We start from the raw sequence: 227,875 nt of genomic DNA on the forward strand, positions 1-227,875 counted from the left end.
TAGATGCGCTTGGGTTCAAGAAACAGGACCGGATCGTTATCCTCGATCGCGGCGATCAGCAGCCCCTTGGCGTCATAGGGGGTCGCCGGGATCACCGTCTTCATGCCCGACACGTGCGTGAAGATGCCCTCGGGCGACTGCGAGTGCGTTTGCCCGCCGAAGATGCCGCCGCCGTAGGGCGAGCGGATCGTGATCGGGGAGGTGAACTCGCCTGCCGAGCGATACCGCAGGCGCGCCGCCTCGCTGACCAGCTGGTCGAGCGCAGGGTAGATATAGTCGGCGAACTGGATTTCCGGGACCGGGCGCAGGCCATAGGCACCCATGCCGATCGCAACGCCCATGATGCCCGTCTCGGTGATCGGCGTATCGAACACGCGCGTCTTGCCGTGCTTCGCCTGCAAGCCGGCGGTGGCGCGGAAGACACCGCCGAAATAGCCGACGTCCTCGCCCATCACCAGCACGTTCGGATCGCGGGTCATGCAGATGTCGAGCGCGGAGTTGATCGCCTGGATCATGTTCATGCGGGTGGTGTCGGCCGACGGTTCCGGCATGTCAGGCTGGTCCTGCATCATCGCGCCCTCGCTCACTTGCGTGCCCATGGCCGGCCGCTCGCTTCTTCTTCCGCCATCATCTGGGCCTGCTGTTCGCGCAAATGCCACGGCATCTCCTCGAACACGCCCTCGAACAGGGTATCGAGCGGCTGGTGCAGGCCGTGGCCGAGAATACCGTTCTTCTCGGCTTCCTTCTGCTCGGCCTTGACGTACTCGGCCAATTCCCTGTCCTGCGCCGCGTGGCGCTCCTCGTCCCATTCGCCAATGGTGATGAGGTGGTGCTTCAACCGCGCGACCGGATCGCCCAGCGGCCATGCCGTCGGTTCGCCGGCACTGCGATACTGGGTAGGATCGTCGGAGGTCGAATGACCCTCGGCCCGATAGGTGAAATGCTCGATCAGCGTCGGGCCGGCGTTGGTCCGCGCACGCTCGGCGGCCCACATCGTCGCGGCATAGACCGCCAGCGCATCGTTGCCGTCCACCCGCAGCCCGGCGATGCCGTAGCCGATGGCACGCGCGGCGAAGGTCGTCGCCTCGGCGCCGGCGAACCCGGAAAAGCTGGAGATCGCCCATTGGTTGTTGACGACGTTGAAGATCACCGGCGCGCGATACACCGCGGCAAAGGTGCAGGCGGAATGGAAGTCGCCCTCCGCGGTCGATCCCTCGCCGCACCACACCGCGGCAATCCGCGTGTCGCCCTTTGCGGCGGACGCCATCGCCCACCCGACGGCCTGCGGATATTGCGTGGTGAGGTTGCCCGAGATCGAGAAGAACCCGTGGTCGCGCGCCGAATACATGATCGGCAGCTGCTTGCCCTGCAACTTGTCGCCGCGGTTCGAATAGATCTGGTTCATCATCTCGACCAGCGGATAGCCGCGCGAGATCAGCAGGCCCTGCTGACGATAGGACGGGAAGCACATATCCTCGAAATCGAGCGCCTGCGCCGCGGCGATCGACACCGCCTCCTCGCCTGTCGCTTTCATGTAGAAGCTGGTCTTGCCCTGCCGCTGCGCGCGAAACATTCGCTCGTCGAAGGCACGAAGCAGCGCCATGTTGCGCAACATCCGGCGCAATACATCGGGCGACAGCTTCGGATCCCATGGCCCGACCGCCCTGCCTTCTTCGTCGAGAACACGAACCATCGTGTACGCGAGTTCGGTGAAATCGTGTGCGGAATCCGCAGTATCGGGACGTCGCGCCGAACCAGCAGGCGGCACGTCCACACCGACGAAATCGACGGCATCGCCTGGCCGGAACTTGGGTTCCGGCACGTGCAGCGTAAGCGGCTGCAAATTGGCGCGAGGATGCTCGCTGGCCACGTGTCTCTCTCCTCTACGTCCGGCGAGGGTCGCCGACGCTGTTGATTGATCCTGTTGCGCCGTTGTAATTAAATTTCAAGCGGGTTTTATGGTGCGCGGGACGTACCGAATGGAACGCAGGATGTGCAGCGACGCTCCGAGCTCCTCCCCCGCTAAAGCGAGGGAGGAATCACAGCGACCTACTCCACCGTCTGCTCGATAACGCCAAAGATCGGGTGATGCTTGTCATCCTCCGCCCAGATGCGGATCGTATCCCCCTTCTTCAGGAACGGCGTCACCGGTTTGCCTCCGGCGATCGTCTCGACCGTGCGGATTTCTGCGAGACAGGAATAACCCACGCCACCCGCTTCGATCGTCTGTCCGGCCCCGCCATCCGGTCCGCGGTTCGAAACGGTGCCAGAGCCGACGATCGTTCCGGCCCCCAGCTTCCGCGTCTTCGCCGCATGCGCGACCAGAGTGCCGAAGTCGAAGGTCATGTCCTCACCCGCCTCGGCGCGGCCGAACGGCTTGCCGTTCAGGTCGACCATCAGCCTGCGGTGCAGCTTGCCGCCCTGCCACCACTCGCCCAGCGCATCCGGCGTCACGAACACCGGCGAAAAAGCGCTCGCGGGTTTGGACTGGAAGAACCCGAAACCCTTGGCGAGTTCGCCGGGGATCAGGTTGCGCAAGGACACGTCGTTGGTCAACCCGACCAGTCGTACGGCGGCCAGCGCCTCGTCCCGGCTGGCGCCCAGGGGCACATCGCCGGTGACGACCACCACCTCGCCCTCGAGATCGCATCCCCAGGCCTCGTCGGCGAGCGGGATCGGATCGCGCGGGCCGAGGAAGCCGTCCGATCCGCCCTGGTACATCAGCGGGTCATGCCAGAACGTCTCCGGCATCTCGGCGGCGCGTGCCTGTCGCACCAGCGCGACGTGGTTCACATAGGCCGATCCATCCGCCCATTGATAGGCGCGCGGCAACGGCGCTGCCGCGTCGTGTTCGTGGAACCGTTCGCGCGGGATGACCGCATGCTCCAGATCGGTCGCGAGATTCAGCAGGTCGGGAAGCAGCCGGTCCCAATCGTCGAGCGCCGCTTGCAGGGTCGGCACGATATGGCCTGCGTCGGCATACCAGGCGAGATCGTTCGATACGACGACAAGCTTGCCGTCACGTCCATGCTTCAGGCTGGCGAGTTTCATGCAGGCATCCTCTTGTCGTTGAACTGCCTGTGTATCGGCTCCGCCACGGCCGTGCACCGGAAAAGTAACACGCGATACCTATCGCCATAACATTTGTTACTTTGTACTTGACGGGTGACGCTGGGGTCCGCAGCCTCTCCGCCAAACGGAAGATGGAGAGATCGCCATGACGCTCGACGATGTCGCGGGACGGTTCGCCTATGGCGAGGATCATGAGGCATTCCGCCAGACGGTGCGCAGTTTCCTGCGCAAGGAAGGCGTGCCGAACGTCACCGACTGGGAAGCGAACCGGCTGGTGCCCCCGTCGTTCTGGCGACAGGCGGGCGAGGTCGGCATGCTATGCCCGACGGTGCCCGAGGCATATGGCGGCCTCGGCCTCGACTTCGGCTACAACGCGATCGTCAACGAGGAGCTGACCTACAACGGCGTCCCCGCCGGCTTCACGCTGCAGTCCGACATCGTCGTCGGCTATCTCGAGCATTACGGGTCGGACGAGCAGAAGCGATACTGGCTGCCGCGCATGGTGTCGGGCGAGACGATCAGCGCGATCGCGATGACCGAGCCGGGGACGGGCAGCGACCTTCAGGCGATCCGCACCTCGGCGAAGCGCGACGGCAATCATTACGTCGTCAACGGCAGCAAGACCTACATCACCAACGGCCAGAACGCCGACCTGATCCTGGTCGTCGCCAAGACCGATCCGGCGGCACAACCCGCCTACAAAGGCATGTCGATCATCCTCGTCGAGGCGGACCGCGAAGGCTTTCGCCGCGGCCGCAAGCTCGACAAGATCGGGCAGGAGGCGGCGGACACGTCCGAATTGTTCTTCGACGACGTGCGCGTGCCGATCACCAATTGCCTCGGCGAAGAGGGCAAGGGCTTCGTCTATCTGATGAGTCAGTTGCCACAGGAACGTCTGTCGATCGCGGTCGGCGCACAGGCCTCGTCCCAGAAGGCGTTCGACGAGACGGTCGCCTTCACCAAGGATCGCAAGGCGTTCGCCGGTGTGGTCTTCGATTTCCAGAACACCCGTTTCGTCCTGGCAGAGCTCGCGGCGAAGCTTCAGGTCGGCTGGGCGCATCTCGACTGGGCGATCCGCCGCCATCTGGACGGCAAGTTGACCAACGAGGAGGGCGCCGCGGCGAAGCTGTGGCACACCGACCTGCAATGGGAGGTGATGGACGCCTGCCTCCAGCTGCATGGCGGTGCGGGATATATGAACGAATATCCGATCGCGCGGGCATGGCGCGCCGCGCGGGTCAGTCGCATTTACGGCGGCACGAACGAGATCATGAAGGAGGTGATCGGCCGCAAGCTATAGGCGGGATCGCCCGGCGAGGTCACTATGCCCGGATCGTACCGCTCCGCAATTCCCGGACGACGCTGTCCGTAGACACGCGCAGGCTACGCGCATGCTCCGACAGCCGCGCCGCCGCCTCGCGCACTTCGGCCGACAGCGTGCCGGCGGTGTTCGCCGCCGCGGCGACGTCGCCGATCCGCTCCTCGATCGTCTTCGCGCCCGCCGCCGCCTCTCGCACGCTGCGTTCGATCCGGGTCGCGGCATCGCGCTGGCCCTGCATCGCCGTCCGGATGTCCGCCGTCGCGATCGCCACGCGCGAGACCGCGGCGGATGCCTTGCCGAGATCGTTCGCGGCGGTGTCGACGCCATGTTCGACGCTGGCGATCAGCGCCGCGATCTTGTCCGTCGTGCGGCTGGTCGCGGACGCCAGTTGCTTGACCTCCCCCGCCACCACCGAAAAGCCGACGCCCGCGGCCCCGGCCCGCGCGGCCTCGATCGTCGCGTTCAACGCGAGCAGGTTCGTCTGGGCGGCGATGCCGTTGATTTCGCCGACGAAGCCGTTGATCGCACCGGCACGGACGGCGAGATCCTGCACCGCCCGATCGCCATTGGCGGCATTGTCCTGCGCGGTGACGGTCAAGGCGCTTTGCTCTTCCGCACTGCGCGCGACGCTGGCGATGGTGTTGGCGAGGTCGACCACATCCCGCTGCACGCCGCGTACCGCTTCCGCCGCCTTGGTCGCCCCTGTCGCCGCATCGTTGGCGCGACGGCCGGTATCGGCGGCGATCGCGTTGAGCGACGTCGCCGACCCCTCCAGGCGGCCGGAGGCTTCCTCCAGCGCAACGGCGACCTCGACGACCGTCGCTTCCATGCCGGCAGCAAGCGTCAGCAGCTCGGCATGACGGCGCGCCTTGATCCGGGCTTCCGCTGCATTGCGTTCGCGCCGTTCGTGCATCTCTCTCGCTTCGGCGCTGCGTGCCGCATCAAGTGCGGCAACCGCCCGCTCGCGCGCTTGCGCCGCCACGGCGCGTTCGGTATCCGCCGTCGCCGCCAGCCGCTCGCTTTCGACCCTTGCCACGTCTTGCTTCGTCAGCAGACGCAGCAGTTGCTCCGCCGCATAGCTCAGCGCGATCGTCTGCAAACCGACCGCCGCGGCATGGAATAGGACGCGGCCGGTATCGGTCTGGCCACCGGCGAACACCAACGCCGGCATCACCAGATCCAGCGTCAGATGATGCACGGCGATCAGCACCGCCGCGAGCACGATCGGCCGCCAGTCGCACAGCAGCACGAGCATCGACAGGCCCACGAAGAAGAACATATGGCCGTCCATCTGCCACGGCCCGCCCGCCAGCAATATCACCAGCAGCGCCGGAAGCAGCGCCAGCACGACGGCAATGGACAGCAATGCCGGCAGATCGGCGCGACCCTGCAGCGCCATCCGGGTAGGCAGCAGCAGGAACAGTCCGCCGATCACCGGACAGACGAGCGCGATGCCATGCCCGATCCCGATCGCCATGACGGCGAGCGCCGTGACACAGAGCCACCCGAACAGCACGAGCTTGCGCACACCGCCCGCACGCAAGGCATAGACCGAATCGACCGTCATGCCGCCGCCTCCTTCCCGCAGATCACCGCCGGCGCTCCGAGCGTCAGCACGCCCTTCGAGAGCAACGGCCATGCGAGGCTCATCAGGCGCCCGCGAACCAGCAGACTGCCCCGCGTCGGCCCGGCCGCGACGATCAAAGCGCCATGGCGCACCGCTATGTCCGCCGGGGAGCGGTCAGACCGGAGCGGTACGAGCAACAGATCGCCCTCGATCGGCGGCGCCAGGGCGAATGCGGGGACCAGCACCATCGCTGCCGCCACCTGCCATGCGGTTGCGAGCCAAGGGTATGATCGGGCGTGTCGACCGGAAAGAACCATAATGGTCACATACGGCCAGGCTGGTTTCCCGAAGGTAAACGCCGCGCCAACCAACAGCGGCTAACGGTCCGTCGACACTACATAAAAGACGGCGTCGACGTGCTGCACTGCGCTATTTCCCGCATTGTTGCGCCGCCGGTTTGCAAGACGCGTTTGCTGAATATCCGGCCGGTCGCATGCATGACGGACGGCCAAAATCCCATACGGCAGACAGCAGGATGGCTCCGATGCGAGCATCGGAGCCATCACGTTGCGTTCGGCTGTCACATGCGGTCGCTCGCCCGGGCAAGGCAGCGACCGCATGTGGCTATGCCGCGATCAGAACTTGAACTTGACCGCGCCGCGATACGCCTGGTTGCGGACGTCGTCGCGTTCGATCGTCGTGTCCGCGCTCAGCGACAGTTCGAACATGCCGCTCGAATAGGACAGCCCCGCCGCGATCTCGCCCCAGTTGCGATCCTGGCTCGTCAGCGCGAAGCCCGCCGGCGCGGTGCCGCCGAAGAAGTTCGCGGTGAACACACCCGGCTGGTTCTTGAAGTCGTGGACGAAATAGGCCGAGGCGAACGGCTTGAGCACCTGACCACCCGCGATCTGCAACCCTGCACGACCCTGATGGCTTTCCAGTTCGTACCGGTCGAACCGCAGCGCACCGTTCCCGCCGGTCTCCACCGTCGGGGTGAAGCCGACGCGGTTGATCCGGCCGGCGACGCGCGGCCCGATCTGGAAACCGCCGACGTCGAACATCTGCGCCACACCGACCTCCGCCGACACCGCGAGCGCATTGTCGCGACTGCGCAGGTTCGACGTGGTGCCGACGATCGACACGGTGCGATTGGTGCGTGCCTGGAACACGCCGCCGCTCACCTGTGCGTCGAGCACCTGACCGCTCGGGCTCTGCGCCTTGGCGAACAGCGTTCCCTGGAACAGCTCGCCACGCGCGCTCTGCGCCACGCCGCCGGTGCTGCCGTCGAGCTTGGTGTAGCCGAAGCCGAAGCCGATCACGCCATTGTCGCCGGCCTTCGCCTCGATCCCGCTGACCACATAGAAGCCGTCGAAATCGTCACGGCCACCGAATGGCCGTGCATCGCGCAGGCTGCGGCTGTCGCCGTCGACATAGCCGCCTGCGATGAAGACGTTGACGTTCTCGGGCAGCACGCCCTCGCGGACCGTGGTCGACGTCGTGTCGCTCGCGGTCGCCTGCGTCGCCGGCAGGTCGCTCGCCATCAGCGAGGCAAACTGCAACGGCTGACCGGTCATGGTCAGCGTTCCGCCCATCGTTTCGCTGGCGTCGATACCGGCGAGGTGCTGGCGATAGAAGCGCGACATATTCTCGGTCGCGACCGTGGCCATGCCGAACTTCAGCGGCGTGGTGCGCGGCGCGAAGCCTTCCAGCGTCGACTGGATCGTCGCCGCATTCTGAAGGTCAAGGATGCCGTACAGGCCGGACAGGCTGCCATAGTTCGCGGCGCGGTTACGATCGAGCAGGCCGGCGAACGCGGTCTGGATCGGCGTGGCGGCGACGACGCTGGCATAGGTGCCCGCGACGATCCGCGCCTGTACGCTGTTCGCCGAATAGACGAACTGCGGGGTCAGGATCGCGGACAAGGCGGCCGGCGACTGGAACGTGCCGGAGATGCCGCCCGCGGCGGTCAGGATGGTGTAGACGTCGTTGAAGCGGATCGTGTGTCCGGCCACCGCGGCGAAGCCGACGCGTCCACCGATGTTGGCGAGACCATCGGTGGTGCCGTTGCGGACCACGGCGATGCTGTCCGACGATCCGTTCGGACCGACATCCACCAGCACCGTGCTGGCCGATGCCAGGATCAAGTTGCCGCCGACGGTCAGCGTGCCGATCGTCCCCGTCGTCCCCGGCGCGATCATGCCCGACACGTTGGTGAGGAACGGCGCATTGAACCGGCCGGAACCGGTGATCATGCCACCCAGGTTCATGTAGTCGCCGCGGCTGTTGATGATGCCGTTGTTGTCGACGACGCCGGTCACCTGCGTGACGCCCATCAGGCTGGTCAGCGATCCGCCGGACGTGACCGCAAGCCGGGCGGTGCTGCCCGCGACGGTGAAGCGATCGATCGTCACCGCGGTGTTGAGCGTCGTCGTTCCCGCGGCCGTCAGCGAGACGTCGTAATAGCGCGCGCTCACCTTCGTCACCCGGTTCGGATCGACGTTGTTGGGGACGAAGTTGGTCGCACCGGGCAGACCGTTGGCCGGCGTCGGCGCTGGAGTTGCGACGACGGCCAACGGAGCGGCCTCGCCGGCCTGTGCGACGTTCTCTCCCCCGACCAGCAGCGATGCGTCGGCGCGCGTCGGCTGGCTGGCGTTCTCGACCCCGATCCCGGTGCCGACGATCGCAGCCGTATCGGCGTTGGTTGCCGGAACCGTGCCCGATCCCGCGACCGGCTGGCCGTTGATGAACTCGATGCCGGTCTTGAGATCCTGACAGTCACTGACCGTCGCGGTCTCGAAGCAGACCTTGCCGAACTTGTTGGCGTCCCCCGCGATGCCCGCACCCGTCAGGGTCGGCAGGCCGTTCGCCAGCTGGCCGTTGACGATCACCTGATAATTGGGATCGAGCGCCGTCACCCAGCGCGACGCGTCCGTCCACAGGCCGTCGCCGGCCTTGGTCTGCGCATAGCGATAGGGATTGTTCGCGACCACATAGTCCCAGAACAGGTAGAGCGGCTGGTAGAAGCTTTCCGTTCCGTACGAGCCGAACGGCTGCGCGGCATAGAACCGGCTGCCACCCGACAGCACGCCGATCACGACCTGCTTCGCGAACGCCCGGTCGAGGATCAGCGGGCCACCCGAATCGCCGCCTGCCGTGGTGCCCTCGTTGGGCAGCGCGTTGTCCTTGAACAGGTTGAAGTCGTACGGGCTCTTGGCGGCCGTGCCACGACGCGGATCGTCCATGTCGAGCTGGTACAGGTTCTGCGGCAGGCCGCTGGTCGAACCGAAGATGAAGGCATCGCGATCGTTGAACGATCCGAGGATACCGATCGTGTTCTCGGCGATACGGCGGCGGTAATCGACGGCCAGCGTGTCGCCGGTGGTCGTCGTCGCGGTGCCGCTGCGCCCATAACCGGTGATCGTGACGTGATAGCCGGTTCCGGTAGTGTCGCTGATCGACGCAGGGGCCGGCAGAGCGGAGAACAGCAGCGCCCAGGTCGGCACGTTCGCCGCTGGCGTATCGAGCGTCGCGATCGCGACGTCCGCCTGCAGGAAGTTCTGTGCGAGACCGAGCTTCAGCGAGTCGGCGTTATAGACGACCTGATTCACGTTATAGAGGAAATTGGAGGTGCTGGTTTTGAACTGGTTGGCGTTGGCCGCGCCGGTGGCCGTCGTCGCCAGATACCAGTCGCGCACTGCGGGCAGGTTATTCGCCTGGAAACCGAAGGCGATCGGGATGCCGCCGCCGGCGGAGCCATACTGCCACGGGTCCTGCGCGCCGGTGCCTGCGCTGTTCTCGTTGACGCAATGCGCGGCGAAGATCACGGTGCGCGGGTTGATGAGCGTGCCGGTGCAGACGCCGATGCCGTCGGCATAGGCGATCGTCATGTTGCCGACGCCGTTGACGCTGGTGCCGAGATCGAGCGACGTCGTCGACGTGCCCGGCTGGCGGATGACGATGTTCGGCTCGTTCTGCAGCGACGACAGCGGCAGCGCGCGGTTCTGCTCGACCATCGCGCCGAGGTTCGCGAGCGGCGTCAGCGTCACGCCCTGTGCGATGTTGTCGACGAACACCGGCCGCTCCGAGTGGGCGATCGTGTCCAGACCGGAGATCGAAAGCCGGCCGGTGGCCTGCGCGACATTTTCCACCGATGTCGGTGCGACCTGCGCATGCGCCATCGTCGGCAGCGCGATCAGAGCAGTGGATGCGAGAAGCGCGCGGCGCGCGGCGCCACGGATTGCGGTGTCAGCCATCGTCGTATTAAACCCCTGTTTATCCGCCGCTCTCCCAAGCGGCTTATCGGATGGCGGCGACCGTATCGGTGGGCCGATGCGTGTCAAGGCAAGAAGCCGGCCGGGCGGGCTTTCGAACCAGATCGGACCAGAGTGTTGATAGAGTGCAACACTTCATGTTGGTCGCGTAACGGCTTTCGGCATCCGTCTTGACTTTTGCCGCAGCGCAGCGCACATGGCGCTCAATCGAGGCGTCATGCAGCGTGAACGGGTCGGCCTAGCGCCAACCCCGGCTCCGCCTCGGTCGATACGCTCAGGGCTTCCCTATTCACGCGGGGTGTCAGTTTCCCCCGCCCCCTGCGAGCCGTTTCCACCCATGGATTCCGGCGCGCGGGTCAGGCCCCGTTTTGAAGGCTAACTACCCATGTCATTCGCCAACCTCGGCCTCGCCGAGCCCCTCGTCCGTGCGCTCGAAGCCAAGGGCTACACCACCCCCACCCCGATCCAGGCGCAGTCGATCCCGATCCTGCTTGAAGGCGGCGACCTGCTCGGCATCGCGCAGACCGGCACCGGCAAGACCGCCGCGTTCGTGCTGCCGTCGATTCAGCGCCTGACCGAGAACCAGAAGCGCGTGCTGCCGACGCATTGCCGCATGCTCGTCCTTGCGCCGACGCGCGAACTCGCCAGCCAGATCGCCGACAATGCGCGCGGCTACGGCCAGTTCAGCAAGCTGTCGGTCGCAACCGTGTTCGGCGGCACCAGCATCAACAAGAACCGTCAGGACCTCAGCCGCGGCGTCGACATCCTCGTCGCCACGCCGGGCCGCCTGATCGATCTGGTCGAGCAGGGCATGTGCAACCTGTCGATGATCGAGATCCTGGTGCTCGACGAAGCCGACCAGATGATGGACCTCGGCTTCATCCACGCGCTCAAGAAGATCGTGCGGATGATCCCGCGCAAGCGCCAGACCCTGTTCTTCTCGGCGACGATGCCGGTCGCGATCCGCGAGCTGGCCAACCAGTTCCTGCATGAGCCTAAGACGGTGTCGGTCGTCCCCGCATCGACCACCGCCGAGCGCGTCGACCAGTACGTCACCTTCGTCAACCAGTCGGAGAAGCAGGCGCTGCTGACGATCGTGTTGCAGGACCCGACGATCAATCGCGCATTGGTCTTCACCCGCACCAAGCACGGCGCCGACCGCGTCGTGAAGCTGCTGGCGGGCAACGGCATTCCGGCGAACGCGATCCACGGCAACAAGAGCCAGGGCCAGCGCGAGCGCGCATTGGGCGAGTTCAAGGACGGCAAGACCAAGGTGCTGGTCGCCACCGACATCGCCGCGCGCGGCATCGACGTGTCGGGCGTCAGCCACGTCATCAACTTCGAACTGCCGAACGTCGCCGAGCAATACGTCCACCGCATCGGCCGCACCGCGCGTGCGGGTGCCAGCGGCATCGCTGTCGCGTTCTGCGCGGATGACGAGCGTCCGTACCTGAAGGATATCGAGAAGCTGACCCGCCAGAAGGTTGCCGTGCAGCCGCTGCCGGAGAACTTCCAGGGACTGTCGAACGAGATCAAGGCGACCCGCGTCAAGGCGATCGGTGCCGATCCCGCCCCGCGCGCCGACCTGCCGCGCGGCCAGCGCCAGCCGGCGCGGCCGCGCGCGACGCATGCGCCGACCGCAACGCGCAACTACGCCAACGCCAGCCGTGGCGGTCAGCGTAGCGGTAGCGGCGGTGGTTCGGGTGGTGGCGGTCGCGGCCGTTCGGGCGGCGGTGGTGGTCGCGGCCAGGGCAGCGGCGCGGCGCGCTGATCCTTCTTCCCTGCTGACGCATGACGGCCCGGTGAGCTTCGCTTGCCGGGCCGTTTGCTTTGGGCTCGCAACCGACGTGAACCTCAGGCATTCTCCCGTCGAAGGAGAGCCAATATGGACGTGTCCACCACGCCGATCGCCGAACGGATCGCCCGCGTACTTGCCGGGCAGCGGATAAGCGTCAACGCCGGCGGCGACGCCGAGAGCGCCGGGGATCAGGTGGACAGCGCGTGGCGCGATTACCTGCCTGATGCGCTGGCCGTGTTGCGGACGCTACGCGAGCCGGATCAGGCAATGGCCGCGGCGGGTGATCCGGCAGTATGGGAGCGGATGGTGCTGGCAGCGATCAAGGAGTCGAAGCCGGTCAGCGTGGTTCTGTAGCTCCGCGGTCGCCCCAACGCTTCCGTCACCCCGGACTAGTTCCGGAGTGACGAAGGATGTTCGGTGGGCCTTTACGCCCAAACATCACAGTTGCCACTCACGCAACGACGCTCAGCCACTCCCCCGCATCCGCCCTCTCGCTCCGCAGCGCATTGGCCGGCGCATCGATGTCCTCGAACCCGATCGCCACGCCACAGAACAGCATCCGTCCCTCCGGCAGCCCAAGCGTCACCCCCACCGTCCCCGGAAACATCGCCCAGCATTCCTGCGGACACGTCGCCAGCCCCGCCTCCACCGCAAGCAGCATCAGCGTCTGGAGGTACATGCCGAGGTCCGACCATTGCGGCGGCCCCATTTCCCGGTCGACCGAACAGAAATACGCCGCCGGCGCCCCGAAGAAGCGGAAGTTCTCCGCGAACCAGCGCCGCCGGGCATCCCGATCCGCCCGCGGGATGCCGAGGTGGCCGTACAGCGCCTCCCCCACCTCCGAGCGCCGCGCGCGATAAGGATCATCCAGCTCTAGCGGATAGACCGCATAGCCCGGCGTCTCCGTCTCGCCGCGCATCAGCTTCGCCGCGACAATAGCCTTCAGTCGCGCCAGAGCTTCGCCGTGAACGATATGCACGTGCCACGGCTGCAGGTTGCCCCCGGACGGCGCCCGCGCCGCCGCCTCCGCCAGCCCGCGCAGCGTCGCCAGCTCGACCGGCGTATCCAGGAACCCGCGCACCGATCGCCGCGCCTGCACCGCGTCCCGCACATCCATATCGATCCCCTTGCGCTTCGCCGCCGATTACGCGACACAGCACCACAATAACAAGAGTTATGGAGAGAGGATGATGGCGGAAGCCTATATCGTCGAGGCGGTGCGGACCGCCGGCGGGCGTCGCGGCGGACGGCTTGCGGGGTGGCACCCGGCGGACATGGCAGCGGCGGTGCTCGACGCGATCATCGAACGCAGCGGCATCGATCCCGCCGCGGTCGAGGACGTCATCATGGGCTGCGTCAGCCAGGGCGGCGAGCAGGGCTTTCAGGTCGGTCGCGGCGCGGTGCTCGCCTCGAAACTGCCGACCAGCGTCCCCGCCGTCACCATCGACCGCCAATGCGGATCGAGCCAGCAGGCGATCCAGTTCGCGGCGCAGGCGGTGATGAGCGGCACGCAAGACGTCGTCATCGCCGCGGGCGTGGAGAGCATGACCCGCGTACCGATGGGATCGACCGGCGCATTGTTCGCACAGGCGGGCCTCGGCAAGGCGAAGAGCCCGCGTCAGGAGGTGCGCTTCCCCGACGTCCAGTTCAGCCAGTTCATGGGCGCGGAGATGATCGCGCGCAGATACGGCTTCGATCGCGCGGCGCTCGACGCCTATGCGCTCGAAAGCCACCGCCGCGCCGCGGCCGCCACCCAGGCCGACGTGTTTCGGGACGAGATCGTCGGGCTGGAGGTGGAGACACCCGACGGCCCGGCACTGCACGACCGTGACGAGGGCATCCGTTACGACGCCTCGCCCGAGACGATCGGCGCGGTCAAGCTGCTACAGGAGGGCGGCACGATCACCGCCGCCAACGCCAGCCAGATCTGCGACGGATCGAGCGCGGTACTGGTGGTGAGCGAGGCGGCGCTGAAGACGCACGGCCTGACCCCGCTGGCGCGCATTCACAATCTGACCGTCACCGGCGGCGATCCCGTCATCATGCTCGAGGAACCGCTGTTCGCCACTGACAAGGCGCTGCGGCGCGCCGGCATGCGGATCGAGGACATCGACCTGTACGAGGTGAACGAGGCATTCGCACCGGTGCCGCTGGCATGGTTGCAGCATATCGGGGGCGACCCCGCGCGGCTCAACGTCAACGGCGGCGCGATCGCGCTCGGCCATCCGCTTGGCGCGAGTGGCACGAAGCTGATGGCGACCCTGATCCACGCGTTGCACGCGCGCGGCGGCCGCTACGGCCTCCAGACGATGTGCGAAGGCGGCGGCATCGCCAACGTCACGATCGTCGAGCGGCTCTGACCCGCCACGTTCCTCCCCCGCAGGGGGAGGTGGCGCGGCGAAGCCGTGACGGAGGGGGAGGTAAGCGGCGACTTTCTGTATCAAGCGCGTCGCTTACCTCCCTTTCCACCATTCGGCTGACGCCGAACGGTCCCCCTCCCCCTCGCGGGGGGAGGAATGCAGAGAAAGAGGTAACCAGCATGATCATCACCGACACCACAGCCGCCATCGTCACCGGCGGTGCCTCCGGCCTCGGCGCCGCGACCGCCCGCGCGCTCGCCGCCAAGGGGGCAAAAGTCGCGATCTTCGACCTGCAATGCGAAAAGGGCGAGGCGCTCGCGGCCGAGATCGGCGGCGTCTTTTGCGAGGTCAACGTCACCAGCGACGACAGCGTCGATGCCGGCTTTGCCCGCGCTCGCGAGGCGCACGGTCAGGAATCGGTGCTGGTCTGCTGCGCCGGAACCGGCAACGCGGTGAAAACCGCCAGCCGCTCGAAAGAAGACGGCAGTATCAAGCACTTCCCTCTGGAAGCGTTCAACTGGCTCATCCAGATCAATCTCGTCGGGACGTTCCGCTGCGTCGCCAAGTCGGCGGCGGGGATGCTGACGCTGACGCCGGGCGAGCACGGCGAGCGCGGTGCGATCGTCATGACCGCCAGCGTCGCGGCGGAGGACGGCCAGATTGGTCAGGCCGCCTATTCCGCGTCGAAGGGGGGCGTCGTCGGCATGACCCTGCCGATCGCGCGCGACCTGATGAGCGAAGGCATCCGGGTGAACACGATCCTGCCCGGCATCTTCGACACACCGCTGCTGCAAGGCGCTCCGCAGCCGGTCAAGGACGGGCTCGCCGCCAGCGTCCCCTTCCCGAAGCGACTGGGCGATCCGGCGGAATATGCCCACCTCGCCTTGACGCTGATCGAAAACGGCTATTTCAACGGCGAGGATATCCGCCTCGACGGTGGGATCAGGATGGCGCCGCGCTGACGCCATCCCGAACCGGCGTTCAGTCGACGAACGCCCGCTCGATCACATACGTACCGGCCTTGGCGTTCGATCCTTCCTCGAAGCCGATCGAGTCGAGCATCGCCGCCGTTTCCCGGATCATAGCCATGCTTCCGCAAAGCATGATCCGGTCGGTTTCCGGATCGAGCTTCTTCGCACCCTGTACCGGATCGCCGAACAGCGCCGCGCTTTCGATCAGGTCGCCGATGCGGCCGGTGGTGCGGAACGGTTCGCGCGTCACCGTCGGAATATAGTGGAACTGCTGCTGTGCCTCGTCCGACACCAGCGGATCGTCCGCCAGCCGTGCCTGCAATTCGTCGTGATAGGCCAGATCGCTTACCTGCCGCACCGAATGCACCAGAATGACCTGATCGAACATGCTGTACACGTCCGGATCGCGCGCGAGGCTCAGGAACGGCGCAAGCCCGGTGCCGGTCGAGAAGAAGAACAGCCGCTTGCCGCCGACCAGAGCGTCGGTGACCAGCGTCCCCGTCGGCTTCTTGCCCATATACACTTCGTCGCCCGGCTCGATCAGTTGAAGCTTCGACGTCAGCGGCCCGTCCTCGACCTTGATCGACAGGAACTCCAGTTCCTCGGCATAATGCGGCGACGCGATCGAATAGGCGCGCATGATCGGCTTCGCACCCTCGCCCTCACCCGGCAACCCGATCATCACGAATTCGCCCGAACGGAAGCGGAAGCTCGCCGGCCGCTCGACCGCGAAGCTGAACAGCCGGTCGTTCCAATGGCGCACCCAGAGCACCTTGACGTTGGCGAACGCCTTGGTCTCGGGCAGGGTTATTGGGCTACGGACATCGGTCATCGATCAGGCGCTTCGGGTTGTTTGCGAAGGGATCGCATTATGAACCCCGCGCGCCACGGTCAACCAAAGCAAAGCTTTCTCGCCCTCCAGCGCTCCTGCGCACGCAGCAGCACACTGGTGTTCACGGTCTGTTGCCTCCACACGCGCACGCACCCATATTCACCGTCGTATGGCCATCCAGATCCGCACCAGCCTCGCCGAACCTGAAACCGGCGAGAACTTTGTCCCCCACCGCCCCGCCCGCCCCGCGAAGGTGGAGGGCGGCCGCCCGTTCAAGCTGGTGAGCGAGTACAGCCCATCGGGCGACCAGCCGACGGCCATCGCCGAACTGACCGCGACGGCGCGCGCCGGCGAAAAGGATCAGGTGCTGCTCGGCGTCACCGGATCGGGCAAGACCTTCACCATGGCCAAGGTGATCGAGGAGCTTCAGCGCCCGGCGCTGATCCTCGCCCCCAACAAGATCCTCGCGGCGCAGCTCTACGGCGAGTTCAAAAGCTTCTTCCCCGAGAATGCCGTCGAATATTTCGTCAGCTATTACGATTACTACCAGCCCGAGGCCTACGTGCCGCGGTCGGACACCTATATCGAGAAGGAATCCTCGACCAACGAATCGATCGACCGAATGCGCCATTCGGCAACGCGGTCGCTGTTGGAACGCGACGATTGCATTATCGTCGCCTCGGTCTCGTGCCTGTACGGTATCGGCTCGGTCGAAACCTATTCGGCGATGATCTTCGACCTCAAGAAAGGCACCGCCGTCGATCAGCGCGAGATCGTGCGCAAGCTGGTCGCCCTCCAATACAAGCGCAACGACGCCGCCTTCGCTCGCGGCAACTTCCGCGTGAAGGGCGACACGCTCGAAATCTTCCCGTCGCACTATGAAGACAGCGCGTGGCGGATCAGCTTCTTCGGCGACGATATCGAGGATATCACCGAATTCGATCCGCTAACCGGCAAGAAGGTCGCGAGCCTCAACAGCGTCCGCGTCTACGCCAACAGCCATTACGTCACGCCCGGCCCGACGCTCAAGCAGGCTGGCGACGCGATCAAGCACGAACTCGCCGAACGCCTCAAGGAACTGGTCGCCGAGGGTAAACTCCTCGAAGCCCAGCGCCTCGAACAGCGCACCAACTTCGACCTCGAGATGATCGCCGCCACCGGATCGTGCGCAGGCATCGAGAATTACAGCCGCTTCCTCACCGGTCGCCTGCCCGGCGAACCGCCCCCCACGCTGTTCGAATACCTGCCCGAAAACGCCGTGCTGTTCGTCGACGAAAGCCACCAGACCGTGCCGCAGATCGGCGCGATGGCGCGCGGCGATCACCGTCGCAAGATCACGCTCGCCGAATACGGCTTCCGCCTGCCGTCGTGCATCGACAACCGGCCGCTGCGCTTCAACGAATGGGACGCGATGCGCCCGCAGACGGTCAGCGTCTCGGCGACGCCCGGCAATTGGGAGATGGAGCAGACCGGCGGCGTCTTCGCCGAACAGGTCATCCGCCCCACCGGCCTGATCGACCCGCCTGTCGAGATCAAGCCGGTCGAGGAGCAGGTGCAGGACCTGATCCAGGAATGCCACAAGACCACGGCGCTCGGCTATCGCACTTTGGTGACGACGCTCACCAAGCGCATGTCCGAAGACCTCACCGAATATATGCACGAAGCGGGCATCAAGGTCCGCTACATGCACAGCGACGTCGAGACGCTGGAACGTATCGAGCTGATCCGCGACCTGCGCCTCGGCGTGTACGACGTGCTCATCGGCATCAACCTGCTGCGCGAGGGATTGGACATTCCCGAATGCGGGCTGGTCGCGATCCTCGACGCCGACAAGGAAGGCTTCCTGCGTTCCGAAACCTCGCTGATCCAGACGATCGGCCGCGCCGCACGCAACGTCGACGGCCGCGTCATCCTCTACGCCGACCGGATCACCGGCAGCATGGAGCGGGCGATGAACGAAACCGCCCGCCGCCGTGAAAAGCAGGAGGAATACAACACCCTCCACGGCATCACGCCGACGACGATCAAGCGCAACATCGGCGACATCATCGCCCACGTCAGCCAGGGCGATCAGGTCACCATCCCGATCGACGAGGACCGCCCGCACATGGTCGGTCACAATTTGCGTGCCTATATCGAGGACCTCGAGAAGAAGATGCGCAAGGCGGCATCCGACCTCGAATTCGAGGAAGCCGGCCGCCTCCGCGACGAAATCCGCCAGTTGGAGAACGAGGAACTCGGCCTCCCCGTCGACGAACAGAAAGCACCCATCATGGGCCGCAGCAACGAAGGCAAACCCGGCACCCGCAAGACCCGCTACGGCAAGGAACAGAAGATGCGGATGGGCGGACGCCGCGGACGGTAGATACAGCGATCCCGTCATCCTCCCGGCGAGGACGACGGGATCGCTGCGTCGCTTACCCCGTCGTCAGGTTCGCCGCGCTCACCCCGTAATAGCTCGCCACGCGATCGGCATAGGCTTGGTCGAACACCGGCGCGTTGTTCGACCAGCTCGGCCCGCCTTCCAATATGCGGCGGTCGATCGTCACCACGTACAGGTCGCGCACCGGGTCGAATTGCAGCAGCTCAAACGGCAACGGATAGAAGCTCTTGCCCATGCCCAGGAACCCGCCCAGGCTAAGCACCGCATGCGTCGATCGGCCCGTGCCCTTGTGCACCATCAGCGCATAGACCGATCCCACCTGATCCCCGTCCCGGCTCTCGACCTTCAACGAGTGGGCGATATTCGACTGGACGAGCAACTGGGTGGCGGCGGCGGTCTGGGTGTCGGTCGACATCGGATGCTCCTGATTGTTATGCCGGTGAACCGCCCGGCAGCTACGCCGGTTCCCTGATCCGCCGCACCATCGCGGGTTGAGGGCGACGCACCCTTCGCCCATAAGCCATGCGATGCGCCGTTCCCTTGCCCTGATCCCGATCCTTGCCGTGGCAGCCTGTGTCCCGCAGGCCGCTCCGCCGCCGCCCGCGCCCGCACCGGTGACGGTTGCCCCGCCGCCACCGCCGCCGGTCGTCAACGCCGGCAGCGACTGGCGGGACTGGCCGCTCACGCCCGGCACGTGGACGTATCGCCGCGACGATCGCGGCAGCATCGCGCTGTTCGGTGTCACAGGCAGCGACGCCCGGCTGACGCTTCGCTGCGACACGGCCGCGCGCCAGGTCTATCTGTCGGTCGCCGGCGCCGTGGCGACCCCGCTGACCGTCCGCACCACCAGCGTCACCCGTGCCGTCCCCGTCCGCCCGACCGGCGGCACCCCCGTCTACGTCGCCGCCGCGTTGCTGCCGAACGACGGACTGCTCGACGCGATGGGGTTCAGTCGCGGGCGCTTCGTCATCCAGCAGGCGGGCGGATCGACGCTGGTCGTTCCCACCTGGGCGGAGATCGAACGGGTGACCGAGGATTGCCGCGGCTGAGACTGAGGCTGAGACTGCGGCGGCGGGCAGGATCGTCCTGCAAAATGTCGTGCTTTACAAGTCTTGCATCCACACGCGGGTATGCGCACATTGCCGGTGTGGCCGGGATACCGGTCACATGGCTAACACAAGCGAAAGGAGGTGATCCGATGTCTCATGGTTCAGCAAGGGGGTCGGTTCAGTTCGTTCGGGGGACTCGCTTCTAGAATCCGCTTGATGTCTGCCGGGGGGTATCCTCCCCCAATCAACGGCATGACGAGGGTTGTAGAGGCCTCATGGTCTCCCGGGCTGGAGCTCTCCGGCCGCTGACCATGTTTGGGGGGTGTCGGGTCGCCGGGAGGCGCCCGGCACCCTCTTCTCATTTTACGGTCAGAGGAACGTCCGCGCCCGGTTCAGCACCAGGTTGCACACCTGTCCCTTCACCTGTCCGCGCAGCGTATCGAGCGACAGCGACGATCCCGCCGGCGTCTGCACCTGCCCAGCCTGTCCAGCCTCATATCCGGGCAAGGTCCGCACATCCTTCTTGCCGGTCAACCGGCCGAGCACGCCGGCCGCACCCGTTCCATTACCGGTCGCAGCGAGCAGCCTGTTCTTGACGCAATAGCTCAGCAATCCCGCAGCATTGCCCGCGCCGATCGACCCGATCTGCGGCAATCCGCCGCCCAGCAAGCTTCCCGCCTGCCCCAGCAACCCGCCGCCACGCGGCGCCGATGCCGTGGCGCCTGCAGCCGGCGTAGGGCTGGTGCCGGTCTGTGCAATGGCGACAGCCGGCGCGATCAGCAGCGCGGCGGCGAGGAACGTCTTCATGGCAGGGTCCGATCCGTCGGGAATGATCCGCATCAACCGCTCCACCGCCAACGCGTTCCCGTCATGCCGGCCGTCGCTGCGATGTCGGCGCGTCTGCCGCTCCCCGGGAAGCGAACGTGGATGCGCCGACGCCCCGCTCACGCCGGCGTCAGCAACCCCTCGCGCGCGATCTTGTCCCGCCAGACGAGCGGGGCGAGCTGGTGGACGTTCTTGCCCTCGCTATCCACCGCGACGGTCACCGGGAAATCGCTGACCTCGAATTCGTAGATCGCCTCCATCCCCAGATCCTCGAACCCGACGACCTTGCTTCCTTTGATGGCGCGGGCAACCAGATAGGCAGCGCCGCCGACCGCCATCAGATACGCCGACTTGCCCTCCGCGATCGCCTTCGTCGCATCGGGGCCGCGCTCGGCCTTGCCGACCATCGCCAGCAGGCCCTGATCCAGCATCATGCGGGTGAACTTGTCCATCCGCGTGGCGGTGGTCGGACCCGCCGGCCCGACGACCTCTTCGCCGACCGGATCGACCGGCCCAACATAATAGATCACGCGGCCCGCGAAATCGACCGGCAAGGCCTCGCCCTTTGCCAGCATGTCGGCGATCCGCTTGTGCGCCGCATCGCGCCCGGTCAGCATCTTGCCGTTGAGCAGCAGCCGGTCGCCATGCTGCCACGTCGCCACCACGTCGGGCGTCAGCGTGTCGAGGTCGACGCGGATCGCCGCCTTGTCGGGCGTCCAGTTCACCTGCGGCCATTCGCTCAGCTTCGGCGCCTCCAGATACACCGGGCCGGTCCCGTCGAGCGTGAAATGCGCATGCCGGGTCGCGGCGCAATTGGGTATCATCGCGACGGGCTTCGACGCCGCATGCGTCGGCCAGTCGAGGATCTTGACGTCGAGCACGGTCGACAGCCCGCCGAGCCCCTGCGCGCCGATGCCGAGCGCATTCACCTTGTCCATCAGCTCGATGCGTAGCGCCTCGATGTCGTTGCGCGGCCCGCGCGCCTTCAACTGGCCCATGTCGATCGCGCCCATCAGCGATTCCTTGGCGAGCAGCATCGCCTTTTCCGCGGTGCCGCCGATGCCGATGCCCAGCATGCCGGGCGGGCACCAGCCCGCGCCCATCTGCGGGATCATCTCCAGCACCCAGTCGACGATCGAATCGCTGGGGTTCATCATCTTGAACTTCGACTTGTTCTCCGACCCGCCGCCCTTCGCGGCGACGTCCACCGACACCTTCGATCCCGGCACCATCTCGACGTGCAGGACGCTCGGCGTATTGTCCTTCGTATTGCGGCGGGTGAAGGCGGGATCGGCCAGAATCGACGCGCGCAGCTTGTTCTCGGGGTGCAGGTAGGCACGGCGTACGCCCTCGTCGATCACCTGTTGCAGGCTCTCATCGCCGTCCAGCCGGCAGTCCTGTCCCCATTTGACGAAGACGGTGACGATGCCGGTGTCCTGGCAGATCGGTCGATGCCCCTCGGCGCACATCCGGCTGTTGGTCAGGATCTGCGCGATCGCGTCCTTCGCCGCCGGGCTCTGCTCCGCCTCATACGCCTCGCCGAGCGCGCGGATGTAATCCATCGGGTGGTAGTAACTGATGAATTGCAACGCGTCGGCGACGCTCTCGATCAGGTCGGCGGGGCGGATGGTCACGGTCGGCACGGGCAAGGCTCCTTCGCCGCCGCCTTTAGAACCAGCCTGCGCCGTCGCCAAGCGGCCGGCATCTGACCGTTTCACACCTTATCTCGCATTCCGTCGAAAATGTCGGGGATCGCAAAGCTTTCTCAACCATCACCGGCGTAGCAACGGATATATGCCGAAATCGGTCTCACGCTCCCTACCGGACACGGGTCTGTCCCCGGCCGCGATCCTGCGCCTGCTCGCCTTGCGCGACGATCACGACGATCCCGATGCACAGGCGCATGCCTTGCGCTTGTTCAGCGTCGCGGCGATCTGGCCGTTCGCGCTCGTGGCACAGTCGGTGGCCTGCGCCGTGCTGCTCGGCGCCGCGCTCGCGCAGTCGCACGCGCTGGCGATCGCCGAACTCGGCGGCACCATCGCCCTCGCCTTGCTCGTCGCCTGTGCCGCTTATGCCGTGCTCATGACGCCATGGTCCCGCGAATGGGCCCCGCACATCCGCACCCGCTGCCTTGCGCTCGCGGCCAGCGGCACCGCGGCTGCGCTGTCGTCGCTGCTCTGGGCCTCGACGAAGCTGCCGATGGGACCGGTCCAGCTCGGATGCTTCGTCGCCGTTGCCGGCGCGATCGGCATCACCACGATCGCCTTGCACCCGGTCCGGGCCGCGACTCTGGGCTTCGGCACCGGATTGGTGCTCATGCTGCCGATCCTGTCGGAACGGCTCCTGCCCTCGACGGTCGCCTTCGTCTTCCTCATCTGTCTGGGTATCGCCACGATCCGCCTCGCACGTCTCGATGCGCGTGCGGCGCACGCCCGTGCCGCCGAGGCGAGCGAAGGCCGGCTCGCCGCCAAGATGATCGCCGAATTCGAAGGACATGGTACCGGCTGGTTCTGGGAATCCGATCGCCAGGGGCGCCTGACCTATCTGTCGGACAAGGTCGCCGCCGATCTGCGCAGCGACGGTGACGAACCCGTCAGCCGCCTGCTGACCGATGTCTTTCGCATGGACAGCGCGGCGCCCGGCACCGAACGGACGCTCGCCTTCCATCTGTCGTCGCGCACCTCCTTCTCCGATTATACGGTCTGTGCCGCCGGCCGCCGGATCGAGAATGCGGAGACCGACCGGTGGTGGTCGATATCCGGCCGCCCCGTCGTCGACGATCTCGGCCGGTTCCAGGGTTTCATCGGATCGGGCAGCGACCTGACCGAAAAGCGCAAGTCGGATGCCGAGATCACGCGCCTCGCGCTGTTCGACGGTCTGACCGGGCTCGCCAATCGCCAGCGCATGCGGCACAGCCTCGACAAGACGCTGCTCCAGCAGCGGGTCGGCCCGTTCCGGCCGACGTCGCTGTTCCTGATGGACCTCGACCGGTTCAAGGCGGTCAACGACACATTGGGTCATCAGGCCGGCGATGCGTTGCTCAAACAGGTCGCACAGCGACTGGAACGTGTGGTCGCCGATGCCTGCGTGGTCGGTGGTCTGGTCGGACGCCTCGGCGGCGACGAATTCCAGGTACTGCTGCCCGGCATCGATAATCGCGATTCGCTGGCGACGCTGGCGAAGGAGCTGATCGGCTCGCTGTCGCAGCCCTATTTCATTGCCGGCGCATCGGTCACCATCGGCTGTTCGATCGGCATCGCCATCGCGCCGCAACATGGCGAGGACGCCGAGGAGCTGATCCGCAACGCCGATCTCGCGCTCTACGCCGCCAAGGCGGACGGACGGGGCGTGCACCGCTTCTATTCCGACGAGATGCTGGCAGGCGCCAAGAGCCGCAAGGCGCTGGAAGACGACATGCGCGACGCGCTTGGCACCGGCGGTTTCCATCTCGCCTATCAGCCCGTCGTGTCGACCCTGTCGACCGAGATCGTCGGCTATGAAGCGCTGCTCCGCTGGAATCATCCGACCCGCGGCGCGATCTCTCCCGCCGATTTCATCCCGGTCGCCGAGGAATGCGGGCTGATCGAGGCATTGGGCGAATGGGTGATGCGCACCGCCTGCGACGAGGCGATACGCTGGCCGCGCGAGGTTCGCGTCGCGGTGAACGTCTCGCCGATCCAGTTCGCCAATCCCGCCTTCCCGACCCTGGTCACCTCCGCGCTCGCGCACAGCGGCCTGCCGCCGCACCGGCTCGAACTCGAGATTACCGAGGGCGTCTTCCTCGACGAATCGGGTTCGACCGATGCGATGTTCAAGGCGCTGAAGGCGATCGGCGTCCGCCTCGCACTCGACGATTTCGGCACCGGCTATTCCAGCCTTGGCTACCTGCGCAACGCCCCGTTCGACAAGATCAAGATCGACCAGAGCTTCGTGCGCGGCGCCGCGCAGCCGGGTAACCGCAACGCAGCGATCATCCGTGCGATCGTCACGCTGGCCGATACGCTGGGCATGGAAACGACGGCCGAGGGCGTCGAGATCCAGGACGAGATCGATCTGGTCCGCGACCTGGGTTGCAGCCACATTCAAGGCTATGTCTACGGCCGCGGCGTCGTCGCGGACGAGGTGATGGTGCAACTGGGTGGCGCCGCGCAGGCCGCGCCCGTCGGCCACAAGACCAGCCGTGCGCCGCGGACCAAGATGTTGCGCTCCGCCCGCATGGCGATCGGCCGCAACGAAGGCGACGTGCGCATCCGCAACATCTCGACCAGCGGCGCGATGATCGACGGTATTGCCGTCGACGGCCATGCTGTCGGCCTCGATGTCCTGATCGAACTGGTCGAGGATCAGATGTTCAGCGCCCGGATCGCCTGGGCGAAGGACGGCAAGGCGGGGTTGCAATTCGTCGAACCGTTCAACCTCGACCGGCTCAACCATCCGCAACTCGGCCGGGTGCAGCGGCGCGCGGTCTGACCGGCGAACGCATCTGCCTCGCGGGGGCACGACAAATCCGCCGAACGCCCGGCGTCGCCGTCATTCGCCGATTGCAAAACCGTTACGCCCGCGCCACCTGCGTGCCCCGACGTCGCGTTCATCCAGGATGTATCTCATGGTCGATCGACCCGAAAGCGATGGCATCGACCCTCGCCGCACCTCATGGGGCCGGCTGGTGGGCGATCACGATCGCATCGCCCGTCAATGCGGTGCTCTCGTCGCGCTCACCCGGCGCGACGATCGTCCGGCAGAGGATGTGACCGTCGCCCTGCTCGAATTGACGGTGTCGGTGGCGGATCATCTGGGCGTCGAGGATCAGGTGATCGACATGACCACCGTCGCGATCCGCGGCGGCACCTCGCCGGATCATGCCGCGGCGATGGCCGACGAGCTGGAGGCGCTGAAGAGCGACTGGACCGCCTTCATCGTTCGCTGGAACCCGACGGCGGTCGTCGCGCAGTGGGATGCGTTCGCTGAAGATGCCGCGGCGATGCTTCCCCGCCTGGTGGCGCAGGTCAAGCGCGAGAACGAGCTGCTCTACACCGCGGCGCTGCGTCATGGCGTCATCGACGCCGGCCACGCCACCCGCCACTGATCCCGGACGGGCAGTCGCAAACACGCGCCGGCGCAACCCGTCGATATCGCGTCGAAAACGGTCACGACGGCACCGTTGGCCGTCGATCGGTGCCGGTCCGACGACACCATCAAAAAATTTTCGTTCGCCCGCTGTTCTCTTGCGCTTTGCGAAACCCGCGGAAGTCCACGCGTCGTTAGTATCGGCCCGTCGCGAGAAGCCGGACAGCGATGGAACGGCATCGTCGCTGCATCATTAACCCCTTGCCTGCCGGGCCGCTTTGCCACAATTTGTGGGGGTTGAGTTCGGGGGCGGACCCAATTGCTGGTAGAGAGCGGCGCTGATGCCCATATCGGGCTTCGGTGACGAACACGACGCGGTGACGCGATGTGCTCATTTTGTTCTCACGGCCGGGCCGCCACGGTGATAGCATGGAAATGCGCCGCCGATTCGAACACTTAGAGAACGAAGGAGCGGTTTCGATGGACTTCAGGGACACGCAGGGTGATGCAATGACCGACACGATGGAAGCGACCGCTGAGACGACCACCAGCGCCGCGACGGAAGCCGTCGGCACTGGCAGCAAGGCCGTGCGCGCGCGCCCCTACCCCGTCGAGGTCGACCACAGCCGCGACGCGCTGCTCACCGATTTCGGCAAGGAAACGCTGAACGACCGCTACTTGCTCCCTGGCGAAGGCTATCAGGACCTCTTCGTCCGCGTCGCCTCGGCCTATGCGGACGATGCCGCACACGCCCAGCGCCTGTACGACTATATCTCCAAGCTGTGGTTCATGCCCGCCACCCCCGTGCTGTCGAACGGCGGCACCGGGCGCGGCCTGCCGATCAGCTGCTACCTCAACTCGGTCCCCGACAGCCTCAACGGCATCGTCGACACCTGGAACGAGAACGTCTGGCTCGCCAGCCGCGGCGGCGGCATCGGCACCTATTGGGGCAACGTCCGCGGCATCGGCGAACCCGTCGGCCTCAACGGCAAGACCAGCGGCATCATCCCCTTCGTCCGCGTGATGGACTCGCTCACCCTCGCGATCAGCCAGGGCAGCCTGCGCCGCGGTTCGGCCGCCTGCTATCTCGACATCAGCCATCCAGAGATCGAGGAGTTCCTCGAAATCCGCAAGCCGTCGGGCGACTTCAACCGCAAGGCGCTCAACCTCCACCACGGCGTGCTCATCACCGATGCCTTCATGGAAGCGGTGCGCAACGGCGAGGAATGGCATCTGCGCAGCCCCAAGGATCAGGCGATCCGCCAGACGGTCGACGCGCGCTCGCTGTTCCAGAAGCTGGTCGAAACCCGCCTCCAGACCGGCGAACCCTATATCGTCTTCGCCGACCACGTGAATTCGAACATGCCCAAGCATCACCGCGAGCTGGGCCTCAAGGTCTCGACCTCGAACCTGTGCAGCGAGATCACGCTGCCGACCGGCGTCGACCACCTCGGCAACGATCGCACCGCGGTCTGCTGCCTGTCGTCGCTCAACCTCGAAACGTGGGACCAGTGGAAGGACGAAAAGGGCTTCATTGAGGACGTGATGCGCTTCCTCGACAACGTCCTGCAGGATTACATCGACCGCCACGAACCCGGCATGGAGCGCGCCGCCTATAGCGCCGGCCGCGAACGCTCGGTCGGGCTCGGCGTGATGGGCTTCCACTCGTTCCTCCAGGCGCGCGGCCTCCCGTTCGAGGGCGCGATGGCCAAGTCGTGGAACCTGCGTATGTTCAAGCACATCAAGAGCCAGGCGGACGAAGCGTCGATGCAGCTCGCGATCGAACGCGGCCCCTGCCCCGACGCCGCCGACACCGGCGCGATGGAGCGGTTCAGCTGCAAGATGGCGATCGCGCCCACTGCCTCGATCAGCATCATCTGCGGCGGCACCAGCGCGTGCATCGAGCCGATCCCGGCCAACATCTACACCCACAAGACGCTGTCGGGCAGCTTCTCGGTCAAGAACCCCTATCTCGAAAAGCTGCTCAACGAGAAATCGAAGAACAGCGAAGCGGTGTGGTCCTCGATCCTCGAACACGGCGGCTCGGTCCAGCACCTCGACTTCCTCTCCACGGAAGAAAAGGACTGCTACAAGACCAGCTTCGAAATCGACCAGCGCTGGCTCCTCGAACTCGCCGGCGACCGGACGCCGTACATCGACCAGGCGCAGTCGCTGAACCTGTTCATCCCCGCCGACGTCGAGAAGTGGGACCTCCTGATGCTCCACTTCCGCGCGTGGGAGCTGGGCATCAAGTCGCTTTATTACCTGCGTTCCAAGTCGGTCCAGCGCGCCGGTTTCGCCGGCTCGGGCGGGGTCGAGGCGGACAACACGATCAGCGCACCGAAGTTCGAGATCGGCGAGACGACCGACTATGACGAATGCCTCGCGTGCCAGTGAGGTGACGGGTCGGCGGTGCGTCTGACAACGGACGAGCAGGGTACATGACGCTTCCCCCTCACCCTTCCGCGCCTGCGGCGCTCCCTCCCTCTCCCACAAGGGGAGAGGGAAAAGCGGACCAAAATCCCTCTCCCCTCGTGGGAGAGGGAAGGGGCCCGCGGCCGCAGGCCGTGGGAAGGGTGAGGGGGAATGCGAACGGCCTGACCAAACGCCAGCAACTCCCGCCGCTGACCGTCACGACGTCGCGCAAGCTACGCCAGGAAACCGGTGAACCCGAACGACGCCTGTGGCGCGCGCTCCGCGAAGCCTTTCCCGACACCCGCTTTCGCCGCCAAGTTCCGTTCGGCCCCTATCATGCAGACTTCTGCGCCCATGCCTACCACCTGATCGTCGAAGTCGACGGCGACGACCACGCCACCAAGATCAAGCAAGACGCCGCCCGCACCCGCTTCCTCGCTACCGAAGGCTACCACGTGATCCGCTTCGCCAATGCCGATGTGATGGATATCATCGACGGCGTCGTGCAGGCGATCGCCGCAGCCATCGCGCATAAGCAAAAGGGCCGCCCATAATGGACAGCCCCCTCATGCGTTCGTCGGAACGGACCACCCTCTCCCACAAGGGGAGAGGGATCAGCGGATCACTCCGCCTCTTCGAACATGTCCACGGCGTTCTGCGCAGTGGCGCTCAGCCGCACCGTGTCGCCCTCGATCGCCGCAACCAGACCGGCCGGCAGGTAATGATGCTTGCCACCCGTACCGTCCTCGGTGCTCGGCGAATCGTTCTTGGTCAGCTTGATGCGCTCGCCGTCGACGTGATCGACCGTGCCGACATGCACGCCGTCCGCGCCGATGACGGTCATATGTTCCTTGATGTTGCTGTGATCGTGCATGATGTGTCTCCTGTGATGGGTTCGGGGGTGAAACGAGCCGCCCCGCATTTGGATGCATCCCCGACAGGAGCCATCCACTGATGCCGCTGCAAAGCCTCATCATGTTCATCGTCGCCGCGGTCTTCGGCCTCGTCGGCACCGGCCTGCTGCTCGCCCTCCGCAAGCCGCAGGCCCCGGCCCGCGTCTACGTCTATCGCATGGTCGGCATCATGGCCGTCAGCCTCGCCATTGTCCTCGCCTTCTCCGCCCACGCCATGTGGCAGTGGAGCGTCACCCCTTCCCCCGTTTCCTGAAATCCACCGGAGTAACCCCATGTCCCTCCTCCAAGCCTCCAAGCAGTACAAGCCATTCGAATACCCCTGGGCGTTCGAATTCTGGAAGCGTCAGCAACAGCTCCACTGGCTCCCCGAAGAGGTGCCGCTGGGCGAGGATTGCCGCGACTGGGCGCAAAAGCTCAGCGACCACGAACGCAACCTCCTCACCCAGATCTTCCGCTTCTTCACCCAGGCGGACGTCGAGGTGCAGGATTGCTACCACGAGAAATACGGCCGCGTGTTCAAGCCGACCGAGATCAAGATGATGCTGACCGCGTTCAGCAACATGGAGACGGTGCACATCGCCGCCTACAGCCATCTGCTCGACACGATCGGCATGCCCGAGAGCGAATATGGCGCCTTCCTCGAATATGCCGAGATGAAGGAAAAGCATGACTACATGGGCAGCTTCGGCGTCGACAATGACGAGGACATCGCCCGCACGCTCGCCATGTTCGGCGGCTTCACCGAAGGCGTGCAGCTCTTCGCCAGCTTCGCGATGCTGATGAACTTCCCGCGCTTTAACAAGATGAAGGGCATGGGCCAGATCGTCACCTGGTCGATCCGCGACGAGTCCCTGCATTGCGAGGGCATCATCAAGATGTTCCACACCTTCTGTCAGGAGCGCCAGTGCCTGACCAAGGCGGTGAAGGACGACATCGCCGACGTCTGCCAGACCACGATCCGGCTCGAGGACAATTTCATCGACCTCGCGTTCGAAATGGGCCCGGTCAACGGCATGACGCCCAAGGAGATCAAGAAGTACATCCGCTACATCGCCGACTGGCGGATGGGCCAGCTCGGCCTCAAGCCGATCTACATGATCGACGAACACCCGCTCCCTTGGTTGGCCCCGATGCTCAACGGCGTCGAGCATGCCAACTTCTTCGAACAGCGCGCCACCGAATATTCGAAGGCCGCGACCAAGGGCCAGTGGAACGACGTCTGGGATTCGTTCGACAAGCGCCAGAAGGCGAAGATCATCCGCCCGACCGAGCAGGACCTGGGGCTGCTGGACAGCGGCGACATGTTCTCGCGGGCTGGCGTGGCGGCGGAGTAAATACGTAACGGAGGGGTGACAGCAGGAAATAGCAACATCATGAAGCCAACCAGCCAAAGAGCTAACGAGAGTGGACTCTCACCAAAGCGGAAGCTTCTGGTGACGCCGCAGCTCGCGTTGCTGCCTCTCCGTCCCACGGCAATCATTCAATCAAACGGCGGCAAAGACCAGTCATTCTACTTTCTAGATGAGGATCGCCTGCCTATCTGGTGCAAAGCGGACAGCCAACACCGTAATGTACGGTCTAACGAGTGGATCAGCACGCAATTAGCGGAATCTCTAGAGATTAGAACCGGAGGCTGGCAATTCGTTGAGTATGATGGAGAGACTTATTTCGGATCTCCACACGTTGAATCCGCATCGCAACGTCTCGATCTATTTAGTTTCCTTCGTAGCACCGATAGGAATACTTACGGAGGAGCGAGCCTCAATCGAGGACTCTACCTCGGCTCTGTCATTTGCTTTGATTTGTTTATCAACAATGATGACAGACATTTGCGAAATTTCATTTTGAGCACAGACCAGAGCTTCCGGAGGCTGTGTGCCATTGATTTTGCGGACGCCGATCTGACCGCGCTAACGACTGACCGCTTTCCCATTGCAGGCTCCAACACAGTAAGGCTAGGAAGGGACGTCCGAGCGATTCACGGAAGCTTTATCGACGGAGCTCTAGGGACGCTGGATCGCATCGAGGGCTTAGCGCCGGATGCGTTTCACCGGATCGTTGACAGCGTGCCCGGTGATTGGCTGGACTCGATTTTGAGAGATCGCCTTAATGATGCGTGGGGTTCTTCCGGTTTTCAGAAGCGGCTGGCCAGTCTGCGAGCGATCCTGAAAAATGGCACGCTGGTATGAATTTGCCGTTGTACAGCTTGCCACGCACGCGATGCGGGATGAAAAACTGAACATTGGTCTTGTTATCATGGGCGAAACAATCGACGTTCGTCCGGGACGCAATTTAGACAAAGTTAAGGCGATATCGCACGCTATCAGCGCAGCGTCGATCAAAGAGTCTCTAAAAGCTCTCTGCGATCTTGACCTCGCCCTTCGCCATGCTTCGGAAACTAATTCCGATCGACTTCGCCGTGTAAGCAATCTTACTGGCTTGGAGTTTAGTGCCATAGGCAAATTCGAGGCGGCTTCCTCAGCCGCATATGAAGATTATGTAGCAGAACTCGTTACGAAGCTTGTCGAACCCGAGCCCACATTTCGTAAACGGCTCATGCCAAACACAAAGTTAACTGCGACACTGCGGAGCGAGTTACGAAGCCGTCGCATATTAGCGCGAGACGGAGAAGGATTATCGTCGCATCGGATAGTAGCCAACTGGAAAGTAGATGAAGGCCTTGTAGCTGACTTTGCCTTGCAAAACGGCTTGCTTCATGTGATCAAAACCGTTGATGCACAATCTGATACCATTTCATTTAAGAAGGTCGTGCAAGATATTGCGGTTTCGGCATTAGTTCTCGAAACTGCACGTGTATCTTATGGTGCCGATAAAATTCGAGGACGCATAATTTACTCTGCGAATTCTTACAATGAGTCACTTGCCTTTCCATCTCTGGAGACAGCAGCTCATCAAGGAGCGGAGCTTATCAATTGGAGCAGTGCAGAGGATAGAAAAAATCTAGTTGATACTCTTAGCGACTTAGCGGCACCACTGCCCTTACTTGACGAAATTCAGTTCAAATCAATTAATGCCAGTGTGCGAGAGATATCGAAACTCAACTAGTTACCTCACTCCACCATCCCCTCATTCCCCACAAACCCCAGCCGCGTGATCCCCGCGCGCTTCACCTCGGCCAGCACATGATCGAAGCGGTCGTAGCGCGCCTCCGGGTCGGTGCGCATCACCAGCAGCGCGGCGGGGTCCGCGCGCAGCGCCCTAAACCGCGCCGGCATCGCCGCATCCGCCAGCGCCACGCCGTCCAGCGTCACCTCGCCGCCCCGCGCCAGCACCAGCGGGTGCGTCACAGTCTCGCCCGGCGGCGCGTAGCCCTGCGGCAGGTCGACCGCCACCTTGTGCAGCACCGTCGGCAGCGTCAGGATCATCATCACCAGCAACACCAGCATCACGTCGATCAGCGGCGTGATGTTCAGCTCCGATAGCGGCTCCTCGAACGCCGGCGATCCGGCGAAACGGCGGGATGGGGAGAAGGCACGCTGGCGTGGCATCGAAACTCTCCTTGGCTATGTGATGGTATGACATCACGATCCCGCCCCGCCGTCAAGCGCGTCATCCCGTCCCCTGATCCGGCGGCAATGTGGTCCGTCTATCCTGCCGCCGCCATGCTCCCTCGCCGCGCCCCTCCCGCAGCCGCTGGACCGCCTTGCTCCGCGTCGGCGGTTCCGGTGGCTGGCCTGTGACAGCGCCGGCACACCCCCGCGCGAGGGCAGTCCGGCAAGCCCTGCCGCGATCACGATCCCGACGCCAGCGGCGCCGCCGCCGACATCGCCGATCTCCCCGCGATCGCCTGTGTCATCGTCCGACAGGATCGCTCGACGGACAACGCCATGGCAAACCACCGGACTTCGCCGTCCCCTGTCTGGCAGCCCGGATCTATGCCCGGACCGGAAGGGCGCACATCATCCCGATCCCGCCGACGACGCGACACGAACGATCGGGCCGACGTCCAGACGGGTCGCCGCGCGCGCAGCGCTCGACTTCGCCGACGTCACACCGCCGCGTCTCAGGCCCAGCCGCACCATCCGCGCCGATGGCCGCCATCGTACCGCCGCGCCAGTCCTTCCCCGACCAGCCGCTCGCCCAGCGACACGCCGTTGCGCGTCACCACCGCCAGCCGCCGGCCATAGCGGTCGTGCGGGCGCTTGTACGGCGCGATCGTCACCGGTCCGGCGTTGAGCAATTCCTGCATCCGCACCGTAGCCCGCTCGCCCAGCCGCGCCTCCCGCGCGCACCGCGGCGGGTGCGTCTCCGGCGTGTCGATATCGGCGATGCGGATCGTCTCGCCGGCGAATTTGAAGGTGTCGCCGTCCACCACGCAATCGCCATCATGCCCGCGGCGACAGCGGCCGAATTGTGCGGTGACGGCCTCGCCCGCCGTGGTGGCACGCGTCGGCGTCGGCATGGACAGTCCATCCGGCAACGGCGGCAGGTCGATGGCGCCCGCCGGCCATGTCACCCGGCCCGGATGCGGCAGCTCCACCGTCATCCCGGCAGGCAGCAGGGCGTGCCAGTCGGTCCCGCGCAACGACGGCATCGCCAGCCCCAGCATCACCCCCAGCAGGGCGATCCGCAGCTGCGCCCACCGCCCGGCACCCTGCCGCCGCCGCCCGCGACTCGACGCGCCGCCGCTGATCGCGCGTGCAAAATCAAACACATACTCCATGAGTCGGGCATGGACATAAAAAGCTGAAGGATCGATTACCGACCCGCATCGTCCTCACCGCCGTCGACGCACCGGTGCGGAAAAGTCGGCAGGCTTGTCCGCGATCCAGGCCGCGAACCGCGCGATACCGGGATGCGCCCGCAGCACCGCCGGATCGGCATAGACTCGCGCCAGCTCCGCATTGGGGATCAGCGCATGGACGGTCCGGTGACAGATCGGGTGGACCGCCGCGGTGATCCGTCCGCCCTCCGCCTTCGGCACCAGATGATGCCACTCGACTTTGGACCCCAATGGCCGCTCGCATATTGGACACGGCGGCATCGCGACCTCGCGCGCCGCCCGCTCCGCCGCCTCGATCAGCCCCGCCCTGCGCTTCACCCGTCCGACCATGACGGGGAATATAGGTGCTGCGACAGGCGCTTGCATGGAAAAGGGCGGGCCTGCCGAAGCAGACCCGCCCTCGCCTGTTGCCCTGACGGGAAACGCTTAGAAGTGCGCGACCACACCCGCCATCGGACGGAAGCTGTTCGCATCGTCGAAGGTCGAGACTTCCATGCGCAGGCGCAGGCCCGAATTGCCGGTGATGCCGCCCAGACCGATGTCCTTCGGACCGATCTCGGCGCCGACGCCATAGACCGTCGCGTGGTAATCGCGGTTCAGGTCGCCGGCGACGCCCGGAGCGAACTTGTCGAAGTTGTTCCAGCGGTAACCGACCTTGCCGTAGAACAGGCCGCTGTCACCGGCGCGGAAGCCGAAGCGACCATATGCGCCATACTGCCAGTCGATATCGCCCGACACGCCCTTGGCGACCGAACCCTCGGCACCGACGAACACCGGCCCCAGCGGCACGTTGACGCCGACGATGCCCTCGATCAGCGCGCCGTCCAGCTTGTAGCCGCGCGGCTGTGCGGGGATGCCGGCGACCGCCTCGCGATCGAACTGCTCCCAACCGCCCATCACGGCGACATACGGCTCGATGCCGAACGCGCGGGTGCCGTCGGGGGCACGCGGCGCGGTGTCGACCTGCGCATCGGTAGCGACCGTCGTGTCGGTCGTGCTGGTGGTCGACATGTCCTGCGCGAACGCGGGGACGGCAAAGGACGCTGCCGCAACGGCGGCCGCGAGGGCGAGCTTACGCATGTGTGATTACCTTGTATTGCCTCAACTCGGGCCGCGACGCCGCAGCGTCGATCAACCCAGGTCCGTCCAAACCCCGCAATTACGGCTTTGTTGCAGCGCATCGCGGCATTTGCGTGGAACCGGAAATGGTGTGGCTTCCACGCCACACTTCCTGTCACTGGGATGAACGAAGTGGCTGATTTACGTAGGTTAGTCGATCGTTGTTGCAGACTTGACGGGACGTGGTTTCATCTCGCTACTGCGAATACGCCAGTCATGCGCATGCGGATCGTCGCTCTCGATCCCATCGGCGGCCTTGTGCAAGACCACCGGCCCTTCCAGCCGGAACGGACCGCCGGACTTCAGGGAACCGGTGACGACGACAGGCACGGTGATGTACCGCTGCCCCGCCCCCGCATCCGCGTCGAAGGGCGTTCCCACGGTGGCGCGATACGTCGCATATCGCTCGAAACTCGCGGCAAAGGCCTCCCGCGTCATACCGGACGCGGCGCCGCCATCGTCCCACAGCGCCCAGGCCTCGTCATAGCGCCTCGCAGCCAGGGCATCGGTGTAGCGGCGGACGACCCCGGCGGGCGACACATTGTCCGCGCCGGCAACCGGCGTCCGCAAGGCAACCGGCGTCGTCGAAGCGGCCGGCGACGGTGCCGCGGCGGGAGCGCTGGCGTCCGGCAATGCCGCATAATTAGCAATGTCGGACTCGGCCTTGGAAGCCGCCGCCGCCACGTCGACGGTATTTCCGCCGTCGCCGCCACCGGAACAGCCACCGATGGCCAGCAACGGGATCAGCGCCAACGACGCCACGACCGGGAATAGAGCGATACGCATGTCACTGGTCCGATACACAGGAAGGCGGCACGAACGCCGCCCCCACCGCTTCGTTCCCCGCGAACCACGGGGCCGACGCCAGGCCCCGTGAGACCGGCCTACGGACGCAACGCCGTGTCGTCGCTATCCTTCATGTCCTCGTCGTCGGTTGTGCCGGCGTCGAAATCGTCCTGCGCATCGTCCTCGTCCATGTCCTCTTCGTCCATGGTGACGCTGGCATCGGTCTCGCCGACCTCCTCGGAATCCATATCGATGTCGTCGATCGACTCCTCTTCGGCGTCGTCGTCGCCCAGATCGGGGTCGAGGTCGGTCAGCACCGTTCCGTCGCTCGGGCCGTTGCGCGTCGCCTCGAGGATCTCGGCGCGCTGGCTCTCGTCATACCCTTCCTCGTCGTAGCCGTCGTCGCCCGATCCGTGGCCCATGACCTGATGTCCGCCCATTGCAACCTCCATATGTGTGGGGTGCGAACGGCGGGACCGCGACGGCGGTTCCCCCGCGACGCGTCAGGCCGAACGGAACAGGCGACCGCGCTCGGTCAGCGCCACTACCGTCAGCGCCACAACGCCGCAGATCAGGAACCCCGCAGCCAGCGGCGCGGTGCTGCCGTCGAACGCCTGACCGATGACGACGCCGATCACCGCGCCGAACGTCACGCTGGTAAAGCCCTGCACGCTCGATGCGGTGCCGGCGATCCCGCCCATGTTCTCCATCGCCATCGACGAGAAGTTCGACGTCGCGAGGCCGAAGCACCCCATCGTCAGCGCCTGCAGCACGACGAACCCCACCAGCGTTTCGTATCCGGCAAGCGCGATGGCCAGGTGGATCGCGCTCAGCACCACCAGCGCGGTGACCGCGCTGTGGCTGATCAGCCTCGTCCCCAGCCGCATCACCAGCCGCGCATTGGTCAGGTTCGCCGCCGCCATCAGCATCGCCGTAAGCGCGAACATGACCGCGAGCAGCGTCGGCCGTTCGAACGTGTCGAACATGATCTGCTGCACCGAATTCAGATAGCCGTACAACGCGCCCATCAGCGACGTCGACGCCAGCGTATAGCCCAGCGACCAGCGATCCCCCAGCGTCTGCTTCCACCCCGCCCCGATACGCGCGATCGACAGCGGCTGCTGCGCCTCGACCGCCAGCGTCTCCGGCATCCGCACATAGAACCACGTCCAGATGCCGATGCTGATCCCGGCGATCACCCAGAAGATGCCGCGCCAGTTGGCGAATAGCAGCACCGTCTGGCCGAATGCGGGGGCGAGCACGGGGACGATCATGAACACCATGAACGCGATCGACATAACACGCGCCATCGGCCGCCCGTGATAGCAGTCGCGCACCATCGCCACCGTCGCGACGCGGGTGGCGGCGACCATCGCCCCGCCGAACACGCGGGCGGCAAGCAGCAGCGTGAAGCTGGCGGAGATCGCACAGGCCACGTTGGCGATCGCATAGCCGCCGATCGCGAACAGCAGCACGGTCCGCCGGCCGAAGCGATCCGCGAGCGGTCCGTGCGCCAGCTGCGCGATGCCGAATCCCAGGACGAAGGCGGTGATGATGAACTGCCGCTGGTTCTCGGTCGCCACGCCCAGCGCACGGCCCATCGCGGGCAGCGCCGGCAGCATCGAATCGATGCCCAGTGCCGCGAGCGACATCAGCGCCGCGACCAGCGCGACGAATTCGGTGAAGCCGATCGGCGCGCCGCCCATGGCGGGCGTCGGATCGGCAGCGACGGGCGGAACGCCGGATGTCGCCGGCGCGGTGGATGCAGTTATTCGGGTCACGATGCTGTCCTGATACGCGCCGAAGCCGTCCGGCGGAACCCCGCTTGAACCCTGCGCCACACCGGCCTACGTGTATTGGAACAACAACACACGAACGGGATGACCGATGAACCGCACGCTTATGCTCGCCGCCACGCTGGCGCTGCCGCTCGCCGCCTGCGATCGCTCCGGACAGGGTACGTCGGTGTCGATCAACGCCGATGGCGGCAACGTGCTGGGTGCGGTCGATGCGCGCTCGGGTGAGGTCAAGCTGAACGTCCCGGGCTTCTCGGGGCAGATCAAGCTGCCCAAGCTCCAGCTGGACGCCTCCGATTTCGATCTCAACGGCGTGCGGCTGTATCCCGGCTCGACGATAGACAATATGGATATCACCGGCGACGGCAAAGGCGGCGGCGTCCGCATCCGCTTCACCAGCCCGGCCACGCCGGAAGATGTCCGCGGCTGGTTTCAGCAGCGGCTCGGCAAAGCGGGCTTCACCATCACGCCGTCCGATCAGGGTCTCACCGGCACGACCAATGAAGACAAGCCGTTCCGCCTCGACCTGACCGGTGATGGCGAACGGCAAGCCAAGGGAACGATCGTGCTCGGCAGCTGAGCCCGATCGACCGGGACCGGTCCGCTACAGCGCGCGGACCGCGTCCAGTACTGCGGCGGCGTGGCCGGGCACCTTGACCTTGCGCCACGATCGCACCAGCCGGCCGTCCGCCCCGAACAGGAAGGTCGCGCGCTCGATCCCCATGTACGTCTTGCCGTACATTTGCTTTTCTCCCCACACGCCGAAGGCGTCGCAGACGCTGCCATCCTCATCGCTCGCCAGACCGACGGTCAGGCCATGCTTCGCGACGAACCTGGCGTGTTTCGCCGGCGGATCCTTGCTGATCCCCGTCACGCTCGCACCGGCCGCGGCGAACGCATCGGACAGGCTGGAGAAATCCTGCGCCTCGCGCGTGCAGCCCGGCGTATCGTCCTTGGGATAGAAATAGACGACCGCCGGCATCGGCAGGTCGGTCAGGCGGACCGGCGTACCGTCGGGCATCGTCGCCGTTACCGCGGGCATCGTCATACCGTCATCCATGCGTCTCTCCCGTCATCCGGTGCCAGGCGGTTTCTACGTCGTGGCGTGTCGCGGCGAAGCCGGCAAGCACCGCGTCCCAATCGTCACGCTGCAAGGCCCTTGCGATCAACGCGCGCGTCGCCGGCGGCGGCTCGGCGGCATCCGGCGCCACCAGCCGTAATGTGACGAGCAGACGCGTCAGCAGCGCGTTCGCATCCACCAGATTCGCCGGCAGCAGATCCCGCCGTACCAGCGCGTCGATCGCCTTGCCCAGATGTGGATCGAAACCGGCCCGGTGCTGCAATTGCGCGAGATGGACGGTGAATTCCAGGTCGACGAGGCCGCCCGGCAACAGTTTGGCATCCAGCGGACCCTGCGGTGGTTTGTGCCGGGCCATCTCCGCCCGCATGTCCGCGGCTTCCGCAACCAGATCGCGCGATGGTCGCGCGCCCTGCAGCACTTCGGCGATCACCGCCGACGCTGCCACCCGCGCGGCAGGAGAACCGAAGACGGGACGGGCGCGGGTCAACGCCATATGCTCCCACGTCCAGGCCTCCTCGCGCTGATACCGGGCGAAGGACTCGAGCGATACGACCAGCGGTCCCTGCGTGCCCGACGGCCGCAGCCGCGTGTCGACGGCATAGAGCGGCCCGGCCGCGGTCGGCACCGACAGTGCCGCACTGACCCGCTGCGCCAACCGATTGTAGTATAGCGTCGCGCCCAGCGGTTTCCCGCCATCCGATTCCCGGCTGAAATCCCCCGTGAACAGATAGACGAGGTCGAGGTCGCTGGCATGCGTCAGCGCCCCTCCGCCCAGTCGTCCGTACGCGAGGATGATCAGTTCGCTGTCCGGCACACTGCCATGCACCTGCTCGAAGGCCGCAACCGTCGCCTGCGCCAGGACCTCGATCGCGGCTTCCGCGAGCCGGGCGTAGCCGGACGCCGCGTCGAGCGGGTCCGCGACCGCCGCGACGACCTGCGACCCCAGCGCGAACCGTTTTTCGCCGATGACGCGGCGGACATGATCCAGCAGCGCCTGATAATCGCGCGCCTCGCCGGTCCGCATCTCCGCCGACAGCCGGTCCACGCTGTCGAGCGGTTCGAACGCGCTGGCATCGATCAGCCAGTCGATCAGTTCCGGCCGTGTCGCCAGCGCATCGGCCAGCGGGGGCGCATGGCTCAGGATCGTCGCCAGCAGCGCGGCCAGACCGGGCCGGGCTTCCAGCAGCCGCAAGATATTGATCGCGCTCGACAGGCGCTCCAGCAGCATGTCGAGCCGCAACAGCGCCGCCGCCGGATCGGGCGCCGCGACCAGCGCCGGCATCAGCACCGGCAGCACCGCTTCCAGCGCATCGCGCGCCGCTGCGCTGCGCAACGCCGGATAACGACCCGCGCGCCACACTGCGATCCGGCCCGCCGCCGCCTCGCCGTCGTCGAAACCGATATCCGCCAGCCGCGATGCCAGGGCCTGCGCTTCGTGCGGAAAGGCCGCGGATCGGCCATCGTCCAAGGCATCGTAGATCCGCCCCGCCGTCTCGACCGGCCGGCGAAGCAGCGCGATCAGCTCGCCGCCGGCGTCCAGCCCATGCAGCTTCGCCACGTGATCCAGCGCGGCACCCGACGGCAGGACATGCGTCTGGCGATCGTCGATCATCTGCACGCGATGCTCGATCGTCCGCAACACCGTGTAGGATTCCGTCAACGCGCCGGCCTGCTCGTGGTCTATCCATCCGGCGGCCGCGAGTGCCGCGAGCGCGTCCCGGGTCGCGGGCAGGCGCAGTGCCGGATCGCGCCCGCCATGGATCAGCTGGTGTATCTGCGCGAAGAACTCGGCCTCGCGAATACCGCCCCGGCCTCGCTTCAGGTCGAACCCCGGTCCGAACGCCTGCCCGCTGGCATAATGATCGCGGATGCGCCGCGACAGATCGCGGATTTCGCCGATCGCACCGAAATCGAGGCCGCGTCGCCAGACGAACGGGCGGATCGCATCGAGGAAATACGCGCCCAGCGCCATGTCGCCCGCCGCAACGCGGGCGCGGATGAACGCCGCCCGTTCCCACGTCAGCGCCTGACTTTCGTAATAGCCGATGGCGCCACCCACCGGCAGTGCGATCGGCGTCACCTCGGGGGACGGCCGTAGTCGCAGGTCGACCCGCAGCACGTATCCATCGCCATCCCGCGCCTGCAACAATTCGACGACCCGCTTCGCGATGCGCACCGCCGCCTCTTCGGGCTCCTCGCGCGCCCGGCGGGGCAGTGTCGCCGGATCGAAGATCAGGATCGGGTCGATGTCCGAAGAATAATTGAGTTCGCGGCTGCCCTGCTTGCCCAGCGCGATGGCGGCAAAGCCGCAGGGCTCCGCGCCCGGCGTGCGTTCCTCGATCGCCGCGCGGATCGCACGATCGAGCGAGCGATCGGCGAAATCGGTCAGCGCATGCGTCACCGCCGTCAGATCGAACGTGCCGGACAGGTCGCCGATCGCCACGCTCAGCGCCAGTGCCCGGCGATCGAGGCGCAACTGCCGGCCGATCGGCATGTCGGGACGGGCGGTGCTCCACTCCAGGTCGATCACGCCGTCGGCCAGCCGTGCGGCCAGTTCCGGCTCGCGATCGATCAACAGCGCCAGAAACGGCGCATGCTGTCGTGCCCGCGACAGGGCATCGTTCATGTCCGGCAACATCCGCACCTCCGTCCGACGCATATGCGCAACATTTCCGGAAGACGGTCGTTGAGCATGGTATGACGATGGACCAGCATCACGTATCGGGAAAGGCGGAACGCGGCGACTATATCGTGCGCGGACCTCGTCCTGCGGACGCGATCGGCCACACGTTGCGCGGCATCTTCCGTGAAACGACGCTGCCTGACGACTTCACGGTATTGCTGCACCGGCTCGATCGCGTCGTGCACTGACCCGGCCGCCGCGGCGTCAATGACCGCGGCTGAGTTCGTCCACCTCGCCCATAATCGTGTCGAGAGCGGTTTTGTTCACGTCCGTCTCATGCTCGCGACGAGAGGGCAAGGACCCCTCGGTAAGAATAGTCTCCAGCGCCACCCGCCCCCGCGCCACCCGACTCTTGATCGTGCCCACCGCGACCTGACAGATTTCTGCGGCCTCTTCATAGGCGAAGCCGCCTGCACCGACGAGGATCAGCGCCTCACGCTGCGGCTGCGGCAGGTGCAACAACGCACGCTGCATGTCGCCAAGTTCGACGTGACGGTCTTGGCTGGCCGGTGCCGCAAGGATTCGATCCGCGACCAGATCGTCCCACTCACCCTTGAAGCGGGCGCGTCGCATCTGCGACAAGTACAGGTTGCGCAGGATGATGAACGTCCAGGCACGCATGTTCGTCCCAGCCTGAAAGCGCTGACGCGCCGCCCATGCCTTCAACAGCGTTTCTTGCACCAGATCGTCGGCAAGATCACGACTGCCAGACAGGGATCGACCAAAGGCCCGAAGATGGGGAATGACCTGCGCGAGCTGCTTCTTGAACTCGGGATCGGACAAGGCGACATGTTCGACGGGCTCAATCGGCGCGTCGTCGTCTTCATAGTCATCATCACGCGAAGCAGGCTGGGTCATGCAAATCCGTTCGAAGCCGGGGACATTGTTGCCGCCTCAGGCGACAAGGTAATGATCCTCTTCGGCAAATTCCAGTGAGGTGTCCGGACCGGGCCAGTTCAGCGCAGGATCAGGAACGCAAAGATCGCGATGACCAGCGCCAACGATATACCAAGTACATATCGGGTCACGCCCGGCGTCGCACCCGCACGGGCTTCGGTGGTGGTCACATGCACTGTTTCGTTCGGATCAGCCATGATCGTCAAACCCCCGAAGTCCGTTTTGGGTCCGTAACTTTTTTTCTGGATCAGGCCAGCGCGGCGGGGATCGTGGCCTGATCGAAAAACAGCGCTTGGCTTATCGCCGCCTTCACCGTCGACCGCTGGAACGGCTTGGTGATCAGGAACGTCGGCTCGGGCCGCTCGCCGGTCAGCAGGCGCTCGGGGAACGCAGTGATGAAGATTACCGGAACTTCGAATTCGGCGAGGATGTCCTTCACCGCGTCGATGCCCGAACTGTCGTCCGCCAGCTGGATGTCGGCGAGCACCAGGCCTGGCCGATCCTCCATCGCTAGCGCGACCGCTTCGTCACGGGTCACTGCGACGCCGGTAACCTCATGACCCAAGTCGCGAACGATCGTCTCGATATCCATCGCAATGATCGGCTCGTCCTCGATGATCAAAACCCGCGCCCGTGTCTGCTTCTCGATCTCGGCCAAGGCTTCGGCAACCAGCGTTTCAACCTCGCTGGTATCGACCTCAATCAGATACGCTGCGTCTTCCGGGGTGAAGCCCTCCATGGCGGTCAGTAGCAGCGCCTGACGCGACAATGGCGTCATTCGCGCGAGCCGAGCACGTGCAACCGCCTCCGTTCCTTCCGCATCGCTCTGTGAGGTCTGCTCTTCGCCGTCGACATTCGCCGACGACCAAATCCCCTGGAACATACGGTATAAGCCCAGCCGCGGATCAACGTCGCGCGGGAACTGGTCGGGGGCGGCGACAATCGCCTCCAGCGTCGCGCGGACATATTTGTCGCCCTGATGCTGGCTGCCGGTCAGGGCTCGGCCATAGCGCCGCAGGAAAGGAAGATGCGGTGCGAGTTGCTGTCCAAGCGACATGGGTGGTGTTCACTCCCTGAAATACTGAACGGACGCCTGATCTGTGCCTGCGTCCACGGCTTTGCAACGGTGTTTGTCGAAGAACCCAGCCGCCCCCTTCAGACCTGCGGAATTTTCGTGCGTCGATGGAACCAACGAACGCGACTTTGGTTTCATCGGCAATTGGATGGGCAAACCGCTTCGAAAAAAGCGGCCCCGTTTGCGTTGCGTCGATTGCCCGGTACGCGCCGGGCCACCAGGGGGACATGTTGGAATTGCCCGGCGACAAGGATAAGAAAACGTCTTCCAAGAAGTCTCCTGCAAGGGTTCAGAGCAAGGATCGCGACATGGGCGCGGCCCTGCGTTCTGCCTATCAGAGGACAATCGATGAAAGCGTTCCGGATGAAATGCTCGACCTGTTGAATAAGCTCGCCTAGCAGGGGGCATGGCCTCCACGTTAGACGCTGCCTCATCCACCCGACGCGCGGCGATGGCTCCGGTGTCGGCGTTTTCACGCCTGCCCACGGGCGCCAAGCTATTTATTACATTGAGCATCGCGCTTCTCTTGCTCGCACTCATCGCGATCGGTGCGACGCTTCAGACCGGCCGAACCGCCGATGCGGAAGCGCGGGCCAGGTTGCGCATCGCTGCCAATGAAAGTGCGCGAAGTATCGCTATCGAGTTGGTCGGCGACATGACTGCCTTGCGCGTCGCCGTGAACGCGTTGCAGGTCGATGCCGCCGACGCCCCTAGCTGCGCCCGCGCTCAGGGCGTCTTCGCGCAACAGGCAACGACAGGAACGCGCTTCTCGATCGTTGACCGCAATGGCCGGCTTTTGTGTGGCGAGGCGCTGGATAACGACGTCACCCTCGATACCAGTACCGCGGTAGGGGCAGCGGTGATACCCGATCGCGGATTGATCCTCGCGATTGCTGGCCCGCGCCGCGGTCCCAGCGCACGCGTGTTCTTCCCGCGGAATTTTCTAGCCCGGCTTGCGGCCCCCGCCAGCAGGGCCATGCCTCTCGCCAGCGCCCTGATCCATGACGACGAGACGCTGGATCTGGCGTCTATTCCCGATCTCGGCCCACTCGATCGGGTCGAGACAGTCACGAATGACCTCGGCCTCGGCGGCCTGACGCTGCGGACCAGTATCCGCAGTGCCCCTATAACCTCCTCATTCCTCGTCGCTTTGATGCTCCCGCTGCTCATGTGGGCCGCCGCGGCGGGCCTGTCGTGGTTCATCGTTGACCGGCTGCTGATCCGTCCACTGCGTCGGCTGCGCGCCAGCGTCGCTTCCTATACGCCGGGCGAGGAGATCGATCCTGGTAAGCTCGGCCCGCTACCGGCGCAGGAGATTCGTGAGCTCGGCGATACCTTCCGCGCGATCAGCCGCACCGTCGCGTTACATGAGGCAGGGCTCGCCGATGCCGTGGTGCGCCAGACGAAGCTGACGCGTGAGGTGCATCACCGCGTGAAGAACAACCTTCAGGTTATCTCCAGCCTGATCAACTTTCACGCCCGCGGGGCGCCCAGTCCCGATGCGACCGCCGCCTACGCCTCGATCCAGCGCCGCGTCGATGCGCTTGCGGTCGTGCATCGCAACCATTTCGCCGAAATGGAGGATAACCGCGGTCTCAATCTGCGATCGGTGATCGGCGAACTCGCCTCCAACATTCGCTCGACAGCGCCCGAAGGAGCAACCAGCCTGTCGATCTCGCTCGATATCGACCCCTACCTCGTCAACCAGGACGTGGCGGTCGCCGTTGCGTTTCTTGTCACCGAAACGATCGAACTCGCGATGAATTGTGATCCCGCTGCGCAAATACGCGTGGCCATCAACCCCGGCGACGATGCGAACAAGGCCAAGCTGCGCGTGGTATCCCGCGCCTTCGTCGAAAGCGAAACGCTGCAGGCACTGTTATCGACCCGCTATGGGCGAGTGATGGAAGGACTGTCCCGACAGCTTCGCGCTCCTCTCCACCACGACCCGATGGTTGGCGCATACGAGATCGCGATCGCCGTCATCGGCCGCGACTGACACCCCGGCTCTCTCAACAATTCTGGACAGGGCCGGGAACCACCGTCGGACGCCGGTGTTATGCAATACGGATCGCGACCTTATGCCCCCCCGCTATCGCGATCCACGACATAGGCCCGAAAGCATTCACCCTCCCCCCCCCGGTGATGTTTTCGGGCCTTTAACGTTGCGGCCTCCGCCCATTCCGTCGGACCCTGATCAATGAGTTGCGCAGCCGGAACGAATGTCCGTCCCGAACATTTCACAATCGGTCTATATGCCTCAGGAGGTTCTATGCGTAAGGTTCTTGGAATGGTTGTCATTGCCGGCGCGCTAATGGTCAGCGCCTGCAACACGGTCGAGGGCGTCGGCAAGGACGTCAGCTCGGCGGGGAGCACAGTCGCCAAGACCGCTGACGACGCCAAGTAAGCGCATTCTGCTGTATCAGGCTGGCAGGCCCTCGCTCGCAAGAGCGGGGGCCTTTTCATTTAAGCGAAATATGGAAGCTGGTCACACACCGGCGACAAACATTAGACAAGGCCCAGCCCGCGCAGATATCAGCATGCGCTGTCGAGTAAACTAGGCCCATCGGACCGACATCAGGCTTCAACGATGTCAGTCCCCGCCTCCTTATGCCGCTTCCGCTCTGTGAACCAGATACCGATGATCGCAACTTCGTAGAGCAAAATCAGCGGCACAGCGAGTAGCACCTGACTCATAAGGTCGGGCGGCGTCAGCACCGCCGCAATCGCAGTCGCGCCCACGATCGCGTAGCGCCGCGCGGCAATCAGCTGCGTGCGAGTAACGATCCCTGCCCGTTCCAGCAGCATCAGCAGCACCGGCAACAGGAAAGCGAGGCCGAACGCGAACAGGAATTGCATCACGAACGACAGGTAATTGCCGATCGCGGGTAACGCTTCCTGATTGACGCCGCCAACATTACCCTGAAAGCTCAACAGGAAATGCAGCGCCATCGGAATTGCCATATAATAGGCCAGTGCCGCGCCGCCGATAAACAAAACCGGGGTCGCGAGGATGAACGGCAGCAATGCGCGCTTTTCCTTCCGATACAGGCCAGGAGCGACGAATTGCCACAATTGGTTGGCGATCACCGGAAACGAGATCATCATCGCCGCAAAGAATGCGACCTTAACCTTGACGAAGAACGCCTCAAATATCTGCGTGTAGATCACCGTCTTCTGCCCCGCCGACAGCAGAGGCTGGACGAGGAACGCAAAGATATCCTCAGCAAAAAAATAGCTGACGCCGAAGGCCACCACCAGCGCGGCCATGCAATACAGCAAACGCCGCCGCAACTCGATCAGGTGATCCAACAACGGCGCCCGGCTCGCGTCAATCTCGTTTTCGATTTCCGGCTCGCTCATGAGGGAGTGCTATCAGGCCGAGCAGAGGGTTGATGGTCGGCGGCTGGAACCACCATCGTTTTTTCTACCATCGCCGGTGCGTCGATCCCGGATGATTGCTGTGCCGGCTGCGCGCCCGTGGCCGGCGCAGGCACGCCCGGCTCGGCAGCCGCAAGCGATTCGGCATCGGACGAAACCGGATGTTCCGCCATGATCCGCGCGTTCTCCGCGGCCCAGCGCTTCTCCATCTCCTCCAGTTCGGCCTCGCGTACCATGTTATCGAAGCCCTGCCGGAACGAGCGACTCACGCCACGCGCCTTGCCGACCCAATAGCCGACGACACGCATCGCCTTGGGCAGGTCTTTCGGCCCGATCACCACCAGCGCCACGATAGCGATCAGCAGGAATTCGGACGAGTCTACGCCGAACATGGGAAGCTATAGCTCTGTATCGAAGCTGGTTTAACGGTCGTCGCGAACGCGCTCGCCATCGCGATCGAAAGCGGGCTCGGCAGCCTTCTGCGCTTCGATCCGCGGCGCAGGCTTCGTCGCGGCGTCGTCGTCCTGCTCGGCCATGCCCTTCTTGAAGTTTTTCACGCCCTTGGCGACGTCGCCCATCAGGCTTGAGAATCGTCCACCACCCAGCAGCAGGATTGCGACGACGGCAAGAACGAGCAGATGGATCGGGCTGAAGCTGCCCATGGCGTATCTCCTAGAATGCCGTTCCATCTAGTCGCTCTCGCGGTCGTTTTCCACCTCCAAAGCAAGATCGACCGGGTCGAGCAGTCCAGCTGCCTTCAAATCGTCGATACCCGGTAGATCGCGGCGACTTTCCAGCCCGAAATGCGCGAGAAAATCCGGCGTCGTCGCGAACATCAGCGGCCGCCCCGGCACCTCCCGGCGTCCCGCTGGTCTCACCCATCCCGCCTCCATCAGCACGTCGAGCGTCCCCTTGCCCGTCTGTACTCCGCGGATCGACTCGATCTCCGCGCGCGTCACCGGCTCGTGATAGGCGATAATGGCCAGCGTCTCGGTCCCGGCGCGGCTCAACCGCCGCACGTCCTCGCGGTCGCGGCGCAGTAGATGCGCGAGGTCGGGGGCCGTCTCGAAATGCCACCGTTCGCCCCGGCGGACCAGCATGATCCCACGCCCCGAATAGTCGGTCCTCAGGCGCGCCAGCGTCGCGCGTACGTCGATGTCGCCCACATGGGCGCGGATACTGTCAACGCCCATCGGCTCGGCCGCCGCAAACAGCAGCGCCTCCACCGCACGTACGGCATCATCAGATGGCGTCATGTGATCGACCGGATGTAGAGGGGGGTGAAGGGGGCTTGCTGGAGTAGTTCTACGCGCCCTTGTTTGGCGAGTTCGAGTGCGGCGAGAAATGACGATGCGAGTGCCGATTTGCGCAGTCGTCCCGAGCCATCCGGCAGGAAGCTTTCCAGCGTCGACCAGTCGATCCGGGTGCCCACGAGTCGCGACACCCGCGCGAGCGCCGCCTCCAGCGTCATCACCTCGCGGTCGGCGACGACGTGCATCACCGGCCGCGTCCGCGCGCTGACCCGGCCATACGCGGCGATCAGGTCGTAGATATCCGCCTGCCACCGCGACCGCCGCACCACCCGCAGCCCTTCCGGCGCGCGTCGCATGAACACGTCGCGCCCCAGCCGGTCGCGCGCCATGAGCCGCGCCCCCGCTTCCCGCATCGCATTCAGCCGCTCCAGCCGCGATTGCAGCCGCAACGCCAGTTCTTCCGGATCCGGCTCGACCGCCGGATCGCGCGGCAGCAGCAGCGCCGATTTCAGATATGCCAGCCACGCCGCCATGACGAGATAATCGGCCGCCACCTCCAGCTTCAGCGTCTGGCGCTGGTGGATGTAGCGCAGATATTGCTCGACCAGGGCCAGGATCGACAGCTTGCGCAGGTCGACCTTCTGCGACCGCGCGAGCGTCAGCAGCAGGTCGAGCGGCCCTTCCCACCCTTCCAGGTCGAGCGTGAGTTGTTCCGGCTCAGCCATCGCCTCAGGCGAGCGCGAGCAATGCGTCGCGCCGCGCTATCAGCGCGTCGAAGTCGCCCGTGGGGGCACCGACGCTCGCCATCGCCCGGTCGAGCCGCGCCCGCGCCGCGTCGCCGATCGCACCGAGTCGCCCGGCGATCTCGACCATCTCGTCCATCCGCGCCCAGCAATCGAGCACGAGGTCGCAGCCTGCGGCGATCGCCCCCGCCGCCTTTTCGCCCGCGGTGCCGGACAGTGCCTTCATATCGATATCGTCGGTCATCAGCAGCCCGTCGAAGCCGATCGCACCGCGGATGATATCGGCGATCACCGTCGACGACAGCGTCGCCGGATGCTCGCGATCCCAAGCCTCGAAAACGATGTGCGACGTCATCCCCATCGTCGCATGCGACAGCGTGCGGAACGGCTCCAGATCGACCTCCAGCGCCGCCGCGTCCGCGGTGACCGTGGGGAGCAGATGATGGCTGTCCACCCGCGCACGTCCGTGCCCTGGCATATGCTTGACCACTCCGACGACACCGCCGGCCGCCAGTCCTTCCAGCATCGCCCGCCCGAGCGCGGCAACCTGCATCGGCTCTGCCCCGTAGGCGCGACAGGTGATCGCCTCGGTGGTGTCGGGCTGTGCGACATCGACGATCGGCGCGCAATCGACGGTGATGCCGACCTCCGCCAGCATCAGCCCGAGTGCCTGCCCGTTGGCACGCATCGCCTGGATCGCCGACATCGGTGCGGTCCGATAGAGCGCATCGAACGCCGGCCCCGCAGGGAACGCCGGCCATTCCGGTGGCCCCATCCGCGCGACGCGGCCGCCCTCCTGATCGATCAGGATCGGCAGGTCGTCGCGTCCGGCGAGTTCGCGCAGCGAATCCGTCAGCGCCCGCACCTGCGTGCGGTCGGCGATGTTGCGCTTGAACAGGATATAGCCGGCGGGCTCCGCGTCCGCGAAGAACGCACGTTCGTCGGAGGATAGCGCAAGGCCGGCGATGCCGAAGATGACGGGCTTCATGCCGAGTGGTTAGCGAGTCGAGGGAAGCGACGCTAGGGTTTGGCAAATCCTCCCCGGCACGCGGGGGGGGGTTGGGGAGAGGCAGCGCCTACGTGGCGGTGACGGTGGGGGCCTTCGCACGGTCACCGCCATGTGAAGAGCCCCCCTGACCATCCCGCGATGCCGAACACCCCTGTTTCGGGAAGACGCTAGCTGGCGACGAAGCAGCTTTCGCCCGCTACGCGCAGACGTCCGCAGATGTCGGCGGCCTGATTGGCGCTGCCCGCGTTCACCCGCAGGCGGTACAGGGTCCGCCCGCCCGTCGCGACCGACTGTACCGATTGACCCAGTGGTGCCAGATAGCTGAACCGCTTGGAGAAACCGTTCCAAGCCGCCTTGGCCGCCGCCTCGCTGGGATAGGCGCCAAGCTGCACGAGCGAACCGCTGCCCGCTGCGCCAGCGGCTGCGCCGCGCTGTACCGTCACCGGCTGCGTCGCCACCAGTCGCCCGCCGGACGCCGGCACCTGCGCCACCGCATTGCTGCCACCGCTCGCCGAAGGTCTGGCATTCGGTGCGACCCGGCGGCCCTCGATCGGCCTCTCCGGCACCGCATTCAGATCGATCGACCCGTTGCCCGCCTTGCCTGCGCTGGTGGCGATGGCGGCGTCGCCCTCGCCCTTCACCTTCAACCCGCCGGGATCGTCCGGCTTGACCTTGTAGTCACCCTCTTGCGCGGCGATCAACTGACCGTCGGCGGACTGGCGCGTCTGAAGCGCGTAGATGCCGTAGATGATCGCCGCGAGCACCGCGAGGCCGAGCACGACCATCGCAATAACCTTGCCGATCGGGGCTCCACGCTCCTCGTCCGGCTCGACGGTTTCGAGCCACGGCAGGCGGTCCTCCTCACGCAGGTCCATATCGTCCGCCATCACTTCATCTCCGAAACCGCGACAACACCCATGATGCTGAGCCCGTTACGAATAATCTGTGCGACCGCTGTCGCCAAGAACAGACGTGCACGCGTGGCATCATGATCCTCGACCACCAGGAAGCGACGATCGGGACGATCGTTACCGACGTTCCACAAAGCATGGAAAGCCGCTGCCAAGTCATAGAGATAGAACGCAATTCTATGCGGTTCACGTGCCATCGCCGCGGTCTCGACGATACGCGGGAACTGCGCCGCCAGCTTCACCAGCGCCAGCTCCTCCGTATCAAGCCGGGACAGATCCGCCGAACCGCCGACGATCCCCGCCTCCGCGGCACGCCGGTGCAGCGATGCGACGCGGGCATGCGCATACTGGACGTAGAACACCGGATTGTCCTTCGACGCCTCGACCACCTTGGCGAAGTCGAAGTCCATCTGCGCGTCCGACCGGCGCGTCAGCATGGTGAAGCGCACCACATCCTTGCCCACTTCGCGCACCACATCGGCCAGCGTCACGAAGTTGCCGGCGCGCTTGGACATCTTCACAGGCTCGCCACCGCGTAGCAGCCGCACCATCTGGACCAGCTTGACGTCGAACCGCGTCTTGCCGCCGGTCAGCGCCGCAACCGCGGCGACGATCCGCTTGACCGTCCCGGCATGATCCGCACCCCAGATGTCGATCAGCTGATCCGCCGACTGGCTTTTCTGGAAGTGATAGGCGAGATCCGCGCCGAAATAGGTCCATTGTCCGTTGGATTTCTTGATCGGCCGGTCCTGATCGTCCCCGAACTGCGACGAGCGGAACAACGGCAATTCGACCGGTTCCCAATCGTCCGGCGTTTCGCCCTTCGGCGCCTCAAGCACGCCGTCATACACCAGCCCGCGTGCGCGCAACTCGGCCTCTGCCGCCTCGGGCTTGCCCGCCGCCTGCAATTCCGCCTCGGACGAGAACAGATCGTGGTGGATGCCGAGAAGGGCGAGATCGTCCTTGATCATCACCAGCATCGCGGCGACCGCGCGGGTGCGGAACAGCGCGAGCCACTCCGCCTCGGGCGCATCGACATAGCGATCGCCGAATTCACCGGCGAGTTCCTGGCCGATGCCGACGAGATAATCGCCCGGATACAGCCCCTCGGGGATCGTGATCGTCTCGCCCAGCGCCTCGCGGTAGCGCAGGTGGGTCGAGCGCGCGAGCACATCGACCTGCCCCCCGGCGTCGTTGACGTAATATTCGCGGATCACCGTATGTCCCGCAAACTCCAGCAGGCTGGCGAGTGCGTCGCCGACGACGGCGCCGCGGCAATGGCCCATGTGCATCGGCCCGGTCGGGTTCGCCGAGACATATTCGACATTGACGCTCACGCCCTTGCCGAGCGTCGAGCGGCCGTAATCGTCGCCACCCGCCTGAATCTGCGCCAGCTCGTCCCGCCACGCCGCATCGGTCAGCCGCAGGTTGATGAAGCCCGGTCCGGCGACGCTCGCTTCGGCCACGTCGTCCAGCTTGCCCAGTTCGGTCGCCAGTGCCTCCCCCAGCGCCCGCGGATTGATCCCGGCCGGCTTGGCGAGCACCATCGCCGCATTGGTCGCAAGATCGCCATGCGTGACGTCGCGCGGCGGTTCGACCGTGACGTTCTTGCGATCCAGCCCACCCGGGAGCGTTCCGGCGGCAGTCAACGTGTCGAGGGCCGTCGCGACATGCGCGGCGAAGCGGGTGTAAAGCGTCATGAGCGTCCGTTCGGCAAAAGCGCCGCGCTCTACCGCACAACGCCGGCCGGTTCAAATCAGGCGCGCAGCAGCCCCTCGATCGCCGCGGTCCTCGCGCCGGCCGGGAACAGTGCCGCCATCGCCCGCGCCGGCTCCACCCCGAAATGGCTTGCCACCGCGCCGCCGATGAACGCATCGAGCGGCGTCGTCGGCTTCAGGTCGCGGCCCTCGTAGAGGTTCGCCGGTGCGAGACCAGGCCAGTCGCCCAGCACGCGCCCGCCCTTCACCGCACCGCCGAACAGCATCGCCGCGCTGCCGGTGCCGTGATCGGTGCCGCCGGTGCCGTTGACCGCGACCGTCCGCCCGAATTCGGTTGCGACCAGCACCAGCGTATCGTCCCACACCGGCCCCAGCCCCGCCTGTAATGCGCCGAGCATCGCATCCAGCCCCTTCAACTGCTGGGCCAGCCGCCCCCGCTGGCCGGCGTGCGTATCCCAGCCGCCGGTTTCGATCGTGGCGATCCGCGCGCCGTTGGCGGGGGCGAGCAGCCGTGCCGCCAGCGCGCCCGTCGCCGCGGCGTTGCGGCCATTGTCCTGCGCCAGATCGCTGGTCAGCTGCCGCGTCGTCAGCGCCTCGTTCCACAGGGCATGCAATTGCTGGTCGCCCTGATACAATTGCGTCACCCGCGCCAGCAGGTCGTCGGAGGCATCGGGCAACGACGAGGGCGCGTAGCTCGCCACCTCACGTCGCCCACGCAATGCCATCGGCACCGTAGCGGCGATCGCGATCGCCCTGGCATCGTCCGTCGGCACGACGCCGAGCAGCCGGTTCATCCAGCCGTCCTTCAGCTGGTACGCGCCGGTGCCGCCCGTCTCCAGCACGTTCTGCCCGTCGAAATGCGACCGGTCGCGGTACGGCGAGGCGATCGCATGCGCGAACAGCGCCTGCCTCTTGCCGTACAGCCCGGCGGCATTGGTCATCGCCGGATGCAGCGCGAACATCGCATCCAGTTTCGTGCCCGCGGTCAGGTCTTCCGCCAGCACGCCGCGAGCGCCGACGAAGGCCGGATCGCCCACCGCGCCGATCGTGCCGAGGCCGTCCGCCGCCCCGCGCTGGATGATGAACACGAACCGTTTGGCCGTCGCCGCCTTCGCGAACGCCATCCGGGGGGCGAAGGTGCCGAGCAGCCCGGCCGCGATAAAAGAGCGTCGATCCATGATCCTACCTCCGCATCATTTCGGGCGATACCAGCAACAGTGCGAGCGCCTGCCCGGGGCTTTCGGCGCGCGACAGTGCCTGCGTCGTCGCGGGCGACACCGCCGCCGGAAACAATCGCTCCGCCAGCGCCCGCGCATCCACGCTCGCGCCGGATCGCGCGGCGAACCGCTCCGCCGCCTCGACCCGGCGCATGATCGCGTCGGGGCCGGCCCAGGCGGGCGCGCTATCGTCATATCCGATCGGCTGGCCCGGCTTCCATACCGGCTGGCCGAGCTGGTTGAGCAGCCCGAATGCCGCCTGCGGCTTCACCTCCGTCAGGCCCAGCGCGCGATAGGCGGCGATCGACCAGTCCCACGGTGTGCGGAACTTGGCGGGTGCCGGCGTCCACGCTTCGGGTGACGCGATCAGCGCGCGGTACACCGTCGGGAGGTCGCCACCCGATGTCAGGAACGCCCGCTCCAGTCGCGCCACCATCGCCGGCGGTGGCGTGTCACCGGCGAAGTGCCGCGCCAGCTTGGTCGCGATATGCCGCGCCGTCGCCGGATGGACCGCCAGATCGGCCAGCACCGCGCGCGCCTGTGCCTCGCCGGCCTGCGGATATCCCTTGCCCATGATCGTCCGTGCGCCGGGCTGATGGACCGCCGCCGCGAAGACGAAGCTGCCCGGCGTCGCCGCGCCGGCCAGCCGCGCGCCCGGCCCGCCGCCGATCCCGCCGACCGTCCAGCCCGTCATCGCCCTTGCGAATTCGGTGACATCCGCCTGCGAATAGCCGGTGCGCACGCCGAGGGTGTGCAACTCCATGATCTCGCGCGCCAGATTTTCGTTCAACCCGACCTTGCGCCGCCCGCGCGCGCCGATGCGCAGGCCGAGTGGACTGTCCGGCCCCACCGACACCGCCTGATCCAGATACAACAGCATCGCCGGATGCCGCTCGACTGCGAACAGCATGTCGGCGAAGCGGCCCATCACATGCGGCCGGATCGCCTCCATCTCCAGCGTCCCCGCGAGGCCGACCAGTTCCAGCTTGTCCGCGCTGACCGCGAAATGGTTCGCCCAGAAGTGCACCAGCCGCTCGGCAAACGGCGTGTCGCTGACGATCGCCGCGTCGGTGCGGGCGCCGATCAGCGCCACGTAGCGGCCCTGCGCGATGCGACGTGCGGCCTGCCGCGCTGCCATCGCGGCATCCCTGCGCGTCGGTGTCTCCGCCATGGCGGGATCGTTCGCCGGGGCCTGCGCAGCCATCTGCATCGGCGCTTCTGCCGTGTTCGCTGCGGGGGATCGCCCCGATGCCATCTCCTGCCGGATCGTTCGCTGTTCCGCCTGCCAGGCGGCCAGATCGGCCGCGACCAGCGCACTCGTGGGCGCAGACGCCACGGCCGCAGGCGCTGGCCGGTAGCGTGCGATCTGGTCGACGAGCCAGCGGCGCGGATCGTCCGGCGCGGGTTGGTCCGGCCGCGCACCCAGCCCGAATCGATTCCATGCGATGGCAGCGTCCGACATCATCGTTGCTCCTCGTTCCTTGATGCCGTGTGCGCCTCAATTGTCGCAGAACTATGCCGGTGGACGATTGCGGCGGGTGCAATCGTATACGGATGTCTTTGCAGTTGAGGTCTATGCTGCGCTGCAATAACTGCTGGGTTCGAAAGTTGGGAAGGACCTGATCAGGCTCGACGCTTCAAATTGCGGGAGACGATCATGCGCAAGACCTTTGCTATTCTGGCCACCGTTGCAGCCACGCTCACCTCGACGATCGGCATGGCCCGCGAGGGCGAGCGGACGTTCCGGCATGAGGGGCAGACCTATGTCTACACCACCACGGTGTCCGACGGCCGTCAGGTCATCAGCGGCCGCCGCTATCCTGCCGGCGCACCCTTCCGCCTCGTGGTGCGCGGCAATCGCGTGACCGGCACGGCGGGCGGCGTCCCCGTTTCGTTCAGAACCGCCGACGCGAAGGGCGCGGTCAAGGGGACGCAGCTGGCCTCGCGTTGAACGGTACCGGACGATCGCACGACCCGGGGCAGCACCAGCCGCCCCGGGTCGTTTCGTGTCACCGCGACGGCTCCCTCGCTGGATCGGAGCCACTTGCGGGTCGGGGAGTCACCGCCGGGTACGATGTCGAGACGGGGTCGGGTCAGAACCCTTCCGGCAGATCGATCTTGCCGACCAGTTCGCGATATCGCGCGATCGCGTATCGATCGGTCATGCCTGCGATGAAATCCGCGATATGCCGGCTGCGCTCCGGTTCGGCGGCGGGAACATCCTCCGCCCATTCGTCGCTCATCGCTGCGGGATCGGCGCGATAGGCGGCGAACAACCCGCTGACGATGCCGTGCGCCACCGCCGCCGCCTCGAGTTGCCGCGGATGATGATACAGGTTCGCATACATGAAGCGCTTCAGATCGCGCTCCTCCTCGCGCATCGCGGGCGAAAAGCCGCACAAGGGCGATCCCGCGTGCCGCACGTCGTCGGCGCTCGCCACACCCGATGCGGCGACCCGCCGCGTCGTCTCCTCGATCAGGTCGTTGACCATCGTCCCGATCTGGCTGCGCACCAGCTCGCTCGCCAGCCGCTTCGGCGCGACGTCGGGGAAGCGCGCGCACGCCGCCCCCCATCCCCGCGCCACGATCGGCACCGCCAGCAACTGGTCCAGCGTCAGCAAGCCCGCGCGCAGTCCATCGTCGATATCGTGGTTGTCGTATGCGATGTCGTCCGCGATCGCCGCCACCTGCGCCTCGAGACTGGCGTGCGTCGTCAGATCGAGCGGAAAGGCCGTATCCGCGGCACGCAACGCCCAGCCGGGATGCCGCACCGGGCCATTATGCTTCGCCAGACCCTCGAGCGTTTCCCACGTCAGGTTCAGCCCATCCCAGCGGGGGTACGGCCGCTCGATGTGCGTCAGCGCGCGCAGCGTATGGCCGTTGTGATCGAAGCCCCCCGCATCGGCCAGCGCCGCCTTCAGCGCATCCTCGCCGGCATGGCCGAACGGCGGATGGCCGATATCGTGCGCCAGACACAGCGCCTCGGTCAGGTCCTCGTTCAGCCCCAGCACCCGCGCGATCGTCCGGCCGATCTGTGCGACCTCCAGACTATGGGTCAGGCGAACGCGGAAATGATCGCCATCCGGCGCCATGAACACCTGCGTCTTGTGCCGCAGCCGGCGGAAGCTGATCGAATGGATGATCCGGTCGCGATCGCGCTGGAAATCATCGCGTGGCCCACGCACGGCGATCGGTGCGGTGCCGGTCTGCTCCTCGTACAACCGGCCTCTGCTCCGGGCCGGATCGGAGGCCCAGGGCGCGCGGGACGTCACTTCGCGGGCAACTTCGTCACCGCCTGCCCGGCATCGCTGGTGAAGGTGAACGCCGACACGCCTTCCCTGGCAAGCTGGTTGACGAACGCTCGCGCCTCGGCGTCCGTCCTGAACGGACCGGTCAGGACGCGGTTGGTCGCGCGCAAGGGCGTCGACCAGCCACCGCGGCTGCCGAATACCGCCGGCGCCTTCGCCTTCACCGCGGCATAGGCCTTGGGCAGATCGCCGGCATAGGCACCGCCCGCCACCTGTACCCAGACCCGCGCCGGGTTGGCGCGCGCCGCCTTCTTCTCCTCCGCTGCAGCCTTCGCCTCGGCCAGCTTCTTTTCGTCCGCCAGTTTTTTGGCCGCGAGCGCCTTCTTGTCCGCCACTGCCTTGCGATCGGCAGCGCGTTTATCGGCTGCGGCCTTCGCCACGAGCGCCTTCTCGGCCGCCGCGTCGCGCTCTTCCTTGGCCTTCGCCTCGGCGATCACGCGCGCAGCCGTTTCGGGCGGCGGTACTGCGGCAGTTGCCGTTGGCGCGGGCCGGGCGGGTTCGGCGACGCCGAGCTCCGCCGCCGGGATCGAGAGACCCGCGACGATCCGCGCCAGAACCGAATCGGCCTCGGCCCGCGACGGCGGCGCGGTGAACGCCGGTGCCGGTGCCGGTGCCGGTGCTGGCGGCGCGACTTCGACGACGGCGGACGCGGATCGGGTACGGAGCGCCGCCATGTTCGTAGCCGCATTCGTCGGCGACGCCGCGGCAACCCCGGTTGCCTTCCCGGGTACCGCCACGACGGTCGCCGCCGTTTCGACTGCGGGTTGGGTCGGCGGCGTCGTGAAGCCCGGTGCGATCGTCCGCGACGTGACCGCCGGGGCCGGCGCGGCCGCCGATCCGGCCGAGCCGACCGGTGCCGCAGCAACCCGCGTCGTCGCCGCCACCTGCGTCGATGGAGGCGTCGACGCAGGTGGCGACACAGACGATGCTGCCGGTGTCGACGCCGCTGCCGCCGCCAGATTGGCCGCACGCGCAGCCTCACCGGGCCGGGCGGCAGCCGCCGGCTGTGTCGCCGTCGGCAGCACCGCCGAGGTCGCCGGCGCGCTCGTGACGATATCGGTACGGGGGGTCGCCGTCAGTGGCGCGCTTCGCGTTTCCGTCGGTAACGGCTGGACCCTGGCCAGCGCCGCGGTCGCATCCTGATAGGTCGGGCGCACCGCGGCGACCGGCACGCTCTGCCGCCCCGGCCGCAAGGTGGCCGCCGGTTGCACGATCGTGTTCGACGCCAATGCAACCCCGGCATCACGTCCGCCCTCACGACCACGCCGGTCGCGTCCGCGCCGATTGCGATCTTTCCGGTCGGACGCGGCGGGCTGTACCGCCGCCAGCGCCACCGGCTGCACTTCGGGCGCGAGTTGCGGCAGCATGGGAGCAAGGCGCGCATCGGCGACCCGCTCCGGTGTCGCATGCACCTCACCGAAATGCACCGCGAAGGCGCGGTCCGCGGCGGGCAGCGACGGCAGGCGTTGGAAAAACGGCTGCAATCCCTGAGCCATGCCGGGCGGCAGCATTGTGGTCGCGATCTTCTCCGCTCCCGCCTGATCGCCCCCCATCGCCAGCACGAAGGCACGGATGCGCCACGCACTGCGATCCGATTTGCGCAGTAGCGGATCGAGCTGCTCCAACGCCGTGTCCCGTCTGCCGGAGATGCCCAGCGACAGGGCATAGCGCTTGACGATCTCGTCATCGGGGCGGGCCTTCAGCGCCAGCCTGTAATCCCGTTGCGCCCGCTCCTGCTGGCCGATCAGGTCGTACGCCAACCCGCGATCCGCCGCGAAGTTGCGCGCGTCGTAACCCGCTGCCTCGGCTTGCGAAAAATATCGGAGCGCCTCACCCGGCCGTTCGGAGCGGACCAGGATCGACCCCTCGCCCGCCTTGATCCGCGGATCGGTCGCCGACACCTTCTCGGCGCGCGCAAAGAGCGATGCCGCACCGCTGAGATCGCCCAGCGACAGCGACAGGTCCGCCGCGGCGATCAACGCGTTGAGATCGCGGGGATTGGACGCGAGCGCTCGCATCTGTTCCGCAAGGCGATCGGCACTGGTGGTGCCGGGCAACGCCTGCACCACCTCCTGCGCCAGCAGGGCGGCAGGCGCACTCGCCACCAAAAGAGCGGCGGGCGCCAGTAAAGCGGAGGTCAAGAAACGCATGGGATCGCCCCGACTAGAGCGCAGAGCGGCTGAACCGGCAATGTCCGATCCCGGCGGGCGCGATGAAGTGAGGCTAGATGACGACGAAAGCGGGATGTACGGCGCGCGGCGCCGTAATGCCGTCAGGAATGCCGCGATAGGTCGGCCAGCCAGGCGTAGCCCAACGAACCGTCTTCCGTCGGGCCGATCCCCGGCGGAGGCAGGCGGCGCCCGGGGCGCCGCCCCACCCGACGCTTACTGGTTGTTCTGCCGATGCAGGAACCGCGGAATGTCGATCGCATCCTTGGCGTCGCCGTCCGTTTCCTCACGCGCCGGACCGCGGGCCGCATTCGACATACGCTCGAACAGGGTTCCGCCCAGCTTCACCCGCGGCTGAGGCGCCGCATCGGGCGCTGCGGCCTCGCTACCGGGCGCGATCCACGGGCGACGACCGGCTGCCGCCTCGGGCGCCGGCGCACGTGCCGCTGGCTGCGGCTCCGCGCGGGATGGCGCTTGCGGCACGATCGTCTCCGCACCCAGCACCAGTTCGTCATCTGCCGATTCGGCGGCCGGTGCGGGGGCTTCCGCCTTGACCGCATCCGCCGGGCCGAGATCGAGCGGCGCAGGCTCTGCCGCTGGCTGCGGCGTGAACGACACCGACGGCGCAGGCGCAGCGGCGGGTGCCGCCTCGCTCACGCCGCTCGGACGGAACGAGGTGCTGTCGTCGGTTTTGCGCCCCATGCCGAAGCTGAACGATTTGGCGCTCTCCGGTGCCGGCGCCGATTGGCCCGGCTTTGCGTCCGAATCGATACCCGTCGCGACGACCGACACGCGAATGCGGCCTTCCAGTTCCGGATTGAACGCCGAACCCCAGATGATGTTGGCGTCGGGATCGACCAGATCGCGGATATGATTCGCCGCCTCGTCGACCTCGAGCAGGCGCATGTCGTCGCCGCCGGTGATCGAGATGATGACGCCCTTCGCGCCCTGCATGCTGACGCCGTCGAGCAGCGGGTTGGCGATCGCCTTCTGCGCCGCTTCCAGCGCGCGATTGTCGCCGCTCGCCTCGCCGGTGCCCATCATCGCCTTGCCCATCTCCTGCATCACCGAACGGACGTCGGCGAAGTCGAGGTTGATGAGGCCGGGCATGACCATCAGGTCGGTGATGCCGCGGACGCCCTGTTGCAGGACCTCGTCCGCCATCTCGAACGCTTCCTTGAACGTCGTGTTGGCGTTGGCGATCAGGAACAGGTTCTGATTAGGGATGACGATCAGCGTATCGACGTACTTCTGCAGCTCCTCGATGCCACCCTCGGCGCTCTTGGCGCGGCGATTGCCCTCGAAGCTGAACGGCTTGGTGACGACGCCGACGGTCAGGATGCCCATATCGCGCGCCGCCTTGGCGATCACCGGCGCCGCACCCGTGCCGGTGCCACCGCCCATGCCGGCAGCGATGAAGCACATATGCGCGCCTTCCAGCCGCTTGGCGAGATCGTCGATCGTCTCTTCCGCCGCCGCACGGCCGATCTCCGGCCGCGAACCCGCGCCGAGTCCTTGCGTGATCTTCGCGCCGAGCTGGATGCGGTGCGGTGCGATCGACGATTTCAACGCCTGCGCATCGGTGTTGGCGACGAGGAAGTCGACGCCCTGCACGTCGGCGCGCATCATGTTGGCGATGGCGTTGCCGCCGGCGCCGCCGACGCCGATGACGGCGATACGCGGGGTCAGTTCGTCGACCTCTGGAGTGATGAATTCGATGCTCATGACCTGACTTTCTCCGCCCCTACCGGTGAACGCGCCGGGACCTTGATTAACCTTTTGCCTCAACGACTCGCAACGTTCCACAGAAAACGAAGGCAAGCCATCGACGCGGCTCAATAATTCGCGCGCGCCGCCTGGATCAGCTTGCGCATCATGCCCATGCCCTTCTGGCGATGAACGGTAGTTTGCTGGGGCGCGACCCCGCGCAGATCGATCGGGTCGGTTGCCGCATAGAAGGCGAGCCCCGCCAGCGTCGCGAACGCCGGCCCGCCATGCGCTTCCGGCAGCGCGGTCAGACCACGCGGTCGACCGATCCGCACCGATCGCCCGAGCGCCTGCTGCGCGTAATCGGCGATGCCCTTCAGCTCGGCACCGCCCCCGGTCAGCACGACCTGACGTCCGACCGGCCCTTCGAACTTCAGATGTGCGAGCGCCTTGCGCACCTCGTCCATCTGATGCTCCAGCCGCTGGCGGACGATGCCGATCAACTGCGCCTTGGTGATCTGCATTCCGCCATGCACATCGTCCTCGGCGGCGATCGGCATCACCGGGATCATCTCGTGATTGTCGCGGGGGGAGGCGTTCGCGCTGCCGTGGAAGCACTTCATCCGCTCCGCCTGCGCGCGGCGGGTGCCGAACGCGCTGGCGATATCGTCGGTGATGTCCTGCCCGCCCATCGGGATCGAATGCAGCCCGACCAGCATGCCGCCGGCGAACAGCGAGACGTTGGTGATGCCCGCACCGATCTCGACCAGTGCGACGCCCAGCTCGCGTTCCTCCTCCGACAGGCAGGCGAGCCCGGTCGCCACCGGAGACGCGATAATCGACTTCACCTCGAGATGCGCCGAGCGCACACACAGGTCGAGGTTGCGCACCGGCGACCCATCGGCGGCGACGACGTGGATGTGCACGCCGAGCCGGTCGGCATGCAGCCCGAGCGGCTTCTTGACGCCGGTCAGCCCGTCGAGCGTGTAGAGCGCCGGCTGCGCGTGCAGCACCATCCGTCCCTGCGGATCGATCGAATTGCGCCCCGCCGCAAGCAAGGCGTCGATATCCTGTTGCTCGACGCGGTGGCCACCCAGTTCGAATTCCACCTCGGCGACGTCGCTGACGAGGCCGCCGGCGGAGAAGCCGACCCAGACATTCTCGATGTTGATGCCCGCGATCCGCTCCGCCTGCTCGACCGCCTCGCGCACCGCCGCCTCGGTCGCGGCCATGTCGGCGATATAGCCGCGCTTGACGCCGCGACTCTCGCGCTGACCGGTGCCGAGCACGATCAACTCGCCGCCGTCGCCCTTTTGCGCGATCATCGCGGATACCTTCGACGACCCGATGTCGAGCGCCGTGATCAGCCCCTCCGGTGCAACCTTCGCCATTATCCCTCAGCCCCCGCATGAGAATCCGCCACGCCACCGTCGTTGGTGGTCGTGGTCGGCGATGTCGTGATTTCGCTCGGGTCCGGCACGTTGTGCGCCATGCTGGCCCCAGGCTTGCGCGCGACCAGCTTCGCCGGATCACGCATGTCGAACCGGATCCAGCCGCGCCCCAGCAACGGGCGTGCACCATCCAGTTCGGCGAATTTCAGCAGCGCTCCCGGCGCGCCATCCTCGGGCAGCGCCAGTGTTTCGCCGCTGTCGAAGGTCAGGTCCCAGCGCCGGTTGCCGATCCACGTCGCCGCCTTCACCCGTGGTTTCAGCGCGGGCGCGGCGGCGAGAAGCGTCTGGTACGCCGCCTCCTGCCGGTCCGCGCCCGGCCCGATGACGAGCGGCAGATCGGGGATCGCATCGGGACGCACCGGCTCCAGCAGCACGCCGTCCTTGTCGATCAGCGTCAGCTGGCCGTTGTCCTGCCACACCGCGGCGGGCGAGCGTTCGACGATATCGACCAGCAGCGTGTCGGGCAGCCGGCGCGAGACGTGCGCATCGGCAATCCAGCCGTAGCGCAACAGCTTCTGCCGCACCGATTCGAGGTCGACGAGCGGCATCGCCCGGCTCTGCTGGTCGAGCGCCACGGCGTAGACGCTCATCCGGTCCATCCGCTTCAGGCCGGTGACCTCTATCTGTTCGACGCGGAAACCCGCCTGCCCCGCCCCTTCGGCGATGGCGGTGCCGATCATGCCGGGGATGCCGATCCACGTCACCGCGGCGAGCGCCACCGCGATGCCGCCGCCGGTGATCGTCCATGTCGCCGCCTTGCGGATCGTGTCTTCGCTGACCGGCACCGCGGACACCGCGCGCTCGAACAGCGTCGCCTTGCGTACCGGTTGCCTGCGCCGCGCGCCCGGTCGCTTGGGCGGCGGCCCGCGCTTGATCGTGCGACTCATCCCGCGCGATCCCGCAAGGCTTCGTCGACGATCGCCTGGACCAGCTCGGCATAGCTCATGCCCAGATGCCGCGCCTGTTCGGGGACGAGGCTGAGCGGGGTCATGCCCGGCTGGGTGTTGACCTCCAGCAGGAACAGACCGTCGACGTCGCGCTCGTCGTCCCAGCGAAAATCGGAGCGCGAGGCACCTTTGCAGCCCAGCAGCCGGTGCGCTTCGAGCGCGAGGCTCTTGCACGCCTCGGCGATGCGATCCGGGATATCGGCGGGGCAGACGTGTTCGGTCAGGCCGTCGGTGTATTTGGCGTCGAAGTCGTACCAGCCGTTCCTGGGCTTCAACTCGGTCACGCCCAGCGCCCGGTCGCCGAGCACCGCCGTCGTCAGCTCGCGCCCGCGGACATAGGGCTCGGCCAGCAATTCATCGAATTCCTGCCACGGCCCCTTCACGTCGCGGCCGATCGGGTTGCCGTAGTTGCCGTCGTCGGTGACGATCGCGACGCCGACCGACGACCCCTCGTTGATCGGCTTCAGCACGTATGGACGCTGGAGCGGATCGCGTGCGTGAATTTCGGCGGACTTGACGATGCGGCCGCCCGGCATGGGGATGCCAGCGGGGACCAGCACCTGCTTGGTCAGCACCTTGTCGATCGCGATCACCGACGTGGCGAGGCCGGAGTGCGTATAGGGGATACCCATCAGGTCGAGCATGCCCTGCACGCTGCCGTCCTCGCCCGGCGAGCCGTGCAGCGCGTTGAAGACGAGGTCGGGCTGCGCCTCCGCCAGCCGCGCGGCGACGTCGCGCCCCATGTCGATGCGCGTGACGCGGTGGCCGAGCAATTCGAGCGCGTCGGCACAGCCATTGCCGGATTGCAGCGAGACCGGTCGTTCGGCCGACCAGCCGCCCATCAGCACCGCGATGTGCAGCCCGCTCACGCCGTCACCCCGACCCGCTGGATTTCCCATTCCAGCGTCACCCCCGCATGCGCCTTCACCTTGTCACGTACCTCTTCGCCCAGCGCCTCGATATCCGCCGATGTCGCGGCGCCGAGGTTGAGCAGGAAATTACAATGCTTTTCGGATACCTGCGCATCGCCGCGGGTCAAGCCGCGACAGCCGGCGGCGTCGATCAGCGCCCAGGCCTTGTGCCCCGCCGGGTTCTTGAAGGTCGATCCGCCGGTCTTGCTGCGCAGCGGCTGCGACGCCTCCCGCTCGGCGGCGATACGGTCCATCTCCGCGCCGATCGCAGCGGGTTCGGCTGCATGGCCGCGGAACGTCGCGGCGATCACCACCGCGCCATCCGGCAATGCGCTGTGGCGATAGGTGTAGCCGAGATCGCCCAGGCTCAACGTGCGCCGCTCGCCCGATCGCAGCACCACGTCGCACTCGACCAGCACGTCCTTCACCTCGCGGCCATAGGCGCCACCGTTCATCCGGACGAAGCCGCCGACCGTGCCGGGGATCGAACGCAGGAACTCGACCCCGCCGATCCCCGCATCGCGCGCGGTCGAGGACACCAGAATACCGCTCGCCCCGCCGCCGCAGCGCAAGGTGGTCGCGTCCAGCCGATCGACCTGCGCGAAAGCCTTGCCCAACCGGATCACCACGCCCGGCACGCCACCATCACGGACGATCATGTTGGAACCAAGGCCGAGCGCCATGACCGGCACGGCGGGATCGAGATCGCGCAGGAACGCGGCGAGGTCGTCGGCATCCTTCGGCTCGAACAGCCATTGCGCCGCCCCACCCGCCTTGAACCAGACCAGCGGCGCCAGCGCCGCCCGCTCGGTCAGGCGCCCGCGCACGGTCGGCAGATCGAGGACGGCATCGCCTACCAAGGCCCGACGCCCCACAATCGGGTCCACGCCTGGAACGCGGCGAGGTTCGCTTCGGCCGCCTTGCGCGTCGCCTCCTGCGCCTGCACCATCGCCTCGCCCGCGCCGACCGCGTGACCGCCGGCATCGAGCGACTTGCGCTGCGCATCGAGCATCTGCTTCTGGAGCTTCAGGCTCGCATCGAACCAGTCGTTCATCGCCGTTCCCCGATCGCAGCGGCCAGCCCTGCGGCCCACTTCGTGATGTCACCAGCGCCGAGGCAGACGATCATGTCGTTCGGCTGCACCGTCGCGGCGAGTTCGTCCGCCAACGCGTCCGCATCGGCCACGGTCGCCGCCGAACGATGGCCGCGCCGTTTCAATCCGTCGACCAGCGCCTGCGCGTCGACGCCCTCGACCGGCGCTTCGCCGGCGGCATAGACCGGGGTTACAAGCACGCGATCGGCGTCGTTGAAGGCGGTCTGGAAGTCTTCCATCAGCGACGCCAGCCGCGAATAGCGGTGTGGCTGGACGACGGCGATCACACGCCCTTGCGCGCCTTCGCGGGCCGCCGCGAGCACCGCACGGATCTCGACCGGGTGGTGACCGTAATCGTCGATGATCGTGACGGCCCCGGTCTCGACGGGCACTTCGCCGACCTTGGTGAAGCGTCGCTTGACGCCGCCGAACGCGGAAAAGCCCCGCTGGATCGTTGCGTCGGGGATGCCGAGTTCCAGCGCCACACCGATCGCCGCCAGCGCATTCTGGACGTTGTGCCGGCCCGGCATCGGCAGTTCGATATTCTCGATCGACCGTGTCGCGCCATCACGGGTGCGGACGATGCATTCGAAGCGGTTGCCGCCCGGGACCGGCGTGACGTTGACGCCGCGGATATCCGCCTGCGCAGAGAAACCGTAAGTGACCACGCGTCGGTCGCGCACCCGCGGCAGTATGTTCTGCACTTCGGGATGGTCGAGGCACAGCAGCGCCGCGCCATAGAAGGGTACGTTCTCGACGAACTCGACGAACGCGTCCTTCACGCCGTCGAAGCTGCCGTAATGGTCGAGATGTTCGGGATCGATATTGGTGACGACCGCGATCGTGCCATCGAGGCGCAGGAAACTGCCGTCGCTCTCGTCCGCCTCCACCACCATCCAGTCGCTCGCACCCAGCCGGGCGTTCGAACCGTAGCTGTTGATGATGCCGCCATTGATGACGGTCGGATCGACACCGCCAGCATCGAGCAGCGCGGCGACCATCGACGTCGTCGTGGTCTTGCCGTGCGTGCCGGCGACCGCGACGGTGGATTTCAGCCGCATCAGCTCGGCCAGCATCTCGGCGCGGCGGACCACCGGGATGCGCCGTTCCAGCGCCGCCTCGACCTCCGGGTTGGACCGCACGATCGCGGTGGACGTCACCACCACCGCCGCATCCGCAACGTTGCTGGCGGCGTGGCCGATCGCGACGGGGATGCCCTTGTCGCGCAGCCCCTGCACGACATAGCCCTCGGCTACGTCCGATCCCTGTACGGTGTAACCGAGGTTCTTCATCACCTCGGCGATACCCGACATGCCGATGCCGCCGATGCCGACGAAATGGATCGGTCCGATGTCGGTCGCAACGCCGCGGATCATGCGAAAGCTGCCTTCTGATTGGCAGGTTTCCCCACCGGGAGTCGCGACAGTGGCGCATCAAGGCTCTCGACCAGATCGGCCAGGTCGCTCACCGCCTTCGGTCGCCCGACACTCTTCGCCCGCGTCGCGGCATTCTCGAGCGCGGCGGGATCGAGGCCCAGCTTCTGCATCTGCTTGGCGAGTTCTACGGCGGTGAATTCGGGCTGCGGGATCGTGCGTGCGCCGCCCGCCCTGGTGATCTCGCGCGCATTCGCCGTCTGGTGATCGTCGGTCGCACCGGGCAACGGCACGAGGATCGCCGGACGACCGGCAGCGGTCAGTTCGGCGATCGTCGATGCGCCGGCACGCGCAATCACCAGATGCGCCCACGCCAGTTGCTCGGGCATGTCGGGCAGGTAGGTGGCGAGATCGGCCGGGATCTGGTGCTCGGCATATTTCGCGCGCACCGCATCGATATCCTCGATCCGCGCCTGATGCGTCACCTGCAACCGGCGCCGGAAGGTGACCGGCAGCATCGCGAGGCCGTCCGGCACCACCTGACTCAGAACACTCGCACCCTGACTGCCCCCGGTGACGAGCACGCGGAAGATGCCGTCCTCTTCCAGCAAGGGATAGGGCCGGGTGCGCAGTGCCAGCACGGCCTCACGCACCGGATTGCCGACGAGATGGACCTTGGGCGACAGCTTCGCCGCCAGCCGCTCGGTCAGCTTGTACGACGTCGCAATGGCGGCAACACGGCTGGCGACCAGCCGGTTGACGCGGCCCAGCACCGCATTCTGTTCGTGCACCGCGGTCGGGATCTTGTCCGCGAACGCCGCCAGCAACGCCGGCATGGCAGGATAGCCGCCGAAGCCGATCACCGCGGCGGGCTTGAACGTGCGGTACAATTCGCGTGCCATCGCCCGCCCGCGCACCATCTCGCGCACCGCCGATGGCCAGCCGAGCGGCTTCTTCACCTGAAACCGCCCGGCGGGCAGGACGTGTGTCTGGATGCCCTCGAACAGCCCCGGGAAGCGCACGCCGCGCGCATCGCTGACCAGCGCCACGCGATGACCGCGCCGGGTCAATTCCTCCGCCAGCGCCGCCGCGGGGACCATGTGTCCGCCCGTACCGCCGGCGGCGAGGACGTAATGCTTGCTCAATTCGAACCCCATCTGACCACATACGGACTGCGCGTCAGGAACGGATTGCGCCGTGTGAACGCCAGCAGCAAGCCCATCCCGATCGACAGCGCGATCATCGACGACCCGCCATAGCTGATGAACGGCAGCGTCATGCCCTTCGACGGCGCGAGGCCGGTGTTGACCGCCATCGACACCAGCGCCTGCGCGCCGAACTGCACCGCCAGCCCGGAGGCGGCGAGCAGCTTGAATTCGTCCTGTTCGTCCAGCAGCTTGACGAACACCCGCACGACGATCGCGAGGAACACCAGGGCGATGATCGAACAGGCGATCAGGCCGAATTCCTCGCCGATCACCGAATAGATATAGTCGGTATGCGCCTCCGGCAGGCCGAACTTCGCCGTACCGCCGCCGGGGCCGGTGCCGGTCCAGCCGCCGCTGGTGATCGTCGCATGCGCGGCGTTGGTCTGGAAGTGATCGCTCGCGCCCTCACCCTCGACGCCGGGAAACAGGAACGCGTCGATGCGATTGCGCGCGGTGCCGTAGAACATATAAGCGGCGACCAGCCCGACCGGCACCATGCCGATGATCGTACCCAGAATGCGCATCGGCGTGCCGGCGATCATGAGCAACGCCATCCATACGGTGCAAAAGATCACCGTCTGGCCGAAATCGGGCTGCAACATCAGCAGCACTGCAATCGTGCCGGTCAGCCCGCCGGTGATGAGGACGGTCGGCAGCTCGGGGTCCTTGGCCTTCAGCGACAACAGCCACGCGACCGTGACGATGAACAGCGGCTTGAGGAATTCCGATGGCTGGAACGAGGCGAAGCCATAGCCGATCCAGCGCCGCGCACCGTTGATGCTGTTCCCCACGAACGGCGTCAGCGCAAGGCAGACGATCAATATGCCCGCGCCGACCAGCGCCAGCCGCCGTGCGAGCGGCACCGGTAGCATCGACACGCCGAACAGCACCGGCAGCGACACGCCGACCCAGATCAGCTGCCGCCAGAAATAATAGAGCGGGGTGAACTTGTGATGCTCGCCCGAATAACGGACCGCGGTCGCCGGGCTAGCCGCCGCCACCGCGATCAGGCCGATCGCGATCAGGAACAGCGTCAACAGCAGGAGCATCCGGTCGATGTCCCAGAACCACGTGCCGAGCGGCGACGAATCGCCACGCCCGCCGCGCCGCTTCACCTTGGCGATCAGCGTGTCGCTCGCGGGCTCCGCCCCTATCGGCTCCGCCATGCTCGTGCCGTTCATGGAAGGGCCTCCACCGCAGCCCGGAATGCGGCCCCGCGATCTTCGTAATCGCGGAATTGATCGAAGCTAGCACAAGCCGGCGACAACAACACCACGTCTCCGTCGCGTGCGGCAGCGGCAGCATGGGCGACCGCGGTGGCGAGGTCGCCCGCCGCCTCCACGGCCGGGACTCGGCCGGTCAGCAGTTCGTGGAACAGCGGCCCCGCCTCGCCGATCGTGTACGCCGCGACGACGCGATCGAAATAGGGTGCGCAGGCCTCGAGGTCGTCACCCTTGCGCTTGCCGCCGACGATCCAGCGCACGCGGGCGAAGGCACCCAGCGCGGGCGCCGTGCTTTCGGGATTCGTCGCCTTGCTGTCGTCGACGAAGGTCACGCCGTTGCGGACCGCGATCGTCTGCATGCGATGCGCCAGGCTGACGTAGGTGGCGAGGCCCCGGTCGATATCGGCTTCGGACGCGCCCAGCGCCTTGGCGACCGCGATCGCGGCAAGGGCATTTTGCGCATTGTGCGGGCCTTGCAGCGCCGGCCACCGGCTCTGGTCCATGCACACGCCGGGCGCGATCTTGGTCAGGTGCTCGCCCCGCGCCGACAGGCTGCGTGCGATCTGCGCCGATGCCGCATCGCCGATGCCGATCACCGCGTCATGATCCGGGGACTGCATCGCGAAGATGCGCGCCTTCGATGCGGCGTAACTCTCGAACCCGTCATATCGGTCGAGATGATCGGGCGTGATGTTCAGGAGCACTGCGATCTCGCAGTCGAGGCTCTGCGTCAGGTCGATCTGATAGCTGGAGAGTTCCAGCACGTAGACGCCGCCTTCCGGCAGCGGCTCCTGACCCAGAATGGGCAGGCCGATATTGCCGCCCATCGATGTGGGCCGGCCGGCGGTGGTGAGAATATGATGGACCAGCGCGGTCGTCGTCGACTTGCCGTTGGTGCCGGTGATGCCGACGACCGTGTGCGCCGGCAGTTCGCCGCGGGCCTGCGCGAACAATTCGATGTCGCCGATCACCGGCACGCCTGCCACCCGCGCCCGCTCGACCAGCGGATGCGTGTTGAGGGGTACTCCCGGCGACACGACCAGTCCCGCCGCGCCTTCGAGGTTCAATGTCGCGATGTCGTGGACGATGACCCCGTTCACCCCGGCCGCACGCTCGCGTGCCGCGGCATCGCTGTCCCATGCCACGACATGCGCGCCGCTCTTCGCCAGCGCCCGTACGGTAGCGAGGCCGGAGCGCGCCAGACCCAGCACGGCGTAACGCTTGCCCTCGAAGGTCCTGGAGGCGATCACCGCAACTTCAACGTCGACAGGCCGGCGAGCGCCAGCACGAGGCTGATGATCCAGAAGCGGATCACGACGGTCGGCTCGCTCCAGCCGAGTTGCTCGAAGTGGTGGTGGATCGGCGCCATGCGGAAGATGCGCTTGCCGGTGCGCTTGTAGAAGAACACCTGGATGATCACCGACATCGCCTCGGCAACGAACAGGCCGCCGACGATGCCGAGCACGATCTCGTGGTGCGCGACGACCGCGATCGTACCGAGCGCGCCGCCCAGCGCGAGGCTGCCGGTGTCGCCCATGAACACCGCGGCGGGCGGCGCGTTGAACCACAGGAAGGCGAGGCCGGCGCCGACCACCGCGCCGCAGAAGATCGCCAGCTCACCCGCGCCCGGCACGTGCGGGATGCCGAGATAGGTCGCGAACTTCACGTTGCCCGCAAGGTAGACGATCAGCATGAACGCGACGCTGGCGATGATCACGGGCATCGTCGCCAACCCATCGAGCCCGTCAGTCAGGTTCACCGCGTTGCCGAACGCGACGATCGTGAACGCCGCGAACAGCGGGAAGAAATAGCCGAGGTCCAGGTACATGCGATCGGTGAACGGCAGGTACAGATGCGGTCCGTTCTGCCCCATGATGATCCACGACGCAGTGCCGGCGATGGCGAATTCCAGCAACAGGCGCGTACGGCCGGAGACGCCGGCGGTGCTCGCCTTCGTCACCTTGTCGTAATCGTCCATGAAGCCGATCGCGCCGAAGCCCAACGTCACGAACAGGCAGGCCCAGACATAGGGGTTGCTGAGGTCCATCCAGATCAGGATGGCGAGCGCCATGCTGGTCAGGATCATCAGCCCGCCCATCGTCGGCGTGCCGCGCTTGGCGAGGTGCGTCTGCGGTCCGTCGGCGCGGATCGGTTGCCCCTTGCCCTGCCGCACGCGCAGCCAGCCGATGAAGCGCGGCCCGATGATCAGCCCGATCAGAAGCGCCGTCGCCACCGCCGCCCCGGTCCGGAAGGATTGGTAGCGGATGAGGTTCAGCAGCCCGGTGAAGCCCAGGTGCTCGGCGATCCAGTACAGCATTTACGTTCCGACCCCCTGCGCCTGCGACGCGCCAGCATTGGCGAGTCCCGCGACGACCCGCGACAACCCGACCCCGTTGGACCCCTTGACGAGCAATGCATCGCCGGCGCGAGCCAGATCCTTCAGACGGCCGAGCGCTGTCGCAGCGTCGGGCACATGCATGACTTCGACCCGCCCCTCAAGGGCTTGCGCGAGCGGCGTCATCGCTTCGCCGACCAGCAGCGCCGCTTCGACGCGTGCCGCCAGAATGGGGTCGGCCAGATCCGCGTGATAGCCGGCCGAGGCATCGCCGAGTTCGCGCATCTCGCCCAGCACTGCGATATGCCGCCCCGGCTCTTCGGCAAGCACCGCGAGCGTCGCCCGCATCGATGCTGGATTGGCATTGTAGCTTTCGTCGATGACCAGCATGTCGCCACCCACGGCGGGTGCGAGGAAGCGGGCGCCGCGGCCGGCCAGCCCGCCCATCTCCGCCAGCGCGAGGCCGGCGCGCGCCAGATCGGCGCCTGCTACGTCGACGGCGGCAAGAACGGCGAGCGCGTTGGATACCCAATGCATGCCCGGCTGCGACAGGGTGAACGACAATTCCCGATCCCCCAGTTTCGCGGTGACGAACGAGGCGCCGGAGGGCAACCGCATCGCCTCTACCGCGCGCACGTCGGCGCCCTTGTCGAGGCCGAAGGTGATCGTGCGCGCGGCATACGGCGCGGCGGCGGCGATCAGCCGGTCGCGGTGCGGGCTGTCATAAGGCACGATCGCGACGCCACCGGGTTCGAGCCCACGAAAGATCTCGCCCTTCGCATCGGCGATGGCGCTTTCGTCGGCAAAGAACGCGGTATGGGCGGGTGCGATCGCGGTCACGATCGCGATGTGCGGGCGAACCAGCCCGGTCAGCACGCCGAGTTCCCCGGCGTGGTTCATCCCCATTTCGAACACGCCGACCTTCGTGTCGCGCGGCATGCGGGCGAGGCTGAGCGGCACGCCGGTGTGGTTGTTGTAACTCTTTACCGACCGGTGGACGTCGCCGGGTAGCGACCGGTCGAGCGCCGCGAACAATGCTTCCTTGGCGCTGGTCTTGCCGACCGAACCGGTGACGCCGATTACCGTGCTCGCCATACGTGCCCGCGCCGCGCGGCCGAGATCGTTGAGCGCGGCAAAGGTGTCGGCGACGCGGACGTGCGGATGCGCCGTATCGGCCGATACGATCGCGCCCGCAGCGCCTTGCGCGAAGGCCTGGTCGAGGAAGCGATGGCCGTCGGTACTGTCGCCGGTCAGCGCGACGAACAGATCGCCCGGACCGACCTCGCGGCTGTCGAAGGCGACGCCACCGGCGGCAAAGTCGGCAGAGGCGACGCCATAGGTTGCGGCGGCAATCTCCGCGGCAGTCCAGAGCGTCATCCAATCCTCCCCGGCACGGGAAGGGAAACCGCGCTCGCGAAGCGTGGTGGAGTAGGACTTCCGCAAAGGAAAGGTTCGCGACGGTGAGCGGCGCGCCGGCCCATCACGCCGCGCACTCGCGTGCGACCGTCACGTCGTCGAACGGCAATTCCATGTCGCCGACGATCTGGCCCTGCTCATGGCCCTTGCCGGCGATCAGGACGATATCCTGCGCCTCCGCCTGCTGGATCGCAAACCGGATGGCCTCGCGACGGTCGCCGATCTCGCGCGCCTGCGTCGCACCCTTCAGGATCGCGGCGCGGATCGCCGACGGGTCCTCGGTCCGGGGATTGTCGTCGGTAACGATAGCGAGGTCGGCTTGCATCTGCGCGACCTGCCCCATCGTCTCGCGCTTGCCGGCGTCGCGGTCCCCGCCCGCCCCGAACACCACGATCAGGCGTCCGCCGGCATGCGGCTTCAGCGCCGCGATCGCCGCTTCCAGCGCATCGGGCGTATGGGCATAATCGACGTAGACGGGCGCGCCGGTCCGCGTGATCACCGCACGCTCCAGCCGCCCTCGAACCGGCTGCAATCGGGCAAGGTCGGCAATCGTCCTGGCGACGTCGCCGCCGGTCGCGATCACCAGCCCCGCCGCGACCAGCGCGTTCGCCGCCTGATAGCCGCCGATCAGCGGCAGCGTGACGCGATGCGTCTGCCCCTCCGCCTCGATCGTCAGCCCCTGCCCCAGCAAGGTCGGATCCCGGCCGACCAATCGCAGCGTGGCGCCGCGCTCGCCGACCGTCACCAGCCGGTTGCCGCGCGCCTGCGCCAGATCGATCACCCGCGCCGATTCGACGTCGTCCGCCCACACCACCGCGGTGCCGTCCGTGCTCAGCACCTCTGAAAACAGCCGCAGCTTGGCGGTGAGATAGGCGCCCATGTCGCCGTGATAATCGAGATGATCGCGCGACAGATTGGTGAACGCGGCAGCGGCGACGTTCAGACCCTCGGTCCGATATTGCACCAGCCCGTGGCTCGACGCCTCGAACGCGACGTGGGTCACGCCCTCGCGCGCCAGTCCGGCGACGTTGGACAGGAACGTCACCACATCGGGCGTGGTCAGCCCGGTCGTCACCCGCTCGTCCGCGGTGGTGACGCCCAGCGTGCCGATCGAGGCGGCATGTACGCCCGCCATCCGCCACAATTGCCGTGTCATCTCGACCGTCGAGGTCTTGCCGTTGGTGCCGGTCACCGCCACCGCGACACCGGGAAACGGCGCGAAGAATTTGGCGGCCAGCTGCGCGAAACATTCGCGTGGATTTTCCGCATGGATAGCCACGGCGCCATCCACCCTCACGCCCGGCCGTACGACGATCGCTACCGCGCCCGAGCGCACCGCCTCTGCGATATAGTCCTCCCCGTTCACCCGCACGCCCTGGAAGGCGCCGAACACGGTGCCGGGTGCTACCTTGCGGTGATCGATCGCAAATCCGGTGACGGCGACGTCTTCGCCACCGCCGGTCAGGGTTGCCAGCTTCATCGGTCCGCGCTCACTGACCGGTCGGCGTCGTGCGGCTGGGGTCCTGCCACAAGGTCGGGACGATGTCGGACACGTCGATGTCGCGCGTCGCGTCGGGAACGACGCCGAGCATCGCGCCCACTCGCGAAATCGTCCGGCCGACCACAGGTGCGGCGTTCCACGCAGCGGTTTTCCACCCGCCAGTCTCCTTCGTCCCCAGTGGCGAATCGAGCATCGCCAGCACGACATAACGCGGCTGATCCATCGGGAACGCCGCGGCGAAGGTGGCGACATTGCGCGATCGATCGTAGCCGCCCGCCACCGCGGCCTCCGCCGTACCCGTCTTGCCGCCGACGCGATAGCCCGGAGCTTCACCCTTGCGGCCCGTGCCACGCAGGACGATCAGCCGCAGCATCTGGCGCATTCGCGCGCTGGTCTGCTCGCTGATCACGCGGCGACCGACCGGGGCGTGGCCCGGTGCGACCTTCAGCAGCGTCGCCGGCCGCCATACCCCGCCGTTGACCAGCGCGGCATAAGCGCTGGCGAGGTGCAGCGGCGTCACCGCGATGCCATGGCCGTACGCCGTCGTCATCGTCGTCGTGCGCGCCCAATAGGTCGGCATCAGCGGACGCCCCTTCTCGCGCAGCTCGATATCGGGCTTGGTGTCAAAGCCGAGCTTGCGGAACATCGTCTGCATCCGCTGCGGTCCGATTTCGTCGGCCACCCGCGCGGTCGCGATGTTCGACGAATAGATCAGTGTTTCCGCCATGTTGAGCCAGCGCTTCGGATCGCCGCGCTCATCGTGGATGGTATAGCCGCCGACCTTCAGCGGATGCGTCGCGTCGAAGCGGCGCGCGAACGACGTCACCACCCCGGTATCCATCGCCGTCGCCATCGTGATCGGCTTGAACGTCGATCCCAGCTCGAACACACTCTGCGTCGTGATGTTGCGCAGTTCTTCGCTGCCCGCCATGCCGACGCGATTGGGGTTGAACGTCGGCAGCGAGACCATCGCGATCACCTCGCCGGTCGCAACATCGAGGACGATGCCGCCTGCGCCGCGCGCCGAGAAAGTCCCCATCGCGCGGCCGAGTTCGCTCTCCATCGCCGCCTGCACGCGGGCATCCAGCGACAATGCCACCGGCTGGCCCGCCTTGGTCGGGTCGAGCAGCCGCTCGTCGAGCACGCGCTCCATGCCGCTCATGCCGTGGCCGTCGGTCGACAGGAAACCGAGCGCGTGGCTCGCCATCGTCGACTGCGGGTACAGCCGCTGCGTTTCGCGCGCGAACACCAGCGCCGGCTCGCCGATCGCATTGACCTGTTCGACCAGTGCCGGACTGGCGCGCCGCTGGAGATAGACGAAGCTGACGTTGCGGGTCAGCTGACCATAGAACCACGCCTGATCGCCGCGATCGGGCATCAGGGCCGCCAGACGACTGGCGATCTCCATCTTATCGCCGATGATCTTCCTGGGGTGGACCGCGATCGTCCACGCGTCGATCGTACGGGCGAGCGGCGCGCCGTTGCGATCGACGATGTCGCCACGCGCCGCGAGTGCCGCGACCCGCGCCTCCGCCTCGCCGCCCGACAGCACGCCCAGCATCGCCAGCCGCCCGATGACCAACGTCACCGCCGCCGCGAACAGCATCAGCAACATCATCAGCCGCGTATGCGAGGTCGCCACCAACGCATGGCGTTGGCCCGCGCTACGCCGCTGCGGCACCGGACGGGCGACGATGACGGTCAACGCTTGCGGGCCTCCGCACGCGCGCTGCTGAGGATATCGCCGAGCGTCGTGTCGGACAGCAGCTTCTTGTCGAGCATCGCCACCGCCTGCGGCCGGACCTTGGCGACGGCCGCCTTGCCGCGAGCCGCCTCGTCCAGCTTGGCGATCAGCGGCGCGCTCTTCGCGATTGCGGCGACACGGATCACCGCGCGTTTGGCGGTCGGCATGGCAGCGGCGACCTGAATGACGGCAGGCGTAGCCGCGGCAGGAGCGGCGGTCGGAGCCGGTGTGGCGATCGTCGGCAGCGACGGCACGACCAGCGCGGCGGTCTGCATGCCCGGCTGCATCGGCAGGCCGATCTGATTGACGTCGAGGCTGGCGAGCGCCGCTTCGTCAGTGACGAACTGGTGCGCGACCGGCGCGGCGAGCGCCAGCGTCTCGCCGTTCCACTTTTCCAGCTGGGCGAGGTTCGCACGTGTCTCGAACTCGGTCTCGAGCGCGCGGATATCGCGCTCGGCGGAATCGATCTTGCGATCCATGCCTTCCAGCTTCTTGCGCTCCGCCGCGACCTGCAGCGACACCAGGTAGAAACCGAGGACGATGGCGACGCAGCCACCGAACCACCCGATCCCCTTGAACCGATACGCCGCAGTCATAATGCCACCTCCGCCAAGTCGTTGCTGTTCCAAGCGGGGGCCGCCGTCCGCCGCGCAGTCCGTAAAGTCGCCGATCGGGCGCGCGGGTTGCGCGCCACTTCCGCCTCGCCCGCGCGCACCGCACGGCCGACCGCTTCGAAACTGGGTGCCACCACCGTACTCGCCTGCGGCAGGTGCCGCGAACCGCCGGGGGTATTGCCGGACCGGTCGCGCAGGAACCGCTTCACCATGCGATCCTCCAGACTGTGGAAGGTGACCACCGCCAAACGACCGCCCGGCTTCAACGCGCGCTCGGCCGCGGCGAGGCCGTCCGCCAGTTCGCCGAGTTCCCGGTTCACGTGGATGCGAATCGCCTGGAAGGTGCGCGTCGCCGGGTCCTTCTTGTCATGCGGGCGGTAGCCGAGCGCCTTGCGGACGACGTGGGCCAGCTCCGACGTCCGGGTCAGCGGGCGCGCGGCGACGATCGCGCGCGCGACGCGGCGCGACTTGGGCTCGTCGCCGTAATGGTACAGAACGTCGGCGATCGCCTCTTCGTCCGCTTCGTTGAGGAAGTCGGCCGCGCTCGCGCCCTCCTGCGCCATCCGCATGTCGAGAGGGCCGTCCGACTGGAACGAAAAGCCGCGCTCCGCCTGATCGAGCTGCATCGACGACACGCCGATATCCATCGTCAGCCCGTCGACCGGACCGTCCAGCGCCGCCTCCAATGCGGAGAAGTCGCTGTGCACCAGCGTCAGGCCGGGAATGTTCGCTGCGCGGCCCACGGCGATCGCGTCCGGATCGCGATCGAAGGCGATGACCTGCGCGCCGGTCGCGAGAATCGCACGCGTGTAGCCGCCGGCGCCGTAGGTGGCATCGACCATCGTCTCGCCCGGGGCAGGAGCGAGCGCGGCGATCACCTCTTCGAGCAGCACGGGGACGTGGGGCGCATCCGTCACAGCGCTATTCCCTTGTCCTGACAGTAATAGCGGCAGGCGGCGACCATCTGCGGCGCAATTCCCGGCGTCGACAGCAGGGTCTTCGGATCCCAGATCTCGATATAGTCGAGCGTGCCCCAGAAGAAGGCGTGCGCGCCGATGTTGGCGTAGAAGCGGGGAAAGCCGGGCATGATGAAGCGCCCGGAACCATCGAACGGCACCGCTTCGCCATTCGCGCCGCCGCGTTTGATATTGTGATCGATCTTGCCGTCGACACCGCGCGACAGGGCGACACGTTCGTTCAGTTCGCGCTTCAGTTCGGCGATGTAGGCAGGGTCATAGGCGATCAGGCAGGGCTGATCCTCGTGCGCGGCGATGATGACGGTGCCGCCGTCCTTGCCGTCGGCGCGGGGCGCATTCTCGGCCAGCGTGCTGCGGAGCGCGTTGGGGATGGCGACCCGTCCCTTGTCGTCGACAAGAGCAAGTCCACTTCCCTGATAATCGCCCCTTTCCGACACGCCCGTCTCGCACCCTGACGCGCACGGCTCACCGTTTCGAAAAACGGCCTGTCGCCGTCTCTCGACGTCTTGCGAAAACGCAAATCGGTGATGCCTGCCCCGTTGTTGACCGTTGGTATCAACAGGCCACCGGGGAAGCAACGGGATTTTTGGGGATGAGCGGGGAAATCACACCCGATGTCAGGCTATCCGGTGTTGATGTGACCCCGTTCCGACAACAATACGCGGCAATTGCCCGATTGCTGCAGGCGCAAGGCCGAGACCGACGGCATTCCTGTCCCCGGATTTCCTCGAACTACGGCGATCATGATATCAGCGGGCGGCCTGGCTGTTGGCCGTCGGCGGTGCGACGCCGAGTTCGGCCAGCGGCTCGCCCGATCCGTCGATGGCGGCAGCGCCGGCGTTGGTCATCGCCATGTTCGCGACCACGTCCGCCTGCGCCGATCCGGCGGTCGCGATCGGCCGCTCTCGCGTGGCGGAACCCAGGATTGCGCTGGCGACGACGATCAGCAGCACCACGGCGACGAGGCCGATGATCCCGACCTTGATCCGTTGCATCGTCTGGTGCGTGTCTCTAGCGGCTCTCATCTTGCCGTGTCGCTGTACCGCTTCGTCATCCGTTTGTCGAATGGCGGAAAAGCGGGCGACTCACCCCAGTCCCTTGGCTGCGCGCCATTCCGGATCGTGGAGCGTCGACAGATAGCGGAAGCCGGTATCGCACAGGATGGTGGCGATCCTCTTTCCGGGTCCCAGATGCTCCGCCAGCCGCACCGCGCCGGCGACGTTGATGCCCGACGACAGGCCCAGACACAGCCCTTCCTCGTCGAGCAGTCGCCGCACCCAGCGATAGCCCTCCTGATCGGAAATGCGGAACTGCGTATCGATCGGGGCGCCTTCCAGATTGGCGGTGATCCGCCCCTGTCCGATCCCTTCGGCCACCGACGTGCCCTCCGACCGCAATTCGCCGTTGGCGTAAAATTCGTACAGCGCCGCGCCATGCGGATCGCTGAGCGCGATGCACACGCTTTCATCCTTCGCCTTCAGCCCGAGCCCGACACCGGCGATCGTCCCGCCGGTGCCGGCCGCGCAGGTAAACCCGTCGATCCGGCCGTCCATCTGCTGCCAGATCTCCTCCGCGGTGCCTACGATATGCGCACGCCGGTTGGCGACGTTGTCGAACTGATTGGCCCAGATCGCATTGTCGCGCTCCTCGGCAATCCGGCGGCTGGTGTGCACGAAGTGACAGGGGCTGGCGTAGGGCGCTGCGGGCACCAGCACCAGTTCGGCCCCGAGCGCCCGCAGCGTATCCATCTTTTCCCGGCTTTGCGTCTCGGGCATGACGATGATCGTCCTGTAGCCCTTGGCGTTGGCGACGAGCGCCAGCCCGATGCCGGTGTTGCCCGCCGTCCCCTCGACGATCGTACCGCCGGGGTGCAGCACGCCGCGCGCTTCGGCATCCTCGACGATCGACAGCGCCGCGCGATCCTTCACCGATGCACCCGGGTTGGCGAATTCGCATTTGCCGAAGATGTCGCAGCCGGTGGCCTCGCTTGGTCCACGCAGACGGACGAGGGGCGTGTTGCCGATCAGGGCCAATGTGTCGGGGGTCGTATGCATCACCGCTAGATGGCGTGTGGCAACGCGAGCGGCAAGCGAAGCTGATCTTGGGGTGTATGAAGTCCCCACTCCCGGCTGCACCTGTGTTCTGCTAATGTTCCGATCATGCCGTCCGCGACTCGCCAGCCCCTGGACCTCCCGCCACGGCCGCTGCGCTGGCTGTTCCTCGATCTCAATTCCTACTTCGCCAGCGTCGAACAACAGCTTCAGCCGACGCTTCGCGGCAGACCGGTCATCGTCGCGCCGGTGGGCAGCGATACCACCGTCGCCATCGCCGCCTCGATCGAGGCGAAGCGTTTCGGCATCTCCACCGGCACGCCGGTGTGGGAAGCGAAGCAGCGGTGCCGAGAACTGATCGTCACACCGGCGCGTCACGAGAAATACGTCGAATTTCACGAACGGATCGTCGCCGAGGTATGGCGCCACATTCCCGTGACTCGCGTCTGTTCGATCGACGAGATGGCCTGTCGCCTGCTCGACAACGAGAACGATCGCGCCTCGGCCGAGGCGCTCGCGCGGCGGATCAAGGCAGGTATCCGCGCCCGTGTCGGCGACCGGCTGACCTGTTCGGTCGGCATCGCGCCCAACCGCCTGCTGGCGAAACTGGCGTCCGACCTGCAGAAGCCGGACGGCCTCGTCACCTTCGAGGCGGAGGACCTGCCGCAGGCGCTCTATCCATTGGCATTGCGCGAGATTGCGGGGATCGGCGCGAAGATGGAAGGACGGCTGGCGCGCGACGGCGTCAACGATATCAGGCAGCTTTGCGAGCGCCGTCCGCGCGATGCCGGCACCGCATGGGGCGGCACCAACGGTGATCGGCTCTGGTATCTGCTGCACGGCGTCGATCTGCCGGAAAAGGCGACGATGTCGCGGACGATCGGTCACAGCCACGTATTGTCGCCCGGCCGACGCGGCGCCGATCCGGCCCGCCTCACCGCGCGACGACTGGCGTTGAAGGCCGCGAGCCGACTGCGTCGCAAGGCCTGCCGCGCCCGCCTGCTGGTTCTCCATGTGAAGTTCGAAGATGATAAATCCGCCTGGCGCACCTCGTGCAAGCTGCCGGCGACGCAGGACAGTTTCGTCGTGCTCGAACGGCTGGAGACGTTGCTTCCGCGTTTGCGCGACGCGTGCCGCGGACGGCCCGGTGGCGGACAGCTGCGGATGATCGGAGTGACGCTGTGCGAGATCGAACCCGCGGTCGGGGAGCAGGGGTCGCTGTTCGCCGCACTCGATCCCGACGATCCGCTGGCCCGTGAAACACGTGGACTGTCGCTGTCGCGGGCGATGGACCGGATCAACCAGCGTTTCGGGCGGCATGCCGTCAGTGTCGGACCGTTGAACGGCGGTCGACTGGACCGGATCGGCACCAAGATCGCCTTCGGACGAATCCCCGACCTCGACGAATTCCACGAATGACCGCAATTTGAGACAGGGTCTCACATATATCAGCCATCCAGCTTGACGCTCCGTGCTGCATGCGCAAAGCGTCGTGGCGCTATGAAGAGCCCCCTCCTCCTCTCCGCCACTGCCGCGCTGCTTGCGCTGGCTGCCTGCAACTCCAAGCCCGCCGAGCCCGATGTGCTCGATTCCAATCCCGATCCGATGGCGACCGAACTCGCCAATCGCGCCCCGGTCGAACTGCCGCCGTCGATCAAGGCGGAGAAGACGTTCCGCTGCAAGGACAACAGCCTGTTGTACGTGACGCTGTTCAACGGCGACAAGCTGGCCTTCGTGAAGACGACGCCGACCGGCACGATCAACCGCCTGACCGCCGAAACCGCCGGCGATCCGCTGACGGCCGAGGGTGGCTGGTCGCTGACCGGCACGCCGTCGAGCATCACGGTGACGCAACCGGGCAAGCCGTCGCAGACCTGCAAGTCGTAAGCGTTTCGGCATAACACGAAACCGAGCCGGCGGATGTATCCGCCGGCCCTTTGCTTATTGGGCGCGGTAGCGGATTGCTGGGACGGGTCCGTCCCGGTACCATCCCGCCATGGCCACGATCGCGATCTACAGTTCGAAGGGCGGCGTCGGAAAGACCACGCTGGCGATCAACCTCGCCTGGTGCTCTGCAATCCGGTCGAACCGCAGGACGGTGCTGTGGGACCTCGATCCGCAGGCGGCGAGCACGTGGATGCTCGATCGCGCGCCGGGCGGGGATCAGGCACGCGCCGTGTTCACGCGCGACAGCAAGGTCGCCGCGCATGTCCGGCCGACGGACATCCCCGGGCTCGATCTGATGCCTGCCGACGCCTCGCTCCGCACGCTCGACATCCTGTTGCACGACATCGGCAAGCGGCGGCGCCTCGACCGCCTCATCGAACGGCTGGGCGACTACGATCACGTGGTGCTCGATTGCCCGCCCGGCCTGACCGAGACCAGCGAACAGGTGATCCGTGCCGCCGATCTGATCGTCCTGCCGGTCATCCCGTCGCCGTTTGCCCAGCGTGCGCATGACGAGGTCGTGCGTCACGTCGGCGGCAAGGTGCCGGTCCTGCCCGTTCACACGATGGTCGATCGCCGCCGCCGGCTGCATGCGGATGCCGTCGCGGCGCAGCCCGACTGGCCCACGATCCCGATGGCCAGCGCGGTCGAAGCGATGGCCGAGCATCGAGCGCCGCTGGGCAGCTACGCGCCCCGATCGGCGGCGGCGGTCGCGTTCGGCAACTTGTGGACGACGATCGAACGCCGCCTGTCTGCGTGATGCCGTGCCAGTCTGCACCTGTCCTGCACGATCCTTCCTCCAAAGGCATGTTTCCCGACCTGTGCCCCCGACGCTATGATCCAGCCATCGTTCAGGGAGCTTTTCGATGGCACAAGCCTATGCACAGGAAACATCGCGCCGGGGTCAACGCTTGCGGATCGCCGTCTGGGCGGGCGCGGCGGCGATCCTGACGCTGCCGCTGGTGGCGATGCAATTCACCCGCGAAGTGCGATGGACCGCCGCCGACTTCGCATTCGCCGCCGTCTTGCTGTTCGGCTCCCTTGGCGCCTTCGAATTGTTGACGCGGCGGATGCAGGTGCCCGCCTTCCGCGTGGCCACCGCCCTGCTGCTGCTGGGCACGTTCCTGCTCATCTGGATCAACGCCGCGGTGGGGATCATCGGTGAAGAGGGCAATCCCGCCAACCTCATGTTCGCCGGTGTGCTCGGCCTCGGCGCAGTTGGCGCGGTATATAGCCGCTTCCGTCCGACCGGCATGGCCCGCACTGCCGGAGCGATGGCGGCCGCCCAGATCGGCGTCGCGCTGATCGCATTCTCCGGCTTCGCAGGTTCGGTAGCGGGAAGCGAACAGCCGGTGCTGGGACTGACCGCCGTCTTTACGCTGCTCTGGCTCGCGGCGGCGGCGCTGTTCGCCCGGGCCGTGCGCTGACGGCACCTTGCCATCGGCCACTGGACGCGCCACCTGTCCGGTTCGATGGAGATGCTCGATCCGCAACTCGTGCTCGGTGCCTATGCGATCGGCGTGTTCCCGATGGCAGACGATCGCGACACCGACAGCGTCTATTGGGTTGAACCGCGCACGCGGGCGATCCTGCCGCTCGATGGCTTCCACCTGTCGAAATCCCTGCGCAAGAGGATTTCGCAAAACCGTTTTCGGGTAACCGCCGACACCGCGTTTCACCGGATCATACAGCTGTGCGCCGAGAGTGCCGAGGATCGTCCGGAGACCTGGATCAACACCGGCATCGAGCGGTCGTTCATGGCATTGCACCACCTCGGCTTCGCCCATTCGATCGAATGCTGGGACGGCGACGAACTGGTCGGCGGCCTCTACGGACTGGCACTGGGGCGCGCGTTCTTCGGCGAATCGATGGTTAGCCGCCGCACCGACGCGTCGAAGGTCGCACTGGCGTGGCTCGTCGCCCGGCTGCGGGCCGGCGGGTTCGCGTTGCTCGACTGCCAGTTCCAGACATCTCATCTCGCCTCGCTTGGCGCGGTGGAGATCAGCCGGACGGATTATTGCGCGTTGCTGGCCGCCGCGCTCGACGAGACCGCCGGCTCCGCCGCTTCCGTCGGCGCATCGCCGCCGGCCGGAGATTTCTTCGCGCTCGAACGCCGGGCCGGTTCGCCGCTCGCCAGCGAGGTCGTATCCGGCCCCGTCGCCGGCCACGACATCGTGCAGCTCTTGGTCCAGACGTCGTAGACCGGGTGCTGCACGACGTTCAGGCCCGGCCGTTCCTTGAACAGCCAGCCCGAGAATGCCCGTCGCCAGTGTCGGTCGCTGCCGCGGACATCCAGTTGCACGAAGCTGCCGGTCAGCTGGTCCTGCTCCCACGGTGCCGTCCGTTCGCAGGCACGCAAGCGTATGATGGCGTCGCCGACGCGCACCGCCTGACCGGGCTTCAGCGTGACGTCGCGGCTGACACCGTTACGCTTGTTGAGCAACCCGACGATGGCGACCCGTTGCGCCATCGGCGTTCCTCCGGTCGGCAGGGCGACATCGCTCGCGGCGACGGTCTCGATCGTCTGCGCGTCACCGGCCGCGTCCGGCAGCAATTCCTGCGATGCGACCACCGGGCCGCTGCCACTCGATCGGTGCAGCGCGCGATAGCTGAACACCCCGGCGATCGCCAATGCCACCAGCAGGATGCCGGCGGCGAGCCAGCGTCCGACGCGTGGCGATCTCACCCTTCGGGCGTCCACGCCTCGTAATCGCCGGTCGCGGCGGCGCGTTTGCCGCCCTTTTCCAGCGAACCCGAGGGGCGATAGGCGAGCGGCGTGCCGGTCATGTTCGGCACCGCCGGCTTCTGCCACGCGCGGACGGGCGGCATCGCGCGATCGGGTACGTCGTCGATGTGATGATGCAGCCAGCTGAACCATTCGGGCGGCACGCGGCTGGCGTCGTTCGCGCCCTCGTAGATCACCCAGCGGCGTACGCGGCCGCTGCCGTCCTTGCCACCTTCGTAATAGACGTTGCCGAGCGTGTCGGTCCCCATCTGCGCCATGCCACGCAGGCCATAGAGCATCGTGCCCCATGACGCGCCGTTCCACCAGGTGAAGGGATTGAGGTTGATGCCCATGATGCCCCTGCGCTTACCCGCGTCTCGTCCGCCCTTCAACCGGGATCGTCATCGGCTGCACAGCTGTGCACAGGCGGTCGCGACGGCATCGTGCATCGTCGGCTTGTTGAGCAGGGGCAGCTGACGGTAGCAGGCCGGAATGTCGTGCCGATCATAGCCGGTCACCAGCAGGAGCGGGATCGCGCGCTTTGCCAGAAGAGCGATAAGCGGGAACGACGCCTGCCCACGCAAATCGATGTCGATGACGGCATAGTCGATCTCGTTTCCGCACACCGCCGCCGTGGCTTCGTCGAGCGTCGCGATCGGCCCGACGACCCGGGCGCCGAGATCACGAAGCCGGATGCTGATATCGTCCGCGATCAGATATTCGTCCTCGACGACCAGAACGCGTTTGCCATGAAGATCAGTGTGGTTTCCTGAAGTCATCTGATCGGTGCCTCGTTCGCAGACGCCACGATACGCAGCAACGTCGGGTTGGGCGGCTACATTCCACCAGTACCGCAGGGATCCGTGCGACACCCTGTAACGACCTATGCAGGGCCGCGGTAAATTGGCTATACCCATGTTATCGAAAGAGAATTTAGGTGATCAAGCGGCCGGAAACTCCGGAGCAGCCTGATCGTCGAAGAGCATGAAGGTCGGCACGAAGTCGGCAAGGTCGGTAAGCCGGTCCCAGTCGTGGATCTCAACGACGTGCCGGTGCATCGACAGAATGCCCTCCGCTCGCAGGGTCTGCAGCGTCCGGCTGACGTGAACGGACGTTATCCCCATCGCATCGCCGATCTGTTCCTGACTGACGGGCAGCCGGTATCGATGTCGGGTGCCGAGGTTCGCCCGCTCCATCCGCATGGCCATCTCACACAGAAGATGGGCGACGCGGGCGCGCGAATCCTTGCGTCCGACGTTGGCCACCCATTTGGCGAGGATTGATGCGTCGACCGTCGTGTCTCGCCAGAATGCCATTACGAGGTTCGGGTATCTGGCGGCGATCACGCGGAGATCGGCATGGGCGATCTGCAGCACGACCGCCGTGCTGAGCGCCGTAATGCCCCAGCCCGTGACGGGGGCCACGACGGAATGCAGATCGCACATGTCGCCGGCGATGTGGAATGCCGTGATCTGCCGCCTGCCGTCCGCCATCTGGTCGAACCGGCCGACCAGCCCCTCTGCGACGAGCGATACGAAATGGACGTCGCGGCCGGGAAGGATCAGATCGCGGCGCGCGGGGACCTGCTTCTCCTGACCGTTAAGACCGAGGATCGCGGCCTGTTCCTCGTCGCTCAATCGCGAACGCAGCAGCAGACGTTCAAGGAATCCAGACAAGGCCGCGTGGTTCGGGGTCGTCATGACGTGTTCCGGTTGCAGGCAAGAGCACGTCACATCTCTCAGTCGCCGCGGCCCAGGACACTGATCGACGATGGCCGATCCTAGCGCAGGTTATCCGCACCCGTAACAAACCTATGTTTTTCGTACGACATATTCGGTCCCGAACCTCGCGACCGGAGGCGTTGAACGTTCCCGAGATCAGCCACACGCCCGCCGGCATGCGGTCGATTGCGACGCCCGCCGCGGGAGACGCCTCATTTCGCCCAGCTGACCTTGTCGCCTTCTGCGATACCCAGGTCCGCGGCACGGCCGCCAACGATCTCCAGCACGGCGGCGACCGGTTCGCGCGAGGTCACCGGCGCTTCGGAGAACGGTACGGTATTTTCCGCGATCGTCGCGATCGTACCGTCGGCGCGGATGAACAGGATGTCGAGCGGGGTCGGCGTGTTCTTCATCCAGAAGCTCGCCTCGCGCGGGGCGCCGCCTTCCGCCGGATAGGGGTGGAACAGCATGCCGCCGTCGGGCTTGAGGTCGGTGCGGTACATCAGGCCCTGCGCCTGCTGCGCGGCGGTGACGGCGCGCTCTACCATGAAGACGTGCCGCCCACGACTGCCGGTAACGGTCACTGCCGTAGTCCCCTGAGCGGCGCCCGCCACGTCCGCCGCCGCATCGGGTCGGCCGGAACAGCCACCGATCGCCAGCAGCAGAACGGCCGCCGCAATCCCTTTCATCGACACCGCCGCCACGCCTTTATTCCTCTTCGACGCTTACCGCCAGCGGTCCCTTGCGCCCCGCCACGATCCGGACCCGCATCCGCTGTTCGGGTTCAATCGCCATGATCCCCGCGCGGCGCAACGTCTCCATGTGAACGAAAACATCGCAGCCATCGCTGTCACGCACCAGAAAGCCGTAGCCTTTCAACCGATTGAACCATTTGACCATGGCCCCTTCGAATGCACCGGCGTCATCGATCAACGCGACCGGATCGACCCTGTCGACCGCACGCGGCGGCCGCGGTGGCTCCTCGACCGCTTGGCTCAGGTCGATCGCCAGCACCTCACGCGCCTGATAGCCGCGCCCGCGCTGGATCGACAGCGTCTCGACCCGCGCACCTTCGGGCAGGCTGCGCCGGCCATGGGGCTGGAGAACCGAAAAGTGGATCAGGACGTCGCCCAATGCCGCATCGTCGGCGACCGCAAAGCCGAAACCGCGGGTGACATCAAACCATTTGATCACGCCCGCGACGCGGATGGCGCCATCGTCCTCGATTGCAGCGGTGTTCGTGGAGGCGGGCGCATCGACGCGATCGCCGGGCATCACCCCGTCGTCGTGCTCGTCGCCCTTACGTTGCGGCTCGCTACGCATCACTGCACCCCTGTTGACGCTACGCTAGCACGGTTCATCGCTGCTGCAATTGCGAAAGACCTGATCAGCGCAATTCTTCCAGCTCGTCTTCACTGCGCGCAAAGACGATGCGACGCGCCAGCTCGAAACCATGCCCGGCGCGCATCATCGCGGCGAGTTGCTTGTCGCGGACCTTTCGATCCTCCGTCGGCGGCCCGAACGGACCGATCCGCTTGCGCCGTGCAAAGATCAGCGCGGCATCACCCGCCCGTGCCTCGATCGCAGGCGCGAGATCCTGCGCATCGGCCTCGGCGATATGCGCCTGCCGCAGCGCGACCGAAACCCGCCGTGCGCCAAGGCCACGACGACCCAGCGCGGCGGCCTTGCTTTCGGCATACAGGCGATCGTCGACATAGCCCAGATCGGCCATCCGCTGCGCCAGTCCGCGCGGATCGGCGGCTGGCCCGTCCCAGCCACGCTCGCGCACCTTGCGGGACAGGTATTCGGCCAGTTTGCCGCGCGTGGTGGCGAAGCGTTCGACGTAACGCAGCGCCAGCCGTTCCAACGCGGCGGCATCGAGCGGGGGTATGGCACGGCGTTCGCGGGGGGCGTCGGGCTTCACGGCCATGTTGTTGCCACACTGGGGACGGATTGAGAACGATGATCGCGCGTTATAGCGTGAGGATTACGACAGCCGCGGGTCGCGGCGAGTGAACAGGATTTTCGATGACCCAGCAGTCTGCGCCTTCGCCGACGCCTCCCATGGCCGCTACGCCGACGCTCGACGGCCTGCCGCGTCGCTATGCGGACTTCGCCACGCTGGGCGAGGCGCTGGACTATGCCGCGCAGGGGCGGCGTGGCCTCAACTTCCACGACGCACGCGGAACGCTGGCCCGTGCCTATCCCTTCGCCGAGCTGCGCGACGATGCGATCGCGATGGCGCACCGGCTGATCGCGGCGGGCGTAGGGCCGGAGGATCGCATCGCGCTGGTCGCCGAAACGGGTCCGGAATTCGCCGCCCTGTTCTTCGGCACCGTCTATGCCGGTGCATGGCCGGTGCCGCTGCCCCTGCCGACGTCGTTCGGCGGACGCGACTCGTATATCGAGCAATTGCGCGTCCAGCTCGCCAGTTGCGACCCCAGGATGCTGATCTTCCCGCCCGAGCTGGCGGCGATGGCGGCGGAAGCGGCGAAGCTCGCCGGGACCGAGGGGATCGACTGGTCCGAGTTCCAGACGCGCGAGGCGACGGCGGTGGCACTGCCGCAGGCGGACGGACAGGCGATCGCGTATCTGCAATATTCCAGCGGATCGACCCGCTTCCCGCACGGCGTCGCGATCACGCATCATGCGCTGCTCAACAACCTCGCCGCGCACAGCCACGGCATGGAGATCGACGGCACCGATCGCTGCATTTCGTGGCTGCCCTGGTATCACGACATGGGCCTGGTCGGCTGTTTCCTGTCGCCGGTCGCCAATCAGGTGTCGACGGATTATCTGAAGACCGAGGATTTCGCCCGGCGCCCGCTGGCGTGGCTGGACCTGATCAGCCGGCACGACGGCACCGCGCTCAGCTATTCGCCGACATTCGGATACGACATCTGCGCGCGCCGCATGTCGTCGCAGACCAAGGCGAGCGACCGGTTCGACCTGTCGCGCTGGCGCGTCGCGGGCAATGGCGCCGACATGATCCGTCCCGACGTGATGCAGGCTTTCGTCGACGCCTTCGCCGATGCCGGGTTCAAGGCCAGCGCGTTCCTGCCGAGCTATGGCCTGGCCGAGGCGACGCTCGCGGTATCGTTGATGCCGCCCGGCGAAGGCATCCGGGTGGAGCTGGTCGAAGAGACGCAGCTGTCGGGCGGCGGCGAATCGCTCGCGGCCAACGACGGCCCGCGCCCGCAGCGCTTCCGCGCCATCGTCAATTGCGGCAAGCCGGTGCGCGACATGGCCGTCGAGATTCGCGAAGAGGACGGCACCCCCCTGCCCGACGGCGCGATCGGCAAGCTATGGTGCAAGGGGCCGAGCGTAATGGTCGGTTATTTCCGCGATGACGCCGCGACCGAAGCGTGCATGAGCGATGGCTGGCTGGACACCGGCGATATGGCCTACATGTCGAACGGCTACATCTACATCGTCGGCCGCGCCAAGGACATGATCATCGTCAATGGCAAGAACCATTGGCCGCAGGACATCGAATGGGCGGTCGAGCAATTGCCGGGCTTCAAGGCCGGCGATATCGCCGCCTTCGCGATCACCACGCCGGGCGGCGAGGAGACGCCGGCGGTGCTGGTCCAGTGCCGCAGCAGCGACGATGCCGAACGCCAGCGCCTGCGCGAGGAGATCCGCGAGCGTGTCCGTTCGGTGACGGGCATGAACTGCGTGATCGAGCTGATCCCGCCGCGTACGCTGCCGCGGACCAGCTCGGGCAAGCTGAGCCGGGCGAAGGCGCGCAACCTGTATCTGAATGGCGATATCAAACCCTATGCGATCGCTGCCTGACCGGTTCGTCCCGGTGGCGCGTTTTTCGACCGCCGGGACCCGCTCATAACGATACGTCAACCTCACTCGCTTAATCGCTGATCGGGTGAGCCAGGATATCGCCCCCGCCACGGATCCGACCGCGATCCGCTTCTCGCGATTGCTCGGCTTCAGCGATGGTGCCGACGCCGCGCAATGGGCCCGCATCCGTTCGACCCAGCTGGACGCGGGGCGTCAGCTCGCGCTGTTCCTGCTCGCCGCCAATTTGAGCGCCGCAGCGATGACCGTGTCGCTGTTCGCCGACGAAGTGCGGCATATGCTACTCACCGGATGGGCGGCACTGGTCGCGATCGTATCGGTGGCGGTTGCCGTTCGCCGCCTGTCGACCCGCCACCGCGACGGGGGCTATGCGACGCAGGCCGATCTTCGAACGACCGCAATCGAAGGCGTGGCACTTGCCGCGGCCTGGTCCATCCCCTGCCTCGTCTTCGATCCGCATCCGGGATCGAACAGCGCCTATGTGCTGTGGATGATCCTGTCGGTGCTGATGACGGCCGGCGCGGTCGCCATGGCACCGTTGGCGCTGGCGACGATCGCCTTCGTCGGCGGTCTGGGGACCATCGTCACCGCAAAGTTACTGCTGCTGCACAGCTTCGCCGCCGCCGGTGCGACTTCGCTTTTCACGGCGATGCTCGTCATCATCTGCCTCAATCGCGCGCGTTCGCTCGTCGTGATCCGCGCGAGCCAGATGGCGCTGGGCGAGCGCGACGAGACGGTCAGCCTGTTGCTGCGCGAGTTCGAGGAGACGAGCGCGGACTGGCTGTGGGAAACCGACGCCGCCCGCCGCGTGATCAAGGCGTCGCCGCGCTTCGCCTATGCCTGCGGTCTCGACCCGGTCACGATCGAGGGTATGCCGTTTCTGCAGGTGCTCGCCGGGCCGACCTGGGAATCCGGCAATTTTTCGGCCGGGCTGCGCAGCCTCGCCGACAAGCTCAAGACGCGCGAAAGCTTCCGCGATCTGCGTTTGCCGCTCGACGTGCGGGGCGAGGAGCGGTGGTGGGAACTCGCCGCGAGCCCCCGTTTCGACGAGACCGGGTCGTTCTGCGGCTTTCGCGGTGTCGGCTCCGATGTGACCGAACAGCGCGCCTCGGCGGACAAGATCAACCGGATGGCTCGGTTCGACACGCTGACGGGTCTGCCCAACCGCCTGATGGTCAACGAGACGCTCGTCCGCGCGATGGCGGATGCCGACAAATGGGGCCGGCGCTGCGCGTTCATGATGATCGATCTCGATCGATTCAAGGCGGTCAACGACACGCTGGGCCACCCGATCGGCGACCGTCTGCTGGGTCGTGTATCCGAACGGCTCGGCCAGTTGATGAGCGAAAACGAGATGTGCGGGCGTCTGGGTGGCGATGAATTCGCCGTCGTGATGCGCGATGCGACGAACACCGCCGCGGTGGAAGGCCTCGCCCGCCGGATCATCGAAACGCTGTCGCGCCCCTATGAAGTCGACGCGCACACGCTCTACATCGGCGCCTCCGTCGGGCTGGCGATCGGGCCGCGGGACGGACGAACCGCGGAGATGCTGATCCGCTCCGCCGACCTTGCGCTATACCGTGCGAAAGATGCAGGCCGCGGCGTATACCATGCCTACGAGCCCGAACTGCATGTTCAGGCGGAAGAGCGCCGCGTGCTCGAGATGGCACTGCGACAAGCGCTCGATAACGGCGAGATGCATCTTCACTATCAGCCGGTCGTCGATGCGGGCACCGGCGGACTGAAGGGGTTCGAGGCGTTGCTGCGCTGGCAAAGCCCGCAATTCGGCAACGTTTCGCCTGCCAAGTTCATACCGCTTGCCGAAGAGGCGCGACTGATCCAGCCGATCGGCGAATGGGTGTTGCGCACCGCCTGTGCCGAGGCGGCGACATGGCGGTCGGATGTGCGGATCGCGGTGAACGTGTCCCCCGATCAGTTGCAGAACCCCAATTTCGTCACGGTCGTGACGTCGGCGCTGGCCAATTCGGGCTTGTCGGCGGAACGGCTCGAACTGGAGGTGACCGAGAGCGTCTTCATGCATGAAGGCCTCGGTGCGACCAAGGTATTGGAGCGCATCCTCGACCTTGGCGTCCGGCTCAGCCTGGACGATTTCGGGACCGGCTATTCGTCGCTGGGGTATCTGTCGCGAACGCGCTTCTCGTCGATCAAGATTGATCGCAGTTTCGTGCAGGGCGCGTCCAGAGGTGTGAAGGAAGCGATCGCGATCATCCGCGCGGTCGTGGCGCTGGCCCAGAGCCTCGGCATGGCGACCACGGCCGAAGGCGTCGAGACCGAGGCCGAGCATCGGATGGTCCAGGACTTGGGCTGTACCAAGGTGCAGGGCTATTATTTCGGGCGACCGCTACCCGTCGACGAGGCGCGGTCCCTGGCTACCCGTCGGTGGGACGATACGGCGGCGGCCTAGCCGTGAAGGGTGCGGGTCACGTCTTCATGGGATCGTGGCCCCAGTTCATCAGCGAATAGCGCCAGTCGCTCCGGGCGACATCGTCGGCTGGACCGCCCTGCGCCAGATGGCGGTGGACGTATCCGACCACCTTTTTCATATGAGCATAATCGTCGTCGGTGAAATCGGCCTTCTTCGTCCGCTTGATCGCGACGATCCGTCTGCCGGAACGATGCCCGACGCTTTCGCCCGATCCTTTGCCATCCTCGCCCTTCCAGCCGACGCGCTTGCTATCGTCGCTCTCGAGGAAGCGCTCCAGTTCGGCGGGCGCCATGTTCACCGCGTCGCTGAAGTCCTTGTAAGTGTGTTCGTGATCGGTGTGCGTCGTCATGGCCTTCTCCCGGCGATTATCGTGCGATCCACGGAACCGCACGGTCCCACCGATAACGCGAAACGACGAACCGGGTGCCGGACGTGCTGTACGATCCACAAGCCGCTCAGCAGCCCACGCCAGATCGAGCCTATGCCGCAGGCATCCGATAGGCGGTGACGGTCTGCATCTGGCCGGTGACGAAGACGATGTCGGTGTCGATCACGACACCGGGCGGCTGGGCCAGCGGCATACCCGAACAGAGCAGGATGTTGCGTGTGCCCGCCTGATCGGTGTCGTAGCTGCCGATCGTCTCCCCTGCCTGATTGCCGATACCGATCAACGCCTTGCGCGGCCCATCCAGCTCCGTCAGGGCCACCTGCAACTCGGTCAGGCTCAACGATGCGTCGAACGCCTTGTGCTTGATCATCAGAACGCCACCTTCGTTTCCAAGGAAATACGGGTCATCAGCGCCGTCATCGCGCTACGGGTGCAGTAGATCGCTTCCACGCGATCACTGATCGCGTTCGGCTGATCCGCAACGGGCAGAGCCGGGTCGGACCCGATGAGGGTGCTGATGTCCTGCAACGTCTTCGCGTCGGCCGCGAGTGCCGGCTGCAACCGGTCGATTGCCGCCGCGAAAGTATCCCAGTCCCGCCCCACACCTTGCTCCGGACGGCTGCAAGCCGGCGTGACGTTCTCGTACTTCGCTTCCGCCTTCGCCTGCTCCTTTGCTGCGGAAGCGGTAAGCTGGCCGATCGCGGAGTCGATGCTGGCGCTGTTCTGGTACGCGAACAGATCGACGACCGCCTGTGCAAGCGGATACGCCTTGGTGTCGCGCCCGAGCCCCGCCATGATCGGTGTCCGCGCGGCGATCCTCTGCGCATCCATGCTGGCGAGGATGGCAGGCAGCGTGCGCTCGAAGTACACCTCCTTGCTCAGAGCCGCCTTGGTTCCCGTCAGTCCGGCTCCACCCGCTGACAGGACATTGGCCAGAGAGGTGGTCACCACCGATCCGGCACCCGTCAACGCGAGCACCCCGAGCTCCAGCCCGAAATTGGCGCCTTTGGACTGGGCGGACAGCTTGCTGCGGAATTGGAGATAGCGGGCGTCGATCGCCGCCATCTGCACGGCAATGAACGCATCGCGATACGACTTCGACACGTCGGACGAGGCTTCGATCCTGTCCGCCGCCATCGCGAGCCCGTATTTTCCATCGGACGCGAGATCGACGATGCTACGCAGCGGAATAACCGTTTTCGGCACGCCTGAAAACGAGGCGCATCCGCCCAGCATGGCAGGCAAGAGCCACAACGCACCTGCGCAATAGCGTGGTGTCGCAATCGTCCTCGTCATATGTCAGCTCCCCCCGCCATCGACTTAAAGCCGACTGGAGGAAGCTGCACGCATCAGGTCCGATGCACAATGGCCGGTGCGGCCACACCCAGTACAAGTGCAGCCGTTTCGGATGTACCGCCGGTATCCAGCAGGTCGGGACTGATTGACGAATACCCCGTGCCCGGCACGATCCTCGTCTCCGCCCGCGAATGCGGCTCGACTCTAGAAGTGGATCGCCCGATTGTACGACGACAATACGCTCTCATGCATCATTTCGCTCAGTGTCGGGTGCGCGAACACCGTTTCCATCAGCTCGTGCTCGGTCGTCTCCAGCTGGCGGGCGATGACATAGCCCTGGATCAGCTCGGTGACTTCGGCGCCGACCATGTGCGCGCCGAGCAGTTCGCCGGTCTTGGCATCGAACACCGTCTTGACGAAGCCTTCCGCCTCGCCGAGCGCGATCGCCTTGCCGTTGCCGATGAAGGGGAATTTGCCCGCCTTCACTTCGTAACCCGCTTCCTTGGCCTTGGCCTCGGTAAAGCCGACGCTGGCGACCTGCGGGCGCGAATAGGTGCAGCCCGGGATATTCCACGTCTCGAACGGATGCGGGTTCTTGCCGGCAATCTGCTCGACGCAGACGATGCCCTCGTGGCTCGCCTTGTGCGCCAGCCACGGCGCGCCGGTGACGTCGCCGATCGCATAGATGCCCTCGACGTTGGTGCGGCCATAGCCGTCGACCTTGATGTGGCCGCGATCGGTTTCGACGCCCAGCGCTTCCAGACCGATGTTCTCGGTGTTGGGGACGATGCCGATCGCAACGATGGCATGGCTGAACTCGGTCGACGTCACCTTGCCGTCCGCACCCTTGATCGCCACGGTGACGCCGTTCGCACCGGCTTCCAGCTTTTCGAGGCCGGACTTGGTGAGGATCTTGATGCCCTGCTTGGTCAGCGCCTTGTGCATGAATTCGCTGACTTCGGCATCCTCGACCGGCAGGATGCGGTCGAGCATTTCGACGATCGTCACGTCGGCGCCCATGTCGTTGTAGAAGCTAGCGAATTCGACGCCGATCGCGCCCGATCCGATGACCAGAAGCTTGGTCGGCATCACCTCCGGCACCATCGCGTGGCGATAGGTCCAGATGCGCTTGCCGTCGGCCTTGGCGAACGGCAGATCGCGGGCGCGTGCACCGGTGGCGATCATGATGTGCTTGGCTTCGAGGTCGAGCGTCTTGTCGCCCTGCTTGACCTGCAACTTGCCCTTCCCGGTGAGCGCGCCGACGCCTTCGAAGACCTGGACCTTGTTCTTCTTCATCAGGCCCTTGACGCCGGCATTGAGCTGCCCCGCCACCTTGCGGCTTCGATCGACGATCTTGCCGAGGTCGAACGAGACGTTGTCCGCCTTCAGCCCGTAGGCATCGGCATGGGTCATGTAGTGATAGACTTCCGACGTGCGCAGCAGCGCCTTGGTCGGGATGCAGCCCCAGTTGAGGCAGATGCCGCCCAGCCGCTCGCGCTCGACGATGCCGACCTTCAGGCCGAGCTGGCTCGCGCGGATCGCCGCGACATAGCCGCCGGGACCGGAGCCGAGGATAAGGAGGTCGAAGGTATCAGCCACGTTGGGAGGTCCTTACCGGGGAGGTTTCAAACAAATATCAGGCGAGCGGCGCGACGGGGCGCGGCTTGCGGTCGGCGTCGGTGGCGACGAAGATGAAGCGCGCCTGCGTCACTTTGCAGGCGTCTTCGGCATGACGGGCACGGCGCCACGCCTCGACCTCGATCGTCATCGACGTGGTGCCGACCGCGGCGAGCCGACCGTAGACGGACACTTCGTCGCCGACGAGCACCGGCGCGTGGAACTTCATCGCATCGCAGGCGATCGTCACCGCCCGGCCACGGGCGTGGCGCGACGCCACCGAACCGGCTGCCAAATCCATCTGGCCCATCAGCCACCCGCCGAAGATGTCGCCATAGGGATTGGCGTCGGACGGCATCGCAGTGACGCGGATCGTCGGCGACCCCTCGGGAAGGCCGCTCATGCGCGCCTCCGGTCGATCGCGCGGGCGCGGCGCAGCGGGCCGATGCCCATCAGCACCGTCGCCAGCATCGCCCCCGCGCCGCACCACCAGATCACGTCACGTCCCAATGGATAGGCCCAGGCTGCGGCCCACGTCATCGCCACCGCCGCCACCAGCCCGGCAGCGATGTAGAGCAATTCGACCGTGGTCCGTGCCATCGCGAGATCAGGCGAGCATGCCGAGCGGCCGCTCGACCAGCTCCTTGAACACCTTCATCAGCTGGGCGCCGTCGGCACCGTCGATCGCACGGTGATCGAAGCTGCCGGTCGCGGACATCACGGTCGCGACCGCCAGTTCGCCGTTCACGACATACGGCCGCTTCTCGCCTGCGCCGATCGCCATGATCATGCCCTGTGGCGGGTTGATGACCGCCTCGAACTGCTTGATGCCGAACATGCCCATGTTGCTGATCGACGCGGTGCCGCCCTGGAATTCCTCGGGCTTCAGCTTGTTCTCCTTGGCGCGGGCCGCAAGGTCCTTCACCTCGGTGGAGATCGCCGACAGGCTCTTGGTGTCCGCACCCACGACGATCGGTGTGATCAGGCCCGACGGCGTCGACACCGCGACCGACACGTCGGCGCGCTTGAAGCTGATCAGCTGATCGGGCGTGAACATCACGTTGCACTTCGGCACCGCGATCAGCGCGACGCCCAGCGCCTTCACCAGCATGTCGTTGACCGACAGCTTGACGCCGCGGCTCTCCAGCGACGTGTTCAATTCGCCACGCAGCTTGAGCAGCGCGTCGAGCTGGATATCCACCGTCAGGTAGATGTGCGGCACCGTCTGCTTCGATTCGGTCAGGCGACGCGCGATCGTCTTGCGCATGTTGCTGAGCTTGGTCGCCTCGTGCGGGATATCCGGCACGGCGGCGGGCTTGGCAGCAGCGACGGGCGCGGCGGCAGCGGGCGCAGCGTCGCTCTTGGCAGAGGCAGGCGATGCGGCGGCACCGGGCTTGGCGCTGTCGACGTCGGCCTTGACGATGCGACCGTTCGGACCTGATCCGGTGACGCCCGACAGTTCGATGCCCTTTTCGGCGGCGATGCGGCGGGCGAGCGGGCTGGCCTTGACGCGCTGGCCATCACCACCCGAAGGCGCAGCACCGGCGTCGGCGGGCTTGCCGTGATCCTCGGCTTGCGTGACATCACGCTCGGCGGGCTTGGCCTCGGTGCCGGTCTTGTTCGGATCGGTCGGCTCGGGACGGCCCTTGAACTGGTCGTCGGCGGGCTGGGGCGTCTCGCTCTTTGCCGCGGGAGCCGATACGGCGGACGCATCCTCGCCCTCTTCGGCCAAGATCGCGATCACCGCGCCGACCTTCACGCCATCGGTGCCCTCGGCGATCACGATCCTGGCGATCACGCCTTCGTCGACCGCCTCGAATTCCATCGTCGCCTTGTCGGTTTCGATCTCAGCCATGATGTCACCGCTCTTGACGGTGTCGCCTTCCTTGACGAGCCACTTGGCGAGCGTACCCTCTTCCATCGTCGGCGACAGCGCGGGCATCTTGATCTCGATCGACATGCAGGTCCTCTTGCCTGGGGAGCAGGTATTCCCCTTCGCCCGCAGAGGCCAAGGGGTCAAGCCTTGCGCGTCGGGAAGCCGCGGGCCACGTAGCGGAAAAGGGGTCAGCCATGCGCATCTATCTGGTCGTCATCGACGAAAGCCCGGAGGCGGAGATCGCCCTTCGCTTCGCCGCGCGTCGCGCGGTAAAGACCGGAGGCGGCGTGGAAATCCTGACACTGATCCCGCCGCAGGAGTTCATCGCATTCGGCGGCGTACAGGCGACGATCGAGGAAGAGGCGCTGCTGCACGCCGAGGGGCTGGTCGCCGCGGCAGCGGGGACTTTGGTCGAGGAATCGGGACTGAAGCCGGCGATCACCGTCCGCCAAGGCGAAGGACCGAAGATCATCCGCGACATCATCGCCGCCAATCCCGATATCGCTGCGCTGGTGCTGGGCGCGGCGGCGAGCGGCGCGCCGGGCAAGCTGGTCGCCCATTTCGCCGGGACCGACGCCGGCGCGCTGCCGGTGCCGGTGATGATCATTCCGGGATCGCTGACCCGGGAGGCGATCGACCGCCTGAGCTGATCTGCGCATAAACGAGGGCTTGAGCCGACGCGCGGAGCGGGCCACACCGGTCGGCATGTCCATGCTGATCCTGATCGCCGCAGCGGCGGCTCCTGCTCCCGCCCTTCCCCAGCCCGACCCCGCCCGGTTGAAGAGGGACGTCGCGGCGATGGTCGGCTTCGGTACGCGCCACACCCTGTCCTCCACGACCGATCCGAAACGCGGCATCGGCGCGGCGCGCAACTGGGCGGCGAAGCGATTCGAGGCGATCGGCCGCGAATGCGGCGGCTGCATCAGGGTCGAGCGGATCAGCCGCAGCTTCACCGGTCCGCGCGCGCCTAATGGCGTGGTGGTCGAGGACGTGCTCGGGATCCAGCCGGGGCGCGACCCCGATCGCGTCATCATCATCGGCGGGCATATCGACAGCCGCGTCACCGACGTGATGGATGCGACCAGCGATGCGCCGGGCGCCAACGACGATGCATCGGGTGTGGCGCTGGTGCTGGAAGCGGCGCGGTTGTTGTCGAAGCGCAGGTTCGACGCGACGATCGTCTACGTCGCCTTTTCCGCCGAGGAGCAAGGGCTGTGGGGCGCGGAACTGCTGGCGGACACCGCGCAGAAGCGCGGCTGGAACGTCACCGCAATGCTCAACAACGACATCGTCGGCAACTCGCTGGGTCAGGGCGGCGTGGTCGACGCCAACCGCGTGCGTGTGTTCTCGGAGGGCATTCGCGCATCGGAAGACCTGCCGCAGCAGCAGCGCCGCCGCGGCGAAGGTGGCGAGGACGACGGCCCCAGCCGCGCGCTCGCCAAGACGATCGACGGCATCGCCGATGCGATCCCCGGCAGGTTCGACGTCGTGATCGATCGCCGCCCGGACCGCTTCGGGCGTGGCGGCGACCACGAACCCTTCCTGAAGCGCGGCTATCCTGCCGTCCGCTTCTCGGTCGGCGCGGAAAATTGGGATCGCCAGCATCAGAATTTGCGGACAGAGAAAGGCGTCGTCTACGGCGACACGATCGAGGGGATGGACTTCGCCTATCTGGCGAAGGTGACCGCGATCAACGCGGCGACGATCGCCCGTCTCGCCGCCGCGCCTGCCGCTCCGACGACCGTGGGACTGGTCGGCGACCTGTCGCGCGACACGCAGGTCAGCTGGACCCCGGTGCCGGGTGCCGCCGGCTATCGCATCCGCTGGCGGGCGAACGACACGTCCGCATGGGCCAAGTCGCAGGACGTGCAGGGAAGCAGCGCGGTCCTGAAACAGGTGCCGGTCGACGACAATTTCATCGCCGTATCGGCGCTCGCGGCGGACGGAACGGAAAGCCTGCCGACCTTCGGCGGGCGCGCCCCGCGGAGATAAGGGGCAGGCATGAGCGGAGTGTCGCCGCAACCCGCAGCCGGCCGCGACGACCGGGTTTGCTCCGCGTCACCGGCACGCATTGCAGCCGGACATGACGATGCCGTCCTGCGCGGCGTTCATGCAGGACGGCATCGCCTCGACCCCGATCGGATCGCCGCTCGAAGCCGAGCGTTAGCCGATCAGCGACAGAGGCACTTCGGCGCCGGGCGCCACACGCGCTTCGACTTGGTGCGCACCGTCGGCCTGGGGCGATAGGTCACCGTATCCTCGAAGATTTCGGTCGTCGTGGTGGTCACCACCGGTGCGGTCTGGACGACCACCGTCGTGGTGGAAGCGCCGGGATAGTAATAGCCGCCGCTGTAGTAACCGCCCGCCCCGCCCGTCGTCGTCACCGTGGTGGTGCCGTCGGCGGAGCGCCAGTTCGATCCACCGTCGCGATAGGCGACCGGCGGCGGCGGACCGCGATCCGGAGCGACCGGCACGGCATGACCACGACCGTAGCCGGCGGGCGGCGGCGGTGGGCCGCGGCGATCCTCTGCCTTGTCGATCGCGTAGCCGGCCGCGGCACCGACACCCGCGCCGATCAGCGCGCCGCCCAGTCGGTTGCCCCGGCCGGCGATCAGGTTGCCGGCAACGCCGCCCACCACAGCACCGGTCACCGCACCACCGACACCATTGTCGCGGCGATAGCCCCGCTGTTCGTAGCTGGAGTCGTTGTAGGCACGATCGTCATACCCGCGATCGTCGTAGCCGCCATCGGCATAGACGCGGTCGTCGCCGGCATAACCGTCATCGTACCGGTCCCAGTTGATCCCGCTACGCGTGTCGTAGACCGAACCACGACCGTCGACGAGCACCGCGTCATCGTAATAGCGCACCCAATTATAGCCGTAGCTCGGCTGGGTCAGGCCATACGTCTGCCAGTCGCTGACGTAGAAGCGCGGTGCGACCCAATAGCTGGGCAGCGCATAGCCGCGGTATGGGCGGCGGTAGGCGTTCCAGCCGCCCGGCGCGTTCGCCCCGCCCCACCAGCGACCACCGACCTTGCTGCCCCAGCGCTGCTGGCCGGCGTGCACCATCGGCGGACGACCGCCCTGATTCCAGCCGTTCGGCATTTGCGGGCGTCCCGGCTGGACATGACCGGGCTGAACGTGGCCGGGCTGCATCGGGTGCGGCTGCATCGGCTGGACATGACCTTGCTGTCCGCCGCCTTGCCACGTCGCGGGGCGCCATGAGCCGGCTTGCCCGCGCTGCCACTGACCTTGCCGCCGCATCTGCATAGGAGCCTGCTGGTGAATGACCTGCGGCGGCGCCATGCCCTGACGCGGCGCATGGAAGGTCGCGCCGGGTCGCATGCCGGCCGGGCCGTGCGCCACGACGCGATCCTGCGCGCCGGCGCTACCGGCCACCAGTGCCAGTCCAGCCGTCGCGATCAACCAGCTACGCATCGTCTTCTCCCTGTTGCCGGAACCCCGCCCCCGGCGCCGACGGTTAACACAATCTTGACGATCCGCTTACCACCGGCCTTTCCGAGTCGCCATAGCGCCGCCACGCAACTGCCTGTCCCGAATCGGATCAGCGCCGGTCCACAGTCGCAGGGAACCCGATCAACCGAGCCGCGTCGCCAGTATCGCCGCCAGCGCCTCGCACCCTGTCGCATCCCCGGCATCGAATCGCGCGGGCTCCGGACTGTCGAGGTCGAGTACCGCGATTACCGCCCCGTCGCGAACGATCGGCACGACCAATTCCGACCGGCTCGCGACATCGCAGGCGATGTGGCCGGGAAAGGCATGGACATCCTCGACCAGCTGCGTCGTCGCAGTCTGCGCAGCCGTGCCGCACACGCCCCTGCCGAACGGAATGCGGATACACGCAGCCTTGCCCTGAAACGGTCCGAGCACCAGCTCGTCGCCTGTTGTCCGGTAGAAGCCCGCCCAGTTAAGGTCCGGAAGATACTGCCAGATCAGCGCGGCGGCATTGGCCATGTTGGCGATGCCATCCGGCTCGTCGGCGGTCAGCGCGTCGAGCGCCGATAGCAAATCGCGGTACAGATCGGCCTTGGAGCCGGCGGAGATATCGAACTGGTACATGGGCCGCGATGTAGGCGCGGCCATTCCCTCAATCCAGCCGCACCTTGCCACGTCCGGCCTTTACCGTGCTGCGGCCCTTCTTCTCATCCACCCGCCGCGCCTTGGCCGACTTGCTGGGTTTGGTCGGGCGACGCTTCTTGGGGACGATCGTCGCGTCATGAATGAGCGCGACCAGCCGCTCGCGCACGTCGCGCCGGTTCATCTCCTGCGACCGGCTGCCTTCGCCACGCAGCGTCAGCACCCCGTCCTTGCTCAGCCGCGACCCGGCAAGAACGCTCATCCGCTGCTTGACCCTGTCGGGCAGCCCGGGCGATCCCCACACGTCGAACCGCAGCATCACCGCGCTGTCGGTGGTGTTGACGTGCTGGCCGCCGGAGCCGGACGAGCGGGTGAAGCTCTCCTCGATCTCGCGTTCGTCGATCGCGATCGAGCGTGTCACCTGGATCAGCGGCATCGTCCCGCCGCCGTGCTTAGGCCGGTTCTGCCGACGCGATCCCCGGCCACACGCCAAAACGCTCGGGCAACGGGGCTTGTCCGACGATCGGTTCCTTGCCGACGCGCGGCACGGTCAGCGCCGCAGCGTGCAGCATCATGCCGCCCGGCTCGCCGCCGCCGTAATGGGGATCGCCGAGCACCGGCAGGCCCAGCCCGGTCGCGGCATGCACGCGGATCTGGTGCGTCCGGCCGGTTGCCGGGCGGAATTCGACCAGTGCATGGCCATCGCGCGTCGCAACCACGCGCCATGCGGTGCTGGCGGACTTGCCGTTCGGATCGGAGACGATCCGCCAGCCCTCCTCACGCGTGCTGACCTTGCCCAGCGCCATGTCGATCACGCCCTCCGACTCGGTGGGCACGCCGGCGAGGATCGCGAGATAGCGTTTCTCCACCTCGCCCCGCTCGAACGCCTGCTGAAACTTCGCGTGCGCTTTCGGATTACGCGACAGCAACAGGCAGCCGCTGGTGTCGCGGTCCAGCCGATGCACCGCCACAGGCCAGCGTTTGAAGCCGAACTTCAGCGAATCGAGGTGATTTTCCAGACTGAGGGAGCCGTCGCGCGGCTTGTCGACCGGCAGCCCTGCGGGCTTGTCGATGACCAGAGCCTCGCCGTCGATGAACAATACGCGGTCGCCATGCATGCGAAACGCCTTGCCACTCCCCGCCCCTTCGCGCCAGAGCCGTCGTATGCGCTGCGTCCTCCCCCTGCTGCTCGCCGCGATCCTCGCCTCGCCCGCGCAAGGACAGGTGTGCGCCGGCGCCGCGGCCAGCATGGCGAGCGACGGCCGCGTCTACGGCCATCTGCCCTACGGCGATGCCGCCCCGACCGAGCTCGTCGTCGCCCCCGCCGGATTCGCGCTCAACGGCTGCATGGTCCGGCGCGACATCATCCCAGACCTCGAACGGCTCATCGCCGCTGCCGCCGGCGATCCCGCCGTTATGGGGCAGTTGCGCGCGCTGTCGTGCCACCGCTCTATCATTCGTCAGGCCAGCGTATTCTGCCGCGAACACCCCGACGCCGGCGGCGACCCCGATGCGACCCGCGCGATTTCGGTCGCGCCGCCGGGGCACAGCGAGCATTCGACCGGTTATGCGCTCGATTTCGCCGTGCGCCCGGCAAACGGCTGTCCCGACGCCGAAGCGTGTATGGCCGCGACACCGGCGGCGCGCTGGCTGGTCAAGAATGCCCCGCGTTTCGGGTTCGAAATGTCCTTTCCCGGCGGCAACAAACAGAATGTAAAGTGGGAACCCTGGCACTGGCGCTGGGTCGGCACCAGCGCCGCCGCACCCGGTGCCGCCCGCGCCCGATTTCTGTTCGGCAAGGCGCGCGCCCAGTTTCCCGCCGATCCCGCGGTCGATCCGCTGGTAACGATCGCCAGCGTGACGCCGGTCGCGTTCGTAGCCGTGCCACCATGGGTCGAACCCGGCGAGAAGAAGCGCCGTCGCCGATAGCCGCCTGCCTCCAGCGAGGAGCCGTCCGATGTTCATGGATTTCCGCGACCAGCCGCCACCGCCCCGTTGGGAGCCTAGGCCGGGTTGCCGGCGGCTTACGCCGCGTGAGCGCAAGGCCGTGGAAGCGATCCTGCTGTTCAACGCCGTGATGCTGGTCTGCGGCCCCCTCGCCGGCGCGACGCTGCTTCAGGCGATTCCGGCGCTGTTCCGCTAGTTACTGCCGGATATACCGGAAATACCACACCTCGTGCCCTTGCCGCCGCGCCTTGCGTTCGTAGCGGGTTTCCGGCCAGTCGTCGGGCCGGGTCAGGAAGTCGCCGGGCTTGCGCGCGGTCCACTCGAAATCGCGACGCTGGTTCATGATCATCATCGCCCAACGGCAATAGGTCGGATCGTCGGTCCCCAGCCGGAACTCGGCGCCCGGCTTCAGCTTGGCGGCGATCGCATCGAGCGGCCCGTGGTTGATCATCCTGCGCTTGGCATGCCGCGCCTTCGGCCACGGATCAGGGTGGAGCAGGTAGACCCGGCTCAGGCTGGCATCGGGAAGCCGTTCCACCACCTCCAGCGCATCGCCCATGTGGAGACGGACGTTGCTCAGGCCGCCGTCGCGGATATGTCCGAGCGCGCCGACGACACCGTTGAGGAACGGCTCGCAACCGATGAAGCCGGTGTCGGGACGCATCGCCGCCTGCCCGGCGAGATGCTCGCCCGCACCGAAACCGATCTCCAGTTCCAGCGGCCGTTCGTCGCCGAACAGAGCCTGCGCATCCAGCGGTCCGGCTTCGGCTATGCTCAGCGATGCCAGCGTCTCCTCGACCAGAGCGGCCTGGCCGATGCGCAGCTTATGGCCCTGACGGCGGCCGTAGAGGCGACGGATGGTAGTGGGATCGTTCATGGTGGCGCGCCCTAGAACGTTTGGCGCGGCAGGGAAACGCCACGTTTGCGGGAAAGCGGTGGAGCAAAGGGTGCGCATGATCCGTTGCAGCAGCGTAATGGCCGAACACACCTCCGACAGCGCATCCGCCAGTTCTTCCCACAGCGACAACGACGATCTGAAGGCGGCCGATGCCAAGGATCTGCATCGTACCGTTCGTGAAGAGGGGGAGGAAGAGTTACGCCGCCCCGCGCTCTCGCTGTTCTGGTCCGGCCTGGCGGCGGGCGTGGCGATCAGTGTATCGCTGGTGACCGAAGCTGCCTTGCATGCCGCGTTGCCCGATATGCCGTGGCGTGAACTGGTGGTCGGTCTGGGCTATCCCGTCGGCTTTCTGGTGGTGATCCTCGGCCGGATGCAATTGTTCACCGAAAGCACGATCACGGCGATGCTGCCCTTGGTGACCCGGCCGTCGGGTTGGGCGCTGACCCGCACGTTGCGACTGTGGGGGATCGTGCTCGGTGCCAATCTGCTGGGTACGATGATCGCCGCGCTGGCGCTGGCCAGCGGCGCGATGGGGAGCGACGCGATTCGTGAAGCGGCGATTGCCATTTCGCTCGGTATCACGGAATTGTCGGCAGGGCGGACCTTCGTCAATGCGATCCCCGCCGGGTTCATGATCGCCATCCTCGCCTGGGCGCTGCCGAATGCGCGCGACCAGAGCGTGCTGGTGATCGTCATCTTCACCTATGTGCTCACCATCGCGGGCTTCAGCCATTCGATCGTCGGTTCGGACGAGGCGTTCCTGCTGATGTTCGCCGGGCGGACCGGCATATGGCAAACGATCGCGGAATTGATCGCGCCGGCCGTGCTGGGCAATCTCGTCGGCGGAGCAGGCGTGTTCGCGCTGCTCGCCCATGCGCAAGTTCGCGGCGAAATGCCGCAGGGAGACGACAGTTGAGCAAGAAGGGCAAGAAAGCCGCCAGGAAACTCGCAAAGGCGGATCGCAAGACGACCCACGACATCGCCGCCCATCGCGATACGGTACCGGCCCGGATCGCCGGGCTGTTCGGGGAACTGGCGGACCAGCCACAGTTGATCACCGCATCGATCGGTACGATCGCGGCCGGCCTGATCGTCCGGCGACCCGATCTGGTTCGCGGCGGCGCGCGCATGCTTGCCGCGCATCTGGTCGCCACCGCCGCGAAGACCGCGATCAAGCGGTCCTTCGACCGCACGCGTCCGGCGAAAGCCTTGCGCGACGGCCATCGCTTCCGCGCGGGCGACAGCACGGATCACGAGCTCAACTCCTTCCCGTCCGGCCATACCGCGGGTGCCGTCGCGGTCGCCCGTGCGGCATCCCGCGAGATTGATGGCGCGGCTGCGCCGGCCGCGCTCGGCGTCGGTGCGATCGCCGCGATCCAGCCGGTGGCGGGCAATCACTATCTGTCGGATGTCATCGTCGGCGGTGCCATCGGGTGGATCGCCGAAGCACTCGTAGACCTGGCCTTCGACCGCATCGTGTCCGCAACCGGGACCATATCGTCAGATCGATAGGCAGATTTTCACCAAAGTTTACCGTCGCTTCAGAAAGCCATGACAGGGACGGGCGTGGAGATGCCCATGGACAGCCCGCCCGAACCCGCCCGCGAAAAGCGCAGCAGCGTCATCGTACGCGCGATCGTACATGGCACGAACGGCACGCAGGCGGAGCGAAGGGTGCGCAATCTGTCGCGCTCCGGAGCCTGCATCGAGCATGACGGCGACCTGACGAACGGTACGACCGTGTTGTTGCAGATGGGTGCGCTCACCGACCTGCCGGCCGTGGTCGTATGGGTCACCGAACGGCTTGCCGGCCTGCGTTTCGCGGACGCCGTCGATCTGGAAGAGGCTCGCAAGCCGCGCGGGATGGGCGTCAAACCCAAGGCAGGCTGGATGACCGACATGAACGATGCCTATCGCAGACCCGCCTGACAAGATTCGGCAAGCGTCGTGCCGGACATAACGAACCCCTCCGCATCCATCGATACGGAGGGGTTGGTCGTTCAGGCCGGTCGGGCGTCCCGGTTCAGGCGACGGCGGCTTTCAGTCGATCGACGAGGTCGGTCTTTTCCCAGGTGAACAGGTCGCCTTCCGGCTCGCGGCCGAAGTGCCCGTAGGCCGCCGACTTCACGTAGATCGGCGCATTGAGCTTCAGATGCTGGCGAATGCCCTTGGGCGTCAGGCGTACGAGCTGTGGCAGCACCTGTTCCAGCTTCGCTTCGTCCACCGTGCCTGTGCCATGCGTGTCGACATAGACCGACAAGGGTTCGGCGATGCCGATCGCATAGGACAACTGGATCGTGCAACGCTTGGCAAGACCCGCGGCGACGACGTTCTTCGCGAGGTAACGCGCAACATAAGCTGCGGAACGATCGACCTTCGTCGGGTCCTTGCCGCTGAACGCGCCACCGCCGTGAGGGGCGGCACCGCCGTAGGTGTCGACGATGATCTTGCGCCCGGTAACGCCGGCATCGCCATCCGGCCCCCCGATCTCGAACGCGCCGGTCGGGTTGATGTAGACCTTGGTCTCGTCGGTGACGAAGCCTTCCGGAAGGATGCCGGTGAAGACGCCGGTGACGTAATCCTTCAGCACCTCGTACCTGGCGGGATCGGCGTTCTCGCCCTGCAGGCAGTAACCGGCCTTGTGCTGGGTCGACACGACCAGCGCGACCGCACGGACGGGCACGCCGTTCTCATAAGCGAGCGTCACCTGGCTCTTCGCGTCCGGCTCGAGGAACGGTGCCTTGCCGGAATGGCGATCGGCCGCCATCGTCTCGAGGATCTTGTGGCTGTAATAGAGCGTCGCCGGCATCAGTCCTGGCGTCTCGTCGGTCGCATAACCGAACATGATGCCCTGATCGCCCGCGCCCTCGTCCTTGTTCGACCCCTCGTCGACACCCATCGCGATTTCCGCGGACTGGCCGTGCAGGTTGTTCTCGAACGTGAAAGTTTCCCAGTGGAAGCCGGTCTGTTCGTAGCCGATCCGGCGAACCGTCGCGCGTACTGCAGCCTCGATCTCGTCGAGCGCGCCGTCAGCCCATGCGCCGTTCTCGTACACGCCCTTGCAACGGATCTCGCCCGCCAGCACGACGAGGTTGGTCGTCGTCAGCGTTTCGCACGCGATGCGCGCCTCGGGGTCCTTGGATAGGAACAGATCGACGATCGTGTCGCTGATCTGGTCGGCGACCTTGTCCGGATGGCCTTCGGAAACCGATTCCGACGTAAAGATATAGCTGCTGCGCATCACTGCCTCATAACGATATAAAGATGCCTTTATATCGGCCCTACCGCTCGCGGGGGCGGATGGCAACGGCGGCGATGACGAACATCAGCGCGACGATCAGCGCCGCCCAGTTGCCGATCCGGCTGAACGGCGTCGGCGGGAGCGCGGGTGGCATCGCCATCTCGATCGCGCCCGCGGTCTCGTGCGGCACGGCGGCGAGCAACCTGCCGTCGGCGGCGATCACCGCCGAGATGCCGGTCGGCGTCGATCGCACGATCGGCAGCCCTTCCTCGATCGCGCGCATCCGCGCCTGCGCCAGATGCTGCGGCGGCCCCCAGCGCCCGAACCACGCGTCGGTGGAAGGATTGAAGATCATGCGCGGTCGATGCGACGGATCGACGACGTGGCCAGAGAAGATGATCTCGTAACAGATCTGGAAACCGATCGCACCGAAGCCGGGAACCTCGAGCGTGCGCGGTCCGGGACCGTCGTCGAAATCGAAATCGCCCGGCACCAGCCGCGCGAGCCCCAGCGGGCGTAGCAGCCACGGCATCGGGAGATATTCGCCGTACGGCACCAGATGCGCCTTGTCGTAGCGCCCGACGATCTGCGCCTTCGCATCCAGCGCGAACACCGAATTGGATGCACCGGCCACGTCCCCCTGCGCATCGAAGCGCAGAGGCGTATGACCGGTCATCAGGATATCGCGCGGACCGAGCCGCTGCGCCAGCCGCCACCGGTTGAACAGCGGGCTCTGGCCGTCGTATATCCACCGGGGATAGCCGCTCTCCAGATAGTCGCGGATCACGCCTTCGGGCCATAGTACCAGTCGCGGCCGCAGCCCGGGCTTGCCCGACTGGCGGAGGAGCGCGGCAAGCATCAGCTCCTGATCGTCCTCGCCGCGCGCATCCTGACCGATGTTCGGTTGCACGACGCGCAGCAATGGCGCGTCCGGTGCGGCGGCGGGTGCCTGCGTCCACGATGCCGAGATCGCGGCAAGCGTCAGAGCCGCCGCGATTGCCGCCGACATCCGCCAGCGGCGCTGCGCCAGCATCAGCAGCGATACCGCCGCCAGCACCGTCACGCCCGACAACGCATAGGTGCCGATCCATGCCGACAATCGCGCGACGCCGATCACGGGCAACCAGATCACGCCGATCGGGTCCCAAGCATAGCCGGTGAACAGCACGGCGCGGAGGTATTCGCTGCCGATCCATGCGGCGGCGAAGACCAGCGCGTAGCGGGCATCCGGCCTCCGTGCCCGCCCGAACTGCCAGCCGATCGCTGCCGTCAGCATCGGGAATACCGCCAGATACAACGCGAGGGCGACCGCGGCGAAATAACCGAGCACCGGCGGCATCTTGTCCTGAAAGTCGAACGCGTGCTGAAACCAGTTGTTGTTGATCGTGAAGTGCCCAACGCCCCAGCACCAGCCGATCCATACGGCCCTGCGCCGTGTCGGCGCGGCATGGACCAGCATGGCGAGGCCCGCGAGACCGATCACGGTGAGCGGCCATATTTGCAGCGGCGCAAAGCCGGTTGCGGCGATCGCACCGAGCAGCAGCGCTATGAAGGCAGGACGGCGGGTCAGAAAGCTAGGCATCGCCGCGGCATGTAATGGCGCGCCACGCAAAAGTCCTGCCCTGCGAAAGGAGGACCGAAGCAAGATGCAAACGATACGTGCAGTCCCGTCCGCGGAGGAGGCAAGCATCGAACTCCAGACCTGAGCGCAATGCTTATGCGCCCGTCAGCGCAGGCATGCGCCCCCCTCCGGCCGGTGACGACGGAATGGACAACCTCGCCTTCAAGACAGTGGCATCTGTCCCTGCCCCGCCCTATCTCCGTCGAGATGAAGCTGCGCCCGTTCCACCTCGCCTTTCCGGTCCACGACCTTGCCGCCGCTCGCGCCTTCTACGGCGGCACGCTCGGCTGCGCGGAGGGGCGTTCGAGCGATCACTGGATCGATTTCGATCTGTTCGGACACCAGATCGTCGCGCATCTCGATCCCGCCGCGCACGCCGTCGCAGTATCGAACGCGGTGGATGGGCACGACGTCCCGGTGCCGCATTTCGGGGTCGTGCTGACGATGCCCGACTGGCAGGCGCTGAGCGAACGCGTGGCCGCCGCCGGGGTGCGTTTCGGTATCGAGCCGCACATCCGCTTCCAGGATCAGCCCGGCGAGCAAGCGACGATGTTCTTCCAAGACCCATCCGGTAACGCGCTGGAGTTCAAGGCGTTCGCCGACGATGGGATGCTGTTCGCGACCACAAAGGACCCCGCATGAGCGCCCCGATCGAGATCAACGTTCCCCATCAGCTCGGCAAACAGGCGGTCCGCGACCGGCTGGACGGCGGTATCGGCAAGATCGGCCGGATGATTCCCGGCGGCGCGCAGGTCGATCACCGCTGGGAAGCGGATACGATGCACTTCACCGTGCAGGCTATGGGGCAGTCGATCGGTTGCCGCGCAACGGTGTCCGACACCAACGTCCATGCCATCGTCGACCTGCCGGGCTTCCTGGGCCTGTTCGCCGGCAAGATCCGCGACGTGATCCAGCAGGAAGCGCCGAAATTGCTGAAGTAGATCGTCGGCATACGGGGGTCACCCCATGTGCCGCTTGTCGAGCTTTCGCGCCAGCGTGCGGCGGTGCATCCCCAGACGCCGGGCCGCTTCCGAGATGTTGAAGTCCACGTCCGCCAGCGTCTGATGGATATGCTCCCATTCCAGCGTCTTGATCGAGGTCGGTGGCGCGGGCGCGATCGTCGCACCGGCATCGCCGTCGACGCGCGCGAACGCCGCCTCGATATCGTCGGTATTGGCAGGTTTGGTGAGATAATTTGTCGCGCCCAGCTTGATCGCCTCGACCGCGGTAGCGATGCTGGCGAAGCCGGTGAGGACGACGATCTTCATGCTCGCGTCGAGCGCATGTAGCGCCGCGACGCATGTGAGCCCGGACGCGCCGCCCAGCCGCAGGTCGACCACCGCATAATCCGGGCGGAAATCCGCCACCTGCGCCTCCAGACCGTCCGGCCCGGATAGCGTCGCCACCGCATAGCCGCGCCGTTCGAAAGACCGCGCTAGCGTTCGCGCGAAACTGGCGTCGTCCTCGACGATCAGCAGCCTGCGGCCCCCGGTCATGCCGTCGTCAACGCGAGGCTGGCGATTGGCAGACGCAGGACCGTCTCCGCGCCACCGTTCGCGAGATTGCGCGCCTGCAATGTCCCGCCGAGCGTCCGCAGCACATTGGTCGCAAGGAACAACCCGAGCCCCGCTCCCTTCCGATCCTTGCTGCTGTTGTAGGGGCGCCCGAGCGCGGCGAGCACCTCGGCGGAAAAACCGTTGCCATCGTCCCGTACGCTCATCACCACGATCCCGTCCTCCAAGCCCGCAATCAGCGTGATCGCGGATGCGCCGGCTTCCGCCGCATTGTCGAGCAGATTGGTCAGCGCCTGACCCAGGGCGCGATCCGCGACGATCGGCCGGTCATCGCCCAACCGATCCTCGAACAGGACGCGGCCCGGCCACGCCGCGACGATGCCGGTCAGGAACCGGCGTAACGTCGTTCGTTCGGGCGCCTCACCGGTCACCTCGCCCGCCGCGAACAGGATGCCCGAGACGATCGACTTGCAGCGCATGACTTCCGCCTGCATCTCATCGACTTCCGCCGCCAGCCGCGGCTCGCGACGGATCGCCGGTTCGCTCTTCCAGTCGCCGAGCAGGACCGAGATCGACGACAGTGGCGTCCCGAGTTCATGCGCCGCACCGCTCGCGAGCAATCCCATGCGGATGATATGATCCTCTTCGGCCGCGCGCTGGCGCATCGCGGCGAGATGCGCGTCCCGACTGCGCAAATTGGCGGCGATCCGCGTCACGAACAGCACCAGCAACACCGCCGCCAGCACGAAATTGCACCAGAGACCAAGGATGTAGGCCGGCGACAGGCTGGTCGCCAGCCAAGGCGGCAAATTGAGCGGCGGACTGGCCAGCGCGACGATCGCGAACGCGGCGGACGTGATCCCCACCAGCGCCCAACTCGACCAAGCATGCAGCAGCACCGCACCCATCACCACCTGCAACAGGTACAGCGACACGAAAGGATTGGCGGCGCCCCCGCTCAGGTGCAATTGCACGGTCAGGGCGACGACATCGCACACCAGCGCGCCGAACAGCTGGAAATTGGTCACCGGCCAGTGCGGATGCCCCAGCCCCGTCATCACGTTGAGCATGACGAGCGCGGCGAGCACGACCGCCATCGGTGCGACCGGCAGCTGGATGCCGAGCCCGTAATGGACCGTCAGGATCGTGGCACATTGTCCGCCGACGGCGAGCCAGCGGAGCAGCACCAGCTGGCGCATGTTGCGGGCCGCGGCATCTTCGGGCGCGGGCGGCGGCAGGCGGATAGGATGCGTGGCCATCGCCGCGAGTGTAGGCGCGATCCCGGCTGAGCGCGACAGCGCTCTGCCTCCCCGATACCCCCGCGCATCCTGCATTCGCGGGGGTATCGGGAATATCGGTGCGGCGAGCGCCGGCGTTTGCCTACTTAAGCTTGGCAGCAGTCTCCGCGATGCGCTTGCCCTGATAACGGGCACCCGCCAGTTCCTCCTCATGCGGCTGACGCGAGCCGTCGCCACCCGCGATCGTCGTCGCGCCATACGGCGAACCACCGCGAACTTCGTCGACGCCCATCTGGCCCTGGAAACCATAATCGAGACCGACGATCGTCATGCCGTGGTGCAGCAGGTTAGTAATGATCGAGAACAGGGTCGTCTCCTGCCCGCCATGCTGGCTGGCGGTGGAGGTGAACGCGCCGCCAACCTTGCCGACCAGTCCGCCGCGCATCCACAATCCACCGGTGGTGTCCCAGAAGCTCGCCATCTGGGCGGGCATACGGCCGTAACGAGTCGGCGCACCGACGACGATCGCGTCGTAATTCGCCAGCGCGTCGGGACTTTCGATCAGCGGATGCGCCGTATCGGTCTTAAAATGTGCCGCCTGCACCACCGCATCCGGCGCCGTTTCGGCGACGCGGCGGATGTCGACCTCGGCACCCCCGGCGCGCGCGCCTTCGGCGACCGCGTCCGCCATCTGCTCGATATGGCCATAGGAAGAGTAATAGAGCACCAGAACCTTGGTCATGCGAACGTCTCCAATAAATCTCGTCGACGCCAAGATGGGCGGCGTCGATCGTCGCGTAAACGGAAACGATGGAAACCGATCGTTTCCACGCTAGGTTCCTCCCGCCATCCGGAGGACGAATATGCGACTACCCGATCTGGAAGCCTGGGCGATCTTCGCCGCCGTCGTCGAGCATCGCTCGTTCAGCGGCGCCGCGGATGCGATCGGGCTGAGCAAGGCGACCGTATCGAAGGCGATCACCCGGTTGGAAGAACGGATCGGCCAGTCACTGTTCGCCCGCACATCGCGCCGGCTGGCCCTGACCGAAGCGGGCAAGCCCCTGGCCGAACACGCCAAACGTATCCTTGCCGAGGCACAGGCTGCGGAGGAGGCGGCACGCGATGCGGCCAGCGCACCGACTGGCCGGGTCCGTTTGGCGACACCGATGAGCTTTGGGATCAGCAACGTCGCGCCACTGCTCGCCCGCTTCCTCGCCGCGCATCCGGGCATCGAGATCGACCTGCATTGTTCGGACGCGAGAGTGGATATCGTCGCGGAAGGGTTCGATGTCGCGCTGCGGATCGGCGATCTGCCCGACAGCAGCCTGCGCGCGCGCCGGCTCTGCTCGATCGCAGCGCATCTGGTCGCAGCGCCCACCTATCTGATGGCGCATGGGACCCCGACGCATCCGTCGGAACTCACCCGGCACCGCATTCTCGGCTATTCGAACGTGCTCGGCCCGTGGCGATTCCAGCATGCCGACGGCGGCGATGTCGCGATTAGGCCGCAGGGGCCGCTGACGGCGAACAGCGGCGAGGCGTTGCTGCCGACCCTGATCGCCGGTCTCGGCATCGCGCGCCTGCCCGGCTTCATCGTCGGGCCGCACATCGCCAGCGGGGAGGTGGTGGAGATACTGCCCGAATGGGCGCCGGAACCGATCGGCCTTCACATCCTGACGCCGCCCAGCACGCTGCGTCCGGCCCGCGTCGAGGCGCTGATCGCGTTTCTGTCAGCCACGCTGCACGATCCGTGTGCGGTGAGGGATCAGCCCGATCGCGCAACCTGAAATCCCGCGAACGACTGGCTAACCGGCATCAACTCCAGGCGGTTGATGTTGAGGTGCGGCGGCAGCGTCGCGACCCAAAGCATCGTCGCCGCGATATCCTCCGCCGTCATCGGATCGGCGCCCTTGTAGAGCGCGTCGGACGCCTGCTGACTGCCGCCGGTGCGCACCTTGGTGAACTCCGTCTCCACCATCCCCGGCTCGATCGAGGTGACGCGCACGCCCTTGCCATGCAGGTCCGACCGCAGGCCGAGCGAGAACTGCTCGACGAAGGCCTTGGTGCCGCCATAGACGTTGCCGCCGGCATAGGGGTAGGTCGCGGCGACCGACGACAGGTTGATGATCGCACCCTTGCGCGCGATCAGCCCGGGCAGCAGCCGATGCGTCAGCGATACCAGAGCCGTGACGTTGGTCGCGATCATCGTCCGCCAGTCGGCCGGGTCCGCCTCGTGCGCCGGTTTCGTACCCAATGCGAGCCCCGCATTGTTGATGAGCAGATCGATTGCCCGCCAATCGTCCGGCAGGCTCGCCAGAGTCGCGTCCATCGCGTCGTCGTCGGAGACATCGAACGCGAGCACATGGACCGATTCCGCCCCCAACCTCGCCTGCAACACTGCCAGCCGGTCAGCCCGCCGTCCGGTCGCGATCACGCGCCAGCCCGCGCCCACGAACTCCTCGACCGCAGCAAGGCCGATGCCGGAGGTCGCGCCGGTGATGAAGGCGGTGGGTGTCATGATGTATCCTTCGGTTGGATTCGCGAGCCGTTCGCTTCGAGACCGCTAGAACCAAATGCCGGCCCGACAATCAACCGGTCTCGCCGCGATGAAACGCCGCTGGCGAGACGGCAGCCGAGTAACCCCGCTTTCAGCCCCCCGCGTCGCGCAGCGGATCCCGCTCGGCCAGCATGACCGGATCGTCCGCCCGCCAGCGCCTCCTCAAGGCAGAAGGTAGAGGCGACGTTCCGCACCACCTCTTCCCCCGCCGTATCGAGGGTCGGTTTATCCTCGTCGGTCAGCTCAACGCGCAACCTGATGTGCGATCATGGTTTCACTACGCTTGTCTTGATGTTGGTGACGTTCATCGGTTTGGAGCGCCCTAGCCTTTACCAAGGAAGGGGAGACTCCCGAACTTTAACGGCCGATGCTGGGCCAGCACTTCGGATTTCCGCAAGAGCTGAGTTCGCGCATTTGGTGCTTGATCACCTTCCATTTGCGGTCGGTAATGTAGTCCGCCTGGAAGCGGCCGAACTTCACGGGACGTTTCGAACCTTGTATCGGAACATTTCAGTAACAAGACTCGCTTCATCAAGCGGGCGGGTAACTCAAGTGACAGCGGTACACCCAACCTGCCCATTCGCAATCAAGGCTTTCGAACAAGGTGGTGCCCCACAGGGGACAAAGCTGGGTATTGGAAGATTTAGTCAGTCGTCAGTAACGCAACGCATCGACGCTGGATCACGCGGCCATACGTTTGACGCACCCACGTCTCGTCGTTTAGCCCCTTCTGTCGCGCTCCGCCTCTAACGCGGCCAATTTGATGGGATCGTCGGCTGCCAGCGCCTCTTCGAGGTAGAAGCCATGGGGTATATCGCGCACCACCTGTTGCGCCTCGCCGCTGTATCCTTCCGCTATAACCGGGAATGCGTCCACCAATTCACGTAAAAATCCCTTGTCCATCTCTTGGAGATGACCGCCGAGCGCTTCCATCATTTTCACGGCGGTATCGAGGTTGAGGTCTTCCTCGTCGGTAAGCTCGAGAAAAACGACATATTCTGCGATAATGCCCGCAACCTGCATAGCAATCATGGTTTGACGACCTTTACGTGGTTGTTGGTGACGTTCATCGTCTTAAATAATCTCAAGGCCTTGGCCTTCTGGATCGCCGTGGGAACCTCCCACAACCCGATCAGGCGGTGTTCGGCCAACACAGCCGACTGCCGCACGATCTGAGCTCGCGCGCGCGGCCTGTCCACGACAGACCATTTTCGGTCGATCACGTAATCGCCCTGGATGCCGTCAAACTTTACAGGCCGCTTCGAGCCGTCGGCCATTGTCCGTATCAATGTCGGGGCTTGACCGGGACGCGCGCCGGCTGCTGCGTCGTTATACAGCTTCCATGGTTTTTTGGATTTGCTCGTTTCCCTGACCCAGCCGATCTGCGGCGGATCATAGCTCGTGCGCGGCACCGCCTTGCGCAGCCGGCTCAATCCGGAGACCTTGCTCAGCGCCGCCCCGGGCGCTGCCACAAGCGAAATGTTCCCGGCAACCGTCCCCGATGCACGGCCGATATCTCGCGCCGAGGCGTCGGCAATGGCGCTGGCCGCACGGGAAACCTGGATATAGGCGGGCGTATCCTCAGCAGCGATCGCGGCATCGATCACACCCGCGATTCTGTGACCGGCGTTGCGAACCGTGGTCGCCGGATTCGTCGTTAGCGCACCATAAACTCCCGCCGCCGTTCCTTTCCCAACATCGTATAGCCCCTCGCCGACTCCACCGATAAATTCGGTAAGAGAACCTGGTTCGTTACCGGGCCGCCGCCCGTCTATACGCCCGGGCCGCACCGCTGGTGAGGCATAGGTCATCGGCTTTCGGCGCTCTCTCTTCGGCAGTTGAGCAGGCTGTGATCCCGCGATCGGCAGTGACGCGATCCGCGACTTTCTAAGTTTCCCTAAGGCAGAAGGGCCGCCAGCGCTGGCCGACGTCCGACTGCTTCCCCTGTTAATACCATCGGCCTCTCCCGCTCCATAACGGTGTCCCGAGCCAGCAAAGGTGAATCGGCCATCTGCCGGATCATGCCACGGGTTGAACTTGAGTTCGAGACCGTCAGGACTGCGTACCGGTGGCAGCGTACCTGTTCGCAGCCACCATGAAAAAGCACTCGACTGCCCACCGCCTGCTATCCTGTTCATGCCGCTCCGCCTTTCATTACGGCGAGAACATCTGAGCAACATTCCGCAACAAGTCAAGTTTGGACATTACGGGCCAGCGGGACGGTGCCCACCTCGGTCGTCTTCAAAGTACGTCTTTTAAAGAATGGTGCCCCACAGAGGACAAAGCTGGGCACTCAAATTATTGGGAAATTGCGATCAGTCGCCGGTGACCTCGCCCTCATCGTCCGGCAGTTCCTTTCGGACGCGCCGGTTGCGAACGTCCTTCAGCACGTCCTTCATCTCGAACAGCAACGCACGACCCTCGTCCGTCTTCCCGTTGGTGTCGTCGTGGTCGGCCGCAAATAGCGCCTTGGCCCGCACGGCTAGGTTCATCAGCGACGCATAGCGCTCCTCGCCCAGCTTTTTGCGGACGACCTCGAATCCGCCGGTAAGCGTGTGGAACTCGCTGTCAATATTTTGCCCGGGAAAGTCGCCGAGACGGTCCACGAATGTCGGCGCATCCAGGATCATCGACCCCAATAGGTCGTTGATCTCGCTTAGCGAGCCGGGAATGTAGGGTTTGGGATTGAAGTAGGGGTTCGGTCTGCTCATCGTTTCGTCTCCGGACGAGGAATAGCATAGGTGTGGTCGGATCCGAGCTGGCGCGGGCGGATGATGACCACGCGGCTCGGACGGAAATCGGCGTCAAAGAATCCTCGAACTTGCGGTGTGCTCAGCGTCTTGCGGGTCAGGGTTACGTCGAACGCCACGTCGTTCACCCGCGCATCGGGACGGCGATAGGTCAAATCGCCACCCGAACTATTGTTCTCCCTCCGATTGACCCTCACCGGCCCCGCGCCTGCCGAGTCGATGCCGATTTGGTTATATTGCCTACGAAGGCGCAAACGCACCTGCTGATCCACATAGTTGCCCAGCGCTTCCTGATCAGACAGCCTCGGTGTGAGCCGACCTGCCTTAAGCAGCGCCACCCCCTGGTCATATGCCTCATCTGTGCGTCGTTGCACGAAGCGAAGCGTCTCCACCTGCAGCGACTCATAGTTACCCCTCACGCGCAGTGACTGCAGCGCGCTGGAAACGCAGATCGTTCACCTTCGCTGTCAGGCCCTGTATCGTCTCGATCCGATTGCCGAGCGTGTCAGTCGGCACAATCTCGTCATAATGCCAGGCAGGATCGATAGCCTTGATCTGAGCTGAAAGCTGCCGCGTTTGATTCTGCAGCACCTCCGCGGTCATTGCCTCTGCAGGGCCGGTGAGATCGAATAGGTTGTCAGCCACTGCGACCACCGCGCCGCCGGGCGAGTTGCGAAGTCCTGGGAACGACTGTTCCAAGGTCATGGGATCCTCGAAGGCTCGGGTGTTCCCACCCCGCCCAACCACCGGTCTCTGCGGAGGTGCCGCAAGTTGCGCTCCGATATGTTGTTCGATTGCCGGCGGGTTTGGATGGGTAGATGCCCGACGGCCTCCCGTCTGCCCACCAATTGTCGTCGCGGAATCCAGCGCGTCCGAGTTCCGGGGGCGGACATTCGCATATCGTGCCGAAATCCCGTCGGTGCCCGACGCTCCGCCGGGAGCAAAGGTGAACTGCCCGTTGCGGGGATCGTGGTAGGGATTGAACTTGAGTTCGGTTCCGTCAGCCAGCCGAACCGTGGGAAGGTGCCCTGTCCTCAGCCAGCGCCCGAAAGCGCGCCGTTGTTCCTCCAAGTCGATGACCATGATGCCGCCCCGCTCCGTTGCAGCCGGAACATAAGAGCAACATTCTCCAACAGGTCAAGCCCAAGCCAGCGCGCGCGCGTTATCGAGTCACCATCAGGTGACCAGCTCCGTCCTCTACGGTCCTAGATTTTAGAGTGTGGTGCCGCTTACAGGACTCGAACCTGTGACCCCCGCATTACGAATGCGATGCTCTACCAGCTGAGCTAAAGCGGCACGGGCGAAGCGGCCATCAGGCCGTTCGGGGGTGCGCCTAACAGGTCGATCGGGGGCTGACAAGCATCGCTTTGCATTCGCGGCTTTACGACCCGTTTACCACAGCCGGCGCACAAGCGGTGTCGAACCGGGGCTGCAAGGTCCGCGTATGAAGGGTTTGGGCATGGATAGCGCACGCGACTTCGATGGCGAGCGACTGGCGATCGACGATGTGATGGATGTGGAGCTGGATCACGGCGGCGTCGATGAGGCGGGCGTCGACGATGCGATGTTCGACCTGGGCGGCGACGAGCGACGAATGCACGTACGCGCCTACAATCACTGGGTTTCCCTGCTGAAGGGTCGCGCCTATCCGGGCATCGACGATCTGGATCCCGCCAATATCGGCGATTTCGGCCCGCACAGCGTGCTGCTGGATTTCACCGACGGGATCGAAAATCCGACGATCGCCTATCTCGGCCGCAGTCTTCGCGAGGAATGCGGACTGGAGGTCAGCATCACGCGAATCGCCGATGTGCCCGGACGATCCCTGCTGTCGCGCCTCACCGACCATTATCTGCAGATCATCGCAAATCGCGCGCCGATCGGCTTCGAGGCGGAGTTCGTCGGTACGCGGGGCCGCACCACGCTGTATCGCGGCATCCTGATGCCCTTCTCATCCGAGGGTGAGACGATCGACTTCATCTATGGCGTCATCAACTGGAAGGAGATGGTGGACGCGGATACGCAGGCCACGCTGGACGCTGAACTCGACGCCGCCGTGCGGACGGCTCCGAAGCCCGCCCCCGATTCGCAGGTGTGGGCCGATGGCCCGAGCGGCGGGTTCGAATCTTCGGAAGAGCCGGTTGATACGCTGCCGAACGGATCGCTCGGCGAACAATTGATGATGGCACGCGAAAGTGCCGCCGCCGTACGCGCCGCCGATACCCGTGGTCGTGCGGCGCTGTACCGGGCGCTGGGCCGCGCGCATGACTTCGCCATCGCCTGTGAAGAGGATGCCGACGGCTATGCCGCGCTGCTTGAATCGTCGGGGTTGAAGGTGCAGCCGCGCGCGCCGCTGACGCCGATCGTCAAGCTGGTTTTCGGCGCGGACTACGACAAGACCCGGCTGGCCGAATATGGCGCCGTGCTGGCCCATGCCCGTCGGCATTATATCGTTGCGGGCGAACTGGCGCGGTTTCTCGACGCTGCGGACGGTGGGATCAAGGCGGTGGTCGCCGCCGAGCGCGCGGCCAAACGTCCGGTCAAGCGGCCCGACGTGTTCGACCGCGTCGCCGCTGAACTGCGCGTACTGCCGACGCTCGGCAATGTGGCGATCGGCGCGGGCGCGGATGAATTCGTCGTGTTGCTGGCACGCGCCGGAGCAGACGGCACGGTCGACGTCATCAAGCGGGTCGAGGGCAAGGGACTGGTCGACAGTATCGTACGCAAGGCGGCGGCCTGACACCGCTCGCGTGATGGGCGCTTACGCTCAGGCTAGTATGGCCGGGCGATTGTCGCGTCGTGCCGGGCGAGTCCAGCCCAGTGCCACCGCCACGCTGCCCGCCATCAGGCCGAAGAGCATCAGCCATGTCAGTGGGAGCCTTGCCGTCGTCAGGAATGCGGCGATCCATGACGGGCTTTTCGCCAGCGTCTCGAACCCCACGATCTGCACGGCGATCACCGCCGCTGCCACCGCCCATGGGCGACCGGCGCGCGGATCGCGCCGCCATAACCACCACAGCGCGACGATCCCCGCGCAGAGGTTGGCGCATTGCGCGCTCCAGCCGAAGATCGGAAAGTCCTGCGGTCCCCGGACGACGAAACCGGGAACCGTCTGCGCGAGAACGCGGCCGAGCACGGGGCTGACCAGAGGCAGAGCGGTGGAGAGCATATAGCCGGCGTGCAATCGAACGTCGTGCCGGTGCCGCAACGCCATGCCGGCCGCGTAGAGCAATGCGCCGAATGCGGCCGCGTCGATGAATGCCAGGCGCGCGCCCCAGAGCGCGTAGAAGGGATTCCCGCCGAGGGTGCCCGCCGCCATCGAATGGATCACCCCCATCGCGCCGGCGGCGAACAACGGGATCGCGACGAACGTCGCCAGCCCCAGCGTGCGATGCACCGCGATCAGCCCACGCTGTGGCGTCCAGCTTTGCACGAGCAGGAGCAGCATCCACAGCGAGGCGGTGATGCCATGGGCATGAAAGCCGGGCGACGCCGTTGACAGAACCGTGAAATAACTGCGCTGAAATGCGAAAACAGTGGCGACGATCAACGCGACGATGAACATCCAGGCGTGGCGATACGGCATGATTCCCCCCGAAACCAATACGAACTCGAGAGAGACCATAAGCCCCGCGCCTGGCGAGTCCATCGCCATGCACGATCATGCTGGATCGCCATGATTTTCGTGGTCGGTGTCTCGTCAGCTGGCATCAGCGACCCCGCCTTTTTACGGCACCTGTCGAAACGCTTGTTACTATTACGATATGCTTGCTGATTGCCTCGGCACTTCATGAAGCCGGGCCGATCGACACTTAATACATCCACCTCGAGTGTGTTCATTGCGAGCGTAACGAGTGCAGAGGGTAAACCGCCGAACGCTCATATGGGCGATCCGATAAGGGAGCCGGTGGCCGATCCGGCACCACCTCGCTTTTGCCATAGAAAATTGCGCGTACACGCAATTTTCGCAGCGCAGCAAAGCTTGAGGTCCGCAGCCGAGGGGAGCATAGGCACCCCATGGCCGACCAGAACCAGAGCATGGCCGAGGCGCTTGCCGCCCGGCTGACCAAGGGCGCGCTACCGGGAGAGTTGACCGGCTTCGGAGAGGCGGAACGCGCCGCCGCTGCCGCGTTCGTCGCGCAGACCGCCGCGCGGCGTGAACCCGGCAAGCCGGCGATCGCGCTGGAAGCGATCGCATCCGACGACGTCCGCCGCCGGATGCGGCTGGCGATCGTCAACGACGACATGCCGTTCCTGGTCGATTCGATCGCGGCATCGATCGGCGAACAGGACCTCGACATCGACCGGGTGATCCACCCGGTCGTCCGCGTCAACCGCGACAGCGACGGCGCGCTGACCGACATCGGTGGGGCCGGCAATCCCGAATCGATGATCTATATCGAGCTGGAACGCGCCGATGCGCGCGACCGGCGCGGGCTGATCGAGGAGCTGACCGCAGTTCTCGCCGACGTTCGTGCCGCCGTCACCGACTGGCCGCAGCTGCAACGCGCGATGGCGCGCGACGAAGCCACGCTGCCACAGGGCGAGGGCGCGGCGCTGCTGCAATGGTTCCTGGACGGGCAATTCACCCTGCTGGGCCATCAGGTCTGGCGACGTGACGGCAGCGCCGGCGAGGCACTGGGGCTGGCACGCAACCCGCATCAAACGCCGGTGCTGGCGGAGGTAAGCCGCACCCTTGCCATCAAATGGTTCGAGGATGGTGGCGACGCACCGCTGCTGCTCAAATCCAGCCTGATCTCCACCGTCCACCGTGCGGTGCCGCTCGACCTCGTCATCGTTCCGATCATCGCGGCTGGCGAGATCACCGGCCTGTCGATCCATGCCGGCCTGTGGACCAGCGCCGCGCTGAATGCCCGGCCGCGCGACATCCCCGTGTTGCGGGCCCGGCTGGCGGCACTGGAAGCGAAGTTCGGCTTCGATCCCAAGGGGCATGCCGGCAAGGCGTTGACCCACGCGCTCACCTCGCTGCCGCACGATCTGGTCGTCGCCTTTCCCGCGCCAGCGCTGGAAGAGGTCGTACTCACCGCAATGAGCCTTGCCGATCGGCCGCGGCCAGCGCTGGTGCTGGTCAAATCGGCGCTCGGCCGGCACCTGTTCGCATTCGCCTGGCTGCCGCGTGACGACCTGACCACCGCGCGCCGCGTGGCTATCGCGCAGATGCTGACCGAAGCGTCAAACGGCACGGTACTCAACTGGTCGATCAGCCTCGACGACGGCGTCGTCGCGCTACTGCGCTATACGATCGACCTGCGCGGCTCCGGCCGGATGCCCGACACCGAACCGCTCGCCGAACGCCTGCGCCGTATGGTCCGCGGCTGGGTGTCGGACGTCGAGGCGGCACTTGCCGAACAGGTGCCGCCGGCGCGTGCGGCGCGGCTGGCGCTGCGCTGGGCGCAGGCCTTCCCGCCCAATTACCGCAATGTCAGCAGCCCGGCAGAGGCCGCGGCGGACATCCTGCGGATCGCACCTCTGGAAGACGCCGATGCGCGTTCGGTGCGCATCTTTCCGGTCGTGCCCGGCGAGGATCGCCAGCTGAAGATCTACAAGTCGCACGGCGCGCTGGCGCTGTCCGACGCGGTGCCGGTGCTGGAGAATTTCGGCTTCCGCGTCATCGGCGAACTGCCGACGCGGCTGCGCGAGGACAATGACAGCTTCGTCCACGATTTCGTCGTCGAGACCGATGCGACCGACGCCAACGATCCCGCCACGCTGGAAGCCGCGATCGCCGCTGCGCTGGAGGGCAAGGCTGAGAACGACGCCTTCAACCGGCTGCTCGTCGACGTCGGCCTGTCGCCGCAATCGGTGGTGCTGTTGCGCGCCTGGTTCCGCTACCTGCGTCAGGCCGGGCTACCGTATGGACTGACCACGGTGGTCGACGCGCTACGGCGCGCACCGAAGCTGACCAAGGCGCTTATCGCCCGCTTCGCCGCCGCGCACGATCCGGCCAACCCCGGCGACGTGATCGCGGCGGACGCAGTGATCGAACGCGGGCTGGATGCGGTGTCGGCGATCGACGACGACCGTATCCTGCGCGCCTATCACCACCTGATCGGTGCATGTCTGCGCACCAACGCTTTTGCGCCCGCGGCGGCGGAAGCACTGGCGTTCAAGCTCGACAGCCATCTGATCCCCGGCCTGCCGGCGCCGGTGCCCTGGCGTGAGATCTGGGTCTATTCGCCACGCATCGAGGGCATTCATCTCCGTGCTGGGCCGGTTGCGCGCGGAGGGTTGCGCTGGTCCGATCGCCGCGACGATTTCCGTACCGAGATCCTGGGCCTGATGAAGGCGCAGCGCGTCAAGAATGCAGTCATCGTACCCACCGGCGCGAAAGGCGGCTTTTATCCGAAGCAGCTCCCCTCGCCCGCGATCGATCGCGACGCTTGGCTGGCGGAAGGAACGGAGAGCTATCGCATCTTCATCCGGTCGCTGCTGTCGATCACCGACAATATTGTCGATGGGACGGTGGTGCATCCCGATGGCGTCGCGGTGCTGGACGGCGAAGACCCCTATTTCGTGGTCGCCGCAGACAAGGGGACCGCGACGTTCAGCGACGTCGCCAACGCCCTCGCGCTGGAACGCGAATTCTGGCTGGGCGACGCCTTCGCCAGCGGCGGCTCGCAGGGTTACGACCACAAGGCGATGGGGATCACCGCCAAGGGCGCGTGGGTCTCGGTGCAGCGCCACTTCGCAGAGCGCGGCGTCGACGTGCAGACGCAGCCGATTCGCGTCGTTGGATGCGGCGACATGTCGGGCGATGTGTTCGGCAACGGCATGCTGCTGTCGAAGGCGCTCAAGATCGTCGCGGCGTTCGACCACCGCCACATCTTCATCGATCCCGACCCCGATCCCGCCGCGAGCTGGGACGAGCGTGCCCGCATGTTCGCGCTGCCACGGTCGAGCTGGGCGGATTACGATACGTCGCTGATCAGCGCCGGCGGCGGCGTCTGGGCGCGAAGTGAAAAGGTCATTCGGCTGTCGGCGCATGCGCAGGCGGCGCTTGGCATCACGCAAGCCGAACTCGATCCCGCTGCGTTGATCTCGGCGATCCTGAAGGCGCCTGCCGACCTGTTGTGGTTCGGCGGCATCGGCACCTACGTCAAGGCGGCGGCGGAGAACAACGCCGCCGTCGGCGATCCGGCCAACGATCGGCTGCGCGTCAATGCCGAGGCGCTGCGCGTCACCGCGATCGGCGAAGGCGCGAATCTGGGCGTGACGCAGGCTGCCCGCATCGCGTTCGCGCAGGCCGGCGGTCGCATCAACACCGACTTCATCGACAATTCGGCGGGCGTCGATTGTTCGGACAACGAGGTCAACATCAAGATCGCGCTCAACCGTGAGATGAACGAAGGCCGGTTGACCTTCGACGATCGCAACACGCTCCTCGCCAGCATGACCGACGACGTCGCACATCTGGTGCTGGAGGATAATCGCCTGCAGACGCTCGCACTGTCGATCGCCGAGGCGGACGGCGCACCGGCGATCCCGAGCTATGTCCGCGTGATCGAAATCTTCGAGAGCGCGGGACGACTGGACCGTGCGGTCGAGGGGCTGGCCGGCAACGAGGATCTGCTACGGCGCGGACAGGAAGGGATCGGTCTGAGCCGGCCCGAACTCGCGGTGCTGCTGGCGACCGCCAAACTGGCGTTGCAGGACGGGATCGAGCGCACGCCGCTGGCGATGGCGCCCGAACTGGCCCCCGACTTGTATGCGGCGTTCCCTGCGGCGATGCAGCGCGATTATGCGACCGCGATCGACGAGCACCGACTGCGGCCGGAGATTGTCGCGACGAAGCTTGCCAACCGCATTGTTAACCGTCTCGGCATCCTGATTCCGTTCCAGCTCGCCGAGGAAGAGGGCGAGGCGATCGCCGACATTGCGGCGATGTTCGTGGTGGCGGAGCGGCTGTTCGGGCTCGATGCCCTGTGGAGCGACATCGAGCGCGCCGACATCACCGAGGGCGCGCGGATCGCGTTGTTCAACGAGGTGGCGCTGGCGACGCGATCGCACATCGCCGACTTGTTGCGGGCGACGGCGCCGGGAACGTTGCCGGGTGCGGTGCTCGATCAATTGGGCAAGGGTATCGCCCAGCTGGAGGGGCAGACCGCCTCGCTGCTGCTCGAGGAAGCGAGCGCGCAGAGTGCCCGCATCACGGCGCAATTGCAGGCGGCAGGCGCACCGGTCGATCTGGCGCAGCGCGTCGTCCGCCTGTTCGATCTGGATGGCGCGGTCGGGCTGGCGGCGCTGGGCGAACGGATGGGACTGGACGAGATCGAACTGACGCGGGCCTTCACGCATCTGGGTCAGGCGCTCGGCCTCGACTGGGCGCAGGCGGCGGCGGCGCGGATCGAATCCAGCGATCCCTGGGAGCGGCTGTTGCTCGCCGGGCTGGCGCGCGATTTCCAGCAGCAGCGGCTGGAATTCCTGTCGCGGAACGGCGGCAGCGATCCGCGCGGTGCGGTGACCGACTGGCTCGCAACCAATGCCGCGCGAATCGCGCAGTTCAAGCTGGTGATCGATCGTGCGCGGCATGCGGCACAGCCGAATGCCGCGATGCTGGCGCAGATTGCAGGGCAGGCGCGGGTGCTGCTGGGGCGGTGATGGTCGTCGGGTGAGGCGGTGGGCGGTGATGCGGCCGCTTGATGCGTTGCGTCGACCGGCACCCAGCCTTCATTCGTCATCCCGGCATACATCGGGATGACGGACAGTTATCGTTATGCGCCCCTGCCCGTCCCTCTGATCGCCGCCTTCGCCCGCCATTCGCGCGCGCGCCACCACATAATCACCCCGGTCACTGCGAGCGCCGCTGGCAAGACGCCGCCGAGGAAGATCACCATCTGCCAGACGATACCCATCCCGTCGCCGTCATGGATACGCCGCATCAGCCGCGCCGCACCCCCCGACTGGCGGGACGCGACCGCCACGGCGATGCCGCCATCGTCCGCGACCTTCACCGTCCCGCCGCCGGCATAGGTCACCGTCCAGTCGGGTGAGCGGGTCGTCGGCCAGGCGATGCTGCGGATCGCGCCGCGGCTTGCCGTCGCCGCGCGTTCGATGACGACACCGATCGGCTGAGCCGGATCGTCCAGCGCCTGCGCCCGCATCGCCGCGGCGCGATCGGGGCCACGTCCGCCGCCGAACACACCCGGAAAGCTGATCCATACGCCGGTCAGCGACAGCACGAATAGCGGGACCGATATCCAGAAGCCCATCAGGAAATGGAGGTTCGTCTCGGTGTTGCGGTGCCGGCGCCAGCGCAATCCCTTCACCCACGCTCCGACCGTCGGCCACCACAGCCACAATCCGGTGAAGCTCGACACCAGCATCGCCACACCGATCCAACCGACGATCTGCCGCCCCACGCCCGGCACCTGCAAACTGCCGTGCAGCACATGAAGGAAGCGGACGACGCCCGAATTGCTTGGCGCGACCTGCAATATTCGCGCGGTCGGTGGGTCGAGGTAGACCATGGTGCGCACCGGCGGGCCACGACGACCTGTTGAAGCCCCGGCCGGCTGCGCGGCGATTGCGACCGGCCCGCCATCCCCGGGTATCGTCAGCTGCGATATACGATCGCCCGGTTTCAGCGCGGCGCGCGCGGCGGCGACATAGGTATCCGCTTCGAGTAGCGTGCTGCCTGTCACCGCATAGCGAGCCGGATTGACCATCCGGTCGAGCGCATCGTGCCAGACCAGCGCCGCCCCCGACAACGAAAGCGGTATGACGAGGATCGCCAGCGTCAGTCCGATCCACTTGTGAATTTGGAACCAGAGCTTCCGCCATGCCAGTCTGCTCATCCGTCGCTCCCGTCCTCCGGGACTGGGGTCGCATGCAGGCCCTGTGCGGTCAATCGCGCGGCGAACAGCCAGCTGCGCAATGCGCTAGCGAGGTTGGGCGGTTCTTCCGCGGCGATACGGAGCACGTCGACCTGCGCGACCAGTGCCGACAGCGGCAATCCATGGGCGATCGCGGCCAGTTCCAGCGCCCGCCAGAACGCGGGTTCGAGGCTGATCGAGGTCTGATGGCCGGCGATGGTGATCGACCGCTTTACCGGTCCTTCGAACCCGAACGGCGGCGCTACGATCTCAGGCATCGGCCCAGCGGCGCAGCAGATTATGGTAGATGCCGGTCAGCCGGACCACCGCCGGATCGCCCTGCCCCTGCGTGGCGGCGACCGACTGGACCGCACCGTCGAGTTCGAACAGTGTCCGCCGCTCGCCGTCGTCGCGGACCATGGATTGCAGCCAGAAGAAAGACGCCGTTCGTACACCGCGCGTCACCGGCGTCACGCGATGCAGGCTGGAGGCGGGATACAGCACCAGATGGCCGGCGGGCAGCTTCACCGTCTGTGGCCCGAACTGGTCCTCGATCACCAGCTCGCCGCCATCGTAGGCATCCGGGTCTTCGAGAAACAGGGTCGCCGACAGGTCCGACCGGATCCGGAATTCGGTGCCGCGCTGGATGCGGATCGCATTGTCGACGTGCAGGCCGAAATCCTGGCCGCCGGCATAGCGATTGAACAGCGGCGGAAACACCCTGAGCGGCAGCGCCGCCGCGAAGAACAGCGGGGACCGGCCGAGTGCATCCAGCACCATGGCCGCCGCCTCGCGCGTCGCCGGCGCATCCTCCGGCAGTTGCTGATTGCGCTTGGCGAGCGCCGCCTGCGGACCGGACGTGACATTACCGTCCACCCAGTCCGCCGCGTCGATCAGCGCGCGCAGCCGGGCCACGCCATCGGCGTCGAGCACATCGGGTATCGCAATCAGCATGTCATGGCTCGTCCGGTCTCCTCCCCGCCGGGGGCGGGGAGAAGTAGCAGACTTCAGAAGCTGTAGAACAGGCTCAACACTGCCGAGCGCCCCTCGCCGGGTGCGGCCCAGCCGTTGTTGCGGATGCCGGTGTAGTATTTTTCGTTGGTGAAGTTCTGCACGTTGAGCTGCGCGGTCAGGCCGCCAGCAAAGCTGTAGGCCATATAGGCGCGGTGGATCAGGTAATCGTCCGAACGATAGACCGGGGTCAACGTCGCCGCCGCGGTCAGCGGCGCAGCCAGCGCCGGATTGTTGAGCGCGAAGCTGCCCTGATAGGTCAGGCCATAGCCTACCTCGAGCCCGAACGGCAGCTTGTAGGTGGTGAACAGGCTACCCGAATGTTTCGGGGTCTGGATCAACTGGCTGTCGCGTTGCGGATCGAGAACCGCCGTGTTGTTGCCGCACGGATTGGCCGTGGTGCTGGTATTCGGGCTGGTCAGGCAGCGGTCCGATACCGACTGCAGCACCTTGCTGTCGAGATAGGTATAATTGGCGAAGATCGTCCACGCGCGCGAGACGTTGCCCGAAGCACCGATCGCGATGCCGTCCACCCGGCTGCGGCCATCGAGCACCTGCGTCGTGGCTGGCAGCGCTGGGTCATTCGAGGTGACCCGGTAATTGGTGCGTTCGTTACGGAACACCGCTGCGGTCAGTTCCAGGCGACGGTTGAACAGCCCGGCCTTGATCCCCGCCTCGTAATTCTTGGCGGTTTCGGGTGCGACCTGACAGGGGTCGAACGTCACGTTCTGGCCGTTGACGACCGACGTTGTCGCCGCGCCGCAGCCTAGGCGCACCGTCGAGGAGGACGGTGTCCTGGCATTGCCGTAGCCGCCGTAGATGCTGACGTCCTTCACCGGATGGAACACCGCGCCGATGCGGTAGGAAAACAAACGTTCGTCGCTTCGCTGCGGCAGTTGTGCGGCGGCGGACACCTGCGTCGACCCCGGGGGTACGATCGTCAGCGGCAGCGTGCGGAAGCGGGCCTGCTGCGTTTCCCACCGGACGCCGCCGTTCAGCTCGAAATAGCGACCGAGTTCCAGCGTATCGAACAGATAGACCGCGACGTTGGTGGTTTCCGCCCTGGACTGCGCGGTGACGGTGCGGTTGACCGGGCCGGTGTAGACGGTGTCCGGGTTGCTGATCGCGATCGGCGGCAGCACCAGCGCCTGTCCCGCCGTGTTGCGGATCAGCGATGCCGAGGTGATCGCATAATCCTCGACCGACGCCGACATGCCGACATTGGCGACGTTGCGGATGCCGCCCTTCTCGCCTGTCTCGAACCGGATATCGGTCTGGTTGACGAGCAGCTGGTTCTCCTGATCGCGGACGAGGCCGCGCGGACCGTTGGGCTGGAACGTGCCGGGCGCTACGGTCAGCACGAGCGGATTGGCTGCGGTACGGAAGACGCCGGCTGAATCGACGACGTTGGTCAACGATGCGGTGCACGCGCCTCCCGTCGGGGAGCGATTGGTGGCAGCAAGGCAGTACGTCCCCTGTGGTGCGCTGGTGACGCTATACTGGCCGACGCGCTGCCAGCGGGTCAGATTGCGGACCGACAGTTGCTCGTTGACCTGATGCCGGAACGTCGCGGTGAAGCGATCGACTGTCGTATCCTGCCGGTCGAGGTTGCGGATGCCAAAATAGTCGCTGCGGTCGACGCCGGGGATTTCACCGTCGAACAACGCGTTCTTGTAATAGGGCACGCCATAGATCGGCGTGTTGCGATCCTCCTGATGGACATAGGCGAGCGTCAGGCTGGTGGGTCCGTCGATGCCGATCGTCACCGACGGTGCGATGCCCCAGCGCTTGTACTTCTCGACATCACGACCGGGCACGTCGTTGCGGTGATAGGCGCCGTTCAGGCGCACCGCGACGTTGTCGCCGATGCGGCGGTTGGCGTCGATCGCACCCCGATAATATTCGTCCGTGCCGACCGATCCCTGGATGATCGTCAGATCCTCGGCGCGCGGTTCCTTGGTGACGAGATTGATCGTACCGCCGACGCTACCCGATCCGTTGAAGACCGAATTGGCGCCGTTGTAGACCTCGATCTGCTGGATATTGAACGGATCGGTGCGGCTATATTGCGCGCTGTCGCGGATGCCGTCGACGGTGATGTCGTTGCTGGCGGAATAGCCGCGCAGGTTGATGCTGTCGCCATAGCCGCCGCCACCTTCGCCCGCACCAAAGGTGATGCCGGGGATCGTCTGGAGCGCGTCGCGGAGGGTCTGAAGGTTCTGCTTGCGGATCACCTGATCGGAGATGACGGTGATCGTCTGCGGCGTATCGATGATCGCGCTGGTCGCCTTGGGACTCTCGACGACCGCCACGGCGGCCTCGCCCTTGCCGTTGACGACGATCTCGTCACGCTCGACGGACCGCTTCGCATCCTGTGCCTGCTGATCGGCGATCGCCTTCGCGCGCTCGGCTGCGGTTGCCGGCGCCGTGTCTGCTGCCATGGCAGGCGCGGACGCGATGAAGCCGACGCACGACAGTGCGATGAAATGCGATTTGGTCATGTAGATCCCCTTTGTCGAAGGGGCGCTTAATGCGAATGATTATCATCGTCAACGCTATTGAGAGTCACACGCAGAAAAGTTCCGGCCGATGCGACATGCGGAGAGTTCGGTTACCAGTGTTGCGACGAGATCGGCGGTCGGTACGCTGCGTACGAGCGGTGCACCTTGCCCCGCCCATTGTGCACCGAAGCCCTGTTCTCCCGTGGCTCGCGCGGCTGCATGCAGCGCCTTGCCGGCATCATAGGCGATCGGATAATCCGGCGGCCGGTGATTGCCGACTCTGCCGTCCAGCGCGGTGAAGCGATTGGCGAGCGCACGGGCGGGGCGACCGGAGATCAGCGACGTCATCACCGTATGCCACGCAGCGGGTCCGGTCAGCGCTGCGCGATAGGCTTCGTCGGCGGCGGATTCGGGACACCCGACGAACGCCGTGCCGAGCTGTGCGGCCACCGCACCCAGATCGAGGGCAGCGGCGATACCGGCACCGTCCATGATGCCACCGGCCGCGATCACGGGCAGACGCGTCGCGCGCACCAGCAGGCGGGTCAGCGTCATCGTGCCGAGCGCATCGTCCGGCGCATCGGGATCGAACATGCCGCGGTGGCCGCCTGCCTCGATTCCCTGCGCGACGATGGCGTCGATGCCGGCGGCCTCAATCGCCTGCCCCTCCGCCACGCTGGTCGCCGTGGCGAGAAGCAAGACGCCGCGCCCGCGTAATGCTGTGATCGTGTCAGCGGGCGGTAGCCCGAAGTGGAAACTGACGACCGGCGGCGCGGCTTCGACCAGTAGCGCCAGCATGGCGGGATCATCTGCAAAGCTGGGGTAGATCGCGCGCAATTCCGCCGGCGGCTCCGCGCCGAATGCCGCGAATTGCGGTGCAAGCCACGACAGCCACCGGGCTTCCCGCTCACGATCGACCCGTGGGGTCGGATGCACGAACAGGTTGACGTTGAACGCGCGGTCGGTGTGGTCGCGTACCGAGGCGATCGTCGCCGCAGCCTCGGTCACCCCAGCGGCGCCCAACGCGATCGATCCGAGTCCGCCGGCATTCGACACTGCCGCAGCCATGGTCGGCGTGGACACTCCTGCCATCGGCGCCTGCACGATCGGCAGGACAACCCCGATGCGGTCGAGCAACGGCGCGGTCGTACCGCTCATGGCGTGTCGAACAGCGCCGCCAGTTGCTCTATGATCGTGCCGCCCAGTTGCTCGGCATCCATGATCGTCACCGCGCGGGCATAATAGCGCGTTACATCGTGGCCGATGCCGATCGCAACCAGTTCGACCGGCGACTTACCCTCGATCCAGCCGATCACCTGCCGCAGATGGCGCTCCAGATAGCTGCCCGAATTGACTGACAGGGTCGAATCGTCGACCGGCGCGCCGTCGCTGATGACCATCAGGATGCGGCGCTCTTCGGGGCGCGCCATCAGGCGGGCGTGCGCCCATAACAGCGCCTCGCCGTCGATGTTTTCCTTCAGCAGCCCTTCGCGCATCATCAGGCCAAGGTTGGTGCGTGCACGCCGCCACGGTTCGTCCGCCTTCTTGTAGACGATGTGGCGGATATCGTTGAGCCGCCCCGGCTGTGGCGGGCGTCCGGCCGCAAGCCACGTCTCGCGCGCCTGCCCGCCCTTCCATGCCCGCGTGGTGAAGCCGAGGATCTCGCTTTTCACGCCGCAACGTTCCAGCGTGCGGGCAAGGATGTCGGCACTGATCGCGGCGATGCCGATCGGGCGGCCGCGCATCGATCCGCTATTGTCGATCAGCAGCGTCACCACGGTGTCGCGGAAATCGGTCTCGCGCTCGATCTTGTAGCTCAGCGACTGGCCAGGGGTGACGACGACGCGGGCGAGGCGCGCGGCATCGAGCATGCCTTCGTCCTGATCGAAGTCCCACGAACGAGACTGCTGCGCCATCAACCGACGCTGCAAGCGGTTGGCGAGCTTGGACACCGCCGATTGCAGATGCGCGAGCTGCTGGTCGAGATAGCCGCGCAGGCGAGCTAGTTCATCGGCGTCGCACAGGTCGGTCGCCGCGACGACCTCGTCGAATTGCGTCGTCCACGGCTTGTATTCGAACTGCGGCATGAAGTCGCTGTTCGGGCGATTGGGGCGGACCGGCTGCATCCCCTCATCGCCGTCGTCACCGGGTTCGCCGTCGAGATCGTCCATCGATTCGTCGCCGAATTCCTGGCCCTCGCCCTCGTCGCTGTCCGATTCCTGCGCCTCGCCGCGGGCATCGACTTCGCCATCGCCCTGCGCGGCCTGATCGTCGTCGCCTTCCTCGCTTTCGTCCTGCTGCTGTTCGTCGCTGCCCTCATCCTCCGAGCCGCCGTCGTCGGCGTTTTCGGGCAGGATCTCGCCCTCGACCAGTTCGAGGTCTTCGAGCATCTTCATCGCGAGCGACTGGAACGCACGTTGGTCGTCGAGGGCGAGGTTGAGCGCCGACAGGTCGGTGCGCTCGTCGATCCATTCACGCACCAGCGCCAGACCGGGTGCGGCGGCGGCCGGCGATTCGATCCCGGTCAGTTTTTCCCGCACCAGCAGCGACAGCGCCGTCGACAGCGGGACTTCCTCGCGAGTGCGGGCGCGAGTGATCGGGTCGGCCCGCAATCGAACGTCGAGCGCGTGTGCCAGATTTTCGGAGATACCCGCATAGCCGCGGCTACCCAGCGCCTCGACCCGCGCGGTTTCGACCGCGTCGAATACGGCGCGCGCGACGGCTTCCGGCGGCGCCGCCTTCAGGTGCATCGCGATATCGTGATGCCGCAATCGCAACGCGAAGCCATCGGCGAATCCGCGCGCCTCCGCGACCTGCTCAGCGGGCAGTGCGCGTGCGGGCATCGGCACCTTGATATGCTTGCCGCTTTGCGTCGGCGCGTCGGCGGTGAACGCCAGTTCCACCTCAGGCTCCTCCGCGATTGCACGCGCCGTGCCGGCAAGGACGGCCTTGAACCGGTCGAGAGGGGTTTCGTTCGCCATTAGTTCCGTATTTCCGTCGGCCGGACCGTGCCGCGCCGCCTGCCAAAGAGCGTGACGATCGCCACTGCTGCGCAAAACGCCACAACGAAGCACAGGATCATGAAGAGATCCTCCGTATCCTCGATACCCAACCCGCCCAGCCGGCCCGACAGCGCACTGACAGCCAACCCGACGCTTTCAGGCCAGTGGATACGACCGAGCACCCAGGCGATCGCCAGCGTCAGCGCCGCGATCGCTGCGCCACGCGCTATTCGGCCTCGTATCACGACACGACGATCGTGCCATAGGCACGCCCGCCACCTTTCGGAATGGCGATCGTCTGCCCGTTACGCAATGCGGCGGCGAGACGCGTGAAATCGGCCAGACGTTGCAGCGTAACGCAGCCTTCGCTGATACCGAGCGGGCCGACCGGATGCAGCCGGAACTCGCCGCGACGGACATGCCCGACGAAGGTCTCGTCATCCAGTCGGCCGTCATCGCGAAGCAAGGCGAACCAGCTGGAATGATCGATGCCCGACCACGTATCCTTGACGAAATCGCGCAGCCAGCCGAGCCGCCCACCGCTTTCGCGATCGACGATGTAGTAGCTGCCGGGCGGCAATGGCCCGATCTTCGCGACGCCCACACCCTTCGGATCGTTGCGCCAGCGTCCAGAGCCCGAGAAGGCGGCGAAGCTCCCGACACCCGGCGCCACCAGCGTCGACATCGCCCGGCTGTTGAGCGCGAAGGTGCAGGCGATCGCCACGCGTCAGGCCTTCCCTACCACGCTTTCGGGCAAGTCCTTGCCGAAGACGCGCTGGTAATATTCCGCGACCAGCGGGCGTTCGTTCTCGTCGCACTTGTTGAGGAATGACAGGCGAAACGCGAAGCCCACGTCGCCGAAGATCAGCGTGTTCTGCGCCCAGGTAATGACGGTGCGCGGGCTCATCACGGTCGAGATGTCGCCGTTGATGAAGCCCTTGCGCGTCATGTCGGCAACGCGGACCATGTTGTCGACGGTCTTCTTGCCTTCCGGCTTGTCGTATTCACCGGATTTGGCGAGCACGATCTGCGATTCGATGGCGGCGGGCAGGTAGTTGAGCGTGACCACGATGTTCCAGCGATCCATCTGACCCTGGTTGATCTGCTGCGTGCCGTGATACAATCCGCTGGTATCGCCCAGGCCGACCGTGTTGGCGGTGGCGAACAGGCGGAACCACGGGTTCGGCCGGATGACGCGGTTCTGGTCGAGCAACGTCAGCTTGCCCTCCGTCTCCAGCACGCGCTGGATCACGAACATCACGTCGGGACGGCCCGCATCATATTCGTCGAACACCAGCGCGGTCGGCGTCTGCAACGCCCATGGCAGCAGGCCTTCGCGGAATTCCGTCACCTGCTGACCGTCGCGCAACACGATCGCGTCGCGGCCGATCAGGTCGATGCGGCTGATGTGCGCGTCAAGGTTGATGCGGATGCACGGCCAGTTGAGGCGCGCCGCCACCTGTTCGATGTGGCTCGACTTGCCGGTGCCGTGATAGCCCTGCACCATCACGCGGCGGTTGTGCGCGAAGCCCGCCAGCACCGCCATCGTGGTGTCCGGGTCGAATACATAGGCGGGGTCGAGGTCGGGGACGCGCTCGTCCGCCTCGCTGAAGGCAGGGACCTGCATGTCGCTGTCGATCCCGAACAGGTCGCGCACGCCAACCATTTTGTCGGGGGCGTCCATGATCGTCGTTTCGCGGCTGTCTGGCTGGGTGTTCGGGATATCGGTCATCGTTATCGGGGCACCATTCGGGCTGGGGCGAGTGTCTAGCGACCCCTCCCAACGCGCGAAGCGAGCGAACGGCGCAACGGATATGCAGTGGAAACGGATCGCCCCGCCGTCAAGCCGCCGCGGGCGCGATCTTGGCTGGCAGCGCGAACAGATCGGCGAACCGTTCGGCCAGCGCGCGGTCGCCGCTCAAGCGCAGCGATCCATCCGCCTCGGCCTCCGCCAGCGGTCGCTTGACGTAGATCCACACCGCCAGCGACGTCGGATCGGTGTCGATCACCACGTCAGCATCCGCCGGCTCTGCACGCGCGATCGTCAGCGCTCCGCGCTCCAGCCGCGCGAGGAAGCGGTCGCCGGCCAGCAGGAACCCGATCGTCATCGCCAGATCGCCGGACTTCGGCCCATCGATCATCGTGCGCAGCGAAAGCATCGCCGACGCGGGCGAGAACGGCCGCGTCGGGTCGTGCAGCGGCGAACGCGTCGCCCAGCGCCCCATCGTCTGCAACACCGGTTCGATTTCGTAACCCCAAGGGGTCAATTCGTAGACCTGCACCGACGCGGGCGACGGCAACATGCGACGGACGAGCATGCCGCCCGCCTCCAGTCCGTCGAGCCGCTGGGTCAGCACGTTGGCACTGATCCCGTTCAAATGCGCCTTGATCTCGCCAAAGCGGCGCGGCCCGAACATCAGTTCGCGCAGGATCAGCAGCGACCAGCGTTCGCCGACGAATTCCAGCGCCATCGCGGTTCCGCAGGCATCGTCGTACCATCGCCTGTCGACCTTGGTTACTTTTTCTGACTTCATAGTTGCTTTATGTAAGCATCCGGCGCATCCATTGCCAGAGACGATTCGGAGAGGAAGCGTTCGCCATGCCAAAGATGATCTTCGTGAACCTGCCGGTGCGCGATGTCGCCATCGCCACCGATTTCTACACGGCGCTGGGGTTCGAGAAGAATCCGATGTTCTCGAACGAACGGGGATCGTCGATGACATGGTCCGATAGCATCGCCGTCATGCTGCTGGACCACGCCTTCTACGCGACCTTTACCGATAAGCAGATCATCGATGCCCGCACGCAGAGCGGTGCACTGCTGGCGCTGTCGTTCGACGACCGCGCGGCGGTGGATGCGATCACCGAAGCCGCACTAGGCGCGGGCGGGCGCGAGCTGCACGATCCCGAGGATCACGGCTTCATGTACAGCCGCGCGTTCGAGGATCCGGACGGGCATGGCTGGGGACCGTTCCACATGGACATGGCCGCCGCCGAACAGGCGATGCGCCAGCCGGCAGATCAGGCGGCGACGTCATGATCCCGACGATCACCGCGTTCGACTGGGTGCCCGGCTTCGCCCGCGGGCAGGTGCGGGACCTGCGTGTTCGCTGGGCACTGGAGGAAGTCGGCCAGTCGTACGACGTCCGCTACCTACCGCAAGGCGGTCAGAAGCAGGCCGATCACCGCAGCAGGCAACCGTTCGGACAGGTGCCGACCTACGAACAGGGCGACCTGACGCTGTTCGAATCGGGTGCGATCGTGCTGCACATCGCGGAGACGCACAGCGGCGACCTGTTGCCCGCCGATCCGGCCGCCCGCGCCCGCGCGATCGAATGGATGTTCGCCGCGCTCAACTCGGTCGAGCCGACGATGATGGACCATGCGACCTGCACCCTGTTCGAACGCGGCGAGCCATGGTCGGCGCAGCGCCTGCCCTCCGTCCTGCGGCGGATCGACGACCGGCTCCGCGACCTGTCGCAGCGGATGGGCGAGCGGACGTGGCTGGACGGCGATGCCTTTACCGCGGGCGACCTGCTGATGATCAGCGTGCTGCGCATCGTCGCGGACGATGGCCTGCTCGATCCTCACCCCAACCTGTCCGCCTATGTCGCGCGCGGCGAGGCGCGGCCCGCCTTTCGCCGCGCGCTGGATGCGCAACTGGCGGGCTTCACCGGCACTGCGCCGCCGGGAATCGCCGCGTGGCTGAAGGCGCAGGGACTGGACACGAAGGAGGACGTTCGATGACCTATGTGGATGGCTTCGTCGTCGCGGTGCCGACCGACAAGCGGGACGCCTATCGCGAGCATGCCGCCAAAGGCTGGGCGATGCTGAACGCGGCCGGCGCCACCCGCAATTGCGAATGCTGGGGCGACGATGTGCCGCACGGGACGCTGACCGACTTCCATCGTGCGGTGCAGGCCACGGCGGACGAGACGGTGGTCTTTAGCTGGATCGAATATCCGGACAAGGCGACGCGCAACGCGGTCGCGGCGCGGATCATGGCCGATCCGAAGATGGAGGAACTCGCCGCGACGATGCCGTTCGACGGCAGGCGGATGATCTATGGCGGCTTCGATATGCTGGTCGAGACCGGCGCGCCCTCCCCGGACGACGGCTATGTCGACGGCTTCCTGATGGTGGTGAAGGACCGCGCGGCCTATGTCGCGATGGCCGAACGCGCGGAGATCGTGTTCCGCGACCATGGCGCGACCCGCGTCATCGAGGCCTGGGGCGACGATGTCCCCGCGGGCAAGGTGACCGGCTTCCCACAGGCGGTGCAGTTGCAGGACGGCGAAACGGTCGTCTTCTCCTGGGTCGAATGGCCGTCGAAGGCGGTGCGCGACACCGGCATGGCGGCGACGATGGCGGACGAGCGCATGCAGACCGCGCCGGAGGACATGCCCTTCGACGGCAAGCGCATGGTCTATGGCGGTTTCGCCAAGCTGTTCCAATCCTGACGGGAGCGACGACGATGACCCTGACCGATGGCCATCCGATCTGGTTCGAACTGAGCACGCCCGATCACGCCGCCGCCGTGACCTTTTATCAGGCGCTGTTCGCGTGGACGACGCGGGCGTCGCCGGTCGCCGAGCATGGCGGCTACGTCATCGCGTCCGCGCCCGACGGGGACGGGATCGCCGGACTGATGACGCCGCCGCCGGGTGCGCCGCCGGGCGGGGGCTGGTCGATCTATTTCCTGAGCCACGATATCGCCGCGACGCTGACCAAGGTCGGCGAACTGGGCGGCAGCGTCGCCTTCGGCCCGATGGACATCCCCCATGTCGGCCGGTTCGCGGTGGTGCTCGATCCGCAGGGCGTCGCGTTCTCGGTAATGCAGCCGTTCGCCGAGGATGCCGCCCGCCCGTTCAAACAGGCACCCGATGCGCAGGGCCATGCGGTGTGGATCGAGCTTGCGACCCCCGATCCCGACGCCGCCTTCGCCTTCTACGGCGGCCTGTTCGGCTGGACGAGGGAAGGCGCGATGCCGATGGGCGAGATGGGCGAATACGCGTTCCTCGGCGCGGGTGAGGCTCGGCCCGGCGCGGTGATGTCGAGCACCCTCACCCGCGCACCGCAGCAATGGAACAGCTATTTCCTCGTCGTCGACATCGACGCCGCGGTCGCGACGGCGGAGGCCGGTGGCGGCAAGCTGATCCAGGGTCCCGACCCGATCCCCGGCGGCGACTATTCGGCCAACATCGTCGATCCGTACGGGCATCAGGTCGGCATCGTCGGACCGCGCAAGGGAGGAGACGCCGCATGAATTACGAATTGTCGATCACCCGCCTGATCGATGCACCGGTCGATGCGGTCTGGCGCGCATGGACCGAGGACACGGGCGCGTGGTTCTGTCCGAAGCCGTGGATTGCCGAGTTCGTGACGCAGGACCTCGTCACCGGCGGCGCATCGGTGATCGTGATGCGTGGGCCGAACGGCGAGGAGAACCGGCTGGAGGGCGTGTACCTAGAGGTCGTACCCGGCGCCCGCATCGTCTCGACAGACGCATTCACCGCCGGCTGGCACCCGGCAGGCCCGTTCATGGTCCGCATCGACACGTTCGCGGACGAAGGCGGCAAGACCCGCTACACCGCGACGGCGCGGCACTGGACCGCCGAGGCGCGGGACAGCCATGCAGCGATGGGGTTCGAGGCCGGCTGGGGCGCTTCGATCGACCAGCTGGAAGAGATTGCGGTAACGGCGCGGGCGAATACGCCGCACATCGCGGAATAACACGCCCCGCCTTTTCTGGCGCAGAACCGCGATCGCGAAGGGACGTGATCTGGTCGAACCGTGCCAGCCGCGCGCCGTCCCGGAGCGACGACGAACATCGAAGCCCTGCGAACTGATAAGGCGTTACACGAACGCAGGTGCCTGTCGCAGTTGCTGGTATGCCGCGATCACCTTTTGCAAGCTCGCCTCGTGGCTGCGATCGCCGCCGTTCCTGTCGGGATGATATTTGCGGACCAGTTCCGAATAACGCTTTCGCAGGGCGGAGCGGTCCGAATCCGGTGCCAGTCCCAGCACCTTCAGGCTGATCCTGTCCTGCCCGGACAGCGGCTTGCCGTCCGGCCGGTCGGGTGCGACCTCGCGCCGGTAACGCGCGCCGATCGCGTCGAGCGGATCGCTGAAGTCCGCCCAGCGGGGTCCGGCATCGCCGGTGCCAGCGCGCGCGAACGCACGCGTCTCCCGCTCCCAGCCCGCCAGCGGACGCTGGGCGTGGTGGATCTCGTCCGCGGTCATCCCGTTAAAATAATTGTAGCGGCTGTTGAAGGCCCTGACGTGTTCGAGGCACATCCAGCGGAATGCGCCCGGACCGCCGCCGTCCCCCGCACCTTCCAGTGGCGGCGCACGGAATTCGCCCGGCTCTTCGCATCCCGGCTCGGCACACACCCGGCCCTGCGCTTCCATCCGGCCGTGAAACCGCGTCTGCGGCCGTTCCTTCTTCTCGCTCCCGCGCGCCACGAACGCTCCCTAATCTTGCGCAATTCCGCTATATAGGCGCGATGAACGACACCGCCACCGCTGCCGCCCCCGTCCCTTTGGCGGACATCATCGCCGCCCGTCTGACTGCGGCACTCGATCCGACGCACCTCGAGGTCGTCAACGACAGTCACCACCATGCCGGCCATATGGGCGACGACGGCACCGGTGAATCGCACTTCACGGTGATCGTCGAAAGCCCCGCCTTCATCGGCGCCAGCCGCGTCGCGCGGCAGCGGGCGGTGAACCAAGCGCTCGCCGATCTGTTGTCCACGCGCATCCATGCGCTCGCCATCCGGGCCCGCGCTCCCGGAGAATGACGAATGGCCTATCGGCTGTGGTACTGGCCCTCGATCCAGGGGCGCGGCGAGTTCGTTCGCCTCGCGCTCGAAGCCGCAGGCATCGACTATGAGGATTGCGCGCGGGACGCGGGCGTCGAGGCGATGATGGCCGATCTGGAAGCGCGCGCCGCCAACGGCCGGGGCCCGTTCGCGCCGCCCTATCTGGCGCTCGATGGCCATGCCGTGGCGCAGGTCGCCAACATCCTCCAGTTTCTGGGCCAGCAGCACGATCTGGTGCCGTCCAACCTCGCCGACCGATACTGGCTCAACCAGTTGCAGCTGACGATCGCGGATCTGGTGGCGGAGGTGCACAACGTCCACCATCCGGTCGGCATGATGGACTATTACGACGACCAGAAGGCCGAGGCGACGCGGGCCGCGACGCAGTTCCGCGACGAGCGGCTGCCGAAATACCTCGACCATTTCGAGGATGCGGCGCGGCAGGGGCCGAGCCACTGGCTGATCGATCACCGCTGGACCTATGGCGACACGTCGCTGTTCCAGCTAGTCGGGGGGCTGCGTTACATGTTCCCGCGCCGGATGGCGACGCTGGCGCCCGACTATCCCCATCTGCTGCATATCCATGCCGCGGTGGGCGAGTTGCCGGGTATCCGGGCCTATATGAAAAGCGATCGGCGGCTGTCGTTCAACGAGGATGGCATATTCCGTCATTATCCGGAGCTCGACGGGGATTGAACGTGAAGGAGGAGCAATCCAGCGTTTCCCGATTGCCCCTTCGCACCGCCCGACACGCGCCGTAGAACCCGGTCCATGGTTCGCATTCCCCGCCCCGCCGCCCGCATCCTGCTCGTCGATGCGGGCGGCCGCGTGCTGCTGATGCGCTTCACGCCGGCCGATCGCCCGCCGTTGTGGTGCACGCCGGGCGGTGCGGTCGATCCCGGCGAAAGCTACGAAGCCGCCGCCCGCCGCGAATTGTGGGAGGAGGTCGGCCTCGACATCGATTGCGGCCCGCAGGTGGCACAGCGCACCGCTGAATTCCTGACGTTCGAGGGGGTCGAGGTGACGGCCGACGAGCGCTATTTCCGCGTGGATGTTAACACGCACGAGGTGCGGGCCGGCGCGCTGACGGCGCTGGAGCAGCGCCTGCTGGCGGGCTCGCGCTGGTTCGATCCCCGCGAACTGGCCCACTGGCCGGAAACCATCTACCCTGCCGATCTTGCGGCACTGCTCGAAGCAACGGAGCCCCACCATGCTCGATGATTTCGTCCTTCAGACCATTACTCCGGTCACGCACGATCTGGGCGGGTTCAAGGTCCACCGGACCTTGCCGAACAAGGAGCGGACGATGGTCGGGCCGTTCCTGTTCTTCGACCAGATGGGACCGGCGCATCTGGGGGTCGGCAACGGCATCGACGTGCGCCCGCATCCGCATATCAATCTGGCGACCGTCACCTATCTGTTCGACGGAGCGATCGATCATCGCGATTCGCTCGGCACCAGCGCGCGGATCGAGCCGGGCGCGGTCAATCTGATGACCGCCGGTCACGGCATCGTCCATTCGGAGCGGTCGCCCGGTGACGAGCGCACCAACGGCCCGAATTTGTCCGGCATCCAGACCTGGCTGGCGCTGCCCGAGGCGCAGGAGGAGATGAACCCAGCGTTCGAGCACGTCGCCAAGGCGCAATTGCCGACGATCGAGGCGCATGGCGCCCGTGCGCGGATCATCATGGGCGACCTGTGGGGCGTCGCCGCGCCGACCACGACCTATGCGGGCACGATCTATGCCGACATCGTGCTCGATGCCGGCGCCAGCATCCCGATCGACGCCGCGGCGGAAGAGCGCGCGGTGTACCTCGCGATGGGCGAAGCGACGCTGGAGGGCGTGCCGCTGGAACCGATGAAGCTCTACGTCCTGCGTCCCGGCATCGCGGCGACGCTGCGCTCGTCGAGCGGCGGACGGGCGATGCTGGCGGGCGGCGACGCCTTCAAGACGCCGCGCCATGTCTGGTGGAATTTCGTGTCGTCCAGCCGCGAACGGATCAACGAAGCCAAGCGCGCCTGGAAAGCCGGTGAATTCCCGGTCGTGCCCGGCGACGACAAGGAATGGATCCCGATCCCCGAAGTACCGAACACCGTGAGCTATCCGTAACGCCTGCTCGCACTACCGCGATGGCGCGAGCCCAATATAGTGTCCCGGCCTCCGCGGGGGCACATGATCGGATGCGAAGAAGACCATAAGAACCCAAGACCATAAGAACCAAGGAGAGCCACCGATGACCACTCCCCCGCTGCAACGCATCGCGCTCTCCACCGGCGTCGAACTCGACGTCGCGATCGCCGGCGATCCCGCGCATCCGCCGGTCATCCTGCTCCATGGCTTTCCCGAATCACACCGCACCTGGCGCGGGATCATCCCCGACCTCGCCCGCGACCATTATGTCGTCGCCCCCGACCAGCGCGGCTTCGCACGATCGTCCAAGCCCGAAGGCGTCGAACATTACGCGGCCGACAAAATTCTGGGCGACCTGATCGCACTCGCCGACCATCTGAAGATCGATCGCTTCACGCTCGTCGGCCACGACTGGGGCGGCGCGATCGCGTGGATGGCGGCGCTCGGTCGACCGGATCGCATCGCGCGACTGGTGATCGTCAACGCGCCTCACCCCTATCTCTTCCAGCGCGCGCTGTTCGACGAGCCGGAGCAGCGCAAGGCCAGCCAGTATATCACCCGCTTCCGCGACACGACGATCGATCGGGGGCTGACCGGTTCGGGGCTGGAGAAGTTCCTCGGATCGACCTTCGCCCATCATGTCACGCACGCGATCGGCGGGGCGGACAAGGCGGCGTACCTCGACGAATGGTCGCAGCCGGGGGCGATGACGGCAATGCTCAACTGGTATCGAGCATCGGGCGTCGTGGTGCCCGCGATGGGCGAGGATGCGCCCCGCCCCGCCTTCCTCGACAAGCCGTTTCCACCGGTGACGCAGGATACGCTGGTGGTCTGGGGGATGCGCGATTCGGCCTTGCTGCCGGTGCTGGTCGACGATCTGGGACCGTACGTGCCCCGGCTGACGGTGGAGAAGATCGACGCAGGGCATTTCGTGCCGTGGGAAAAACCCGATGCGGTCGTCGCGGCGATGCGGCGCTGGAACATCTGAGGCGGTACGGCGCCTGTCTCCTCGCCCCCCGGGAGAGGGGGCAAGCCCGGCACAACCCTTTCGCAACGCTGACCAAAACATTCCTCATGCGTTCAGCCGATTCGGCGCAAAACGCCGCCATGCCGCATCCTTCGGGACGCGGCGGATCGTTACGAGGAGAGACGTATCATGCGTAAGTTCATCATCGCCGCGCTGGCTGCCGCGACCATCCTGCCGGCCGGAGCCGCCACCGCGCAAAGCGGTCGTGAAGTCCGGCAGAGCCAGCGCGAGGTTCGCCAGAGCCAGCGCGAGCTGGCCGAAGCCCGTCGCTATGGCGACCGCGGTGATATCCGCGAGGCCCGCCGCGAAGTGCGTGAGGATCGCCGCGAGCTGCGCGAGGACTGGCGCGACTATCGCCGCAGCCACCGCAACGTCTATACCCGCGGTGCCTATGCCGGCCCGCGCGGCTATCGCTATCGCCCGGTGAACGTCGGCTATCGCTTCGCCCCGCAATATTACGGGCAGCGGTACTGGATCAACGACTACAACACCTATCGCCTGCCGCGTCCGGGCTACGGCTATCAGCGCTGGGTCCGCTACGGCAACGACGTGGTGCTGGTCGATACGCGGTCGGGTCGCGTCGCGCAGGTCTACAACCGCTTCTTCTACTGAGCCGGTCGACCGGGGCGGTTCGCGCCGCCCCGGTCAGCCCCGGTGGATGTCGCCGCTGCGCAAGGTGGCGACATCGTCCGCGTCCAGCGCATCTTCGGCGCGGGTCATCGCGGACCGGGACGCGGCCCGCGCCGCCGCGCCGAACCGTGACGGCGCATGGTCCGCCAGCGCCGCCAGCGTCGCCTGCAGGCGCAATTGCACCTCTACTACCCCCGCGCCGTCCCGCGCGATCGGCCGGAAGGCGTCGACGAACAGGTCGTCCACGTCGAGATCGGGTACATGCACCCGGTCGAACCGCCGCTCGCCGTCCGCCGGTGTGTCGACCAGAGCCGCGAGCACCCGATGCGCGCCGCCGATGACGCGGATGGCGGTGCCGGGATCGTTGACGGCCGGCGACAGGGCGCGCGACGCGATTTCGGCCAGCACGATCAGGCCGAAGCGCGGATCCTGATCGAAATTGCGGTCGGGCTGGATCGAGAAGGCGTCTGCGATCGACACCGATACCGCCGCCAACAGGGATTCGTCGCAACGTCCCTCGATCCGGGCCACCGGGCGGGCCGGATGGACGAACGACCCCGGCAACGTGGCGACATGGACGATCAGGTCATGTCGGGTCGCGATCCGGCACAGCGCGACCATATCGATGTGGCCGACGTACCCGGTGCCGTCGGCACACACGGCGACGGCATCGGCCGGAACCGAGACGGCGCACGTCCCGCCCAGACACGGCGCCTCCGCCCAGGCGGTCATCGCCTCCAGCGCGGCACGCTCGACCCGCTCGATAGTGTTCTGCACCCGGCCGAAGGTCGACAGGTGCTGGATCCAGCGCAGCAGCGTGATCGCGATGATCGCGACGATCACGACCGATGCGAAGAACAGGACGACCCGGCCCTTGTCGCCGTAGAAGCCGGTGGTCAGCGCGATGATCCCGACGATGCTGAACAGGAACGTACCGACGAACGTCGACAGCGCGTTCTGGGTGAAGCGATCGGCGATCAACAATTGGGTCGCGCGCGGCGTCACCGTGCTGGTTGCCGCGCCATAAGCGGTGACCGCCGCAGACAAGGCGAAGGTGGTGACCGCCAGCATGCTGGACGCGAGGATCGTCAGGATGTTGTCGACCGCCTTGCCCCCTACGGTCAGGCTGAGCTCGTCGGGAATGACGGGCGCCAGCCATGCCGCCACCAGCGCGGTCAGCACGCCGGCGATGCTGAACAGCGACGCCCGCAACCAGATTTGCCGCGTCAGCCGTTGCAGCAGATACGCGCCCTTGCCCGCCAGATACCCGCCCGTCACGATGCCCCCCAGATTGCGATCCATTCGACAACGCGCCATCGCCCGGATCGGCACATGCGGTGATCCGACCACGTTCGCGGCCGTGTTGCACGCGTCCCACCCCACCGGTAAGGCCCGCCTGTGCCGACACCACCCCTAGTCATCGCCGTGCCGAAAGGCCGCATCCTCGCCGAGGCCCTTCCCCTGCTCGCCCGTGCCGGCGTGCATCCGGAGGCGGCGTTCGGCGATCCCGACAGCCGCGCGCTGCGCTTCGCCACCGATGTGCCGCATATCGAACTGATCCGGGTGCGGGCGTTCGATGTCGCCACCTTCGTCGCGCACGGGGCGGCGCAGCTCGGCATCGTCGGGTCGGACGTGCTGGCGGAGTTCGATTATTCCGAGCTCTATGCGCCGGTCGATCTCGGCATCGGCCATTGCCGCATCTCGGTCGCCGAACCGGTCGCGATGGCTGCGACCGACGATCCGCGCGGCTGGAGCCACGTCCGCGTCGCCACCAAATATCCGCACATCACGGCCGCACATTTCGCCGCGCGCGGCGTGCAGGCGGAATGCGTCAAGCTGAACGGCGCGATGGAGCTGGCCCCCACGCTGGGCCTCGCCCCGCGCATCGTCGACCTCGTCTCGTCGGGCCGCACGCTCAAGGAGAACGGACTGGTCGAGGTCGAGGTGATCGCAGAGGTGACCAGCCGCCTGATCGTCAACCGCGCCGCGATGAAGACCCGCCCGGAGGTCGTGCCGCTGGTCGAGGCATTCCGCCGCGCCGTCGCAGGAGCCGCCAAGTGATCCGCCTCGACACCACCGACGCCGGGTTCGCCGACGCGTTCACCGCGCTGGTCGAGGGGCGCCGCGAAGCCTCCGCCGACGTTACCCGCGATGTCGCCACCATCATTCGCACCGTCCGGGACGATGGCGAGGCGGCGGTGGATGCCTTCACCCGCAAGCTCGATCGGCACGACCTGTCCGAAACCGGCTGGCGCATCGAACCCGCCGCCTGCGCCGCGGCGTACGAGGCGCTGGAGCCCGAACTCCGCCACGCGCTGGATCTCGCCGCGACCCGCATCCGCGCCTATCACGAACGTCAGAAGCCGGAGAATACCGACTATACCGACGACGCCGGCGTTCGCCTCGGCGCACGCTGGAGCGCCGTCGACGCGGCCGGCATCTACGTCCCCGGCGGCCGCGCGGCCTATCCGTCGTCGCTGCTGATGAACGCAATCCCCGCCAAGGTCGCCGGCGTCGAACGTCTGGTGATGGTCACGCCCACGCCGGACGGCCAGATCAACCCCCTCGTCCTCGCCGCCGCGCACCTCGCCGGGGTGGACGAGGTATGGCGGATCGGCGGCGCGCAGGCGATCGCCGCGCTTGCCTATGGCGCCGGCCGCATCCTGCCCGTCGATGTCGTCACCGGCCCCGGCAACGCCTGGGTCGCGGAGGCCAAGCGCCAGGTCTATGGCGTCGTCGGCATCGACATGGTCGCCGGCCCCAGCGAGATCGTCGTCGTCGCCGATGCGAGGAACGATCCCCAAACGACCGCCGCCGACCTGCTCAGCCAGGCCGAGCACGACACCACCACCCAATCGATCCTGTTCACCGACGATGCCACCTACGCCGAGCGCGTCGCACGGGCGGTCGACGACGAACTCGCGATCCTGCCCACCGCCGCCGTGGCGCGCGCGGCATGGGACGCCAACGGCGCGATCGTCGTCGTGGAGACACTCGAACAGGCCTGCCCCCTGATCGACCGCCTCGCCCCCGAACATCTGCAACTGGCGGTCGACGACCCGCAGGCCCTGTTCGACCGCGTTCGTCACGCCGGCAGCGTCTTCCTCGGCCGCCACACGCCCGAAGCGATCGGCGATTACGTCGCCGGACCCAACCACGTCCTCCCCACCGGCCGCCGCGCCCGGTTTGCCAGCGGCCTGTCGGTGCTCGACTTCATGAAGCGCACCAGTTTCCTGGGCCTGGACGAAACCGCGCTGGCAGAGCTCGGCCCGGCAACGGTCGCGCTGGCCGAGGCCGAAGGCCTACCGGCACATGCGCGGTCGGTAGCGCTAAGGCTGCGGCTGAACCGGTAGCGAGGCGGGCGAACGCCTGTAAGCGCCCATTCCGGATATTTGGCGCAGATCGTAGGATAGCGTGATGAACGACGATACCAGCTTACGAATGATCCAAGTTGCCCTGCACTGGGCCTGGGACCCGATCGGCGTGCGGGGTATCGAAGCGGCTGCGGACGAGTACGACATTTATGCGCCTCGGGTGCTCGAAATGCTGAAAGCCGATGCGCCCGTGGAGCAAATCGCCGACTATCTTACGAGCGTCGTTCGGGATCGAATGGAGCTTCCGGTGCGGCCCGACCGGGACAGGGACCTGTCGTCCATGCTGCAACAAATGTTCGTCATCACCCGGTAAGCAGTCCGACCGCTTTCCACCCACTTTCGGCATCACCAGCACCGCTTGGTCATCCAACAGGAGCGACCTTCACAAAGTTCTCCGCCGCCTCAACGCTCTAGCCGATCTCCTATCGCTACCCTCATCCATTCCCGACCCGGCAGCGTACCTCCTTCCAGCAACCCTCACCGGGTGCGACACGAGAAGGATGCCCCATGACGAAATTCCAGTTCCGCAGCGCGATCGCCGCCGTTGCCCTGCTCGCCGCGGGTCCCGCGATGTCGGCCGCCAAGAACCCGATGGTCGGCGGCGCCGCGATGCTCACGACCCGCAACATCGTCGAGAATGCGGTGAATTCGAAGGATCACACCACGCTGGTCGCCGCAGTGAAGGCCGCCGGCCTGGTCGAGACGCTGTCGGGTCCGGGACCGTTCACCGTGTTCGCACCAACCAACGCCGCCTTCGCCAAGCTGCCCGCCGGCACCGTCGACACGCTGGTGAAGCCCGAGAACAAGGCGACGCTGACCAGCATCCTGACCTATCATGTCGTCGCCGGCACGATGACGTCGAAGCAGCTGGTCGCCGCGATCAAGGCCGGTGGCGGCAAGGCGACGCTGACCACGGTACAGGGCGAACCGCTGACCGCATCGCGCATGGGCAACAAGATCATGCTCACCGATGCCAAGGGGGGCATGAGCCACGTCATGATCGCCGACGTGATGCAGTCGAACGGCGTGATCCACGTCGTCGACACGGTGCTGATGCCGTAAATTACGCCTGATTTCCTTCCCGCAAGGAAAGGGTACCGTTCGGCGCAAGCCGAATGGTGGAGGGGGAGGTAAGTAGCGTCCGCGATATCGGGGTTCGTCGCTTACCTCCCCTCCGTCATTCCCGAACTCCCTCGCGGGAGAGGCTTAAAGGTGCCCCGGCCGATCCGGACACGTGACCTACCGCCCCTGTCCCGGCGGCACGTTGGTGACGCCCGGCCGCGTCACGCCCTCCGCCTCCATCGCGCTGTGGCGCAGGTACATATACGCCCCCGCCCCGAACAGCGGTGCGATCGAGGCGATCGCCCAGATCAGCGCGATGCGGCGCGAGCGCAGGCGATGCGACCGGCCCAGCCAGATGCCGACGGCTGCCATCACCACCGATAGCGCGATTAGCCACAGCACGACACCGATGACCACATTATCCGAGCTATCACCCATGTTTAGCCTCCATCCTCGTCCCTTGAACGCGGAACGAGCCAAGGCGTTTTTGGATGCCCCGGCGCGCGCGCAACGGGCAAAGGGGTGACGGATGGCGCCCGGACGACTACATGCCGGCCCGATGTCACGAACCTCGAACCGCACTCAGGCGCGCGCCGCCGCCCGCCTCGCCGCCGTCCAGGCACTGTACCAGCACGAAATGGAGGGGACGGCCGTGCCCGCCCTGCTCCATGAATTCCACAACCACCGGTTGGGCGCGACGATCGAGGACGCCGAATATGCCGAAGCCGATCAGGATTTCTTCGACGATCTGGTGAAGGGTACCACCGCCCGTGGCGGCGAGATCGACCTCGCGATCGAAAAGAAGCTGGCGAGCGGCTGGACGCTCGCTCGCCTCGACAAGCCGATGAAGGCGATCCTGCGCGCCGGCACCTACGAACTGATGGCCCGCGCCGACGTGCCGGTCGGCGCGACGATCAGCGAATATGTCGACGTCGCCCACGCCTTCTACGAACGGCGCGAGACCGGCTTCGTCAACGGATTGCTCGACGGGATCGCCAAGGACGTGCGGCCCGCCTGAGGCCTCCTGACGGAGACTTTATCCGCCGTCCCCCGCGAAGGGGGGCGCGCCGCTACGTCGTGACGGAGGGGGAGGTAAGCGACGGACCCGTTCCGAAGGACGCCGCGTATCTCCGCCGCTCGGCTGGCGCCGAACGGTCCCCCTTCCCCTTGCGGGGGAGCAATCCGCATCGTTGAGTGGGGCAACCGGAACGGCCCCGGTAGAGGGAGCAGCACAGATGACCGAAGCCGACTTCCTCGCCGCCTTGCGGACCCTGCCGCTCCATCCCTCCGCACGCGGCCTGCGCGACGATGCCGCACGGCTGGTCCACGCCCCCCTCGTCGTCACCACCGACACGCTGGTCGAGGGCGTCCACTTCCTGTCGACGGATACGCCGGCAGACGTGGCGTGGAAGGTCGTCGCGACCAACCTGTCCGACATTGCCGGCAAGGGAGCGAAGCCCGACGGCATCCTCCTCAACTATCCGCTGAGCGACGACGCATGGGACCGCGCGTTCCTCTTCGGGCTGGGCGACGTACTGACCGCATGCGGCACCGCGCTGCTCGGCGGCGACACGATCCGGCTGCCCGCGGGTGCGCCGCGCGTCATCACCGTCACCGCCTTCGGCTGCGACACGCCGGCTCCTCCCCGCGGCGGGGCGGGCGAGAACGACGCGCTGTGGGTCACCGGCACGATCGGCGATGCGGGCGCCGGCCTCGCCATCGCGCGCGGTGCGGACGGCCCGGTCGCGCTCGTCGACCGCTATCGCCGGCCGACGCCACGCCTGGCCGAGGGCCGCGTGCTGTCGCGGATCGCGCATGCGATGATGGACGTCAGCGATGGTCTGCTGATCGATGCCGCCCGCATGGCCGACGCAAGCGGCCTCGCCGTGATTCTCGACCTCGCCACCGTGCCGCTATCCGCGGACTATCGTGCCTTTGCCGGCGATGACCGCGATGCGCGTCTGAGGGCGGCCACGGCAGGCGACGATTACGAATTGCTGTTCGCGATGCCCGCCAACACGGTCCCGCCCGTACCCGCCACGCGCCTCGGCCGCTTCGCACGCGGCGAGGGATTGAAGCTCCAAGACGGAAGCGAGGCGGTTCCGCTGCCGGACAGGATCGGGTTTCAGCATTAGGCGTCACCCGTCGTCCCACACATGGGGGTGATCAGACGGCCTTAACCTCAATCGCTTGCGCTTGTCCCCGCATCGCCATAGCCTCCGCCCAACCGCACGAGACCGGGGTCACACCGGCAGGGCGTCAACAGGAGAAGGATATGCGGGAATGACCACGGTCGCCATCGCCATCCTCTGCGGCGTCATCGCCGTGGTCTATGGTTTCATCACCAGCCAGCAAGTGCTGCGCGCGTCGCCCGGCGATGCCAAGATGCAGGACATCGCCGCCGCCATCCAGGAAGGCGCCAAGGCCTATCTGGGCCGCCAATACACCACCATCGCGATCGTCGGCGTCATCGTCGCGGTCATCCTGTTCTTCGCGCTCGATACCGTATCGACTATCGGCTTCGTCATCGGCGCGGTCCTGTCGGGTGTCGCCGGCTACGTCGGCATGAACATCTCGGTTCGCGCCAACGTCCGCACCGCGGAAGCCGCACGCACGTCGTTGCAGGGCGGCCTGACCATGGCGTTCCGCTCCGGTGCGGTCACCGGCATGCTCGTCGCCGGGCTGGGCCTGCTCGCGATCAGCACCTTCTTCTGGTATCTCACGGGTCCTGCCGGCCACGCGCCCAACGACCGGATCATCGTCGAGGCGCTGACCGCGCTCGCCTTCGGTGCCTCGCTCATCTCGATCTTCGCGCGCCTCGGCGGCGGCATCTTCACCAAGGCCGCGGACGTCGGCGCCGACCTCGTCGGCAAGGTCGAGGCCGGCATTCCGGAGGACGACCCCCGCAACCCGGCTGTCATCGCCGATAACGTCGGTGACAATGTCGGCGACTGCGCCGGCATGGCCGCCGATTTGTTCGAGACGTACGTCGTCACATTGGGCGTCACCATGATCTCGATCGCGCTGCTTATCCGCGCCGATGCCGCCGAACTGATGCGGCTGATGACGCTGCCGCTGCTCGTCGGCGGCGTGTGCATCATCACCTCAATCATCGGCACCTACATGGTCCGCCTCGGCAAGGGGACGATCATGGGCGCGCTCTACAAGGGGTTCTGGACCTCGGCATTGCTGTCGATCCCGGCGATCTATTTCGCCACGCAATATGTGCTCGGCGACCTCAGCCGCACCATCGGCAGCGCCGGCTTCCTCGACGCGGTGTCCGACGACCTGACGACGGGCTTCGACCGCCCCGCCGCGGTGGCGGGTGCGATCCCCAGCTTCACCGGCATGGACCTGTTCTGGTGCATGGTCATCGGCCTCGCCGTCACCGGGCTGATCGTCTGGATCACCGAATATTACACCGGCACCAACTATCGCCCGGTGAAGTCGATCGCTGCCGCCAGCCAGACCGGTCACGGCACCAACGTGATCCAAGGCCTCGCGATTAGCCTCGAATCGACCGCGCTCCCCACCTTGGTCATCGTCGTCGCGGTCATCGCCACCTATCAGCTCGCTGGCATCATCGGCATCGCCTTCGCGGCGACCGCGATGCTCGCGCTCGCCGGCATGGTGGTGGCGCTCGACGCCTACGGACCCGTCACCGACAATGCGGGCGGTATCGCCGAGATGGCGGGCCTGCCCGACGACGTCCGCCAGCGCACCGATGCCCTCGACGCGGTCGGCAACACGACCAAGGCAGTGACCAAGGGCTATGCCATCGGCTCCGCCGGCCTAGCCGCGCTGGTGCTGTTCGGCGCGTACACCACCGACCTCCAGACCTACTTCCCTGACGTCACCGTCGATTTCAGCCTGTCCAACCCCTACGTCATCGTCGGCCTGCTGCTCGGCGCATTGCTGCCCTATCTGTTCGGCGCGTTCGGCATGACCGCGGTCGGCCGCGCGGCGGGCGCGGTGGTCGAGGAGGTGCGCGGCCAGTTCCGCGACAATCCCGGCATCATGCTCGGCACCAGCCGGCCAGACTACGCCCGCACCGTCGACCTCGTCACCCGCGCCGCGATCAAGGAGATGATCGTACCCAGCCTGTTGCCCGTCGTCAGCCCGATCGCGCTCTACTTCATCATCACCGCGGTCGCCGGTCAGGCACAGGGCTTCGCTTCGCTCGGCGCGATGCTGCTCGGCGTCATCGTCTCCGGCCTGTTCGTCGCGATCTCGATGACCAGCGGCGGGGGCGCGTGGGACAATGCCAAGAAATATATCGAAGACGGCAATTACGGCGGCAAAGGCTCCGAAGCCCATAAGGCCGCGGTGACCGGCGACACCGTCGGCGATCCGTACAAGGACACCGCCGGCCCGGCGGTCAACCCGATGATCAAGATCACCAACATCGTCGCGCTGCTGCTGCTCGCAGCGCTGGCGGGCGGGGGCGGCTGATCCGGGCACGAGCATGGCGGGTCTGCGGACTTGCCATGCTCGTGCCGCGCCGCCAGACTTCGCCGCACAGAATAACGAGGGGGCTTGGGGGTTTACATGCGGATGATGGTCTCTGGCGCTACGGCAGTGGTCGTGGCGGGCGCGCTGACATCGGCCGGTGCGCCGGCACAGGTCCGGCTGGAGCCGGCGAAGGCCGCAGCGGCGTTCGGCGAGCGTGAGAGCATTTCGGACGCCAGCCTGTCACCCGATGGCACCCGCGTCGCCTTCATCTCGCCCGGCCCCAAACAGGCGACCGTCGTACAGGTGCTCGATATGAAGTCCGGCAGCGTGAAGCCGGTGAATTACGCCAATGGCGACCCGATGACGCTCAGCAGTTGCGGCTGGGCATCGAATACCCGGCTCGTCTGCTCGCTATACGGCGTTTCCAACCGAGAGGGGGCGTGGAGCAGCTATTCGCGATTGATCGCCATGGATGCCGACGGCAACAATCCGACGCCGCTGGGCATCATGCAAACCGCCCAGGACTACATCAGCCGATCCGATGGCTATGTCGTCGACTGGCGTGACGGCGCGACCGACAAGGTGCTGATCGCCCGCAACTACGTGCCGCTGAAAAGCAATTCGATCACCGTCGGCAGCAAGGCGCAGGGTCTGGCGGTCGACCTGCTCGACACCCGCACCGGGAAGGTCGACCATATCGAAAGCGCAGACCCGATCGTCGGACGCTACATCGGCGATGGCACCGGCAATATCCGCATAAAGGCGCAATACGAGGCGTATCGCTTCGGCTGGCAGGGCAACGGCAAGGTAAGCTATTATTATCGTACCGCCGGCAGCAAGGACTGGAAGCCGTTTTCCGTCTATTCGCAGGTCGACGAGACCGGGATGGTGCCGCTGGCGGTCGATGGCACTGCCAATGTCGCCTACGTCATCGAAAAGACGAAAGGGCGCGACGTGCTCTACCGCGTCGCGCTGGACGGTTCGATGAAGAAGGACCTCGCCTTCGCCGATCCCGAAGTCGATGTTTCGGGCGTGCTGACGGTCGGCCGTCGCGGCCGCGTGGTGGGTGCGACCTTTTCCAAAGAGCGTCGGCAGGTCGGTTTCTTCGATCCGGAATACGAAAAGCTCGCCACCGGCCTTTCGCGGGCGCTGTCGACCCTGCCCCTCATCAACATCGTCGATTCCAGCGCGGACGAGAAGATCCACCTGATCTATGCCGCCAGCGATACCGATCCCGGCCGCTATTTCCTGTATGATGCGAACAAGAAGAGCCTCGTCCCGCTGGGCGCCGATCGTCCCGCGCTCGCCGGCACCCCGCTGGGGGCGATGCGGCCGATCACCTACAAGGCTGCGGACGGCACCGATATCCCGGCGTATCTGACCATGCCCCCCGGCGGCGCGGCGAAGGGATTGCCCGCCATCGTCATGCCGCATGGCGGCCCGGCATCGCGGGACGACTGGGGCTTCGACTGGCTGGTGCAGTTCTTTGCCAACCGCGGCTATGCGGTCATCCAGCCAAATTATCGCGGGTCGAGCGGCTACGGGCAGGACTGGTTCCAGCAGAACGGCTTCAAATCGTGGAAGACGGCGATCGGCGACGTCAATGACGCAGGTCACTGGCTGGTGAAGGAAGGAATTGCCGATCCGGCGAAGCTCGCCATCGTCGGCTGGTCCTACGGCGGCTATGCCGCGTTGCAGTCTCAGGTGGTCGATCCCGACCTGTTCAAGGCGGCGATCGCAATCGCCCCCGTCACCGACCTCGGCGCGCTGCGGACCGAGATCGGAGCGCTCGACAAGATTGGCCAGGATTATGTCGGCGACGGCCCCCATCTGCAGGATGGTTCGCCCGCCCGTCATGCCGCCGCCTTCAAGGCGCCGGTGCTGCTGTTCCACGGATCGAAGGATATCAACGTGGCAGTCGACGAATCGCGCCTGATGGACAAGCAGTTGCGCAGCGCAGGCAAGAAGAGCCAGTTGGTCGTCTATCCGCTCATCGACCACCAGCTGCGCGATTCGGAGGTGCGTATCGACCTGCTGACCAGGGCGGACGCATTCCTTACCAAGGCGCTGGGCAACTGACCTCGCCCCGCGTGGATCGTCGGCCGATCCAGGCGGCGATTTGCTCCGGTCCGGATCATCTTGACGCTCGACCAGCCCGTCCAGCGGCGGTTCGGCACCGTTACGGACGGACTGGCGCGATCCCGCCCGCACCACTCGCGCCACACTGCGGCGCATGCGAAACCGCCCCGACAACCACCTGTACTATGGCGACAACCTCGGCGTGCTCCGCGATCATATCGCCGACGCCAGCATCGACCTCGTCTACCTCGACCCACCGTTCAACTCGAACGCCAGCTACAACATCCTCTTCAAATCCCCCACCGGCACCGGCAGCGACGCGCAGATCGAGGCGTTCGAGGACACGTGGGCATGGAACGACACCGCCGAGGACGCTTTCGATCAGGTCCTGAAAAGCGGCAACCTGCGCGCCTCGGAACTGCTGCGCGCCATGCGCTCGTTCCTCGGCGAGAACGATATGATGGCCTATCTGGCCATGATGGCGATCCGCCTCATCGAACTGCACCGCAAGCTGAAGCCTACCGGCAGCCTGTTCCTCCACTGCGATCCCACCGCCAGCCATTACCTCAAGCTGCTGCTCGATTCGGTGTTCGGCGCGCAGCGTTATCGCAACGAAATCGTGTGGTGCTACACCGGCCCCGGTTCCCCCGGCATGCGTCAGTTCATGCGCAAGCACGACGTCATCTTCTGGTTCAACAAGGGCGACAACTGGACGTTCAACGCCGATGCCGTCCGCGTCGAACACAGCGCCAAGACGCGCGAGAATTACAAACCCGGCCTGATCGGATCGGGCTTCGTCGGCGCAGATCACCTGATCCATGAAAAGGGCAAGGTGCCGGAGGATTACTGGAATTACGCCATTGCCCCGCGGGGCAAGGAATACCTCGGCTATCCCACGCAAAAGCCGATCAAGCTCCTCGAACGCATCGTCGCTGCTGCGTCCAACGAAGGCGACGTCGTCCTCGACCCGTTCTGCGGCTGCGGCACCGCCGTCCATGCCGCGCAAAAGCTCGGTCGCCACTGGATCGGCATCGACGTCACCCACCTCGCCATCTCGCTGATCGAGAAGCGGATGCAGGCGGCCTTTCCCGACGCGTCCTTCACCGTCGAGGGCACGCCCAAGGACCTCGCCTCCGCCGACGACCTCGCGGCGCGCGACAAATACCAGTTCCAATGGTGGGCGGTGTCGATGGTCGACGCCGTCCCCTACGGCGGCAAGAAGAAGGGCGCGGACGGCGGGATCGACGGCCTCATCTACTTCAAGCCCGACGGCAAGCGCACCGAACGCGCGATCGTCTCCGTCAAGGGCGGCGACAATGTCGGCGTCACGATGATCCGCGACCTGCATTCCGCGATGATGCGCGCCGAGGCACCGATCGGCATCTTCGTCACCCGCGCCACCCCGACCCAGCCGATGCTGAAGGCCGCCGCCGCAGTCGGCCGGTTCGAGGACGGCTTCGGCCGCACCTATCCCCGCCTCCAGATCCTGACCATCGCCGACCTGTTCGCCGGCAGGAAGCCCGACCTCCCCTACCCCGACCCCACCGCCGCCTTCCGCCGCGCGGCGCGCGAGGACACGGGGAAACAGGGGTCTTTGTTATAGGCGGGCAAGGCTGACGCGTGTCTGGTCTAGGTCAGTTACAGGTGTCTTGGCGATCATCGCCCAATCCCGGACGTAGAACGTCGGTATGGGTGAGCCAGTAAGCTGCCGTTCCTTAATGCCGGAAGCGTTGCTGCAACTTCTTCATCAGAGAGACGATGAGCGCAGCAGGGATGCCGCCAACGATGCATCCCGCCGCAACCCAAAGCGCGAGCATTACGAGCATAATCGCGAACATGCCGAGTTCTTGCCATGCCCCTATCTGCCATGGCTCCATGAAGATCACGCCAAAGCTGTAGGATAGAATGAAAGGCGCTCGAAAGCCCGGACCGTTCTTTGATAAGACAGCCGCGCCGATGATCCAGCAGGCAGTAACTACTGCAGCGAGCGGAAGCACGATGAGGCCGGAAAAGTCCATTGGGTAGAGTTAGCGGCAGCTTTAACGATGATCCAGCCGCAAACCGGCCGGTCCGATTCCCACCCAAAAGCGGACATTCCGCTTACGCCCAATTGCAGACACTGCATGATTGTGCGAGCGTGTGTGGGTGAAGCTCCTGCTGCCTTTGGCGCTAGTTACGATGGGCGCGGCTCCGGTCGACCATCCTCGCACCTACCTTCTTTCAATCGGGCGGATACCGCTGAAGGATACAGAGAGCATTGAGGCTTTTGCCATAAAGACGTGGGGCGTCGAATTTAAATCAGTGTGCAGCATTCCGGGCGGCTGGCGGATCAAGGCCGGTAGTAGTGCCACGCCGAACGGCGACCTTGAGGGAGAAGGAAGCCAAGGCGCGACGTGGTTCAATACCGCCAGCCCCAAAGAGCTTCGTAACTTCGTTCTCGTTACTCTCTACGCGCCGGTGCAGCGTGCTGACATTGGTTCACCCGATAATGGTGTCCCGGCGACGTTCAAGGGAACCGCGACTGTTAGCACTGACAACGGTGATGTGCAGCGCACGCTTAGCTATCGAAACATCACCCTCGTTCCAGCACGTCGTTGTCCTATTTGATAGGTCCGGTTTCCACCAGAACAAGACATAGCTGCTCGACTTCCAGCCGAAACGCACCCGGTTACTCTTCCCCTCGCCGGGACCGGCCCCGCTGATCATCAACGCCGCGGTTCATAAACCGACGCAACGCCCCCGCACGAGCATTGATGCCGCCCGACAAACCCCTGTCCTACACGCTCCGAATCTGCCAGCGAGCCGCCACGACCGCTCTTTGAAAACCTGCATCCCCCTCCCGCCGCCGCTGCGCATGGCACGGCAATCCCCACGCCGGGGTTCGGCGTCATCGCAAGGATGCATTCCGACCCGGACGTACCGTAAAGTTCGGCAACTTCCCCGGCGCAGCCGACGTTGCGGAACCACCTCGCCGCTCCCATATCCACTCCACGCAGGCGGCGCGGTACGATGGCGGATCGCCAGCCCCGCCCGCATTGCTTCCCTTTTTCGGTGGCCTGCGCTAAGGGCGCGCCCGATAGACGCGAACAGAGGTTGATTTTTGGCCAAGGAAGAACTGCTCGAGATGCGCGGCCGCGTGGTGGAATTGCTCCCCAACGCGATGTTCCGGGTCCAGCTCGAAAACGATCACGAGATTCTCGGCCACACCGCCGGCAAGATGCGCAAGAACCGCATCCGCGTGCTGGTGGGTGACGAAGTGCTGGTCGAACTCACCCCCTACGATCTGACCAAGGGGCGGATCACCTACCGCTTCATGCCCGGCCGCGGCGGCCCCGGCCCGCAATAAGCAGCCGCGCGGCACCCATGCCGCTGGTTCTCGCCTCCTCCTCGCCGCGCCGGCGCGACCTGCTGGCGCGCCTCGGCTGCGCGCCCGATCGTATCGTCTCGCCGGCGATCGACGAGACGCCGCGCCGGGCGGAGCCACCGCGCGTCTATGCCTTGCGCCTCGCGGTGGAAAAGGCACGGGCGGTCGATCGCGCTGCGGATGAGGCGGTCATCGCCGGCGATACGACGATCGCACTCGGCCGCCAGATCCTGCCACCGGCCGAGACGGAGGCGATCCAGCGCGATCTGCTGACGCGCCTCTCCGGCCGCCGCCACCACGCGCTGTCCGCGGTTTGCGTCATCGCCGCGGACGGCACCGAGCGCACCCGCCTTTCCGATACGATCGTCGCCTTTCGCCCGCTTTCTCCTGCCGAGATCGACGCCTATATCGCCTGCGGCGAAGGGCTGGGAAAAGCCGGCGGCTATGCGATCCAGGGCCGGGCCGAGGCGTTCGTTCGCTTCATCCACGGCAGTCATTCGGGCGTCATCGGCCTGCCGTTGACCGAGACGCGCGCGCTGCTCCGTGCCGCCGGACTGCCGCTTGCCTGAATGGATTTACGAGGCCGGGATCGGCGAATGCCGCGCCGCGCTGATCGATGACGGCCAGATCGTCGAGGCTGCGATCGAGCTCCCCTGCCCCTTGCGGCTCGGCACGGTCGCATCGGCCCGTCTGGTCGAACTGACCGCGGGCGGCATGGGCCGCCTCGACATCGGCGGCGAAGAGGCGGTGATCCCCCGCATCCCCGCCGGCATCACCAAGGGCGCGGCACTGACCGTCGAGATCGTCCGCGAGGCGATACCGGAACCCGGCCGCCCCAAGCCACCGCGCGCGATCGGCACCGACGCCATCCCGGCGCCCGGTCCCGACCTGCTCACCCGCCTGCACGCCAGCGGCCATCGCGTCCGCATCCTGCGCGCCCACGAACCCGACGCGCTCGAAGCGGCCGGCTGGTCCGAACTGCTGGAAGAGGCCGCTGGCGGGGCGATCGTCTTTCCGCTCGGTGCGCTGCGGATGTCGCCGACGCCGGCGATGACGCTGTTCGACGTCGATGGTCCGCCGCCGCTCGACCCGCTTGCCGTCGCCGCCGCCCGTGCCGTGGCCCACGCGATCCGCCGACACGCGATCGGCGGGTCGATCGGCGTGGATTTTCCGACCCTCGCCAACAAGGCCGGGCGTCAGGCGGTTGCGGAGGCGATCGACGCCGCCCTGCCGCAGCCGTTCGAACGGACCGCCGTCAACGGATTCGGCTTTCTCCAGATCGTCCGGGCCCGGCCCCGCGCGTCGCTGCCGGAACTGCTGCGCGCCGACCCGGCCGCGGCGGCGGCACGCGCGACGCTGCGCCGGCTGGAGCGAGAGCCGCCCGGCAGCCCGCTGCGCCATCGGTTGCCGCCCGCAGTCCATGCCCGCCTGACGGCCCGGCCGGACTGGCTGGCGGAGCTCGCCCGGCGGACCGGCGTCACCCATCAACTGGACTGCGCATGACACCCAAGCCCTGCCCGATCTGCCGCAAACCCGCGACACCCGACCACACGCCCTTCTGCTCGCGCGGCTGCCGCGATCGCGACCTTCTGCAATGGCTGAGCGAAGGATATCGCGTGCCGATGAAGGAAGAAGAGCAAGACGGGCTGGACAGCGACGATCGGGCTGACTAAAGGCGCGCTTCCGAACGCGGCGATGCCCGCGCTCCACCCTGCCCGGGTAGCTCAGTTGGTAGAGCATGCGACTGAAAATCGCAGTGTCGGCGGTTCGAATCCGTCCCCGGGCACCACCTGTCCCATAATGATTAATCGCGCACGCTAGCGAGATTGATGTGCACGCTTACGCAGTGCAGGTGCACGCTAAGGCGCCAGCTCAGGCAGAAGCACCTCGGATTTTGAGCGCAACCTACCTTCGAACGGGTATGATGACGGCTTGAGTGGTGTCACTCCTCGCTGATCCACGTAGCTGGAGATTTGAGAAAGTGACTGACCGCATGAACCAGGAACAAGATAATACCTGTCAGGACGACGCTTTGGACGAGGCCCTGGACGAGACGTTCCCGGCCAGCGATCCTATTTCGATCAGTCGATCGCCCAGGGATCAAGGCGGATACGAAAATACATCAGGTCGTTTCTTCGAGTGACAGAACGACGGTGGCGGCCTTGGCGAAGGCAGCCGCCACACAGCATACGACAGTGGCACGATCACGCCATCTGGGCGGCCGCCTTAGCCCCTCGGATCTTTTCAGCGCCCATCCGATCTCGCACACTCATCCGCAGTAGGAATAGCAACCTAGTTTGGGAGATTTACCGCTCCATCGTTCTTGAACGATCTACGCCGCTGGCGGTCGCGTATTGAGTATCGAGAAGTTGCCGACGGCATGAACCGTCAGGGCACCGTGCCGGTCGACCACCTCCCCCGAGACGTAGACGGTGCGACGACCGACGTTCAGCACACGACCCGTAGCCGTCACGGGCGTGTTTCGGGCGTCTATCGATCGGATGTAGGTCAGCGTGAGGTCCAGGGTCACTACCGCGCTTCCGACCGGCAGCATGGTGTGCGCTGCAGCGCCCATCGCCGTGTCGAGCATCGTCGCGGCGACTCCGCCATGGAGCATGCGCAACGTGTTCTCGAGCGAGGCCTCGTAATCAAGCCTCATCGCGATCTCGCCTGGTTCGGCGACGACGCATCGGAAGCCGATCGCGCGAGCCATCGGCGGGGCTGGCAGCGTCCCGTCGCGTATTCCCCGCATGATCTCCAGCCCGGACAGCCCAGCCGTCAGCGGACCGGCCATTGCCGCATCATGCCACTGAACGGTCCGCTCGCGGAGTGCGTCGGCGGGAATGGGGAATTCGACGAACGGCGACAGCCGGGCACCTTCGTCGTCGCTGGTCGACGAAATCACCGCGCCTCTCGCCAACCCTTGGCCTCCTGGACCTCGGCTCTCCCGTGCCGGCGATCGTACAGGCACAGATAGCTTCCCTTCACCCCTCGCAGACCTTTTTGCGGAAACTCGCCGGTTACAAGCACCGCGACCTGCCCGATACTGTCGCTGAACACGAGGGGAGCCGACGTGGACGGATGAAGAAGTCGGCTCTCGGCGGAGCAGCGCGCCTTGGCCTCGGCTGCGAGCTTGGACCAGGCACTGGTCGAAGAAGCATTCCCGGCGCCGGGCATCAGCAGCAGGAGGGGGAGCAGCGCGCGCTTGATCATCAGGTTCGTCTTTCCGGGTTGCGGTCCTTCATCGAATAGTCTTCTCCTCCCCCGCTCAAGATCGCGACAGCCCAACTTCGGTATGGGGGCCGCCGATCCGGCTTCCCTGATTCTGCAGGACCAGGTGACTAGCCTGCCCGAGCTCCGGCCGTATGCGGCAGCGTGAGGACGAACCTTGCCCCCCGCGGGAGGGGGAGCGTGGCGATCGATCCACCGTGCGACTCCGCGATCGAGCGGCATACCGCCAGGCCGATGCCCATTCCGCGTGGCTTGGTCGTGTAGAAGGAGTCGAAGAGTCGCTCCCGAGCTTCAGGCGCTATACCCGGCCCGGTGTCGTCGACCGTCAGCATGACCATGTCGCCGTCTCGTCTTGTTGCGATCTCGATCTGCCTCTCGTCCTCCGGCAGGTCCTGCATGGCCTGTATTGCGTTGAGCACGAGATTGACCACCACCTGCTGAAGCTGGACGCGATCTCCGCAGGTGGAAGGCAGATGCTGCTCGAAGCGCAGTATGAGCTGGACCTGTCCCTGCTTCAGCTCGTGTCGCAAGAATGGCAGAGCTTCAGACACCATGGCGTCGAGCGAGAGCGGCTGTCGCTCCGGCGTGATCGGCGCGACGACGGATCGGATCCGCGTCACGATCTCGGTGGCGCGGTTGGCCGCTCCGAGCGTGTGCTCGGCGAGCGAGCGGAGTAGCACCGGCCTGGACGCGTCCTTCTCCAGGACGCGAAGCGTCGTGCTGGAGTTCGTGATGATGGCCGAGAGCGGCTGACTGATCTCGTGGGCGACGGAAGCCGCCAGCTCGCCGAGGGTTGCGATCCGGGACGCGTGGGCGAACTCGGACCGAACGAGTTCGAGCCTCTGCTGAGCCTCTATCCGATCGCTGATGTCGACCACGCCGCACAGTACAGGTTGGTCCGATCGACGCTCCGGCTCCGCCCAGAGCGTGATGTTCACGTCGACCTCGCTCCCGTCCGGCCGACGGATACGGTTGTCCTCAGGCGGGATCAGCCGCTTTTGGTAGCGCCCGTTAACCGCACGCGCGACGATGCTCCACGTTTCTGGCGGCCAGATCCAGCCGACCCCCTTCGCTCTGACGTGTTTTCTTTCCAGGCCGAAAATCTGGAGAGCTCTGTCGTTGATCGCGCCCACACGCATGGCGTCGATCATCTCCTGCATTCGTTCGGCATGCCCCATCAGGTGCCAGCCGAGTTCGACAACGCCTTCAGCTCGGTAGCGCGCGATCAGCCGGTCGGCGTCCGAGAAGTCGTATTCCAGCAGACCTATCGACATGGCGTCGAAGAGCTTCCTGAACTTCTCCTCGCTCCGCTGCAGCTCTGCGAAAGCCCGCTTCTGCTCGCGGAGGTCAACCACACCTACGACCATCACTCCGCGCTTCGCGCTTTCGGGCGACCAGGCCACAGTGAAAAGGGCGTCGATCAGGCTGCCATCGAGCGCGCGCAGCCTCGTCTCGCACACGAAGTCAGGCTGCTTGTCCATGACTGCCACCAGTGCGCCGACATAGTCTGGGATGCTTTCATCAGGCCACAGCCGACTGCTTCGCCGGCCGCACAGCTCCGCCCCCTCGGTCGCACCGAAGAGCCTTACGCTGGCAGCGTTGACGTCGACGACCTTCTCGAGATCCATAAGGGCGCGCACCCGGCGGGGATCGCCCAGCAGATGCGCTTTCAGATCAGTGACGCCGCTGTCGCGCATCCTTTTCAGCTCGGCTCCGACCATGCGGAAGTCGGTCTCGAAGAAGCTGACTGCCAACGCCTGGAAGAGATTCTCGAACCGGTGCGTCGCGGATCGAACTTGGCGTCGAAGCTGCTCCAGCTCGCACGCGGTTCGCGCCGTCTCGACGATCTCGCAGAGAAGTCCCTCCTGGTCGCGGCGAGCTTTCCAGCGGACCTGCAGCAGCGTCGGCCCGACCACTGTTGGGCGGATCACCTCGCCGATCCAGCTTTCGCCCCCGTCCAAGCGCGACCGCCATTCGGCCTCGGCATCCCCGAAAAGTTCACGCGCATCTCGACCGAGCGCCGTCCCACGCGCATAGCCGTAGAGCTCCTCCGACGCGCGGTTCCAACCGACGATCTTTCCATCGGCACCGATACGGACGACGCTGTCGCCAAGCAGATCGTACGGATCGGCAGGACACCCCGGCTGCCCGACAGCCCGGATGCCGGAAGCCTGTTCTTCAAGGCCTTCGCTCTGTAGCAACCGTTCGACTTCATCCCAGAGGCGCACGCCGCTACGTGCTGCAATCATCTCCTACCTCCGCCTACCTGGAATTCACATCGCTACTTCGACCATCGACCACGTACCTCGGTATGCTTGTGGAAGCAGGATGCGCCGTCTAGTTCTCGGGACGGTGTAGTCGCGGCGGAAGGATTGCTGACTTGAGCGTCCCATCGCTTGTGGCCGTGATTGACGATGACGAGGACGTGAGGATCTCGCTCGAGATGCTCATCGTGAGCATCGGACATGAGGCGGTACTGTTCGACTCTGCCGACGCCCTCCTTGCAGCAGGCGGCCTGGAAGCCTTCTCCTGCTTCATCAGCGATGTCCAAATGCCCGGAACGGACGGGATCCAGCTGGCTCGTCGGCTCCGACAGGCCACATCTGCGCCGGTCATTCTCGTGACCGCGTTCGCGAGCGAGGACGTCGAGCGGCGGGCGCAGGAAGCCGGCGCGTACCGCTTCCTGAGCAAGCCCTTTGATCCGAACGACCTCATCGGCGAGCTTGAGACCATCCTCGGCTAGCGGCCGGCATCGGCCATGGCCCGGCTGTCCCATACTCAGGTAGGTCGCTCACGCCCCTCCGTACGATTTCCGGCAGACCGCGCGTGGCGCAGGAAAGGCACGTCGCCCGGACGGCGGCGTATCCTGGAGCAGGCCGATGAATGCCTTCACCGCTTTACCCGTCTTCGAGAACGTGATCGAGCAGAGCGCTTCGAAAGAGGAGCCTTCGGCTTGGGCCTTCGACGGCGATCCAGCCTCGGAGACCTTCGGGCCCTTGGAGTGGCTGGTGATAGCCATCGGGCAGCGGGACGGAACCTCGTCCTTCCGATCGAGGCCACTTCTAGACGCGTTCGGCCGACTGTTCGCATACCGTCAGCCAAACCGACTTGCGAATTGCCGGCTCGAGGAGCTGCGCCGCATGGCGGCTCTCGCGAGCGAGCGTGGCTGGCACGTTCCTCCGAGTGAAATGGCCGCCTTCCTACGTGCAGGCTGGTCCGAAGGTCAGCTGGAGCTTCTCATCGAAAAGTTATCTCCAGCCCTGGCCAACGAATAAGCACTGGAACGTCAGTCGGTCGCTCCGACCTACACCCTACCATCGTATTGTTCCCAGCGGCCGAACGCAGCTTCTAGAGACTGGCGTAATCTTGGCGGAGTTGATCCAGTGGACGTCCCTGCAGACCTGATCATCGAGGCAAACCGCGGGCTCGAACGCTGAGACCCGCGTTGCATTGTCTCCACCGCCCTAACGCAGCGGCGCACGCTTCCGAAGCTGAATGGCCGCTCCCGGGTACTAGCCCTCACCCGTGTGACAGTACGTTCCTGCGCACCTTGAAGCTGGAAGAAGGAGCAATCCTCGCCAGCAATCATGATACCACGCTGAAGGAAGCGCATGCGATCGGCGACATGTCCTTTGACGGGCTCAGCCGCGTCGCGTCGAGCGTTTGCAAGGGTGGGCCTGGTCATATCGGCGATCAGCCTGCTGCTGACCGCCGTCGAAGCAGCCTGACACCGAGAATGGCGGGACCGGCGGTTCGACAGCCTGTCTGCATGGAGCAGGTGTTGTCACGATCCCGGAAAGCTAGAGTATGGGCCGAGCCGTCGAAGGTGTCGGCTACAGCGGAAGGTGAGGAACACAGGTGCAGCGAGTCCTGGCGCAGTTACTGGATCTATCCAGCGAGAGCATGATCTCGATAGGCGCCGACGGAGTGGTCACCAGCTGGAACCTGGCTTCGACTACGCTTTACGGCTGGCAGCCTCACGAGGCTGTGGGACGCAGCGTAGCCGAACTCGTCGGACACTATCCGGAAGCCGCGACACAGGCGCTCGCCGCGACTGGTCTGTGGGAGGGTATCGTCAAGCGAAGGAAAAGGGACGGCTCCGCCTGTACCGTGCGGCTCCGCGTCGCTCGACTGGCGGAGGCGGACCGTCCCGAGTTCATGGAGGTCAGCTCGCTGCTCGACGTAAAGCATCCCGCCGAGCGGGCCCTGGCGACGAGCCAGTATCGCTACCGCAATCTGTTCGGCGCCGTGGCGGCCTCGTTCTGGGAGCTGGACTTCGTCGAGGTCGGTCGCATGATCCAGCATCTGGCGAAGAGCGGCGTCACCGACATACCGGGCCATCTCCGCAGCAATCCCGAGGTCTCCCGCGACATGATGCGGGCGACCCGCATCATCGACACGAACGATCGCTCGATCGAGATGTTCGGCCCCGCCACGAAGCGCGAGCTGCTGGCGACGCCGCTCGACTTCTACTGGCCGGAGGAGAGTACTGGCGACTTCGCCGAGAGCGTCATCTCGGCCATCACGAACAGGCCACGTCACGTCGCCGAAACCCGGATGAGGGCCTTGGACGGGCGGATCTTCGACGCGCTCTTCACCGTCTCCTTCCTTCCTGGCACCGTCGGGGGCGGAACGCTCCTGGTCGGCTTCACCGACATCTCGGATCGGGTCCAGGCCGCAAGGCAGCTCGACGAAGTGAGCGCGCGCAGACAGATGCTTCTCGACGTCCCCACGATCGCGCTCTCCGAGCTGTCGGCGCCCGGGATCGCGGATACGTTCCGGCAGCTCCGGTCGGAGGGCGTCTCCGACATGCATCGGTACATCGACAGTCATCCTGACTTCGTCGACTTCGTCATCGCGAACCTTCGCCTCGTCTCCGTGAACGATGCGGCCGTGCGTCTGTTCGGAGCGTCATCGTCGGACGAGCTGATCGGCAGGAGCATGACCGGCATCATCCCGCCCGGCTGCGAGGTCCTGCGCCGATCGATCGAAGGGTCGTTCGTGCGCGAGCCGGTCTTCCAGTCCGAAATGCGGATGCTGCGCCTGGATGGGAGCCCGGTCGACACGCTCTTCTGCCGCGTGTCCAATCCGGATCCTGCCAGCAGCGAGGTGCTCGTCGCCCAGATCGACATCACGGATCAGGTCCGGGCGCGAGACGAGATCGACAGGATGCGTCAGCAGGTCGCGCATGCCTCCCGCATCTCGCTGCTGGGACAGCTGACCGCCTCGATCGTCCACGAGGTAAGCCAGCCCGTGACGGCCATCGCGAACCATGCCGCCGCCGCCGAGCGGCTTGCGCGCAGGCCTGACCCGCCCACGGGTAAGCTCGGAAGCGTCCTCTCGCTCATCGGCCAACATGCGGTGCGCGTCGGCGAGATCATCCAGCGGCTGCGCGCTGTCGCGGCGAACAGGGAAGTGCCGCTCGTACGGCTGTCCCTCGACGACATCGTCGCCGAGACCCGGCTGCTGCTGCGTCAGGAACTCGACGAGCAGGGCATCAGGGTAGTGATCGACCGGGGCGTCGGTGCTCCCCTGGTCATGGGCGATCGTATCCAGCTCCAGCAGATACTTGCCAACCTCATGATGAACGCGATTCAGGCGCTGGCCGAGGTACCAAGAACGACGCGGAAGATCGATCTGGAGATCCGGTCGGATGGGATTAGCGCACATGTCGCGGTCAGCGACACGGGCCCTGGTCTCTCCCCGGAGTTCCTCGCAGCGCCCTACCAGACCTTCAGGACCAGCAAGGCCGACGGGCTTGGCATGGGACTGGCCATCTGCCGCTCGATCGCGGAAGCGCATGGAGGCAGCATAGCGGTGCGGGACCGCGCGGACCGACGCGGCGTCGTATCGACACTGGTCCTGCCCCTCGCGGGATAGATGACGAACGGACGGCACGACAGCTCAACGTCCGTGAACGGATCGGATGCCCGATCCGCTCAAGGACGGATCAGAGGCCGAGCCGCTCGATCTTTCGGATCATGTCGGCGACGGAGACGGATTTCAGCTTCCGGCCTGCGCTGGACCTGTGCATCTTGACCGTGATCTCGGTGATCCCGAGCTCGAACGCGATCTGCTTGTTCAGCAGTCCCCTCCCCACCCCTCGCAGGACGTCGCGTTCCCGGGGGGTGAGCTGGCTTCCCAGATGACGGATACCGTTCACCTCGTCCTCGTCGCGCCGCCGCTCGCCATCGAAGCGGAGCGCTTCCGCCACCGCGTCCAGAAGCTCCTGCTCGCGGAACGGCTTCGGCAGGAAGTCCACGGCCCCCGCCTTCATCGCCCGGACGGAGGTGGGTACGTCGGCGTAGCCGGTGAGGAAGATGATCGGAAGGCGGATACCCTTCTCCGAAAGCTGCGCCTGGAGCTCGAGACCGCTGACGCCTGGCAGGCGCAGGTCGAGGATGAGGCAGCTCGGACGGTCGGGGAGTCCCGCCGTCATGAGCTCTGCCGTGGAGCCGTAGGTCAGCGTCTCCATGCCCACCGAGAGGAACATGTCCGTCAGGCTTGCACGGATATCAGCGTCGTCGTCCACGACGAGCACGAGCGGCGCCTGAGCGGTCTCCTCAAGGACGGCCGCCTTCACGTTAAGGTTTCCTGCGACGCTCATCTCTTCCAGCCTCCGCATGATGCCGGACTAGACTTCGACTTAGCGCATCAGCTGCTGTCGTGCCATCTCGGATCGTCCTCGTGGCTACATACATGAGTATGGGATCGCCCCCTTCGGCTCGCTACTCGCTGCGCTGGCCCGAGAAGTCCAGGAACCTCGACTGCGCTCCGAGAGTAGTCAGATCAGCCGGTACACGCCGCCGCCGGAGCGGGTGGTATTCCGGCTCAGGAGGAACTGTAGCCTAGATGACCGGTCCGACCTCCCTCATTGCCGTAGTGGACGACGACGAGGACGTACGGGTTTCACTCGAGGCCCTCATCAGCAGCATCGGACATCAGGTAGTTCTGTTCGAGACCGCAGATGATCTGCTGGGGTCTCCCCTCCTTTCCGAAGCGGCGTGCATCGTCAGCGACGTTCAGATGCCGGGAACGGATGGCATCCAGCTCGCCAGGCGCCTTCAGGCGAGGGCCGGCCCCCCGGTCATCCTGATGACTGCATTCCCGGCCGCCCAGCTGGAGCGAAGCGCCTACGGAGCCGGCGTGCTCAGGTTCCTGCAGAAGCCCTTCCCACCCGACGATCTGATCGAAGAACTCGAGCTTCTGCTCGACTAGGCGAATGCGTTGATCAGTCAGAGGTGATGGAGAGCGCCCTTCCGAAAGAGCAACAGGACGGTGCTGAGCGCGACCTGCTCCTGAGCGGTCGCGCTATGCTTCTCGTGACTGAGCTTCGGTCTTCTGCAGTCGTCCTTCCGCGTCCCACAAAAAGGTGAAATGGTTCTCCCTCATTCGCCTCTCGACCTCCTCAGCGGGAAGGCCAACCACGTGACCGAAGTACTGTTGCAGCAGCCCGCACTTTATGTACCCGACCAGCTTGTCGTCGCGATCGAGGAAAACCGGTCCATCACCATCGACGCATCCCTCGATCACCAGACCTGAGCCGTTTTTGTCGAGCATGAGCGAGCGAAACTGGGGCCGGTTCTCTAGATGAAGGTTCGCGGCCGCTAGCTCGGCCGCCAGTTCGCGCGCCTGCACTCTGTTAAGCGGGCCGTCGATCCGTTCCAGGATCTGATCGATCCCGGATACAGACGCCTGAGCATCGTTCAGAACCGCAAAGAGAAGCACGTCGCCCAGCTGCAGGTAGATCGTGGATGCGTCGGTGACGGTCGCCGCGTCGAACGCCTGATCGAGGTCCGCAGCCTGCATCACGATCAGCGACCCCACCACGTGCGACCCGAGTTCGGCGCCGGTGTAGTGAGCTCGCGCGACGGAGTGCAGGTGATGGAAATGCTTCCATTCGTAGTCGGCGGAAATAGGCTCCTTCCCCTTACGATCATCGCGATGACGCTGCAGAAGCCGATCCTTCAGGTGGTACTTGAGATATACCAGCACCAGCCACTGAAACAGGAGAAAGCCGCCGCCGTCTCGCAGCATCGCGTCCACGCCCTGGAAGCCCTTGCCGACCGCTTCGCTGATCGGCGTCTCAAATATGCGAGACATCTCGGAGTTGCAGTCGACGCAGCATGGCAGCGTGTATGTGCCGTACCGATGGCGCACGCCATTGGGCAGAGTGACGGTCTCTTTGTGCAGATTGAACCGGTGCAGTAGCCAGTTCGGGAGGATATGTTCGCGGTTGAACCGTACCTCGCGCTCGGAACGGCCACATACGAAGCAGCAGCTGCCGACGCAGATGTCTCGCACGAATCTCTCGACGCTGCAGAAGATCAGGCGTCCGTCGGAGCTGGTCACGGATCCATCGTGGGCTATTGGCATGCCTCCATGTACCTTCATATCCTGACCTATCCAACCGGCGGCCTCGATCACGCGGCAGTGTAGGCAGACCTCACGGCCCTGCATGCTAGGGGCTGACACCCGGACGTTGGCATGGCCACCGAGCTGCCGAGAAGGTACGGCCATCGTCATCCGACGAGTACGGCCTTCACCGCGATCGTCGAACGGACTGCCCTTCTCGGCGCTCGTGCGGGTCAGCTTTTGACGAAGGCCAGTAGATCCGGGTTCAGCACGTCCGCATGGGTCGTGAGCATCCCGTGCGGGAAGCCCTTGTAGACCTTGAGCTGTCCCTGACGGAGCAGCTTGACGGCCAGTGGCGCGGCGTCCGCGATCGGCACGACCTGGTCGTCGTCGCCGTGCATCACCAGCGTGGGAACGGCGATCTGCTTCAGATCCTCGGTGAAGTCGGTCTCGGAGAAGACGGCGACGCAGTCGTAGTGCGCCTTGGCGCCGCCCATCATGCCCTGACGCCACCAGTTCTGGATCGTTCCGGGATAGACCTTCGCGCCCTCGCGATTGAAGCCGTAGAAGGGGCCGCTCGCGATGTCGTGATAGAGCTGCGCGCGATTGGCCGCGAGAGCCGAACGGTAGCCGTCGAATACGGACATCGGCGATCCACCCGGGTTCTTCGCGGACTTCACCATGACGGGCGGTATGGCCGACACGAGGACGGCCTTCGCAATCCTGCCGGGCTTCGCCTTGGCCGCGTAGCGGCAGGCCTCGCCGCCTCCGGTCGAGTGGCCGATGTGGACGGCGTTCCTGAGGTTGAGGTGATCGGTCAGCTCGATCACGTCGGCGACGTAGGTGTCCATGTCGTTGCCGACGTCGGTCTGGGTGGAACGCCCGTGGCCGCGGCGATCATGCGCGATTACCCGATACCCCTTCGAGAGGAAGAAGAGCATCTGGGTGTCCCAGTCGTCCGACGAGAGCGGCCAGCCGTGATGGAAGAAGATCGGCTGGGCATCCTTGGGCCCCCAGTCCTTGTAGAAGATCTGCGTGCCGTCCTTGGTCGTGAAGGTGGTCATGGTCATGTCTCCGTGCGTCTGGGATGGGGATGCGAGAAGCGGGGTGGCCGCGGCACCTGCGATGACGCCGGCAGCCAGCAGGCTGACGAGCGCGTCGCGACGTGACAGCTCTCCGAACCAGCCGGACAGAGTCTCCGCGTTCACGACCCGGACCTGCTTGCGCGGACGGGCTGGCCGTCCGCATGGTTTGTGCTTGAAGCGATCATCGGAAGGGCCTCCATCGGGGTACGCGGCATGTGCCGGGCTGCCGACGATGATGACGCTCGTCCCGCCGACCTCCAATTCTACGAAGGCACGCCACGACCCATACCATCGTGCAGTGCAGTGCGACGTCCCGGTCGAAGTAGGCTCCGTCAGTCAGTCACATCCGAACGAGGTATCCACATGTCCAGAGACGGCTTCAGCAAGGGTCGGCCGCGCATCGTAGTGGCGGGGGCCACGGGCCGTGTCGGCGCGGCTCTGATGGCCCGGCTTGCCGATGACCCGGTGGAGGTCCTTGGACTGTCGCGGAGCGCGTCGAATTGCCGCCTGTCGCCCGCGCCCCCCATCGCGCAGATCGATTTCGACAGGCCTGCAAGCCTCTCCGTCGCGCTCGAAGGCGCCGATAGGCTGTTCCTAGCTCACGGGACGTCGGACAGGCAGGTCGAGAACGAGATCGCGATGATCGATGCAGCAGTGCGCGCTGGCGTCTCGCACATCGTCAAGCTGTCCGCGATGGGACCGCCCACCCGTCTGCACCCCTTCGACTGGCACATGAAGATCGAGGCGCATCTGGCCGACTGCGACATCGGCTACACGGTCCTACGTCCAAGCTGCTTCGTGGACGTCCTCGCACGAGCGAAGGCTCCCGTCGCCAGCGGCACCTGGGGCGGGACGGCAGAAGACGGTCGGGTCAACCTGATCGATACGCGGGACGTCGCCGACGTGGCGCGGGTCGCGCTGCTCGACGAACGCTTCCTCGACTCCCAGCGGGCGTACCATCTCACGGGCCCGGGCACGGTGAGCATGCCGGAGATCGCGGAGGAACTGTCGCAGCTACTCGGCCGACCCGTGAACTATGCGCAGCGGACGCGCGCCGAGCATCGGGAGATCCTCGTCGCCTCGGGCGTCAGCGAGATGGTCGCGGACCTGCTGCTCGGGCTCGACCGGATCTTCCGTGATGGCGTGCTCGCCGAGACGACCAAGACCGTGAGCGATCTCACGGGCAAGGACGCGCGCCCTGTCAGCGGCTGGCTCTCCGACAACCGGGCCGCCTTCGGACCGTCCGCCGAGGCAGCCGCCTGAGATCTCCCTTCTTGATCCAGAGACGACCATGAGCATCAGCAGGACCGACATCTCCTTCCGAGCCGACGCGGAGACCGCGATCGGCGGCTGGCTATTCCTTCCCGAAGGGGCCGGGCCACACCCTGCGATCACGATGTCGGCAGGGTTCGGCGGCACGATCCATCACGGCCTCGAGCCGTTCGCGGTTGCCTTCGCCGAGGCTGGCTTCGCGGTCCTGCTGCACGATCATCGCGGCTTCGGGTGCAGTGCTAAGCTGCCTCGCCAGGATGTCGACCCCTGGCGGCAGATCGCAGATTGGCGGCGGGCCATCTCCTACCTGGAGGGCCGGCCCGAGGTGGACGCGAAGAGGATCGGCCTCTGGGGCACGAGCTACTCCGGCGGGCACGCCATCATGCTCGGTGCCAGCGATCGAAGGCTGAAGGCGGTCGTCGCCCAGGTGCCGACGATCAGCGGCTACGAGCAGGGCCTGCGACGGGTCCCGGCCGATCAGCTCGCCGCCGTCGACGAGGCGCTGGCACAGGACGACCGCAACCAGCTCGACGGCCAACCGGGCTATCAGGCACTGGTCGGATCCGATCCAGGCGTGCCGGCGGCGTATCGGACGAAGGACGCAATCGACTTCATGCTTCGGCCCGTGCCGGAGGGCGTATGGGAGAATACGGTCACGCTGCGCTCGTCGCGGCTGGCGCGCATGTACGAGCCGGGCGCCTTCGCGAGCCGCGTCTCGCCGACGCCGCTGATGTTCATCGTAGCGCGGGAGGACGGGGCGACGCCGACCGACCTGGCGCTCGCAGCCTACCAGCGGGCGCTCGAGCCCAAGCGGCTCGTTCTGGTCCCTGGCGTCCACTACGACATCTACATCGCCCAGCGGTCCGCGGCGATCGCCGCCGCCCTGGAGTGGTTTCGCGAGCATCTCTGACCCGAAAAGAAGGACGTCACCATGACCGAGGCAGTCCGTCCCCCGCTCGAATGGGAGCTGTTCATCATGAAGCGCGCGAGCGCCACCCAGGGCGTCCCGCCGGGGAAGGAGAGCCTGAGCTGGGTCGCCAACACAACGACCCTGTTCTGGGGCGAACGAGACGCCGTGCTGGTGGACACCTTCCTCAGCGATGCCCACACGTCGGTGCTCGCCGACTTCATCGAGAGCAAGGGCCGGACCCTTCGCTCGATCTATCTCACCCATGCCCATCCCGACCACTTCTTCGGTCTCACCAAGCTGCTGCAGCGCTTCCCCCAGGCTCGGGCGATCGCCCGTCCGAACGTCGTGGACGCGATGCGGGCGACTTCGTCGCCCCGGGTACTGGAGTCCAACTGGAAGCGACGCTTTCCAGGTCTCGTGCCCGATCGTCTCACAGTAGCGCAGGTACTCGAGAATGATCGCTTCGAACTCGAAGGCCACGAGTTCCGGGTGATCGATCTCGGACACACCGACACGGACGACACCACCGGTCTTCACGTCCCCTCGCTTGACCTCGTCGTCTCGGGCGACGCCGTCTACAACGAGGTCCATCCCTTTCTGGTCGAGACGGACAGGGCGGGTCGCAAGGCGTGGCTTGCGGCGCTCGATCGCATCGAGGCGCTACGCCCGAAGATCGTCATCGTCGGGCATGGACCGCTTACCCCCGACAACAGCCCGCGACACATCGAAGCCACCCGGCGGTACATCGAGGACTTCGACCGCCTGGCGGAGGAGACGACGACGGCCCGGGAGCTCTATGATGCCATGCTCGCACTCTATCCCGAGCGGGTGAATCCAGGATCGCTGTGGGGCAGCGCGCATGCTGCGAAGCGCGAAGCCTGATGGCGTACTTCGATGCCGCGCGGCATCGACCTTCTCGGGATCCATGATCGAGGCGCCACCTCGCCTCCTCCGCAGCGACTTTGCGAAGCGAAGGTCGGGAAGGTATGCTCCTGAATAGTGCCGGCCGCGAGCCGGTGCGAACGAAGGGGGCCGGCGTGATGGACGGGCGACTGACAGGACCGCTTTCCCTGGTTGCGGCCATTCTGCTCGCGGCAGCCGTCTTCTCCGTCGACAGCATCGCAGTCTACGACTTCTCGGTATCGATCCTCTATCTTGCGGTCCTGGTACTCGTATCGGTCGGTGGCGGCGTGAAGGCGGTCCTGCGGGCGGCGCAGATATGCGTGGTGCTGACCGTTCTGGCCTGGATCGTCGCACATCTTCCCCAGCCGACCCTGGCGAACGGGCTGCGCTGCATATTCGCATGCGTGGCCATCGGCGTGACCGCCGCGCTGCTGGTCAGCCGCAAGCGCCTGGAGGCAGTCAGGCTGGACCTGGACCGCAGCAGATCCGAAGTGGAGCTGTTCGCCAACTCCGTTCCCTTCGTTCTCTGGCGCTCGAACCCGCAGGGCGAGATCGAGTACCTCAACGAGAGCTGGACGGCGGTGACCGGACTGGACCGCTGGAGCGTTCTGGAAGGGCAGCGCTACAACGACGTCGTCCACCCGGACGACGTGCCGGCCCTTACCGAGACGGTCTCGCACGCGGTCGCGACGCGTACGATGACGGATCTCAAGATCAGGGTCCGCCAGCGTGACGGCAGCTATCGCTGGATGCAGATCTACGACAGCCCTGCCTACTCGCCTCTTACCGGCAAGGTGGAGCGCTTCGGCGGCCTTTCGGACGTCCATGACGAGGTGGTCGCGAAGGAGGAGCTGCAGAAGGTCCAGCGAGAACTCGAGGTGAGCCGGGCCGAACTGATCAACGTCACCGATTCGGTACCGCAGATCCTCTGGCGGTCGGACGCCTCCGGCACCGTCGACTTCTACAACCGGAGGTATCCGGAGCTTACCGGGCGGCAGTTCGGCGACCGGATCGAGCCGGAGGACTACCTGGCGGACATTCATCCCGACGACCGGGCCGGGTTCGTAGGTCTGCTGGAGGAGGTGATGCCTGCGGAGAAGGAGCTCCGTACGGTATACAGACTGCGCCACGCGGACGGCAGCTATCGCTGGATGTCCCACGTCGGCCGGCCGGTGCGCGTCGCCGGCAGCTCGGGCGAGATCCGATGGTACGGAGGGATGTCCGACATCCACGAGGAGGTGGCGGCGCATCAGAAGGTCCGCGAGCTGAACGAGACGCTGGAGCAGCGGGTGGCGGAGCGAACGTCCGAGCTGGTCCGCACCGAACGCCGCTACGCCGGCCTGTTCGACGTCAGCAACATGACCTTCGCGGAGATGGACTTCAGCGCGGCAGAGAGGATCCTCGACGGTCTCAGGGCGCGCGGAGTCACCGATTTACGCTCGTACATGGCGACGCACCCGGACGAGCTGGCCGCCACCCTGGCGGTCATCCGGACCACGCGGGTCAACGAGGCGCTGGCGTGCATGATGGGCTACGAGAACGTGGCCGAGCTCGTCGCGAACCCACCGGCCCAGAATGCAGACGACGGCCCCGAGGTACTGCTTCGCCAGCTGGAGATGTACTTCGACGGGCTGAGCCATATCGATGGTCGCACCGTTCTCGTCGGCAAGGGTGGCAGACGGATACCGGTCTACTTCACCGTGACCAGGCTGGCGGAGGGTCTCCACCTGTCGAGTCACGTCGACCTCTCGGAGCAGGAGCGGATCGAAGGCATGCGCCGTGCAGCCCAGACGGAGCTTGCGCGCGCGAACCGGATCGCGACCGTCGGCGCCTTCTCCGCCTCCATCGCCCACGAGCTGAATCAGCCGATCGCCTCCCTGCTGATGGATGCCACGACGGGATTGCGCCTGGCAGGAAGGGAGAACCCGGACTTCGACGCGGTTTCACGCATCCTGCAGCGCGTCGACAGGACGGCCCAGCGCATCGCCGGTATAGTACAGCGGACGCGGGAGAACATCGTCGCAGGTCAGCCGGCCAGGAAGGCGGTCGATCTCTGCCGTCTCGCCACCGAGACGCGCGACCTCCTCCACCATGATCTCGCGCGATCGGGGGCGGATCTGCAGATAGTCTGTGGCGAAGGCGTGCCATGCGTCATGGGCGACCCGATCGAAGTGCAGCAGGTCCTCGTCAACCTGGTGAGCAACGCGGCCGACGCGATGCGGGACCAGCCCGGACGTCGCCGCATATCGATGGAGATCGCCGCGGAGGACGCTGCGGTCCGTGTCCATATCGCGGACTCCGGGCCGGGCATTCCCGAAGAGCACCTGTCCAAGCTGTTCGACCCGTTCTTCACGACTAAATCGACCGGAATAGGGATGGGTCTGAACATCTGCCGCACGACCGTCGAGGCGATGGGCGGGAAGCTGACCGTGCGGAACCTGCCGAACGGAGGCGCCGGCTTCTCGTTCGACCTGCCGATCGCGGACGCGGATCCGGCCTGAAGCGAACCGGACTTCGTCGTGGCCATGCCCGGCACCTACGGGGGTGCGTCCGGATAATACCGACGTCCATATCGCTAGCCGCGCCGGCGTGAGCCACGGTCTCCTCAAGGAGATCGAACCATGCAGACGCATCAGAACGCCCCCACTCAGTTCATCGAAGCGGGCCAGAACCGCTACGCCTACCGCCGGTTCGGCAACTCGACCGGGACGCCGATCGTGCTTCTGCAGCATTTCACCGGTGGGCTCGACCACTGGGATCCGGCCTTCACCGACGGCCTGGCCAGGGATCGCGAGATCATCCTCGTGGACAACGCGGGCGTAGGCGCCTCGAGCGGAGAGACACCGAGCACGATCGAGGGAATGGCGGACTGCGTCGTCGAGTTCGTCGATGCGCTGAAGCTAGGGACCTTCGACCTGCTGGGCTTCTCCATGGGCGGCATGGTCGCCCAGGCGTTCGCCAAGAAGAACGCCGAGCGTGTCCGGCGTCTCGTCCTGGTCGGTACCAGCCCGCGTGGCGGCGATCCGTCGCCGTATATCGCCGAGGTCTCCCAGCGCGCCCGCGGCAACGCAGGCCTCGACGACATGGCCTGGCTGTTCTTCGGACAGTCGGACGCCGGCCGCGCGGCTGCGGCGCGGTACTGGGAACGGCGGCATGCACGCACCGAGGACGTCGATGCGCCCAGCGGCATGCCGACGATCATGGCGCAGGTCGCCGCCGGGCGGGACTGGCTCGAGCCGCACGGCGAGCGCTTCGCGGACCTCGCCGCCATCACGATGCCGACGCTGGTGGCGAACGGCCACCTCGACGTGATGCTGAACACGACGAACTCCTTCCACCTGCAGCAGCATCTGCCGAACGCGCAGCTCGTCATCTACCCGGACTCGGGACACGCCCCTCACTTCCAGTATCCCGATCTGTTCCTGGCTCATCTGCGACTCTTCCTGGAAGCCTGAGCGACAACGGCGAGGCGCCACGTCGGGCACCTGCACTTAGACGGGCGCCTCGATCACGCATTGGAGAAGGCACATACCATGGCGACGCTCGAAGGCAGGCTGGCGGTGGTCACCGGCGGAAGCTCCGGCATCGGCTTAGCCATAGCGAAGGCCTTCATACAGGAAGGCGCGCGCGTGGTCGTGACAGGCCGGCGGGAGAAGGAGCTCGGCGAGGCGGTGGCTTCGCTTGGGCAGGCCGCCACCGGTTTTCGCGGCGACGTCGGCTCGCTCCAGGATCTCGACCGCCTGTACGAGGTCGTCGCCGGACTGGGTCGGATAGACGTGCTGGTCGCCAACGCCGGGGTCGCCGAGGTGGAGACGCTGGACGCGATGACCGAGCAGCACTTCGATCGGCTCTTCTCGACGAACGTGAAGGGCAACGTGTTCACGGTGAAGAAGGCGCTGCCGCATCTCCGTGACGGCGCCTCCATCATCCTGATCGGCTCGGTGGCGGGATCCAAAGGTACGCCGGGACTCGGCGTCTACGGCGCGACGAAGGCGGCCTTACGCAACTTCGTACGCTCATGGACGATCGAACTGAAGGACCGGCGGATCCGATCGAACGTCGTGAGCCCCGGACCGGTCGACACGCCAGGCACCCAGCGCCTGTCCGCGGAAGCGTTCCAGAAGCTGGTCGCATCGGTTCCGATCGGCCGGGTAGGTCTGCCCGAGGAGGTGGCCCAGGCGGTGCTCTATCTCGCCTCCGACGCATCCAGCTTCGTCAGCGGCACGGAACTCTTCGTCGATGGCGGTCGGGCACAGGTCTGATCCTGGCCGACCGGGATCGGGCCTGCCGCCAGTATGCTGGCCATGTTCGGCCACATCGTCTGCCGGCCATCTCCTGCACGGACGAGCATACATCGGGTCCGAAGATCGTCGCCGCGTGTCAGCTTCGATCCTATGCAGGTCGCTGCTTCTTCAGCCTGACCGAGTTGGCAAAATCGCCTCGAACTCAGTCTTCGTAAAAATGCCCGCTTTCCCGTGACAGAGCTGCGCGGTCCTGAGCCTCGTGACGATCGTGCTCCGCGTCCATGGCGTGATCGCCACGCTCGCGGTCGACTTCAAGCTCCTCGTCGCCGACGCAGTCATCAACTTCAGGTTCGATGACCTGGACGGCAGTGAGGAAGCCGGAGCGGCCCGCGATATAGAGGTCCCGGACGTCCGCATCGAAACGCGCCAGCTCGGCACCGACGGGACTCTTTTCCGGAAACAGCAGCAGTTCGCTCTCTCCCGCGCCCTTGAACGGGAGCGGCCAGGGCACGGCGTGACGCACATAGGCGTCGAACGGTTCGAAAGCGGCGATGAAGCGCTCCTCCAGATTTTTGGCGTCGTTCTTCGTCGGAGTCTGCTTGAACGCGACTACCTTCCAGTCGCTGCAGCCGCAGCACGGAGGTACGGGCTCACCCGTGGTCGGATGTCTGCCATTCAGTCCGATTTCACGCATAGTAGGGCGCTCGCTTATGCCGACCTTCACAACGACGCGGTCGAACTCCTCCTTCGACCAGGCGAGTAGGCGGTCGCTGGCAGCGACATATACGTAGTGCGGTCGATTATTCATCGCGACCTACTGCTATACCAGGCGTGAAGGAAAGGTTGCGGAGCTTCGCGGCTAGTCCCGAAGAAGCCGCCGCAGCGTAGCCTCGCCCCCGCGATTCGGACCTGTCGGATATCGGGTAGCCGGAGCCTCTTCGTCGCTTCTTGGAACCTGTATAATTGCCGCCGCAGCGGCCGCGAGGGATGCATGATCGCCAGGGCCCTCGGATCAGCCGCTGGTCTGGCTCCGAGCTACGTCCCCCTGATCCTTTTGGATGTCGTATCTCACGCGATTTTCCAGAATCTGTTCAAGGTGGGCGCCCGCCCATTCGCCCAGATCGCGCAGCGGCCTCGAAAGCGAGTGACCGAGCTCCGTCAGGGCATATTCCACCTGAGGCGGAACGGTCGGATGAACCGTGCGGCTGACCATGCCGTCGCGCTCCAGCGCCTTGAGCGTACGCGTCAGCATCTGCTGCGAGATGCCGCCTATCACGCGCTTGATCTCGTTGAAGCGCCGCGGCCGCTCGATGAGGACCATCACGATCATCACCGTCCACTTGTCGCCGACGATCGTGAGCACTCCGCTCATCTTGCGGCATCGCTCCGTCACGCCGTGAGAGGCAGGCATATCCATGTGACCTGGTCCTAGAAATATGCGTTCTTGGCGAACGATCTCCGGTCACATAGCTGGTCCTGGTCACAAATCCAGACCGGAGACCTCCAGTGAAACTTCTGCATCTCGACTCCAGCATCATGGGCGACGGCTCGGCCAGCCGGGCAATCTCCGCCGCAATAGTCAATCGTCTTCGGGAAGCGGAGCCCGACCTGGAGGTGACCTACCGCGACCTCGTCGACGAACCGCTCTCCCACCTGACGCTCGAGACCTACCTGGCTCTCGCCGACGGCGAGGACGTGCAGCAGTTCCTGGACGCCGACGTCGTGGTCATCGGCGTGGGCTTCTACAACTTCTCGATTCCCAGTCAGCTCAAGGCATGGATCGACCGTATAGCCGTGCGCGGCAGGACCTTCGGCTATGGCGAGAACGGGCCGGTCGGACTGGTCAGGGGCAAACGCGTCATCGTCGCACTGGCTCGGGGCAACGTCTACGGCGAGGGCTCGCCCTATGCCGCCTACGAGCATGCCGAGACCCTGCTACGTTCCGTGTTCGGCTTCGTCGGTGCCGACGTGGAGGTGATCGTGGCCGAAGGCATCGGGCGCGGCGAAGCGGAGCGTCGGGCTGCCGTCGAAGCGGCGATCGACGAGGCTCGGCGCCTTGAGCCGAACGAGGTCGCTGCCGCCGCGTGAACGTCGCGCGAGGACGTGCCCATCGGGCGGATCCGGAATGCAGTGCGAGGTCGTGCCTCAAGCGTCCCATAAGCCGCTTCTGATCGCGCGCCGCCACCTACCAAGGAACGTGGCGGCCACACCTCCTGACGACTGTCCGACGATCGCACCAACAGCCATTTTGCAGATGACCGGGACGGCACCCCTGCCCCCCCCGGCCGGCCAGCCCGTTCCTCCCGCGATGGTCGGCCCGCCGTTCCGGTCACCTTGCGACTGCATGCAGGTCGCCGATGCTGAATGCAGGAGCGCCTCATGGCCCGAGCAGATCGAAATCTCACGCTGACCCTGGTCGTTGCGCTCGCCGGCGCCTGCGCCGCTGCAGCGTATGGTGCGATGCAGGCGATCGAGGACGCCGCCATATCGCTCCTCCTCGGCGGTCTGCTCTTCGTATCGATCCTGTCGCTCTGCCGTCCGCCGCCCGCCGCGATCGCTCGGCCGACACGCGCGCGGCCGGGCCGGCCGGAGCGCTAGCGCGAGCGCGGCAGCGTGAACACGAATGTCGCGCCGCCATTCGGATTGTTACGGGCGACGAGATCGCCGCCGAAGCTCTGGACTATGGTCCGGCAGATCGCGAGTCCCATGCCCATGCCTCCTGGGCGAGTCGAGAACAGCGGATCGAAGATCCGGGCCTCCGCGCCCGCAGGCAGCCCGACGCCGCCGTCCTTGACGTCGACGACGAGGTCATCGACCCGATCCGTCAGCGTCACGTCGATGGTCCGGTCGTTCGAGGATGAGCACTGGCTGGCCGCCAGTGCGTTCAGGATCAGGTTGATGAGGACCTGCTGGAGCTCGACCCGGTCCGCCGCGACGAGGGCCGGCCTTTCCGGCAGCTCGAGAAGCACCCGGCAGCCCTGTAGCCGTACCTCATGCTCCATGAGGCCGACGCTTATGCGGATGACCTCGCCCAGATCGACAACTTCCACCGACCTCTCTCTCCGGGACGCCGTTTCCCTGGTGCGGTTCAGCAGCTCGGCTGCCCGGCGCGCGGAGGAGATCACGCGATCCAGCGCCTTGCTCGCAGTGGCGGTATCGACGGGGGAGCTGGCAAGGGAGCGATGCCCCACGTGCGCATCCATTGCGATGGAGCTGATCGGCTGGCCCAGATCGTGTGCCAGGGACATGGAGAGAGCGCCCACCGTCAGCGCCCTGTTCGCACGGGATAGTTCCTCGCGCGCCTCCATCAGCATCTCGCGCGTGCGCTCGCGCTCGGTGATGTCGCTGAGATGGGTGAAGGCCCGTGTGCGTCCGGGAGTACGCATCAGCGTGACCCCGCAGAGGGCCTGCCTGATGCTCCCGTCGGCGACCATTAGGGTGACGACACCCTCCCAGTGATCCTCTTCGCCGAGGGCGATGGTATGGAGAAGCTCGGCGAACGGCGCCGGGTCCACGATCTCCGGGCGCGAATGCGAGAGGATCGTGTCGCGAGACTTGCCGAGAAACTGCACCGCGGCCGAGTTCACGTCCTCGGTCCTCAGCAGCCGCAGCAGTCCGGACAGCTCCTCCGGGTTGTCCTGAAGATAAACGGCGAGCTTTGCACCGTGGCGCATCCGCAGCGGCGCGAGGGCCTCGACGAGATCGTCCAGGTTCTGTTCGAAGAGAGCGACCTGCGATCGCTCGAAGATCGAGCGGTACCGCTGCTCGCTCACGGACAGGTCGCGGGTCCGCTCCGCGACACGCTGTTCCAGCGTCTGGTTGAGCTTTCGGACGCCGAGCTGCGCCTGCATCTCGGCATGGATATCGGTGGACACGCCGTACCAGCGCAGGATCGCACCGTCCTCGCTTCGCACTGGACGGGCAGTGATCTGAAGCCAGCGGTAGGTGCCGTCCGCATGCAGCAGCCGACGGTAGGAATCGAACTGGACGCCCATAGTACGAGCGTGAGCCCAGTCGTCCAGCAGCCCCTGCCGGTCTTCGGGATGGAACCAGTTCTTCCATGCCCAGCCGTCGTCTTCTAGACCGTCCTCGACCGATGCTCCGGTGATCTCGGTCCATCGCAGATTCATGAAGGTGACACGCCCGTCCGGCAGTCCCTGCCAGAGTACCTGCGGCACCGAATCCGCGACGTGCCTGAGATCGTTCTCGCCAGCCCTGACGGCGCGGGCGTTGTTCGTCGCCCCGAGACGATACGCCAGGACAATCGCGCCGAGGGCTATGGTAACAGGCGCGACCGTGACGGCTAGAAACGACATTTCGCCCCATGCTCATGACGCGAGGATCCCCACGTGGCTCCCGCTTCGACCTGTCTGAAGTGCCTGGTCGCACGTGAGAAGCTGGACGCTGGTAGGGGGTGATCTCCAGGTCATCCGGGGCCCGGGCCGCATCGGTGTTCGGCATCATGACGGCGGGACAGATCAGGCGCCGCCTGGATTCCCTCTACGCTAGCCATCATGGACGCAGCTGCGCGGGGCATACCTTGGTAGCGTATGCCGGTGCCAACGTCGGTCTGACCCCATACGACCGCGCGATGGGGCGGCGGCAGGAATGCGGCGATAGTCCTCCCGGTGTCACGGCGACACGCCAGGCGGAGCGACGGGTAGATATGGCAATCGATGTCAGAACGGCGACCGAGGCCTACCTTCATCTTGTCCCGCCTGCGCGCGAGCTTGCCGCCGCCGCCTACACGAGACAAGGACACTGGCTCCTGCTCTGTTCCAAGCTGCTGGCGTTCGCCATCGCCGCGCTGCTGGTGCGCATGGACGTGCCGGCGCGGCTGCCTGTCGGGTTCGCATCGCCGTCCAGGCCTGCTCGAGCCTCGTTCGGGATCAGCTTCGCTATCCTACTCCTCTACTTCGCCCTCGAGCTACCCTGGTTCGCCGTCTCGGACTGGCGTCGCGAGCGCTCGTACGGCTTCTCGCAGCAGCCTCTCGCAGCATGGACGACGGAATATGCGGTCCAGTCCCTCGTCACGGCCCTTGTAGGCGCTGCGCTGCTTGCCGGCTTCTACGCGGCGGTCCGGCGAACGGGTTCACGCTGGTGGCTCTGGGGGACCGCGCTAGCGGCGGCCGGGCTCGTTCTCGCCCTCGTGGTCCAGCCTGTCGCACTCGCCCCCTTCCTGCACCGGTACGCGCCCGCCCCCGCCGGCGAGATGCGGGAAGCCATCCAGGAACTGGTTGAGGACGGCGGCGTGAACGACGATCGCGTCCTCGTGTACGACGGATCGCGCCAGAGCAGCCGGTACACTGCGTCGGTCACCGGGCTTGGTTCATCGGCCACCGTGCTGCTGAGCGACTCGATGTTCGCGCACGGTGCGGACGTCGGAGCGGTCAGGGCGGTGGTCGCCCATGAGCTGGGGCATGAGCGTCATGCTCATCCGCTCCTGCTCGCGTCGTTCCTGACGATCGTAGTCGGAGCCGGCCTCCTCGTGGCGCAACGCTCCTTCGGGCCGGCGGCGCGCCTGCTGGGGAGGCCGGGAATGACCCTTGGGGATCCCTCAGGCCTGCCGATCCTGCTGGGCATCTTCGCGATCTACACGCTCGTCACCACACCCCTCGTAAACACGGCCGAGCGGCTGGTGGAGGCCGATGCGGACCGGTACAGTCTCGAGCTCGCCCACGAGCCGGACGGCATGGCCCGGGCGGTGCTCGCCACCTCAGACTATCGGGCAAGTCGACCGACACGGCTGGAGGAGTTCCTCTTCTACGATCATCCCAGCAACGCTCGGCGCATCGAGACAGCCATGAAGTGGAAGGCCGATCACGCAGGGCCGGCCGCCTCGACGTCGCGATGAGCGGATCACAGGAGCCGAAACGCGGCGCCATGGACCGCGATGCTGTCAGGAACGGAGAATAACGGTGCAGAACCTGACCGCCTTCGTGCAACCGTCCGGGCCGACGGGCAGCGCCACCACGGTGGCGCCGACGGAGTTCGACGGCCTAGCCGCCGTGCCGGCAGCAGCCGATCCGTACGGCGGCGGCGCAGTCGCTCGTGCCCTGCGCTCCGCGATGGCCGCCGCCGGCCACGATCTTATGCAGCCGCTCCAGATCATCTCGCATGCGCTGGAGCGTCTGGTCCTGGCCGAGCAGCTGGCGGGCGACCGCATCTGGATAGAGGCCGCTCGCACGCAGGTCCACCGAATGACGCGCGGGCTCGGCGATCTCGTCGGCGCAGCGGTCTCGCAGGAGCCGTTCGGACCGCCTACGCTGCAGTGCCTTGGCGTCATAATGGAGGAGACCGAGGCGGTCTGGGCGAAGTCGGCGGCAGCCGGAGGCGTCACGCTCGAGATCGCCCGCCTGCCCGCCCCCGTCCGCACCGACCGGGCGCGCATGCGCTCGATCCTGGACAACCTGATTGGCAATGCCCTGAAGTACGGGCGGAGCCACGTCAGGGTGAGCACCTGCCGCACCGCCGGAAAGGTCCGCGTCGATGTCGTCAACGACGGGACGGTCATTCCGGCGGACATCCAGGCCCGCCTCTTCGAGGCGTTCTACCAGGCCGACAGGGCGAGCGAGGGTCTCGGGCTTGGTCTCTCGATCGTGCGCGAGCACTGCCGCGCCCTCGGGCATCTGGTCGAGGTCACGTCGGAGCCGTCAGGGACCCGCTTCAGCATCGTCATCGACGAGCCGAAGGCCGACTGACGGGGCCTGTACTGGGCCAGGGGGAGAATGCGGGATTAGACTGCTTCGGGATGTCAGCCTCGCAGCGCCGGCAGGCGACAGGTGAACACGGCTCCCTGGGAAGGCCCGTTCGCAACGGTCATCTCGCCTCCCATCCGCTGTATCGTGGAGAGGCAGATCTGAAGCCCCAGCCCGACCCCCTCCTTCTTGGTCGTGAAGAATGGCTGGAAGAGGCGGGTCCGGTCGTCCTCCGAGATCCCGGCGCCGACGTCGGCGACCGCAAGCTCGACATGGTCCCCGACCCCGCGCACGTCGACCGTGACGACCTTCTCGTCGCGCTCGACGTCGAGCATGGCGTCGCGAGCGTTGTTGATCAGATTGATGAGCACCTGCTGCAGATCGACGAAGTCGCCTTCCACGGCCGGCGCGTCGCTTCCGACGTATCTGACGCTCACGCCGCAGCTCCGCATGTCTCGTGCGAGAAGTGCACAGGTCTCCCTCGCAAGCCGACCGAGATCGATCCTGCGGACGTCCTGCCTCCCGCCCTGGATACGATCGTGCGTGTGCCTGACGATGGTGGATATGCGCTCGATTGTGACGGAGACGCGCTCGAGCACCCTGACCGCGGCCCCCACCTCGGGCTGCGGACGCCGCAGCAGCCGCAGGCCCGTGTTCGCATCCATGCTTATCGAGGCGACCGGCTGGTTGAGCTCATGGGCGATGGAAGCCGAGAACGCACCGACGGTCGCGATGCGGCTAGCACGCGCGAGCTCCGCCTGCGCCGCGCGGCGCATCTCCTCGACCTCCTCCTGGCTGCTGATGTCCACCAGGCTGGACAGCTGACGCTCGTCGTCGAGACGGGTGACGGAGTAGAAGACGGGCACGCGGCGTCCGCGCGCTCCGATCAGGACAACCCGTCCCTCCACGCTTTCCCAGCCGTAGAAGATCATCTCGAACTGCCTCAGCAGCACCGCCTCGATGTCCTCCGCGGTGCCGTCCACCGTCCGGTCCACCGCGCCGTCGACGTCGTCGAAGCCCAGCATGCGGACGCACGCGTCGTTGACGGATACCGTCTTCACGGAAGCGACGCAGCGGGCGAGCGTCTCGGGATGCTCGGCCATGTAGGCCGCCAGGTCCTCGATCCCCTGCGCCTTCAGGTCGCGAAGGATCAGGGCGGTCCCGGACATGTCCTGCTCGGCGAAGGCGATCCTGCTGATCGCGAAGAGGCTTGCGTAGCGGACCTCGAGCGACGCCAGCTCAGCCGCCTGACCGTCCACCCGTTCCCGCAGGCCGCGGCTGATCGCATCGGGTTCACCCCGTGCCGCCCTCTCGTCTTGGACGTCGGACGCCAGGCCGTGCCAGACGAGATCCCCGGCCTCGTCCTGGACGATCCTGGCGGTCAGTCGCATCCACCTGAACGCTCCGTCCGCGTGCAGCAGCCGGAAGTCGATCTGCAGATCGCGATCGCCCACCTGGCCGCCTGCGAATGCGCCCTCCAGGCCGTCGAGATCCTCGGGATGTATCCGATCCCGCCACAGCGCCTCCCGGACAGCAGGACACCGGTCGGCTCCGGTCAGCTCCTCGTACCGCAGGTTCAAGAACGTGATGACCCCGTCGGGTCGAGCTCGAAGATGCAGCTGCGGCAGGTAGTCGGCATAGGCGTCCACAGCGCGCACCGAGATGCTTGTCGGTCGCGAGCCGTCCGGAAGCGCTCGCATATCCTCGAGGTTCGTCATGATCCAGAGAGTTCCGTTCCGGCCGTAGCCGCGTCTTCGTTCCAGAGCTGCCGCGACAGAGCGTCAGCCAGGCTCCTTGTCGGGCCAGATCCTGACGACGGGATCGATGGTCCGCAGCTTCTCGAGCAGATCCGCCACGGGAAGGCTGTCGGATGCGTTCGCCTCGCCCGATGGCACCGCCTCGCGCGACATGACGACCTTCCCCGGGCCTCGCCTGCCCTCGAGCAGCGAGAGTATCTCCGAAGTGCGTTCGAACGGCACGATCCGGTCGAGCACCGGCCTGATCGTACCGTCCTCGACGAGATGCGCGATCCTTGCAAGCTGTGCGCCGTCGGCCCGCATGAAGAGGAAGGAGTATTCGACCCCCCGACGCCCCGCGAGCCTCCGGGTCCTGGAGCTCATGAGGCGCATGACCTGACGCACCACGACGTTGGCACCGACCGACCGGGCGAAGGCGGGATCGGGAGGTCCGGACAGCGATATCAGCTTGCCGCCGGGCCGCAGGACCTTCAGCGACCGCTCCAGGACATCGGTATCCAGGGAGGTGAGGACGACGTCGTAGTCGTGCAGCCGCTGCGCGAAGTCCTCGCTGCGGTAGTCTATCGCGATGTCCGCACCGAGCGAGCGCACCAAGCCGAGGCTTGAGGCGCTCGCGGTGGTGGCGACCGTTGCGCCCAGGTGCCTGGCGAGCTGGATGGCGACGGTACCGACTCCTCCTGCTCCCGCGTGGATCAGGACCTTCTGCCCGGATCGCAGGCCCGCGCGCTCGACAAGCACCTGCCACGCAGTGAGTGCGACGAGCGGGAGCGAGGCCGCCTCGGCCATCGAGACGTTCACGGGCTTGCGCGCGAGATCGCCTTCGCTGACCGCTATGCGCTCCGCGAATGTGCCGATCCTGGCGACATCGACCTTGCCGAAGACCTCTTCGCCCAGCTTGAAACGGGTGACGCCGGGACCGACGGCGACGATCCTTCCCGCCAGGTCGTTGCCCAGCACGAGCGGCATGTCGTACCGGAGGAAGGCCTTGAAGTCGCCGTCGCGGATCTTGCCGTCGAGAGGGTTGAGGCTAGCCGCCTCTATCTCGACGACCACCTCGCCGGCGTGCGCCACGGGCTCGGGCATGTCCCTGAGCTTCAGCTCGCCCTTGTAGCGGTCGATGGCGAACGCCTTCATGTCTTTGTCCGTCGCTTGAGGAAGATGGCTGGCAACGTCACCAGGGCTCGTGGAAGGGCCGGACCTCGGCGAGGAAGGACCAGGCGTCGCGCGGCTGGTGCGCCAGGTGGAAGACTTCGGCCGCGACGGACGAGGGCGAGATGAAGAAGTCGTCCGCGACCTCAGGCCGCATCTCGCGCTGCCAGGGCACGTCGATGGAGGCGTCGATCACAAGATAGGCGACGTGCACGCCCTTTGGCCCGAGGTCCCGCGCGATGGCTTCCGCGAGTATTCTCTGCGCCGCCTTGGTCGGCGCGAAGCCGGCGAACTTGGCCCGACCGCGCTGTGCGGACGTGTTGCCGGTCACGATGATCGACCCCTCGCCTGCCGCGATCATCGAGGGCGCGACCAGCCGGGCGAGATGGAACAGCGCCATGGCGTTCACCTCGAAGTTCCGTTGGAGCGTCGCCGCATCGATCTCCTGGAACGTTCCGAACGCGCCGCCGACGGCGTTGTGGACGACCACCTGCGGCATGCCGACGGCGGCCACCGCCCGCTCCAGCGCAGCCGGATCCGCGACGTCGCAGGGAACGGCAATCGACGACGGGATCTCGGCTTCGAGTTTGGCCAGCCGCTCTTCGTTGCGCGCCAGCATGGCGACCCGGTAGCCGCCTTCCGAGAAGCGGCGGGCGAGGGCCGTTCCCGTGCCCGGACCCACGCCGGTCACCAGCGCCAGTGGCTTTTCCTGCTCGGTCATGCCGCTTTATCTACTCGTTCGAGCTCGTCCCGGAGGAAGTCGATCCGGTCGTTTCCGAAGAACATCTCGTTCCCTACGAACATCGTCGGCGAGCCGAAGACGCCGCGGTCGGCAGCCTCCTGCGTGAACGCGTCCAGCCGCGCCGCCGTCTCCGGAATGTCGATCCGGGCGGAGACGCCGTCCGCGTCGATCCCGGCGTCCGCGATCGCCTGAATTATGTCGGCGGTGCCTGGCAGCGAACGGCCGCCCGTCCAGATCGCGCGGTACAAAGCCGAAGCGATCGCGACCGCCTGCGCTTCGTCCCGGGCGGCTAGAACGGCGCGTGCGCAGCCCTCGCCGTCCACGCTGCCCATGCCGGCGGGGTTGAGGGCGACGCCGACTCGACGCGACCACCGCCCCAGGTCGGTGCGCGCGTGCCGCCCTTTCGCCTTGCAGGTAGTGGTGGTCGGCGTGTTCCCCACGCGCTCCATCAAGGCCAGGACCTTGATCGGCTTGAGCTGGAGCTCGACCGCCAACGTCTGAAGTTGCACAAAGGCGAGGTAGCCATAGGGGCTGCGGAAGTCGAAATAGAGTTCGACGGTCCTGGTCATCGCGTGTTCTCCTTCCTGAAGCCGAGCAGTCGGTGCGTGCTCTCGTCGGCACCGGGTCCCGGGCGCAGCTCGATGCGGGTCGGCGAGACCGCCTGACCAGTCTCGCGGTCGACCATCGCCAGCTCGAGCGGCCGGCCGGTCTCGCGATCCGTTATCTCGATGGTGGCAGCGCCGAAGCCGGAGGCGTCCCAGCGGTCGCCCCATTCGCGAAGCGCGATGCTGACCTTCCAGAGATCGCGCCCCTTTGGGGTCAGGCGATACTCGTCCCGAGGCGGCCGCTCCTGATAGCGATCCCGAGTGAGGATTTCAGTCTCCTCCAGACGCTTTAGGCGTGCTGCCAGCGTTGCGGGCGGGATCCCCAGGCTTGTCCGCAGGTCGTCGTAGCGGGTCATCCCCATCGAGAGATCGCGCACGATGAGCAGCGCCCACCTGTCGCCGATGAGCTCGAGAGCCCCGGCGATGGAGCAGCGCATCCCGACGAACGACTTGACCTTCATGCGGTCGCCGTTAGCAGCTTCAATAATTGAAGTGAATAGTTGAAGTCGGCTGCTTCGATTGCGTAGGCCCAGCGTTGACAATTGGACTGGCGAGCGACTGCAGGCAGTCGGCCGGATTCATCGTCATCGCGACGCTAGCATCTATGAGGTGCACTGGCCTGACGCCAGGAAAGGCAACGCGCTCCAATGACACGCGCGCGCATGGCAGCTGGGTGATCAGGGAGACGTCGAAATTTCGACCCCGCATGCATGCCTGCCGAACCAACGACGTGGTCGGGGCGGCTGGCAGCATGACACCGCGTCACTCGCGAACCCGTCCGTAGGCCCATACCCCTGCCTACCTTCGTATTGTTCCGCCGCACTGCCCGGAAAGCTAGTTTGACGGCAGCTTTCTACTCGGAGTTTCGCGATGGATGATCTCGTATCCACTCTCATCGAATCGCACGGCGGTCTCGCCCGCTGGCACAGCTTCGAGACCCTGACGGCCAGTCTGAAGCAGGGCGGCGCGCTATGGCAGTTAAAGGGAAAGTCCGGCGTGCTCGACGAGACGACCGTGACTGTCGGGCTCCGGCGCGAATGGGCCTCGCATGCTCCGTTCGGCGACCCGTCGCGCAAGACGGACTTTACACCTGGCCGGGTCGCGATCCTGTCGAGCAACGGCGACGTTCTGGATGAGCTGGAGCAGCCGCGCTCGTCCTTCGCAGGCCACACGCTCGAGACCCCCTGGACCGATCCCCAGCTCGCCTATTTCGCCGGAGAGGCCATGTGGACATACCTGAACCTGCCCTTCCTGCTGGCCGAGCCGGGGGTCGAGGCCGAAGAGATCGAGTCTTGGCAGGAAAGCGAGGAGAAATGGCGGCGGCTCAGGGTCAGGTTCCCCGCGAACATCTCCACCCATAGCACCGAACAGATTCTCTATGTGGACGCGGCTGGGCTGCTCAAGCGGCATGACTACGACGTCGAGATCGCCGGCGGCACGCCGGGCGCGCACCTCATCTCCGAGTATCGCGAGGTGCAGGGCATCATGGTCCCGACCCGTCGGCGCATCTTCCCGCGCCAGCCTGACGGCCACGCGATGACCGACATGCTCGTGGTCTCGATCGACCTCGACAACATCCATCTCGCCTGATCGTCATGGCCAGCGTTCTCCAGCCCCTGCCCACCGACGAGCCGCCGCACGCTCGCGAGGCGCAGATGTTTCCGCTTCTCGATGCGGCCACGATCGGCCGGCTCATGCCCTACGGCACGTTGGAGGACGCGGCAGAAGGTTCGGTGCTGTTCCGGCGCGGCGACAGGGCGGTCGACTTCTTCGTCGTGCTCGCCGGCTCGATCGAGCTGCTCGACCAGGTCGACGGCGGCGCACCGACCCGGTTTCGCGCCTACGTCGCGGGTCAGTTCAGCGGAGAGCTGCACCTGTTTAACGAGCGGTCCCTGCTCGTGACGGGACGTGCGACCGCCGACTCGCGGGTGCTTCGCATCCGACGTGCCGAGTTCCGAAACATGGTGTCGACCGAGGCGGACATCGGAGAGACGATCATGCGGGCCTTCATCCTGCGCCGCGTGGAACTGATCGCAACCGGTCACGGCGCGGTAACGATCGTCGGCTCGTCGCATGCGGCGCAGACCCATCGGGTGCGCGCCTTCCTCTCGCGCAATGCGCATCCCTACCGCCTTCTCGATGTCGATGATGATCCCGATGCGCTGACCGCGTTCGAGGAATTCGCGCTGTCACCGAACGACCTGCCGCTTATGATACTGCCCGACGGAGAGACGCTACGCTCGCCCAGCCCTGCAGATATCGCGACCGCGCTCGGCATCAGCGAGGAACATGATCCAGCGGCAGTCTACGACGTCGCCGTGATCGGAGCAGGACCCGCAGGTCTCGCCGCATCAGTATATGCAGCTTCCGAGGGGCTGGCCACGATCGCGATCGAGGGCGACGCGCCCGGTGGCCAGGCGAGCACCAGCAGCAGGATCGAGAACTACCTTGGATTTCCGACCGGCATCTCGGGTCAGGCGCTGGCCGGACGCGCTCAGGTGCAGGCGCAGAAGTTCGGAGCACGACTGGCGGTTTCCCGGGAAGTGGTGGCGCTCGACTGTTCCGCACGCCCGTACCAGCTGACGCTGGAGGGTGGAGAGTCGATCCGGGCGACGTCTGTCGTAATCGCCACCGGCGCGCGCTACCGGCGCTTATCCCTGCCGGGCTATGTTCAACTGGAAGGGCGCGGCGTCTACTACGCGGCGACGCCGATGGAGGCGCAGCTGTGTGCCGAGCGCGAGGTCATCGTGGTCGGTGGCGGCAACTCGGCGGGCCAGGCGGCAGTGTTCCTCTCGCGATCCTGCCGCCACGTGCACGTCCTTGTCCGGTCGGAGGGCTTGGCCGCGACGATGTCGGACTACCTCGTGCAGCGGATCGACAGGTCGCCCGACATCACGCTTCATCCGTTCACCGAGGTGACCGAGGTGGAAGGGGACGGCTACCTCACCCACGTCACTTGGACGGATAGGCGATCCGGGCAGTCGGAAAGGCGCGCGATCGGCAGCCTGTTCGTGATGATCGGCGCCGAGCCCAACACCGGCTGGCTTCGCGGGTGTGTCCCGCTGGACGCGGCGGGCTTCGTCAGAACGGGACATGCCGACGACGGGACACCCCTCGCCTCACCCTATGCAACCGCGCTTCCCGGCGTGTTCGCAGTCGGCGACGTTCGATCGGGCTCGGTCAAGCGGGTCGCGTCGGGAGTCGGAGAAGGATCGGTGGTGATCTCCGCAGTGCATCAGGCGCTCGCGGATCTGGTCACCCCATGACGAGCCCGACAGGATTTCAAGAGGACAATACCATGGCAGACTACGATTCGACAGCCGAGAACGCGGTCACGACCCCCACCCGCTTCGTCGAGGCGTCGAACGGCGTCCGATACGCATACCGTCGGTTCGGTTCCGGTCCAGCGGTGCCGCTGGTGATGCTGCCGCGCTTCCGAGGAGACCTCGAGACCTGGGATCCGCCGCTGCTGGACCGCTTCGCAGAAAACCGTGAGGTGATCCTCGTCAACAATCGCGGCGTCAGCACCACCAGCGGAACGACGCCGTCGACCATCACCGCGATGGCGCACGACCTCATCGCCTTCCTCGAAGCCCTGTCGCTCGATAAGGTGGACCTCCTCGGCTTCTCGCTCGGCGGCTTCGTCGCTCAGGAGTTGGTGCTGATCCGGCCTGATCTGGTGCGCAGGCTGGTACTTGCCGCCACGGGTCCGCGGGGCGGTCCTCAGATGCATGGATGGCGCAAGGACATTGCGGACGCGGTCCGCAAAGACGAACCCGGCCCGGAGGAACTCCTCTACACCTTTTTCAAGCCGACCGAGACAAGCCAGGCCGCCGGACGCGCCTACCTCGGCCGCTTCATGGCCCGGACACAGGATCGCGACGCGCCCAGCAGCCTCCAGACCCGCAACGCGCACTATGACGCCGTCTGCGACTGGGGCGTGGAGGATCATTCCAGGCTGCAGCGCCTCCGGAGCATAGACCAACCGACCTTCGTGGCGAACGGCGATGCGGACGCGATGATCCCGCCGCACCTTACGCACCTTCTCGGCGGGCTGATCCCGGATGCGACCGTCAAGATCTACCCCGACGCCGGTCACGGCTTCCTCTTTCAGCACCATCGCGAGTTCGGCGAGGACGTCACCGGCTTCCTCGACACCTGACGTCCTCGGTCGGTCGGCACGGTGTGGGCAGCAGCTGCCCGATTTTTGTCCGGGCACGAATTTGAAGAAGCGGCCGATAAGACGCCGATTTTTACCAAACCGATCAGCGCCAGCCGAGATGCGGCCGACACTAAGACATCTGTAAAGCACAAGGATCGAAACATGAAGATGACCGGCAACACCATCCTCGTCACGGGAGCTACGTCGGGGATTGGCAAAGCCTTGGCCGAAGCGTTCCATGCCTTAGGAAACACGGTGATCGTCGCGGGACGGCGGCAATCGCTTCTCGAGGAAATCGTGGCGGCGAACCCCGGCATGGAAGCCGTTACCCTCGATGTCGGCGATCGCGGAAGCATAGCCTCGGCAACGGCTGACGTGACGACCCGCTTCCCCGGCCTGAACGTCCTGATCAACAATGCGGGCATTATGCCGTTCGATGATCCCGCCGGCCCGATCGACGATGCGGTCAGCCAGCTCATCGTGGCAACCAACCTTCTTGGACCGATCAGGATGACCTCGGCACTGATCGAGCAGCTCAAGAGCCAGCCGCACGCCACGATCATCAATACCACGTCGGTGCTCGCCTTCGTGCCGCTCGCGAGCAACGCCGTCTACTCTGCGACGAAGGCCGCTCTTCATAGCTACTCGATGTCGCAGCGGTTCGCACTTCGCGACACCTCGGTGCGGGTGCAGGAGATCGCTCCGCCCTGGGTGGAGACCGGTCTGGTCGGCTCTGACCCCCGCGCCATGCCGCTGCAGGCCTTCATCGCCGAGACGATGAGCAAGCTCGCGTCCGATGACGAGGAGGTGATCGTGGACTCGATCAAGGACGTCCGTGATAACCCGGGCATCCACGAGCACGCCATGGTGAATGGCTTCAACCAGATGATGGTCGAGGTGCCGGTCCCCATTCCCCAGGCCGCTTGAACGCAAGACCGGGTCCGAGCCGGAAAAATGCCGGCAAAACAGTCACTGTGGCAAGATCAGGAATCATGGCGGCGCGCCGTGCCTCCCCTCATGTTCTCCGCCGCAGCCCGCAGACCTGCCCCGGGTGCCGGAAGCACCCTTTAAGTGGCGAGTACGCAGCTCTGGAAAGGAGCAGAACGATGGCGACGCCTAGTTTTATGGTCGGCGGCGAAATGTCGGTCAGTCGAATCGGCTTCGGGGCGATGCGCGTGACCGGCCCCGGTGTCTGGGGGCCGCCGCGCGATCCTCTCGCCACCTTGGAAACGTTGCGGCGCGTTCCCGAGCTCGGCATCACGCTCATCGACACCGCCGACAGCTACGGTCCGGACGTATCCGAGCCGCTGATCCGCGCGGCGCTTCACCCCTACCCGGCCGGGCTTCATATCGCGACCAAGGGAGGGTTGGAGCGGCCAGGACCCGACAGCTGGCGACCGAACGGTCGGCCGGAGTACCTGGTTCGCCAGGCGCATCGCAGCCGCGAGCTGCTTGGCGTCGAGTGCATCGATCTTTGGCAGCTTCATCGCATCGATCCGGCGGTGCCCCGCGACGAGCAGTTCGCCGCGGTCCGCCAGCTCATCGATACGGGTGTCATCCGCCATGCGGGCCTGAGTCAGGTCGGGATCGAGGAGATAGAGGCTGCTGGCCGCGTCTTCCCGGTCGCCACCGTTCAGAACCGCTACAATCTCGCCGACCGCGCCAGCGAGGGGGTGCTGGACCACTGCGAGGCTCGCGGCATCGGATTCATCCCGTGGTATCCCCTCGCGTCCGGACAGCTGACGGAGCGAGGCACTGTTCTCGACACAATCGCCCTCCGACACGAAGCAACGGCGGGCCAGATCGCGCTTGCCTGGCTCCTGCAGCGCAGCTCCGTGCTGCTGCCGATCCCAGGCACGTCCAATGTCGCCCACCTCGAGGAGAACTGGGCCGCAGGCGATATCACCCTCAGTGCGGAAGAGTTCGCCGCGCTCGACCACGCAACCCGCTGAGCCCAGCCCAGCAAGGATCTAGAACATGTGCGACATCTTCGACATCGAGCCCGAGTTCATCCACATGGAGGGCGCCGCTTTACGGATCGTCCGAGGGGGATCTACAACCGGAACGCCCCTGCTGCTCACCGCGCCCTGGCCGGAAAGCCTGTTCGCCTTTCATGCGGTCTGGCCGAGACTTGCCGCTCTGGGCCCGGTTGTCGCGGTCGATCTCCCCGGTTTCGGCCAGTCCGAATGGCGAGAGGACGTGATGTCACCGTCCACGATGGGCGCTTTCCTCCTACGACTGTTGGACCAGCTGGAGCTGCCGAAGGTCCACGCCATCGTCCCCGACGTCGGCACGCTGGCCGCGCTGTTCGCTGCAGCCGATCGGCCGGACTGCTTCGAGAGCATCGTCGCCGGCAGCGGCGGCGTCGCCATGGAGCTCCTGGGCGACCCGCTGAGGCAGATCGTGAACAGCGATCGTGGGAGCTTCGCCGGCCTGGACGGTGGCGAGCAGGTTGTTTCGCTGATCCGCTCGTCCGCGCGGCACCCCACCCCGGAGGCGGTGATCGAAGACTATCGCCGCTCGTCCGCCGGCAGCCGGTGGAACGAGGCCGCCGACTACGTGCGCGCCTACGCCACCGACCTGCCGCGCCTCTCCGGACTGCTAGGCCGGATCGAGACACCTGTGCTGGTCATCTCCGGCGACGCCGACCCGTTCGTTCCCCCCGCTAATGGCGAGCGGCTGTTCGCCGCCCTGCCACGTTGCGCGCACGACGTTGTGGAGAGCGGCCATTTCGTCTGGGAGGATGCGTACGACCGTTACGCCGACCTCGTCGATGCTTGGGTGCGAGGAGGCTACCGCGCAGCCTGAACTTGCGCCCGGTCCGCTGTCTCAGAACCGGGCGCCGCCAAGCGGCACTGCAATCCGCGCCGTTCAGCTGGGGGGGCAGCGGGCGCCCGTCTCGATCCACGCTTGGGTCAACGCCCCGAACTCCTCCTGCGTACCCGGCGCAGGCTTTCGGCCGACGCCCGGATGCCAGGCCCAGCCAACCAGCTTGTCCTTGCCGTGATGCTCGACTAGGTCGGCAAGCGTCTTGTGCCCGTTACGGGCCGGATTCTTGATCTGCCGACAGATCTCGCCGAGCGTCTTGCCCTGCCAGGCCATCTCGATCGGCGCGAGATGCCAGTTCGGATTGCCGGGAATGCTGCCCCTACCGTTCGCGAACACGACGTTGGCGGGACCGTGACATGTTGCGCATTCCAGCCCGGGCGCTCCCTGGCCTTCGGGTCCGCGGGTCACGGCGGGCTCATGAGGGACGAACGCATCGGTCTGTGTCGGCCGGTCGGTACGAGGGTGGCAGTTCATGCACCTGGGGCTCTGGATCACCTTGCCCATTTCGGTGAACAGCGCCTGGGACCGACGCGCGGGATCCCGGATGTCGGCGAACGCTCCGACCGGCTTCAGCTGGTCCCCGACAACCATGGGCGCGGTGTCGGCACCGCGCGCCAGGATGGCGACCGGCAGCGTCAGCGCCGAAGCGAGCAGCATAGGTAGGCCGAAGCGCATCAGACGTTACTCTCGTGGGCGAAGGGAAGACGTCGGACGCTTCGTCCAGTGAGCCGTCGCCAAGCGTTCGCCACCGCTGGCGCGATCGGCGGGAGACCTGGTTCGCCGACCCCGGTCGGCTTCTCCTCGGAGGCGATCACCGCGACCTCAACGTCGGGCATCTCGCCGATGCGGAGCGAGCGGTAGTCGTGGAAGTTGCTCTGCATGACTTGCCCGCCCTCCCCGAGCGTCAGGTCCCCATAGAGCGCATGGCCAAGGCCATACCCGATCCCGCCCTCCATCTGAGCGCGGATGACGTTGGGGTTGATCGGCACGCCGCAGTCCACCGCGCACCAGACCTTATGTACGCGCGGCAGGCCGTTCGCCCGGCGCGACACCTCCGCGATCTGTGCGACATAAGTCCCGAAGCTGCGGTGCATCGCCACGCCGAACGATCTGCCCGCCGCGGGTGGACGCCCCCAATCCGCCAGTTCGGCGACGCGTCGCAGGACGCCCTGCCCCCGCGAATCCTTCATTCGCGCGAGCCGCCCTGACACGGGGTCCTTGCCGCCGAGCTGCAGGAGTTCGTCAACAAAGGTCTCGACCGTATAGGCGGTGTGCGTGTTGCCCACCGACCGCCACCAGAGCGGCGGCACGGGACTTTGCATGACATGCACGCCGACACGGTGATTGTCCCAGTGGTAGCTGCTCTCGGTCGCTCCCTCGACCATGGTCGCATCCACACCGTTCTTCACCGCCACCGCCTCCATCGGCGACCCTACGAAGATCGATTGGCCAGCGATCACCTGATCCCAGGCGATGATGTCACCGTCACGATTCAGCCCCCCGCGCAGCTTGTGCACGAATATGGGTCGGTAGCGCCCTCCGGTGATGTCGTTCTCTCGCGTCCATACGAACTTGACCGGGGCGTTTGGATAGGCTGCCGCCGCGGCGCCGGCCTCGGTCGCGAAGTCCATGTTCGGTGTGGCGCGACGGCCGAACGAGCCTCCCGCGAACTGCTCGTGCAGCGTGACAGCCTCGGCCGGCAGATCCATGGAAGCGGCGATCGCCGCCATGTCGCCCGCCTGCCATTGGCTCCCCATCCACACGTCGGCGCGGTCACCGCGACGCTCGATCACCGCGTCGAGCGTTTCCATCGGTGCGTGTGCGAGGAAGGGGAAGACGTATGTTGCCTCTAGCGTTCGGGTCGCCGAGGCGAGAGCTGCCGCCGCGTCTCCCGTCTTCTCCGCTTCCTTGCCCGGGCTGGCCGCGGCGGCAGCCCACGTTCTGATGATCTCCTCGCTCGATCTGGTCTCGGCGGCCGACAGGTCCCAGTCTACCGTCAGCGCGGCCTTCCCCCGCATCGCCGGGTACGTCCCCTCGGCGTAGACCACGACGCCCTGCGGCACCACTTCCACCGCCACGACGCCCGGCACGGCGAGAGCCGGCGCCTTGTCGACCGATCGGACCCGCCCGCCGAACGAGGGCGGGTGAAGTATCGTCGCGGTGACCATGCCGGGGCGCATGATGTCGACCGTGAACACGGCGCTCCCATCGCTCTTCGCGACGCTGTCGAGCTTGGGCAGGTCCTTGCCGATGAGCGTCCAGCGGTCCGGCGTCTTCAGCACGGGCTTGTCGGGTACAGGGAGCCGCGCAGCCGCCTCGGCTAGCTCGCCGAAACGGGCGGTCCGGCCCCCGTGCGAGACGAGGCCGCGCGACACGGTCACCTCGCCAATGGGCACGCCCCAGCGCCGAGCCGCAGCCTCGACCAGCATCGCGCGTGCCGCAGCGCCGGCGGAGCGCATCTGGATCCAGCTGTTCGCCATGGCGGTCGAGCCGCCCGTCCCCATCGTGCCGAAGATCAGGTTCTTGTAGAGCGGATCGTTGGCCGGAGCGAACGCCATGCGCATCTGCGACCAGTCCGCGTCGAGCTCGTCCGCGACCATCGTGGTGAGACCCGTCGAAGGGCCCTGACCGAACTCGACGTGCTTGATGATCACAGTAACGCTGTCGTCCTGCGCGATCCGGACGAAGGCGTTGGGTGCGAAGGACGCGGACGCCTTCGGCATCGCGGCAGCACGCCGTCCCATCGGGACAGCGAAGCCGATGACCAGCGCCGCAGCCCCGATGAACTCCCGTCGCGAGGTTTGAGTAGTCATGCCCCCACCTCCGCCGCGGCGTTCTGGATCGCCTGCTTGATGCGGACGTACGTTGCACAGCGGCAAATATTACCGGTCATCGCATGGTCGATGTCCTCGTTGGTGGGCCTTGACTTGACGGCGAGCAGGCCGGCGGCCGACATGATCTGTCCTGATTGACAGAAGCCGCACTGAGGTACGTCAATTGCCACCCATGCCTTCTTCAGCGCTGCGGCGGCCGGGCCGGTCAAGCCCTCGATGGTCGTGACGCTCCGTCCAGCGACTGTAGCGACGGGCGTGACGCAGGACCGCCGGTTCTTGCCGTCAAGGTGCACCGTGCACGCTCCGCACTGAGCCACCCCGCACCCGTATTTGGTACCGGTGAGGTGCATCGTGTCCCGCAGGACCCAGAGCAAAGGCGTGTCCGGATCGCCCTCGAAGCGCGCCGATCTGCCGTTCAGGATGAATTCTGTTGCCACGGCCGCCTCTGCATCTGTGACGCTTACCGTGCTGTAGGAACGACGGGACGGGTACCCATACTTCGGCATGTACGGGACAACCCACCAGCGACGACCTGACGTCACTGCTGCGCAGGTTGGCGGAAGTCGCTACTCCCATTGATGGTAGGATCGCGCCTTCAGAGCGACTTGCGCCTGCCGGACGTTCAGCGACACGCAGCCTGCGGCGCAGAGTATGCGCGCCGCTGCTGCCGCTTGTGTAGGATCGAGCAGCAACGCTCATCAGCAAGCAGTACCGCTGCTAGTTGGAACACTTGACCGGAGAATGTGCGACTTTGGCAAGCATGGACCCGATTGGCAGCGAGCACGGGAAGGCGCCGCCAAGACGTGGGGGAGCAGGTCAGATCGACCGTGGCGACGATTAGTCGGACGACTTGACCATGTGAGCTGCCCCCTTCTGAGTGGTCCATCGACTATGAGAGTCTGGATCAAGGAAGGGACGACGAATGCCTGCCAAGAAGCACAAGCCCGAGGAGATCATCGGGAAGCTGCGTGAGGTTGAGATCATGCTGGGCCAGGGCGGGACGACCGCGGAGGCATGCCGCCGGATCGCGGTCAGCGAGCAGACTTACTACCGCTGGCGCAAGGAATATGGTGGCCTGAAGACGGATCAGGCTCGGCGAATGAAGGACCTGGAGAAGGAGAACCTGCGGCTGCGCCGTGCGATCTCGGACCTGACGCTCGACAAGCTCATTTTGCAGGAGGCCGCGCGGGGAAACTTCTGAGCCCCGCACGGCGCCGGCGCTGCATCGATCAGGTGAAGGAGACGCTGGATGTGTCCGAGCGACGGGTGTGCCGCGTGCTTGGCCAGCATCGGTCGACGCAGCGCAAGGTGCCGTGCGGGGCAGGCGACGAACAGACCCTGACCGAGGACATCATCGAGTTGGCCAGGCAGTACGGGCGCTACGGCTATCGTCGGGTGACCGCGCTGCTGCATGCCGCGGGGTGGTCGGTGAACCACAAGCGTGTCGAGCGCATCTGGCGTCGTGAGGGGCTGAAGGTACCGCAGAAGCAGCCGAAACGCGGCCGGCTATGGCTGAACGATGGCTCTTGCGTCCGGCTGCGGCCCGAATATCCGGGACATGTCTGGGCATACGACTTCGTCGAAGGGCGGACGCATGATGGCCGTAAGTTCCGCATCCTCACCATCATCGACGAGGCGAGCCCCGAGTGCTTGGCGCTGATCGTTGCGCGCCAGCTCAAGCATGAGGACGTATTGGCAGCACTTGCCGATCTGTTCATTGCTCGAGGCCCGCCGGCGCACATCAGATCGGATAATGGCAGCGAGTTTATCGCCATCGCGGTCCAGAAATGGCTCGGGCAGGTCGGCGTGAAGACGCTCTACATTACGCCGGGCTCGCCATGGGAGAACGGCTACAACGAGAGTTTCAACGGGTCGCTGCGCGACGAGCTGCTCAACGGCGAGATCTTCTACAGCCTCGCCGAGGCAAGAGTGCTGATCGAAGCATGGCGATGGCACTACAACACCGTCCGGCCGCACAGCAGCCTGGGCTACAGGCCGCCGGCGCCGGAAGCGGCGACACCGCCATTGCCGGTCTCCGGTTCCGCTTCGCTCCACCTCCGACCGGCAATGGCGGCGGAGACGACAATGCACTAACTATATACCCGGACCACCCGGTGGGGGCTGCTCAAGCGACCCGTCCGTTTTTTTGGGAGGACAGCGGACCGTCCGCTTTTGGGAGGGTGTAGCAATAGCCGACATTACGCAGGGCTGCTGCCGTTCGCGAAAAGGATCGAGAAATGGGAATGACGCACTTAACAGAGAAAGGTAAAGCCAGCCCTTAGGTAATACCCCGGTAGGCACACCGTCCGCTTTGTAAGCTGCACTAACCGAACCCGCGGCCTATCAAGCAATATGGCTGGAGCTGTTCGCTCATGGGAGATCACTGAATGTTCGGTAGCCTCGTGATGATTATAGCCGCCGCGATGGAACCCGCGGTTGCGGCCACCTTCTCCCATTCGGCCGCTCAGCGGGAAGGGATCGTGGCCGAGCAGATCATGCTACCCAAGACAATCTCAGCGATGACCTTCGCAGATGAACTTGTGGCTGCGGAGGGACTGACCTCGTGGAGCCCGCAGGACCCAACCAGCTCGCTACCAGGAGAGCCGTTGCAATGGCGAGCGCGCCACGCCTCAAATGGTCGCGAGGTCACCGTGTACTTTGCCCCGGATAAACAGTCGGTGTGCAGGGTGCGTCGGCCTCGTGGAGGCTTGTCCGATGGTCACTGGCAGGCGATCCGGTGGTGCGCCGCGTCGCTCGGCATCGTACTTCCCTTCAAACGGCAGCCACCTGTCCGTACGGACTGAGCACAGGTTCGATCGCGACGCCACTCCGACCCCGTTGCACGTGGGTCGGCTAATCTTTGGCCCTCTGCAAGCGTAGACGGTATGTGACTTGGAGATAATCCAGACGATGCCGTGTCTCATCGTCGAGACAGGCTAGATAGGCCGGATTTCCCCCCGTACCCCCATCCCAAAGGCTCTTTTCCGCATTGCATGAAGCATCGCGGTACCGGACCCAGAGTCTTTGCGCATCTCGCAACTTTTGCTGATCACCCGGATCAAGAACGCTCATGACCCGCCCATATAGCTTATTGAGGCTGCGATCCGCCTCTTCGTTCGATACAGCGAAGCAGGCAGATATAGCGGCGGTCGTTCCCTGCTGCCAACAGGCTGCCTTGCTCGATGCGGTGCTAGCTGCGCCTACCGCGCCTTCGCCACAGAAGCAGCCAACCAGTGTCGCCAGGAAGAAGAACAAATTCCTGTGCATCTGCCTTGATCCCGGGTTCGCTATTTGGTCATGCCACAAATGCCTTGCCTCACATAGCCCATTAGACGGACGGCGATCGTATGACCGGCGCCGTCTCACATTTGATCGAAAAATGGGAATCGAACCGCCTTCCCGAAATGCGGTGCGTACCGCATTTCTGGAAGGGTGGAGCAATAAACCTCGCGGCCAAGCCGTCGTTATGGTCTGGCAGAACGACGGTATGGGGCTTTCCAGCATTGCGAGCCGGACCATTTTCTTCTGAAACAGGCTGTAACGCGCCGGATTGGCCTCGACGCTGGTGATGTTGGCATTGAAGTAATCCGCCTCTGATGCCTTGATGCCGTTAGGTACAAGGTCGGGAACCGGCGCTCGCTGCGCGACGAAGTTCGCAAGCCGACGCTCGGTTGACGTACCGGCCGGATGATCGCGCCAGAACGCCACCATCATCCGGTTGGCCTCGTATTCGGCTTGCCAGCGCGTCAACGGCCGGCGTGCGACCTCCTGTATCCAATGGCCGAGCTCGTGCGCGACGAGCAGGTTGTTGAATATCTCGACATATTGCTGCTGCCCCGACAGGCCGAGCGTGCTGATCGCGGCGAAGCGTTCCATCGCTGCGCGCGTACCGGGGTCGATGACATCAAAGGGCACGATCACGACAGCGCGCTTGTAGGGGTCGTACCGGGTTGCTCCCGGCGCCGTTGCCAGTTCGACCGCAGGCTTGAACGGGGGCTTGCGTCCGCAGGCGACGACCGCTGCGTAGAATGCGTCGGCCACAGGCTGCGCCTGCACGATGGCCTCATTGGATGGTTGAACGGATGCGGTGGCCATGACGCTGGCCGCCGCCAGGAAGATCGAGCGGATCATGTTCTTGGTCCCTGAATTGGTAACGTACTGACCCGATCGCTCACTGGAGCGGCAGTAACAGGTCTGCGACTGCCTCATGTTCCGGCACCTCCGGGAAGAAGGTGATGCGCTGGCAGTAGAGCGGGAAGTCCCGCGCCTCCTCGCCGCTGGCGGGGAGCCAATCGCGGTAGAGGTACAGGGCCGCAGGCTCCAGATTGTCGGTGTTGCCGACGACGCGCAGCACCGCACAGCGTCCGCCGGGGATGGTGCCGGGTTTCACGTTCTCGGCATTTGCCTCGATCGGCCGATCTGTGCCGACGCACAGGTCCATGCGGTATTCGCCCGGGGGCGACGTGCGCGGATCGGAGTGAAAGACGTTGAAGGTCGAAGCGGTCTTCGGCGACAATCCCGTCGCCTTGCGCCAGGCGATGAACCGCTGGATGGTCGCACCGATCGTCGCCGGGTCGCCGCGATGCTCCATGATTGCCACCGGCGTCGGGGCTACGTCGCGGATCGTCACGTCGTCGGGGGTATAGGTCGTCTGCATGAGCTTGCTCCTCGCGTTGTCGAGAGGCCCGAAGGCCGCAAGCCACGGCTCCCAGTCGGGAGACTTCCTGAACGACGACGGCGACTGTCCGAACCGTTGCCGAAAGGCACGGGCGAAGGCATCCGGGGCGTCGTATCCGGCATCCATCGCTATGTCGGTGACGCTGTGCGCGTCCCGGTAGGCCAGCTGGTAGGATGCCCGCTTCATGCGGGCGAGCTGGACATAGCGATGCACGGACAGCCCGAAGGTCGCCGTAAACTGTCGGTGAAAGTGATATTTTGAGAAGGCCGCGATGCCGCTTACCGCATCCAGGTCCAGATCATCGTCGAGAAGCCGGTCGATATGATCCAGCACCCGCTGCATCCGGGCATGGTAATTGTAAAGCGCCGCCTTCATCGTCCTGTCCTCCGTGGCGACGCCAGCTAGGCGCTCCCGGATACGACGCGCTCGACCGATCTTGCGGTTGTAGCATTGTCGGCCAGCATTCTCGAATAGGAACCCGTTCCGGGAACGCTGCCCCGGCGATCGCGCAGATGGCCGTTCGGGCGTCCTCTTTCCCAAAATCTGTTCCCGATTGCTCTTTCCCAAAATTGCCGGTCGGAGATGCGAAAACGGGAATGATCGCACCTAGCGAATGACTGCTTTTGGAACCGCGGATCGCCAACCCGAGCGTTCGACTTTGGGCAAGAGCGGACGCTCCTCCCTCAGAAGCGAGCCATCAGGAAAGTACGCTTTTGGCGTGTTCCGTTCACTCGCTCCGCGCCGCCCCTTGTGGGAACGGGCTTCAGCCCAGCGGAAGGCGGGCAATGTCCTCTATTGATGGATGACAGCCCCAGCGACGCATCTAAGAGCCAGCGCTGGTAGGTAGTTCTGCACTATTGCGCATCGTGGAGCGGCGCGAGACGGCTCCGAAATGGATGCTAGCGATACCGACGAGCTTGTGAAACTGGTGTATTCGTGCGGTTTGCAAGCGGGTGCCGATCCCGCCACAAGCAGGTCGGATTGCCCGTTCTGTAACGATCGTATCGAGCTCTGCCGCGCCTGGCTTGCTGGCTTCAGCATTGGTCGTGCCACTCTATCCTCCGCCTAGGTTGATACAGCGATCGCAATCGCGGACGGATATCCTAGAATGCGGGAACGCTGAACAGCCTCTTTGTGGTTCGCTTGTCTGCACACGAATGCCGGGACGTGGGCGGAACCGCCGTTCCTGAAAAACGAGAAGCAAGCGAGATGACGGGGCGTTCCCATTCGGGATCGAGGATTTGGGATTCCGCCTCTCGCGCGATGACAGCTAAGCCGGATCGTGAGACTGATCGCGGTCGGCTTCGGCAAGGTTGAGTTGCGGCCGGCATCCTTCTGTGCGGACCGGCGTGAACAAGACCTTCGGACGGGTCAGGAAAGCGGCGTCGCCGAAGCGATCGGCGCGACCACGATTCTGTCCGGGCTCGCCGATTGGGCGATCGCAGCGATCGGCATTATGGCTTACAACGGTCGAGGCGGAAAAAGTCGCCCGATAAGCATCAGAGTGGCGACGCGATGCCCTTTGGTGCGTCAAGCAGGTAGCGGACTGTGCCCGCCCCGCCCCGGTACTTTACACAAGTCACCTCATAGACGCCCTCGCGCATCTGCAGGGGTGCGATGTTGGTCACTCGTGCGCAAAGGTGACGGTTCAAGTTGATGATGGTGGCGGCTGTCTTCTCGACGTCGACCTGGTCAGCCGGCTCCGGCTTGCGGTACATATCGGATAGCTCGCTTCCATCGCGGGCATAGCGGGTAGGATCGAGGCGATGACGTGTTTTAAGCGCACCCTTTTCGGAGATACTCAGCCCTAGCGTGTCGTCGCATTTGATCGACCAGGATAACTGCTTGCGGGTGGCATCGGCGCCCAATCGGATCGATTTGACCTCGCGGCAGTATCCTTCAAGAGCGCTGCGGCCTGCCCAGGGTGCCAGCTCGTTCGCATCGGCGAGCCTCTTGGCGCCCAGCTTCCGATACGCTGCTGGGGGGTTTACCGGGCTAATCGGCGCCCAGGCGTCAGGTCTGATCTGTTTATCCAACCGCGCAATCGCAAGGGTAGGATCGGGTCGAGGCGTGTTCCGAGGAGTAGGCTCGGACGACTTAGGATCGGAGGGAGCGGAACACCCGGCAACGAGCATGCACGACAGGGCGCTGATCACGAGCCGCAAAGGTGTCTCCGACCTTCCAGAACAAGAGCCAAGGGACATCCCGGCTGCGATGCCATAATGGCGAACCCGAGCTTGCAAAGCTATAAGGCTGGGAGAGCCTGCCTCTCGCTGCCTTGAAGCGCGCGACGTCATCTCGAACCCGCACCGGCGCATCCCGTCCGTCGAACTTACATCCTTCCTTCGAGTGAACGCGGAGGGAGCGTCAGGACCAGCGTGCATTGCTCGGGCTGCACGGCGGATACGATGCGAAATAGCCGATCAACGGGATAGGTTTCGATGTTTAACTCAAAGCCAGGCGGCTAGACGGTCAGCCGCTTCAGGGTCTCGACCAGATCGGCCACGCTCTCAACTTTGGCGCGGTACACGATGTGGCGACCGTCCCTGGTCGACGAGACCAGGCCGGCGTGCGTGAGGATGGTCAGGTGGCTGGACATGGTGTTAGCTGGGACGCCCAGCCCGCTCGCCAGGTCCCCGGCGCTGCATGCCCCCTTCTCCACCAGCATCGCGACGCAGCGATAGCGGGTCGGCTGCGCGAGCGCGCTGAGCACGGCGATCGTGTGCGACAGTTCCATATTACCAGAATAGTCAGGATTCGACGGAAATCAACCTACGCGGTTCACCAGACAACAAAAAATGCGTTAACCATCAAAATCGTACACGGCGTTTCCAGAAGTATTGAAATGTTAGCATGCCGCTCCCCATCTGGCAGCGCAGAGGGCCACGACTGCCGGCTCTCCCGAGAAGGACCTCTCTACACGTTGGAAAGGACTGGCCGATGTACGCTGGTTTGGAAGCCCTGCAGATCCCCCGCAGCAGATACGAGTCGCGAGCGTTCGACATGCCGGACCCGCTCGACCCGGACAGCTGCCGCGATCTGCCGTTCGTCGTCACGCGCCGCCGCCTCGTCCGGCTCGCCCTAGTTGCCGCGGAGACGGGAGCCCGGTTCCAGCGGGAGGGGCTCGACTATGATCCGGTGGCCTGGATGCTCGCGCCGCGCGAGCTGTTCGAAGGACGTGACGGCATCGAGGGGGCGCTCGATCTCTCCGGCTGCCTGCGCGCCATCCTCCTGCACGGGCTCGGTATGGGCCTGGATGCCGACCCCGCGCTCGTCGACGATCTGCTCGCGGACGAGCCCGCCGGCGATGATCCCTCCCCGATGATGGCGTGATGCGCGGACGGACGAGGAGAACCGACATGAAGACGCGGAAATTTCCCCGCCTGACCCATCCGCCCGGGCGTCCGACCCGCGCGCGCGGGGCGTCGCCACCCGTTCGCGCGCGGCCCGAGGTCGCCACGGGTCCCGGCGACCAAGCGACGCCGGCGGACACGCCACGACCGGCGGCGCGCAGGCTCGTCAGGCCGAAGCGTGGGCGCAGCACGCTCGAACGGATGGTGCCCCGCCCTCGCCTGTTCACGGCGACGATCGCCTACGCGGACGGCGGCGTCATGATCCAGGCGTTCCACGCCTCGGTCGCGAGCCATCCGGCAGAGGTCGTCCAGAAGCTCCGCTCCCGCTTCGGCGACGAGGTGCTGGCGATCGCCGAGCTGCGCGTCGGCTTCCATCCGGCCTCGCCCATCGTGATATCGCTGGTGCCGCCCCCCGTGGCGGACATGATCAGGCTGACCGAGCGCAACAGCGAGGCGCCCGCGGGCATCTCGTTCACGGTCGACATCGAGCAGCGCATCGAGATCTGAAGGTCCGGCTCGGTGACACGCCAGGGCTTCTGCCCGATCAAATCCAGGAGACGAGAAGATGGAGAAGTCGGCAGCTGCCGGCGGCATGGACGCGTCCGACGTGCGCGTCCTGCACCGGGTCGATCTGACGGAGGGTCCGACCGGATCCGGGGACGTCGCGAACACGCGGGTGGGCGTAGCGGTCGACGTCGAGACCACCGGCAAGGTCCTGGAGACCGGTGCGATCATCGAGCTTGCGCTGCGTCGGTTCCGCTTCGACGCGGACGGCGTGATCACCCACGTCGATCGCAGCTACTGCTGGCGGGAGGATCCCTGCTTTCCCATCCCCGAGGAGATCGTCAGTCTTACCGGGATCACCGACGGCGACGTCGCGGGAGAGAGGATCGACGATGAGGTGGCGCTTCGGCTTCTTCGCTCGGCCTCGATCGTCGTGGCCCACAATGCGGCATTCGACCGTCCGTGGATCGAGCGTCGGCTGGACGGGGTAGCCGATCTCGACTGGGCCTGTTCTATGTCGCAGGTGGACTGGCGCGCCCGCGGCTTCGACGGACTGGGTCTGGGCTATCTGCTCTGCCAGGCTGGCTGGTTCCACGATGCCCATCGCGGCGCATCGGACGTCGACGCCCTGATCCAGCTTCTCCGCCACGAATTCGACGACGGACGGACGGCGCTGTCCCTTCTGCTCGAGCGTGCCGCGCGGCCATCGTGGATCCTGCGCGCGCACGGTGCGGCGTTCGAGGTCAAGGACGTGCTTCGCGGACGTGGCTACCGCTGGGACGCGGGCCGCCGGGTCTGGTGGACTGAAGTCGCCGACGAGGGCCGGACAGCGGAGGAGTTCTGGCTCGCCGCCAACGTGTACGCCGCCGGGAAGGACGCACGCTCGATGGGGCCCGCGTTCGAGGAGGTGAGCGCAGCCACGCGGTTCCGCTAGTTCGCGCCGCCGTCCGGATCGACGGCCAAGGCAGCGAGCTGGATCGTCCGCTCACTGTCCCCGGAGACGCCGGAGGCCGTCGACCCGTCGCGATCGGCGGTACCGTGCGGCAGCCTGCCGAAGCGCTCCGCGAGGAAGTCCAGGGTCGCTCGAACCCGGGGATCGTGGCGCAGTCTCTCGTGCGCCAGCAGCCAGAGGCCCCGTTCGCCCTCCGGCATCGGCGGCAGGCAGCGCGTCAGGTCGGGGTACATGTCCGCGACCAGGCACGGCAGCGCCGCGATGCCTAGCCCGGCGCGGACCGCCGAGAGCATTCCCACGGACGAGTCGTGATCGACCGCCACCTGGTCGGCCAGGCCGTGCCGTTCCAGCCATTCCCGGTAGTATTTCCTGACTCCGGGCTCTCCCCCGCCGATCAGCACATGATCCACGAGATCGCGCCGCCCGGCCGGCATGCCGCGTCGCTCCGCATATCCGATGCTGCAGTAGATCCCCCAGTCGTCGGAGGCGACGCGTCGCCCGACCAGCCCCGCCCCTTCGGGCCGCACGCACGAGCGCAGCGCCACGTCGGCGGCGCCGCCGGCGAGATCGCGCAGGGCGTCGGTAGTTTCCAGCTGGAGCCGTATGCCGGGATAGGCTTCATGGAAGTCGCCGAGCATCGGCGCGAGAACGGTGGACGCGTAGATCTCGCCGATGGTCAGCCTGACCGTGCCTGTGATCAGGCGGGTTCCGGCGGCGGCGGCCTCGCCGAGCGACGTCGCTTCTCTCTCCACTTCGAGTGCACGGGGCAGCAGCGTACGCCCCTGCTCCGTCAGCCTGTATCCGGTAGGAACGCGGTCGAAGAGCGGTACGCCGAGCGCCTTCTCGAGCGCCGCTATACGGCGAGCCGCCGTGGTCTGGCTGACGCCGAGCTGTCGCGCAGCCGCAAGCGTGCTGCCGGTCTGCGCGACGGCGATGAAGTAGCGGACGTCGTTCCAGTCGAACATGCGGCGGTTCTGCAACTTTGCAGAAGGTCCTTGCAACATCGTTGTTAGGCTTGATCGGGGGACCGGGCGTATCCGGTCCGCACGCAGGGCCAGACCTGCTTTCGGAGACAGATCATGAAGCGCTTCATCCTGATCGCGGCATTCGCCGCGAGCGGTCTCGTCGTGTCCGCATCCGCTCAGGGGCGTGAGGGCACGGTCGTCGTCTCGCACGCAGATCTCGACCTCGGCCGCGAGGAGGACGTGGCCCGGCTCGATCTTCGCATCGCGCATGCCGCGAGCGAGGCGTGCGGCACGGTCTCGCAGTTCGATCTGGAGGGAACGGTCGCGAAGCCCCGCTGCGAACGCGGCGCCATCGCTGCCGCGCGTGACGTCCGCGACAGCCTGGTCGCCCAGGCGTCTCCTCGGCCGCGAGGCAAAAAATAGCGGGACGCTGAGCTATAGCGACCCGTCTCCGCGCATAGACCGAACAGACGTAGGCATCCGCTCGGCGGTATCGCCGACGATGCGAAGTGCGACACGCGTACTCAGCCGCAGCGCTAGGTCCCGTCGCTTCGCAGAACCGAAGTTCGGAGCGACGTGCCCAGCTGCCGTGCGAACCATGGAGCCTCGTCGGGTGACACCTGCATCGGCATCGCCTGAAGACCGCGGTCGCGCAGCCAGGCGAAGCGATGTCGCCCGTCGGTGAAGCACACGGCCTCGCCATCGCGGTTCGCGACACACATCTCGATGCTGTTGCCGGCTTCGATCCATTGTCCGACCTTGGGATAGCGGAGCTCGTGCGCGCCGCTGCGGCCGCCGGGACCTACCCATTGATCGCTCCGCTTCCATGCGGCGTCGAAAAGCACCGGATCGATCCAGACGACCGCGTCGGGCTCGGCATCCGGCCAGGAACTGTGGGGATGCCTCTCGGTCCAGTTCAGCGTCAGTTCCGGAACGTCGTGATCATCAGCCATCCGAAGCCTCCTTCATCTCGCGATGGATGACCCGGTGGCAGTTGGCGCATAGGCACATGAGGTCCTCCAGGCGGGTTACGTGCCCCTCCTGCATGGCGGCGACCCGCGTCTCGCGATGATGGACTTCGATGCACGCCTCCCCCAGCACCGAACCGAATGTCGTGACTGGATCCATGAGGCATCGCTCGCAGAAGAGCCGATCATGCTCTGCGCGGAACCGGGCTCGCTTCGCGGCGGCGAGCCCCGCTCCTCGTTCGCGCCGCAGGTGCTGGACGAGCCGTGGCCGACCTTCGGCCCACGCCCGGTCCTCGTCGCTGCCCGGAAACGCGGTCAGAGGCTCTGCGTCGTGCTTGGCGACGACGGGGTAGCCATGATGCCGAAGAATTCGGAACGCCGGCGTCCCGTCGCCGCCGCGGAAGTTCTCGGGGCCGACTGGAAACCCGAGGGCCTCGGCGGCTGCAAGGCCGAACACCGCCTTCGGGGGGAGACGGCGGCCGTCGAACAGGACGTCGTAGGTCGTGGACTCCGCGAACGGATGATCGGTATCGCCGTCTACGAGCCGTCGCGCCGCCCGAAGCAGATGCTCGCCGTTCAGGGCTGCGAACGTCTCGGCCAGGAAGCGCTGATCGTGGCGCTGAGAGGGCCATGCGCCCTGCTCACGTAGAAAGCGCAGCATCTCGGCCGCCTCCGCATGGCTGAAGAGCCGTCTGCGATACTCTCCTCTCCCATTCGGCTTCACTTCCCCGAAGCGCTCGGTCGCAGCTGCGAAGAGCCGGGGAAGCTCGGCCAGCACGGGTCCCCGCAGGTAGAAGTTGACGTGGCCTGGGCGTGCCTGGACGGAGAATGGATTACGCTGCCTGTCGGGCCACTGCAGCTCCACCGATCTGACCGCGCTGTCGTAGGGGACCAGTCGGAACCCCGCCGCACCCGCATGCGCGATCAGATAGTCGAAGGCCGCCAGAGCACCCGAGCCGATCGCGAAGACGTCGCGCACCTTCGCCAATCCCGGATCCATCCCGTCCCCCGCCGTCAGAAGCCACGTCCTGGTACGCAGCTCCGCCGACTGGCGTAGCGATCGTGACGCGGGAGCGACAGGGCCTAAGCCGCACGTGCTGCCGCGACGGGGGCGCGGCCAGGTGGGCAGACACCCCTGACGGCTCAGGGAGCCGGAGGTCGGGCTGTTCCGTGCGAGGACGGACCGGCTTCCGGACTTACGACCGTCAGGCTCCGAGCGCATCCACCAGGTCTCGAAGCGTGTCATCTGACCGGTGCCGGCGCACGGGGCGCCGCTCGGTGAGGATGGCGCGGGCGCTGTCCACCATGATCAGCCAGGCTCCTGCGAGCAGCGCGACGTCCTTCAGCACCAGCCGCCCGGCCCCGGACAGGTACGGAAATCCGTGCTGAGCATCTCCCATGGCGCCGACCCAGGCCTCGGGCGTCGTCACGAGGAAGGACAGCGTGACGAACGGGGTGGCGAAGGCCAGTGCCGCCCCGACGATCCCGACCCTGCGGGACACGAGGCCTGCCAGGGTCAGCCCGCCGATAACCAGCTCGAGCGTGCCGAGTCCGGTCGAGAAGCCGTAGGTGTTGTTGGCGGTCTGCCAGACCCGCTCCGCGGGCTTGAGCTCGCCCTCGTGAGTCAGGTGCGCCTTGTACTCGGTCGGGTGCTCGTAGAAGAACGACATCACTGGGCTGTTGGCGACGAACGGGGTGATGCTGTCTGCCTCGTAGGGGACGAATTTCAAGGCGCCGATCCAGAGGAATATGACCGCGACCGCTATCTTCATGGCGCCGATGCCGATCCGGCCCGAACGCGGCGATGCAACGGCCGAAAGGCCTGCGTGAATGACCTGGTTCATGACTGAGGTTCCCTTCAGGCTGCCTTGAAGGCGTCGAGAGTGCGGGTCGAGAAGACGAGTGCCGCGCCTGCGTTGATCGAGGTGGCCACGCCGAGTGCCTCTGCAAGCTCCTCCTGCGTGACGCCGAGCTTCTTGGCCTCGGCGGCATGGACGGTGATACAGCCGTCGCAGCGCAGCGAGATCGCGACCGCCAGAGCGATCAGCTCGCGGGTCTTCGCGTCCAGGTGGCCCGTCTTGGCGCCGGCGCCACCCAGGGTGGCGTAGCCCTTCACCGTATCGGGGCTGAGCTTCGCGATCTCGCCCACTCCGGCGACGACCTGACCGCGGTAGGCGTTCCAGTCCAGCATCGACATCTTTACATCCCTTCGTTCAGTTGATGGACGTAATCTGGTCCCCGATACGCAGCAGGAGGATGGCCAGGCGGCGCAGCCGCATGGCCCCGCGGATCAAAGGACTGCGTGATGCCCGAAGAGATGTCGGAACTCCTCAGGGTCATGGTGCCGCTGCTGCGCGTGCGCCCCGTGATCGAGGACTTCTGCAGGTTCGGCGGCAGCTGGGCCGCCGAGCACGAGCCGTCCGGGAGCGGCTGGGCGCAGTTCCACATCGTCACCCGCGGCGCCTGCATCCTGGAAAGGCCGGGCCTTGGCGAACTGACGCTTGCCGCGGGCGACATCCTGCTGCTGCCGCATGGAGACAGCCACGTGGTCCGAAGTGCGGTCAGGGGCGTGCTGCGTCCGATCGCGGTCGACTACCGCAACGGCGTGCGCGCGAAGAGCACCTCCGGCCCCGGGGTCGAGACCGAGCTGCTCTGCGGCCGCCTCCAGTTCGAGGGCAGCGACGGCAATCCCCTGCTCGCGGTCCTTCCGGACGAGATCGTCATTCGTACAGCCGGCGAGCCGCTCATGGATCGGTTTCGCCGGCTGCTGACCGACATCCGGGACGAGCTGGACTCCGGTATGCCGGGGTCGGAGGTGATCGCAGCAGATTTCGCCCGCGCGCTGTTCGTGATGATGCTTCGCGATCATCTGGGCGCACACCACGGTGGCGACGGGACGCTGTCGCTGCTGCGCGAGCGCGGCACGGCTCGCGTGGTCCTCGCCATCCTCGGGGACCTCGCGCGCGAGTGGGCCCTCGACGAGATGGCCGACATAGCCGCGATGTCGCGCGCCACCCTGGTGCGCAGCTTCAGGCGTCTGGGCAGTGCCGCTCCGATGGCGTTCTTGGCCGACCTCAGGCTCGCTGTCGCGCGTCAGCGCCTCGCCGGCACGAACGACCCGATCGCGCGGATCGCCGCCGACGTCGGTTACGCCTCCGAAGGAGCTCTCAGCAGGGCGGTACTGCGCAGATACGGCGTCAGGCCGGGAGCGCTCCGCATCGGTGGCGAGGCGCTCTGAAGATGCGCATCACCCGCTCTCGGAAGTGATCCCCCGGGACACGAGCATGCGCCGTGCGGCCATGGGTCCCGACCACGCTTCGACTCACATCCTGATCATGGCCGGCAGCCGCCGTCCATCCGAGGAGAAGTACGATGGGCATGGGTTCGACGTTCATGGTCCTGGCGGCAGCGGGATGGAGCCTGGCGCTGGGTACGCCGATTTCGGCGGCCAGAGAACCGGCATCGTTCTTCGAGATCGAGCATGTCGTCGGAGAGGATGGCATCCGGGACGCGGAGCAGAAGCTCGTCGAGCGCATCGCCGGCCCGGGCGTGACGATCGGACAGGCCCGAGCGGCGCTCGAGCAGGCGGGCGCCTGGTACGTCCGCACCAGCAAGGCGGGCCGCGTCGAGTTCCTCTACTCCACTCCGGAGACCTTCGTCACTGTGACCTTGCTGAACGACGGTGCCGTCGTCACATCGGTGGAGGTTAAGCGCCAGACCCTCGGAGGATAAACTTGCCGACGAATCAAACGACTACTCGGTTTAAGCAAAGCCAGTATAGGAGCCGCGTGATTGACCTGATAGGATCAGGCCAAAGCACGAGGTGCCGCACAAAGTCGGACTCATAACGATAGAACCGACGGCCGACCTTCTATGCCACCTCCCAACTTGGCCGCCAGCTTAATAATAAAGACGCACCGGCCGTGGTTACTTTTATTTCATGACAAACGTCATGACCTTTTCCGGGAGAGATGTTTGAGATCCTGTATCCGCATCAATCGAGACCCTGTGCGATGCGGGCCTGCAGATCGGAGCCTAGACGGCGGAAACCGAGTAGACGCGCTGCCGCTCGAACGACATCGCCGTCGTCCCCGCCCGGATTGTCCTCGCGTACCGTTCTGACGGCGGCTCGGATCTCAAGCATCGAGATGGCGTCAGCCTTCGCCGTGGCGCCACTCTCCGCCGAGCGGTCGCGCACAGGCGGAGCTGCCGACTGCAGGCCGGTGAACCAGAAGTCCTCTCTGTCCGACTGCAGATCGCTATCTTCCCTCTTCGCCGCGACAAGCGCCTGACGTGCCGCTGCAAGCACCCGTCGTCCGGCGCTCTTCTTGCCGAAAGCCGAGGCGAGCCTTCGGGCAACCTCGTCGACATGCAACGGTCCCTCGACAGCTACTATCTCACGCACCAGTGGGACGAGGATACGGACGGGCGCTTCGTGCGGCTCCATATCCGAGCCGGCCTGCACCTGCGCTCGGACGTATGATGGCATGACGCGCGTGACGGCATCGAACAGGATAGGCCCCTGCTCGACCGGAGCATCTTCTGCCGGACGGCCGACGTTGGCACCTGCGATCCTCATCGCGCCTCCTTCCTGCCCCCGTGCAGTTTCGAGAGCGGCACGCAGACGTTCGATCTGTCTGTGGCGATCGTAGAACCAGTCCGTGCTCCAGATCCGGTGAAAGCGCCATCCGAGGTGTTCCAGGACGTCCTGACGCAGGCGATCCCGCTCGCGCGCCCACAGCGCCGAGTGATACGTTGCGCCATCGCACTCGACGGCGAGAAGGTAGCTGCCGGGCCGGTCGGGGTGACGCACGCCGATGTCGATGCGGAAGCCGGCCGAACCCACCTGGGGGTCGGCAAGGTATCCGAGGCTGCGAATGATCTCCGCGACGTCCTCTTCGAACGGCGTGTCGGGCGCCTCGCCGGTGGCTGTCGGCTGTTCCAGCCCGCCGGACTTAGCGTAGTCCAGGAAGCGCTTCAGGATACGCGGTCCGGGCTGGCTCGCGCGACTGACGTCGAGCTGGCCGGGATCGAACGAGGCGAACACCTCGCAGCGCAGCCGCGCCCTGGTGAAAAGCACGTTGAGCCGGCGTTCGCCCCCCTCGCCGTTAACGGGGCCGAAGCTGGCGCCCGACATGACGCCTCCGGGCTGCGTCGGGCCGTAGCCGACGCTGATGAGGATGACGTCGCGCTCGTCTCCCTGCACGTTCTCGATGTTCTTGACGAACAGGTCTTCGGAACGGCCTTCGCGGAGGAACGCGTCCAGCGAGGTATCCTCCCGCCGGGCGAGTTCGAGAAGTTCGTTGATCGTGTTCTTCTGGGCATGGCTGAAGGTGACGATACCGAGGGAGAGATCGGGCGTGGACCGGGCATGCTGAACGACGCGCGAGACGAGCGCCTGCCCTTCCAGGCGATTGTCGCGCCGGCCGCCCCGGTCGTAGGCCCCGTCGACCTGCGTGAAGATCAGGCCGTAGGCCGGATCCTTCTCCAGGGGGGAAGGCGGGAGCACGAGGCCCCCCTCGTAGAATTCTGCGTTGGACACCCTCATCAGGGACGGGTCACGCGAACGGTAGTGCCATTGCAGCATGCGGTTCGGCAGGCCTCGCGCCTCGCAAAGCGTCAGCACGCTTTCTGACGCGCCGAGTGCGGCGGCGTTACCGAGCAGATCCTCGATCGGCTCGTCCTCCTCGTCGAGGGAATCGCTTTCGCCTCCCCCGTCCGCGAGCAGCCTGTCGAAGAAAGACGAGGGCGGGAGCTGCTTCTTGTCTCCGACCACGACGATCTGGCGGGCTCGGGCGATGGCGCCGAGAGCATCCTCAGGCCGCACCTGGCTCGCCTCGTCGATCACCAGGAGGTCGAAGCTGACGACGCCGGGTGTCAGGAACTGCGCGACCGATATGGGACTCATCAGCAGCACAGGCTTGATGCGCTGGATGGCCGTCGGTGCGCTCAGGAAGAGCTTACGCAGCGAGATATGCTGCTGCTTCTTGCCGATCTCCCCGCGCAGCACCTTCATCTCTCCCTGCGCACCCTGAGGAAGCTGGCCGAGATGACCCGCCAGGATGTCGACCACGTTCTCCTTCAGCCTTGCCCGCTCGAGGCGCACGAAGTCGTCGACGAGGGCGTGACGGTCGAGGTTCGCTACGTCCTTGAGCGCCGGATTGGTGGCGAGCGCGGCGTTCCACAGAGCCTCCGCGCGAGCGAATCTAAGCTCGATGGCGGCAGCGCTGGCGTCGAGCTCGCCGGTTGCCAATCTGGCCGCAAGATCCGCGAGACCCGTGCGCTCCAGCGAGGCACGCGCCTGATGAAGAGCCGACCATTCCCCGTAACGGTGAATAGCGGACCCCATGTCGGTGAAGGTGGCCGCAATGCGTGCAAGATCAGCGTCGGCGTACCCGCCGCCAAGACGCCGACCATCTAGGCGCAGCGTACCGACGACGTCCCGGATACGCCTCTCCGCCTCTGGTGCCTCGGAGTCCAGACTGGCGGCGTCGGCAGCACGCGCGTCCGCCTCAGCGGCCAGGCCTATAAGTCGATCGTGGCCGACGGAAAGGACGTTGCGTGCGGCCTCGTCGCACCAGCGCGCCACGCGGGAAATCCGATCGAAATCGGTGCGCTCCCCCCGCCATGCCTCGCCAAGAGCGCTGGCGAGCCAGCCTTCGTCCTCGCTCCAAGAACGCCGAAGCCTCTGAATCTCGAGCAGGCGGTCCAGAACCGCCAGCCTCTCGTCGGCAGTCCTGGGCAGCGGATCGCGAAGGAGGCCGCCGATCGATCGGCCGGCAGCGCGGTAGGCGCCACCCCAGCGGGCGAAGAAAGACGCCGATCCGGCGACTAGCGGTGCCCGCAGCCCCGAGACGTCGGTTTCGAAGGCCGTTTCGAGGAAGGTGCCTTCCGCAGCGTCGCGCGCGGCGCGCCATGTGGCGCCGCCTTCAAGCCCCTCCCGCAGCCGTCCAGGATCCGCCACTGCGAAGAGCCGTCGCGCGAGCTCGGTGTCCCTCGGGTCGAACCCGGCGAGGCGGGTAAGCAGATCGCGGACCGGGACGACGGCTGACAGGGAGCGCGGGATGTCGAGCCCTGCTCGTGCCATGGGGCGGTCCAGAGCGGATCTGAGCCGCTGGGCGTCCGCCGCCGCCGCAGCGAGTTCGCTCCCGAGCCGGTTCACCGCGACCGGCTGCAGGTCGATCGTACCAACCCCGAAGAACGGGTGACCTTCCTCAGACCCGGCTGCCTCGATCAGTGCACCGTAGCGAGCCACGAGCTCGCAGGCGGCGGTCTCCTCCTCCCGCGTCATCGCGCCGACCGCTCCCCCGTCCAGCGTCGGCATCGGTGCACCCATGCCGAGGTAGCGCGCCTGACGGCCGAGTACGCTGAACGGGGTCTCTCCGCTTGCACCGATAGGGGCGTGCAATGCCTCCGACAGCGCGTTCAGCCGATCCCGCGCGCCGCGAAGCGCTTCGGGAGCCGGGGGTACGGAAGGGATCGCCTGACCGACCGAGAGCGTGCGGCCTAGTTCGCCCAGGACCGCCTTCTTGTTCGCCGTCTTCGAGTGGAGCTCCAGAGTGAGATCCCTCAGGCCGACCTTCACCAGCCTGTCGTGCACGACCGAAAGTGCCGCCATCTTCTCGGCGACGAACAGGACCGTCTTGCCCTCCTTGGCTGCGGCGGCGATGATGTTCGTGATGGTCTGGCTCTTGCCTGTGCCGGGCGGTCCCTGGACGACGAGATTGCGTCCAGCCCTCGCCTCCTCGATGACCTTGGCCTGGCTCGCATCCGCATCGACGACGTGGAAGAGCCGCTCGGGCGGCAGGACCACGTCGAGCCGGTCCTCCGGCCCGAATAGCGGCGGCTCATGCGGGAAGCCCTCGAACAGAAGGCCGCGCGTCAATTCGTGCGCCTCAAGCGCATGTTCCGGCCATGTCTCGATGGCGAGGTCGCGGTACATGAGGAGCTTGGAGAAGGAGAAGAACCCGAGCTGGATCGCGTCGCGATCGACCTTCCATCCACGACGTTCCGCGACGATGGTCTCGACCTGAGCGTGGTAGGCGCCGGGACGCCAGCCGTCGCCGTTATCGTCGAGATCAGGTAGTCGGATGCCGAAATCATCCTGCCACCGCTGCTGCAGCGGCAGGTTCGTCATCATGTCCTCGGGCCGGATCCTGAGGTCGTAGGTCGACCGGCGCTGATCGCGCACCAGTTCGACCGGAAGAAGCACAAGAGGCGCCTCGCGAGGTACGGCGGAATCCTTCTCCTCGAACCAGGTTGCAAAGCCGAGTGCGAGATAAAGGACATTGATGCCCTGCTCCTCTTCCGCGGTCTTCGCCTCGCGAGCGATCTTCAGCAGCTTCTTGGCGAGCGCGTCCGGCCCGAGCCGTGTCTCCAGCTGGTTGTCGACGTACCGTTCAGGACCGATCGCCTCTTCAGCTTCCTCTGCCAGAACCAGACCGTCCGCCTCGTGCCGGTCCCGTCCCAGGGCGCGGAACCGCATTGTCTTTCCGCTGCACAGAAGGGAGAACACGTCGTCGGATCGCTCGTTGACGACGTTGAGGACGTTGCCCTTGGTGTTAGATCGGTTGACGTGCACGAGGCGATTGCGGGTCCCCGTTTCCACCAGACGCTTGCGAGTGTCGTCGAAGAGGCGTTGAATCGAGCGATCGTGCGTCGGAGAAGGATCCGCTAGGCCAACGGTGGCAATTGGGTTATCGGTCATGAGGTCTTCGCGCTTGAGGGCAGTTGTATTTCTTTGACAATCCATGCCTTAGCGCATTTTCTCTACCGAAAGTTGAAGGCCACTGAAGCCGGCATCTGTGAAGAACGTGCTCGGAAGCCGATTGTGACGACGAGCGACGTGGTCGTCTTGAGGCGTGGCCAAGATGCTCTTCGAATGCGTCGTTATGCCAGCTCCCCAAAGGCTGCTTTGTAGCCAACCCTCGTCCTGATCGACCCAGATGCGGTCACCCACGGCTCGATCCGCGCTTCCTGAAACCGGACGTTTGTTCATCGGCTGGCGAAGAGTTCCACGGCATCCGTAGGCGCGAGCGGTCCGAAGAAGCGCGCTAGGTTGGTGTCACTGAGCTGCGCGAACGGCGCGCTACGCGCGAAGATGTCGCCTTCATAGGCGGCCTCCTTCCCGCCACGCGGATCGATCTTCCCCGCTAGACAGTGAGCGCGGCCATCGCCTTGGCGCACGGCCCGCGTTAAGGTGATGAGAGCGCCCGCGAAAACACGAAGACGACGCGGCCGATCGAGGGGGGAGACATGTTTCTCAAGAAGGTAACAGGCATCCGGAACGTTGGCCGCTTCAAGGCGGCACGTGTCGCCGGTGGCATGTACGAGCGGTTCACGCTGATCTACGGCGGCAACGGCCGCGGAAAATCGACTTTGTGCGCGATCCTGCGCTCTCTCCAGACAAACGACCCAACCCCCGTCATGCGACGCCGGACGTTTCAGGCGACCAGCGATCCCGAGATCGGGCTGCTGCTCGACAGCGGGCAGGTGCGCTTCGCCACCGGCGCTTGGTCCGCCGCCAACCCCGACTTGCACATCTTCGACCATCAGTTCGTCGCCGAGAACGTCCACGGCGGTGACCAGATCGATGTCGAACACCGACGCAACTTCTACCGGATCGTGGTCGGCCCTGCGGGTGTGGCGCTCGCCGAGGAGGTTGACCGTCTCGATCAGCTGGCGACCGCAAAGCAAGGCGAGCTCGCGACGGCGAAAAAGGTGCTGGAGCAGCACCTACCGAGCGGTGTCCGGCTTGATCCCTTCCTCAAGATCGCTGCCGACCCAGCCAACTCCGACAAGATCGCGGATGCGGAACGGCGGCTGAGAGCGGTCAACGACGCCGGCGTGATCGCATCCCGCAAGCTGCTCAGCCTTCCGCCGCTTCCGGTTCTGCCCGAGGGCTTCGTTGACCTCCTCGGCAAGACTGCCGAAGGCGTGGCGGCCGACGCTGCGGCGCAGGTCCAGGCGCAACTCGCGCGGCACCATTTCGACGAGCATGGTGAGGCCTGGCTCAGCCAAGGCCTTGATCATGCGGCCGACGGCACCTGCCCGTTTTGCGAGGCGCCACTTGCTGGCAACGGCCTGATCGATGCCTATCGGGGGTTCTTCAGCAAAGCCTACGCCGACCATAGGAAGGCGGTTGCCGACATGAGCCGCGCCCTCAACCACGCGCTGTCCGGGACGGCGGCGTTGCGGGCCGAACAGGGCTTCACGACGGCCGCTGCCGACGCGCAATTCTGGCTCGACTATAGCGATCACGGTTACGCGCCGCCCGCCGCAGCGGAACGGATCGTCGCCGAGGTGGAAGCCTTGTTCGTTGCCGCAAAGGCGCTGTTGGCAGAGAAGAACAATGCGCTGCTGGAGACAGTGGAAACTTCCACCGCCTTCATCACCGCGGCCGCCAATTGGTCGGCGACGTCTGCCGAGCTCGCGAGCGCCTCTGCACGCATCGATGACGCCAACGGACTGATTCAGGCGGTGAAGAATGGCAGCGCGGCCGGTGACAAGGCCGACATCGAAGCAGAGCTGGCGGCGGCACGTGCCGTCGAGAAGCGGCATTCAGAGCCGGTCGTGACGCTCGCCGCAGAGTATCTCCAGCTCACCGCCGACAAGCAGACGCTGGTCGACGCGAAGGACGACAAGAAGAAAGCGCTGGACGCCTACGACGCCTCGATATTTGGCGCCTACGAAGCCGACATCAATTCATATCTGACGAGCTTCGGTGCTGGGTTCCGGCTTGCCGACTGTAAGAAGAGCTATGTCGGCAAGGCGCCGCAGTCCATCTTCTGCCTGCGGTTCGACAACAGCGACATTGACGTGACGAAGGCGAGCGCCGACGAGCCTGGGTTCGACACGACGATGAGCGCTGGCGACAAGAACACCTTCGCCTTCGCGTTCTTCCTGGCGCAGCTGAAGCGCGACGCGGACCTCACCCGCAAGCTCGTCATCTTCGACGATCCCTTCACCAGCCTAGACGATTTTCGCCGCGCGATGACGGCGAAGGAGATCGTCCGTAGCGGCGGCCGGGCCGCGCAGACGCTGGTGCTGAGTCACGACAAGTTCTTCCTGGACACGGTGCATGGTCTGATCCGCGACGCGCAATGCGTAACCATGCAGATTTCGAGCACGGCGACGGGATCGTCGATTGAGCCCTGGGACCTCGAGCGGGAGGTCAAGGAAGGATATCTGCTGGACCATATGCGGCTGCAGGAGTTCGCCGACGGCCGCTCCGGCGAGGCTCGCGAGATGCGAACGGTCATGCGGCCCTTGCTCGAACAGTATATCCGCTACCGCTTCCCCAACCAGATCCTCGAGGGCAAATGGCTGGGCGATATGCTCGCGATCATCCGCGCCGATCCGCAGCATCCGATGACGCCGCACTATGCCGAGCTCGACGACATAAACGCCTACACGGCGCCGTTCCATCACGATCCAAACGCGCCCTACGTCGAGGACGAGGTTCGCAGTTATGTCTCCAGGACGGTGGCGATCGTCGGTGGCTGCTGACCAGTGACATCGCGCGATACTTGCTATCGGTATGGCCGGCGCGTTCCGACGCTCGAAGCTGGCCGCGATGACTAGCGATCGGGTCAGAAAGGACAGTCCCGGGCACAGTCTGCGGGCGGGATTCCTGATCCAGGCAGGCTGGCAGAACGCCAACCTGTTCGAGATGCGCGAGCATAGCCGCCACGCTTCGCTCGAAAAAGTCGGCGAGTGTGCGTGCGACCACGAGCAGTTTCATAAGTATGCGGCCAAAGGCTTTCTGTGAGCGGCGACGTGAGGGCGGCCGGCGCGCATGGCGCGTGGCGGCCGATCGCCGAGCTGCCGGTCGAGCTGAAGGACGGCCGTTACGTGCTGCTGTGGGTGCGCGCCCGCCCGCTGGTCGCCTTCTGGGCAAACTACGAGAACGGCGGCGATTGGTCGACCGACGACGGGCTCCGCCCGATGCCTTCCATGTTCGCCGAGCTCGTGCATCCGCGCGGGTCTGGGCCGATCCATGACACCTAGCAGGACGAATGATGCCGCCCTCTCCTCCCTTGTCAGCGAAGACCTTGACCGGCATCGATCATGATCGAGCCGATCGGAAAACGGACCCGACCCGGGTTCGTACGCCACGGGCGGCCGCGCACAGCGACTCGTCGGTCTCGCTATGACGCTCGACGGATTTCTCACGGTCCTCGCGCTCGCGGCGGCGATCTATGCCGTTCTGTCCCCCGTTCAGCGGCAGCGCGTGTCACTGACCTGGCGACCTCAGCTGTTGCTAGCTCTGCCCGTGCTGGTGCTGATCCTCGGGTTCGAGCTCTACGACTGGTCGCCCCCGGCGTGCCCGGTCGTGCTTGGCGATATCTGCTCCGTCTTAATCCTCGGCGGCGCGGAAACGGAAGTGGCGCGCAAGTTCGCCTTCCTGCTCGCCTTTGCGTGGCTGTTCGGGGCGGTGACCATTCAAGCTGTCGTCAAACCCACCCTGTCGAGCGTGCCGGCGTTCACGGAGGTCGCGACCGCGCTGATTGACGAGGAACAATATGGCGACGCGTTGAAGCTGGTGGAGCCGCAGATCGGCCTTCTGGCGCGCGCCAGCCGACGGAAGTGTTTCCGGCAAAGGATGCGCGATTGGCTCGAGGAGTTCGGGCCGACGCCGGAGCACTCGTTCCGGCGCTATCTGCGCCGGTCGGGCCCACGCCGCCACAGCGGCGAGAACTGGCCTGATTGGGCGGCAGTGCCGGTGCGGTGGCTGGCGCGCTTCGTTCCGGCCGGGCGCCGGGGCGAACGTGCCGCCGGTGACCTTTTTCAGCTGTTGATGAGCTCGCCCCAGCTGTTCGACTATATTGTGTCTCGCAGACCATACTTCGCACTCGGCTTGGTCCGCGAGCAGGTCTATGGCGGCGCTGACTTTCTCGAGCGTTTCCTTGGCGAGCTGATGCGTCGGCCGGGCAGTGCTCTCTATCAAGAGGTCGCCACCAACGACCATTCCGACGGGTTGGTCGGCTACCATCTTCCTGCCCGCAATCGTATCCTCCACTTCCTGTTCGCCGATGCCAAGGTCGCTGAGGAGTTGTCGGCGTGGCAGGGCGTGGGCGACTATCTGAAGCGCCTGCTCAGCGGAGACGAGCGGCCCGATTATTGGGTTTGGCTCAATGGCCGGCCCGATTGGTTCGAGCGGGATCAGATGCGCGACCCGACCTACGTCGGCATGTTCTTCTTCGACATCATGGTCAGTTCGGCCGCCAAGCAAGGTGTCGGCTACCACATGTGGCTCTACTACTTCACCTCCTTCGGCGAGATGCTCGAGCGCGGCTACGATTCGAGCGCTGCCGGCATAGACCGGACTGCCGAGTTCCCGAGCCGCGCCGCCCGCCTGCTCTACGAGCTGGTGAGCCACCTGACTGCTTGGGTCGGCATGCTGCGGCACCTTCCCGAAGGTGCAGTGCACCGCGGAGTCCCCGACCGACCAGATTACCCGGCCACCATACCCTTCGCTGCGGCCCAGGCGCTGGGACGCGTGCTCGCGGTAGCGGTCATGTCGCAGAAGGTGGACGACGGGGTGATCCAAACGCTCCACGATGTCGCGATCCGGACGATCAAGGAATTGCACCCCGACGAGGGGGATCGGTCGGCTCTCCGCGCTTACTTGATCAACGCCCTGCTGAGCGGCGGTGGGCGAAAGAGCGACCCAGGCTACCTCACGCGGCTCGCAAAGCTTCTCGATCGGAATGACGACCTGATAGAGTATGAGATCCCCGACTATGTGGCGGCGCTCAACTCGCGGATCGAAGGGACGGATCGATGAAGGAGACGGAGATCAGGAGACGACCGTGGACGTGCCGGCGAGGGCTACCTACGACCGGGTGGCGTGATGAACTGGAAGCAGAGCGATGAGCCTCTACCTCAGCGAGCACGAACGGTCCGCACTTGCGTCGATCAACTCCAATACGCTGCGCGAGCTGGTTGACGAGGCGGTATGGACCACCCGCTCAAGCGCGCTCCGCGAGCTCCGACTTGCAAGCTGCGGTGTCTATGTCGCCGAGCGACTGCGGCGGTTCGAACGCGACCTCGACAACTACGCCAAGGCAAAATCGGCGCAGAAGCGGAGCGATACGCGCGCGCGCGCGAGCAGCGCCGGGAGCGAACTCGTCCGCGCGCTCCGCGAGATGCAGGACCGGATGGCGACAGAGGACAAGGAGCTCGAGCGCTTCCGCATCGACGACCTAATTCCGCCGCCCCACCGCCTGCGTGAGCGGATCGAGGTACGGGTCGGCTTCCAATGGCGCGACACCGCCTCGGACTCCTGGCGGTTCGGCAGCATCACCTTCGCCCATGACGTCCAGCTGCGCCCCGATTATGAGAAGCCGGTGCCGAAGCGGAAGCCGAGCGCGGCGAAGCAGGATGAGGAGCGCCAGGACGAGCTCTACCGCCGCTGGGAGGATCTCCGGTCGCGGGCGCTCGGCGCCGTGCGGGAGTTTTTTCAAAAGGGCGGCGATGGCGCCGCGATCCCCGAGAGGTTCGAAGCGCAGCCCGGCATGCGAAGCCGCTTTCTCGACAATTTCAGCTGCGATTTCTGGCTCGATCGGGCAGCGGCATCCGGCGCGGCGGGCTAGGATCGCGCCTTGGCCAATATCGAGCTGCATTCCACCCACTCGACCCTCCGCGAGCGGATCGTCGAGCATGTGTTCGTCGGCGAGGCGCTTCGCGCGTTATGGCGGCGCGGCATCACCGACGTCGAGGTGCTGCGCTCCGAATTTGATGCCCACGGTTACGATCTGGTCATGCGGCGTGGGGCGGTGGATCGCCACATCCAGTTCAAGACCGGCGTGCGGGACAAGCCTGCGCCGGTGTCGGTCGGTCGCGCACTGGCCGAGAAGCCAAGTGGCTGCGTGATCTGGATCTGCGTGACGCTCGACCTCGCGATCGGTCCATTCTGGTGGTTTGGCGGCGGGCCCGGCGAGCCCCTCCCCGATCTCCTGGGATTCAAGAACCCGAAGCGCAACGGCCGAAACAAGGCCGGCGATCGGCCACCGCGCAGGAACCACAGCAAAGTGCCGACGCGTTACTTCCGCCGAGTGGACGGGATCGACGCCATCCTGGAGATCCTCTTCGGCCCGCTTCCGGTCGGGTCGGCACCAGCGGTGCCGGAGGATGCACGTGACGCCGCCTAGTTGCGATTAAGCCCCATCTCGCGGCTCTGGAGCTTATCCTTCCAGCGCGCTTCGAGCGCCATCAGCTCGGTGTCAGCTGCGGCCGAGCCGACCGTCTCCAGAACCTAGACCCGGTAGTCGCTCGCCTCGCGGCTCTTGAGCGCGACGTTGCCGCCATGGCCAGTGACGAAATAGTCACGCCAGCGCGCGAGGAAGCCACCGCCGCCCGACCCCATCCCGACATATTGCTCACGCGTGCGCGGGCACGTCAGCAGATAGATGCCGCGGTTTGCGGCGAGGGCCGCCCGCCAGCCGGCCGGGATCGTCTCGATCTCGGCGCGGTTGAGGATGAGCGCGTCGAAGCCTGGGAATTCATCCTCGCTGAAGCTGCGCCGCAGCTCGACGACCGGCTTGCCCGCGCGCGCGCCGTCGACCCGCTGCACCCATTGCCGGTAACCGCCGCCCCAGGCGATTCAGAGGCGGCCTACATAGTCCGCCAGCGCCGGCATGGGCGCGAGGCAATAGAGATTGCAGCTGCCGGCCGGCTCGGGCCGGCCGGTGATCGGATGCGGTCGTTCCTCGGGCAACGGTCCGACCAGCTCGGCGCTGTACATTCCCACGAACAGCGTCTCGGTGCTGCCAGGCAGGCCGACGAACGAGGCCCAAATCGGCGCGCGGAGGTCCGGCTCGTCGCCGAACGCCTGCGTTTCCTGATAGGCATCGAAGCGGGGGCGCTGGTCGCGCCACAGCGCGTAGAGCGATGGGAAGCCGGGGTAGCGTCCGTCCTTGTGGCGCAGCAGCCGCACGTCGCGGCGGGCAAGCCCGGCGCTGTCGAGGAGCGTGGTGAAGGTCAGCGGCGGCGCGGCGGTCACCGCTCCGCTCCATGGCGGTGCTCGCGGTCCAGCTCGGAGAAGTCCGTCAGCGCGTCGCACGCCATGCAATGGTACATCCAGCTCGCCTCCTGAAAGTGCATGCCGCACATGCAGCCGCAGAACGGGCAGCATTCCTCGAGTTCGAGATCGCCCCATTCCCAAACGCCAAGATATTCAGGGACCGCGTCTCGGTCGTAGCCGGTGATCTCGAAGGCATCGGTGTTCTTGGCGACATAGCCATCGACGCCGGCGCGCGACAACATCGGCAGCGCGTCCGCAGGCTCAATCGCGAACCACTCGCCGGAGAGCCTGCGGGTCGCGAAATGGGCGTGCAGCGCGCGCTCCAGCGCGTGATCATCCGCGGCGTTGATCCACCCCACTACTGCGAGCGCGACGGGGTTGCCGGTCTGGAGGTCGCGGCGGCGCTTCTCGATGTTCCGCGCCCGCCCGATCTTCGTGAAGACGCGGTCGTTCTCGACCTGCGAGATGAAGTAAACAGCCATCGATCAGAATCCGTGGCCTGCCCCGCCCAACACCTTCATAATGGCGTACTCTGCGCCGATGTCGAGCACGCCGCTGCCGTTGACAGTCGGGGACCCGCCCGTTCAGCTCGCGGGATGTCCGCTGCCCGCCTCCGGGAGATCGTCAATGTCGCCATTCCCCGGCTGTTCGAGCAGATCCGGGGTGGGCGCATCGTGTGCGAGAGCGAGGCAACGCTCCAGCTCCATCTCGGCCGCATCATCGCCACGGTCGCCGATCTTTATCTGGTGAGCGAGCGCGAGACCTTCTCGATCGAACTGGAAAAGCCGCTTCGGGGCGGTCGCGAAAAGCGCGGGCGGATCGACATCTGGTTTCAGCTGACCTTGACCGACGGCACGGTGACGCGCTGCGCGATTGAGCTCAAGTTTTTCAAGGAAGCGAACCACCGCGAACCGAACAACCGCTACTACGTCTTCAAGGATATCGCGCGATTGGAACGGTGCAAGGATGTGGCCGACATCGCCTTCATGCTGGTCGGCACGGACCATCAGCATTACATCTCCCGTGCGAGCTACTCCAAGAACACGGCTGATTTCGATATCCGGCACGGGGCGAACTACCGGGCCGGAACGCGCCTCGAATATCGGACCAACGACCCCTACGATGTGCCGATCACGCTCGCTCACGACTACGAATTCAGGTGGGCGGAACTCCCGGACACGCATTACCACGGCAGGACACTTCACTTCCTGCTAGTCGAGGTGTCTCCGGATCAGGAGATCGAGCCGGCGACAGTCCCGACGCCCGCTCAATCATTCCAGTCGGCATAGCTCGATGCACATTGCCTCGTGCGGCGATTGCGGGAAGAACCAGGCTCATGAGCAAACTCAAGAGCGTCTATATCGTCGAGTCTTTGGACC

At 66.0% G+C, this 227,875-nt stretch carries 229 protein-coding genes, 2 tRNA genes and 3 pseudogenes (2 of these 234 running past the window's edge); 103 read left to right on the plus strand and 131 right to left on the minus strand.

What is annotated here, in order from left to right:
- From NF699_06910 to NF699_06920, 3 genes are all read right to left on the minus strand, one after another.
- On the minus strand, positions 1–521 hold the 5' portion of the coding sequence (locus NF699_06910) for an alpha-ketoacid dehydrogenase subunit beta (GenBank protein USU07023.1). 487 nt of this gene lie to the left of the window's left edge; 521 of the gene's 1,008 nt are visible here — the first part of the coding sequence; it begins with the start codon at positions 519–521; its stop codon lies off the left edge, out of view.
- Positions 522–583: 62 nt separating this feature from the next.
- Positions 584–1,870, minus strand: coding sequence for a 3-methyl-2-oxobutanoate dehydrogenase (2-methylpropanoyl-transferring) subunit alpha (locus tag NF699_06915; GenBank protein ID USU06383.1), 1,287 nt, complete (start codon positions 1,868–1,870; stop codon positions 584–586).
- Between the two features lie 179 nt (positions 1,871–2,049).
- Positions 2,050–3,051 carry a fumarylacetoacetate hydrolase family protein gene (locus NF699_06920; protein ID USU06384.1) on the minus strand — a complete coding sequence of 334 codons (1,002 nt, stop codon included), beginning with the start codon at positions 3,049–3,051 and terminating at the stop codon, positions 2,050–2,052.
- Positions 3,052–3,217: 166 nt separating this feature from the next.
- Between NF699_06920 and NF699_06925 the strand changes: the two genes are divergently transcribed.
- A complete protein-coding gene (locus tag NF699_06925) occupies positions 3,218–4,372 on the plus strand; it encodes an acyl-CoA dehydrogenase family protein (protein USU06385.1) in 1,155 nt (384 codons plus the stop codon).
- Between the two features lie 22 nt (positions 4,373–4,394).
- Here the strand turns inward: NF699_06925 and NF699_06930 are convergent, their stop codons facing one another.
- From NF699_06930 to NF699_06940, 3 genes are all read right to left on the minus strand, one after another.
- A complete protein-coding gene (locus NF699_06930; GenBank protein ID USU06386.1) occupies positions 4,395–5,960 on the minus strand; it encodes a methyl-accepting chemotaxis protein in 1,566 nt (521 codons plus the stop codon).
- Positions 5,957–6,220, minus strand: a complete 264-nt coding sequence (locus NF699_06935) for a hypothetical protein (protein USU06387.1) — start codon at positions 6,218–6,220, stop codon at positions 5,957–5,959. The genes NF699_06930 and NF699_06935 overlap by 4 nt, the downstream gene beginning before the upstream one ends.
- 375 nt (positions 6,221–6,595) lie before the next feature.
- Positions 6,596–10,213, minus strand: coding sequence for an autotransporter domain-containing protein (locus NF699_06940; GenBank protein ID USU06388.1), 3,618 nt, complete (start codon positions 10,211–10,213; stop codon positions 6,596–6,598).
- A 403-nt stretch (positions 10,214–10,616) separates the two neighbouring features.
- On the opposite strand from NF699_06940, the gene NF699_06945 reads away from it, so the two are divergent.
- Both NF699_06945 and NF699_06950 read left to right on the plus strand, forming a co-directional pair.
- Entirely contained in the window at positions 10,617–12,002 is a 1,386-nt protein-coding gene (locus NF699_06945; protein ID USU06389.1) for a DEAD/DEAH box helicase, read from the plus strand.
- A gap of 114 nt (positions 12,003–12,116) precedes the next feature.
- On the plus strand, positions 12,117–12,383 hold the full coding sequence (locus NF699_06950) for a hypothetical protein (GenBank protein USU06390.1): 267 nt from the start codon (positions 12,117–12,119) through the stop codon (positions 12,381–12,383).
- Between the two features lie 97 nt (positions 12,384–12,480).
- Here the strand turns inward: NF699_06950 and NF699_06955 are convergent, their stop codons facing one another.
- Complete coding sequence (locus tag NF699_06955) at positions 12,481–13,146, minus strand: nitroreductase (protein ID USU06391.1); 666 nt, start codon at positions 13,144–13,146, stop codon at positions 12,481–12,483.
- A gap of 73 nt (positions 13,147–13,219) precedes the next feature.
- Here NF699_06955 and NF699_06960 point away from each other — a divergent pair, with 73 nt between their 5' ends.
- Both NF699_06960 and NF699_06965 read left to right on the plus strand, forming a co-directional pair.
- Positions 13,220–14,389 carry an acetyl-CoA C-acetyltransferase gene (locus NF699_06960; GenBank protein USU06392.1) on the plus strand — a complete coding sequence of 390 codons (1,170 nt, stop codon included), beginning with the start codon at positions 13,220–13,222 and terminating at the stop codon, positions 14,387–14,389.
- Positions 14,390–14,568: 179 nt separating this feature from the next.
- Entirely contained in the window at positions 14,569–15,351 is a 783-nt protein-coding gene (locus NF699_06965) for an SDR family oxidoreductase (protein ID USU06393.1), read from the plus strand.
- 19 nt (positions 15,352–15,370) lie between these two features.
- Here the strand turns inward: NF699_06965 and NF699_06970 are convergent, their stop codons facing one another.
- A complete protein-coding gene (locus NF699_06970) occupies positions 15,371–16,192 on the minus strand; it encodes a ferredoxin--NADP reductase (protein USU06394.1) in 822 nt (273 codons plus the stop codon).
- Between the two features lie 169 nt (positions 16,193–16,361).
- Here NF699_06970 and uvrB point away from each other — a divergent pair, with 169 nt between their 5' ends.
- Positions 16,362–18,557: an excinuclease ABC subunit UvrB gene (uvrB, locus tag NF699_06975; protein ID USU06395.1), complete on the plus strand. Its 2,196-nt coding sequence runs from the start codon at positions 16,362–16,364 to the stop codon at positions 18,555–18,557.
- Positions 18,558–18,609: 52 nt separating this feature from the next.
- Here uvrB and NF699_06980 read toward each other — a convergent pair whose 3' ends face one another.
- Positions 18,610–18,990 (minus strand): PRC-barrel domain-containing protein, encoded by a 381-nt coding sequence (locus NF699_06980; GenBank protein ID USU06396.1) that lies wholly within the window; start codon positions 18,988–18,990, stop codon positions 18,610–18,612.
- A 112-nt stretch (positions 18,991–19,102) separates the two neighbouring features.
- Between NF699_06980 and NF699_06985 the strand changes: the two genes are divergently transcribed.
- Positions 19,103–19,624, plus strand: a complete 522-nt coding sequence (locus tag NF699_06985) for a hypothetical protein (protein ID USU06397.1) — start codon at positions 19,103–19,105, stop codon at positions 19,622–19,624.
- A 369-nt stretch (positions 19,625–19,993) separates the two neighbouring features.
- Here NF699_06985 and NF699_06990 read toward each other — a convergent pair whose 3' ends face one another.
- Positions 19,994–20,464, minus strand: a complete 471-nt coding sequence (locus NF699_06990; GenBank protein ID USU06398.1) for a DUF2501 domain-containing protein — start codon at positions 20,462–20,464, stop codon at positions 19,994–19,996.
- Between the two features lie 104 nt (positions 20,465–20,568).
- A complete protein-coding gene (locus NF699_06995) occupies positions 20,569–22,092 on the minus strand; it encodes a fumarate hydratase (GenBank protein USU06399.1) in 1,524 nt (507 codons plus the stop codon).
- A gap of 151 nt (positions 22,093–22,243) precedes the next feature.
- Between NF699_06995 and NF699_07000 the strand changes: the two genes are divergently transcribed.
- From NF699_07000 to NF699_07015, 4 genes are all read left to right on the plus strand, one after another.
- Positions 22,244–24,919, plus strand: coding sequence for an EAL domain-containing protein (locus tag NF699_07000; GenBank protein ID USU06400.1), 2,676 nt, complete (start codon positions 22,244–22,246; stop codon positions 24,917–24,919).
- Positions 24,920–25,055: 136 nt separating this feature from the next.
- Positions 25,056–25,535: an opsin-5 family protein gene (locus NF699_07005; GenBank protein ID USU06401.1), complete on the plus strand. Its 480-nt coding sequence runs from the start codon at positions 25,056–25,058 to the stop codon at positions 25,533–25,535.
- A 461-nt stretch (positions 25,536–25,996) separates the two neighbouring features.
- Positions 25,997–27,913, plus strand: a complete 1,917-nt coding sequence (locus tag NF699_07010; protein USU06402.1) for a ribonucleoside-diphosphate reductase subunit alpha — start codon at positions 25,997–25,999, stop codon at positions 27,911–27,913.
- Positions 27,914–28,092: 179 nt separating this feature from the next.
- The gene (locus NF699_07015) at positions 28,093–28,485 is read left to right on the plus strand and encodes an endonuclease domain-containing protein (protein ID USU06403.1); all 393 of its coding nucleotides are present in this window, start codon (positions 28,093–28,095) and stop codon (positions 28,483–28,485) included.
- A gap of 68 nt (positions 28,486–28,553) precedes the next feature.
- Here NF699_07015 and NF699_07020 read toward each other — a convergent pair whose 3' ends face one another.
- Positions 28,554–28,805 carry a DUF2171 domain-containing protein gene (locus NF699_07020; protein USU06404.1) on the minus strand — a complete coding sequence of 84 codons (252 nt, stop codon included), beginning with the start codon at positions 28,803–28,805 and terminating at the stop codon, positions 28,554–28,556.
- Between the two features lie 80 nt (positions 28,806–28,885).
- Between NF699_07020 and NF699_07025 the strand changes: the two genes are divergently transcribed.
- From NF699_07025 to NF699_07040, 4 genes are read left to right on the plus strand one after another with little or no spacing between them, the layout of a single operon-like run.
- Complete coding sequence (locus NF699_07025) at positions 28,886–29,098, plus strand: hypothetical protein (protein ID USU06405.1); 213 nt, start codon at positions 28,886–28,888, stop codon at positions 29,096–29,098.
- Positions 29,099–29,117: 19 nt separating this feature from the next.
- Positions 29,118–30,179, plus strand: a complete 1,062-nt coding sequence (locus NF699_07030) for a ribonucleotide-diphosphate reductase subunit beta (GenBank protein USU06406.1) — start codon at positions 29,118–29,120, stop codon at positions 30,177–30,179.
- Between the two features lie 39 nt (positions 30,180–30,218).
- Positions 30,219–31,034 (plus strand): hypothetical protein, encoded by an 816-nt coding sequence (locus NF699_07035; GenBank protein ID USU06407.1) that lies wholly within the window; start codon positions 30,219–30,221, stop codon positions 31,032–31,034.
- Complete coding sequence (locus NF699_07040) at positions 31,018–31,911, plus strand: hypothetical protein (protein ID USU06408.1); 894 nt, start codon at positions 31,018–31,020, stop codon at positions 31,909–31,911. Before NF699_07035 ends, NF699_07040 begins: the two co-directional genes overlap by 17 nt.
- A 5-nt stretch (positions 31,912–31,916) precedes the next feature.
- Here the strand turns inward: NF699_07040 and NF699_07045 are convergent, their stop codons facing one another.
- From NF699_07045 to NF699_07075, 7 genes are all read right to left on the minus strand, one after another.
- A complete protein-coding gene (locus NF699_07045; GenBank protein USU06409.1) occupies positions 31,917–32,354 on the minus strand; it encodes a biopolymer transporter ExbD in 438 nt (145 codons plus the stop codon).
- 515 nt (positions 32,355–32,869) lie between these two features.
- Complete coding sequence (locus NF699_07050; protein ID USU06410.1) at positions 32,870–33,529, minus strand: thermonuclease family protein; 660 nt, start codon at positions 33,527–33,529, stop codon at positions 32,870–32,872.
- Positions 33,530–33,583: 54 nt separating this feature from the next.
- Positions 33,584–33,850: an HNH endonuclease gene (locus NF699_07055; GenBank protein ID USU07024.1), complete on the minus strand. Its 267-nt coding sequence runs from the start codon at positions 33,848–33,850 to the stop codon at positions 33,584–33,586.
- 165 nt (positions 33,851–34,015) lie between these two features.
- Entirely contained in the window at positions 34,016–34,669 is a 654-nt protein-coding gene (locus NF699_07060) for an opacity protein (GenBank protein ID USU06411.1), read from the minus strand.
- A 189-nt stretch (positions 34,670–34,858) separates the two neighbouring features.
- A complete protein-coding gene (locus tag NF699_07065; GenBank protein USU06412.1) occupies positions 34,859–35,494 on the minus strand; it encodes a hypothetical protein in 636 nt (211 codons plus the stop codon).
- Positions 35,495–35,592: 98 nt separating this feature from the next.
- On the minus strand, positions 35,593–35,934 hold the full coding sequence (locus NF699_07070; protein USU06413.1) for a DNA primase: 342 nt from the start codon (positions 35,932–35,934) through the stop codon (positions 35,593–35,595).
- 63 nt (positions 35,935–35,997) lie between these two features.
- Positions 35,998–37,275: a multidrug effflux MFS transporter gene (locus tag NF699_07075; GenBank protein ID USU06414.1), complete on the minus strand. Its 1,278-nt coding sequence runs from the start codon at positions 37,273–37,275 to the stop codon at positions 35,998–36,000.
- Between the two features lie 106 nt (positions 37,276–37,381).
- On the opposite strand from NF699_07075, the gene NF699_07080 reads away from it, so the two are divergent.
- Positions 37,382–37,870 carry a hypothetical protein gene (locus tag NF699_07080; GenBank protein USU06415.1) on the plus strand — a complete coding sequence of 163 codons (489 nt, stop codon included), beginning with the start codon at positions 37,382–37,384 and terminating at the stop codon, positions 37,868–37,870.
- Between the two features lie 24 nt (positions 37,871–37,894).
- Here the strand turns inward: NF699_07080 and NF699_07085 are convergent, their stop codons facing one another.
- Complete coding sequence (locus NF699_07085; GenBank protein ID USU06416.1) at positions 37,895–38,350, minus strand: peroxiredoxin; 456 nt, start codon at positions 38,348–38,350, stop codon at positions 37,895–37,897.
- Positions 38,343–40,997: a bifunctional [glutamine synthetase] adenylyltransferase/[glutamine synthetase]-adenylyl-L-tyrosine phosphorylase gene (locus NF699_07090; protein USU06417.1), complete on the minus strand. Its 2,655-nt coding sequence runs from the start codon at positions 40,995–40,997 to the stop codon at positions 38,343–38,345. The genes NF699_07085 and NF699_07090 overlap by 8 nt, the downstream gene beginning before the upstream one ends.
- 77 nt (positions 40,998–41,074) lie before the next feature.
- Between NF699_07090 and NF699_07095 the strand changes: the two genes are divergently transcribed.
- Positions 41,075–41,242 (plus strand): hypothetical protein, encoded by a 168-nt coding sequence (locus NF699_07095; protein USU06418.1) that lies wholly within the window; start codon positions 41,075–41,077, stop codon positions 41,240–41,242.
- Between the two features lie 16 nt (positions 41,243–41,258).
- On the opposite strand, the gene NF699_07100 is transcribed toward NF699_07095, so the two are convergent.
- The 3 genes from NF699_07100 to NF699_07110 form a co-directional block, all read right to left on the minus strand.
- Positions 41,259–41,912: a sigma-70 family RNA polymerase sigma factor gene (locus NF699_07100; protein USU06419.1), complete on the minus strand. Its 654-nt coding sequence runs from the start codon at positions 41,910–41,912 to the stop codon at positions 41,259–41,261.
- Positions 41,913–42,010: 98 nt separating this feature from the next.
- Positions 42,011–42,148 carry a hypothetical protein gene (locus NF699_07105; protein ID USU06420.1) on the minus strand — a complete coding sequence of 46 codons (138 nt, stop codon included), beginning with the start codon at positions 42,146–42,148 and terminating at the stop codon, positions 42,011–42,013.
- A gap of 50 nt (positions 42,149–42,198) precedes the next feature.
- Complete coding sequence (locus NF699_07110; protein ID USU06421.1) at positions 42,199–43,008, minus strand: response regulator; 810 nt, start codon at positions 43,006–43,008, stop codon at positions 42,199–42,201.
- 125 nt (positions 43,009–43,133) lie between these two features.
- Here NF699_07110 and NF699_07115 point away from each other — a divergent pair, with 125 nt between their 5' ends.
- The 3 genes from NF699_07115 (at position 43,134) to NF699_07125 (ending at position 45,433) form a co-directional block, all read left to right on the plus strand.
- Positions 43,134–43,424 (plus strand): hypothetical protein, encoded by a 291-nt coding sequence (locus NF699_07115; protein ID USU06422.1) that lies wholly within the window; start codon positions 43,134–43,136, stop codon positions 43,422–43,424.
- A gap of 53 nt (positions 43,425–43,477) precedes the next feature.
- Positions 43,478–45,025 carry a sensor histidine kinase gene (locus NF699_07120; GenBank protein USU06423.1) on the plus strand — a complete coding sequence of 516 codons (1,548 nt, stop codon included), beginning with the start codon at positions 43,478–43,480 and terminating at the stop codon, positions 45,023–45,025.
- A 273-nt stretch (positions 45,026–45,298) separates the two neighbouring features.
- A complete protein-coding gene (locus NF699_07125; protein USU06424.1) occupies positions 45,299–45,433 on the plus strand; it encodes an entericidin A/B family lipoprotein in 135 nt (44 codons plus the stop codon).
- Positions 45,434–45,603: 170 nt separating this feature from the next.
- Here the strand turns inward: NF699_07125 and tatC are convergent, their stop codons facing one another.
- From tatC to NF699_07175, 10 genes are all read right to left on the minus strand, one after another.
- Positions 45,604–46,389, minus strand: coding sequence for a twin-arginine translocase subunit TatC (tatC, locus tag NF699_07130; GenBank protein USU06425.1), 786 nt, complete (start codon positions 46,387–46,389; stop codon positions 45,604–45,606).
- Positions 46,386–46,799 carry a Sec-independent protein translocase protein TatB gene (gene tatB, locus NF699_07135; protein USU06426.1) on the minus strand — a complete coding sequence of 138 codons (414 nt, stop codon included), beginning with the start codon at positions 46,797–46,799 and terminating at the stop codon, positions 46,386–46,388. Before tatB ends, tatC begins: the two co-directional genes overlap by 4 nt.
- Positions 46,800–46,829: 30 nt before the next feature.
- Entirely contained in the window at positions 46,830–47,069 is a 240-nt protein-coding gene (locus tag NF699_07140) for a twin-arginine translocase TatA/TatE family subunit (protein ID USU06427.1), read from the minus strand.
- Positions 47,070–47,096: 27 nt separating this feature from the next.
- A complete protein-coding gene (gene scpB, locus NF699_07145; GenBank protein ID USU06428.1) occupies positions 47,097–47,663 on the minus strand; it encodes an SMC-Scp complex subunit ScpB in 567 nt (188 codons plus the stop codon).
- Positions 47,660–48,385 carry a segregation/condensation protein A gene (locus NF699_07150; GenBank protein USU06429.1) on the minus strand — a complete coding sequence of 242 codons (726 nt, stop codon included), beginning with the start codon at positions 48,383–48,385 and terminating at the stop codon, positions 47,660–47,662. The genes scpB and NF699_07150 overlap by 4 nt, the downstream gene beginning before the upstream one ends.
- A 4-nt stretch (positions 48,386–48,389) precedes the next feature.
- Entirely contained in the window at positions 48,390–49,391 is a 1,002-nt protein-coding gene (locus NF699_07155) for a beta-hexosaminidase (protein ID USU06430.1), read from the minus strand.
- Positions 49,392–49,579: 188 nt separating this feature from the next.
- Complete coding sequence (locus tag NF699_07160) at positions 49,580–50,299, minus strand: SPOR domain-containing protein (GenBank protein ID USU06431.1); 720 nt, start codon at positions 50,297–50,299, stop codon at positions 49,580–49,582.
- The gene (gene argS, locus NF699_07165) at positions 50,299–52,023 is read right to left on the minus strand and encodes an arginine--tRNA ligase (GenBank protein ID USU06432.1); all 1,725 of its coding nucleotides are present in this window, start codon (positions 52,021–52,023) and stop codon (positions 50,299–50,301) included. The genes NF699_07160 and argS overlap by 1 nt, the downstream gene beginning before the upstream one ends.
- Positions 52,024–52,079: 56 nt before the next feature.
- A complete protein-coding gene (locus tag NF699_07170) occupies positions 52,080–53,219 on the minus strand; it encodes a DUF1501 domain-containing protein (GenBank protein USU06433.1) in 1,140 nt (379 codons plus the stop codon).
- Between the two features lie 4 nt (positions 53,220–53,223).
- On the minus strand, positions 53,224–54,720 hold the full coding sequence (locus NF699_07175) for a DUF1800 domain-containing protein (GenBank protein USU06434.1): 1,497 nt from the start codon (positions 54,718–54,720) through the stop codon (positions 53,224–53,226).
- A gap of 195 nt (positions 54,721–54,915) precedes the next feature.
- Here NF699_07175 and NF699_07180 point away from each other — a divergent pair, with 195 nt between their 5' ends.
- The gene (locus NF699_07180; GenBank protein USU06435.1) at positions 54,916–55,209 is read left to right on the plus strand and encodes a hypothetical protein; all 294 of its coding nucleotides are present in this window, start codon (positions 54,916–54,918) and stop codon (positions 55,207–55,209) included.
- Between the two features lie 142 nt (positions 55,210–55,351).
- Here the strand turns inward: NF699_07180 and NF699_07185 are convergent, their stop codons facing one another.
- The 21 genes from NF699_07185 to NF699_07285 form a co-directional block, all read right to left on the minus strand.
- Positions 55,352–56,530, minus strand: a complete 1,179-nt coding sequence (locus NF699_07185) for a deoxyguanosinetriphosphate triphosphohydrolase (GenBank protein ID USU06436.1) — start codon at positions 56,528–56,530, stop codon at positions 55,352–55,354.
- Positions 56,527–58,716: a tetratricopeptide repeat protein gene (locus tag NF699_07190; GenBank protein USU06437.1), complete on the minus strand. Its 2,190-nt coding sequence runs from the start codon at positions 58,714–58,716 to the stop codon at positions 56,527–56,529. Before NF699_07190 ends, NF699_07185 begins: the two co-directional genes overlap by 4 nt.
- A 234-nt stretch (positions 58,717–58,950) precedes the next feature.
- Entirely contained in the window at positions 58,951–60,459 is a 1,509-nt protein-coding gene (gene ftsZ, locus NF699_07195) for a cell division protein FtsZ (GenBank protein USU06438.1), read from the minus strand.
- A gap of 110 nt (positions 60,460–60,569) precedes the next feature.
- The gene (gene ftsA / locus NF699_07200) at positions 60,570–61,832 is read right to left on the minus strand and encodes a cell division protein FtsA (protein ID USU06439.1); all 1,263 of its coding nucleotides are present in this window, start codon (positions 61,830–61,832) and stop codon (positions 60,570–60,572) included.
- The gene (locus NF699_07205; GenBank protein ID USU06440.1) at positions 61,832–62,779 is read right to left on the minus strand and encodes an FtsQ-type POTRA domain-containing protein; all 948 of its coding nucleotides are present in this window, start codon (positions 62,777–62,779) and stop codon (positions 61,832–61,834) included. Before NF699_07205 ends, ftsA begins: the two co-directional genes overlap by 1 nt.
- On the minus strand, positions 62,776–63,681 hold the full coding sequence (locus tag NF699_07210; GenBank protein ID USU07025.1) for a D-alanine--D-alanine ligase: 906 nt from the start codon (positions 63,679–63,681) through the stop codon (positions 62,776–62,778). The genes NF699_07205 and NF699_07210 overlap by 4 nt, the downstream gene beginning before the upstream one ends.
- 23 nt (positions 63,682–63,704) lie before the next feature.
- The gene (gene murB, locus NF699_07215) at positions 63,705–64,586 is read right to left on the minus strand and encodes a UDP-N-acetylmuramate dehydrogenase (protein USU07026.1); all 882 of its coding nucleotides are present in this window, start codon (positions 64,584–64,586) and stop codon (positions 63,705–63,707) included.
- Between the two features lie 17 nt (positions 64,587–64,603).
- A complete protein-coding gene (locus tag NF699_07220) occupies positions 64,604–64,804 on the minus strand; it encodes a hypothetical protein (protein ID USU06441.1) in 201 nt (66 codons plus the stop codon).
- Positions 64,801–66,216, minus strand: a complete 1,416-nt coding sequence (murC, locus tag NF699_07225) for a UDP-N-acetylmuramate--L-alanine ligase (protein USU07027.1) — start codon at positions 66,214–66,216, stop codon at positions 64,801–64,803. Before murC ends, NF699_07220 begins: the two co-directional genes overlap by 4 nt.
- Positions 66,216–67,373, minus strand: coding sequence for an undecaprenyldiphospho-muramoylpentapeptide beta-N-acetylglucosaminyltransferase (murG, locus tag NF699_07230; GenBank protein ID USU06442.1), 1,158 nt, complete (start codon positions 67,371–67,373; stop codon positions 66,216–66,218). Before murG ends, murC begins: the two co-directional genes overlap by 1 nt.
- Positions 67,358–68,590, minus strand: coding sequence for a putative lipid II flippase FtsW (locus NF699_07235; GenBank protein ID USU07028.1), 1,233 nt, complete (start codon positions 68,588–68,590; stop codon positions 67,358–67,360). Before NF699_07235 ends, murG begins: the two co-directional genes overlap by 16 nt.
- A gap of 11 nt (positions 68,591–68,601) precedes the next feature.
- Positions 68,602–69,897, minus strand: a complete 1,296-nt coding sequence (gene murD, locus NF699_07240) for a UDP-N-acetylmuramoyl-L-alanine--D-glutamate ligase (protein ID USU06443.1) — start codon at positions 69,895–69,897, stop codon at positions 68,602–68,604.
- Positions 69,894–70,964, minus strand: a complete 1,071-nt coding sequence (gene mraY / locus NF699_07245; GenBank protein USU06444.1) for a phospho-N-acetylmuramoyl-pentapeptide-transferase — start codon at positions 70,962–70,964, stop codon at positions 69,894–69,896. Before mraY ends, murD begins: the two co-directional genes overlap by 4 nt.
- Positions 70,965–72,359: a UDP-N-acetylmuramoyl-tripeptide--D-alanyl-D-alanine ligase gene (locus tag NF699_07250; GenBank protein ID USU06445.1), complete on the minus strand. Its 1,395-nt coding sequence runs from the start codon at positions 72,357–72,359 to the stop codon at positions 70,965–70,967.
- A gap of 103 nt (positions 72,360–72,462) precedes the next feature.
- Entirely contained in the window at positions 72,463–73,878 is a 1,416-nt protein-coding gene (locus tag NF699_07255; GenBank protein USU06446.1) for a UDP-N-acetylmuramoyl-L-alanyl-D-glutamate--2,6-diaminopimelate ligase, read from the minus strand.
- A gap of 10 nt (positions 73,879–73,888) precedes the next feature.
- Complete coding sequence (locus NF699_07260; protein USU06447.1) at positions 73,889–75,604, minus strand: penicillin-binding protein 2; 1,716 nt, start codon at positions 75,602–75,604, stop codon at positions 73,889–73,891.
- Positions 75,601–76,239, minus strand: a complete 639-nt coding sequence (locus tag NF699_07265; protein USU06448.1) for a hypothetical protein — start codon at positions 76,237–76,239, stop codon at positions 75,601–75,603. Before NF699_07265 ends, NF699_07260 begins: the two co-directional genes overlap by 4 nt.
- Entirely contained in the window at positions 76,236–77,174 is a 939-nt protein-coding gene (rsmH, locus tag NF699_07270) for a 16S rRNA (cytosine(1402)-N(4))-methyltransferase RsmH (protein ID USU06449.1), read from the minus strand. Before rsmH ends, NF699_07265 begins: the two co-directional genes overlap by 4 nt.
- A complete protein-coding gene (locus tag NF699_07275; GenBank protein USU06450.1) occupies positions 77,171–77,671 on the minus strand; it encodes a division/cell wall cluster transcriptional repressor MraZ in 501 nt (166 codons plus the stop codon). Before NF699_07275 ends, rsmH begins: the two co-directional genes overlap by 4 nt.
- A gap of 312 nt (positions 77,672–77,983) precedes the next feature.
- Positions 77,984–78,229 carry a hypothetical protein gene (locus NF699_07280; GenBank protein ID USU06451.1) on the minus strand — a complete coding sequence of 82 codons (246 nt, stop codon included), beginning with the start codon at positions 78,227–78,229 and terminating at the stop codon, positions 77,984–77,986.
- A 90-nt stretch (positions 78,230–78,319) separates the two neighbouring features.
- Positions 78,320–79,288 carry a cysteine synthase A gene (locus NF699_07285; protein ID USU06452.1) on the minus strand — a complete coding sequence of 323 codons (969 nt, stop codon included), beginning with the start codon at positions 79,286–79,288 and terminating at the stop codon, positions 78,320–78,322.
- A 105-nt stretch (positions 79,289–79,393) separates the two neighbouring features.
- On the opposite strand from NF699_07285, the gene NF699_07290 reads away from it, so the two are divergent.
- From NF699_07290 to aat, 5 genes are all read left to right on the plus strand, one after another.
- Positions 79,394–80,704, plus strand: a complete 1,311-nt coding sequence (locus tag NF699_07290) for a type VI secretion protein ImpB (GenBank protein ID USU06453.1) — start codon at positions 79,394–79,396, stop codon at positions 80,702–80,704.
- A gap of 81 nt (positions 80,705–80,785) precedes the next feature.
- A complete protein-coding gene (locus NF699_07295; protein USU06454.1) occupies positions 80,786–81,172 on the plus strand; it encodes a hypothetical protein in 387 nt (128 codons plus the stop codon).
- A gap of 109 nt (positions 81,173–81,281) precedes the next feature.
- Positions 81,282–81,992, plus strand: a complete 711-nt coding sequence (locus NF699_07300) for a ParA family protein (GenBank protein USU06455.1) — start codon at positions 81,282–81,284, stop codon at positions 81,990–81,992.
- Between the two features lie 106 nt (positions 81,993–82,098).
- Positions 82,099–82,659 (plus strand): hypothetical protein, encoded by a 561-nt coding sequence (locus NF699_07305; GenBank protein USU06456.1) that lies wholly within the window; start codon positions 82,099–82,101, stop codon positions 82,657–82,659.
- A 45-nt stretch (positions 82,660–82,704) separates the two neighbouring features.
- Positions 82,705–83,433, plus strand: coding sequence for a leucyl/phenylalanyl-tRNA--protein transferase (gene aat, locus NF699_07310; protein ID USU06457.1), 729 nt, complete (start codon positions 82,705–82,707; stop codon positions 83,431–83,433).
- 35 nt (positions 83,434–83,468) lie between these two features.
- Here the strand turns inward: aat and NF699_07315 are convergent.
- The 7 genes and pseudogenes from NF699_07315 to NF699_07345 form a co-directional block, all read right to left on the minus strand.
- Positions 83,469–83,702 (minus strand): annotated as a pseudogene (locus NF699_07315) (DUF2155 domain-containing protein).
- Positions 83,703–83,914: 212 nt separating this feature from the next.
- The gene (locus NF699_07320; GenBank protein USU06458.1) at positions 83,915–84,310 is read right to left on the minus strand and encodes an NADH:ubiquinone oxidoreductase subunit NDUFA12; all 396 of its coding nucleotides are present in this window, start codon (positions 84,308–84,310) and stop codon (positions 83,915–83,917) included.
- A 48-nt stretch (positions 84,311–84,358) separates the two neighbouring features.
- Positions 84,359–84,874 carry a hypothetical protein gene (locus NF699_07325; GenBank protein USU06459.1) on the minus strand — a complete coding sequence of 172 codons (516 nt, stop codon included), beginning with the start codon at positions 84,872–84,874 and terminating at the stop codon, positions 84,359–84,361.
- 24 nt (positions 84,875–84,898) lie between these two features.
- On the minus strand, positions 84,899–85,657 hold the full coding sequence (locus tag NF699_07330) for a Crp/Fnr family transcriptional regulator (protein ID USU06460.1): 759 nt from the start codon (positions 85,655–85,657) through the stop codon (positions 84,899–84,901).
- A gap of 233 nt (positions 85,658–85,890) precedes the next feature.
- Positions 85,891–86,382: a DUF192 domain-containing protein gene (locus NF699_07335; protein ID USU06461.1), complete on the minus strand. Its 492-nt coding sequence runs from the start codon at positions 86,380–86,382 to the stop codon at positions 85,891–85,893.
- A gap of 4 nt (positions 86,383–86,386) precedes the next feature.
- Positions 86,387–87,001: a CspA family cold shock protein gene (locus NF699_07340; GenBank protein ID USU06462.1), complete on the minus strand. Its 615-nt coding sequence runs from the start codon at positions 86,999–87,001 to the stop codon at positions 86,387–86,389.
- Between the two features lie 64 nt (positions 87,002–87,065).
- The gene (locus NF699_07345) at positions 87,066–87,608 is read right to left on the minus strand and encodes a RecX family transcriptional regulator (protein ID USU06463.1); all 543 of its coding nucleotides are present in this window, start codon (positions 87,606–87,608) and stop codon (positions 87,066–87,068) included.
- A 98-nt stretch (positions 87,609–87,706) separates the two neighbouring features.
- Here NF699_07345 and NF699_07350 point away from each other — a divergent pair, with 98 nt between their 5' ends.
- Both NF699_07350 and NF699_07355 read left to right on the plus strand, forming a co-directional pair.
- Positions 87,707–89,476, plus strand: coding sequence for a fatty acyl-AMP ligase (locus tag NF699_07350; protein USU06464.1), 1,770 nt, complete (start codon positions 87,707–87,709; stop codon positions 89,474–89,476).
- An 85-nt stretch (positions 89,477–89,561) separates the two neighbouring features.
- Positions 89,562–91,919, plus strand: a complete 2,358-nt coding sequence (locus NF699_07355; GenBank protein ID USU06465.1) for an EAL domain-containing protein — start codon at positions 89,562–89,564, stop codon at positions 91,917–91,919.
- A 16-nt stretch (positions 91,920–91,935) separates the two neighbouring features.
- Here NF699_07355 and NF699_07360 read toward each other — a convergent pair whose 3' ends face one another.
- The 7 genes from NF699_07360 to NF699_07390 form a co-directional block, all read right to left on the minus strand.
- On the minus strand, positions 91,936–92,289 hold the full coding sequence (locus NF699_07360; protein USU06466.1) for a DUF3140 domain-containing protein: 354 nt from the start codon (positions 92,287–92,289) through the stop codon (positions 91,936–91,938).
- A gap of 130 nt (positions 92,290–92,419) precedes the next feature.
- Positions 92,420–92,698, minus strand: coding sequence for a hypothetical protein (locus NF699_07365; GenBank protein ID USU06467.1), 279 nt, complete (start codon positions 92,696–92,698; stop codon positions 92,420–92,422).
- Entirely contained in the window at positions 92,698–93,573 is an 876-nt protein-coding gene (locus NF699_07370) for a hypothetical protein (protein ID USU06468.1), read from the minus strand. The genes NF699_07365 and NF699_07370 overlap by 1 nt, the downstream gene beginning before the upstream one ends.
- A 255-nt stretch (positions 93,574–93,828) precedes the next feature.
- Complete coding sequence (lpdA, locus tag NF699_07375) at positions 93,829–95,223, minus strand: dihydrolipoyl dehydrogenase (GenBank protein ID USU06469.1); 1,395 nt, start codon at positions 95,221–95,223, stop codon at positions 93,829–93,831.
- Between the two features lie 37 nt (positions 95,224–95,260).
- On the minus strand, positions 95,261–95,644 hold the full coding sequence (locus tag NF699_07380) for an acyl-CoA thioesterase (GenBank protein ID USU06470.1): 384 nt from the start codon (positions 95,642–95,644) through the stop codon (positions 95,261–95,263).
- Positions 95,641–95,841, minus strand: coding sequence for a hypothetical protein (locus tag NF699_07385; protein USU06471.1), 201 nt, complete (start codon positions 95,839–95,841; stop codon positions 95,641–95,643). Before NF699_07385 ends, NF699_07380 begins: the two co-directional genes overlap by 4 nt.
- Positions 95,842–95,848: 7 nt before the next feature.
- Positions 95,849–97,201 carry a pyruvate dehydrogenase complex dihydrolipoamide acetyltransferase gene (locus tag NF699_07390; protein USU06472.1) on the minus strand — a complete coding sequence of 451 codons (1,353 nt, stop codon included), beginning with the start codon at positions 97,199–97,201 and terminating at the stop codon, positions 95,849–95,851.
- Positions 97,202–97,311: 110 nt separating this feature from the next.
- On the opposite strand from NF699_07390, the gene NF699_07395 reads away from it, so the two are divergent.
- A complete protein-coding gene (locus tag NF699_07395; protein ID USU06473.1) occupies positions 97,312–97,767 on the plus strand; it encodes a universal stress protein in 456 nt (151 codons plus the stop codon).
- Between the two features lie 55 nt (positions 97,768–97,822).
- Positions 97,823–99,109, plus strand: coding sequence for a M20/M25/M40 family metallo-hydrolase (locus NF699_07400; protein ID USU06474.1), 1,287 nt, complete (start codon positions 97,823–97,825; stop codon positions 99,107–99,109).
- Between the two features lie 179 nt (positions 99,110–99,288).
- Here the strand turns inward: NF699_07400 and NF699_07405 are convergent, their stop codons facing one another.
- The 4 genes from NF699_07405 to NF699_07420 form a co-directional block, all read right to left on the minus strand.
- The gene (locus tag NF699_07405; protein ID USU06475.1) at positions 99,289–100,557 is read right to left on the minus strand and encodes an RcnB family protein; all 1,269 of its coding nucleotides are present in this window, start codon (positions 100,555–100,557) and stop codon (positions 99,289–99,291) included.
- 159 nt (positions 100,558–100,716) lie between these two features.
- Positions 100,717–101,199 (minus strand): GAF domain-containing protein, encoded by a 483-nt coding sequence (locus tag NF699_07410; protein USU06476.1) that lies wholly within the window; start codon positions 101,197–101,199, stop codon positions 100,717–100,719.
- 28 nt (positions 101,200–101,227) lie between these two features.
- Positions 101,228–101,653 carry an aminoacyl-tRNA hydrolase gene (arfB, locus tag NF699_07415; protein ID USU06477.1) on the minus strand — a complete coding sequence of 142 codons (426 nt, stop codon included), beginning with the start codon at positions 101,651–101,653 and terminating at the stop codon, positions 101,228–101,230.
- Positions 101,654–101,669: 16 nt separating this feature from the next.
- Positions 101,670–102,335, minus strand: a complete 666-nt coding sequence (locus tag NF699_07420) for an RNA pseudouridine synthase (GenBank protein USU06478.1) — start codon at positions 102,333–102,335, stop codon at positions 101,670–101,672.
- Positions 102,336–102,381: 46 nt separating this feature from the next.
- Between NF699_07420 and NF699_07425 the strand changes: the two genes are divergently transcribed.
- On the plus strand, positions 102,382–103,146 hold the full coding sequence (locus NF699_07425; GenBank protein ID USU06479.1) for a M15 family metallopeptidase: 765 nt from the start codon (positions 102,382–102,384) through the stop codon (positions 103,144–103,146).
- Positions 103,147–103,174: 28 nt separating this feature from the next.
- On the plus strand, positions 103,175–103,360 hold the full coding sequence (locus NF699_07430) for a hypothetical protein (protein ID USU06480.1): 186 nt from the start codon (positions 103,175–103,177) through the stop codon (positions 103,358–103,360).
- Here the strand turns inward: NF699_07430 and trmB are convergent, their stop codons facing one another.
- Positions 103,361–104,041, minus strand: a complete 681-nt coding sequence (trmB, locus tag NF699_07435; GenBank protein ID USU06481.1) for a tRNA (guanosine(46)-N7)-methyltransferase TrmB — start codon at positions 104,039–104,041, stop codon at positions 103,361–103,363.
- 97 nt (positions 104,042–104,138) lie between these two features.
- Here trmB and NF699_07440 point away from each other — a divergent pair, with 97 nt between their 5' ends.
- From NF699_07440 to NF699_07450, 3 genes are all read left to right on the plus strand, one after another.
- A complete protein-coding gene (locus tag NF699_07440) occupies positions 104,139–104,978 on the plus strand; it encodes a formate/nitrite transporter family protein (protein ID USU06482.1) in 840 nt (279 codons plus the stop codon).
- Positions 104,975–105,574, plus strand: coding sequence for a phosphatase PAP2 family protein (locus NF699_07445; protein ID USU06483.1), 600 nt, complete (start codon positions 104,975–104,977; stop codon positions 105,572–105,574). The genes NF699_07440 and NF699_07445 overlap by 4 nt, the downstream gene beginning before the upstream one ends.
- Positions 105,575–105,640: 66 nt before the next feature.
- Positions 105,641–105,991: a PilZ domain-containing protein gene (locus tag NF699_07450; GenBank protein USU06484.1), complete on the plus strand. Its 351-nt coding sequence runs from the start codon at positions 105,641–105,643 to the stop codon at positions 105,989–105,991.
- 94 nt (positions 105,992–106,085) lie between these two features.
- On the opposite strand, the gene metK is transcribed toward NF699_07450, so the two are convergent.
- Complete coding sequence (metK, locus tag NF699_07455) at positions 106,086–107,303, minus strand: methionine adenosyltransferase (GenBank protein ID USU06485.1); 1,218 nt, start codon at positions 107,301–107,303, stop codon at positions 106,086–106,088.
- Positions 107,304–107,343: 40 nt separating this feature from the next.
- Complete coding sequence (gene lnt / locus NF699_07460; protein ID USU06486.1) at positions 107,344–108,885, minus strand: apolipoprotein N-acyltransferase; 1,542 nt, start codon at positions 108,883–108,885, stop codon at positions 107,344–107,346.
- A gap of 246 nt (positions 108,886–109,131) precedes the next feature.
- Between lnt and NF699_07465 the strand changes: the two genes are divergently transcribed.
- Together NF699_07465 and NF699_07470 are read left to right on the plus strand one after the other, a co-directional pair.
- The gene (locus NF699_07465; GenBank protein USU06487.1) at positions 109,132–109,566 is read left to right on the plus strand and encodes a VOC family protein; all 435 of its coding nucleotides are present in this window, start codon (positions 109,132–109,134) and stop codon (positions 109,564–109,566) included.
- Positions 109,563–109,865: a polyhydroxyalkanoic acid system family protein gene (locus tag NF699_07470; protein ID USU06488.1), complete on the plus strand. Its 303-nt coding sequence runs from the start codon at positions 109,563–109,565 to the stop codon at positions 109,863–109,865. Before NF699_07465 ends, NF699_07470 begins: the two co-directional genes overlap by 4 nt.
- 18 nt (positions 109,866–109,883) lie before the next feature.
- On the opposite strand, the gene NF699_07475 is transcribed toward NF699_07470, so the two are convergent.
- The 3 genes from NF699_07475 to wrbA form a co-directional block, all read right to left on the minus strand.
- Positions 109,884–110,420: a response regulator transcription factor gene (locus tag NF699_07475; protein ID USU06489.1), complete on the minus strand. Its 537-nt coding sequence runs from the start codon at positions 110,418–110,420 to the stop codon at positions 109,884–109,886.
- Complete coding sequence (locus tag NF699_07480; GenBank protein USU06490.1) at positions 110,417–111,697, minus strand: ATP-binding protein; 1,281 nt, start codon at positions 111,695–111,697, stop codon at positions 110,417–110,419. The genes NF699_07475 and NF699_07480 overlap by 4 nt, the downstream gene beginning before the upstream one ends.
- Before the next feature lie 121 nt (positions 111,698–111,818).
- Positions 111,819–112,418 (minus strand): NAD(P)H:quinone oxidoreductase, encoded by a 600-nt coding sequence (gene wrbA, locus NF699_07485; protein ID USU06491.1) that lies wholly within the window; start codon positions 112,416–112,418, stop codon positions 111,819–111,821.
- A 121-nt stretch (positions 112,419–112,539) separates the two neighbouring features.
- Between wrbA and NF699_07490 the strand changes: the two genes are divergently transcribed.
- Complete coding sequence (locus NF699_07490; GenBank protein USU06492.1) at positions 112,540–113,463, plus strand: LysR family transcriptional regulator; 924 nt, start codon at positions 112,540–112,542, stop codon at positions 113,461–113,463.
- On the opposite strand, the gene NF699_07495 is transcribed toward NF699_07490, so the two are convergent.
- The 7 genes from NF699_07495 to NF699_07525 all read right to left on the minus strand — a co-directional run bounded on the left by NF699_07495 (position 113,442) and on the right by NF699_07525 (position 118,279).
- Positions 113,442–114,194 carry an SDR family NAD(P)-dependent oxidoreductase gene (locus NF699_07495; protein USU06493.1) on the minus strand — a complete coding sequence of 251 codons (753 nt, stop codon included), beginning with the start codon at positions 114,192–114,194 and terminating at the stop codon, positions 113,442–113,444. The two genes, NF699_07490 and NF699_07495, sit on opposite strands and share 22 nt — an antisense overlap.
- Before the next feature lie 759 nt (positions 114,195–114,953).
- Positions 114,954–115,265 carry a hypothetical protein gene (locus NF699_07500; GenBank protein USU06494.1) on the minus strand — a complete coding sequence of 104 codons (312 nt, stop codon included), beginning with the start codon at positions 115,263–115,265 and terminating at the stop codon, positions 114,954–114,956.
- The gene (locus tag NF699_07505; protein ID USU06495.1) at positions 115,262–116,371 is read right to left on the minus strand and encodes a hypothetical protein; all 1,110 of its coding nucleotides are present in this window, start codon (positions 116,369–116,371) and stop codon (positions 115,262–115,264) included. The genes NF699_07500 and NF699_07505 overlap by 4 nt, the downstream gene beginning before the upstream one ends.
- Positions 116,372–116,548: 177 nt before the next feature.
- Positions 116,549–116,944 carry a hypothetical protein gene (locus NF699_07510; GenBank protein USU06496.1) on the minus strand — a complete coding sequence of 132 codons (396 nt, stop codon included), beginning with the start codon at positions 116,942–116,944 and terminating at the stop codon, positions 116,549–116,551.
- Positions 116,941–117,375, minus strand: a complete 435-nt coding sequence (locus NF699_07515; protein ID USU06497.1) for a hypothetical protein — start codon at positions 117,373–117,375, stop codon at positions 116,941–116,943. The genes NF699_07510 and NF699_07515 overlap by 4 nt, the downstream gene beginning before the upstream one ends.
- Positions 117,376–117,391: 16 nt before the next feature.
- Positions 117,392–117,688 carry a hypothetical protein gene (locus NF699_07520; protein USU06498.1) on the minus strand — a complete coding sequence of 99 codons (297 nt, stop codon included), beginning with the start codon at positions 117,686–117,688 and terminating at the stop codon, positions 117,392–117,394.
- A 515-nt stretch (positions 117,689–118,203) separates the two neighbouring features.
- Positions 118,204–118,279 (minus strand) — tRNA-Thr (locus tag NF699_07525).
- A gap of 163 nt (positions 118,280–118,442) precedes the next feature.
- Between NF699_07525 and NF699_07530 the strand changes: the two genes are divergently transcribed.
- Positions 118,443–119,723 carry a hypothetical protein gene (locus NF699_07530; GenBank protein ID USU06499.1) on the plus strand — a complete coding sequence of 427 codons (1,281 nt, stop codon included), beginning with the start codon at positions 118,443–118,445 and terminating at the stop codon, positions 119,721–119,723.
- Between the two features lie 27 nt (positions 119,724–119,750).
- Here NF699_07530 and NF699_07535 read toward each other — a convergent pair whose 3' ends face one another.
- A complete protein-coding gene (locus tag NF699_07535; protein ID USU06500.1) occupies positions 119,751–120,569 on the minus strand; it encodes a hypothetical protein in 819 nt (272 codons plus the stop codon).
- Between the two features lie 431 nt (positions 120,570–121,000).
- On the opposite strand from NF699_07535, the gene NF699_07540 reads away from it, so the two are divergent.
- Positions 121,001–125,602: an NAD-glutamate dehydrogenase gene (locus tag NF699_07540; protein ID USU06501.1), complete on the plus strand. Its 4,602-nt coding sequence runs from the start codon at positions 121,001–121,003 to the stop codon at positions 125,600–125,602.
- A 113-nt stretch (positions 125,603–125,715) separates the two neighbouring features.
- On the opposite strand, the gene NF699_07545 is transcribed toward NF699_07540, so the two are convergent.
- From NF699_07545 to NF699_07590, 10 genes are all read right to left on the minus strand, one after another.
- The gene (locus NF699_07545; protein ID USU06502.1) at positions 125,716–126,798 is read right to left on the minus strand and encodes a PepSY domain-containing protein; all 1,083 of its coding nucleotides are present in this window, start codon (positions 126,796–126,798) and stop codon (positions 125,716–125,718) included.
- A complete protein-coding gene (locus tag NF699_07550; protein USU06503.1) occupies positions 126,795–127,094 on the minus strand; it encodes a ribbon-helix-helix domain-containing protein in 300 nt (99 codons plus the stop codon). The genes NF699_07545 and NF699_07550 overlap by 4 nt, the downstream gene beginning before the upstream one ends.
- Complete coding sequence (locus tag NF699_07555; GenBank protein ID USU06504.1) at positions 127,087–127,770, minus strand: Fe2+-dependent dioxygenase; 684 nt, start codon at positions 127,768–127,770, stop codon at positions 127,087–127,089. Before NF699_07555 ends, NF699_07550 begins: the two co-directional genes overlap by 8 nt.
- Before the next feature lie 53 nt (positions 127,771–127,823).
- On the minus strand, positions 127,824–130,328 hold the full coding sequence (locus NF699_07560; GenBank protein ID USU06505.1) for a TonB-dependent receptor: 2,505 nt from the start codon (positions 130,326–130,328) through the stop codon (positions 127,824–127,826).
- 54 nt (positions 130,329–130,382) lie between these two features.
- Positions 130,383–131,486: a nitronate monooxygenase gene (locus NF699_07565; GenBank protein ID USU06506.1), complete on the minus strand. Its 1,104-nt coding sequence runs from the start codon at positions 131,484–131,486 to the stop codon at positions 130,383–130,385.
- Positions 131,483–133,309 carry a cobaltochelatase subunit CobT gene (cobT, locus tag NF699_07570; protein USU06507.1) on the minus strand — a complete coding sequence of 609 codons (1,827 nt, stop codon included), beginning with the start codon at positions 133,307–133,309 and terminating at the stop codon, positions 131,483–131,485. Before cobT ends, NF699_07565 begins: the two co-directional genes overlap by 4 nt.
- Positions 133,309–133,575 (minus strand): hypothetical protein, encoded by a 267-nt coding sequence (locus tag NF699_07575; GenBank protein ID USU06508.1) that lies wholly within the window; start codon positions 133,573–133,575, stop codon positions 133,309–133,311. Before NF699_07575 ends, cobT begins: the two co-directional genes overlap by 1 nt.
- The gene (locus NF699_07580; protein USU06509.1) at positions 133,572–134,054 is read right to left on the minus strand and encodes a DUF2778 domain-containing protein; all 483 of its coding nucleotides are present in this window, start codon (positions 134,052–134,054) and stop codon (positions 133,572–133,574) included. The genes NF699_07575 and NF699_07580 overlap by 4 nt, the downstream gene beginning before the upstream one ends.
- Positions 134,055–134,057: 3 nt before the next feature.
- Positions 134,058–135,062, minus strand: coding sequence for a cobaltochelatase subunit CobS (gene cobS / locus NF699_07585; protein USU06510.1), 1,005 nt, complete (start codon positions 135,060–135,062; stop codon positions 134,058–134,060).
- Positions 135,063–135,171: 109 nt separating this feature from the next.
- On the minus strand, positions 135,172–135,864 hold the full coding sequence (locus NF699_07590; protein USU06511.1) for a winged helix-turn-helix transcriptional regulator: 693 nt from the start codon (positions 135,862–135,864) through the stop codon (positions 135,172–135,174).
- Positions 135,865–135,929: 65 nt separating this feature from the next.
- Between NF699_07590 and NF699_07595 the strand changes: the two genes are divergently transcribed.
- The 6 genes and pseudogenes from NF699_07595 (at position 135,930) to NF699_07620 (ending at position 139,063) form a co-directional block, all read left to right on the plus strand.
- Positions 135,930–136,370, plus strand: coding sequence for a lactoylglutathione lyase (locus NF699_07595; protein USU06512.1), 441 nt, complete (start codon positions 135,930–135,932; stop codon positions 136,368–136,370).
- The gene (locus tag NF699_07600; protein ID USU06513.1) at positions 136,367–137,077 is read left to right on the plus strand and encodes a glutathione S-transferase family protein; all 711 of its coding nucleotides are present in this window, start codon (positions 136,367–136,369) and stop codon (positions 137,075–137,077) included. Before NF699_07595 ends, NF699_07600 begins: the two co-directional genes overlap by 4 nt.
- Positions 137,074–137,430 (plus strand): annotated as a pseudogene (locus NF699_07605) (DUF1428 family protein). Before NF699_07600 ends, NF699_07605 begins: the two are co-directional and overlap by 4 nt.
- Complete coding sequence (locus NF699_07610) at positions 137,410–137,790, plus strand: DUF1428 domain-containing protein (protein ID USU07029.1); 381 nt, start codon at positions 137,410–137,412, stop codon at positions 137,788–137,790. Before NF699_07605 ends, NF699_07610 begins: the two are co-directional and overlap by 21 nt.
- 14 nt (positions 137,791–137,804) lie before the next feature.
- A complete protein-coding gene (locus NF699_07615) occupies positions 137,805–138,596 on the plus strand; it encodes a VOC family protein (GenBank protein ID USU06514.1) in 792 nt (263 codons plus the stop codon).
- On the plus strand, positions 138,593–139,063 hold the full coding sequence (locus NF699_07620) for an SRPBCC family protein (protein USU06515.1): 471 nt from the start codon (positions 138,593–138,595) through the stop codon (positions 139,061–139,063). The genes NF699_07615 and NF699_07620 overlap by 4 nt, the downstream gene beginning before the upstream one ends.
- 123 nt (positions 139,064–139,186) lie before the next feature.
- Here NF699_07620 and NF699_07625 read toward each other — a convergent pair whose 3' ends face one another.
- Complete coding sequence (locus NF699_07625) at positions 139,187–139,741, minus strand: J domain-containing protein (GenBank protein ID USU07030.1); 555 nt, start codon at positions 139,739–139,741, stop codon at positions 139,187–139,189.
- 95 nt (positions 139,742–139,836) lie between these two features.
- Between NF699_07625 and NF699_07630 the strand changes: the two genes are divergently transcribed.
- The 6 genes from NF699_07630 to NF699_07655 all read left to right on the plus strand — a co-directional run bounded on the left by NF699_07630 (position 139,837) and on the right by NF699_07655 (position 143,924).
- A complete protein-coding gene (locus NF699_07630) occupies positions 139,837–140,133 on the plus strand; it encodes a BolA family transcriptional regulator (protein USU06516.1) in 297 nt (98 codons plus the stop codon).
- 3 nt (positions 140,134–140,136) lie between these two features.
- Entirely contained in the window at positions 140,137–140,850 is a 714-nt protein-coding gene (locus NF699_07635) for a glutathione S-transferase (protein USU06517.1), read from the plus strand.
- A 75-nt stretch (positions 140,851–140,925) separates the two neighbouring features.
- Entirely contained in the window at positions 140,926–141,375 is a 450-nt protein-coding gene (locus NF699_07640) for an NUDIX domain-containing protein (protein ID USU06518.1), read from the plus strand.
- Positions 141,365–142,264, plus strand: coding sequence for a pirin family protein (locus NF699_07645; protein ID USU06519.1), 900 nt, complete (start codon positions 141,365–141,367; stop codon positions 142,262–142,264). The genes NF699_07640 and NF699_07645 overlap by 11 nt, the downstream gene beginning before the upstream one ends.
- A 124-nt stretch (positions 142,265–142,388) precedes the next feature.
- Positions 142,389–143,273 (plus strand): alpha/beta fold hydrolase, encoded by an 885-nt coding sequence (locus NF699_07650; GenBank protein ID USU06520.1) that lies wholly within the window; start codon positions 142,389–142,391, stop codon positions 143,271–143,273.
- Between the two features lie 168 nt (positions 143,274–143,441).
- Positions 143,442–143,924 (plus strand): DUF1090 family protein, encoded by a 483-nt coding sequence (locus tag NF699_07655; GenBank protein ID USU06521.1) that lies wholly within the window; start codon positions 143,442–143,444, stop codon positions 143,922–143,924.
- A 33-nt stretch (positions 143,925–143,957) separates the two neighbouring features.
- On the opposite strand, the gene NF699_07660 is transcribed toward NF699_07655, so the two are convergent.
- Complete coding sequence (locus NF699_07660) at positions 143,958–145,244, minus strand: DUF2254 domain-containing protein (GenBank protein USU06522.1); 1,287 nt, start codon at positions 145,242–145,244, stop codon at positions 143,958–143,960.
- A 96-nt stretch (positions 145,245–145,340) separates the two neighbouring features.
- On the opposite strand from NF699_07660, the gene hisG reads away from it, so the two are divergent.
- The 4 genes from hisG (at position 145,341) to NF699_07680 (ending at position 148,378) form a co-directional block, all read left to right on the plus strand.
- The gene (gene hisG / locus NF699_07665) at positions 145,341–146,003 is read left to right on the plus strand and encodes an ATP phosphoribosyltransferase (GenBank protein ID USU06523.1); all 663 of its coding nucleotides are present in this window, start codon (positions 145,341–145,343) and stop codon (positions 146,001–146,003) included.
- Positions 146,000–147,295: a histidinol dehydrogenase gene (gene hisD / locus NF699_07670; protein USU06524.1), complete on the plus strand. Its 1,296-nt coding sequence runs from the start codon at positions 146,000–146,002 to the stop codon at positions 147,293–147,295. Before hisG ends, hisD begins: the two co-directional genes overlap by 4 nt.
- Before the next feature lie 64 nt (positions 147,296–147,359).
- Positions 147,360–147,629 carry a hypothetical protein gene (locus NF699_07675; GenBank protein USU06525.1) on the plus strand — a complete coding sequence of 90 codons (270 nt, stop codon included), beginning with the start codon at positions 147,360–147,362 and terminating at the stop codon, positions 147,627–147,629.
- A 194-nt stretch (positions 147,630–147,823) separates the two neighbouring features.
- A complete protein-coding gene (locus NF699_07680) occupies positions 147,824–148,378 on the plus strand; it encodes a fasciclin domain-containing protein (GenBank protein ID USU06526.1) in 555 nt (184 codons plus the stop codon).
- Between the two features lie 177 nt (positions 148,379–148,555).
- Here the strand turns inward: NF699_07680 and NF699_07685 are convergent, their stop codons facing one another.
- On the minus strand, positions 148,556–148,816 hold the full coding sequence (locus NF699_07685) for a hypothetical protein (GenBank protein USU06527.1): 261 nt from the start codon (positions 148,814–148,816) through the stop codon (positions 148,556–148,558).
- A 121-nt stretch (positions 148,817–148,937) separates the two neighbouring features.
- Between NF699_07685 and nusB the strand changes: the two genes are divergently transcribed.
- From nusB to NF699_07710, 5 genes are all read left to right on the plus strand, one after another.
- Positions 148,938–149,396 (plus strand): transcription antitermination factor NusB, encoded by a 459-nt coding sequence (gene nusB, locus NF699_07690; protein USU06528.1) that lies wholly within the window; start codon positions 148,938–148,940, stop codon positions 149,394–149,396.
- A gap of 217 nt (positions 149,397–149,613) precedes the next feature.
- Entirely contained in the window at positions 149,614–150,513 is a 900-nt protein-coding gene (gene thiL / locus NF699_07695; protein USU06529.1) for a thiamine-phosphate kinase, read from the plus strand.
- 148 nt (positions 150,514–150,661) lie between these two features.
- Positions 150,662–152,830, plus strand: coding sequence for a sodium-translocating pyrophosphatase (locus NF699_07700; protein USU06530.1), 2,169 nt, complete (start codon positions 150,662–150,664; stop codon positions 152,828–152,830).
- A gap of 96 nt (positions 152,831–152,926) precedes the next feature.
- Entirely contained in the window at positions 152,927–154,909 is a 1,983-nt protein-coding gene (locus NF699_07705; GenBank protein ID USU06531.1) for a S9 family peptidase, read from the plus strand.
- A 154-nt stretch (positions 154,910–155,063) separates the two neighbouring features.
- Positions 155,064–156,512, plus strand: coding sequence for a restriction endonuclease (locus tag NF699_07710; protein USU06532.1), 1,449 nt, complete (start codon positions 155,064–155,066; stop codon positions 156,510–156,512).
- 112 nt (positions 156,513–156,624) lie between these two features.
- Here NF699_07710 and NF699_07715 read toward each other — a convergent pair whose 3' ends face one another.
- Positions 156,625–156,927 (minus strand): hypothetical protein, encoded by a 303-nt coding sequence (locus NF699_07715; GenBank protein ID USU06533.1) that lies wholly within the window; start codon positions 156,925–156,927, stop codon positions 156,625–156,627.
- Positions 156,928–157,054: 127 nt separating this feature from the next.
- On the opposite strand from NF699_07715, the gene NF699_07720 reads away from it, so the two are divergent.
- From NF699_07720 to NF699_07750, 7 genes are all read left to right on the plus strand, one after another.
- Entirely contained in the window at positions 157,055–157,516 is a 462-nt protein-coding gene (locus NF699_07720) for a hypothetical protein (protein ID USU06534.1), read from the plus strand.
- Positions 157,517–158,009: 493 nt separating this feature from the next.
- A complete protein-coding gene (infA, locus tag NF699_07725) occupies positions 158,010–158,255 on the plus strand; it encodes a translation initiation factor IF-1 (protein USU06535.1) in 246 nt (81 codons plus the stop codon).
- A gap of 17 nt (positions 158,256–158,272) precedes the next feature.
- Positions 158,273–158,842, plus strand: a complete 570-nt coding sequence (locus NF699_07730; protein USU06536.1) for a Maf family protein — start codon at positions 158,273–158,275, stop codon at positions 158,840–158,842.
- Positions 158,835–159,776, plus strand: a complete 942-nt coding sequence (locus tag NF699_07735; GenBank protein USU06537.1) for a ribonuclease — start codon at positions 158,835–158,837, stop codon at positions 159,774–159,776. Before NF699_07730 ends, NF699_07735 begins: the two co-directional genes overlap by 8 nt.
- Positions 159,773–159,946 carry a DNA gyrase inhibitor YacG gene (yacG, locus tag NF699_07740; protein ID USU06538.1) on the plus strand — a complete coding sequence of 58 codons (174 nt, stop codon included), beginning with the start codon at positions 159,773–159,775 and terminating at the stop codon, positions 159,944–159,946. The genes NF699_07735 and yacG overlap by 4 nt, the downstream gene beginning before the upstream one ends.
- 40 nt (positions 159,947–159,986) lie before the next feature.
- Positions 159,987–160,062, plus strand: a tRNA-Phe gene (locus NF699_07745).
- A 204-nt stretch (positions 160,063–160,266) separates the two neighbouring features.
- Complete coding sequence (locus tag NF699_07750) at positions 160,267–160,416, plus strand: hypothetical protein (protein USU06539.1); 150 nt, start codon at positions 160,267–160,269, stop codon at positions 160,414–160,416.
- A gap of 189 nt (positions 160,417–160,605) precedes the next feature.
- On the opposite strand, the gene NF699_07755 is transcribed toward NF699_07750, so the two are convergent.
- From NF699_07755 to NF699_07765, 3 genes are all read right to left on the minus strand, one after another.
- A complete protein-coding gene (locus NF699_07755) occupies positions 160,606–161,193 on the minus strand; it encodes a PaaI family thioesterase (protein ID USU06540.1) in 588 nt (195 codons plus the stop codon).
- Positions 161,175–161,486, minus strand: a complete 312-nt coding sequence (locus tag NF699_07760; protein ID USU06541.1) for a hypothetical protein — start codon at positions 161,484–161,486, stop codon at positions 161,175–161,177. Before NF699_07760 ends, NF699_07755 begins: the two co-directional genes overlap by 19 nt.
- A gap of 128 nt (positions 161,487–161,614) precedes the next feature.
- Positions 161,615–163,753, minus strand: a complete 2,139-nt coding sequence (locus tag NF699_07765; GenBank protein ID USU06542.1) for a PAS domain S-box protein — start codon at positions 163,751–163,753, stop codon at positions 161,615–161,617.
- 155 nt (positions 163,754–163,908) lie between these two features.
- On the opposite strand from NF699_07765, the gene NF699_07770 reads away from it, so the two are divergent.
- From NF699_07770 to NF699_07780, 3 genes are all read left to right on the plus strand, one after another.
- A complete protein-coding gene (locus NF699_07770) occupies positions 163,909–164,247 on the plus strand; it encodes a response regulator (protein ID USU06543.1) in 339 nt (112 codons plus the stop codon).
- Positions 164,248–164,383: 136 nt separating this feature from the next.
- Entirely contained in the window at positions 164,384–164,779 is a 396-nt protein-coding gene (locus tag NF699_07775; protein USU06544.1) for a hypothetical protein, read from the plus strand.
- 583 nt (positions 164,780–165,362) lie between these two features.
- Complete coding sequence (locus tag NF699_07780) at positions 165,363–167,384, plus strand: PAS domain S-box protein (protein ID USU06545.1); 2,022 nt, start codon at positions 165,363–165,365, stop codon at positions 167,382–167,384.
- 70 nt (positions 167,385–167,454) lie between these two features.
- On the opposite strand, the gene NF699_07785 is transcribed toward NF699_07780, so the two are convergent.
- On the minus strand, positions 167,455–168,087 hold the full coding sequence (locus NF699_07785) for a response regulator transcription factor (GenBank protein USU06546.1): 633 nt from the start codon (positions 168,085–168,087) through the stop codon (positions 167,455–167,457).
- 269 nt (positions 168,088–168,356) lie between these two features.
- Between NF699_07785 and NF699_07790 the strand changes: the two genes are divergently transcribed.
- Positions 168,357–168,722 carry a response regulator gene (locus NF699_07790; protein ID USU06547.1) on the plus strand — a complete coding sequence of 122 codons (366 nt, stop codon included), beginning with the start codon at positions 168,357–168,359 and terminating at the stop codon, positions 168,720–168,722.
- Between the two features lie 93 nt (positions 168,723–168,815).
- Here the strand turns inward: NF699_07790 and NF699_07795 are convergent, their stop codons facing one another.
- The gene (locus NF699_07795; protein USU06548.1) at positions 168,816–169,856 is read right to left on the minus strand and encodes a hypothetical protein; all 1,041 of its coding nucleotides are present in this window, start codon (positions 169,854–169,856) and stop codon (positions 168,816–168,818) included.
- 236 nt (positions 169,857–170,092) lie between these two features.
- Complete coding sequence (locus NF699_07800) at positions 170,093–170,923, minus strand: alpha/beta hydrolase (protein USU07031.1); 831 nt, start codon at positions 170,921–170,923, stop codon at positions 170,093–170,095.
- Positions 170,924–171,307: 384 nt separating this feature from the next.
- Between NF699_07800 and NF699_07805 the strand changes: the two genes are divergently transcribed.
- The 6 genes from NF699_07805 (at position 171,308) to NF699_07830 (ending at position 178,291) form a co-directional block, all read left to right on the plus strand.
- Positions 171,308–172,207, plus strand: a complete 900-nt coding sequence (locus NF699_07805) for an NmrA family NAD(P)-binding protein (GenBank protein ID USU06549.1) — start codon at positions 171,308–171,310, stop codon at positions 172,205–172,207.
- Positions 172,208–172,235: 28 nt separating this feature from the next.
- Positions 172,236–173,126 carry an acetylxylan esterase gene (locus NF699_07810; protein USU06550.1) on the plus strand — a complete coding sequence of 297 codons (891 nt, stop codon included), beginning with the start codon at positions 172,236–172,238 and terminating at the stop codon, positions 173,124–173,126.
- Positions 173,127–173,147: 21 nt separating this feature from the next.
- Positions 173,148–174,008 carry an MBL fold metallo-hydrolase gene (locus tag NF699_07815; GenBank protein ID USU06551.1) on the plus strand — a complete coding sequence of 287 codons (861 nt, stop codon included), beginning with the start codon at positions 173,148–173,150 and terminating at the stop codon, positions 174,006–174,008.
- Positions 174,009–174,112: 104 nt separating this feature from the next.
- Positions 174,113–176,530, plus strand: a complete 2,418-nt coding sequence (locus NF699_07820; GenBank protein USU06552.1) for a PAS domain-containing protein — start codon at positions 174,113–174,115, stop codon at positions 176,528–176,530.
- A gap of 120 nt (positions 176,531–176,650) precedes the next feature.
- A complete protein-coding gene (locus NF699_07825; protein ID USU06553.1) occupies positions 176,651–177,484 on the plus strand; it encodes an alpha/beta hydrolase in 834 nt (277 codons plus the stop codon).
- A 78-nt stretch (positions 177,485–177,562) separates the two neighbouring features.
- Positions 177,563–178,291 carry a glucose 1-dehydrogenase gene (locus tag NF699_07830; protein ID USU06554.1) on the plus strand — a complete coding sequence of 243 codons (729 nt, stop codon included), beginning with the start codon at positions 177,563–177,565 and terminating at the stop codon, positions 178,289–178,291.
- 184 nt (positions 178,292–178,475) lie between these two features.
- Here NF699_07830 and NF699_07835 read toward each other — a convergent pair whose 3' ends face one another.
- Positions 178,476–179,081: a hypothetical protein gene (locus NF699_07835; GenBank protein ID USU06555.1), complete on the minus strand. Its 606-nt coding sequence runs from the start codon at positions 179,079–179,081 to the stop codon at positions 178,476–178,478.
- 204 nt (positions 179,082–179,285) lie between these two features.
- The gene (locus NF699_07840; protein ID USU06556.1) at positions 179,286–179,690 is read right to left on the minus strand and encodes a helix-turn-helix transcriptional regulator; all 405 of its coding nucleotides are present in this window, start codon (positions 179,688–179,690) and stop codon (positions 179,286–179,288) included.
- Between the two features lie 89 nt (positions 179,691–179,779).
- On the opposite strand from NF699_07840, the gene NF699_07845 reads away from it, so the two are divergent.
- Both NF699_07845 and NF699_07850 read left to right on the plus strand, forming a co-directional pair.
- Positions 179,780–180,361 carry an NAD(P)H-dependent oxidoreductase gene (locus NF699_07845; protein USU06557.1) on the plus strand — a complete coding sequence of 194 codons (582 nt, stop codon included), beginning with the start codon at positions 179,780–179,782 and terminating at the stop codon, positions 180,359–180,361.
- Positions 180,362–180,652: 291 nt separating this feature from the next.
- Entirely contained in the window at positions 180,653–180,871 is a 219-nt protein-coding gene (locus tag NF699_07850) for a hypothetical protein (protein USU06558.1), read from the plus strand.
- On the opposite strand, the gene NF699_07855 is transcribed toward NF699_07850, so the two are convergent.
- Positions 180,868–182,589, minus strand: coding sequence for a PAS domain S-box protein (locus NF699_07855; GenBank protein ID USU06559.1), 1,722 nt, complete (start codon positions 182,587–182,589; stop codon positions 180,868–180,870). The two genes, NF699_07850 and NF699_07855, sit on opposite strands and share 4 nt — an antisense overlap.
- A gap of 350 nt (positions 182,590–182,939) precedes the next feature.
- Between NF699_07855 and NF699_07860 the strand changes: the two genes are divergently transcribed.
- Positions 182,940–184,127 carry a M48 family metalloprotease gene (locus tag NF699_07860; protein USU06560.1) on the plus strand — a complete coding sequence of 396 codons (1,188 nt, stop codon included), beginning with the start codon at positions 182,940–182,942 and terminating at the stop codon, positions 184,125–184,127.
- Positions 184,128–184,191: 64 nt separating this feature from the next.
- On the plus strand, positions 184,192–184,974 hold the full coding sequence (locus tag NF699_07865; protein USU06561.1) for a HAMP domain-containing histidine kinase: 783 nt from the start codon (positions 184,192–184,194) through the stop codon (positions 184,972–184,974).
- 53 nt (positions 184,975–185,027) lie between these two features.
- Here the strand turns inward: NF699_07865 and NF699_07870 are convergent, their stop codons facing one another.
- From NF699_07870 to NF699_07890, 5 genes are all read right to left on the minus strand, one after another.
- Positions 185,028–186,689 (minus strand): ATP-binding protein, encoded by a 1,662-nt coding sequence (locus tag NF699_07870; GenBank protein ID USU06562.1) that lies wholly within the window; start codon positions 186,687–186,689, stop codon positions 185,028–185,030.
- A gap of 63 nt (positions 186,690–186,752) precedes the next feature.
- A complete protein-coding gene (locus tag NF699_07875; GenBank protein USU06563.1) occupies positions 186,753–187,862 on the minus strand; it encodes an NADP-dependent oxidoreductase in 1,110 nt (369 codons plus the stop codon).
- 37 nt (positions 187,863–187,899) lie between these two features.
- Positions 187,900–188,598 carry an SDR family NAD(P)-dependent oxidoreductase gene (locus NF699_07880; GenBank protein ID USU06564.1) on the minus strand — a complete coding sequence of 233 codons (699 nt, stop codon included), beginning with the start codon at positions 188,596–188,598 and terminating at the stop codon, positions 187,900–187,902.
- Entirely contained in the window at positions 188,595–189,188 is a 594-nt protein-coding gene (locus tag NF699_07885; GenBank protein ID USU06565.1) for a 2-hydroxychromene-2-carboxylate isomerase, read from the minus strand. Before NF699_07885 ends, NF699_07880 begins: the two co-directional genes overlap by 4 nt.
- Complete coding sequence (locus NF699_07890) at positions 189,185–189,685, minus strand: helix-turn-helix transcriptional regulator (protein USU06566.1); 501 nt, start codon at positions 189,683–189,685, stop codon at positions 189,185–189,187. The genes NF699_07885 and NF699_07890 overlap by 4 nt, the downstream gene beginning before the upstream one ends.
- Positions 189,686–190,094: 409 nt before the next feature.
- On the opposite strand from NF699_07890, the gene NF699_07895 reads away from it, so the two are divergent.
- From NF699_07895 to NF699_07920, 6 genes are all read left to right on the plus strand, one after another.
- Positions 190,095–190,814: a hypothetical protein gene (locus tag NF699_07895; GenBank protein ID USU06567.1), complete on the plus strand. Its 720-nt coding sequence runs from the start codon at positions 190,095–190,097 to the stop codon at positions 190,812–190,814.
- Between the two features lie 5 nt (positions 190,815–190,819).
- Positions 190,820–192,490 (plus strand): FAD-dependent oxidoreductase, encoded by a 1,671-nt coding sequence (locus NF699_07900; GenBank protein USU06568.1) that lies wholly within the window; start codon positions 190,820–190,822, stop codon positions 192,488–192,490.
- Between the two features lie 32 nt (positions 192,491–192,522).
- Positions 192,523–193,386 carry an alpha/beta hydrolase gene (locus NF699_07905; GenBank protein USU06569.1) on the plus strand — a complete coding sequence of 288 codons (864 nt, stop codon included), beginning with the start codon at positions 192,523–192,525 and terminating at the stop codon, positions 193,384–193,386.
- A 162-nt stretch (positions 193,387–193,548) separates the two neighbouring features.
- On the plus strand, positions 193,549–194,313 hold the full coding sequence (locus tag NF699_07910; GenBank protein USU06570.1) for an SDR family NAD(P)-dependent oxidoreductase: 765 nt from the start codon (positions 193,549–193,551) through the stop codon (positions 194,311–194,313).
- A 179-nt stretch (positions 194,314–194,492) separates the two neighbouring features.
- A complete protein-coding gene (locus NF699_07915; protein ID USU06571.1) occupies positions 194,493–195,338 on the plus strand; it encodes an aldo/keto reductase in 846 nt (281 codons plus the stop codon).
- A gap of 25 nt (positions 195,339–195,363) precedes the next feature.
- Positions 195,364–196,194: an alpha/beta hydrolase gene (locus NF699_07920; GenBank protein ID USU06572.1), complete on the plus strand. Its 831-nt coding sequence runs from the start codon at positions 195,364–195,366 to the stop codon at positions 196,192–196,194.
- A 63-nt stretch (positions 196,195–196,257) separates the two neighbouring features.
- Here NF699_07920 and NF699_07925 read toward each other — a convergent pair whose 3' ends face one another.
- The 3 genes from NF699_07925 to NF699_07935 are packed head-to-tail and all read right to left on the minus strand — an operon-like array spanning position 196,258 to position 199,486.
- On the minus strand, positions 196,258–196,872 hold the full coding sequence (locus NF699_07925; GenBank protein USU06573.1) for an Isoquinoline 1-oxidoreductase subunit: 615 nt from the start codon (positions 196,870–196,872) through the stop codon (positions 196,258–196,260).
- A 17-nt stretch (positions 196,873–196,889) separates the two neighbouring features.
- Positions 196,890–199,028 (minus strand): xanthine dehydrogenase family protein molybdopterin-binding subunit, encoded by a 2,139-nt coding sequence (locus tag NF699_07930; GenBank protein ID USU06574.1) that lies wholly within the window; start codon positions 199,026–199,028, stop codon positions 196,890–196,892.
- Positions 199,025–199,486 carry a (2Fe-2S)-binding protein gene (locus NF699_07935; protein ID USU06575.1) on the minus strand — a complete coding sequence of 154 codons (462 nt, stop codon included), beginning with the start codon at positions 199,484–199,486 and terminating at the stop codon, positions 199,025–199,027. Before NF699_07935 ends, NF699_07930 begins: the two co-directional genes overlap by 4 nt.
- A gap of 485 nt (positions 199,487–199,971) precedes the next feature.
- Here NF699_07935 and NF699_07940 point away from each other — a divergent pair.
- Positions 199,972–201,143, plus strand: a protein-coding gene (locus NF699_07940; GenBank protein USU06576.1) for an IS3 family transposase whose coding sequence is annotated in 2 segments (ribosomal slippage) — positions 199,972–200,236 and positions 200,236–201,143 — 1,173 coding nt in all. Because the reading frame shifts where the segments join, the coding sequence is not laid out codon by codon here.
- A gap of 759 nt (positions 201,144–201,902) precedes the next feature.
- Here NF699_07940 and NF699_07945 read toward each other — a convergent pair.
- The 4 genes from NF699_07945 to NF699_07960 form a co-directional block, all read right to left on the minus strand.
- Positions 201,903–203,180, minus strand: a complete 1,278-nt coding sequence (locus NF699_07945; protein ID USU06577.1) for a DUF1311 domain-containing protein — start codon at positions 203,178–203,180, stop codon at positions 201,903–201,905.
- A gap of 40 nt (positions 203,181–203,220) precedes the next feature.
- The gene (locus NF699_07950) at positions 203,221–204,102 is read right to left on the minus strand and encodes a GyrI-like domain-containing protein (GenBank protein USU06578.1); all 882 of its coding nucleotides are present in this window, start codon (positions 204,100–204,102) and stop codon (positions 203,221–203,223) included.
- A gap of 1,124 nt (positions 204,103–205,226) precedes the next feature.
- Positions 205,227–205,763, minus strand: coding sequence for a hypothetical protein (locus NF699_07955; GenBank protein USU06579.1), 537 nt, complete (start codon positions 205,761–205,763; stop codon positions 205,227–205,229).
- 428 nt (positions 205,764–206,191) lie between these two features.
- A complete protein-coding gene (locus tag NF699_07960; GenBank protein USU06580.1) occupies positions 206,192–206,464 on the minus strand; it encodes a metalloregulator ArsR/SmtB family transcription factor in 273 nt (90 codons plus the stop codon).
- Positions 206,465–206,667: 203 nt separating this feature from the next.
- On the opposite strand from NF699_07960, the gene NF699_07965 reads away from it, so the two are divergent.
- Genes NF699_07965 through NF699_07975 form a run of 3 tightly spaced genes read left to right on the plus strand, consistent with a single transcriptional unit; the run spans position 206,668 to position 208,518 of the window.
- Positions 206,668–207,060 carry a hypothetical protein gene (locus tag NF699_07965; GenBank protein ID USU06581.1) on the plus strand — a complete coding sequence of 131 codons (393 nt, stop codon included), beginning with the start codon at positions 206,668–206,670 and terminating at the stop codon, positions 207,058–207,060.
- Between the two features lie 26 nt (positions 207,061–207,086).
- On the plus strand, positions 207,087–207,587 hold the full coding sequence (locus NF699_07970; GenBank protein USU06582.1) for a hypothetical protein: 501 nt from the start codon (positions 207,087–207,089) through the stop codon (positions 207,585–207,587).
- 58 nt (positions 207,588–207,645) lie between these two features.
- Positions 207,646–208,518, plus strand: coding sequence for a 3'-5' exonuclease (locus NF699_07975; protein USU06583.1), 873 nt, complete (start codon positions 207,646–207,648; stop codon positions 208,516–208,518).
- On the opposite strand, the gene NF699_07980 is transcribed toward NF699_07975, so the two are convergent.
- A complete protein-coding gene (locus tag NF699_07980; GenBank protein ID USU06584.1) occupies positions 208,515–209,501 on the minus strand; it encodes a LysR family transcriptional regulator in 987 nt (328 codons plus the stop codon). The two genes, NF699_07975 and NF699_07980, sit on opposite strands and share 4 nt — an antisense overlap.
- A 114-nt stretch (positions 209,502–209,615) precedes the next feature.
- On the opposite strand from NF699_07980, the gene NF699_07985 reads away from it, so the two are divergent.
- Complete coding sequence (locus NF699_07985) at positions 209,616–209,924, plus strand: UrcA family protein (GenBank protein ID USU06585.1); 309 nt, start codon at positions 209,616–209,618, stop codon at positions 209,922–209,924.
- Between the two features lie 113 nt (positions 209,925–210,037).
- Here the strand turns inward: NF699_07985 and NF699_07990 are convergent, their stop codons facing one another.
- The 4 genes from NF699_07990 to NF699_08005 form a co-directional block, all read right to left on the minus strand.
- Positions 210,038–210,454, minus strand: a complete 417-nt coding sequence (locus NF699_07990; protein ID USU06586.1) for a hypothetical protein — start codon at positions 210,452–210,454, stop codon at positions 210,038–210,040.
- On the minus strand, positions 210,447–211,457 hold the full coding sequence (locus NF699_07995; GenBank protein ID USU06587.1) for a hypothetical protein: 1,011 nt from the start codon (positions 211,455–211,457) through the stop codon (positions 210,447–210,449). The genes NF699_07990 and NF699_07995 overlap by 8 nt, the downstream gene beginning before the upstream one ends.
- Positions 211,458–211,674: 217 nt before the next feature.
- Positions 211,675–212,313, minus strand: coding sequence for a reactive chlorine resistance membrane protein RclC (rclC, locus tag NF699_08000; GenBank protein USU06588.1), 639 nt, complete (start codon positions 212,311–212,313; stop codon positions 211,675–211,677).
- Positions 212,314–212,327: 14 nt separating this feature from the next.
- Positions 212,328–212,660, minus strand: coding sequence for a carboxymuconolactone decarboxylase family protein (locus NF699_08005; GenBank protein USU07032.1), 333 nt, complete (start codon positions 212,658–212,660; stop codon positions 212,328–212,330).
- 114 nt (positions 212,661–212,774) lie between these two features.
- On the opposite strand from NF699_08005, the gene NF699_08010 reads away from it, so the two are divergent.
- Together NF699_08010 and NF699_08015 are read left to right on the plus strand one after the other, a co-directional pair.
- Complete coding sequence (locus NF699_08010; GenBank protein USU06589.1) at positions 212,775–213,707, plus strand: AraC family transcriptional regulator; 933 nt, start codon at positions 212,775–212,777, stop codon at positions 213,705–213,707.
- A 134-nt stretch (positions 213,708–213,841) separates the two neighbouring features.
- Positions 213,842–214,201, plus strand: coding sequence for a hypothetical protein (locus NF699_08015; GenBank protein USU06590.1), 360 nt, complete (start codon positions 213,842–213,844; stop codon positions 214,199–214,201).
- Positions 214,202–214,463: 262 nt separating this feature from the next.
- Here NF699_08015 and NF699_08020 read toward each other — a convergent pair whose 3' ends face one another.
- Positions 214,464–219,176 (minus strand): DUF3320 domain-containing protein, encoded by a 4,713-nt coding sequence (locus tag NF699_08020; GenBank protein ID USU06591.1) that lies wholly within the window; start codon positions 219,174–219,176, stop codon positions 214,464–214,466.
- Between the two features lie 548 nt (positions 219,177–219,724).
- Between NF699_08020 and NF699_08025 the strand changes: the two genes are divergently transcribed.
- From NF699_08025 to NF699_08050, 6 genes and pseudogenes are all read left to right on the plus strand, one after another.
- Positions 219,725–221,977: an AAA family ATPase gene (locus tag NF699_08025; GenBank protein USU06592.1), complete on the plus strand. Its 2,253-nt coding sequence runs from the start codon at positions 219,725–219,727 to the stop codon at positions 221,975–221,977.
- 100 nt (positions 221,978–222,077) lie between these two features.
- Positions 222,078–222,239, plus strand: a pseudogene (locus tag NF699_08030) (DNA recombinase).
- Positions 222,236–222,478: a hypothetical protein gene (locus tag NF699_08035; protein ID USU06593.1), complete on the plus strand. Its 243-nt coding sequence runs from the start codon at positions 222,236–222,238 to the stop codon at positions 222,476–222,478. Before NF699_08030 ends, NF699_08035 begins: the two are co-directional and overlap by 4 nt.
- Before the next feature lie 142 nt (positions 222,479–222,620).
- Positions 222,621–224,258, plus strand: coding sequence for a hypothetical protein (locus NF699_08040; GenBank protein USU06594.1), 1,638 nt, complete (start codon positions 222,621–222,623; stop codon positions 224,256–224,258).
- Between the two features lie 85 nt (positions 224,259–224,343).
- Positions 224,344–225,066, plus strand: coding sequence for a hypothetical protein (locus NF699_08045; GenBank protein USU06595.1), 723 nt, complete (start codon positions 224,344–224,346; stop codon positions 225,064–225,066).
- 9 nt (positions 225,067–225,075) lie between these two features.
- Positions 225,076–225,624, plus strand: a complete 549-nt coding sequence (locus NF699_08050) for a hypothetical protein (protein USU06596.1) — start codon at positions 225,076–225,078, stop codon at positions 225,622–225,624.
- A 104-nt stretch (positions 225,625–225,728) separates the two neighbouring features.
- Here the strand turns inward: NF699_08050 and NF699_08055 are convergent, their stop codons facing one another.
- From NF699_08055 to NF699_08065, 3 genes are read right to left on the minus strand one after another with little or no spacing between them, the layout of a single operon-like run.
- Positions 225,729–226,046, minus strand: coding sequence for a hypothetical protein (locus NF699_08055; protein ID USU06597.1), 318 nt, complete (start codon positions 226,044–226,046; stop codon positions 225,729–225,731).
- A gap of 30 nt (positions 226,047–226,076) precedes the next feature.
- Entirely contained in the window at positions 226,077–226,475 is a 399-nt protein-coding gene (locus NF699_08060) for a hypothetical protein (protein USU06598.1), read from the minus strand.
- Positions 226,472–226,978, minus strand: a complete 507-nt coding sequence (locus tag NF699_08065) for a GIY-YIG nuclease family protein (protein USU06599.1) — start codon at positions 226,976–226,978, stop codon at positions 226,472–226,474. Before NF699_08065 ends, NF699_08060 begins: the two co-directional genes overlap by 4 nt.
- 114 nt (positions 226,979–227,092) lie before the next feature.
- Here NF699_08065 and NF699_08070 point away from each other — a divergent pair, with 114 nt between their 5' ends.
- Together NF699_08070 and NF699_08075 are read left to right on the plus strand one after the other, a co-directional pair.
- The gene (locus tag NF699_08070; GenBank protein ID USU06600.1) at positions 227,093–227,785 is read left to right on the plus strand and encodes a hypothetical protein; all 693 of its coding nucleotides are present in this window, start codon (positions 227,093–227,095) and stop codon (positions 227,783–227,785) included.
- An 83-nt stretch (positions 227,786–227,868) separates the two neighbouring features.
- On the plus strand, positions 227,869–227,875 hold the 5' end (the start) of the coding sequence (locus tag NF699_08075; protein ID USU06601.1) for a hypothetical protein. Its footprint extends 545 nt past the window's final position; only the first 7 of its 552 coding nucleotides appear in the window; the start codon lies at positions 227,869–227,871; its stop codon lies off the right edge, out of view.

The organism is Sphingomonadaceae bacterium OTU29LAMAA1 (genome assembly GCA_024072375.1).
In the GTDB taxonomy this organism is placed as follows: domain Bacteria; phylum Pseudomonadota; class Alphaproteobacteria; order Sphingomonadales; family Sphingomonadaceae; genus Sphingomonas.

Coding starts and splice junctions, on each gene's coding strand:
- NF699_06920 (USU06384.1), bottom strand. CDS start 3,051: ATGAAACTCGCCAGCCTGAAGCATGGACGTGACGGCAAGCTTGTCGTC.
- NF699_06925 (USU06385.1), top strand. CDS start 3,218: ATGACGCTCGACGATGTCGCGGGACGGTTCGCCTATGGCGAGGATCAT.
- NF699_06930 (USU06386.1), bottom strand. CDS start 5,960: ATGACGGTCGATTCGGTCTATGCCTTGCGTGCGGGCGGTGTGCGCAAG.
- NF699_06940 (USU06388.1), bottom strand. CDS start 10,213: ATGGCTGACACCGCAATCCGTGGCGCCGCGCGCCGCGCGCTTCTCGCA.
- NF699_06945 (USU06389.1), top strand. CDS start 10,617: ATGTCATTCGCCAACCTCGGCCTCGCCGAGCCCCTCGTCCGTGCGCTC.
- NF699_06950 (USU06390.1), top strand. CDS start 12,117: ATGGACGTGTCCACCACGCCGATCGCCGAACGGATCGCCCGCGTACTT.
- NF699_06955 (USU06391.1), bottom strand. CDS start 13,146: ATGGATGTGCGGGACGCGGTGCAGGCGCGGCGATCGGTGCGCGGGTTC.
- NF699_06960 (USU06392.1), top strand. CDS start 13,220: ATGGCGGAAGCCTATATCGTCGAGGCGGTGCGGACCGCCGGCGGGCGT.
- NF699_06965 (USU06393.1), top strand. CDS start 14,569: ATGATCATCACCGACACCACAGCCGCCATCGTCACCGGCGGTGCCTCC.
- NF699_06970 (USU06394.1), bottom strand. CDS start 16,192: ATGACCGATGTCCGTAGCCCAATAACCCTGCCCGAGACCAAGGCGTTC.
- uvrB (USU06395.1), top strand. CDS start 16,362: ATGGCCATCCAGATCCGCACCAGCCTCGCCGAACCTGAAACCGGCGAG.
- NF699_06980 (USU06396.1), bottom strand. CDS start 18,990: ATGTCGACCGACACCCAGACCGCCGCCGCCACCCAGTTGCTCGTCCAG.
- NF699_06985 (USU06397.1), top strand. CDS start 19,103: ATGCGCCGTTCCCTTGCCCTGATCCCGATCCTTGCCGTGGCAGCCTGT.
- NF699_06990 (USU06398.1), bottom strand. CDS start 20,464: ATGCGGATCATTCCCGACGGATCGGACCCTGCCATGAAGACGTTCCTC.
- NF699_07000 (USU06400.1), top strand. CDS start 22,244: ATGCCGAAATCGGTCTCACGCTCCCTACCGGACACGGGTCTGTCCCCG.
- NF699_07005 (USU06401.1), top strand. CDS start 25,056: ATGGTCGATCGACCCGAAAGCGATGGCATCGACCCTCGCCGCACCTCA.
- NF699_07010 (USU06402.1), top strand. CDS start 25,997: ATGGACTTCAGGGACACGCAGGGTGATGCAATGACCGACACGATGGAA.
- NF699_07020 (USU06404.1), bottom strand. CDS start 28,805: ATGCACGATCACAGCAACATCAAGGAACATATGACCGTCATCGGCGCG.
- NF699_07025 (USU06405.1), top strand. CDS start 28,886: ATGCCGCTGCAAAGCCTCATCATGTTCATCGTCGCCGCGGTCTTCGGC.
- NF699_07030 (USU06406.1), top strand. CDS start 29,118: ATGTCCCTCCTCCAAGCCTCCAAGCAGTACAAGCCATTCGAATACCCC.
- NF699_07035 (USU06407.1), top strand. CDS start 30,219: ATGAAGCCAACCAGCCAAAGAGCTAACGAGAGTGGACTCTCACCAAAG.
- NF699_07040 (USU06408.1), top strand. CDS start 31,018: ATGGCACGCTGGTATGAATTTGCCGTTGTACAGCTTGCCACGCACGCG.
- NF699_07045 (USU06409.1), bottom strand. CDS start 32,354: ATGCCACGCCAGCGTGCCTTCTCCCCATCCCGCCGTTTCGCCGGATCG.
- NF699_07050 (USU06410.1), bottom strand. CDS start 33,529: ATGGAGTATGTGTTTGATTTTGCACGCGCGATCAGCGGCGGCGCGTCG.
- NF699_07055 (USU07024.1), bottom strand. CDS start 33,850: ATGCCGCCGTGTCCAATATGCGAGCGGCCATTGGGGTCCAAAGTCGAG.
- NF699_07060 (USU06411.1), bottom strand. CDS start 34,669: ATGCGTAAGCTCGCCCTCGCGGCCGCCGTTGCGGCAGCGTCCTTTGCC.
- NF699_07065 (USU06412.1), bottom strand. CDS start 35,494: ATGCGTATCGCTCTATTCCCGGTCGTGGCGTCGTTGGCGCTGATCCCG.
- NF699_07070 (USU06413.1), bottom strand. CDS start 35,934: ATGGGCGGACATCAGGTCATGGGCCACGGATCGGGCGACGACGGCTAC.
- NF699_07080 (USU06415.1), top strand. CDS start 37,382: ATGAACCGCACGCTTATGCTCGCCGCCACGCTGGCGCTGCCGCTCGCC.
- NF699_07085 (USU06416.1), bottom strand. CDS start 38,350: ATGGATGACGGTATGACGATGCCCGCGGTAACGGCGACGATGCCCGAC.
- NF699_07090 (USU06417.1), bottom strand. CDS start 40,997: ATGAACGATGCCCTGTCGCGGGCACGACAGCATGCGCCGTTTCTGGCG.
- NF699_07095 (USU06418.1), top strand. CDS start 41,075: ATGGACCAGCATCACGTATCGGGAAAGGCGGAACGCGGCGACTATATC.
- NF699_07100 (USU06419.1), bottom strand. CDS start 41,912: ATGACCCAGCCTGCTTCGCGTGATGATGACTATGAAGACGACGACGCG.
- NF699_07105 (USU06420.1), bottom strand. CDS start 42,148: ATGGCTGATCCGAACGAAACAGTGCATGTGACCACCACCGAAGCCCGT.
- NF699_07110 (USU06421.1), bottom strand. CDS start 43,008: ATGTCGCTTGGACAGCAACTCGCACCGCATCTTCCTTTCCTGCGGCGC.
- NF699_07115 (USU06422.1), top strand. CDS start 43,134: ATGGAACCAACGAACGCGACTTTGGTTTCATCGGCAATTGGATGGGCA.
- NF699_07120 (USU06423.1), top strand. CDS start 43,478: ATGGCTCCGGTGTCGGCGTTTTCACGCCTGCCCACGGGCGCCAAGCTA.
- NF699_07125 (USU06424.1), top strand. CDS start 45,299: ATGCGTAAGGTTCTTGGAATGGTTGTCATTGCCGGCGCGCTAATGGTC.
- tatC (USU06425.1), bottom strand. CDS start 46,389: ATGAGCGAGCCGGAAATCGAAAACGAGATTGACGCGAGCCGGGCGCCG.
- tatB (USU06426.1), bottom strand. CDS start 46,799: ATGTTCGGCGTAGACTCGTCCGAATTCCTGCTGATCGCTATCGTGGCG.
- NF699_07140 (USU06427.1), bottom strand. CDS start 47,069: ATGGGCAGCTTCAGCCCGATCCATCTGCTCGTTCTTGCCGTCGTCGCA.
- scpB (USU06428.1), bottom strand. CDS start 47,663: ATGACGCCATCTGATGATGCCGTACGTGCGGTGGAGGCGCTGCTGTTT.
- NF699_07150 (USU06429.1), bottom strand. CDS start 48,385: ATGGCTGAGCCGGAACAACTCACGCTCGACCTGGAAGGGTGGGAAGGG.
- NF699_07155 (USU06430.1), bottom strand. CDS start 49,391: ATGAAGCCCGTCATCTTCGGCATCGCCGGCCTTGCGCTATCCTCCGAC.
- NF699_07160 (USU06431.1), bottom strand. CDS start 50,299: ATGGCGGACGATATGGACCTGCGTGAGGAGGACCGCCTGCCGTGGCTC.
- argS (USU06432.1), bottom strand. CDS start 52,023: ATGACGCTTTACACCCGCTTCGCCGCGCATGTCGCGACGGCCCTCGAC.
- NF699_07170 (USU06433.1), bottom strand. CDS start 53,219: ATGGATCGACGCTCTTTTATCGCGGCCGGGCTGCTCGGCACCTTCGCC.
- NF699_07175 (USU06434.1), bottom strand. CDS start 54,720: ATGTCGGACGCTGCCATCGCATGGAATCGATTCGGGCTGGGTGCGCGG.
- NF699_07180 (USU06435.1), top strand. CDS start 54,916: ATGCGCAAGACCTTTGCTATTCTGGCCACCGTTGCAGCCACGCTCACC.
- NF699_07190 (USU06437.1), bottom strand. CDS start 58,716: ATGCGTTTCTTGACCTCCGCTTTACTGGCGCCCGCCGCTCTTTTGGTG.
- ftsZ (USU06438.1), bottom strand. CDS start 60,459: ATGAGCATCGAATTCATCACTCCAGAGGTCGACGAACTGACCCCGCGT.
- ftsA (USU06439.1), bottom strand. CDS start 61,832: ATGGCGAAGGTTGCACCGGAGGGGCTGATCACGGCGCTCGACATCGGG.
- NF699_07205 (USU06440.1), bottom strand. CDS start 62,779: ATGAGTCGCACGATCAAGCGCGGGCCGCCGCCCAAGCGACCGGGCGCG.
- NF699_07210 (USU07025.1), bottom strand. CDS start 63,681: ATGGGCGGCTGGTCGGCCGAACGACCGGTCTCGCTGCAATCCGGCAAT.
- NF699_07220 (USU06441.1), bottom strand. CDS start 64,804: ATGAACGACTGGTTCGATGCGAGCCTGAAGCTCCAGAAGCAGATGCTC.
- murG (USU06442.1), bottom strand. CDS start 67,373: ATGGGGTTCGAATTGAGCAAGCATTACGTCCTCGCCGCCGGCGGTACG.
- NF699_07235 (USU07028.1), bottom strand. CDS start 68,590: ATGGCGGAGCCGATAGGGGCGGAGCCCGCGAGCGACACGCTGATCGCC.
- mraY (USU06444.1), bottom strand. CDS start 70,964: ATGCTGTACTGGATCGCCGAGCACCTGGGCTTCACCGGGCTGCTGAAC.
- NF699_07250 (USU06445.1), bottom strand. CDS start 72,359: ATGACGCTCTGGACTGCCGCGGAGATTGCCGCCGCAACCTATGGCGTC.
- NF699_07255 (USU06446.1), bottom strand. CDS start 73,878: ATGAAGCTGGCAACCCTGACCGGCGGTGGCGAAGACGTCGCCGTCACC.
- NF699_07265 (USU06448.1), bottom strand. CDS start 76,239: ATGACTGCGGCGTATCGGTTCAAGGGGATCGGGTGGTTCGGTGGCTGC.
- NF699_07280 (USU06451.1), bottom strand. CDS start 78,229: ATGCAACGGATCAAGGTCGGGATCATCGGCCTCGTCGCCGTGGTGCTG.
- NF699_07285 (USU06452.1), bottom strand. CDS start 79,288: ATGCATACGACCCCCGACACATTGGCCCTGATCGGCAACACGCCCCTC.
- NF699_07290 (USU06453.1), top strand. CDS start 79,394: ATGCCGTCCGCGACTCGCCAGCCCCTGGACCTCCCGCCACGGCCGCTG.
- NF699_07295 (USU06454.1), top strand. CDS start 80,786: ATGAAGAGCCCCCTCCTCCTCTCCGCCACTGCCGCGCTGCTTGCGCTG.
- NF699_07300 (USU06455.1), top strand. CDS start 81,282: ATGGCCACGATCGCGATCTACAGTTCGAAGGGCGGCGTCGGAAAGACC.
- NF699_07305 (USU06456.1), top strand. CDS start 82,099: ATGGCACAAGCCTATGCACAGGAAACATCGCGCCGGGGTCAACGCTTG.
- aat (USU06457.1), top strand. CDS start 82,705: ATGGAGATGCTCGATCCGCAACTCGTGCTCGGTGCCTATGCGATCGGC.
- NF699_07320 (USU06458.1), bottom strand. CDS start 84,310: ATGGGCATCAACCTCAATCCCTTCACCTGGTGGAACGGCGCGTCATGG.
- NF699_07325 (USU06459.1), bottom strand. CDS start 84,874: ATGGGTATAGCCAATTTACCGCGGCCCTGCATAGGTCGTTACAGGGTG.
- NF699_07330 (USU06460.1), bottom strand. CDS start 85,657: ATGACGACCCCGAACCACGCGGCCTTGTCTGGATTCCTTGAACGTCTG.
- NF699_07340 (USU06462.1), bottom strand. CDS start 87,001: ATGCGTAGCGAGCCGCAACGTAAGGGCGACGAGCACGACGACGGGGTG.
- NF699_07345 (USU06463.1), bottom strand. CDS start 87,608: ATGGCCGTGAAGCCCGACGCCCCCCGCGAACGCCGTGCCATACCCCCG.
- NF699_07350 (USU06464.1), top strand. CDS start 87,707: ATGACCCAGCAGTCTGCGCCTTCGCCGACGCCTCCCATGGCCGCTACG.
- NF699_07360 (USU06466.1), bottom strand. CDS start 92,289: ATGACGACGCACACCGATCACGAACACACTTACAAGGACTTCAGCGAC.
- NF699_07365 (USU06467.1), bottom strand. CDS start 92,698: ATGATCAAGCACAAGGCGTTCGACGCATCGTTGAGCCTGACCGAGTTG.
- NF699_07380 (USU06470.1), bottom strand. CDS start 95,644: ATGAGCGGCCTTCCCGAGGGGTCGCCGACGATCCGCGTCACTGCGATG.
- NF699_07385 (USU06471.1), bottom strand. CDS start 95,841: ATGGCACGGACCACGGTCGAATTGCTCTACATCGCTGCCGGGCTGGTG.
- NF699_07390 (USU06472.1), bottom strand. CDS start 97,201: ATGTCGATCGAGATCAAGATGCCCGCGCTGTCGCCGACGATGGAAGAG.
- NF699_07395 (USU06473.1), top strand. CDS start 97,312: ATGCGCATCTATCTGGTCGTCATCGACGAAAGCCCGGAGGCGGAGATC.
- NF699_07400 (USU06474.1), top strand. CDS start 97,823: ATGTCCATGCTGATCCTGATCGCCGCAGCGGCGGCTCCTGCTCCCGCC.
- NF699_07405 (USU06475.1), bottom strand. CDS start 100,557: ATGCGTAGCTGGTTGATCGCGACGGCTGGACTGGCACTGGTGGCCGGT.
- NF699_07410 (USU06476.1), bottom strand. CDS start 101,199: ATGTACCAGTTCGATATCTCCGCCGGCTCCAAGGCCGATCTGTACCGC.
- arfB (USU06477.1), bottom strand. CDS start 101,653: ATGCCGCTGATCCAGGTGACACGCTCGATCGCGATCGACGAACGCGAG.
- NF699_07420 (USU06478.1), bottom strand. CDS start 102,335: ATGCATGGCGACCGCGTATTGTTCATCGACGGCGAGGCTCTGGTCATC.
- NF699_07425 (USU06479.1), top strand. CDS start 102,382: ATGCGCTGCGTCCTCCCCCTGCTGCTCGCCGCGATCCTCGCCTCGCCC.
- NF699_07430 (USU06480.1), top strand. CDS start 103,175: ATGTTCATGGATTTCCGCGACCAGCCGCCACCGCCCCGTTGGGAGCCT.
- trmB (USU06481.1), bottom strand. CDS start 104,041: ATGAACGATCCCACTACCATCCGTCGCCTCTACGGCCGCCGTCAGGGC.
- NF699_07440 (USU06482.1), top strand. CDS start 104,139: ATGGCCGAACACACCTCCGACAGCGCATCCGCCAGTTCTTCCCACAGC.
- NF699_07450 (USU06484.1), top strand. CDS start 105,641: ATGGACAGCCCGCCCGAACCCGCCCGCGAAAAGCGCAGCAGCGTCATC.
- metK (USU06485.1), bottom strand. CDS start 107,303: ATGCGCAGCAGCTATATCTTTACGTCGGAATCGGTTTCCGAAGGCCAT.
- lnt (USU06486.1), bottom strand. CDS start 108,885: ATGCCTAGCTTTCTGACCCGCCGTCCTGCCTTCATAGCGCTGCTGCTC.
- NF699_07465 (USU06487.1), top strand. CDS start 109,132: ATGAAGCTGCGCCCGTTCCACCTCGCCTTTCCGGTCCACGACCTTGCC.
- NF699_07470 (USU06488.1), top strand. CDS start 109,563: ATGAGCGCCCCGATCGAGATCAACGTTCCCCATCAGCTCGGCAAACAG.
- NF699_07475 (USU06489.1), bottom strand. CDS start 110,420: ATGACCGGGGGCCGCAGGCTGCTGATCGTCGAGGACGACGCCAGTTTC.
- NF699_07480 (USU06490.1), bottom strand. CDS start 111,697: ATGGCCACGCATCCTATCCGCCTGCCGCCGCCCGCGCCCGAAGATGCC.
- wrbA (USU06491.1), bottom strand. CDS start 112,418: ATGACCAAGGTTCTGGTGCTCTATTACTCTTCCTATGGCCATATCGAG.
- NF699_07490 (USU06492.1), top strand. CDS start 112,540: ATGCGACTACCCGATCTGGAAGCCTGGGCGATCTTCGCCGCCGTCGTC.
- NF699_07495 (USU06493.1), bottom strand. CDS start 114,194: ATGACACCCACCGCCTTCATCACCGGCGCGACCTCCGGCATCGGCCTT.
- NF699_07500 (USU06494.1), bottom strand. CDS start 115,265: ATGATTGCTATGCAGGTTGCGGGCATTATCGCAGAATATGTCGTTTTT.
- NF699_07505 (USU06495.1), bottom strand. CDS start 116,371: ATGAACAGGATAGCAGGCGGTGGGCAGTCGAGTGCTTTTTCATGGTGG.
- NF699_07510 (USU06496.1), bottom strand. CDS start 116,944: ATGAGCAGACCGAACCCCTACTTCAATCCCAAACCCTACATTCCCGGC.
- NF699_07520 (USU06498.1), bottom strand. CDS start 117,688: ATGACCTTGGAACAGTCGTTCCCAGGACTTCGCAACTCGCCCGGCGGC.
- NF699_07530 (USU06499.1), top strand. CDS start 118,443: ATGGATAGCGCACGCGACTTCGATGGCGAGCGACTGGCGATCGACGAT.
- NF699_07535 (USU06500.1), bottom strand. CDS start 120,569: ATGCCGTATCGCCACGCCTGGATGTTCATCGTCGCGTTGATCGTCGCC.
- NF699_07540 (USU06501.1), top strand. CDS start 121,001: ATGGCCGACCAGAACCAGAGCATGGCCGAGGCGCTTGCCGCCCGGCTG.
- NF699_07545 (USU06502.1), bottom strand. CDS start 126,798: ATGAGCAGACTGGCATGGCGGAAGCTCTGGTTCCAAATTCACAAGTGG.
- NF699_07550 (USU06503.1), bottom strand. CDS start 127,094: ATGCCTGAGATCGTAGCGCCGCCGTTCGGGTTCGAAGGACCGGTAAAG.
- NF699_07555 (USU06504.1), bottom strand. CDS start 127,770: ATGCTGATTGCGATACCCGATGTGCTCGACGCCGATGGCGTGGCCCGG.
- NF699_07560 (USU06505.1), bottom strand. CDS start 130,328: ATGACCAAATCGCATTTCATCGCACTGTCGTGCGTCGGCTTCATCGCG.
- NF699_07565 (USU06506.1), bottom strand. CDS start 131,486: ATGAGCGGTACGACCGCGCCGTTGCTCGACCGCATCGGGGTTGTCCTG.
- cobT (USU06507.1), bottom strand. CDS start 133,309: ATGGCGAACGAAACCCCTCTCGACCGGTTCAAGGCCGTCCTTGCCGGC.
- cobS (USU06510.1), bottom strand. CDS start 135,062: ATGACCGATATCCCGAACACCCAGCCAGACAGCCGCGAAACGACGATC.
- NF699_07590 (USU06511.1), bottom strand. CDS start 135,864: ATGAAGTCAGAAAAAGTAACCAAGGTCGACAGGCGATGGTACGACGAT.
- NF699_07595 (USU06512.1), top strand. CDS start 135,930: ATGCCAAAGATGATCTTCGTGAACCTGCCGGTGCGCGATGTCGCCATC.
- NF699_07600 (USU06513.1), top strand. CDS start 136,367: ATGATCCCGACGATCACCGCGTTCGACTGGGTGCCCGGCTTCGCCCGC.
- NF699_07610 (USU07029.1), top strand. CDS start 137,410: ATGCTGGTCGAGACCGGCGCGCCCTCCCCGGACGACGGCTATGTCGAC.
- NF699_07615 (USU06514.1), top strand. CDS start 137,805: ATGACCCTGACCGATGGCCATCCGATCTGGTTCGAACTGAGCACGCCC.
- NF699_07620 (USU06515.1), top strand. CDS start 138,593: ATGAATTACGAATTGTCGATCACCCGCCTGATCGATGCACCGGTCGAT.
- NF699_07625 (USU07030.1), bottom strand. CDS start 139,741: ATGGAAGCGCAGGGCCGGGTGTGTGCCGAGCCGGGATGCGAAGAGCCG.
- NF699_07630 (USU06516.1), top strand. CDS start 139,837: ATGAACGACACCGCCACCGCTGCCGCCCCCGTCCCTTTGGCGGACATC.
- NF699_07635 (USU06517.1), top strand. CDS start 140,137: ATGGCCTATCGGCTGTGGTACTGGCCCTCGATCCAGGGGCGCGGCGAG.
- NF699_07640 (USU06518.1), top strand. CDS start 140,926: ATGGTTCGCATTCCCCGCCCCGCCGCCCGCATCCTGCTCGTCGATGCG.
- NF699_07645 (USU06519.1), top strand. CDS start 141,365: ATGCTCGATGATTTCGTCCTTCAGACCATTACTCCGGTCACGCACGAT.
- NF699_07650 (USU06520.1), top strand. CDS start 142,389: ATGACCACTCCCCCGCTGCAACGCATCGCGCTCTCCACCGGCGTCGAA.
- NF699_07655 (USU06521.1), top strand. CDS start 143,442: ATGCGTAAGTTCATCATCGCCGCGCTGGCTGCCGCGACCATCCTGCCG.
- NF699_07660 (USU06522.1), bottom strand. CDS start 145,244: ATGGATCGCAATCTGGGGGGCATCGTGACGGGCGGGTATCTGGCGGGC.
- NF699_07675 (USU06525.1), top strand. CDS start 147,360: ATGAACGACGATACCAGCTTACGAATGATCCAAGTTGCCCTGCACTGG.
- NF699_07680 (USU06526.1), top strand. CDS start 147,824: ATGACGAAATTCCAGTTCCGCAGCGCGATCGCCGCCGTTGCCCTGCTC.
- NF699_07685 (USU06527.1), bottom strand. CDS start 148,816: ATGGGTGATAGCTCGGATAATGTGGTCATCGGTGTCGTGCTGTGGCTA.
- nusB (USU06528.1), top strand. CDS start 148,938: ATGTCACGAACCTCGAACCGCACTCAGGCGCGCGCCGCCGCCCGCCTC.
- thiL (USU06529.1), top strand. CDS start 149,614: ATGACCGAAGCCGACTTCCTCGCCGCCTTGCGGACCCTGCCGCTCCAT.
- NF699_07700 (USU06530.1), top strand. CDS start 150,662: ATGACCACGGTCGCCATCGCCATCCTCTGCGGCGTCATCGCCGTGGTC.
- NF699_07705 (USU06531.1), top strand. CDS start 152,927: ATGCGGATGATGGTCTCTGGCGCTACGGCAGTGGTCGTGGCGGGCGCG.
- NF699_07710 (USU06532.1), top strand. CDS start 155,064: ATGCGAAACCGCCCCGACAACCACCTGTACTATGGCGACAACCTCGGC.
- NF699_07715 (USU06533.1), bottom strand. CDS start 156,927: ATGGACTTTTCCGGCCTCATCGTGCTTCCGCTCGCTGCAGTAGTTACT.
- NF699_07730 (USU06536.1), top strand. CDS start 158,273: ATGCCGCTGGTTCTCGCCTCCTCCTCGCCGCGCCGGCGCGACCTGCTG.
- yacG (USU06538.1), top strand. CDS start 159,773: ATGACACCCAAGCCCTGCCCGATCTGCCGCAAACCCGCGACACCCGAC.
- NF699_07750 (USU06539.1), top strand. CDS start 160,267: ATGAACCAGGAACAAGATAATACCTGTCAGGACGACGCTTTGGACGAG.
- NF699_07760 (USU06541.1), bottom strand. CDS start 161,486: ATGATCAAGCGCGCGCTGCTCCCCCTCCTGCTGCTGATGCCCGGCGCC.
- NF699_07765 (USU06542.1), bottom strand. CDS start 163,753: ATGATTGCAGCACGTAGCGGCGTGCGCCTCTGGGATGAAGTCGAACGG.
- NF699_07775 (USU06544.1), top strand. CDS start 164,384: ATGAATGCCTTCACCGCTTTACCCGTCTTCGAGAACGTGATCGAGCAG.
- NF699_07790 (USU06547.1), top strand. CDS start 168,357: ATGACCGGTCCGACCTCCCTCATTGCCGTAGTGGACGACGACGAGGAC.
- NF699_07800 (USU07031.1), bottom strand. CDS start 170,923: ATGACCACCTTCACGACCAAGGACGGCACGCAGATCTTCTACAAGGAC.
- NF699_07805 (USU06549.1), top strand. CDS start 171,308: ATGTCCAGAGACGGCTTCAGCAAGGGTCGGCCGCGCATCGTAGTGGCG.
- NF699_07810 (USU06550.1), top strand. CDS start 172,236: ATGAGCATCAGCAGGACCGACATCTCCTTCCGAGCCGACGCGGAGACC.
- NF699_07815 (USU06551.1), top strand. CDS start 173,148: ATGACCGAGGCAGTCCGTCCCCCGCTCGAATGGGAGCTGTTCATCATG.
- NF699_07820 (USU06552.1), top strand. CDS start 174,113: ATGCTCCTGAATAGTGCCGGCCGCGAGCCGGTGCGAACGAAGGGGGCC.
- NF699_07825 (USU06553.1), top strand. CDS start 176,651: ATGCAGACGCATCAGAACGCCCCCACTCAGTTCATCGAAGCGGGCCAG.
- NF699_07830 (USU06554.1), top strand. CDS start 177,563: ATGGCGACGCTCGAAGGCAGGCTGGCGGTGGTCACCGGCGGAAGCTCC.
- NF699_07835 (USU06555.1), bottom strand. CDS start 179,081: ATGAATAATCGACCGCACTACGTATATGTCGCTGCCAGCGACCGCCTA.
- NF699_07840 (USU06556.1), bottom strand. CDS start 179,690: ATGGATATGCCTGCCTCTCACGGCGTGACGGAGCGATGCCGCAAGATG.
- NF699_07850 (USU06558.1), top strand. CDS start 180,653: ATGGCCCGAGCAGATCGAAATCTCACGCTGACCCTGGTCGTTGCGCTC.
- NF699_07855 (USU06559.1), bottom strand. CDS start 182,589: ATGTCGTTTCTAGCCGTCACGGTCGCGCCTGTTACCATAGCCCTCGGC.
- NF699_07860 (USU06560.1), top strand. CDS start 182,940: ATGGCAATCGATGTCAGAACGGCGACCGAGGCCTACCTTCATCTTGTC.
- NF699_07870 (USU06562.1), bottom strand. CDS start 186,689: ATGACGAACCTCGAGGATATGCGAGCGCTTCCGGACGGCTCGCGACCG.
- NF699_07875 (USU06563.1), bottom strand. CDS start 187,862: ATGAAGGCGTTCGCCATCGACCGCTACAAGGGCGAGCTGAAGCTCAGG.
- NF699_07880 (USU06564.1), bottom strand. CDS start 188,598: ATGACCGAGCAGGAAAAGCCACTGGCGCTGGTGACCGGCGTGGGTCCG.
- NF699_07885 (USU06565.1), bottom strand. CDS start 189,188: ATGACCAGGACCGTCGAACTCTATTTCGACTTCCGCAGCCCCTATGGC.
- NF699_07890 (USU06566.1), bottom strand. CDS start 189,685: ATGAAGGTCAAGTCGTTCGTCGGGATGCGCTGCTCCATCGCCGGGGCT.
- NF699_07895 (USU06567.1), top strand. CDS start 190,095: ATGGATGATCTCGTATCCACTCTCATCGAATCGCACGGCGGTCTCGCC.
- NF699_07900 (USU06568.1), top strand. CDS start 190,820: ATGGCCAGCGTTCTCCAGCCCCTGCCCACCGACGAGCCGCCGCACGCT.
- NF699_07905 (USU06569.1), top strand. CDS start 192,523: ATGGCAGACTACGATTCGACAGCCGAGAACGCGGTCACGACCCCCACC.
- NF699_07910 (USU06570.1), top strand. CDS start 193,549: ATGAAGATGACCGGCAACACCATCCTCGTCACGGGAGCTACGTCGGGG.
- NF699_07915 (USU06571.1), top strand. CDS start 194,493: ATGGCGACGCCTAGTTTTATGGTCGGCGGCGAAATGTCGGTCAGTCGA.
- NF699_07920 (USU06572.1), top strand. CDS start 195,364: ATGTGCGACATCTTCGACATCGAGCCCGAGTTCATCCACATGGAGGGC.
- NF699_07925 (USU06573.1), bottom strand. CDS start 196,872: ATGCTGCTCGCTTCGGCGCTGACGCTGCCGGTCGCCATCCTGGCGCGC.
- NF699_07930 (USU06574.1), bottom strand. CDS start 199,028: ATGACTACTCAAACCTCGCGACGGGAGTTCATCGGGGCTGCGGCGCTG.
- NF699_07945 (USU06577.1), bottom strand. CDS start 203,180: ATGATCCGCTCGATCTTCCTGGCGGCGGCCAGCGTCATGGCCACCGCA.
- NF699_07950 (USU06578.1), bottom strand. CDS start 204,102: ATGAAGGCGGCGCTTTACAATTACCATGCCCGGATGCAGCGGGTGCTG.
- NF699_07960 (USU06580.1), bottom strand. CDS start 206,464: ATGGAACTGTCGCACACGATCGCCGTGCTCAGCGCGCTCGCGCAGCCG.
- NF699_07965 (USU06581.1), top strand. CDS start 206,668: ATGTACGCTGGTTTGGAAGCCCTGCAGATCCCCCGCAGCAGATACGAG.
- NF699_07970 (USU06582.1), top strand. CDS start 207,087: ATGAAGACGCGGAAATTTCCCCGCCTGACCCATCCGCCCGGGCGTCCG.
- NF699_07975 (USU06583.1), top strand. CDS start 207,646: ATGGAGAAGTCGGCAGCTGCCGGCGGCATGGACGCGTCCGACGTGCGC.
- NF699_07980 (USU06584.1), bottom strand. CDS start 209,501: ATGTTCGACTGGAACGACGTCCGCTACTTCATCGCCGTCGCGCAGACC.
- NF699_07985 (USU06585.1), top strand. CDS start 209,616: ATGAAGCGCTTCATCCTGATCGCGGCATTCGCCGCGAGCGGTCTCGTC.
- NF699_07990 (USU06586.1), bottom strand. CDS start 210,454: ATGGCTGATGATCACGACGTTCCGGAACTGACGCTGAACTGGACCGAG.
- rclC (USU06588.1), bottom strand. CDS start 212,313: ATGAACCAGGTCATTCACGCAGGCCTTTCGGCCGTTGCATCGCCGCGT.
- NF699_08005 (USU07032.1), bottom strand. CDS start 212,660: ATGCTGGACTGGAACGCCTACCGCGGTCAGGTCGTCGCCGGAGTGGGC.
- NF699_08010 (USU06589.1), top strand. CDS start 212,775: ATGCCCGAAGAGATGTCGGAACTCCTCAGGGTCATGGTGCCGCTGCTG.
- NF699_08015 (USU06590.1), top strand. CDS start 213,842: ATGGGCATGGGTTCGACGTTCATGGTCCTGGCGGCAGCGGGATGGAGC.
- NF699_08020 (USU06591.1), bottom strand. CDS start 219,176: ATGACCGATAACCCAATTGCCACCGTTGGCCTAGCGGATCCTTCTCCG.
- NF699_08025 (USU06592.1), top strand. CDS start 219,725: ATGTTTCTCAAGAAGGTAACAGGCATCCGGAACGTTGGCCGCTTCAAG.
- NF699_08040 (USU06594.1), top strand. CDS start 222,621: ATGACGCTCGACGGATTTCTCACGGTCCTCGCGCTCGCGGCGGCGATC.
- NF699_08045 (USU06595.1), top strand. CDS start 224,344: ATGAGCCTCTACCTCAGCGAGCACGAACGGTCCGCACTTGCGTCGATC.
- NF699_08065 (USU06599.1), bottom strand. CDS start 226,978: ATGGCTGTTTACTTCATCTCGCAGGTCGAGAACGACCGCGTCTTCACG.
- NF699_08070 (USU06600.1), top strand. CDS start 227,093: ATGTCCGCTGCCCGCCTCCGGGAGATCGTCAATGTCGCCATTCCCCGG.